Origin of the sequence: Bifidobacterium sp. ESL0769, assembly GCF_029395495.1 — a bacterium.
Taxonomy (GTDB): Bacteria; Actinomycetota; Actinomycetes; order Actinomycetales; family Bifidobacteriaceae; genus Bifidobacterium.
In genome coordinates this window covers 1211100-1441785 of sequence record NZ_CP113918.1, presented here as the reverse complement: position 1 = coordinate 1441785, position 230686 = coordinate 1211100, and the positions used below count along the sequence as shown (strand labels likewise).

General features: G+C 55.9%; 177 protein-coding genes, 4 tRNA genes, 5 pseudogenes and 2 riboswitches (2 of these 188 only partly in view). Of the genes and pseudogenes, 140 read left to right on the top strand and 46 right to left on the bottom strand.

The features are described 5' to 3' along the window. Positions 1-363 carry the final stretch of an AAA family ATPase gene (locus OZX72_RS05870; RefSeq protein ID WP_277157751.1) on the top strand. 1665 nt of this gene lie to the left of the window's left edge, so only the last 363 of its 2028 coding nucleotides appear in the window; the start codon falls outside the window, past its left edge; its stop codon occupies positions 361-363. Beyond that, on the top strand, positions 351-1421 hold the full coding sequence (locus OZX72_RS05865; protein ID WP_277157750.1) for a hypothetical protein: 1071 nt from the start codon (positions 351-353) through the stop codon (positions 1419-1421). The genes OZX72_RS05870 and OZX72_RS05865 overlap by 13 nt, the downstream gene beginning before the upstream one ends. Positions 1422-1424: 3 nt before the next feature. Here the strand turns inward: OZX72_RS05865 and purD are convergent, their stop codons facing one another. From purD to purT, 6 genes and pseudogenes are all read right to left on the bottom strand, one after another. Beyond that, positions 1425-2765: a phosphoribosylamine--glycine ligase gene (gene purD / locus OZX72_RS05860; protein WP_277157749.1), complete on the bottom strand. Its 1341-nt coding sequence runs from the start codon at positions 2763-2765 to the stop codon at positions 1425-1427. Between the two features lie 120 nt (positions 2766-2885). Then, positions 2886-3923, bottom strand: coding sequence for a phosphoribosylformylglycinamidine cyclo-ligase (gene purM / locus OZX72_RS05855; protein ID WP_277157748.1), 1038 nt, complete (start codon positions 3921-3923; stop codon positions 2886-2888). A 1-nt stretch (position 3924) separates the two neighbouring features. After that, on the bottom strand, positions 3925-5472 hold the full coding sequence (gene purF / locus OZX72_RS05850) for an amidophosphoribosyltransferase (protein ID WP_277157747.1): 1548 nt from the start codon (positions 5470-5472) through the stop codon (positions 3925-3927). A 166-nt stretch (positions 5473-5638) separates the two neighbouring features. After that, positions 5639-9511, bottom strand: a pseudogene (locus tag OZX72_RS05845) (phosphoribosylformylglycinamidine synthase); the annotation flags it as partial. 136 nt (positions 9512-9647) lie between these two features. Then, complete coding sequence (purC, locus tag OZX72_RS05840; RefSeq protein ID WP_277157745.1) at positions 9648-10397, bottom strand: phosphoribosylaminoimidazolesuccinocarboxamide synthase; 750 nt, start codon at positions 10395-10397, stop codon at positions 9648-9650. A 357-nt stretch (positions 10398-10754) separates the two neighbouring features. Beyond that, positions 10755-12029 carry a formate-dependent phosphoribosylglycinamide formyltransferase gene (gene purT / locus OZX72_RS05835; protein WP_277157744.1) on the bottom strand — a complete coding sequence of 425 codons (1275 nt, stop codon included), beginning with the start codon at positions 12027-12029 and terminating at the stop codon, positions 10755-10757. 235 nt (positions 12030-12264) lie between these two features. On the opposite strand from purT, the gene OZX72_RS05830 reads away from it, so the two are divergent. Further along, on the top strand, positions 12265-13593 hold the full coding sequence (locus OZX72_RS05830; protein ID WP_277157742.1) for a glycosyltransferase: 1329 nt from the start codon (positions 12265-12267) through the stop codon (positions 13591-13593). A 183-nt stretch (positions 13594-13776) separates the two neighbouring features. Here OZX72_RS05830 and OZX72_RS05825 read toward each other — a convergent pair whose 3' ends face one another. Both OZX72_RS05825 and OZX72_RS05820 read right to left on the bottom strand, forming a co-directional pair. Continuing rightward, positions 13777-14802, bottom strand: a complete 1026-nt coding sequence (locus tag OZX72_RS05825) for an aminotransferase class I/II-fold pyridoxal phosphate-dependent enzyme (protein WP_277157741.1) — start codon at positions 14800-14802, stop codon at positions 13777-13779. Positions 14803-15011: 209 nt separating this feature from the next. Continuing rightward, positions 15012-15902 carry a formate/nitrite transporter family protein gene (locus OZX72_RS05820; protein ID WP_277157740.1) on the bottom strand — a complete coding sequence of 297 codons (891 nt, stop codon included), beginning with the start codon at positions 15900-15902 and terminating at the stop codon, positions 15012-15014. Between the two features lie 266 nt (positions 15903-16168). Here OZX72_RS05820 and OZX72_RS05815 point away from each other — a divergent pair, with 266 nt between their 5' ends. The 4 genes from OZX72_RS05815 to OZX72_RS05800 all read left to right on the top strand — a co-directional run bounded on the left by OZX72_RS05815 (position 16169) and on the right by OZX72_RS05800 (position 21353). Continuing rightward, a complete protein-coding gene (locus tag OZX72_RS05815; RefSeq protein WP_277157739.1) occupies positions 16169-19192 on the top strand; it encodes a multicopper oxidase domain-containing protein in 3024 nt (1007 codons plus the stop codon). Between the two features lie 138 nt (positions 19193-19330). Next, positions 19331-19406: transfer RNA gene (locus OZX72_RS05810), tRNA-His, on the top strand. 161 nt (positions 19407-19567) lie between these two features. Further along, positions 19568-20491: a hypothetical protein gene (locus tag OZX72_RS05805; RefSeq protein ID WP_277157738.1), complete on the top strand. Its 924-nt coding sequence runs from the start codon at positions 19568-19570 to the stop codon at positions 20489-20491. A 127-nt stretch (positions 20492-20618) separates the two neighbouring features. Continuing rightward, positions 20619-21353 (top strand): potassium channel family protein, encoded by a 735-nt coding sequence (locus OZX72_RS05800; protein ID WP_277157737.1) that lies wholly within the window; start codon positions 20619-20621, stop codon positions 21351-21353. 61 nt (positions 21354-21414) lie between these two features. On the opposite strand, the gene OZX72_RS05795 is transcribed toward OZX72_RS05800, so the two are convergent. Beyond that, positions 21415-22776 (bottom strand): aldehyde dehydrogenase family protein, encoded by a 1362-nt coding sequence (locus tag OZX72_RS05795; protein WP_277157736.1) that lies wholly within the window; start codon positions 22774-22776, stop codon positions 21415-21417. 445 nt (positions 22777-23221) lie between these two features. On the opposite strand from OZX72_RS05795, the gene rpsL reads away from it, so the two are divergent. From rpsL to carB, 8 genes and pseudogenes are all read left to right on the top strand, one after another. After that, the gene (gene rpsL / locus OZX72_RS05790) at positions 23222-23593 is read left to right on the top strand and encodes a 30S ribosomal protein S12 (RefSeq protein WP_277141808.1); all 372 of its coding nucleotides are present in this window, start codon (positions 23222-23224) and stop codon (positions 23591-23593) included. Positions 23594-23598: 5 nt separating this feature from the next. Further along, entirely contained in the window at positions 23599-24069 is a 471-nt protein-coding gene (gene rpsG / locus OZX72_RS05785; RefSeq protein ID WP_277141807.1) for a 30S ribosomal protein S7, read from the top strand. A 33-nt stretch (positions 24070-24102) separates the two neighbouring features. After that, complete coding sequence (gene fusA / locus OZX72_RS05780) at positions 24103-26232, top strand: elongation factor G (RefSeq protein ID WP_277157735.1); 2130 nt, start codon at positions 24103-24105, stop codon at positions 26230-26232. 168 nt (positions 26233-26400) lie between these two features. Then, positions 26401-27603, top strand: a complete 1203-nt coding sequence (tuf, locus tag OZX72_RS05775) for an elongation factor Tu (protein ID WP_277150714.1) — start codon at positions 26401-26403, stop codon at positions 27601-27603. A 193-nt stretch (positions 27604-27796) separates the two neighbouring features. Then, a complete protein-coding gene (efp, locus tag OZX72_RS05770) occupies positions 27797-28363 on the top strand; it encodes an elongation factor P (protein WP_277141802.1) in 567 nt (188 codons plus the stop codon). A gap of 100 nt (positions 28364-28463) precedes the next feature. Continuing rightward, a pseudogene (gene nusB, locus OZX72_RS05765) lies at positions 28464-28931 on the top strand (transcription antitermination factor NusB); the annotation flags it as partial. A gap of 545 nt (positions 28932-29476) precedes the next feature. Beyond that, positions 29477-30778, top strand: coding sequence for a glutamine-hydrolyzing carbamoyl-phosphate synthase small subunit (gene carA, locus OZX72_RS05760; RefSeq protein ID WP_277157734.1), 1302 nt, complete (start codon positions 29477-29479; stop codon positions 30776-30778). Continuing rightward, positions 30778-34149, top strand: a complete 3372-nt coding sequence (gene carB / locus OZX72_RS05755) for a carbamoyl-phosphate synthase large subunit (protein ID WP_277157733.1) — start codon at positions 30778-30780, stop codon at positions 34147-34149. The genes carA and carB overlap by 1 nt, the downstream gene beginning before the upstream one ends. Before the next feature lie 101 nt (positions 34150-34250). Here the strand turns inward: carB and OZX72_RS05750 are convergent, their stop codons facing one another. After that, complete coding sequence (locus OZX72_RS05750) at positions 34251-34529, bottom strand: helix-turn-helix transcriptional regulator (RefSeq protein ID WP_277157732.1); 279 nt, start codon at positions 34527-34529, stop codon at positions 34251-34253. Between the two features lie 237 nt (positions 34530-34766). Between OZX72_RS05750 and OZX72_RS05745 the strand changes: the two genes are divergently transcribed. From OZX72_RS05745 to OZX72_RS05725, 5 genes are all read left to right on the top strand, one after another. Next, positions 34767-35168: a hypothetical protein gene (locus OZX72_RS05745; RefSeq protein WP_277157731.1), complete on the top strand. Its 402-nt coding sequence runs from the start codon at positions 34767-34769 to the stop codon at positions 35166-35168. Positions 35169-35228: 60 nt separating this feature from the next. Beyond that, on the top strand, positions 35229-35630 hold the full coding sequence (locus tag OZX72_RS05740) for a hypothetical protein (protein WP_277157730.1): 402 nt from the start codon (positions 35229-35231) through the stop codon (positions 35628-35630). Positions 35631-35700: 70 nt separating this feature from the next. After that, positions 35701-36171, top strand: coding sequence for a hypothetical protein (locus OZX72_RS05735; protein WP_277157729.1), 471 nt, complete (start codon positions 35701-35703; stop codon positions 36169-36171). A 48-nt stretch (positions 36172-36219) separates the two neighbouring features. Then, entirely contained in the window at positions 36220-37254 is a 1035-nt protein-coding gene (locus OZX72_RS05730; protein ID WP_277157728.1) for a hypothetical protein, read from the top strand. Between the two features lie 49 nt (positions 37255-37303). Next, on the top strand, positions 37304-38068 hold the full coding sequence (locus OZX72_RS05725; protein ID WP_277157727.1) for a hypothetical protein: 765 nt from the start codon (positions 37304-37306) through the stop codon (positions 38066-38068). Between the two features lie 462 nt (positions 38069-38530). Here OZX72_RS05725 and OZX72_RS05720 read toward each other — a convergent pair whose 3' ends face one another. Beyond that, a complete protein-coding gene (locus OZX72_RS05720; protein WP_277157726.1) occupies positions 38531-38827 on the bottom strand; it encodes a hypothetical protein in 297 nt (98 codons plus the stop codon). Between the two features lie 165 nt (positions 38828-38992). Between OZX72_RS05720 and gmk the strand changes: the two genes are divergently transcribed. Continuing rightward, positions 38993-39637: a guanylate kinase gene (gene gmk, locus OZX72_RS05715; protein WP_277157725.1), complete on the top strand. Its 645-nt coding sequence runs from the start codon at positions 38993-38995 to the stop codon at positions 39635-39637. Between the two features lie 120 nt (positions 39638-39757). Here the strand turns inward: gmk and ilvD are convergent, their stop codons facing one another. Then, the gene (gene ilvD, locus OZX72_RS05710) at positions 39758-41620 is read right to left on the bottom strand and encodes a dihydroxy-acid dehydratase (protein ID WP_277159380.1); all 1863 of its coding nucleotides are present in this window, start codon (positions 41618-41620) and stop codon (positions 39758-39760) included. A 109-nt stretch (positions 41621-41729) separates the two neighbouring features. Here ilvD and OZX72_RS05705 point away from each other — a divergent pair, with 109 nt between their 5' ends. The 10 genes from OZX72_RS05705 to dop all read left to right on the top strand — a co-directional run bounded on the left by OZX72_RS05705 (position 41730) and on the right by dop (position 54973). Beyond that, entirely contained in the window at positions 41730-42353 is a 624-nt protein-coding gene (locus OZX72_RS05705) for a hypothetical protein (protein ID WP_277157724.1), read from the top strand. 174 nt (positions 42354-42527) lie between these two features. Then, the gene (gene rpoZ / locus OZX72_RS05700) at positions 42528-42821 is read left to right on the top strand and encodes a DNA-directed RNA polymerase subunit omega (RefSeq protein WP_277141794.1); all 294 of its coding nucleotides are present in this window, start codon (positions 42528-42530) and stop codon (positions 42819-42821) included. A 185-nt stretch (positions 42822-43006) separates the two neighbouring features. Beyond that, on the top strand, positions 43007-44230 hold the full coding sequence (gene metK / locus OZX72_RS05695; protein WP_277159379.1) for a methionine adenosyltransferase: 1224 nt from the start codon (positions 43007-43009) through the stop codon (positions 44228-44230). 205 nt (positions 44231-44435) lie between these two features. Continuing rightward, the gene (locus OZX72_RS05690) at positions 44436-45746 is read left to right on the top strand and encodes a class I SAM-dependent methyltransferase (RefSeq protein WP_277157723.1); all 1311 of its coding nucleotides are present in this window, start codon (positions 44436-44438) and stop codon (positions 45744-45746) included. 226 nt (positions 45747-45972) lie between these two features. After that, the gene (locus OZX72_RS05685; RefSeq protein WP_277157722.1) at positions 45973-48612 is read left to right on the top strand and encodes a primosomal protein N'; all 2640 of its coding nucleotides are present in this window, start codon (positions 45973-45975) and stop codon (positions 48610-48612) included. Between the two features lie 103 nt (positions 48613-48715). Then, positions 48716-49423, top strand: a complete 708-nt coding sequence (locus tag OZX72_RS05680; protein WP_277157721.1) for an HAD family phosphatase — start codon at positions 48716-48718, stop codon at positions 49421-49423. 156 nt (positions 49424-49579) lie between these two features. Beyond that, entirely contained in the window at positions 49580-50602 is a 1023-nt protein-coding gene (gene fmt / locus OZX72_RS05675; protein WP_277157720.1) for a methionyl-tRNA formyltransferase, read from the top strand. Between the two features lie 100 nt (positions 50603-50702). Then, entirely contained in the window at positions 50703-51557 is an 855-nt protein-coding gene (locus OZX72_RS05670; RefSeq protein WP_277157719.1) for an aldo/keto reductase, read from the top strand. Between the two features lie 128 nt (positions 51558-51685). Beyond that, complete coding sequence (arc, locus tag OZX72_RS05665; protein ID WP_277159378.1) at positions 51686-53248, top strand: proteasome ATPase; 1563 nt, start codon at positions 51686-51688, stop codon at positions 53246-53248. A gap of 33 nt (positions 53249-53281) precedes the next feature. Continuing rightward, positions 53282-54973, top strand: coding sequence for a depupylase/deamidase Dop (gene dop, locus OZX72_RS05660; RefSeq protein ID WP_277157718.1), 1692 nt, complete (start codon positions 53282-53284; stop codon positions 54971-54973). A gap of 367 nt (positions 54974-55340) precedes the next feature. Here dop and OZX72_RS05655 read toward each other — a convergent pair whose 3' ends face one another. The 13 genes from OZX72_RS05655 to OZX72_RS05595 all read right to left on the bottom strand — a co-directional run bounded on the left by OZX72_RS05655 (position 55341) and on the right by OZX72_RS05595 (position 69029). Next, positions 55341-56864 (bottom strand): proteasome accessory factor PafA2 family protein, encoded by a 1524-nt coding sequence (locus tag OZX72_RS05655; RefSeq protein WP_277157717.1) that lies wholly within the window; start codon positions 56862-56864, stop codon positions 55341-55343. Beyond that, on the bottom strand, positions 56864-57058 hold the full coding sequence (locus OZX72_RS05650) for a ubiquitin-like protein Pup (protein WP_277157716.1): 195 nt from the start codon (positions 57056-57058) through the stop codon (positions 56864-56866). Before OZX72_RS05650 ends, OZX72_RS05655 begins: the two co-directional genes overlap by 1 nt. 85 nt (positions 57059-57143) lie before the next feature. Then, positions 57144-58001, bottom strand: coding sequence for an inositol monophosphatase family protein (locus OZX72_RS05645; RefSeq protein ID WP_277157715.1), 858 nt, complete (start codon positions 57999-58001; stop codon positions 57144-57146). Between the two features lie 174 nt (positions 58002-58175). Next, positions 58176-58460, bottom strand: a complete 285-nt coding sequence (locus tag OZX72_RS05640; protein WP_033521170.1) for an HU family DNA-binding protein — start codon at positions 58458-58460, stop codon at positions 58176-58178. A gap of 280 nt (positions 58461-58740) precedes the next feature. Then, a complete protein-coding gene (locus OZX72_RS05635) occupies positions 58741-61299 on the bottom strand; it encodes a lysylphosphatidylglycerol synthase transmembrane domain-containing protein (protein WP_277157714.1) in 2559 nt (852 codons plus the stop codon). Next, positions 61296-62741 carry an adenylosuccinate lyase gene (purB, locus tag OZX72_RS05630; protein ID WP_277157713.1) on the bottom strand — a complete coding sequence of 482 codons (1446 nt, stop codon included), beginning with the start codon at positions 62739-62741 and terminating at the stop codon, positions 61296-61298. The genes OZX72_RS05635 and purB overlap by 4 nt, the downstream gene beginning before the upstream one ends. Before the next feature lie 43 nt (positions 62742-62784). Continuing rightward, a complete protein-coding gene (locus tag OZX72_RS05625; RefSeq protein WP_277157711.1) occupies positions 62785-63489 on the bottom strand; it encodes a DUF6466 family protein in 705 nt (234 codons plus the stop codon). Beyond that, entirely contained in the window at positions 63486-64544 is a 1059-nt protein-coding gene (locus OZX72_RS05620) for a vWA domain-containing protein (RefSeq protein WP_277159377.1), read from the bottom strand. Before OZX72_RS05620 ends, OZX72_RS05625 begins: the two co-directional genes overlap by 4 nt. After that, on the bottom strand, positions 64541-65599 hold the full coding sequence (locus OZX72_RS05615) for a VWA domain-containing protein (RefSeq protein WP_277157710.1): 1059 nt from the start codon (positions 65597-65599) through the stop codon (positions 64541-64543). Before OZX72_RS05615 ends, OZX72_RS05620 begins: the two co-directional genes overlap by 4 nt. Next, positions 65596-66117, bottom strand: a complete 522-nt coding sequence (locus OZX72_RS05610) for a hypothetical protein (RefSeq protein WP_277157709.1) — start codon at positions 66115-66117, stop codon at positions 65596-65598. Before OZX72_RS05610 ends, OZX72_RS05615 begins: the two co-directional genes overlap by 4 nt. A gap of 92 nt (positions 66118-66209) precedes the next feature. Continuing rightward, positions 66210-67172, bottom strand: coding sequence for a DUF58 domain-containing protein (locus tag OZX72_RS05605; RefSeq protein ID WP_277157708.1), 963 nt, complete (start codon positions 67170-67172; stop codon positions 66210-66212). Further along, positions 67169-68245, bottom strand: a complete 1077-nt coding sequence (locus tag OZX72_RS05600; RefSeq protein ID WP_277157707.1) for a MoxR family ATPase — start codon at positions 68243-68245, stop codon at positions 67169-67171. The genes OZX72_RS05605 and OZX72_RS05600 overlap by 4 nt, the downstream gene beginning before the upstream one ends. Positions 68246-68279: 34 nt before the next feature. Then, the gene (locus OZX72_RS05595) at positions 68280-69029 is read right to left on the bottom strand and encodes a uracil-DNA glycosylase (RefSeq protein ID WP_277157706.1); all 750 of its coding nucleotides are present in this window, start codon (positions 69027-69029) and stop codon (positions 68280-68282) included. Between the two features lie 140 nt (positions 69030-69169). Between OZX72_RS05595 and OZX72_RS05590 the strand changes: the two genes are divergently transcribed. The 12 genes from OZX72_RS05590 (at position 69170) to OZX72_RS05535 (ending at position 83295) form a co-directional block, all read left to right on the top strand. After that, positions 69170-69787 carry a LytR C-terminal domain-containing protein gene (locus OZX72_RS05590; protein WP_277157705.1) on the top strand — a complete coding sequence of 206 codons (618 nt, stop codon included), beginning with the start codon at positions 69170-69172 and terminating at the stop codon, positions 69785-69787. A 215-nt stretch (positions 69788-70002) separates the two neighbouring features. Next, positions 70003-70206 (top strand): cold-shock protein, encoded by a 204-nt coding sequence (locus tag OZX72_RS05585; RefSeq protein ID WP_277157704.1) that lies wholly within the window; start codon positions 70003-70005, stop codon positions 70204-70206. A 238-nt stretch (positions 70207-70444) separates the two neighbouring features. Then, positions 70445-72073: a chaperonin GroEL gene (gene groL, locus OZX72_RS05580; protein WP_277157703.1), complete on the top strand. Its 1629-nt coding sequence runs from the start codon at positions 70445-70447 to the stop codon at positions 72071-72073. Positions 72074-72317: 244 nt separating this feature from the next. Beyond that, complete coding sequence (locus OZX72_RS05575; RefSeq protein WP_277157702.1) at positions 72318-73187, top strand: TPM domain-containing protein; 870 nt, start codon at positions 72318-72320, stop codon at positions 73185-73187. 152 nt (positions 73188-73339) lie between these two features. Continuing rightward, positions 73340-74071: a response regulator transcription factor gene (locus OZX72_RS05570; protein WP_277157701.1), complete on the top strand. Its 732-nt coding sequence runs from the start codon at positions 73340-73342 to the stop codon at positions 74069-74071. A gap of 197 nt (positions 74072-74268) precedes the next feature. After that, on the top strand, positions 74269-76152 hold the full coding sequence (locus tag OZX72_RS05565) for a HAMP domain-containing sensor histidine kinase (protein ID WP_277159376.1): 1884 nt from the start codon (positions 74269-74271) through the stop codon (positions 76150-76152). Positions 76153-76347: 195 nt separating this feature from the next. Beyond that, the gene (locus tag OZX72_RS05560) at positions 76348-76737 is read left to right on the top strand and encodes a cold-shock protein (protein ID WP_277157700.1); all 390 of its coding nucleotides are present in this window, start codon (positions 76348-76350) and stop codon (positions 76735-76737) included. A 34-nt stretch (positions 76738-76771) separates the two neighbouring features. Continuing rightward, positions 76772-78490, top strand: a complete 1719-nt coding sequence (locus OZX72_RS05555) for a DUF3027 domain-containing protein (protein WP_277157699.1) — start codon at positions 76772-76774, stop codon at positions 78488-78490. 184 nt (positions 78491-78674) lie between these two features. Further along, positions 78675-81407, top strand: a complete 2733-nt coding sequence (locus OZX72_RS05550; protein ID WP_277157698.1) for an ATP-dependent Clp protease ATP-binding subunit — start codon at positions 78675-78677, stop codon at positions 81405-81407. Between the two features lie 329 nt (positions 81408-81736). Further along, a complete protein-coding gene (locus OZX72_RS05545; protein ID WP_277157697.1) occupies positions 81737-82159 on the top strand; it encodes a hypothetical protein in 423 nt (140 codons plus the stop codon). 39 nt (positions 82160-82198) lie between these two features. After that, positions 82199-82681 (top strand): hypothetical protein, encoded by a 483-nt coding sequence (locus OZX72_RS05540; RefSeq protein WP_277157696.1) that lies wholly within the window; start codon positions 82199-82201, stop codon positions 82679-82681. A 374-nt stretch (positions 82682-83055) separates the two neighbouring features. Further along, complete coding sequence (locus tag OZX72_RS05535) at positions 83056-83295, top strand: hypothetical protein (RefSeq protein ID WP_277157695.1); 240 nt, start codon at positions 83056-83058, stop codon at positions 83293-83295. A 120-nt stretch (positions 83296-83415) separates the two neighbouring features. Here the strand turns inward: OZX72_RS05535 and OZX72_RS05530 are convergent, their stop codons facing one another. Continuing rightward, positions 83416-83814, bottom strand: coding sequence for a hypothetical protein (locus tag OZX72_RS05530; RefSeq protein ID WP_277157694.1), 399 nt, complete (start codon positions 83812-83814; stop codon positions 83416-83418). Positions 83815-84713: 899 nt separating this feature from the next. Here OZX72_RS05530 and OZX72_RS05525 point away from each other — a divergent pair. From OZX72_RS05525 to OZX72_RS05505, 5 genes are all read left to right on the top strand, one after another. Continuing rightward, positions 84714-84866 (top strand): hypothetical protein, encoded by a 153-nt coding sequence (locus OZX72_RS05525; protein WP_277157693.1) that lies wholly within the window; start codon positions 84714-84716, stop codon positions 84864-84866. A 255-nt stretch (positions 84867-85121) separates the two neighbouring features. Then, positions 85122-85856, top strand: coding sequence for a hypothetical protein (locus tag OZX72_RS05520; protein WP_277157692.1), 735 nt, complete (start codon positions 85122-85124; stop codon positions 85854-85856). Between the two features lie 198 nt (positions 85857-86054). Beyond that, positions 86055-86207 carry a hypothetical protein gene (locus tag OZX72_RS05515; protein WP_277157691.1) on the top strand — a complete coding sequence of 51 codons (153 nt, stop codon included), beginning with the start codon at positions 86055-86057 and terminating at the stop codon, positions 86205-86207. A 91-nt stretch (positions 86208-86298) separates the two neighbouring features. After that, positions 86299-86718, top strand: a complete 420-nt coding sequence (locus OZX72_RS05510; RefSeq protein ID WP_277157690.1) for a hypothetical protein — start codon at positions 86299-86301, stop codon at positions 86716-86718. Beyond that, the gene (locus tag OZX72_RS05505) at positions 86708-87046 is read left to right on the top strand and encodes a hypothetical protein (RefSeq protein ID WP_277157689.1); all 339 of its coding nucleotides are present in this window, start codon (positions 86708-86710) and stop codon (positions 87044-87046) included. Before OZX72_RS05510 ends, OZX72_RS05505 begins: the two co-directional genes overlap by 11 nt. Before the next feature lie 91 nt (positions 87047-87137). Here the strand turns inward: OZX72_RS05505 and OZX72_RS05500 are convergent, their stop codons facing one another. After that, positions 87138-88712: a DUF349 domain-containing protein gene (locus tag OZX72_RS05500; RefSeq protein WP_348519662.1), complete on the bottom strand. Its 1575-nt coding sequence runs from the start codon at positions 88710-88712 to the stop codon at positions 87138-87140. Positions 88713-88803: 91 nt separating this feature from the next. Between OZX72_RS05500 and hisS the strand changes: the two genes are divergently transcribed. From hisS to OZX72_RS05460, 8 genes are all read left to right on the top strand, one after another. Further along, positions 88804-90204, top strand: coding sequence for a histidine--tRNA ligase (gene hisS / locus OZX72_RS05495; protein ID WP_277157687.1), 1401 nt, complete (start codon positions 88804-88806; stop codon positions 90202-90204). A 56-nt stretch (positions 90205-90260) separates the two neighbouring features. After that, entirely contained in the window at positions 90261-92060 is a 1800-nt protein-coding gene (aspS, locus tag OZX72_RS05490; protein ID WP_277157686.1) for an aspartate--tRNA ligase, read from the top strand. Positions 92061-92435: 375 nt separating this feature from the next. Next, the gene (locus tag OZX72_RS05485) at positions 92436-93218 is read left to right on the top strand and encodes an amino acid ABC transporter ATP-binding protein (protein WP_277159375.1); all 783 of its coding nucleotides are present in this window, start codon (positions 92436-92438) and stop codon (positions 93216-93218) included. Between the two features lie 148 nt (positions 93219-93366). Continuing rightward, positions 93367-94221 carry a glutamate ABC transporter substrate-binding protein gene (locus OZX72_RS05480; protein ID WP_277157685.1) on the top strand — a complete coding sequence of 285 codons (855 nt, stop codon included), beginning with the start codon at positions 93367-93369 and terminating at the stop codon, positions 94219-94221. Next, positions 94218-94895 carry an ABC transporter permease subunit gene (locus OZX72_RS05475; protein WP_277157684.1) on the top strand — a complete coding sequence of 226 codons (678 nt, stop codon included), beginning with the start codon at positions 94218-94220 and terminating at the stop codon, positions 94893-94895. The genes OZX72_RS05480 and OZX72_RS05475 overlap by 4 nt, the downstream gene beginning before the upstream one ends. A gap of 4 nt (positions 94896-94899) precedes the next feature. Then, on the top strand, positions 94900-96042 hold the full coding sequence (locus OZX72_RS05470; protein ID WP_277157683.1) for an amino acid ABC transporter permease: 1143 nt from the start codon (positions 94900-94902) through the stop codon (positions 96040-96042). 269 nt (positions 96043-96311) lie between these two features. Continuing rightward, a complete protein-coding gene (locus tag OZX72_RS05465; protein WP_277157682.1) occupies positions 96312-98882 on the top strand; it encodes a DEAD/DEAH box helicase in 2571 nt (856 codons plus the stop codon). Between the two features lie 611 nt (positions 98883-99493). Beyond that, positions 99494-101188 carry an ABC transporter substrate-binding protein gene (locus OZX72_RS05460; RefSeq protein ID WP_277157680.1) on the top strand — a complete coding sequence of 565 codons (1695 nt, stop codon included), beginning with the start codon at positions 99494-99496 and terminating at the stop codon, positions 101186-101188. A gap of 153 nt (positions 101189-101341) precedes the next feature. On the opposite strand, the gene OZX72_RS05455 is transcribed toward OZX72_RS05460, so the two are convergent. After that, positions 101342-102697, bottom strand: coding sequence for an amidohydrolase family protein (locus OZX72_RS05455; RefSeq protein ID WP_277157679.1), 1356 nt, complete (start codon positions 102695-102697; stop codon positions 101342-101344). A gap of 336 nt (positions 102698-103033) precedes the next feature. Here OZX72_RS05455 and OZX72_RS05450 point away from each other — a divergent pair, with 336 nt between their 5' ends. Next, on the top strand, positions 103034-104461 hold the full coding sequence (locus tag OZX72_RS05450) for a replication-associated recombination protein A (protein WP_277157678.1): 1428 nt from the start codon (positions 103034-103036) through the stop codon (positions 104459-104461). A gap of 41 nt (positions 104462-104502) precedes the next feature. Continuing rightward, positions 104503-105495 (top strand): D-2-hydroxyacid dehydrogenase, encoded by a 993-nt coding sequence (locus tag OZX72_RS05445; protein ID WP_277157676.1) that lies wholly within the window; start codon positions 104503-104505, stop codon positions 105493-105495. A gap of 238 nt (positions 105496-105733) precedes the next feature. Here OZX72_RS05445 and OZX72_RS05440 read toward each other — a convergent pair whose 3' ends face one another. The 3 genes from OZX72_RS05440 to OZX72_RS05430 form a co-directional block, all read right to left on the bottom strand. After that, positions 105734-107080 (bottom strand): amidohydrolase family protein, encoded by a 1347-nt coding sequence (locus OZX72_RS05440; protein WP_277157675.1) that lies wholly within the window; start codon positions 107078-107080, stop codon positions 105734-105736. A gap of 135 nt (positions 107081-107215) precedes the next feature. Continuing rightward, a complete protein-coding gene (locus tag OZX72_RS05435; RefSeq protein ID WP_277157674.1) occupies positions 107216-109996 on the bottom strand; it encodes an energy-coupling factor transporter ATPase in 2781 nt (926 codons plus the stop codon). A 14-nt stretch (positions 109997-110010) separates the two neighbouring features. Beyond that, complete coding sequence (locus OZX72_RS05430) at positions 110011-110718, bottom strand: ECF transporter S component (protein ID WP_277157673.1); 708 nt, start codon at positions 110716-110718, stop codon at positions 110011-110013. Next, a riboswitch (FMN riboswitch) is annotated at positions 110703-110855 on the bottom strand. Its footprint overlaps the gene before it by 16 nt. A 173-nt stretch (positions 110856-111028) precedes the next feature. Between OZX72_RS05430 and OZX72_RS05425 the strand changes: the two genes are divergently transcribed. The 4 genes from OZX72_RS05425 (at position 111029) to OZX72_RS05410 (ending at position 114911) form a co-directional block, all read left to right on the top strand. Further along, entirely contained in the window at positions 111029-112081 is a 1053-nt protein-coding gene (locus OZX72_RS05425) for a glycosyltransferase family 2 protein (protein WP_277159374.1), read from the top strand. A gap of 109 nt (positions 112082-112190) precedes the next feature. Next, entirely contained in the window at positions 112191-112958 is a 768-nt protein-coding gene (ppgK, locus tag OZX72_RS05420) for a polyphosphate--glucose phosphotransferase (protein WP_277157672.1), read from the top strand. Between the two features lie 196 nt (positions 112959-113154). Further along, a complete protein-coding gene (locus tag OZX72_RS05415) occupies positions 113155-114363 on the top strand; it encodes a pyridoxal phosphate-dependent aminotransferase (protein ID WP_277157671.1) in 1209 nt (402 codons plus the stop codon). Further along, positions 114363-114911, top strand: coding sequence for a hypothetical protein (locus OZX72_RS05410; RefSeq protein ID WP_277157669.1), 549 nt, complete (start codon positions 114363-114365; stop codon positions 114909-114911). The genes OZX72_RS05415 and OZX72_RS05410 overlap by 1 nt, the downstream gene beginning before the upstream one ends. A 145-nt stretch (positions 114912-115056) precedes the next feature. On the opposite strand, the gene OZX72_RS05405 is transcribed toward OZX72_RS05410, so the two are convergent. Then, a complete protein-coding gene (locus OZX72_RS05405; protein ID WP_277157668.1) occupies positions 115057-117564 on the bottom strand; it encodes a hypothetical protein in 2508 nt (835 codons plus the stop codon). 50 nt (positions 117565-117614) lie between these two features. Between OZX72_RS05405 and OZX72_RS05400 the strand changes: the two genes are divergently transcribed. The 4 genes from OZX72_RS05400 to OZX72_RS05385 all read left to right on the top strand — a co-directional run bounded on the left by OZX72_RS05400 (position 117615) and on the right by OZX72_RS05385 (position 126444). Then, a complete protein-coding gene (locus OZX72_RS05400; protein ID WP_277157666.1) occupies positions 117615-121376 on the top strand; it encodes a tetratricopeptide repeat protein in 3762 nt (1253 codons plus the stop codon). 191 nt (positions 121377-121567) lie between these two features. After that, positions 121568-124414, top strand: a complete 2847-nt coding sequence (gene ligA, locus OZX72_RS05395) for an NAD-dependent DNA ligase LigA (RefSeq protein WP_277157665.1) — start codon at positions 121568-121570, stop codon at positions 124412-124414. Positions 124415-124525: 111 nt separating this feature from the next. Next, positions 124526-125650 carry an Mrp/NBP35 family ATP-binding protein gene (locus tag OZX72_RS05390; protein ID WP_277157664.1) on the top strand — a complete coding sequence of 375 codons (1125 nt, stop codon included), beginning with the start codon at positions 124526-124528 and terminating at the stop codon, positions 125648-125650. 128 nt (positions 125651-125778) lie between these two features. After that, positions 125779-126444, top strand: a complete 666-nt coding sequence (locus OZX72_RS05385) for a GrpB family protein (protein WP_277159373.1) — start codon at positions 125779-125781, stop codon at positions 126442-126444. Between the two features lie 71 nt (positions 126445-126515). On the opposite strand, the gene OZX72_RS05380 is transcribed toward OZX72_RS05385, so the two are convergent. The 5 genes from OZX72_RS05380 to OZX72_RS05360 form a co-directional block, all read right to left on the bottom strand. Next, complete coding sequence (locus OZX72_RS05380; RefSeq protein ID WP_277157662.1) at positions 126516-127226, bottom strand: hypothetical protein; 711 nt, start codon at positions 127224-127226, stop codon at positions 126516-126518. Between the two features lie 608 nt (positions 127227-127834). Further along, complete coding sequence (glnA, locus tag OZX72_RS05375; protein ID WP_277157661.1) at positions 127835-129271, bottom strand: type I glutamate--ammonia ligase; 1437 nt, start codon at positions 129269-129271, stop codon at positions 127835-127837. Between the two features lie 175 nt (positions 129272-129446). Beyond that, positions 129447-130241 (bottom strand): DUF4191 family protein, encoded by a 795-nt coding sequence (locus tag OZX72_RS05370; protein WP_277157660.1) that lies wholly within the window; start codon positions 130239-130241, stop codon positions 129447-129449. Positions 130242-130362: 121 nt separating this feature from the next. After that, positions 130363-131814 carry a dihydrolipoyl dehydrogenase gene (gene lpdA, locus OZX72_RS05365; protein WP_277157659.1) on the bottom strand — a complete coding sequence of 484 codons (1452 nt, stop codon included), beginning with the start codon at positions 131812-131814 and terminating at the stop codon, positions 130363-130365. A 148-nt stretch (positions 131815-131962) separates the two neighbouring features. Next, positions 131963-132583 (bottom strand): DUF3043 domain-containing protein, encoded by a 621-nt coding sequence (locus tag OZX72_RS05360; protein WP_277157658.1) that lies wholly within the window; start codon positions 132581-132583, stop codon positions 131963-131965. 141 nt (positions 132584-132724) lie between these two features. On the opposite strand from OZX72_RS05360, the gene OZX72_RS05355 reads away from it, so the two are divergent. The 17 genes and pseudogenes from OZX72_RS05355 (at position 132725) to OZX72_RS05280 (ending at position 153726) form a co-directional block, all read left to right on the top strand. Further along, positions 132725-134092: a dipeptidase gene (locus tag OZX72_RS05355; RefSeq protein WP_277157656.1), complete on the top strand. Its 1368-nt coding sequence runs from the start codon at positions 132725-132727 to the stop codon at positions 134090-134092. A 470-nt stretch (positions 134093-134562) separates the two neighbouring features. Continuing rightward, a riboswitch (TPP riboswitch) is annotated at positions 134563-134675 on the top strand. 50 nt (positions 134676-134725) lie between these two features. Beyond that, a complete protein-coding gene (locus tag OZX72_RS05350; RefSeq protein ID WP_277157654.1) occupies positions 134726-135355 on the top strand; it encodes an ECF transporter S component in 630 nt (209 codons plus the stop codon). 41 nt (positions 135356-135396) lie between these two features. After that, the gene (locus tag OZX72_RS05345) at positions 135397-138102 is read left to right on the top strand and encodes an ATP-binding cassette domain-containing protein (protein ID WP_277157653.1); all 2706 of its coding nucleotides are present in this window, start codon (positions 135397-135399) and stop codon (positions 138100-138102) included. A 151-nt stretch (positions 138103-138253) separates the two neighbouring features. After that, on the top strand, positions 138254-138715 hold the full coding sequence (locus tag OZX72_RS05340; RefSeq protein ID WP_277157652.1) for a hypothetical protein: 462 nt from the start codon (positions 138254-138256) through the stop codon (positions 138713-138715). A 25-nt stretch (positions 138716-138740) separates the two neighbouring features. Next, positions 138741-139169 carry a hypothetical protein gene (locus tag OZX72_RS05335; protein ID WP_277157651.1) on the top strand — a complete coding sequence of 143 codons (429 nt, stop codon included), beginning with the start codon at positions 138741-138743 and terminating at the stop codon, positions 139167-139169. A 104-nt stretch (positions 139170-139273) separates the two neighbouring features. Then, complete coding sequence (locus OZX72_RS05330; RefSeq protein ID WP_277157649.1) at positions 139274-140347, top strand: RNA methyltransferase; 1074 nt, start codon at positions 139274-139276, stop codon at positions 140345-140347. Positions 140348-140507: 160 nt separating this feature from the next. Further along, a complete protein-coding gene (pheS, locus tag OZX72_RS05325; protein WP_277157648.1) occupies positions 140508-141575 on the top strand; it encodes a phenylalanine--tRNA ligase subunit alpha in 1068 nt (355 codons plus the stop codon). 7 nt (positions 141576-141582) lie between these two features. After that, positions 141583-144186, top strand: coding sequence for a phenylalanine--tRNA ligase subunit beta (gene pheT / locus OZX72_RS05320; protein WP_277157647.1), 2604 nt, complete (start codon positions 141583-141585; stop codon positions 144184-144186). 103 nt (positions 144187-144289) lie between these two features. Next, positions 144290-145159, top strand: coding sequence for a hypothetical protein (locus OZX72_RS05315; protein WP_277157646.1), 870 nt, complete (start codon positions 144290-144292; stop codon positions 145157-145159). A gap of 276 nt (positions 145160-145435) precedes the next feature. After that, a pseudogene (locus OZX72_RS09495) lies at positions 145436-146131 on the top strand (N-acetyl-gamma-glutamyl-phosphate reductase); the annotation flags it as partial. Between the two features lie 162 nt (positions 146132-146293). Next, positions 146294-146662 (top strand): annotated as a pseudogene (locus tag OZX72_RS09490) (Asd/ArgC dimerization domain-containing protein); the annotation flags it as partial. Continuing rightward, the gene (locus OZX72_RS05305; RefSeq protein WP_277157644.1) at positions 146659-147945 is read left to right on the top strand and encodes a bifunctional ornithine acetyltransferase/N-acetylglutamate synthase; all 1287 of its coding nucleotides are present in this window, start codon (positions 146659-146661) and stop codon (positions 147943-147945) included. The pseudogene OZX72_RS09490 and the gene OZX72_RS05305, both read left to right, overlap by 4 nt. Positions 147946-148094: 149 nt before the next feature. Then, a complete protein-coding gene (argB, locus tag OZX72_RS05300; RefSeq protein WP_277157643.1) occupies positions 148095-149063 on the top strand; it encodes an acetylglutamate kinase in 969 nt (322 codons plus the stop codon). Between the two features lie 135 nt (positions 149064-149198). Continuing rightward, positions 149199-150527 (top strand): acetylornithine transaminase, encoded by a 1329-nt coding sequence (locus tag OZX72_RS05295; RefSeq protein ID WP_277157641.1) that lies wholly within the window; start codon positions 149199-149201, stop codon positions 150525-150527. 249 nt (positions 150528-150776) lie between these two features. After that, complete coding sequence (argF, locus tag OZX72_RS05290) at positions 150777-151742, top strand: ornithine carbamoyltransferase (RefSeq protein ID WP_277157639.1); 966 nt, start codon at positions 150777-150779, stop codon at positions 151740-151742. Continuing rightward, positions 151739-152347 carry an arginine repressor gene (gene argR / locus OZX72_RS05285; RefSeq protein WP_277157638.1) on the top strand — a complete coding sequence of 203 codons (609 nt, stop codon included), beginning with the start codon at positions 151739-151741 and terminating at the stop codon, positions 152345-152347. The genes argF and argR overlap by 4 nt, the downstream gene beginning before the upstream one ends. Positions 152348-152487: 140 nt before the next feature. Next, positions 152488-153726, top strand: coding sequence for an argininosuccinate synthase (locus tag OZX72_RS05280; RefSeq protein ID WP_277157636.1), 1239 nt, complete (start codon positions 152488-152490; stop codon positions 153724-153726). Between the two features lie 227 nt (positions 153727-153953). On the opposite strand, the gene OZX72_RS05275 is transcribed toward OZX72_RS05280, so the two are convergent. Both OZX72_RS05275 and OZX72_RS05270 read right to left on the bottom strand, forming a co-directional pair. Next, a complete protein-coding gene (locus OZX72_RS05275; RefSeq protein WP_277157635.1) occupies positions 153954-155399 on the bottom strand; it encodes a hypothetical protein in 1446 nt (481 codons plus the stop codon). Then, entirely contained in the window at positions 155396-157585 is a 2190-nt protein-coding gene (locus tag OZX72_RS05270) for a BspA family leucine-rich repeat surface protein (protein ID WP_277157634.1), read from the bottom strand. The genes OZX72_RS05275 and OZX72_RS05270 overlap by 4 nt, the downstream gene beginning before the upstream one ends. Before the next feature lie 525 nt (positions 157586-158110). Between OZX72_RS05270 and argH the strand changes: the two genes are divergently transcribed. The 7 genes and pseudogenes from argH to OZX72_RS05235 all read left to right on the top strand — a co-directional run bounded on the left by argH (position 158111) and on the right by OZX72_RS05235 (position 166395). After that, the gene (argH, locus tag OZX72_RS05265; protein WP_277157633.1) at positions 158111-159595 is read left to right on the top strand and encodes an argininosuccinate lyase; all 1485 of its coding nucleotides are present in this window, start codon (positions 158111-158113) and stop codon (positions 159593-159595) included. 67 nt (positions 159596-159662) lie between these two features. Then, positions 159663-160412, top strand: coding sequence for a GDSL-type esterase/lipase family protein (locus tag OZX72_RS05260; protein WP_277157631.1), 750 nt, complete (start codon positions 159663-159665; stop codon positions 160410-160412). A gap of 207 nt (positions 160413-160619) precedes the next feature. After that, positions 160620-161942, top strand: coding sequence for a tyrosine--tRNA ligase (gene tyrS / locus OZX72_RS05255; protein ID WP_277157630.1), 1323 nt, complete (start codon positions 160620-160622; stop codon positions 161940-161942). A gap of 120 nt (positions 161943-162062) precedes the next feature. Continuing rightward, positions 162063-163985, top strand: a pseudogene (locus OZX72_RS05250) (helicase); the annotation flags it as partial. Positions 163986-164398: 413 nt separating this feature from the next. After that, positions 164399-165427: an HAD-IIA family hydrolase gene (locus OZX72_RS05245; protein ID WP_277157628.1), complete on the top strand. Its 1029-nt coding sequence runs from the start codon at positions 164399-164401 to the stop codon at positions 165425-165427. A gap of 9 nt (positions 165428-165436) precedes the next feature. Next, positions 165437-165640 carry a hypothetical protein gene (locus OZX72_RS05240; protein ID WP_277157626.1) on the top strand — a complete coding sequence of 68 codons (204 nt, stop codon included), beginning with the start codon at positions 165437-165439 and terminating at the stop codon, positions 165638-165640. A 20-nt stretch (positions 165641-165660) separates the two neighbouring features. Continuing rightward, complete coding sequence (locus tag OZX72_RS05235) at positions 165661-166395, top strand: TlyA family RNA methyltransferase (protein ID WP_277157625.1); 735 nt, start codon at positions 165661-165663, stop codon at positions 166393-166395. On the opposite strand, the gene OZX72_RS05230 is transcribed toward OZX72_RS05235, so the two are convergent. Next, positions 166377-167072: a hypothetical protein gene (locus tag OZX72_RS05230; protein WP_277157624.1), complete on the bottom strand. Its 696-nt coding sequence runs from the start codon at positions 167070-167072 to the stop codon at positions 166377-166379. The genes OZX72_RS05235 and OZX72_RS05230 overlap by 19 nt on opposite strands. Before the next feature lie 331 nt (positions 167073-167403). Here OZX72_RS05230 and OZX72_RS05225 point away from each other — a divergent pair, with 331 nt between their 5' ends. The 6 genes from OZX72_RS05225 to OZX72_RS05200 all read left to right on the top strand — a co-directional run bounded on the left by OZX72_RS05225 (position 167404) and on the right by OZX72_RS05200 (position 173734). Further along, entirely contained in the window at positions 167404-168444 is a 1041-nt protein-coding gene (locus tag OZX72_RS05225) for an NAD kinase (protein WP_277157623.1), read from the top strand. 6 nt (positions 168445-168450) lie between these two features. Further along, positions 168451-170277 (top strand): DNA repair protein RecN, encoded by a 1827-nt coding sequence (recN, locus tag OZX72_RS05220; RefSeq protein ID WP_277157622.1) that lies wholly within the window; start codon positions 168451-168453, stop codon positions 170275-170277. Positions 170278-170684: 407 nt separating this feature from the next. Further along, complete coding sequence (locus OZX72_RS05215; protein ID WP_277157621.1) at positions 170685-171344, top strand: HAD family phosphatase; 660 nt, start codon at positions 170685-170687, stop codon at positions 171342-171344. Between the two features lie 210 nt (positions 171345-171554). Next, positions 171555-171932 carry a GntR family transcriptional regulator gene (locus OZX72_RS05210; protein WP_277157620.1) on the top strand — a complete coding sequence of 126 codons (378 nt, stop codon included), beginning with the start codon at positions 171555-171557 and terminating at the stop codon, positions 171930-171932. Positions 171933-172139: 207 nt separating this feature from the next. Next, positions 172140-173024, top strand: a complete 885-nt coding sequence (locus OZX72_RS05205) for an ABC transporter ATP-binding protein (RefSeq protein ID WP_277159372.1) — start codon at positions 172140-172142, stop codon at positions 173022-173024. Next, positions 173021-173734: an ABC-2 transporter permease gene (locus OZX72_RS05200; RefSeq protein WP_277157619.1), complete on the top strand. Its 714-nt coding sequence runs from the start codon at positions 173021-173023 to the stop codon at positions 173732-173734. Before OZX72_RS05205 ends, OZX72_RS05200 begins: the two co-directional genes overlap by 4 nt. A 65-nt stretch (positions 173735-173799) precedes the next feature. On the opposite strand, the gene thrC is transcribed toward OZX72_RS05200, so the two are convergent. Further along, positions 173800-175290 (bottom strand): threonine synthase, encoded by a 1491-nt coding sequence (gene thrC / locus OZX72_RS05195; RefSeq protein WP_277157618.1) that lies wholly within the window; start codon positions 175288-175290, stop codon positions 173800-173802. 224 nt (positions 175291-175514) lie between these two features. On the opposite strand from thrC, the gene OZX72_RS05190 reads away from it, so the two are divergent. From OZX72_RS05190 to OZX72_RS05145, 10 genes are all read left to right on the top strand, one after another. After that, positions 175515-176831, top strand: coding sequence for a glutamate-5-semialdehyde dehydrogenase (locus tag OZX72_RS05190; protein WP_277157617.1), 1317 nt, complete (start codon positions 175515-175517; stop codon positions 176829-176831). Positions 176832-177051: 220 nt separating this feature from the next. Next, a complete protein-coding gene (locus OZX72_RS05185; RefSeq protein WP_277159371.1) occupies positions 177052-177651 on the top strand; it encodes a phosphoribosylglycinamide synthetase in 600 nt (199 codons plus the stop codon). A gap of 143 nt (positions 177652-177794) precedes the next feature. Continuing rightward, complete coding sequence (nadD, locus tag OZX72_RS05180; RefSeq protein ID WP_277159370.1) at positions 177795-178475, top strand: nicotinate-nucleotide adenylyltransferase; 681 nt, start codon at positions 177795-177797, stop codon at positions 178473-178475. Positions 178476-178557: 82 nt separating this feature from the next. Next, on the top strand, positions 178558-179580 hold the full coding sequence (locus OZX72_RS05175) for a ribose-phosphate diphosphokinase (RefSeq protein WP_277157614.1): 1023 nt from the start codon (positions 178558-178560) through the stop codon (positions 179578-179580). Positions 179581-179708: 128 nt separating this feature from the next. Next, positions 179709-179779 (top strand) — tRNA-Gln (locus tag OZX72_RS05170). 97 nt (positions 179780-179876) lie between these two features. Continuing rightward, positions 179877-181259, top strand: a complete 1383-nt coding sequence (gene glmU / locus OZX72_RS05165) for a bifunctional UDP-N-acetylglucosamine diphosphorylase/glucosamine-1-phosphate N-acetyltransferase GlmU (RefSeq protein ID WP_277157612.1) — start codon at positions 179877-179879, stop codon at positions 181257-181259. Positions 181260-181262: 3 nt separating this feature from the next. Beyond that, the gene (rsfS, locus tag OZX72_RS05160; RefSeq protein WP_277157609.1) at positions 181263-181676 is read left to right on the top strand and encodes a ribosome silencing factor; all 414 of its coding nucleotides are present in this window, start codon (positions 181263-181265) and stop codon (positions 181674-181676) included. A 110-nt stretch (positions 181677-181786) separates the two neighbouring features. Next, entirely contained in the window at positions 181787-182512 is a 726-nt protein-coding gene (locus OZX72_RS05155) for a histidine phosphatase family protein (RefSeq protein ID WP_277157606.1), read from the top strand. Positions 182513-182725: 213 nt separating this feature from the next. Next, complete coding sequence (locus OZX72_RS05150) at positions 182726-182980, top strand: hypothetical protein (RefSeq protein WP_277157605.1); 255 nt, start codon at positions 182726-182728, stop codon at positions 182978-182980. A gap of 324 nt (positions 182981-183304) precedes the next feature. Further along, on the top strand, positions 183305-184600 hold the full coding sequence (locus OZX72_RS05145) for an alpha-amylase family protein (protein WP_277157602.1): 1296 nt from the start codon (positions 183305-183307) through the stop codon (positions 184598-184600). A gap of 136 nt (positions 184601-184736) precedes the next feature. On the opposite strand, the gene OZX72_RS05140 is transcribed toward OZX72_RS05145, so the two are convergent. Both OZX72_RS05140 and OZX72_RS05135 read right to left on the bottom strand, forming a co-directional pair. Then, positions 184737-185429, bottom strand: a complete 693-nt coding sequence (locus OZX72_RS05140; protein WP_277157600.1) for an SOS response-associated peptidase — start codon at positions 185427-185429, stop codon at positions 184737-184739. 384 nt (positions 185430-185813) lie between these two features. Further along, positions 185814-186218: a pyridoxamine 5'-phosphate oxidase family protein gene (locus OZX72_RS05135; protein WP_277157597.1), complete on the bottom strand. Its 405-nt coding sequence runs from the start codon at positions 186216-186218 to the stop codon at positions 185814-185816. 592 nt (positions 186219-186810) lie between these two features. Here OZX72_RS05135 and OZX72_RS05130 point away from each other — a divergent pair. The 22 genes from OZX72_RS05130 to OZX72_RS05025 all read left to right on the top strand — a co-directional run bounded on the left by OZX72_RS05130 (position 186811) and on the right by OZX72_RS05025 (position 214140). Then, a complete protein-coding gene (locus OZX72_RS05130) occupies positions 186811-187710 on the top strand; it encodes a DMT family transporter (RefSeq protein ID WP_348519674.1) in 900 nt (299 codons plus the stop codon). A 240-nt stretch (positions 187711-187950) separates the two neighbouring features. Next, complete coding sequence (locus tag OZX72_RS05125; RefSeq protein WP_277157592.1) at positions 187951-189201, top strand: hypothetical protein; 1251 nt, start codon at positions 187951-187953, stop codon at positions 189199-189201. 311 nt (positions 189202-189512) lie between these two features. Further along, positions 189513-189585: transfer RNA gene (locus OZX72_RS05120), tRNA-Ala, on the top strand. 164 nt (positions 189586-189749) lie between these two features. After that, the gene (locus OZX72_RS05115) at positions 189750-191321 is read left to right on the top strand and encodes a carboxypeptidase (RefSeq protein ID WP_277157590.1); all 1572 of its coding nucleotides are present in this window, start codon (positions 189750-189752) and stop codon (positions 191319-191321) included. A 176-nt stretch (positions 191322-191497) separates the two neighbouring features. Next, the gene (locus OZX72_RS05110; RefSeq protein ID WP_277157587.1) at positions 191498-192649 is read left to right on the top strand and encodes a YdcF family protein; all 1152 of its coding nucleotides are present in this window, start codon (positions 191498-191500) and stop codon (positions 192647-192649) included. Between the two features lie 185 nt (positions 192650-192834). Then, on the top strand, positions 192835-193674 hold the full coding sequence (locus tag OZX72_RS05105; protein WP_277157586.1) for a histidine phosphatase family protein: 840 nt from the start codon (positions 192835-192837) through the stop codon (positions 193672-193674). Between the two features lie 243 nt (positions 193675-193917). After that, entirely contained in the window at positions 193918-194886 is a 969-nt protein-coding gene (locus tag OZX72_RS05100; protein WP_277159369.1) for a magnesium transporter CorA family protein, read from the top strand. 7 nt (positions 194887-194893) lie between these two features. Then, positions 194894-195826 carry a transporter substrate-binding domain-containing protein gene (locus tag OZX72_RS05095; protein ID WP_277159312.1) on the top strand — a complete coding sequence of 311 codons (933 nt, stop codon included), beginning with the start codon at positions 194894-194896 and terminating at the stop codon, positions 195824-195826. Positions 195827-196000: 174 nt separating this feature from the next. Continuing rightward, positions 196001-198979 (top strand): leucine--tRNA ligase, encoded by a 2979-nt coding sequence (gene leuS / locus OZX72_RS05090; RefSeq protein ID WP_277159311.1) that lies wholly within the window; start codon positions 196001-196003, stop codon positions 198977-198979. An 11-nt stretch (positions 198980-198990) separates the two neighbouring features. After that, positions 198991-199725 carry a response regulator transcription factor gene (locus OZX72_RS05085; RefSeq protein WP_277159310.1) on the top strand — a complete coding sequence of 245 codons (735 nt, stop codon included), beginning with the start codon at positions 198991-198993 and terminating at the stop codon, positions 199723-199725. Continuing rightward, a complete protein-coding gene (locus OZX72_RS05080) occupies positions 199718-200992 on the top strand; it encodes a sensor histidine kinase (protein ID WP_277159309.1) in 1275 nt (424 codons plus the stop codon). The genes OZX72_RS05085 and OZX72_RS05080 overlap by 8 nt, the downstream gene beginning before the upstream one ends. 232 nt (positions 200993-201224) lie before the next feature. Continuing rightward, complete coding sequence (locus tag OZX72_RS05075; RefSeq protein ID WP_277159308.1) at positions 201225-203144, top strand: hypothetical protein; 1920 nt, start codon at positions 201225-201227, stop codon at positions 203142-203144. Then, complete coding sequence (locus tag OZX72_RS05070; RefSeq protein WP_277159307.1) at positions 203128-204027, top strand: ABC transporter ATP-binding protein; 900 nt, start codon at positions 203128-203130, stop codon at positions 204025-204027. The genes OZX72_RS05075 and OZX72_RS05070 overlap by 17 nt, the downstream gene beginning before the upstream one ends. Positions 204028-204196: 169 nt before the next feature. Beyond that, on the top strand, positions 204197-205090 hold the full coding sequence (locus tag OZX72_RS05065) for a helix-hairpin-helix domain-containing protein (RefSeq protein WP_277159306.1): 894 nt from the start codon (positions 204197-204199) through the stop codon (positions 205088-205090). A gap of 455 nt (positions 205091-205545) precedes the next feature. Then, positions 205546-207009, top strand: a complete 1464-nt coding sequence (locus tag OZX72_RS05060; RefSeq protein ID WP_277159305.1) for a ComEC/Rec2 family competence protein — start codon at positions 205546-205548, stop codon at positions 207007-207009. A 115-nt stretch (positions 207010-207124) separates the two neighbouring features. After that, entirely contained in the window at positions 207125-208114 is a 990-nt protein-coding gene (holA, locus tag OZX72_RS05055) for a DNA polymerase III subunit delta (RefSeq protein ID WP_277159304.1), read from the top strand. Beyond that, complete coding sequence (gene tsaE / locus OZX72_RS05050; RefSeq protein ID WP_277159303.1) at positions 208111-208704, top strand: tRNA (adenosine(37)-N6)-threonylcarbamoyltransferase complex ATPase subunit type 1 TsaE; 594 nt, start codon at positions 208111-208113, stop codon at positions 208702-208704. The genes holA and tsaE overlap by 4 nt, the downstream gene beginning before the upstream one ends. Before the next feature lie 184 nt (positions 208705-208888). Then, positions 208889-209821, top strand: coding sequence for a tRNA (adenosine(37)-N6)-threonylcarbamoyltransferase complex dimerization subunit type 1 TsaB (gene tsaB / locus OZX72_RS05045; protein ID WP_277159302.1), 933 nt, complete (start codon positions 208889-208891; stop codon positions 209819-209821). A 7-nt stretch (positions 209822-209828) separates the two neighbouring features. Next, positions 209829-210458, top strand: a complete 630-nt coding sequence (gene rimI / locus OZX72_RS05040; protein ID WP_277159301.1) for a ribosomal protein S18-alanine N-acetyltransferase — start codon at positions 209829-209831, stop codon at positions 210456-210458. Further along, a complete protein-coding gene (gene tsaD, locus OZX72_RS05035; RefSeq protein ID WP_277159300.1) occupies positions 210455-211498 on the top strand; it encodes a tRNA (adenosine(37)-N6)-threonylcarbamoyltransferase complex transferase subunit TsaD in 1044 nt (347 codons plus the stop codon). The genes rimI and tsaD overlap by 4 nt, the downstream gene beginning before the upstream one ends. A 121-nt stretch (positions 211499-211619) precedes the next feature. After that, a tRNA-Asn gene (locus tag OZX72_RS05030) sits at positions 211620-211692 on the top strand. 273 nt (positions 211693-211965) lie between these two features. After that, positions 211966-214140 carry an acyltransferase family protein gene (locus OZX72_RS05025; RefSeq protein ID WP_277159299.1) on the top strand — a complete coding sequence of 725 codons (2175 nt, stop codon included), beginning with the start codon at positions 211966-211968 and terminating at the stop codon, positions 214138-214140. Positions 214141-214295: 155 nt separating this feature from the next. Here the strand turns inward: OZX72_RS05025 and OZX72_RS05020 are convergent, their stop codons facing one another. Next, entirely contained in the window at positions 214296-214937 is a 642-nt protein-coding gene (locus OZX72_RS05020) for a DNA-3-methyladenine glycosylase I (protein ID WP_277159298.1), read from the bottom strand. Positions 214938-215183: 246 nt separating this feature from the next. Here OZX72_RS05020 and OZX72_RS05015 point away from each other — a divergent pair, with 246 nt between their 5' ends. Beyond that, positions 215184-215924, top strand: a complete 741-nt coding sequence (locus OZX72_RS05015) for a M23 family metallopeptidase (RefSeq protein WP_277159297.1) — start codon at positions 215184-215186, stop codon at positions 215922-215924. Positions 215925-215952: 28 nt separating this feature from the next. On the opposite strand, the gene OZX72_RS05010 is transcribed toward OZX72_RS05015, so the two are convergent. Both OZX72_RS05010 and OZX72_RS05005 read right to left on the bottom strand, forming a co-directional pair. Next, positions 215953-217602, bottom strand: a complete 1650-nt coding sequence (locus tag OZX72_RS05010) for a hypothetical protein (RefSeq protein ID WP_277159296.1) — start codon at positions 217600-217602, stop codon at positions 215953-215955. Positions 217603-217754: 152 nt separating this feature from the next. Further along, a complete protein-coding gene (locus OZX72_RS05005) occupies positions 217755-218978 on the bottom strand; it encodes an NADP-dependent isocitrate dehydrogenase (protein WP_277159295.1) in 1224 nt (407 codons plus the stop codon). A gap of 151 nt (positions 218979-219129) precedes the next feature. On the opposite strand from OZX72_RS05005, the gene OZX72_RS05000 reads away from it, so the two are divergent. From OZX72_RS05000 to hisF, 11 genes are all read left to right on the top strand, one after another. Then, positions 219130-220254, top strand: coding sequence for a GuaB3 family IMP dehydrogenase-related protein (locus tag OZX72_RS05000; RefSeq protein WP_277159294.1), 1125 nt, complete (start codon positions 219130-219132; stop codon positions 220252-220254). Positions 220255-220487: 233 nt separating this feature from the next. Next, positions 220488-221033, top strand: coding sequence for an Rv3235 family protein (locus OZX72_RS04995; RefSeq protein WP_277159293.1), 546 nt, complete (start codon positions 220488-220490; stop codon positions 221031-221033). Between the two features lie 92 nt (positions 221034-221125). Next, positions 221126-223159: an AMP-dependent synthetase/ligase gene (locus tag OZX72_RS04990; protein WP_277159292.1), complete on the top strand. Its 2034-nt coding sequence runs from the start codon at positions 221126-221128 to the stop codon at positions 223157-223159. A gap of 33 nt (positions 223160-223192) precedes the next feature. Beyond that, positions 223193-223675: a peptide deformylase gene (def, locus tag OZX72_RS04985; protein WP_277159291.1), complete on the top strand. Its 483-nt coding sequence runs from the start codon at positions 223193-223195 to the stop codon at positions 223673-223675. A gap of 383 nt (positions 223676-224058) precedes the next feature. Then, positions 224059-224916: a 30S ribosomal protein S2 gene (gene rpsB / locus OZX72_RS04980; RefSeq protein ID WP_277159290.1), complete on the top strand. Its 858-nt coding sequence runs from the start codon at positions 224059-224061 to the stop codon at positions 224914-224916. A 95-nt stretch (positions 224917-225011) separates the two neighbouring features. Continuing rightward, on the top strand, positions 225012-225863 hold the full coding sequence (tsf, locus tag OZX72_RS04975; protein WP_277159289.1) for a translation elongation factor Ts: 852 nt from the start codon (positions 225012-225014) through the stop codon (positions 225861-225863). 282 nt (positions 225864-226145) lie between these two features. After that, positions 226146-226895, top strand: a complete 750-nt coding sequence (gene pyrH, locus OZX72_RS04970) for a UMP kinase (RefSeq protein ID WP_277159288.1) — start codon at positions 226146-226148, stop codon at positions 226893-226895. A 105-nt stretch (positions 226896-227000) separates the two neighbouring features. Next, positions 227001-227555: a ribosome recycling factor gene (gene frr, locus OZX72_RS04965; protein ID WP_277159287.1), complete on the top strand. Its 555-nt coding sequence runs from the start codon at positions 227001-227003 to the stop codon at positions 227553-227555. A gap of 96 nt (positions 227556-227651) precedes the next feature. Beyond that, complete coding sequence (locus tag OZX72_RS04960) at positions 227652-228638, top strand: phosphatidate cytidylyltransferase (RefSeq protein WP_277159286.1); 987 nt, start codon at positions 227652-227654, stop codon at positions 228636-228638. 100 nt (positions 228639-228738) lie between these two features. Further along, on the top strand, positions 228739-229962 hold the full coding sequence (gene rlmN, locus OZX72_RS04955; protein WP_277159285.1) for a 23S rRNA (adenine(2503)-C(2))-methyltransferase RlmN: 1224 nt from the start codon (positions 228739-228741) through the stop codon (positions 229960-229962). Positions 229963-230048: 86 nt separating this feature from the next. Further along, positions 230049-230686, top strand: partial view of an imidazole glycerol phosphate synthase subunit HisF gene (hisF, locus tag OZX72_RS04950; RefSeq protein ID WP_277159284.1) — the 5' portion only. It continues 151 nt past the right edge of the window; the window shows 638 of its 789 coding nt (coding positions 1-638); it begins with the start codon at positions 230049-230051; its stop codon lies beyond the right edge, outside the window.

Genomic DNA, 230686 nt, shown 5'->3' with positions numbered 1-230686 from the left:
GCCGATCGTGGTCTGGCGCTCATCGACTACGCGTTACGCAGGAGGTTTGCGTTCTTCACCATGAAGCCTGCTCTTGACAATAAGAAGTTCCAAGAACAGCTGGCGAAGCGTGACGATTCGCGATTGACGGCTCTGGTAGAAGCGGTGAGAAGCCTGAACCGTGACATCGCCGAAGACGATGCTTTGGGCGAGGGGTTCTGCATAGGGCACAGCTATTTCTGTGAGAACAACGATGGTGACGATGACAATTTCGCTCGTTCGATCGCACGATACGAACTCATCCCACTGATTCAGGAATATTGGTTCGACAATAAAGATAAGGTCGATACGGAATCCAACAAACTCCTTGAATGCGTGAAATAACCATGCGAGCGGAAGACCAAGTCGTCATCAAGAACATCTACTACATGATGGCTTATGCGTTCAAGGCCTTGCAATTCAAACAATATGCCAGGCTGGAAACCGAGGATTTCGAGACTATCGATGACCTGATGGCCGCGATTCTCGCCATTGGAATATCCACGCAGCGCAAACGCGGTTTCGAACGGATGTACCGACCGGAACACGAGCGAATGCATGGCATCCGTGGGCGAATCGATATGGCCGACACCGCGCGGCTGAGAATGGCCGGGAGTAATAAGGTCTCCTGCGTCTACGATGAGCTGTTAGCTGACACTTACAAGAATCGGATACTCAAGACCACGGCAAGGCTGATGATTGACAGGCCCGGGGTACGCAAGCCGAGAAGGCGCGATCTGAAGCGATGCCTCATCAGCATGCAGGACATGCAATTCGTGGATGTGCGTCGTGTCGATTGGGCGAGGCTGCGGTTCGAGCGCAATAACGCCAGCTACCAATTGCTTATGAACGTGTGCCGCTTGGTGCTTGATCGCCAGCTGCTCACCGAAACTGGCGGGAACCGAAAACTGGTTGAATACACTTCGCAACGTGCGCTGAGTGAGTTGTATGAGAAGTTCGTGCTCGAATATTATCGGCAGTATAGCGCTCATAAGCACCGGATGACGGTGAAAGCCAAGAAAATCGACCGCAAGATCGAATCAGGAGATGATGCGTTTCTTCCTGAGCTGCTCACCGATGTCACGCTCCACCTTGGCGACAGAACGCTTATCATAGATACGAAATGTTACGGGCAGATTCTCCAGACCAATTACAGCAAGAAGATCTATCGGCCCAAGCACATCAACCAGATTCAAAGTTATGTGTTGCATGAGGCCTACGGCAGTGATGACAAGGTCAGCGGCATGCTGCTTTATGCGCTGACGGATAATGACGTCGAACATAACGAGACGTGGGAAGAACTAGGGCATCGTTTTTCCGTCCGTACTCTCAATCTCAATCAGGACTTTAAGGATATCGCTGATGAACTTGATGATATCGTCAATCAGTGGCTGCTGTCCTAAAGTTTACAGGTTGTTCGGTTCAGAGCTATCCGGAACAACGGCTTCCAAGGCTTTGGCGCCGATGTCATGGCGGTAGAAGAAACCGGTGGTGTCTAGGGCGTCTAGAGTGTCGTAAATCTTGGATTGGGCGGCCTTAAGGGTGGGTGCGACCGTTTCGTAGACCAAGACGCGACCGGAGGAAGAGACCAAACCGGTTGAAGATGCCAAGTCAGCAGGATTCAGATTTTCGGGATGCTTCGGCCTTTTCACGCCGGCGTAATAGATGCGAGAATCGGAATCGGTGGGGATCGCGGGTACCAAGGTTCCCTTCTTCGGCTTGCCGGGGTAGCCGTCGGCGGCGAGCACCACACCGAGGGCGGTGGCATCCGTACGCCACGTGAACGTCGGCTGTTCGTCGTTGAGGATGGCGTTGATTCCTTCGCCGAGGTCGCTCGTGAGTAGCGGCAGCACGGCCTCGGTTTCCGGGTCGCCGAAGCGGGCGTTGAACTCGATGACTTTCGGGCCGTCGTCGGTAGCGATAAGGCCGGCGTAGAGGATACCGGTGAACGGTGTGCCTTCTTCGGCCAACGCTTCGACGGTCGGACGCACGATGGTGTCGATGGCCTGTTCGACCGTGTCATTGCTGATTTGCGGAACTGGGCTGTATGCGCCCATGCCGCCGGTGTTTGGGCCTTTATCGCCGTCGTAGGCACGTTTGTGGTCCTGTGAAATGGGCATTGGCCAGAATTCGGTGCCGTTGACGAAGCTCATCAGCGAAAATTCCTGTCCTTCGAGGAAGTCTTCGATTACGACCTTGAGGTCGTCGTTGCCGAAACGGCGTTCGACGAAGATGTCTTCTAGGGCACCAAGTGCCGTCTGTTCATCAAGGGCGACAGTTACGCCCTTGCCGGCGGCCAACCCGTCAGCTTTGATGACGATTGGCGTGCCGTGTTCGGCGACATAAGCCGCAGCCGCTTCATAGTCGGTGAACGTACGGTAGGCAGCGGTCGGGATGGCGTGGCGGGCCATGAGCTGCTTGGCGAAGTCCTTGGAGCCTTCGATCTGTGCAGCTGCGCGGGTGGGGCCGAACGCCTTGAGGCCAACCTCACGAAAATCGTCGACGATGCCGTGCATCAGTGGCACTTCGGGGCCGACGAGAGCCCAGTCGTAGCCGCTGGACTGCATGAATTCGATAAGTGCCGCGTGATTGGATGGGTCGATGTGGGTGGTGCGGATGCCGTCGAGCTCCATGCCGGGGTTGCCGGGAGCAACGGTGACTTCGTCGACACTCGCGCCGTTGAGCAATGTGGCGGCGATCGCGTGTTCGCGCGCGCCTGATCCGATGACCAGAACCTTTATACCCATTTCGTGTCCTTTCCTCGAGCTTCCGCCTGTGGAAGTTTGTTGATGAATTCCGCTTTGATTGATCGATGAGAAGTTTTCTGATACCAATGTCAAGTATAGATGAAATGACCTCGGTATGAATTAAGCGAACAAAACTCGTCTGAGCCCATTATCCGGCACGATCGAGCCGATGACATGGCCGGTTTCGCCGACGGTTTCAAGGGTTTTGAGAGTTTGCTTCACGTTCGCCGAGTCGACGGCCAAGACCATGCCGATGCCCATGTTGAAGACGTTGAACATCTCCTCGTGATCGATGCTGCCCGCGCGTTCGATGATGTCGAAAATCGGCGGGATGCTCCATGTTCCAATCTTGATTGACGCTGCGAGACCTTCGGGAATCATACGGGGAATGTTCTCAATGAACCCGCCGCCGGTGATGTGCGCGACGCCTTTGATAAGGCCCGCGGCAAAAAGCGGCTTGAGCGCCTTGACGTAGATTTTCGTCGGGGTGAGCAGGACGTCGCCCAACGTGGCGTCGCCGAGTTCGTCAAGTTTCGTATCGACGCTATAGCCGGCTTCGTTGAACAAAGCCTCACGTACCAGCGAGAATCCATTGGAATGGACACCAGAAGATTCCAAGCCAACTAGTACATCGCCTTCGCGGATGCCCGATCCGTCCACGATTGCTGATTTTTCGGCGACCCCAACAGCGAATCCAGCCAGATCGTATTCATCTTCGTCATACATACCCGGCATTTCCGCCGTCTCGCCGCCGATGAGCGCCGAATCCGCCTGAACGCAGCCATCCGCCACACCGGAAACGACCTGCTCCAGAAGTGCGGGATCGTTCTTGCCGCAGGCGATGTAATCGAGGAAGAACAGCGGTTGCGCACCTTGGGCGGCGATGTCGTTGACGCACATCGCCACGCAGTCGATACCGATGGTGTCGTGTTTATTGGCCATTTTGGCGACCATCAGCTTCGTACCCACGCCGTCGGTGCCGGAAACCAGCATCGGCTCCTTATAGCCGAGGCTTGCCAGGTCGAAAAGCCCGCCGAATCCGCCGATACCGCCGACTACTCCGGGTCGGTTGGTCCGTGCGACGTGCGATTTGATGCGGCGGACGACCTCGTAGCCGGCCTCGACGCTGACTCCTGCTTGTTCGTATGCTTGAGGCATGCTATGCCCTCCTTGTGGTGGTGCTTGCGATTTGTTTGCTTTGTTTCGATGACTCTGTGCTGCTATATTCGTTGTCCACGTATTCGCTCTGGTATTTGGCGAAACGTGGCAGGCGCTCGCGTTCCTCGGGTTTGAGCGAAGCGAGGAATTCGTCTTCATAATCGTCCAGAGCGGTGGGGTAGTCGCCATTGAAATAGGCTACACACAGCCCTCCGTAAGGCGCGTCGGCGTTGAGGCCGATGGATTCGATGAGCCCGTCGAGGCTGAGGAATTGCAGGGAATCCGCGCCGATGTATTTTCGGATTTCCTCGACGCTCATCCGTGCGGCGATCAGTTCGCGGGTGGTGGAGATGTCAATGCCGTAGAAGCAGGGGTATTTGAGCGGTGGCGAGCTGATACGCATGTGTACTTCGGCCGCGCCTGCTTCGCGCAGGAGCCGGACGATGCGCTTGGAGGTGGTGCCGCGCACGATGGAATCGTCGATGACGATGATTCGTTTGCCTTTGACCACGCCACGTACCGCCGAAAGTTTCATCCGTACGCCTTGCTCGCGCAATTCCTGCGTGGGCTGGATAAACGTACGGGCGATATATTGGTTCTTGATCAGTCCCATCTCATTGGGCAAACCGCTGGCCTCGGCGTAACCGGAGGCGGCGGAGAGCGAGGAATTCGGCACCCCGATGACCATATCCGCGTCGACTGGCGCTTCCTTGGCAAGCCGTGCGCCCATGCGTTTGCGGGCGGAATGGACGTTGACGCCATAGATATTGGAATCGGGGCGAGCAAAATAGATGAATTCCATCGAGCAGATTGCCAGCTGGGTTTTGTCGGTGTAGGTCAGAATCCGATAACCTTCATCGTTTACGACTACAATCTCACCGGGACGAATATCTCGAACCAGCTCGGCACCCACAGTGTCCAAAGCGCAGGTCTCGCTGGCGAGCACGTAGGCCCCGTTGCTCATCCGACCAAGCGAAAGCGGGCGGAAACCGTTGGGGTCAAGCGCCCCGATCATCGCGTTTTCTGTCATCAGCAGATAAGCGAAACCGCCATGAACAGTGTTGAGGGCTTCCTTGAGTTTTTCGACGAACGTCGCTTTGTTCGAGCGACGAATCAGATGCATCAGCACTTCGGTGTCGGAGTTCGAGTGGAAGATGGCGCCTTCGTTCTCCAGTTTGGCGCGCAAAGCGATGCAGTTGGTGAGGTTGCCGTTATGAGCCAGGGCAAAGTCGCCGTCGTGGAAGCGGAAGATGAACGGCTGGATGTTGTCGATGCCGCTGGAGCCGCTGGTGGCGTAGCGGACGTGCCCGATGGCGCGATCGCCGGTGAGCCGTTCGATTTCGCGTTCGTCGTGGAACACTTCGGTCAAGAGCCCCAGGCCGCGGTGGCCGATGAGCTTGCCGTGGTCATTGGAAACCATGCCGGCACCTTCCTGCCCGCGGTGTTGGAGGGCGTGCAGCCCGAAGTAGGTCAGGCGTGCGGCATCGGGATGGCCCCAAACGCCGAACAGGCCGCATTCCTCGTGGATATCATCGAGTTCGAATGACATATCAGGCCTTCCTTTCATCGGTCGGGTTGGTGGGATTGGCCAGGTCGACTAAGTCGGTTGGATTGGTGGTATTAATGTGATTGGTGATATCAGTCAGTTTGGCTCCATCGGTCGAGTCGATGGATTTATCCGGTTTCGCTGTTTCGCTTTGTTTTGACGCGACTCCTGTGAAATAGCGAACTCCGGCCTCGAAAATCGGCTGGAACTCGCGGCCTGGAACGTTCAAATACAGTCCATCGCCACGGCGTTCGGAATGACCCATCTTGCCCAGTACCCGGCCATCAGGGCTGGTCAGCGCTTCGACGGCGGCCATGGAACCGTTGGGGTTGTCGGCCAGATTCATGCTCGCGTTGCCGTTTTCATCGACATATTGTGCGGCGATCTGACCGCTACTGGCGAGCTGACTGATTTGTTCGGGCGTGGCGACGAACCGGCCTTCGCCGTGCGAAATCGGGATGGTGTAGATATCGCCGACTTCGCTGCCCGCCATCCAAGGCGAGAGATCGCTGGAAACCCTCGTACGCACCAGACGGCTTTGATGCCGTCCGATGGTGTTGAAGGTCAGTGTCGGCTGGTTCTCGCTGGGCTCGACGATGTCTCCATAGGGCACGAGGCCGAGCTTGATGAGCGCCTGGAAGCCGTTGCAGATGCCGAGCATCAGGCCATCGCGGTTGCCCAGCAGGTCACGCACGGCGTCCGCCACAGCAGGAGCACGGAAGAATGCGGTGATGAATTTCGCCGATCCGTCTGGTTCGTCGCTGCCTGAGAAACCGCCCGGAATCATGACGATCTGGCTGGCCTTGATTTCCTTGGCCAGTTGTCGCGACGATTCGGCTACGGCCTCGGGGGATAGGTTATTGACAATCAGCGTGTGCGGGTCCGCACCTGCCGCCGCGAAAGCCGCCGCAGCGTCGTATTCACAGTTATTACCGGGAAATACCGGAATGAGCACGCGCGGCTTGGCCTTGAGCGGGTTGCCGACGTAGAAAGCCTGCTGGCCTTTACGGTAACTGATGGTCTGCGTATCTGTTACGTTTTGGGCGGGAAGTTGTGCGGAGGGTTCATTTGAAGCCGTTTGGATGTTCTCCGTTGTGCTGGCTTTGCCATTGATGCCATGGCTGCGATAGGGGAAGATTTCTTCCATCGTGGATTCCCAAACATCCTGTAATTCGCCAAGGTCGACGGTTTCGCCGGCCGCCGCGAATTCATAAGTAGCCGTGGTTGTGCCAATCACTTCAACGCTAACTTGCTCGTCACTTTCCGGCACTTCGGCACCTTCCGCAAGTTCCACAATAAAGGAACCGTATGCAGGTTCGAACAGGACGTCAAGGTTGATGTCGTTGTTCAGCCTGACGCCGATCTGATTGCCCAGCGTCATCTTAAACAAGGCTTCGGCGGAGGCACCGTATCCCAGTGTGGAAATTGCGAGAGTCTGGTTGGTGGCGGTCAGTTGTTCGACCAGTGCCAAAGTTTCAAGCAGATCGTCGGGGCTGGGGATAAGCCGGTAAGCGCTTTCGGCATCGTTTGCATTGACGGAAGTCGCATCATATCCATACCGTTGCGGTGCTATACGCACGATACGATGCCCGGAACCCTTGAATTCCGGCGATACCGCACCGTTCATATTTCCGGTGGATACGGCGAAGGAGATTAGCGTGGGCGGTACATCCAGCTCTTGGCCGTCCTGCTCGAAACTGCCACTCATTGAGTCCTTGCCACCGATGGCACCGACCTTGAGGTCGAGCTGAGCGCTCAGAGCGCCGAGCAATGCCGCAGTGGGCTTGCCCCAACGTTCGGGGTCCTGATGAAGCTTGCCAAAATATTCCTGGAAGCTCAGGTAGGCGTTTTCTCTCGTGAAACCGGTTGTGACGAGCTTGGAGACCGATTCGACCACGGCCAGATAGGCACCGGCGAACTGGTTGCGTTCGGTAATGAACGGGTTGAAGCCCCAAGCCATGGCGCTTGCCGTGTGGGTCAGCCCGTTAGGCACGGGAAGTTTGGCGACCATGGCCTGACTTGGCGTGAGCTGTTCGCGTCCGCCGAACGGCATCAGCACGGTGCCGGCGCCAATGGTGGAATCGAAACGTTCGGCAAGACCCTTGTTGCCGGCGATGTTGATGTCGCCGACCAAGGAGGTCAGGCGTTCGTGAAGATCACCGGATTTCCAAGCTTGCGGAACCGAATAATCTTCGGCGGGCAACACATGGATGTGCTGATGTTTAGTCGCACCGTTTGAAGCGAGGAATTCTCGGGACAGGTTGACGATGCGTTTGCCGCGCCAATCCATGACCATGCGTGGCTCGGCGGTGACGGCGGCAATGACCGTCGCTTCAAGGTTTTCCTCGTGCGCATAACACAGAAACTCGTCCACGTCCCCAGCCGCCACATCAACGGCCATGCGTTCCTGAGACTCGGAAATAGCCAGTTCTGTGCCGTCTAAACCCTCGTATTTTTTCGGAACCTTGTCGAGGTCGATTTTCAGCCCGTCAGCGATTTCGCCGGTCGCTACAGAAACTCCGCCTGCGCCGAAATCGTTGCAGCGTTTGATGAGCACGCTGGCATCATGGCGTCGGAAGAGCCGTTGCAGCTTACGCTCGACGGTTGCGTTGCCCTTCTGAACCTCGGCTCCCGATTCGACCAGGCTGTCGGTATCCTGTGCCTTGGAAGCGCCGGTTGCCCCGCCGATGCCGTCACGCCCGGTACGTCCGCCTAAAAGAATGATCTTGTCTCCAGGGGTTGGTGTCTCCCGGCGTACGTTGACGGCTGGTGCCGCGCCGACCACGGCCCCGACCTCCATGCGTTTGGCAACGTATCCAGGATGATAAATTTCATCAACTTGTCCGGTAGCCAGCCCGATCTGATTGCCGTAGGAGGAATAACCCTGAGCGGCGGTAGTGACCAACTTTCGTTGTGGCAGCTTGCCTTCCAGCGTTTCTGATACCGGCACGCGTGGATCTCCGGCTCCGGTGACGCGCATGGCCTGATAGACGTAGGCACGTCCGGAAAGTGGATCGCGGATGCAGCCACCGATGCAGGTGGCCGCCCCGCCGAAGGGTTCGATTTCCGTGGGGTGGTTGTGCGTTTCGTTCTTGAACAGGAACAGCCAGTCCTCAGGCTTGCCGTCGACGTCCACTTTGATTTTGACGGTGCAGGCGTTGATTTCCTCGGACTTGTCGAGTCCGGTCAGCTCGCCTTCGGCCTCGAGTTCTTTGGCCCCGATGGTTCCCATATCCATCAAAGTCACGGGCTTGTTGGTACGCCCCAGATTTTCTCGAACCTTGAGATAGCGCTTGAATGCGGCCTCAACCACGGTGTCGTCGATATCGATCTGCGTTAGCTCAGTGCCAAAGGTGGTGTGGCGGCAGTGGTCGGACCAATAGGTGTCAATGACTTTGATTTCGGTGATGGTCGGTTCGCGGTGTTCACCGCGGAAGTAAGTCTGGCAGCATTTTGCGTCGCCCAGATCCATCGCCAGTCCTCGTTTGGCAATGAAACGCTGCAATCCGGAGTCGTCTAGTTCATTGAAACCGTCGATTACCTCGACATCGGCTGGAACTTTGACTTCGGTTTCCAACGTTTTGCGCGTTTCAAGCCCGGTTTCGTGCGCGTCTACAGGATTGATGACGTAGCGTTTGATGGCAGCAGCATCCTCAGAAGAAAGATTGCCGTATAGTGCATAGATTTTCGCCGTGCGCACGTCCGGTCGTGTCCCTTGGCTCAAGAGCTGGATGCACTGGCTAGCCGATTCCGCACGCTGGTCGAACTGACCCGGCAGATATTCCACAGCGAAAACCTGTGCACCGCCCAAATCGGGCAATTCGCGCGTCGCCCTATCAACTGGAGGCTCGCTGAAAACTGTGGGAATGGCTGCTTCGAAAAGCGCGGCATCCAAACCTTGCGCATCGTAGCGGTTGATGATGCGAACGTGCTTGAGTCCAGTGAGCCCGAGGACATCCCGAAGCTCGTTGGCAAGATTACTGGCCTCGACGTCAAAGCCGGGTTTCTTTTCTACATACACGCGAAAAACTGTTGAAAGCACTGATGTTCCTTAGCGTAGCTGAGTCAAGTGGTTGGAGTGATGGAATCGGGAAGCGAAGAAATAGCTTGAGAACGGAATATTGCGCAATAACCAAAAATCGCTCGCATACCAACGATTCAGGTATGCGAGCGATATGTCATTCGACCTTGACGCCTCGGCAGTTGGCCAGGTCAAGCAATCGTTTGTAGATTTCCTCGTAGGCGGGGATGATGTCGCCGAGGTCTCTGCGGAAGAGGTCTTTGTCGAGATGTTCGACTTTGCCGGAACCGTCCTTCAAATCCCAAAGTCTGCAGGTATCCGGAGTGATCTCGTCGGCCAAGACGATTTCGCCGTCCTTGTTTTTGCCTTCCTCAATCTTGAAATCGACGAGTTTTACATCGATGTCGCGAAAGATTTTGGTGAGTTTTTCGTTGATGTCACGGGCCTGACGTGAAACCTCGGCCATTTCCTCGTCGGTCGCCAGTCCAAGGGCTACGATGCCGTCGATGTTGATGAACGGATCATGCAGTTCGTCGGATTTGAAGCAGAATTCGAGGATTGGACGCTTGAGCTCGGTGCCCTCCTTGATGCCGTAACGTTGAGCGAAGGAGCCGGCAGCGGTGTTGCGCATGATGATCTCAAGCGGAAACATCGTGATTTTTTCGTTGAGCTGCTCGGTGTCGGAGACGCGGCGAATGAAATCCGTTTTGACGCCCTCGGCTTCCAAAAGCCGGAAAAGAACCGTGGTGATGCGGTTATTGAGACTTCCTTTTCCTTGAATCTGGGCCTTTTTCGCGCCGTCGCCGGCGGTGGCCTGATTCATGTATTCGACCCAGAGTATATTCGGGTCATCCGTTGAATAGAGTTTCTTGGCTTTGCCCTTGTAGAGCATATCCAGTTTCTCCATGATTCGCCCTTCCCGTAGAGTAACGAGATTGATTGAATGAGGTGAACTTACGTCAAAAATATACCAACGGAAGCCAACAAGTTCGCAGCTCACAGCGCACAAAAAATGCGACAATAGATCGTTTATTCAAGCAAAAGCGTTTTACCAGTAACGCCGTTTTCCAACAATTTCGAACATTGTAAATTTTCTGTTACATCCGTTGGAAAGATAAGATAATGGCCGTCCCTGAGCAGTTTAGGCGGCATCAGGATAGTCTTGCACTGATGGAATCATCACATCTACAAATGTCATGAATTCTTAATTCTCAAGTTACATTCAAAATCGATGAGAACGCTGCAAAATAGGCTTGCGGCTTATTCATTTTGAAATTGCGATATGAAGATCATTCGAAATCTTCGCGGCTTTTTCCCTTGCATTCGTTTCGTTGGTGCCGGTAGCTAAAGCGACGGCCATACGACGGTGGCCGTTTACCGTCGGCTTGCCGAAAATACGCAGGTCAGTGTTGGGCTGTGATAACGCTTCCGGGACGTTGGTGAAGGTGACTTGGCCGGTTCCGGTGACCACCACGGCATGGCTGGCTGCGACTTCACCGTTTTTGAGGCTCAATGCAACGCTTTCTTTGGTAACAGGAATGCCCAGAACGGCTCTGGCGTGAAGCGCGAACTCGCTCAAGTGTTGGGAAATCATCGTCACCATGCCGGTGTCGTGCGGGCGGGGGGAGACTTCGTTGAAGAGGATGTCACCGTTCTTCAAAACGAACAGTTCGACGCCGAAAACGCCCCAACCGTGTTCGCCGTTCTTATGGGCGATGTCGATCAATCCGCTGACGGCCTTGCGAGCGATATCCTGCGCTTTTTCGAGAATCCTCGGATTCACTTGTGCCGGTTGCCATGATTCGCGGTAATCGCCGTCTTCCTGTCGCTGACCGATAGGGGAGCAGACCACGATGCCTGCGCTGGAGGAGACGGTGAGCATGGTCAGCTCGTAATCAAGCGGTGCGAACGCTTCGACGATAACCCTTGAAATTCCGCCATCCTTGGCATCCCTTCGTCCGGTTTGCGCTTCCTGCCAAGCCGAATCAAGGTCGCCGTCGCCGCGAAGTACGGACTGTCCGTGTCCCGAGGAACTCATCACCGGTTTGACCACGCACGGATAACCGACGGCTTGCGCTCCGGCTTTGAATGCTGCAAACGAACCGGCGAAACGATACGGCGTGGTTGGCAGACCAAGCTTTTCATGCATCAGCGTTCGCAGCGCTTCCCGGTCCATGCAGATTGCGGCGATACGCGAGCTGGGCACGACCTGGATGCCCTCCGACGCCGCATTGGCTAATTCCGGGGTCGCGATGGCCTCGATTTCCGGAATGATAATCGAAGGCTTGGTTTCGGCAATCAAGTCGCTGAGTGCCACGGAATCGGTCATATCCAATACGTGGCTTTCCTGCGCAATCTGCATGGCAGGCGCGTGTTCGTAGCTGTCGGCGGCGATGACGAATGCCCCGAGCCGTGTCAGTTCGATGGCGATTTCTCGCCCGAGTTCGCCTGAGCCCAGCAAGAGCATGCGAGTTTGGTGGGATTCGGCCGGATTGCCTAGCGGGTAGTTGACGGATGATGATGCGGTTTGAGCGGTCATGATTTCATTGTTGCATACGATGGCCCCGAGTGAGGTTCGCTTTTAATAATTGTTGATGAATTGTGATATTGGTGGTCTCAGGATGCCGGTTGGTCCAAAAATTCATCGATGATCGGTTGACTCTCAACTTCTCGGACAATACATTGAAAATTCAGAATGTCGTAACGGGCACAATAAAGTTCGTCCTACATATTTCGATAGCCGCGAACTGAAATGACGGCGTTAGGATTGAATTATGCCAGATTCCCGAAACGTCGCAGGCGATGCCGACAAGCCGTTGACCATCGCGTTGGTGGTCGATTCGGTTGGCAACCGGGGCAACGGCACTTCGAATTCGGCGTTGCAGTATGCTCGGGAACTCGAGAATCAGGGGCATCACGTTCGATTGGTTGGCGTCGGTGCGCCAGATTTCCCGGTTGAGGTCCACCATTTACCATTCGTTTCATGGCTTGCGGCCAAGCAACAGATGCAATTTGCTAAGCCTGATGACACTGTTTTTCGCCAGGCTTTCGAGGGCGCTGATGTAGTGCACATCTATATGCCGTTCAAATTTGGTCGGCACGCGCTCGCTGTTGCGAAATCCATGGGCATACCGGTGACCGCAGGTTTCCATCTCCAACCCGAAAACGTCACATATTCTGCGGGGCCGTTGCGCTATATTCCGGGCATTCCGTCGCTTATTTACTACCTGTTTGATTTCTGGCTCTACCGTCATATCGGCCATATCCATGCCCCGAGCGAAATGATTGCCCGTCAGTTGCGTGCGCATGGTTATCGTGCCCGATTGCATGTCATCTCGAACGGATATTCCAGCCGGTTTCATCCCGCGAAGTATAGGCTCATTTATGAAGAAGACAATGAATGTAATCAACATGAGAGAATCGGCAATAGCACCGAGGCTTTGAACGGAGAAGTCAATGACAGCCGTGGCGACAAGGCGATTGAAATCAGCAAGGCCGACAGTGCAGGAACCTCGGCTCGGGACCCGCATCGCTCGCAGCGTGTGTTCCGCATCATCGCTTCCGGGCGGCTTACTCACGAAAAAGACCACGAAACGCTGATTCGTGCGATCGCGTTAAGTCAGCATGCTTCACAGATCGATTTGACCATCTGCGGTACCGGACCATTGCAACGCCGTCTTCGTCGGTTGGCCAAGCGATTGCTGCCGAGGCCTGCGCATATCGGTTTCCATGCCAACGAGGATATGCCGAACCTGTTGCGTCAGGCCGATTTGCTTGTGCATCCTTCCATCGTCGACATCGAATCATTGAGCGTGTTGGAGGGCATCGCGTCCGGTTTGGTGCCGGTGATTGCCGATTCGCCGCTTTCGGCCGCCAGCCAGTTCGCGCTGACTGATTCCTCGGTTTTCCCGGCCCGCAATGCCAAGGCGCTCGCCCGCCGCATCGACTGGTGGATCGAGCATCCGCGGGAACGCGCCGAATGGGGCCCGAAATATGCGCAGGAAGCACGCGACAAATACGCGTTGCCGCAGTGCGTCCACAAATTCGTCGCAATGGAGCGCGAAGCCATTGCGGAGGCGTCGTTCCCTCGTAAAGACCGTTGATGCCAGTGGTCATTTCAGGTGCTTTTCATCTCTAGTCGCGGCAGAACCTGTGCGAAAAGCACTAAAATCGCCCCGAAAAGGTGCTTTTCTCCTCTAGTTGTGGCAAAACCAGTGCGAAAAGCACTAAAATCGCCTCAAAATGGTGCTTTTCTCACTGGTTTAAGACGAAGCTACGGTGCGCAGTTATAGCAGCGCGATGAGCTGGTCGGTATGCTCCTGGGTGGTGGCCCAGCTGGTGCAGATGCGCATCACCGTATGTGTGTCGTCGTATTTTTCGAGGAAGCCCATGGCGACCTGCGGGGAAAGCCGGTCGATGGTGGGCTGGTCCATGGCCACGAAAATCTGATTGGTCGTGTTCTCGTAGACGAGCTGGTACCCTTTGGTCTTCAAAGCGGTACGAATTTGGTCGGCCATCACGTTGGCATTCTTGGCGATTTTCGTGTAAAGCCCGTCGGTAAAGAGTGTGTCGAATTGCAGGCCGAGCAGCCAGCCTTTGGCCAGCAGCGCACCATGTTGCTTGATTTGCGTAAGGAAATGCTTTGGCGTGTTGTTCTTCGTGAAGACGACGGCTTCGCCGAACAGTGCTCCGACCTTGGTGCCGCCGATATAGAAGACGTCGGTGATGCGGGCGATGTCTTCGAGTGTCAGATCGGTGCCCTCGGCGGTCAGCCCGTAGCCGAGGCGTGCGCCGTCGAGGAATAGCTGCATGTCGTATTGGTGAGCGACATCCGCGATGGCCGTAAGTTCCGCTTTGGTGTACATCGTGCCGTATTCGGTCGGGTGCGAGACATAGACGCAACCGGGGAAGACCATGTGGGTGTAGTTGCCGTCGGCGTAGAAGTCCTTGCAATATTGCTCGAGGTCGGCCGCGTCGATTTTGCCTTCGTGGCTTGGCAACGTGAGCACTTTATGCCCGGTAGATTCCACGGCACCGGCCTCGTGGACGTTGACATGCCCGTTGGTTGCGGCGACGACTCCCGCGTAGGGCGGGGTGATGGTGTCGATGACGGTCTGGTTGGTCTGCGTGCCGCCAACAAGGAACCAGACGTCGGCGTCCGGGCAAGCGCAAGCCTCGCGGATCTTTGCTTTTGCAGAATCGCAGTATTTGTCGGAGCCATAACCTGGAAGCTGTTCCATATTGGTTTCGGCCATCCGCTTCAGGATTTGCGGGTGCGCACCTTCCGTGTAATCACTGGTAAAGTCCAGCATATCGCTCCTTCATTTGCTCGTGTTGAGTATGTCTCTACCATAATCCCACGGGTGTCTATGGCAAGATAAAAGGCGGCATTCGCTTTCCGGTTTGTCGATAAAAATTAAGAAAAGGGCGTTCCTGCTTTCGCAAAAATGCCCTTTTCGGATGTTTCGTGAGACTCGCTTTCGCTCCCGGATTTGGGAAGTTTTCGTGGCCCGATATGGTCTTATTGTTTGTTGGTATCGGTGGTGATGCCGCGTTCGTCGTTCATCGTCGCGAAGTTGAGACCAATGAGGATTCCGCCGCCCACGAGATTGCCGAGAATGGCGACGACGATGACGAGAATCGCCTTCCATGCGTTGATGGCGCCGTGCATACCGAGAATGAGGAACATCGCGGAATCGGCCACCGAGTGTTCGAAGCCGCAGAAGGTGAAGACGAGCACCGCGACCACCATGATGATGCACTTGGTGAAATCGTTGGAAAGCTTGCCGTTGTAGACCATCAGCATGGCGATATTGATGCAGAAGTTGCAGAAGATCGCGCGCACGAAGAGGTCGCCGACGCCTCCCACGGAGTTGAGATAAGAGAGTTTGGTATTGGCTGCGGTGAGCATGACGTCGTAACTGGCGCCCGAAATGATGGTGGAGAAACGCAGAATAATGGCCACGATAAGTGCACCTAGCAAATTGCCGAGCAGACATAGTCCGAGTAGCTTCAATGATTGCAGCCATCCGATGCGCTTGTGGTAGGCTCCGACGCTCACGACCATCATGTTCGAGGTCAACAGTTCCGAATTGGTGTAGTAGATGAGCACCAGCGCCCAACCGAAGGTCGTTCCCGCCAGCACTTTGCCGGCCAACAGAAGTCCCGGTCCGCCTTTCGAACTTGCTCCCATGATGACCCAGAAGGCGGTGAAGAAGACGCCGACCAGAATGCCCGCCATCGTGGCGCGCTGGATGTAGCGGCCGGTCATTTTGCCGGTCATGGTCTCTTTGTTGTCAAGCGCGTCGAGCACAGTCGAGATGAACGCGCGTCCGGGGAAGAGCGGCTTGGTTTCGTCCTCGGTTCCTTCGACTTCGGAGATGGTTGTTTTCAGTTCAGATAATCTGCCCATAGTTCTTTCTTGTATTTCCTGCTTATTGTTGATTGAAAGGTAAAAAGTCTCTTACTTTCATTATGGCTGGTAACGTTTGCCCTTTGTATGAAATACAGTATTTTGTTACCTAGAACACATGGATAATGTGACAAAACATACAAACGGATCATGGCGGGAGTATTTAAAAATTGTTTTTTGAGACATAAAACTATTGACTAGTCTCAAAACTGTGCATATCATCAATCTGTTTTACGACATTCAGCAGGTAAGTGAATAGTTTGGTGATGAAAATGCAGGATGTGTCGAAAAGGAAAACCGGAAATAGTCGGCAACGGATAATCGACGAGGACAATGAAGCGGATTCTGACAGTGCCTCTCAAAACTCATCGCAATCGGTAAGGGGCCATGGACCGAATGAGGCCGATGGCGTCAGTTCTACCAAAGCCCGGCATGCATCCTGCGGGCGGCATGATGACCAATCGATGCGCTCGGCCAGGAGGTTTGCGCCATTGCCCAAAGGCCGGATTGCCTTGCTTCTGCTTACCGGCCTGGCGGCGCTGCTCGGTCTTGCCGGTGCCCTGGTTCGTGCCAACGTCACCACTTCGCTTCCGACGGTCGTGATGCCCGACAACCACGGCGTGCTGATGGTCTTCGGATTCCTTGGCACCGCGATAAGTCTCGAACGTGCGGTCGCTTATCGTGGCGGCGGCAACGGTCACGCCCATTGGTGCTTTGCTGCGCCTCTGTGTGGCGGCTTGGGCACATTGATGCTGTTGGTTTCGGGCGTGGTCGCTTCGGCGATTCATTCCACGTACTTGACCAGCGTTGGTCATGCCGTAACGGGCGCGCTGTGGATTGTTTCGATGGCTGTGCTGTTCGGCATTTACGCCGCTTTGTATCATCGCCAGCCGTCCGGTGAAGTGCTGATGCAGCTGATTGCAGCATGCGTCGGACTCGTCGGCGTGACGCTCTGGCTGGGTGATGTCGACGCGACGATACTGGCCCCGATGTGGCTGATGTTCCTGGTGCTGACCATCGTCGGCGAGCGGGTCGAGCTGGCCCGCGCCGTGTTCTCCAAGCCGCACGTCGAAAGCGTGGTGCTGGGTCTCTGTCTTTCCGCAGTGCCGGCGTTGGTCGTCCAATGTGTGGTGCCTTCCGTCGGTTACCCGTTGCTCGGGCTGTTGCTCGCCGCCTTGGTAATCTATATGGTCCAGCATGATGTCGCTCTCGGAACCTGGCGTAATTCCGGGCTCACGGGGTTCATGGGCACCTGCATGCTGAGCGCGTATGCTTGGGGTCTGCTCGCCGCGCTTGTCTGGTTGTTCGCCCCGATTGAAGCTGGTGGTTATTGGACGGATATGGGTTTGCACGCCCTCGCCCTCGGCTTCATCATGACCATGGTCATCGCTCACGCTGATGTCATCATCCCGTCGGTGACGCGCCGGCCGATGCCATTCCATCCTGTGTTGTGGGTCTCTTGGGCTATCGTCCAAGTCGGTTTGGTGTTGCGGCTGGCCGGAACCGTCAGGGGAGCGCAAACCCTTTGGAAAGTGGGGGATGTGGTCAGTGTCATCGGAGTGCTGGCGATGATGGTGCTGGATATGGGCCTCGTCGTCTTCGGCCGGCGGATACTGGAGATGAAGCGCAGGTGTCGTTCGTCGCAGGCCTCGTCACCCCATAAAAGCCGTCGTCTTGCGGATTCGCACACGATGAAGAACGGTCAGATTCCGCCTGTCGAAGGCGGATTCGCAAGTGGAGCGAGACGGCTTCCTAATTCTGCGCGCTCATTGAGGCCGGTGGCGTTCATGAGCGTGGCGGTCATGGTGTTCCTGGCACTTTTCGCGGTGTATGCGCTGGTGAAACCGTCCGGTTTGAATTCTGGTACGGTTGCCGGTGGGAACAGCGGACTTTCCGCCGCTTCTCAGTTTTCCTCCCGGTCCGCCGACCTGGCTTCCGCTGGCTCAGCCTCTTCCGGCGGTGATTTGTCCGCTGGCGTTTCCGCCACGGGCCGCACCACAACCGTCAAAATAGGCGTCAGGGGTATGTCGTTCGTTCCCTCCTCCATATCGCTGCCGGCCGGCAACAAGCTCGTGGTTGCGTTCACCAACACCGGCGACCAGCGGCACAACCTCACGTTCGTGAACGGCAAGCAGACCGGCAATGTAGCGGTGGGGGCGAAAGCCACACTGGATGTCGGAGTCATCGGCAAAGACAACGTCGCATGGTGCGCGCTCGCCGGCCATCGGCAGATGGGCATGGAGCTCAAGATCCATGCAATAGGCGGCAAGTCGGATTTGCAGGCTTCCGGTAACACCTTGAATTCCACGAAAGCAAATGACGCTGCATCAGGCGATGTGGCCGTTCCCTCCGCCGCGAAACTGCAGGATTATGCACGTTCCGCAGCGCCGTTCGATGCTGCTGTTCCCCGCGATGAATTTGCCGGGGTTCCGGGCGCCCACGAGCGCCGCTATACGTTTGATATCAAAGAGCGTAAGGAAAAACTGGCGGACGGCGTCACTCGCACGGTGTGGGGTTATGACGACGAGTCCCATTCCCGAGACAAGACCAGCGAGCCGTTGAGCCCTGGTCCAGTGTTGCGTGGGCGTGTCGGCGATACCTTCCACATCCATCTGGTCAACCACGGCAGCATGAGCCATTCCATTGATTTCCACGCTGGATCCGCCGTGCCGCAGGAGATGATGCGCAACATCGAACCGGGCAAGAGCCTTGACTACACCTTCACGGCCGACCACGCCGGAATATGGCTCTACCATTGCTCCAGCGACCCGATGTCGAACCATATCGCCAACGGCATGTACGGCGCGGTGCTCATCGAACCGGATGATCTGCCGGCTGTGGACGCCGAATACGTGCTGGTTGGCTCTGAAATCTATCTCGGGGCCAACGGATCGGTGGCCGATCCTGCCAAAGTCGCCGCCATAAAGCCGGATATCATGACCTTCAATGGTCGGGCGTTCCAGTATGATTCGCACGCACTGCCGTTGCGCGTGGGCGGACGGGTGCGTATCTGGGTGCTTGACGCCGGGCCGAATATGCAGCTTTCGTTCCATATCGTCGGCACGCAGTTCGACACCGTTTGGAGCGAGGGTCGCTACCTCGTCGCGCCGGGGAACGTAAGCAATGTGAGTGGCCAGTCGCCAAACGCGGGTGCCCAAGTACTTCCGCTCGAGCCCGCACAGGGCGGATTCGTCGAGACTCGCATCGACAAGCCCGGCAAATATCCGTTCGTCAACCACACGATGAGCCTGGCCGAAGAGGGCGAGCATGGATTCATAGAAGTGAGATAACGGAACGGAGTTGATTTTCTTCGTTTGGGATATTTGCGACGCGCCGGTTGCCCAAGGTCAAGAGAATCATGTATAGTTCTTATCTGTTGTGCGGATGTTGATTCGGCTTATCGAGTCGGTCGGTTTCACACTTCGATGGTGGCCATAGCTCAGCAGGTAGAGCATCTGATTGTGGTTCAGAAGGTCGCGCGTTCGAACCGCGTTGGCCACCCCATCACTCCCCGGAATATCAATGTTCCGGGGATTTTCAGTTTCTGAACCTTCGGGTTTCAGTAACGATTAGTAACGATGGTATACGCGACCGTGAAATCGTTCTCTTGCCCGTTCTATCGTTTTATATAGTCCTCGTTCGTGCTTGCCGTTACAATCGTCTGTATGGAACAGGCGCAGCAGAATACCAACGATGATGTCCAGGCGGTAGAGAAATTTTATGTTAAATATGACGGAACCGCATTGGACAATCACGAGATTGATGTCAAGCAGCTCGCGCCTGCCCTTCTTGCGTTCTCTGCGATGTTCGATGCCGTTCAAGAACAGGTGGCTCCTGAGGCACGTGTGAAGCTCAATGCAAAGGCGACGGAAGAAGGCTCGTTCGTAGTCGACCTCATTGTCCACATTATGCAGGAAGGTCCGGCTGTTCTCACCGGCACTACAGTGACTGCAATTCTCGCCGTCGATGGGCTCTCTGACATTGCCATGAAAGCCGTACGCCTTTTCAAAAGCATTATCAAGCATGGTAAGCCTAAGAAAGTAGAGGAAAAACCTGGGGCCGACGCGTTCAGCGAAATCGATGTAGAACTTACAGACGGAACCAAGATCAAGGCCACTAAGACATCCCTTGCGCTTGTCTCCGACGAACGCTTCACGCAAGCTGTCAAGGATGCTACTGCTCCGGCGCTTACGGATGGTATCGATTCCGTCGAGTTGCGCAACGAACACGGTTCAGAGAATGTGGACTCCGAAGAAGCCGATGGTTTTGCTCACTACAGCACAAAAGAGGAGGACACCACTGAATCCTCTGCGGAAATGGTTGTGCAGGCGCTTGACCCCTCTTTCCGTCCCAATGGCAAATGGCGTGTTACCGACGGTATCAAAACGCAATTCGTTGCGCTTGAGGACGAGGCTTTCAAGAAGAAAGTGCTTGATGGCAAAGAGGTGCTGCGTGCCAACGATATATACAGGGTTGTCATGCGGGTCGAAAAGGCGTTCGACGAACATAACAGGCTCACCGCGCGTTACGTTGCCATCGAAAAGGTCCTTAACCACGAATCGGTCGCCGAACAGCCCATGCTCTTCTGAAATGATGCTGACTGGATATTGTCAATGACGTATAAGGTTCGTTGTTCTATGTCATGCGAAGTGGAGATAAAGCAATTCACTATAACCTATATGTAATACGTCTTGTAGTGTGAAGAGAATTACCGTTATGAGATTGCAAAAATGGGAATCGGTCACGGAGTGGCCATTGACGATTCTTTCGGTTGTCTTTCTTGTGATTTACGCATGGCAGATTCTTGCAGAACCGACAGGAATCTGGAACTCTGCTTCGGAATGGACCATGGATGTACTCTGGTTGCTTTTTGCCATTGACTATGTAATTTCACTTATATTAGCGGACGGTAAATGGGACTTCTTCAAGTCGCATCTGTTTGACTTGGCTGTTGTCGTTTTGCCGATTATCAGGCCATTGCGGGCGCTGCGTGTTCTTAGTGCGCTCAATGCTTTGCACAAGACCAGTGGCATGGCGCTTCGGGGCAAAATCATCATGTATGTGGTTGCGTGTGCGGTTCTTCTGATAATCGTCGGGTCTCTAGCTGTCCTCGATGCGGAACGTCACGCCCCGGGAGCCACCATTACAACGTGGCCAGATGCTTTGTGGTGGACTTTCGTGACCATCACCACCGTAGGATATGGCGACTACGCTCCCGTCACTACGACCGGAAGATTGATAGCGTTCTTTCTCATGGTCGCCGGTATCGGCATCATTGGCGTCGTCACAGGAACATTTGGTTCGTGGATTGTCGATGAGGTGAGTGTAGATGAGGAAAAGAATACGGAGATAACCCGTAAGCAGATTGATGAGCTATCTAGCCGTCTCGAGCATATTGAACGGATGCTGGAGGAAGATACCCAGTCTTCTATTACAAAGGACATCTCATAATAAGAAGAAGCGTCTTACGATTGCTGCTGATTACGATTCAGCGGTGGTGTCTGTTCTTGAATTAGTGGCTGTTTCCCAATCTATATGGGGGATAAGCCAACCTCAAGGTGTCTGGGAACATGGGCTTGCTTGTCACGGTTTTGACGTGGCTGAACTCGAGGAAGCCGGACTTGCCGTGATAGGAGCCCATGCCGGAGGCACCGATGCCGCCGAAGGGAAGGCGGCTGGAAAGCAGGTGGCCGAGTGGTAGGTTGAAGCCCAGCGCGCCGGAACTGGTATGGCGTTCGAAAAGCAGACGAGTTGATTTGGAACGCGTGAAGACATACAACGCCAAGGGTTTCGGGCGTTTGTTGATAAATGTTACGGCTTCGTGGGCATTGTGAACGGCGAGAATCGGCAGAATCGGGCCAAAGATTTCCTCTTGCATCACCGGATCGTCGGGCCGGACGTCGGTGAGAATTGTCGGAGCGATATAAAGGAGCTCACGGTTCGTTTCTCCACCGCTGAAAGCTTTTCCGTCGGCTGGCAGCAATCTGGCAAGTCTATCGAATTGCTTGGTATTGACGATTCGTCCGTAACTGGCTGATTTTGCAGGATTGTCGCCGAAGAATTTCTGTGCGAACGCTGCAATTTTCTCTGCCAACGGTTCGACAAGTTCCGGAGTGGTCAGTACATAATCGGGCGCGACGCAGGTCTGACCGGCGTTGGTAAAGCGTCCCCAAGCGATACGTCCGGCGGCGACATCGAGATTGGCGCTCGCGTCCACGAACACGGGGGATTTGCCGCCAAGTTCGAGCGTGACCGGCGTGAGCTGTTTCGCCGCAGCTTCCATTACAATCGAGCCGACCTTGCCGTTACCGGTATAGAAAATATGGTCGAATGGTTGTTTCAGCAGTTCAGTGGTTTCGGGCACTGCTCCCTGCACAACGGCAAATGCCCGTGGGTCGAGATATTTGTAGATTAACCGTTCCATTAGTTCGCTGGTATTGGGGGAGAGCTCGGAAGGCTTGAGGCAGACGCAATTGCCGGCCGCGATGGCATCGGCCATCGGTTCAAGGCTCAGCATCAGCGGGTAGTTCCAGGGTGAAATTACCAGAACCACACCTTTGGGTTCGGCTATCGTCCAGCTGCTCGCCGGTTGCATCAAGAGCGGCATAGCCGTGTGGTGTCGTCTGCTCCAACGTTCGATACGTGGTTCGACGAACTTGATTTCATCTAAAACCAGCTTGATTTCCATCAGCGCGGTTTCGGCGGCAGGTTTGCCCAGATCAAGATAAACAGCGTGTTCGATGTCCTTGCGATGCGCTGTAACCATTCGTTTCATCCGCCCGAGTTGTTCGCGTCGCCAAGCAAGAGGTCTCGAGACTCCGGCTTCGAACGAACGGTGTAATCGTGTTACTGTCTCTTCGCAGGTATCTGTCATTTTGCTTGACCTATCATGCAGGAAAATTCTTGTTATGTTGCATCCTACTTCGTATTCTTTATCCTAGATTGCCGTCTGCTGTCCGATAATGAGTTTCGTATGCATCTCGGCAATGTTTTCCATAGATGAATCATCAAGCTTGTTAGAGCGGGTAGAGGCACGGATACGAATAAGGTAACGGATTCCGTTTTTATCAAAGTAAATAAAAATGTCCGAAGTGCTATGTTATAGTTTCTAATTGTGTGTGCCAGTGGCATGCCTTATGTAACAGGCGTGGGCACTGGGATATCCCGGAACTTGCTAGATTGCGCGCAGCAATGCGGCGGCAGGAGAGCGATGGGCCATCGGGCCGGTGGACTGTGGCTGTCTCATTTCGATTCGTCGACTGGGGCTGCAGCGAGGCGGCTCCGCAAGAAATAATGATTAACGAATCGGAGAACTGAAGTTGCCTACTATAGAACAACTTGTCCGCAAAGGACGTAAGGCAAAGTCAAAGAAATCCAAGACTTTGGCCTTGAAGGGCAGCCCGCTGCGTCGCGGCGTGTGCACCCGTGTGTATACCACTACACCGAAGAAGCCGAATTCCGCGTTGCGTAAGGTCGCCCGTGTGCGCCTGAGCTCCGGCATCGAAGTTACCGCCTACATTCCGGGCGAGGGCCACAACCTGCAGGAGCACTCCATCGTGCTCGTCCGCGGTGGCCGTGTGAAGGATCTTCCTGGTGTGCGTTACCACATCGTGCGCGGTGCGCTCGATACCCAGGGTGTCAAGGACCGCAAGCAGGGACGCTCCCTGTACGGCGCAAAGAAGGCGAAGTAAGAGATATGTCACGTAAAGGACCATCCAAGAAGCATCAGCTGCTCCCTGATCCGATCTACGGCTCGACCGTGGTCGCTCAGCTCATCAACAAGATCCTGCTCGACGGCAAGAAGTCGATCGCCGAGGACATCGTCTACTCCGCACTTGATATGGTCAAGGAGAAGACCGATCAGGAACCCGTCGCCGTCCTCAAGCGCGCGCTCGACAACATCCGTCCGTCCCTCGAGGTCCGTTCCCGCCGTGTCGGCGGCGCGACCTACCAGGTCCCGGTCGAGGTCAAGCCCAACCGTGCCAACGCCCTGAGCCTTCGCTGGCTCACCGATTTCTCCCGCAAGCGTCGTGAGAAGACCATGGCCGAGCGTCTCGCCAACGAGATTCTCGATGCCTCCAACGGCCTCGGTGCTTCCGTGAAGCGCCGCGAGGACACGCACAAGATGGCAGAGGCCAACAAGGCCTTCGCCCACTATCGCTGGTAATCTTCGCAGACGAGTTAGGGTAAGGATAGATTTATGGCACTTGATGTGCTCAGTGACCTCAACGAGGTCCGCAACATCGGCATCATGGCTCACATTGATGCCGGTAAGACAACGTGTACAGAACGTATTCTGTACTACACCGGTAAGAACTACAAGATCGGCGAGACGCATGAAGGCGCCTCGACCATGGACTTCATGGCCCAGGAAAAGGAACGTGGCATCACCATTCAGTCTGCTGCGACCACCTGCTTCTGGAACCGTCAGACCCATGACCCCGACAAGAAGTTCCAGATCAACATCATCGACACCCCCGGCCACGTGGACTTCACGGCCGAGGTGGAGCGTTCGCTCCGCGTGCTCGATGGCGCCGTTGCCGTCTTCGATGGCAAGGAAGGCGTAGAGCCCCAGAGCGAGACCGTGTGGCGTCAGGCCGATAAGTACGGCGTGCCGCGCATCTGCTTCATCAATAAGATGGACAAGCTCGGCGCTGACTTCTACTATTCCGTCGACACCATCAAGAAGAAGCTCGGAGCCACCCCGCTGGTCGTTCAGCTGCCGATCGGCGCTGAGAACGACTTCATCGGCATGGTCGATTTGATTCGTATGAAGGCTTACGTCTGGAACGACGTCACCACCGATCTCGGTGCCCACTACGACACCGTCGACATCCCTGATGACCTCAAGGACAAGGCCGAGCAGTATCGTTCGGAGCTTCTCGACCAGGTGGCCGAGTCCGACGATGATCTGATGGAGAAGTACCTCGAGTCCGGCGAGATGAGCGACGAAGAGATTCGCGCAGGCATCCGCAAGCTCACCATCGAGCGCAAGGCCTACCCGGTTCTCTGCGGTTCCGCTTTCAAGGACAAGGGCATTCAGCCGCTGCTCGACGCAGTGGTCGATTACCTGCCGAGCCCTGAAGACGTTCCCGCCATCGTCGGCTTCAAGCCCGGCGACGAGTCCCAGGAGATCGACCGTAAGCCCACGATGGACGATCCGTTCGCCGCGCTGGTCTTCAAGATTTCGACCCACCCCTTCTATGGCAAGCTCGTGTTCGTGCGCGTCTATTCCGGCTCCATCAAGCCGGGCGACACCGTGCTCGATTCCACGAAGGACAAGAAGGAACGCGTCGGCAAGATCTTCCAGATGCATGCCGATAAGGAGAATCCTGTTGACGCTGCCGAAGCCGGCAACATCTACACGCTCGTTGGTCTGAAGAACGTTTCCACCGGTGACACCCTGTGCGCTGACAATGCCCCGATTTCCCTCGAGTCCATGACCTTCCCGGACCCGGTGATTGAGGTCGCCGTGGAGCCGAAGACCAAGGCCGATCAGGAGAAGATGAGCCTGGCTCTGGCCAAGCTAGCCGACGAGGATCCGACCTTCCAGGTCAAGACCGATGAGGAAAGCGGCCAGACGCTGATTTCCGGCATGGGCGAGCTGCAGCTCGACATCATCGTCGACCGTATGCGCCGTGAGTTCAAGGTGGAGTGCAACGTGGGCAACCCGCAGGTCGCCTACCGCGAGACCATCCGCAAGGCCGTCATGAATCAGGAATACACCCACAAGAAGCAGACGGGTGGTTCCGGCCAGTTCGCAAAGGTCTTGATGAACTTCGAGCCGATTGACCCTGCCGAGGGCAAGGACTACGAGTTCGTCAACGAGGTCACCGGCGGCCACATCACCAAGGAATTCATTCCTTCGATCGATGCTGGTGTGCAGGAAGCCATGGAAGCCGGCGTACTCGCCGGATTCCCGGTGGTCGGTGTCAAGGCGACCGTCACCGATGGTCAGATCCACGATGTCGATTCTTCCGAGCTCGCATTCAAGATCGCCGGTTCCATGGCGTTCAAGACCGCGGCCCCGAAGGCCAAGCCCGTCATTCTCGAGCCGATTATGGCCGTCGAGGTGCGTACCCCTGAGGAGTACATGGGCGACGTCATGGGCGACATCAACTCCCGTCGTGGCAACATCAATGAGATGAAGGACGCCACTGGCGTCAAGGTCATCGAGGCAAAGGTCCCCTTGAGCGAGATGTTCGGCTACATCGGTGACTTGCGTTCCAAGACGCAGGGCCGCGCGATGTTCACCATGCAAATGGATTCGTATGCAGAGGTGCCGAAGGCGGTCTCCGAGGAGATCATCAAGGCCCAGCGCGGCGAATAAAATACTTCGCCCAAAGCGTGTCTGTCTCCAGTCGGCGCTAAAATTTTTTAGCGCTGACTGGGTTCGGGCACTTTGTGGCAGGTAACCCAGAAACCCAGTAAACTGTAGCGAGTATCTCGAGGCCGAAAAGCTCGAGAATAACTACGAAACGTCCAGGAGGACAAAGTAATGGCAGAAAAGGAAAAGTACGAGCGGACCAAGCCGCACGTTAACATTGGCACCATTGGCCACGTTGATCACGGTAAGACGACCCTGACCGCGGCCATCTCGAAGGTGCTGCACGAAGAGTACCCCGACCTCAACCCGGAGTATGACTTCGATCAGATTGACGCTGCTCCTGAAGAGAAGCAGCGTGGTATCACCATCAATATCGCCCACATCGAGTATCAGACGGCCAAGCGCCACTATGCTCACGTGGATTGCCCCGGCCACGCCGATTTCGTGAAGAACATGATCACCGGCGCTGCTCAGATGGATGGCGCGATTCTCGTCGTCGCCGCCACTGATGGCCCGATGGCTCAGACTCGCGAGCACGTTCTGCTCGCCCGCCAGGTAGGCGTGCCGAAGATTCTCGTTGCGCTCAACAAGTGCGATATGGTCGATGACGAAGAGCTCATCGAGCTCGTTGAGGAAGAGGTCCGCGACCTCCTCGAAGAAAACGGCTTCGATCGTGACTGCCCGGTCATCCGCACCTCCGCCTATGGCGCCCTGCACGATGACGCTCCGGATCACGACAAGTGGGTCCAGACCATCAAGGAACTCATGGACGCCGTCGACGATTACATCCCGACCCCTGTCCACGACCTTGATAAGCCGTTCCTGATGCCTATCGAGGATGTCTTCACCATCTCCGGCCGTGGCACCGTGGTAACCGGTCGTGTCGAGCGTGGCCGCATCCCGGTCAACGCTCCGGCAGAGATTGTCGGCCTTCGTCCGACCCAGACCACCACCGTCACCTCCATCGAGACCTTCCACAAGCAGATGGACGAGGCCGAGGCTGGCGACAACACTGGTCTGCTGCTCCGCGGCATCAACCGTGACGACGTCGAGCGCGGCCAGGTTGTGGCCAAGCCCGGTACCGTGACCCCGCACCACAAGTTCGAGGGCGAAGTCTATGTCTTGACGAAGGATGAGGGCGGCCGTCATTCGCCGTTCTTCTCCAACTATCGTCCGCAGTTCTACTTCCGCACCACCGACGTCACCGGCGTCATCACGCTGCCGGAAGGCGTCGAGATGGTCCAGCCCGGCGATCACGCCACCTTCTCCGTCGAGCTGATCCAGCCCGTCGCCATGGAGGAGGGCCTGACCTTCGCAGTTCGTGAAGGCGGCCACACCGTCGGCTCAGGCCGTGTCACCAAGGTGATCGAGTAGTTCTAGAGCGTAAGTTGTAGATTACTTACCAAGTTGTGCCCCGCATCGCAAAGGTGCGGGGCACAACTGTATTTGTAAGTAATCAGCTGTGGAAACATACTGCTTGTAAGCTGTACAGACGCCGTGGCATAATTGCTGAGGCATTTTATGGAATGCAAATCGTTTGAAAAGTAAATGACTAAGGTGACGAGACGTGGCACAAACTAGCAATGACATCAAAAACGGGTCGGTATTGAACCTCGACGGACAGCTTTGGACCGTCACGAAATTCCAGCACGTCAAGCCCGGCAAGGGACCGGCTTTCGTGCGCACCACCATCAAGAACGTGCTTTCGGGCAAGATCGTCGACAGGACGTTCAATGCTGGCATGAAAATGGAGTTCGAAACCGTCGACAACCGTACGCTGCAGTATTCCTATGAGGAAGGCGACACCTTCGTCTTCATGGACATGACCACCTACGATCAGGTCAGCATTCCTAAGGAACTCGTCGGCGATCAGGCCAAGTTCCTGCTCGAAGGCACAGATTGCATCGTCAGCTTCCATGATGGCACCCCGCTGAGCGTGGAGCTGCCGGCTTCCGTCGTGCTTAAGGTCACTGAAACTGAGCCGGGCGTGCAGGGCAATCGCTCCAACGCCGGTACCAAGCCCGCCACCGTCGAAACCGGTGCCGAGATTCAGGTCCCGCTTTTCGTGGGCGAAGGCGAAATGGTCAAGGTCGATACCCGCGACGGTTCCTACCTCGGACGCGAAAACAACTGATTTTCCTTTTCCGGCTTGGCGCGACGACGTCACCCAAGTCGGAATACCATATTTGCTTGCGGTAATTCGCGAAAACTATCACTGGGAGGCTACTGGCTAAATGGCACGTTCGACAGCTCGCAAACGGGCGCTGAATACGCTCTACGAAGCGGATGAGAAGGGGCAGGATATTCCATCATTGCTCGCCGAACGCATTGCCGAGCCGGGAGCCCAAACCCCATTGCCGGATTACGCCATTCAAATCGTCCGTGGTGTGGCTGATGAGCAGGCCGGCATTGACCGGGCGCTCGAGGATCACTCCACCAAATGGCCTCTGCGGCGCATGGCCGTGGTCGACAGGAATGTTCTGCGAATTGCCGCTTGGGAAATCTTGTTCAACGACGAGGTGCCCGATCGGGTAGCCATCGATGAAGCGTTAGGATTGGCGAAAACCCTTTCTGACGATGATTCGCCGGCATTTATCCATGGCCTGCTGAGTGCGCTCTGCGATGACAAGGACACTGTTCTTGCCGATATCAAGGCAGCGCACGAGGCCGAAGCCAAGGAAAAGGCCGAACGTGAGGCTGCGGAACGTCGGTTCAATTCACCCACCGCTCCTGGGTTCCTCGAATCCCGTGGTATTTCCGGGCAAGGTGATGGTGTCCCGTTTGAAACTACATCCGAAGCGGAACCGGACACGGACAATGCCGCATCTGGCGATAAAGAGAATGCGGATTCGAAGGTGTCGGAGCAAACGGATAGTCTCGGTGATTCTGTCAACTCGGCTGAACAGGATGGAAGTTCAGGTGAAGCGTCGAACGCCGACGATAGCGACGTTGATACTGATATCGAGAGCGATATTGATTCGTCCGGAAAGATTGATGACGTCGCGACTGATGATTCCACGGTTCCCAAAGTTTTGGGTGATGATGCAACAGATTCGTCATCACCCAGCAAGGTGCCGATCCAGCCAGTTTCGATTGGTGAGGGACAACCGTTGCCACCCGATGGCGACAATAATTCAATAATTGTGTAATTAGTTCTGACCGCGGTACGGTGGCCGGGCCGCGAATTTGTTTTCCGGTCCAGTTATTTCCGAGTCCGCGCACGGGCCCGGAGCAAGGGGGACTCGTGGTGAGTCAGCAATCAGCTTCAACAACACGGTATTCGGTAAGCGATGCCGTGTTGTTATTGGAAGATGGCCAGCTTTACGTGGGTGAACCCTACGGAGCGTTTGGATCGACATTCGGCGAAATCGTGTTCGCCACAGCGATGACCGGCTATCAGGAGACCATAACCGACCCCAGCTACGACCAGCAGATTGTCGTGCAGACCTTCCCTCATATCGGTGACACGGGTGTCAATGACGAAGATACCGAATCCAAACGTGTTTGGGTGGCTGGTTACGTCGTCCGCCAACCCAGTCCAAATGTCAGCAATTGGCGTGCGAACGACAGTCTTGACGACGATCTTGCCAAAGACGGCATTGTCGGCATCAGCAATATCGACACCCGAAAGCTGGTTCGTCACCTTCGCAGCGCGGGCGTGATGAGGGCCGGCATATTCTCGGGCGTCGATTTGATGGATAAGACCACCGGGGCGTTGCGATCTGTGGATTCGCTGCTTGCAGAGGTTCGTTCTTCCCCGAAGATGCAGGGCGCGAGACTTTACGACCACGTGAGCACCAAAGAAACCTATACCGTCGAACCTTGCGGAGATTTCGAAGGCATGGAGCCGTTGTTTACGGTTGCTGCTGTCGATCTCGGCATCAAGGGCATGACACCTCATCGTTTGGCTGAACGTGGCTGCCGTGTGCACGTCTTACCATCCACTGTTACATTCGATGAAATCAAAGCCTTGAATCCCGACGGAGTCTTCTTCTCCAACGGCCCGGGCGACCCGGAAGAGGCCGCTCCTGAAGTCGATCTGCTGCGCCAAGTCCTCGATGCTGGATACCCCTTCTTCGGCATCTGCTTCGGCAACCAGCTGTTCGGACGTGCGCTCGGTTTCGATACGTATAAGCTCAAGTTCGGCCATCACGGCGTCAACCAGCCGGTCAAGGACATGACCACCGGCAAGGTCGAGATTACCGCCCATAACCACGGGTTCGCGGTCGATGCCCCAATCGGCAAGATTGTGGAATCGCCATATAGTAACGGCAAATTCGGCAAGGTGTTCGTCTCTCATATCGACCTGAACGACGATGTGGTCGAAGGCTTGCAATGCGTTGATATTCCGGCCTTTTCGGTGCAATATCACCCCGAAGCCGCAGCTGGTCCGCACGATGCCGCCTATCTTTTCGACCGCTTCGTCTCGCTGATGCGCGCACACAAGGCGGGGGAGCCGGTCTCCTCCGTACTAGCGACGCCGACAACATTATCACAATCGAATAATACCGAAATCGGCCAAACCGCCGCTGACAAGGAGAACAAGTAATGCCGAAACGTCAGGACATCAAATCCGTCATGGTCATTGGCTCCGGCCCCATCGTCATCGGCCAGGCCGCGGAATTCGACTATTCCGGTACCCAGGCCTGCCGCGTGCTGCGTGAGGAAGGCATTCGCGTCATACTCGTCAATTCCAACCCGGCCACCATCATGACCGATCCTGAAATGGCCGATGCCACTTACATCGAGCCGATTGATGTGCCGATTCTTGAACGCATCATCGCTAAAGAGCGTCCGGACGCTCTACTGCCGACGCTCGGTGGTCAGACTGCGCTGAATGCCGCCGAAGCGTTGGGCAAGGCCGGCGTCCTTGATAAATACCACGTCGAACTCATTGGTGCCTCGCTCGAAGCCATCGACCGCGGCGAAGACCGCGAACAGTTCAAGCAGGTCGTGGAATCTGTTGGTGGCGAGTCCGCACGAAGCGACGTGGCCCATACCCTTGAGGAAGTCGATGCCATCGTCGCCAAGCTTGGCTTCCCGGTCGTCGTCCGCCCCAGCTTCACTATGGGCGGCCTCGGCTCCGGCATCGCGCATAACGAGGAGGAGCTGCACCGTATCGCCGGCGCAGGCATCCACTATTCACCGACCAACGAGGTCCTGATCGAAGAGGGCATCGAAGGCTGGAAGGAATACGAGCTCGAGCTCATGCGCGACCGCAACGACAACGTCGTGGTCGTCTGCCCGATCGAGAACGTCGACCCGGTAGGCGTGCACACCGGCGATTCCATCACCGTGGCCCCGACCTTCACCCTGACCGACCGCGAGTACCAGCGCATGCGCGACATCGGCATCGCCATCATCCGTGGCGTCGGCGTCGACACCGGCGGCTGCAATATCCAGTTCGCCGTCAACCCGAAGAACGGCCGCATCATCGTCATCGAAATGAACCCGCGCGTCTCCCGTTCCTCGGCCCTGGCCTCGAAGGCCACCGGTTTCCCGATTGCCAAGATTGCCACGAAACTTGCGCTCGGCTACAGCCTGGACGAGATTCGCAACGACATCACCCAGTCCACACCGGCATGCTTCGAACCGACCATCGACTACGTGGTCACCAAGGTGCCGCGTTTCACCTTCGAGAAGTTCCCGGGCGCCGACCCGACGTTGACCACTTCGATGAAGTCGGTCGGGGAAGCGATGGCTCTCGGCGGCAACTTCCAGGAGTCGCTGGGCAAGGCCATGCGTTCCATCGACAAGCGGCATATGGGCTTCAGCTGGGACGGCACCAAGCCCGACCGAGCTGAGGTTGACCAGCTGCTCGAAGACATGCGTACACCAACCGAAAACCGCTATCTACAGGTGCAGCGTGCGCTTTGGGGTGGAGCAACGCTCGAACAGCTTTACGATGCCACCAAGATCGACCCGTGGTTCCTGAAGCAGTTCGCGCTCATCAACCAGACCGCGATGGAAGTGCGCTTTACGGAAATCCTTTCTCCGAAGCTCCTGAAGAAGGCCAAGCTGGCCGGACTTTCCGACCTGCAGATCGCCCACTTGCGTCACTTGGGCGACGAAGGAGAGAACACCATCCGCGAGTTGCGCCACAACTACGGTCTGCGCCCTGTCTATAAGACCGTCGACACCTGTGCAGCGGAATTCGATGCGGTCACGCCATATTACTATTCCTGCTACGCCGACGAATCCGAGCTCAAGCCACGTAAGCGCGAGGCTGTCATCATCCTGGGCTCCGGTCCCAATCGTATCGGTCAGGGTATCGAATTCGACTACACCTGCGTACACGCGGTTCAGGAGCTTGGCAAGGACTATGACACGATCATGGTCAATTGCAACCCCGAAACTGTCTCTACGGATTACGACATGTCCGACAGGCTCTACTTCGAGCCGCTCACGTTCGAAGACGTCATGGAGATTTACGAGGCCGAAAAGAAGCTTGGCCCCATCAAGGGCGTCATCGTTCAGCTCGGCGGTCAGACCCCGCTTTCACTGGCTGCACGTTTGAAGGCCGCCGGCGTTCCGATTCTTGGCACTTCGCCTGAGTCCATCGATTTGGCCGAAAACCGTGAGCTCTTCGGTGAAGTGTTGCGCCGTGAAAAGCTCAATGCCCCGCGTTATGGCACTGCGCTTAATATCGATGAGGCCTTGGAAGCCGCCCATTCCATCGGTTATCCGGTGCTGGTGCGCCCGAGCTACGTGCTTGGCGGTCGTGGCATGGAAATCGTCTATGACGATGCCCAGCTCGAGAAATACGTCGATCGCGCCCTTGACCAGGCCAAGGCTGACACGGTGGTTTCCGGCCGTCTGCCTTCGCCGCTGCTGATCGACAAGTTCCTTCAGGATGCCATCGAAATAGACGTCGATGCGCTTTACGACGGCAAGGAACTTTACATCGGTGGCATTATGGAGCACGTCGAAGAGGCTGGTGTCCATTCCGGCGACGCGGCCTGCACCCTGCCACCCTCCACGCTTTCTGATGACCAGATCCAGCGCCTGCGCAAAGCGACGCTTGCGATAGCTGAGGGCTGCGGCGTGCGTGGCGTGATGAATGTCCAATTCGCCTACATGTCCAACACGCTCTACGTCATCGAGGCCAATCCGCGCGCCTCTCGCACCATTCCCTTCGCCTCCAAGGCGACCGGCGTGGCGCTGGCCAAGGCCGCGGCCCGCATCATGGTCGGGGAGACCATCGCCGACCAGCGCAAGCGTGGCTTGCTGCTGCCCAAGGGCGACGGCGGTACCATTCGCCCGGGCCAGCAGGTCGCTGTCAAGGAATCCGTTCTGCCGTTCAAGCGCTTCCGCACCGAGGCCGGCAAGTCCGTTGACACGCTGCTCGGCCCGGAAATGCACTCGACCGGCGAGGTCATGGGCTTCGACCGCGACTTCCCGCACGCGTTCGCCAAGTCCCAGCTCGCCGCCTACGAAGGTGGTCTGCCGACGCACGGCAACGTATTCCTTTCGGTTTCCGACACTGACAAACGACAGCTGCCGTTGATCGCCACGCGTCTGCATGAACTCGGCTTCACCTTGTGCGCCACCGATGGCACGGCTTCTGTGCTGCGCCGCTACGGCATCGATTCCAAGGTGGTCAGCAAGCTCAACGCCACCGAGGATGAGAAGCGCCAGCTTCGCGAGCGCTACGGCGACGACGTCATCGGCAAGAATCCGGTCGAGATGATCGAGGATGGTGAGATCAACATGGTCTTGAACACCCCGAGCACGCGCGGCTCCCGTTCCGACGGCTACGCCATCCGTGCCTCGGCTGTGATTGCCGACGTTCCGCAGTTCACGACCATCACCGAGTTTTCTGCGGTCCTGCTCGCCATCGAGGCGGTCAAAGCCAACGACTATCAGGTGATGAGCATCCAGGAACATGCCAAGCAGCTTTTCGCTTCCGAAATGGAATAGGGCCGCCGTAATGAAGCCTCGCGATAAAGTCTGTTAATAGTCAGACATATATACGCATTGATCGTTCCACGAAAGTCATCTCAGCCTTTGTGGAACGATTTTTATTTGGCCCGAAGATCCGGCCAAGGTGAGGGCAATAGTTCCTCTAGGGAGACCCCGAGAACCTGAGCGATGGCCATGATGTTGTGGAGGCTGGGATTGGCGGGCGTTCCGGGCATGGATTCGCCCTTTTCGAATTTCTGATATGTGTAGCGGGAGAGCCCTGCATCATACGCGACTCGTTCTTGTGTGAGGTTTCGTTCCAGTCGTAAGCGTTGTAAATTGAGTCCAAGTTCCTTGACGTAGTTGTTCCATGATCCTAAAGGAGTATTTTTCGACATAAAACACAAACTATGAAGCTTTTTACTATATATGGCCTCCTTTATATGGCATTTGTGATACTATGCTAAAAGCAAATCCGGATGGATTCTCATGCAAAAGACCATAGAGAAGGTTTCGGAAGAGCCAGAACGTGCAGTGTGGTACCTCCAAGTCGGATTTTAGGCGTGGAACGATGATGCTTTGCGTGAGTTTTACAAAGCGGTAAAGAATTTATTGGTGTTTGAAGAAAGGTTAAGATGTCTGGAACTATCAGTGGAAATACCGATTGTAACGCAAAGATTGGTACGCATAACAGTAAGATTCTGGCGCTGTTGACGGTGCTTGTATGTGTGGTCACGCTTTTGGGCGGCTGTGGAAAGCCGTTCAGCATTGTGGGTTCATGGGAGAACGAGGGGCCGGGCACCTATGGTCAGGCGTATGAACAGGGAAAGCTTATCCAATTCGGGTCGAACGGGAAATGCAATCTCTGGAGTCCGAGTGACAAGTATGCGTTGAAAAAAGAATCCGACGGTTCCTACAAATTGATTGTTAACGGTCTGCTTGGTGGCGGCGGCGAGTTCGATGTGCAGGTCAAGGACAACGACCATATCACACTGACCAAGGGCAATATCACTTTGAATTTCGAACGAGTCGGATGAGGATGCAATGAAGTGATTTTGTCATTTTGTTATTGAAAAACATAGAAAAGAGGAGTGAAGTTGTCCAATTACAACGTGTCAACCGTGGCATCGACTGACAGAGTTCGACAGAATAATCATCTCGGTGCGCCCAAGTTTATGGTGGCACTGGCGGTCATTGCTTGTGTTTTGACAATGCTCAGTGGCTGCGGGGCTTTCAGCATCATCGGAACGTGGAAGAACAACGGTCCAGACAACTGGAGTTCGACGCATTCCACGACCGTCACGTTCACCGAAGACAATTGCAATGTTTACAGTCCCAAAGATGCCTATACGCTCACTAAAAATGCGGATGGCACCTACGATTTGGAAGTCGATGGTCGTTCCGGCGGCGGTACTTTTCTCAAAGTAACCGTCAAGGACAACGATCACATAGTGCTCTCCAACCGTGCTACCAGCATGAATCTGGAACGCATCAAATGATTCATAGTGGTGGATTTATTCGATATGAATTTTAACAACCATTGATGGATACAGTTAAAGGAAAATAACCATGGTCAATATCACGAATCCACCTTTGCCAGGTAGCAGTGAAAGCAATGACGTGGCAGTGCCGTTACCTCCAAAAACAGAACCTGAATTGCCTGTCGAGTCGGTTGCCGTGGAACAAAAGGCTGTGAACGACAAAGACTTGAATGGCATCGATAAGGTTTCCAAGAACATCTCTGAAGCTAAGCCATACCAGGCTCGTCAGCAGGAGCAAGGTGAAAAGGTAACAGAAGCAAAGAAAAGTAAGGTGTCGGAGACTAGGGCGACAAAGAAAAAGCACCATTCGGTCGGAGCCATCATTCTTTATGTCATTTACGGTGTGATTGCCTCGGCATTAGGTATCGCCTTACTTGTTTACAGCGATGGAGATACCACGGGAATCCTTGTCGGTTTGGCGCTTCTCGCTTATGGGCTGTGGGTTTTCAGCGGTGCGTTCACCGGCGGCTGGCGGCCGATTTTCTATATCGTCGGATAACGCACTCAGACTCCAGAAATCCGAGTCATAAAGAGAAAAGAGAAAACAATGCAAACAATAGCGATTCTGTTGATGGTGATTGCGCTGGCTGGGTTATGCGTGTTCGGCTATGTCGTCTATCACACCAAGGAGGTGCGCCCGAGTTGGGGCGGCGAATGGACCGCGATCCTTCGGCCGATGCTCTATCTCAAGTATGGATGGACGCTTGCGATACCATTGGTGATTTCGGTGATCGGCATATTGGTGTCTGGTTTCAGCAATGCCGGTTCGTATGACGGCTATACGGCAGGTTCAGTGTTCGATCCCGACAATTACGAAGATAATCCTATTTCGCTTATACACGGTTCCGATATCGGTATCAGTGCACAGGCACTTAACAGACATCTGGATGATCTGCGTGCCAAGAACCTGTTGTTGGTATCTCTGTTTTTGTTGCTTTTTGTCGCGGTTGCTTTGCTTCTTGTCACATTGAGTTGGACGATGGCAGCCACTGTCGGATACATGTATGACCAAATGAAGAGTACTGAAAAACTCAAGAATTTCATGCTCTCTCAATATCGACGAAAATTTGGAAAGTATGATCAGACGGGTCTGGAAAGGAGCTTTCCTTTTAAACTATGCCAGTTTGCGGTTGAATATGTGCTTTCGCAGGGATGGATGAAAGCCATGGTCAAATCAGATGAGTCTGGGAAGTCCAAGCAGATGTGGAAGGACTTGGCAGTGGCAGTAACGGTGCCGTGGGGCAAGCCATATCTTTGGTTCCAAGGCTTGAAACAGGATCAATATGGATGTCTGATATCCTCATCCGCGACGGAGCCCACTGCCGGACCTGAGAATAACGGACAAACCGGTGCTAAGTCTGCGCGCCAGGAACATACTGTTAAGTCTGCACCCGAGAAACAGACCACTACGAAGCGTTCAGCATCTCAGCAGTCGAAACAAGCCGTTTTTAAACCTGCTCAACCCACTCATGTGTCTAATACATCCCAAGCTTCTGGGCCTGAGTCCGTTCACATGCAGAATGATATATCGATATCGTCTGTGTCTCTTCCAAAAAGACCGCAGCAGAACGAACAAGGTTAATAGAACCAGTTGTTAAACGGCTCAATACGATTTCCAAAAGGAGAAGAAGATGAAAAGTTCAAAACTGATGAGAGCAGCAGCCGCAGTGTTGTGTGCGGCATTGGCGCTCGCAGGTCTGTCGGCTTGTGACGCGACATCCAGTACTGACAGTTCTTCGACGAGTTCCAGTGGAGAAAGAACCGAACCCCAGTCGAGCACTAATGAGAATAAAGAGACAGACAAACCTGCCGAGCCTCAACCAGTGATGTTTTCTAAAATTTTTGCTGGGAAACAATCTATCTGGTTTTTGGGCGATAGCTTAGTGCGTATCGGCACTATAAATGATGTGCTGATTTTCGATCAAGGGAAGGTCACGACTTATTCAATGGGTGGTGGCATGGTAGGTAGCAGCTTCCGCGGTTATACATATGGTGATTTCAAAGGGGTTTCAGAAGATCAGCTCGTTGCGAAGATAAAGGAGTTGAATGCAGATGTACAAAAACAAAATGGTCGTTCCTATCAAGAACCAACGCCAGCTGACTATACGCTGAGCGTTCATCCCAGTATGACGGGCAACACTGTTGACTCTGAGACACTAAAGACGAAGTACTATGATCCAGTAAGTGCTTCTACGGAAGATTTATCGATAAAGTTACAAGGTGATTCCACGAGTTCTCTTACTACAGCTTCTGCTGAGATTTATGATAAAACATTTACGGGAGTTGGCGCTGGAGGCACTTTGAACTTTACCAGAATGATTTCTACTGGTGACCCAATACCTCCAATTCCTCAATACGATGATATGAACACTCCTGGAGTTACGGTAGAAAACTAGCTTTGCTCCACGAAATCGATACTTGAAGTGTGGATATGAGTGAGGAAAGAGAATTGTCGGTCGAAATTCAGATTGACAATTCAATGGTGCTATATCCCAAGAAAAAACCGATTAGGGCTTCGGACTTTTTAGCTCTTTTGAGGATGATACTGGGGATTATATAGCCAGGGAATAGGATACCGGTGCTACGGTCAGAAACAAGCTGATCTGACAAAACAAGTGACAAGGTTCTGTGGCACCGGTTATCGTATTATTAGCGATTCGTTTTATAAAGGGTACTTTGGAATAGTGGTATTCTCATCAATGATGTCTATAAGTTTTGTAAGTATTCTTGTTTTGTCATACTTTTTATATTTGAAGTTCGGGAAACTGCGACATTTTGAGTAATGTCGGAATTAGAGTCGCTACGTTCCTGTCTTTCAGAAGCTACTGATCAAGAAAACATTGGTATCAATCAGAGGTTTAGACATTTCGGCTTTCCGGCTCTTTGTGTATGTCGTCGTAACTCATTGACGCAAGTTTGGTTCCTTTGGGAACTGTCGATACAATATTTTGGGCTTTTTCGAATGCTTTTCTGCGGTTGTCGTGTTGATGGGCATCTCTGACTTTACCGAATTTCGGCACTACACCGGTGCTGGCGATACTTGACCATAACTGATTAATTAATTTATCAGCAGTGAGACCGGCTTTACGGATATATGAATCAGCCAGTTCCTCGGTTTGCTTGTCTATTTTGGCGGAAACTGTTGCGGTAGTCATGTCAGTATCCTCTCATGATTTGGTTCAAAGACTGGTCATAACAGTATACCAGCTATCAGTGGAATGTTGGTTGTATTACGGATAGTGATTATGGACGAAATGGTTCGTGGTGGTGTCGATTCGCTGTTCTCGTTACACTGGTAGTCATAACGAGAGGGATTGATGATGTCTGAATCAGCAGAAGCGAAAAATGCCGGATTAACAACATCCAAAAAGGGAGTACAACAGCATAAAGGACGCTTGATTGTATTGACAGGACCTACGGCCGTCGGTAAGGGGACCGTTGAAGCGAATCTTCTAGCTAAGCACCCGGAGGTCTGGGTTTCCGTTTCTGCTACTACTCGTGATCCGAGGCCGGGGGAAGTTAACGGGAAGAACTACTGGTTCATGAGCGAGGACGAGTTCGTCGCACGCGAGAAGCAAAACTGGTTCCTGGAGACCGCCGTCGTGCATGGCATGGCCCATTATGGCACGCCGCTGCAGCCGGTGCTCGACCATCTGGCCAAGAACATTCCCACCATTCTTGAAATCGACTTGCAAGGTGCCCGTCGTGTGAAGCAACGTGCCGCTGAACTCAACCTTGAAATTGTTTCGGTGTTCATCGCACCGCCGAGCTATGACGAGCTGGTCAAGCGCCTGATTGGCCGCGGTACGGAGAACGAGGAGCAGCGCAAAAAGCGCCTTGAAACAGCAAAAGTCGAGCTCGCCGCCGAGCCGGAATTCGATGTCAAAATCGTCAACGACACCGTCGACCGTGCCGCCGACGAGCTCTGGGACGTCATCGCCAAGGAATATGGCATCAAAGAGTGACTGAATAACCGGCATGCAAACTTATTGACGACACTTTGATTTCAGTTCGTCGAACAATAAAAAGGCTGATTCAACTTAATGAATCAGCCTTTTTCTATAGATTGCTAAACAGTTAGCACATCACGCCAAGCCGCTGAGCTTGTTGATAAGTTCCGGATCCCTCGTCGCACCCTTATCGGCGGAGCGAGCAAAGGCGGCGTAGGCCTTGAGGGCCAGCGAAACCTTGCGGTCGCGGTGGGCGACGTAGCCGTCACCGGCCTCGAGCTCTTTGCGGCGCTCCTCGAACTGCTCGGGGGTGAGCTCCACATCGATCTTGCGGTTGGGGATGTCGATGTCGATCATGTCGCCATCCTTGATGAGCGCGATCGGGCCCTTGTTAGCCGCCTCAGGGGCGACATGGCCGATGGCGAGGCCTGACGAACCGCCGGAATAGCGGCCGTCGGTAATCAGCGCGACATCCTTGCCGATGCCCTTGCCCTTGACGAACGAAGTGGGGTAGAGCATTTCCTGCATGCCCGGTCCGCCTTTCGGCCCCTCGTAGCGAATGACCAGAGCCTCGCCCTTCTTGAGCTTGTCGCCCAAGATGACTTCAACGGCCTGCTCCTGAGACTCGACGATGTGGGCCGGTCCGCGGAACTTCCAGATGTTTTCAGGCACGCCTGCGGTCTTCACGACGCAGCCGTCGGGGGCGAGGTTGCCACGCAGAATCGCGAGGCCGCCTTCCTTCACGGCCGGATGGTCGATGTCGTGGATGGCGCCGTTGACACGATCGGTGTCCAGCGTATCGGACAGCGTCTCCTGGACGAACGGTTCGGGGGACTTGATGTGGCCTGGAGCCGCACGATAGAGTTCCTTCGCCTTGTCGAGGCAGGTCGGACGCATGATGTCCCAATCGTCAAGCTTGGATTCAAGGTCGGGATAATCCACCGAATGTACGTCCTTGTGGAGCTTGCCTGCGCGGTCGAGCTCGCCCAAAATGCCGCAGATGCCACCGGCGCGGTGCACGTCGGAGATTTCCCAGTCGCCCGAGGGACTGGCCTTGCAGATGCAGGGCACGGTGTGGCTGATGCGTTCGATGTCGTCAAGCGTGAAGTCGACGTCGGCGCTCTGGGCGGCGGCGAGAATGTGCAGCACGGTGTTGGTGGAACCGCCCATGGCCACGTCCATGGTCATGGCGTTTTCGAAGGCTTTCTTGGTGGCGATGGCGCGCGGCAGCACGCTCTCGTCATCATCGTCGTAATAGCGGTGTGCAAGGTCGACGATCTTGTGACCGGCGTCGATGAAGAGCTGCTTGCGATAGCCGTGCGAGGCCAGCGTGGTGCCATTGCCAGGCAGGGCCAGGCCGAGCGCTTCGGTCAGGCAGTTCATCGAGTTGGCGGTGAACATGCCGGCGCAGGAGCCGCAGGTGGGGCAGACGGTCTTCTCGTAGGCCAGCAGGTCTTCGTCGGAAACGTTGTCATCTGCGGAGGCGTACATTACATCGATCAGGTCAGTGGTGTCGGTCTTGCCGTTGGACAACGTGGTCTCGCCGGCCTCCATCGGGCCGCCGGAGACGAAGATAGTGGGGATGTTGAGGCGCAGGGCGGCCATCAGCATGCCGGGGGTGATCTTGTCGCAGTTGGAGATGCAGATCAGGGCGTCGGCGCAGTGCGCGTTGACGGAGTATTCCACGGCGTCGGCGATCAGGTCGCGGCTCGGAAGCGAGTAGAGCATGCCGGTGTGGCCCATGGCGATGCCGTCATCGACAGCGATGGTGTTGAACTCTCGGGGGATGCCACCGGCTTCTTCGACGGCTTTCGAGACGAGGCGTCCGACCTTGTTGAGGTGGACATGACCAGGCACGAACTCGGAGAACGAGTTGGCGATGGCGACGATGGGTTTCTTGCCCAAGTCGTCTCCGGCCACGCCTGCGGCGCGATAGAGTGCTCGGGCACCGGCGAACATGCGGCCGGTCATGATATTATGTGAGCGCATTTGCATGATTCCATATAAGTTCATCTGTCTCATATTTGCCGAATAGCGACCAAATGATGAAACGAATGAATGATTTTTACACGATTTCACTGTGTTGTGCGATTGATAGGCGGTTGGCATGAAAAGCCCGTATAAAAAGTTTGTGCGTGTGGTATGGATTGTCCTGGCTGCTATATTGGCGCTGTGTCTGGTAGTGGTTGCCGCCGTCACTGTGAAAGACATGTGGAGGCAGCATGAAATCAAGGAAGATGAACGCACGATATCCGTTGAACCCGATGTAAGAAAATCGTTGGATTCCTATGTAGCCCTGCTTGAAGCGACATTGGAAAACAATCAGACAGTATTGTCGAATTATTCGCAAAAGGAGCGGGACGTCGCGGCGGATTGCGAAGACATCTATCTTCATTCTGAGGGCATGCCGAACATGGACCATGTGAAAATCAACGTGAAAATTCACTATATACAGCATGAGAATGGCCGTGTCACGCTGGGCGTTGACACCAGCACCATGGTTTTGGCAAATAAAGCCAGTTGTCTGACCGGTTCGGGATGGGAAAATACTGATTGCGAAGTCAGTGGTTGGAGTGATCCCCATGTGTTGACCTTCATCACCCCGTCGATGGCGGGTCCGGAAGGGAAAACCAAGGTGCCGTATGTCATCCATGACGACGAGACGTTGTTTTGGCCGGATATGCCTGGATACAAGCCGTTGAAGGATTTGCGCAAGTGGGATAAACGATAAAGTTTGCACATGTGCGTTGCCTTCGGGAGTCCATATTTATGATTTTGATAGAAAGATTCATTTGGCAACTGATGTATTTGCATTTCTCTTTTCAATAGAAACAGCAAAATATCAAAGGTATTGAGTATAATAAATCTTTTGAGTAGCTTTATTCTTCTTTAGGGAGCAAACAATATGGCATTTGGCACCGAGCCTACACCGAGCGGTCTTGCCGATCCGACGATCGACCAGTTGATGGAGCATTCCGAGCACAACAAGTATTCGCTGTCGATTTTCGCCGCGAAGCGCGCCCGTCAGATCAATTCCTATTTCACTCAGCTCAATGAAGGCCTTCTGCAGAACGTCGGCCCGCTGGTGGAATACCAGAACAACGAGAAGCCGCTTTCCATCGCCTTCCGCGAGATCAACGAAGGCCTGTTGGAAGAGACCCTCGGCGAGGACGACCTGAGCGAAGGCAGCCTCGACTAGTCCGTTTCAAGCGTTTTCTTTAGCCCGATTCCGTTTATGGAGTCGGGCTTTTTGTTTTCTATGCTCCGGGTGTCAAACTGCGCGTTGAAATAGGGACGTAAGGGTAGTGTTGCGTTCCGTATGTATACACGTCGGCCGTTCTGCGGCTCTGGCATGGAAGAAAGAAGTTCACTGTGTCTACAGAAGTGACAAAAGAGCGTCGCCTGATTTCAGCGGAATCGGTTACCGAAGGGCATCCCGATAAGGTCTGCGATCAGATTTCGGACGCGATTCTTGACGATATGCTTCGTCAGGACCCCCATTCCCACGTGGCCGTGGAAACGTCGGCCGCCATTGGGCAATTCCTTATTTTCGGTGAGGTGACCAGCTCCGGTTATTCCGACATCCAGCGCATCGTGCGCAATGTCGTGAAGAATATCGGCTACACCTCCTCCGAAGTCGGCCTTGACGCCGATTCCTGCGGTGTGTTGGTCTCGCTGACCGAACAGAGCGCGGAAATCAACCAGGGCGTCGACCGTCTCAACCCCGAGCAGGAATCCGCGGTTTCGCGCGAGGAACGCTACGAGGCCCAGGGCGCCGGCGACCAGGGCATCATGTTCGGCTACGCCTGCGACGAGACGGACGTGCTGATGCCGCTTCCGATTTATCTCTCGCACCGCTTGGCCTATCGTCTGGCTCAGGTGCGTAAGGATGGCATCGTCCCGCATCTTCGCCCGGATGGCAAGACGCAGGTCACCATCGAATACGATGACGACGACCGCCCGATTCGCGTCGATACCGTCCTGATTTCCACCCAGCATGACCCCGAGGTCAACCATGATTGGCTCATGGAACAGCTGCAGGAGCACGTCATCAAACCGGTGCTCGAAGAGGTATGCGGTACCAAGATTCGGCACGACGATTACCGCGTGCTGGTCAACCCGACCGGTTCATTCATCCTCGGCGGACCTGCTGCGGATGCCGGACTTACCGGCCGCAAGATCATCGTCGACACCTACGGTGGCGCAGCTCACCATGGCGGCGGCGCCTTCTCCGGCAAGGACCCGAGCAAGGTCGACCGTTCCGCGGCCTACGCCACGCGTTGGGTGGCCAAGAACATCGTCGCCGCGGGGCTTGCGCACAAGGTCGAGGTGCAGGTGGCCTACGCCATCGGCGTCGCCGACCCGGTGAGCGTCAACGTCAATACCTTCGGCACCGAAATCGGCGGCGTGACTCGCGAGCAGATCCAGGCCGCGGTGCGTAAGGTCTTCGACCTGCGTCCGGCCGCGATCATCGACGAGCTCGACCTGCTTCGCCCGATTTATCTGAAGACGGCGGCATACGGCCACTTCGGCCGCACCGACCCCGACTTCACCTGGGAAGCCACCGACAAGGTCGACGAGCTCAAGGCGGCCATCGCCGAAAGCTGAGGCTTTGTAACCTGACTGTTTTAGAAAAGCCGTATCCAAGGGATTTTCCGAGGATACGGCTTTTGTATATCTGTTGAGATAGTGGTAAATTTTTTAGGAATTTCACAACCAGCAAAACCCTTACGGTGTCGTAACTGCGCAATAGGCTGAATATGATTTGCATTAAGAAAAATGCACTGAAATGCACTTATTTTGGAGGTTGCGCATGGCCACTATGACCGTAGCCGATATGGTCTCAATGTTCCTGAAGGACAATGGGAAAATCAACATCACCGCGTTTGACGGTTCTTCGTTCGGGCCGCAGGACGCACCGCTGCATATCACGGTGAACAATTCGCGCGCCGTGTATTATATGGTCGATCACCCCAACGATCTCGGCCTTGCGCGCGCCTATCTGCAGGGCGACATCGCCTCGCCGGAGCTCATTCCTGGAAACCCGTATGAGGTTTTCAAGGAGCTCATGGCGCTGAAGCCGGATATGAAGAAGCCGAGCCCGGCCGATTTGGCGCGCATCGTCGCTTCCGTCTATTCGCACGGCATCCGCCACCCCGAAGCCCCCTCTATTGAGGGCCCGAGTCGCTGGAAGCGCCGCACCGAAGGTCTGCTGCCTCATTCTAAGGCCGGCGACGAAGCTACCGTGAGCTATCACTATGACCAGTCCAACGAGTTCTACCGTCTCTTCCTCGGTTCCTCGATGACCTACACCTGCGGCGTGTTCACCTCGCCCGAGGATTCGCTCGAGGACGCCGAATGGCGCAAGCTCGATCTCGTGCTCGACAAGCTCAACCTCAAGCCCGGCGACCGTCTGCTCGACATCGGCTGCGGCTGGGGCTCCATGGAAATCCGCGCCGCACAGCGTGGCATCAAGGTTTTGGGCGTTACCCTGGCCGGCGAACAGGTCAAGTGGGCACAGGAGTGGATCAAGCGTGAAGGTCTCGAAGATCTCGCTGAAGTGCGTCAGATGGATTACCGCGACGTGCCCGAAGGCGATTTCGACGGCATCTGCTCGATCGGCATGATGGAGCACGTCGGCTTCAAGCATTATCCCTCCTACTTCAAGGAGATCTTCGACAAGCTCAAGCCCAACGGCCGCCTGCTGAACCACCAGATTACCCGTGTCAACTCCATGACGGGCAAGGCCGCCGGCGAGTTTATCGACCGCTACATCTTCCCCGACGGTCAGCTGGCTTCCCCGGGCGAGATCGAGACGGTGATTCAAGACACCGGCTTCGAGGTCGTCAACCAGGAGAACCTACGTCAGCACTATGCACTGACCCTGCACAACTGGAACAAGAACCTGGTCGCTGGCTGGGACCGCGCTGTCGAACTGATGGGTGAGCCTAAGGCGCGTCTGTGGGGTCTCTACATGGCCGGTTGCGCCCTCAACTTCGAGCTCAACAACATCCAGATTCACCAGTTCCTGTGCGTGCGTCCGGACGACGTTAAGATGACCGACACCTACCCGCTGCGTCCGTGGTGGGTCGAGGATTCGACGGTCAAGCCGACCGAGATCTGAATTTAAAAGAAGGAAAAGCCACGGTTTCGGCCGTGGCTTTTTTTTATTCTTCGCTGAAGCTCACATTTTTTCAACCCTTATAAAAAATGGGAGCCACAAACGAACATTGTGCTCTGAGCATAGGTGCTTAGGGTTGGAATTCAGCCATTCCTCTCAGAGCTGATGTTCATTTGGCTCACAAAATTTAAACGTGTCGAAAATTTGTGAGCCACGTTATCATTGAACCATGAGTGAACCGCAAGCTGAACAGCTGGCGCTCGCCGGGCTGGCCCCGCGCAAGCGCCGCAAGACGGTCACCCATACCCCGGCCCAAGAAAATCCGATTGCACAGGTCGTGTTGGACGTGCAGGCCACCCATCTGGGACAGGCGTTCGACTATCTCATCGATGAGAAATTCTCCGAGGCTGCGCAACCTGGCGTCATGGTGCGGGTCCGTTTTGGCGGTAGACGAGTCAACGGCATCGTCTGGAATCGCGTTTCGGAAAGTCATACCACGTCTTCAGCATTGCGGTACATCGAACGGGTCATGACTCCGGATGTGTTGGTGTCGGCCTCGATGCGCCGCGATATCACCGCCATCGCCGAATCGTACGGTGGCACTCCCGCCAATATCCTGCGTCTGGCCGTGCCGCCCCGCGTGGCCAAAGTGGATAAGGAACAGCATCTGGCGATGGCAGGGACATGGGCCGGAAGCCGTGGCCGGGTGAAACTTGACGAAGATGAGCTCGAGAAGGGCTCGCAGCGGCTGCGGGCGAGCTATGATCAGGCTGTAGCATTGCAGGATGCGCTTAGCGGCGGAGGATTCGCCTCGTTCGTCGTCGATGCGTTGCCTGGACCCGATCGATGGGCCTGCGATTTGGCCTATATGGCGAGTCAATCGCTCAAGTCCAGGCGAACGGCCGTGCTGGTGTTACCGACGATGCGTGAGGTTAACGATATCGCCGCGGCCTTGCGTCGATTCGGACTGAAACCATTCCAACAGACCGATGCCACGCACGGTGGTTTTAATGGTGATTTCGCATTGCTGGCGGCTGCCATGGCCCCTTCCGAACGTTATCGTTCCTACCTTGCAGCCGCGAGCGGGCAGGTGCGTTGCGTCATCGGCACTAGAGCCGCGATGTATGCGCCAGTTGAAGGGCCCGGGCTTTTCGCCATTCTCGAGGATGCGGCCTATCAGAACGCCGACGGCATGATGCCGTACGCCGCGGCGCGAGGAGTGCTGCGTCTGCGTGCCAAGCTTCACGGCGGTACATTCGTGGCTATGGCCAATGCCCGCAGTGCCACCAGCGAGTGGGAAGTGAGCGGGAACCTGAACCATACCGCTCCGGTTGATAACGCTGAAGTTGATGCCATCGAAAACGAATGTATCGATACTGCGGACAGTGACAGAAGCGAAAATGCCGATTCCTTAAATTCAGCGCAAATCGCGGCCGTCGGCATTGACCATAGTTGTGCGCCTGCTAACGAAACTGCTGCTGAAGGTGAGATAAAACGTGATGATGTCCACGCTGATGCGGTTGCCGGGGCTAAACGGGAGAACATGGAGGCTGTAGATCAGTCCAAGTCCAATAATGATAAAAATCCTTCAGAACCAATACTTGAGACCGGTGAGACTTATCCATTAGACCGTGCCGACAATCTCCGAGATGTCGCGAATGCACCGTCATCTGCCCTGGCACAAGCGGACGATGCGATATTCTCCACCGAACCGACCTGCCACGTCGAGGTCTGCGAAACGCCGGTTAGCGGCTTCAGCACGGCAGTGCACCCGCTGCCGGCCGTTCTCGAGGACGTCTCGCCATGGGTCCGCTGGCTCAACCGCGACGAACTGTCGCGTCTGGCCGATCCGTCCATCGGCGCTCGCGTGCCGCACACCGCGGTTCGAGTTCTTTCCCAAGCCTTGGAAAACGGCCCGATTCTCTTTTCCATTCCGCACGATGGCATCGCCGAGGTGTTGAGCTGCGCGCGCTGTCACAGACAGGCCCGCTGCCCGCGTTGCACCGGTCCGTTGCAGCGCGTGCGTGGGGGAGCGCCGCGATGCCGGTGGTGCGGAGCGCCGGCCAGCGATTGGACGTGCCCCCATTGCCACGGCAAACGGATGAGCGTGGTGCGTGTCGGGGCCGCCGGAACCGCCGCACAGCTGCAGCATCTCTTCCGTGATATCCCTATGGTGCTTTCCAGTCCTAGCCAGCGGGGCGGCATCGTCGAATGGGTGCCGGACCGCCCGCTGATCGTCATCGCAACGCCGGAAGCCGAGCCTCGCGTGCGTACGGAAGACGGCAGTATCGGCCATTATCAGGCCGTGGCGATTCTCGACGCATGGACAAGCCTCTACGCCCCGGGAGTGGACGCGCGGATCGATGCGCTCACCGCTTGGATGCGCGCCACTTCGATGTGCGCCTGCCGTAAGGATGGTGGAGAGGTGCTCCTGATTGGGGAAACCGACCCCGCGATTGCCGAATCGCTGGTGCAATGGGATTCACGTATCCTTGCCGCTAGGGAGCTTGATGAACGTGCCGAAACCGGGCTTTCCCCGGTCTTCGCCGTGGCTTGCGTTTGGGGGCGCAGGGAAGCGGTGATGGAAACGCTCAACAATATCGGGGCGGTGACGGGGGATTGGGCCCAAGTCAGCACCGAGGTCGGCGAGCTTCCGTCTGTCCTCGGCCCTGTTCCCATCGCCCAGCCCAGAACGGTGGATGCGCGCGAGCTGGAGGCCACCCAGGACCGTGTCAAAGCCGTCGTGCGAGTGCCGCAACGTTTGCGTGCCGAGCTGGCCAAACGTCTGCACACCGAGGTGGCACGTCATGTCGCCACGCGTACACCCGGCGAGCTGCGTTTCCAGCTTGACCCCAAGGACCTGATCTAGCTGATGGAGATTTAGCTCGCAGAGCGACATTCCTAGGTTTCGTCGCCATTCCATGGAACGATGGAAACAGTCTCGATATCGAGTGTTTTTGCAAGGAGGAGCCATGAAAGGCTGGCCGGGCGAACCGGAAATGGATTACAACGTAGTCAAGGCGGAAGACGCCGCTCAGGGGGCTGCAGACAAGCCGATCGAAAATGTGATTTTTGATTTTGGAAACGTTCTGGTCAATTGGGATCCGCAGGCCGTCATGCTGCCGCGTTACTCGCAGGAGCTGACCGACAAATTCCTTGATAACGACGTTTCAGGATTTTATGATGCCAGCGATGCCATGGATATCGGGGGTACTTCAGCTGAGGTGGTGGCTTGGGTACGTGGCAAGTATGGCGAGCCATGGGCGACAATGATGGATTATTATTATCGCAATTTCGAGGATTCGCTGGTCGGTCCGGTTGAAGGTATGCGCGTTCTGGTCAATGATCTTAAAGCAGCAGGCATCGGCGTATGGGGCCTGTCGAACTGGGCGACGGAACTGTTTCCGCCTGCCAAGAAATTCTATCCGATTTTAAGTGAACTGGACGATGCCGTGGTTTCCGGTTACGTTAAACTGCGCAAGCCGCATCGCGACATCTTCGAATACTCGCTTAGGCGCTTCGGCATTCCAGCAGATACCGCTGTGTTCATCGACGATAAGGCGATGAACATCGTAGGCGCGAACTCTGCGGGCATACGTGGTGTGAGATTCAATGATTCTTACAAATTGAGGGTATTGCTGAGGCAGCAAGGTATCGATATTCCAGATATTCAGAGCTGAGCAGCGCGGGTTGAGCGGATTGTATAGCAGCATATATAGTCGTCGACTGACTTCGTTTTGAAGTGCCGTTCGTTCGTTATATTGATGCCATTTTATAGAGTGCTATTAGTGATATCGGCCTGGTTGGATTGCCGATTTGAGATAAAAGGAGCTTCCATGTTGAAAGTGTTGTTTGCAGGGACGCCGGATGTGGCGGTTCCCGCGTTGCGCCGGTTGGCCGAAGACAAGGAGCATTTCGAGGTTGTCGCCGTGCTCACCAGGCCGGATGCGCCCCAAGGTCGCGGACGCAAGTTGACGCCGAGTCCGGTCAAAGAGGCCGCGCTGGATCTCGACATTCCTGTTTTGGAATGCGACCCCAAGGAGCCGACCTTCATCGCCGAACTCAAGGCCACCGGTGCTCAAGCCGGGGCTGTGGTCGCCTACGGCAAAATCCTCAAGGAAGACGTTTTGGGCGCGTTGCCGATGGGCTGGTACAACCTGCATTTCTCGCTGCTGCCGCAATGGCGTGGTGCGGCCCCGGTGCAGCGTTCCGTTTGGAGTGGCGACACCATCACTGGTGCTACTGTTTTCAGACTGACCAAGGGCATGGATACCGGCCCGATTCTGGCGCAGTCGACCTGCGAAATCGGCGCGCACGATACTTCCGGCGATATACTCGCTCGCCTTGCCGAAGATGGTTCGCATCTTTTGGCCTCGGCGCTGACGGCCATGGCCGAAGGCCGGATTGTGCTTCAGGAGCAACCGCAGGGCGCCTACGAAGTGGCCAAGAAAATCAGACACGAGGATGCGCGCATCCGTTTCGATGTTCCTGTTTTCGCCGCAGATCGGCAGATTCGCGCCTGCACTCCTGAGCCGGGGGCGTGGTGCATGCTTCATCCGCAAGGTGCTGATGCATCTGCACAATCAGATAAAGCCGAGATTCCTTCGAACACTGAACGCGATATGAGTGACGCCGAGCCGTTCCACGTGTTGAAGGCACGTCCCGCCGATACCAACGATCCGCAGGTGCCCGCCGACCTCAAACCAGGCATGCTGGCCAGCACCAAAAAGCATGTCTGGATAGGCACTGCCACCGCCCCTCTCGAGCTTGAAGAAGTCAAGGCACAAGGTAAGAAAGCCATGCGCGCTGCCGACTGGGCCCGTGGCGCCCGTCTGTCCGCGGATGCCTACGTCGATTGAGATTTGAAGGCTTATGCCGTTTACTTAAAGCCGCTAGACTGGCAAGGTGAAGGCAAAAGGTAACGCACGTGAAGTGTGGAATGCACAAAGGAGGCATACTATGAGGGAACTGAACATTGCAGGGCAAACCGTGCCGGCGGTTGGTATCGGTACATGGCACATGGGCAACGAGCCGGAAAAGCATGATGAAGAGGTAGCGGCGATTAGAGCTGGCATCGAAGCCGGGGCACGAGCGGTCGATACCGCCGAGGTCTACGGTGACGGCAGATCCGAGACGCTGGTGGGCGAGGCGCTCAAACCGTTCAATCGCGACGATATCTTCCTCATCTCGAAAGTAAAACCGGACAACGCTTCCAAGGCGGCGATGGAACAGCATCTTGACGCCAGCCTCAAACGGCTTCAGACCGACCATCTTGACCTGTATCTCTATCACTGGCGCGGTGGCTCGATTCCGCTCGAGGAAACCGTCGCCGAGCTCGACAGGCTGCGCGGAACCGGAAAAATTGGTGCGTGGGGTGTCTCGAACTTTGATATCCCCGATATGCAGGAACTGGTCGGGTATCCTGCCGGCGGTAACGTTGCAGCCAACGAAGATCTCTATAACATCGAGTCGCGTGGCATCGAATATGACCTGCTGCCTTGGCAGCGTGAACGCCATATTCCGCTGATTGCTTACAGTCCTGTTGGTGGTCTCGCCAACAATCTCAAGACCAGCATGCTCACCGATCCCGTAGTGCGTGAAGTAGCGGCGCGACATGGCGTTTCAACGTATGAGCTGCTAGTCACATGGACCGTGCGAGACGGCAACACCCTGTCCATTCCGCAGACCTCGAACTCCGAGCACATGCGTGCCAACATCGCCGCGGCGGGCATCGAGCTGACCGACGAGGATATGGCGCAGCTCGACAAGCGTTATCCGGCGCCGACCCATCGCGTTCCGCTCGAAGTAGACTGAGCTTAAGCGGGTTTGATAAGAGAAGTGGATCTGTGATGAGTGACGGCGAGCAAGGCGACAACGGCCAGGTATCCGATCAAAGCGAGACGGATGGTGCGACTGACATGGGCAAAGCAGCGAGTATCGGTATGAATGGTAGCCTCGATTCGGATACTGGGCATCGCGAAACGTTCGACGACCTTGCACGCGAGAACGACAACCTGCGAGCCAAAAACCATGCGCTCGCCGTCGCTCTGACCCGTGCGGGCAAGGAGCTGCAGAAGGCGAAGTCCCAACTCGGACTGATGGCCTCGCCGCCTCTGAACTTCGCCACCATGGTGCGCGTGGATTCGTGTAGCACCGACGAGCAGGGCGTGCAGCATGCCAAAGCTGAAGTGCTTTCGGGCAACCGTCGCTTGATCGTGCCTGTGGCTTCGAATGTGGCCGCCTCGCGCTTGGTTGATGGCAGGACTGTGCTTCTTAACGAGAATATGGTGCTGGTCGAACAGCGGGGTTTGGAGATTTCCGGTTCTGTCCGCATTGTCAAGCAGGTCTTGGATGACGGACGGCTGATGGTCGCCGACGAGTCCGGCAATGTCACCCTGATCGAACGGGCGAGTGCGCTCGCAGATGTCTCCATCGAGCCCTCGGCCCGTGTGCTGGTGGACAGCATGGCACGGATGGCGCTAGAAGTGTTGCCCGTCGAAAATGCCACCGATCTGGTGCTGGAACAGACACCGGACGCCACCTTCGCCGACATTGGCGGGCTTGATTCGCAGATCGAACGCATCAAGGACGCCGTCGAACTGCCCTTCCTGCATCGCAAGCTTTTCGAACGTTACGATTTGCGTCCGCCCAAGGGCGTGCTTCTCTACGGGCCTCCCGGCAACGGCAAGACGCTGATCGCCAAGGCTGTAGCAAACGCACTCTCCGGTGGGGACGCCAGCAATGGTGTGTTCCTTTCGGTCAAGGGTCCTGAACTCCTGAACAAGTATGTGGGGGAGTCGGAACGTCTGATTCGTCTGATTTTCAAAAGGGCGCGAACTCGTGCCGCCGAAGGCAAGCCGGTCATCGTCTTCATCGACGAAATGGATTCGCTGTTGCGAACCCGCGGTTCCGGGGTTTCCAGCGACGTGGAAACCACCATCGTCCCGCAGTTCCTGGCCGAACTCGACGGTGTGGAAAGCCTCGACAATGTCATGGTCATCGGTGCCTCGAACCGTGTCGACATGATTGATCCCGCGGTGTTGCGTCCCGGTCGCCTCGATGTCAAGATTCGCATCGACCGACCCGGCAAGGAAGCTGCGGCACAGATTGTATCGCATTATCTCACCGATAATCTGCCGTATGAGCCCGGACAAAACGCGGAGACGTTGACCAAAGTCTTGGTTGACAGCGCCTATGAGGAAGGTTCGCAGCGGCATATCTGCGATGTGTGCGACGATCAGGGCCGTTGGTCGCGGGTCACCTTGTCTGACGTGATGTGTGGCGCGATGCTCAAGAATATCGTTGACCGCGTCAAGACGCACGCCGTCAAGGATTCGATTACACTCGGCCGTCCGATGGAAATCGGTGCGGATGCGGTGCTTCGGGCCGTGAACAACGAGTTCGAAGAGACCAGTGATTCGGTGATGGATTCCGATCCGGTGCAGTGGTCCAAAATCAACGGCATCGCCGGCGGCCACGCGGTGCGTATTCGTCCAGCCGAATAATAGTTCGTTATCGAAAGCAAGGGGAGCGAGCCGATGAGCGTTCGTAGGATGATGGGGACCGAGACGGAGTATGCCGTTTCGGATATGGGAGCCAACCACTACAACCCGGTTCAGCTTTCGTTTGACGTCGTCAGCGGCGCCGCGAACCCGGAGACGCAGCATATTCGCTGGGATTACCGGCAGGAAGATCCGCTGAACGATGCTCGAGGCACCCGTCTGCCCCGTGCCGCAGCCCGACCCGATATGCTCACCGATGAGCCGCAACGACAGATCGTCAATGTCATTGCGCCCAATGGTGGCCGCGTTTACGTCGACCACGCGCATCCCGAATATTCTGCGCCCGAGACCATGGATCCTTTTGAAGCCGTCTGTTATGACCATGCCGGCGACCGGATCATGTTCGATGCGTCGCAGAAAGTCAATGCTCGCAACCATTCTCATATCGTTCTGCATCGCAACAACGTGGATGGCAAGGGCGCCAGCTGGGGCACGCACGAAAACTACATGATGCTGCGCAGCGTTCCGTTCGACAAGGTCGCGGCACTGATGACGTTGCATTTCGTTTCACGGCAGATTTACACGGGCTCCGGCCGCGTCGGCATCGGTGAGAAGAGCGAGGAAGCAGGCTATCAGCTGAGCCAACGTGCCGATTACGTTCATTCCATCGTCGGCCTGCAGACTACGTTCGACCGCCCGATTGTCAATGCCCGCGACGAATCCCATGTCACCGGTGACTATCGCCGTCTGCATGTCATCGTCGGCGACGCCAACCGCATGGACGTGCCGCAGGCTTTGAAACTGGGCACGACAAGCATGCTGTTGTGGCTGCTTGAACACGCAGATGCCGATGATTCGGCCTGTGACCTTGACGGTTTGCTTGCGGATTTGCAGTTGGTCGACCCCGTCGAGGCGATGCACATAGTCTCACATGATCTGAACCTTGCTGCCCAGCTACCTCTTGAGCAAGGCGGTTTCACGACGGCCTGGCAGATTCAGGTGCGTCTGTTTTCGGCTGTTTCCACGCAGGGAGCGGCTACCTACGGAAGTGACAGTAGAGGAGAACCGCTGTGGCCTGATGAGCCAACAAAACGCATCATGACGATGTGGCAGCAGGCATTGATGGATGTGGCCGCCGTGCGCCATGCCAGCGATGACAAACGTCTGAAAATGGCTGATGAGGGCTCGCGCCTCGAATGGCTGCTCAAATGGCAGTTGTTGGAGCGTTTGCGCCGCAAAACCAATACCACTTGGTCTGACCCGAAACTGGCTGCTCTAGACCTGAGTTGGGCAGCCCTCGACCCATCACATTCAGTGTTTTCACGTTTGCAGTCGCAGACCGAGCGTGTGCCTCTAAGCTCAAATGAAAGCCAAGGTCAGGCCGGTATCGAGGTCCAGCGTGCCGCTTCAAAGCCACCGGAAGACACCCGCGCCTGGCTCCGTGCCGAAATCATCAACCGCTTCCCGAACGATGTAGTCGCCGTCTCGTGGTCCCACATCACCGTCTCGCAAGGCGATAAGACCGGTTCTGCTTTAGAATCCGAATACACCACGGACGCCGAGGGCAATCGCATGTCCCAAACGTCCTCTCATCTTTTTTCGTTGGACATCTCCAATCCCATACGTTGGACCAAGGCCAATTGCCAAGAATCCCTTGCATATTCCGATTCCAATCACGAATCCGCTGCACAAGCTTTGAAGCGTTTAGCAGACTTATTTAAAAAATAAAAAGTGAGATTTCAACTCAAGTGAGTGGAGGGGAGGGAGATGCGATGCTGAGACATAAAGCTTGGCCTATGCAAAATCTTCAGATTTTGCCTTCGCGCTCGATGCATCGCGCTCACTTCGCCTACAGACAGTCCACTGGACTGTCTGCTTCACGGCTCAGCCGGTAAGGGTGCCTCAACCTAACAAATGTCCGAAAATAAACGTAATAAATTATTACCAAAGTGAGTGGGAGGGTGGGATATGCGATGTTTTGGCATAAAGCTTGGCCTACCGGCCTGGAGGGTGCCTAAACATTGTATATCCCACCCTCCCACGGCAACGCTGAAAAGTAAGATAGCAGCGTTAAATGACCGGCAGAGATAACTCTTTATAAACTCTGCATCAATTGTGCGTAATCCGCATCAGGTGTAGCTGCGAACGGATCGATGAGCTCAGCTTCGTGACGAGTTGGGGCAGTCGTCTTGAGATGCGTCCAATCGCAGGTGAATGTTGCGCCTGAAGCTAGAGCCTGATGGACGAATCCTCCACGAAGTGCGGCACGAGTGTCTTGAGGCGGGTTTTCGACGGCATGTTCGACGGCTTCATAGGTTACAAGCGTTTCCACCAGCCCATGTTTAACCAACGACGGATAAATACTTCCGTTGGCAATATCGTGGTAATTCATATCGATTTGGAGGGCTTGCGTCGTCGAAAGCGAGGGGTTGCGTTCCTTCATTTTGCTGAGCAGCTGGTATTTCGCCACCCAGTCGACGCGGTTGGAGAGTGCCGTAAAATCCTTGGACGACAAAGCATCAAGTGCTGTTTTCCATTCGTGCAGGATATCCATGCAGTCGGTATCCGGCAAGGATTGCTTGATTTCGTCATGATGAGATTCGACAAAACGTGAAACAACGGCAAAATACAAATACTGGATTTCCAAAGCAGTAACAGTATGATTCTGGCTTCTATCACCAGAACCTGAAGTTTGTAGCCCAAGCTCTTGCTGTTTGGCTCGGAATGAGGCCGAATCTTCGAGCTCAATCACCTGCTTGCAGCAGCTCAGGTCGGCGCTCATCGCCTTGTTCGAAGCACTGGGGTCGTTCAAAGCGCAGCATTCAAACTCAGAGGCAACGCCTCGTTTCGCCGCGTCTTCGATGGCGCAGAGCACCAGATGGGTGGTCGCCAGTTTCATCTTCGTTGCCCATTGCGAGCGGTTGGAATCGCCGATGATGACGTGCAGTCTGCGGAATTCGTCCGGGTCGGCATGCGGTTCGTCGCGTGTGTTGACCATCGGCCGGAAGCGTGTGGTGGAGGATGAGACGCCTTCGTCGAGAAATGCAGCCCGTTGCGTGATTTCGAAGCCGTTTTCGCTCACCCTTCCGGCTCCGGTGAAGAGCTGTCTGGTTACCAAAAACGGCAGCAGCTGCGCCTTGATGATGGGCAGGGAAACATAGCGCCGCACCAAGTAGTTCTCATGGCAGCCAAAAGCGTGGCCCGCCGAGTCGACATTGTCTTTGAACAGGTGAATGGTCGCGTGCTCGCCGTGTGTCTTGCGCAACCGTTCCTGTGCGCCGATGGCGAGGCGTTGCATAATCTGTTCGCCGGCCAGGTCCTGCGTCAGCGCAGCCGAAGGATCCCGTGCTTCGGCGGTGGCGTATTCGGGGTGGGAACCGACATCAAGATATAGCCGTGAGCCGTTCTCCAAGTAGGCGTTGGTGGAACGAGAGCGCGAAAGTATTGGCGCGAACATCATCATCGCGACTTGCCCCGGGTCGCAAGGCTTGTTCGCCCCAGTCACGGAGACCCCGTATTCAGTTTCGATACCAAAAATGCGATGAAAAGAATCGTATTCAGGGGAGCGCGATGACTGATTGCCGGGCCCTTGATTGCTGCTGTCACGCAGCTGCGGCATCACTCGCCACCTTTCTGCACGAAGCTCGAAACGTAGGTTTCCGCATCGGTTTCCAGCGTCGAGGAGATGTCGTCGAGCACGGCGTCGAGCGCGTCTTCCTGATCCTGGACCGTGTCGGTTTTCTGACTTTCCTGCTGCCCTTGTGATTGAGGTTCTTCGCTTCTGCGCTGTCGTTGTGCGAACTGCTGTGCCATGTTACTCCTTCAAGTGTTGACAACCTTGATTATCGAATCGTAGATTTACCGGAACGGATTTATCGTAATGAATTAAGTCTGTAATCTATTGGAACGGATAGGCCAGATCGACGAGATAAGGCTTGAGCTCTTCGGTGATTACCCCGTTGGTGGCGACGATGTCGTTCTCGCTGCGCCAGTGGATGGGATTGCCGTTCCAACGGCTCACCTTGCCCTGTGCCTGCCGCACCACGACAGTGCCTGCTGAGACCGCGGGAATGTCCCAACGGTGCAGGTGTGGCTCGAAGTAGGCGTCGTAGGTGCCGTCCGCCACTTTGCAAAGGTCGAGCGAGACAGGCCCGATGCGCTTGACGTCGGCTGGTTTGCCGGCGATCTCGCTCAAAACGTGGAACGCTCGTTCGGATTCCGCGGGCACATGTGACATGCCGAAACTCACGACGGAACCGGTCAAAGAACTGATGGTCGAAGGAAGTACTTTCCCGCGTTTCTCGCCGATCGGCGTGCGGCGGATACGGATGGCGCCCTGCCCGTTGGCGGCCAAATAGGTAAGGCCGAGCGCCGGAGCGTGAACGACGCCCAGAATCGGCTGTGCGGAGTTCTCCTCGTTGAATTCGAACAGCGAAACGGTGATGGTCCACTCGCTCATGTTGCGTCGGAAATTGATGGCCCCGTCAATCGGCCCCACGCACCAGAAACGGTCGCCGGGCTTGGCGTTTTCGGGCCGGTCTCGCCACATGCCGTCGAATGGTTCGAGGTAGTTGAGGCGGTTTTCGACGAAAGCGATGAGCTTCTTGTCGATGGTGCTCCCTACGCGCGTGGACGTCGACGGGATTTCAAGTTCGGCGAAATCCTGCGGATTGATTTGGTCCTGAAGCGCGTGTTTTCCCGCGTCCTGCGTCACCTGGGCCACTTTGAGCGCCAACGCCCTTGGATTAGTCGTCATATCTACCTGCCTGTTTTCGTTTTCGCCGTTTACATACTATCCCGTAGGCTTTATAACCTTCAACATGCCCGAGACTGCATGAAAAACATATGGAAATCTCACAAAAGCGCATGAAAAAACCTCCGGTCAAAAGTCAATCGGAGGTTTGGAAGATCAGATGATCCTATGATTGTCTCACTTGGAGGCAACGGCCTTCTTAAGGAGGCTGCCAGCGGAGATGCGGACACCGTAGGATGCCGGAATCTTGATCGTTTCGCCGGTGCGCGGGTTGCGGCCGGTGCGAGCGGCACGACGGACGCGTTCTGCGGAGAAGAGACCGGTGAGCTTCAGGCCTTCGCCGGACTGCATTGCCTCGACGAACACATCCTGGAAGGCGTTGACGGCCGCTTCGGCCTGGGCCTTGGTCAGGTTGGACTTCTGTGCAATCTTCGAAACGAGATCAGACTTGTTGTATGCCATGAAGAATCCTTCTTGATTAGGGGCTTTCTGTTTGGTGAAAGCCACGTTTCAGTTGTACATTCTAGCCCAAAGTCTCGCCAAATACTGCGGATTACGGCACTTTTTTCGCCGATTTGTAAAGATTTAGGTCTTACAAGGGCATTTTTTAGTGTATTTCGATAAAAAATCATTCCGAACGTGCCTGCGCCCCTGTTTTCCAGTGATATTGCGCCTATAGGCTTCCGTTTCCAAAATGATAGCGAAAATTATTCCGTAGGTTTCAAAGTAATCCAAAGCGGTCTTAGAGCAGATTGCGATGGTCGAGCCGTTTCATTGCGAGGAAGCCAATCGGGATACGCAGCCAGTAGAAACCGACACGATACAGCAGCGTGGCGCTCAATGCCACCGCTGGTGGCACGCCGATCGAGGTGAAGGCGAAAGTAAGCGCGGCCTCGACGGCACCCAAGCCGCCCGGGGTGGGCGCTGCGCTGCCCAGGGTATTGGCCAAAAGGAAAACGAAAATGGTCTCCAACGGATTCGAGGAGGTGCCGAAAGCCATTAACGCCGCCCAGAACCCGAGGCCGGTGGCGATGTTGAGAATCAGCGCCCCGAAAATGCCACTGGCAAGTTTTTGCGGTTGGGAGAGGACTTCGACCAATTGATGGGCGTAGGAGAGAAGCATCGGCAGATATTTGTCGACAATCAGGCGTCGGATCGGGGTGATGGCCATGCACAGGCACAGCACAAGCACGATGGCGCCGATTACGACAACCAGCGTGTTGGTCGGCACCATGCCGGAAAGCATGTTGCGCCCGGTGAACAGGCCCATGATCAGCAGTAGCACGATGGTCGTCAGACCTTGTACCGCCCATGTTACGGACATGATGGCAGTGGCTGCGGTGTTCTTGTAACCGCTTTTGCGCAGGTACTGGAGGTTGACGAACGCCGGTCCAACGCCTGCAGGCATCGAGACGGCGGTGAAGCCGGAAGCAGCCTGCGAGCAGAAGAGGTCAAAGGGGTGACGCCTGTCACTGTCCATGAACGAGCCAAGGGTGATGGACGAGCCGACCCAAGCAAGCATCGAAAGCAGCAGACAGACCAGCGCCCAGCCGAGGTTGGCGTGACGCACGGCGGCGATGACCTCATTGGGCCTCAGTTGAGTGAAGATGACGGCGACGGCGATGATGAGCAGGGTGATGGAGAGGAACGATTTGACATTGAAACGGGCCAGCGTCACCGGTTCCGAGGCCTCGACCTCGTCGCGCGGATCAAGCGCATTGAGACCTTCACGCACTTCGCCGAGCAGTTGCTTGGTCCAGCTGGGAAGATTCCTGGTGGCCGAGGGGATGGCGACTTTTTGGATGAACGGCGCCAAGGAAATCAACGTCTGACGGTCCCATACTTTCAGTGCCGATTCAATGGCCAGTTGTGGGTCGGTCAATGTTGCAAGCAAGACCAGCAGCTGCACCTTGTCCATCGCGATATTGGTGCTGCCGCTGGCGTAATCACCGTTCTGCCAACCGACGATGACGTGCTCGCCGTGGATTTGGGCCAGTGTGTCTGGTGTAATACGTCGGTGGGTGTAGCCTCTGCTGTTCGCTTTGGCGAGATAGTCCATATAATCGACCATTTCGTCTTCGGTGAGGTTGCTGAGGTCGACGGGACTTGGGTTGTCGGTGACGTCGAGCACCAGTAGCGAGGATTCCTCGCTGTCCATCACCCCGTATGGGATGGGTGTCGTCAGACCGCAGGATTTGAGCCCCAACAGCATCGAGAAATGATGATGGATGGCATCGCTTGCCGAACGGTCGCGGCGGATGGCCACTCCGGTGAACCGCAGGCCTTGCCATAGCTGGTTCAAGTAACCGGCGGCATGAGGCAGGGAATCCAGTACGGAGATGATATAGCGTTTGCCTCGTTCGTCTTTGGCGTCGTAGATACGTGAGTTTTCGATGAGATCGTCGTCAAGTCTGGATTTGAGGGCTCCGGTTTCGTCGTCATCTTCGCGCCGATGCAGTTCGGTCAATTTGAGCCCTATGTTGCCCACCGCTTGAACGATTCCCGACCCCCAGAGCCCTTGAGTTCTGGTTCCCATCGCAAAGCGCAAAGTTAGCCCGATGACCCGTCCCACAGCAAAGGAGACGATGGTGCCGGCCACCGAATGCCATGAGACGATGACGAAAACCGCGGCCGCGATGAATAGCGTGTTCCAACCCCATTTCACCGAGGAACGGGAACGTTTCGGTCCGGCTACGGTCAGGAACGCCCCGATGCCCGCGTAGAAGTCGGGGAGCATCGCCGGCCCCGCGCCTTCGCTGGATTGCAGGGCATCCATCAGCGCGGGAACGCCCAGATGGGCCAGGACGAAGGAAAGGACCAGGATAACGGCATATCCGCAGAAGAGCGCCACCACCGAAACCGCGGACTGGAACCATTCCCTGTTGATGAGCAGATGGATCAGCACACTGATGATGATGGCAAAGCTCAGAAACTGCTGAAGAATGGAAACCGGCAGATCCATCAGCCAGGTGAAGGCCTGGCCGGCGGTTTTGGCGTCGTGTTCGACGCCGGTGGTGATGCCATGCAGATAGGTGGCGAAAACGATGACGACGACCGCCAATATCAAGGCACCTACGGCATGGAGCAGATCGTTGGCGTTGTGGGCGCGTTGGGGGGCGACGTCGTCGATATCGACCGCCGAACGCTGTTTTGGTGCCTCTGACGTAGCCTGATTATCCGGCTTGAGTGAATCCGGCGTCAAATCAGGCATCAGGTCTGATGATTCCGGCAACGAATCCGAAGCTGAAGCTTGCGAGGAAGGTCCCTCTGAAAGTGACGAAGAGGGCGTTTTGCTGCTCATTGCCCGTCAAAGCCTACCAGTTGTGCCGCTAGACCGGTGTAGGTCTGCGGTGTAAGCGACTTCAGGCGGGCTGCGGTCTCCTCGTCGAAGTCCAATGAATCGATGAACGTTTCGATATCGCCCTTGGAAATGCTCTTGCCGCGCATGAGCTCCTTGACTTTTTCGTACGGCCGTTCCATGCCTTCTCGTCCGGCGAATTCCTGGGCGCGCATGGCCGTTTGGATGGGTTCGCCCAGCACTTCCCAGTTTTCGTCGAGTTCACGGGCGATGACCTCAAAGTTCGGATGGATGGATTTGAGGCCGCCGAGCAGGTTGTCGAGCGCCAGCAGCGAATAGCCGAGCGCCGCGCCGACGTTGCGTTGGGTGGTGGAATCGGTCAGATCGCGCTGCCAGCGGCTTTCGACCAAGGTATTGGAAAGCGTGTCGAGGAATGAACAAGAAAGCTCAAGGTTCGCTTCGGCGTTCTCGAAACGAATCGGGTTGACCTTGTGGGGCATGGTCGACGAGCCGGTCGCGCCCTTGACGGGCACCTGGGCGAAGACGCCGCGGGAGATATACATCCAGATATCCACCGCGAGGTTGTGCAGGATGCGGTTGATGTGGCTGATGGTGCCGTAAAGTTCGGCCTGCCAGTCGTGGCTTTCGATCTGCGTGGTTAGCGGGTTCCAAGTCAGGCCCATACGGTTGATGACGAATTCACGCGAAATCGCGATCCAATCGGCATTAGGGCAGGCGACAGTGTGCGCACCGAACGTGCCGGTCGCCCCGTTGATCTTGCCGAGGTATTCCTGTTCGTCGATATGTTTCAGTTGACGGCGAAGCCGATGAACGAATACTGCCAGTTCCTTGCCCAAGGTCGTGGGTGTGGCGGGCTGGCCGTGGGTCAGCGCGAGCATCGGGAGGTCCTTGAATTCCTCGGCTTTCGAGGCGAGGAAATCCGTCAGTTCCTGGGCTTTGGGAAGCCAGACTTGCGTGACGGCCTTTTTGATGCAACGGGCATTGGCCAGGTTGTTGATGTCTTCGGAAGTGCAGGCGAAATGCACCAAGGTCTTGAGATTGGGCAGTTGCGTGTCGGCCCCGAGTACGCTTGGCGCGCGGTCGAGTTCGTCGTCGATGTAGTATTCGACGGCCTTGACGTCGTGATGGGTCTTGGCTTCATAGGCCGCGTGGCGGGCGATGCCCTCGGCGCCGAAATCTTCGGGAATATCACGCAGATATTTGATTTCAGCGTTCGTGAGCGGTTTGACGCCTTTGAGCACTGGCCTATTGCCGTTCCTCGCAAAGCCGTTGGCCAGAAGAATCATCCATTCGATTTCGACGGTGATGCGTTCGCGGTTCAATGCCGGTTCGCTCAGATATTCCACGAGTGGGGCGGTCTGTTTGTGATACCGTCCGTCCAATGAAGTCAACGCGATTGCCGGTGAAATCTGGGTAAGCTGCATAAGCCTTTACCTTAGCGCAACCCGTTGTCTGACCGGCGCGTTTTCACCAAGGCTTGACGCTGGAGCTGTCATCGCTTTTGGTCGGGGTTTTATTGTCGCCGTTGACCGGGCCATTCGGTTGATTGGCCTTGAGGGTTTCTTCGACCTGTTTGCGCTGCTCGTCGGTCAGCCCTTGGCTGCCGGCGTTGCCGGAATTCGGGGATTTCGAGCCCTTGCCATTGGCCCCTTTACCGCTTGTTCCGTTCCCATTGCCGTTGGCCGCGGCTATCTTGTGATCGGTCGAAGTGGTGAGCTTACCGGAAATGTCGCTGTTGACGTTGATGAGTTCCTTCGTGCTGGGCGTAAGCAGAACACCCATGCGTCGGGCCTGATCGAACTGGGCGTTGGCCTGGTCGAGCTGTGCCTTGACCCGTTGCGGATCGGCATCGGGTTTCTTGGAGTATTCGATGCTGGCGTTGAGCGATGCCGTGGCCTGGTTATAGGTATCGATGGCGGTTATGTTCGCCAGCAGCGCCCCGGCGACGGCGAGAAAGACGACCGCTATGACTCCCATGACGATTCGTACAGGCAAAGACGCTATCGCCTGATGCTTCTTGCCTTGCGCTTGCGGCCTTGCCTTGGTGGCGCCTGCCTTGCGACGTTTTGTGCTTTTTTGAAGCGTTTTGGACGCTAGGGCTGGCGTTGGCGCGGCTGGAGGCGTGGAAGCAGAGTGGGTTTCGTTCTTGTTCTTGTTTTTGTTCTTCTTCACAGCAGTCTCCTTGAATTCGCCAACCAGCTGCCCATCTCCATCGTCAACAGTGCTGCCAGGGCTATGTAAAGGGGCCAGACCACGGGCATCACGCGTTCACGGCGTTTCGGCGTTTCCACGGTCCTGAAATGCTTGGAAAGCGAGGTCACGGAAGATTTGTCGAGCTTGTGCGTGGCATCGAGCAGGATGCATTTTCCGCTCATCTCGTCGGCGATTGCGATCAGGTTCTTCTTGTCCATCCTTGAGATTCCGGGCTGGCCCGTGGCGGGGTCCTTCACCCACCCTTGGCTGCTCGTGCTCGGCTGGTCGCCATCGGAGTCGCTGGGGCCTGCTGTGACTTCGGGAATCTGGCCGCCTTTCTCGCTGCCGACGCCGATGGTGAAGGCGTCGTCGAGGTATTGACGAAGTGAAGAGAAGGTGCGTCGTGGTTTCGCGGAAGTCTGCTCACCATCCGATATGTAATACAGTACGATTTTATCCTGCGGATGTGCAGTGCGCATTTGCTTGAGCGTCACCAGCAGCGGGTCGATCGGTGCGTCCAGGTTCGAACCCGCGGAGACCGAGGTCGGTTCTGTGTTAAGCCCGGTGGCCCAGTTGCGGATGGCACCGATATCGGGGGTCAACGGCACGTCCAACGTCGCGCTCGCACCGAAATGCACCGCAGCAAAGCTGGAATTGTCATAGATTGACGTGAGGTCGTCAATGGCTTTCTTGGCGGCATCCAGGCGTGTCATCGTCTTGCTCGTTCCGTATTGGGCGTCATCAACGGCCATGGAGCCGGTCACGTCAGTGGCGATGACCACATCGATGGTGTTCACCGCGCGGCTTGTGGTGCTGGCAATGGTGGAGGGGGTCAATGCCAAAAGCGCAATGATGACGCAAATGACACAACGGCGCACGCATGCCCACACGGTTTCGTCGCTTTCGCCTTTCCTGCGGCGGTGAACCACGACCACGGCGAACGCGAAACCAAGCATGATAATCGCGATGGCGATGCCGGCGGGCCAACCGAGCGCAGGGTTGAAACGCAGTGTCTTAAGGTTGTCGAGGTTCATCGTTTGAGCCTCCAAGCAAGGCCTATCCAAAGCGCCACCAAGAGCGCCAATGCCAAAGTCCACCAGCCGGGGGCATCCACCAAAGCCGCCTTGCGGACCTTCTCTTCGTCTCGGTTTTTCCGCTTTTCGATCGTTTGGACGAGGTTTTCTATCGGTTTGCCGGAATGAACGGAGAAATACGAGCCTCCGTGAGAGGTGATATCACGTTGCATTTCGATGGTCGTGTCATCGTTTTCGCTACTGGCAGGGCCGGCGTACAAACCGTCCACCACGATGCCTGCCTTGTGTGTAAGGTCTAGGGCTGATCCCAGCGTGTAGGTCGATTTTCCGGAGAAGTTATCGGTCGCCAGCACGATCGAGGCTTTGTCGGACTCGTCTTGGGTTCGACCCGTCTTGCCGTATGTGAAACCGGGGAGCATCGCCGCGCAGCTCACGAGGCCGTCGCCAATCAGACTGGTCTTGTCCTTGCGGTTCTGGGTGCCTTCGATCAGATCGGAGAATTCCTGCAGGGTGCGGTCATTGGTTTTGTTGATCTTGTCCTGTGAGGAGATTTTTCCCAAGATATCGCTGGCGTATTTGAGCTGTCCTGAGGCCAACTGGTAATCGTCGGTCAGCGGGAAAAGCGTGCGGGAGGTCGAGTTGAACAAGCTCAGGCCGATCCGCTCGCCCTTGAAATTGGAAATAAGCCGCTGGTAGGAGGCAAGGACCTCATGGTCGTAGGAAAGCATCGAAGGGGAGACGTCCAAGCACAGGACGATGTCGCGGTTCGCAGCCCTTTCGTCGGCTTCGTCAACCGTGGAAGGTCTTGAAACCGTCACTAGCGAAGCCAAAAGCGAAACCGCCAGAATGATTACTGCCAGACGCCCCAGCACTCGCCATTGCCGGAAAAGTTCTCCCACGTGTTCGGTATTGAGATCCTCATCCAAATCGAACACGGGAATCTGCGGCGACTTGTTCGGACGGCGCGCGCTGACCAGCTGCCAGGCAATGATACAGACGATTGCGGCAACGAGCGCTATTGCGGCGGCCCAAGGCCAATGCCACTCGAGGTTCATTTCCGCCACCTTTCAATCAGGTTCGAAACCCATTCGGCGGCTTGCTCCACACTGGTGGACCGCGCCTGCTCGTGGCGTTCGGCGTCAGCGAATTCCGGGGGATAGAGGGCGGTGATTGTTTGCCGCAGCAGTTTCATTCCTGGATCGGCCGAAGTGGAGACAGGAAGATGATTGATGTCGGCAAGGGTGTAGGAGCTCATATCCTTGTTGGTCTTTACCCCGGCAAAGTCACGCGCCACTTGTGCCAGGTCGCGTAGCGCCGCGTCCCGCGTCAACTCGCCATTTGCATGGCGTTCCACTATATCGTTGATGCGCCTGCGCCACGCCATTTTGTCGTTCTGTGCGCTGTGGGCACCGTGGACTTTCGCGCCGGCTTGCTTTTTCGGCCTTGAAAGTACGATTATCGCAATCACCAGAATGACTGCGGCCGCGAGGAAGACGATGAAGGCGCCGATAAGCACCGTCGGAACCGTAATCAGCCCTTCGGGCTTGTAATCGGACAAATCGAGAGTGTTCACTTGAACATGCTGAAAGCTTAGAGAACGGGGCGTTCTTTGACTGGTTGCCGCCTTCACGTATGTATATAACGGTAATTGCCGCATCGCTGGAATCATGCCATTCCTCCCAACGATACGGAGGAGGCGTCAAAGCGGGCGAACGAGGTCTGCTTCAAGGTCACACTCACCAGATGAATGAACTGGGAGAACATGTCCTCGCTCGATTTTGCGCGTATCAGCGTCGTGCCGCTGGCTTTGAGATGCTCCTGCAGTTGGGCGGTCAAATATTTGCGATGGGTGTCGACGGAATTTGCCGATTGCTCGCCGATCATGAAGGCGGGAATGCGGCGGCCGTCGAACCCGTCCGTGATTTGGCCGAACGGGATTTTCCTGAACGGGTTCAGGGTCGCCACATCGATGAGCATCAACGGGTGCATCGCGGCGATAAGCCGCAGCGAGTGCAGATGGTCGCCGCTCAGGGCGTGTTCGTCGGTGGCGATGACCACCAGCGAGTCCCTGTCGTTCAAGGTTCGGGCGTAGGCGAGCAGGGCTTCGAAATTGCGAGGATGTCGCTTTTCGCCGCCCATCCCGTTGTCGATGGCCTCTTCGAATTGGGCCAGCCCGCCTTTGAACGGTTTGCGGATGATGTTCACGCTGTCGGCGAACACCAGCGAAATCCTGTCGTGTCGACGAGCGCTCAGGGCCGCGAACATGCACATGGCATTGCCGGCGACCTCCCTGGCTGTTTCTCCCGAGGTCGTTCGACCTTCCATTTCCAGCCCGTTGTCGAGTAGCAGATGGACGCGTGAAGTCACCAAGCGTTCGCGGTCGATGACCATGGGGTGCCCCTGCTTGGCGCTGGCTTTCCAATCGATAAGCCGTGCCTCGTCTTCGAAGGTGTAGTCCCTGGTGGACATCGGATCGTTGTTGCCGCCGAGCCGTGATGATGAGTGCTCTCCTTCGAGCACCCCCAAGGCGCGGCGTACCGTGGGTAGAGTCAGTGTCGAGGAAAGTGTTTCGATTTTCCTGCGTACTTCTCTTGCCTCCGGTGAGGCTTGACGTGGGACGGAACTCATGGAACGGGCACCGTTTCGACGATGGAATCGATGATTTGGTCTGTGGTGGTGCCTTCGGCCTGAGCTTCAAATGTCAGAAGGATTCGGTGACGCATGATTTCGTGGACGAACTTCTTGACATCCTCGGGAATCACATAGTCGCGTCCGTTGAGGAGGGCCTGAGCCTGACCAATGCGCACCAGCGAGATGGAGGCACGTGGGCTTGCGCCCAGACGTACCTTGGTCGCAAGGTTCTTGATGGGATGGGTGCCTGCGCCTCGCGAGGTGGCCACCAGATCGACTGCATAATTCATGATGGCTTCGGAGACGTGAACGCGTCGTGCGGCCGTGCGCAGAAAATCGACGTCGGCAATGCTCAGGGCGTTCTGCACCGGGGTGGAGGGGTCCACCACGTCAGTGCCACGAAGCGTGAGCATCGAAAGCATGCGCGTTTCGTCGGCGGCGCTGGGGTAGGTCATGACGGCCTTCATCATGAAACGGTCCATCTGTGCCTCAGGGAGAGTGAAGGTGCCTTCCTCTTCGATCGGGTTTTCCGTGGCGATGACCATAAACGGCTTCGGCAGCGCTATACGTTTGCCGCCGATGGTCGTGGCGCCTTCGGCCATCGCTTCGAGCATGGCCGACTGGGTCTTCGCATTGGAACGATTGATTTCGTCGAGCAGCACGAAATTGGCGTGAATCGGACCGATCTGGGTGGAGAACTGCTGCTTGGAAAAGTCGAAGATTTGCGTGCCCACGAGGTCGGAAGGCATCAGGTCGGGCGTGCACTGCACACGGCGGAACGTGCCGGAAACCGAAGTCGCCAGCGTCTGGGCCGCGGTGGTCTTGGCAAGGCCCGGTACCGATTCGATCAGGATATGGCCGCCGGCGATCATCGTCGTGATTAACGCTTCACGAAGGTTCTCCTGACCGATGAGCGTTTGGGCGAAACGCATGCGAATACGGTCGGCGAGCTGCTTGGCACGGGCTCCTTCACCGGCGCCGGTGCTTGTGGCGGTAGGGGTTGGAATGGATGTGTTGGGCTGTTGCCCGGCAGGCTGCGACGAACGTGGATTTGGTGGGAAAATGGCCATAACGCTTCTATTCTAGATTGCTAAATGCGGATGTTTATTGCTCTGTCTGAGGCATTGTAGCCGAAGGTGGAGTCGAGGTTGACGTCAAATCCCAGTTAATCGGTGCTACTCCCATCTGCTGCAGTGCCGCATTGGCCCGGGAAAACGGGCGGGAACCGAAGAATCCTCTTGAAGCGGAAAGTGGGCTGGGGTGTGGAGATTTGATGATGAAGGCGTTGGTCAGCAGCGGCTCGAGGCTTTGCGCGTTGCGTCCCCAGAGGATGGCGACCAAAGGCTTTGGCTTGCCCTGTGCGTCTTTGCGTGCGTTCAAGGCCGTGATGGCAGCGTCGGTGACTTTCTCCCAACCTTTTCCCTGATGGCTGTTGGGTCGGCCGATGCCAACGGTGAGGCAACGGTTCAGGAGCATGACCCCTTGGCTGCACCAAGGTGTGAGATCGCCGTTTTGTGGGATCGGCAGGCCGAGGTCGTCGTGCATCTCCTTATAAATGTTCTGCAGGCTTTTGGGCACGGGGCGTACGTCGGGTGCCACGCAGAAGCTCAGTCCCACCGGGTGGCCAGGCGTGGGGTATGGATCCTGGCCCACGATCAACACCTTGATGGAATCGAACGGGATGGTGAAGGCCCGCAGGATGTTATGGCTTGCAGGCAGAGAAGGGCGCCCGGCCTTGTGTTCGGCGCGCAGGAAGTCCCCCATACGGTGGATGTCCGGTTCCACGTCGGCCAGGGCCTGCGCCCAACCGGCCTCGACGAGTTCGGAAAGTGGTTTGACATGGGTTTCGCTCATGCCACTTAACAATAGGATCGGGTAAGTATGTTTATTTTTCACGTTTATTTTTCGAGAATTTTTAACGCATCTGAGGTTTTGACGGTGGAGGACGCTATAGTTAATATCAATTGTTTGTAGTGAACATACGGAGGAGAATTATGGCGCGCGAAGACCGAGGTAACTATGAGTCTTATCAGAAAGACGCATTCGACAACCCCCCGAAGGGACCTATAGGCGTTCACCGCGGCAATACGTCACTACTTTCTCGCTCGATTCCCTATGTCATAGTCATCATCGTGGCTATCATCGCTGGTCTTCTGGTTTGGGGCTTCTACTCAGGTGAATTGCAAAAAACCTTTACCGGACACAACCAGACTCAGTCCCAGACCACGACTGCTCCGAAGGCTCTCAAGAAAAAGAAGGTCGTCAAGCAGGATACGGACACCAAGTCCGATACCAGCAATTCAACCAATCAGCAGCAGCAAGCGGCGCCTCAGCCGGCTCAGCAGGTCAACAAGCAGACCGCGGTTCAAGTCATCAACGCCACCCAGACGAGTGGCTATGCCGCCAAGAAGAAGGCCGTGCTCGATCAGGCCGGCTATACACAGGTGACCGCCGGCAATGCGTCGGGAACGCTTCCTTCCTCCACCGTTGTCTGGTATCAGAACGATGCCGACAAGGCCACGGCGCAGGATGTTGCGAATACCTTGGGCATTCAGGCCGTGCAGCAGCAGAACGGCATCCAGCAGGCGATTGTCGTGGTGCTGCTTAACTGATTCGATAATATCGATACTTGACGGGCCCCATTCAAGGACCGCATTCGACCGGTTAATTGACTTTTTGTGTCTTAATTGTTCATTTTCTCGGCGTGTTGCGTGTTTTTGACTGGGGTTCTGTCTATAGTTGAAGCATGTTACGTGATGTGGTATTCGGAATCAGCCGGGTGCCTCATATTGTTTTCGCGTGACACTCGGATGAGAGAATGGTTATTATGGCACAAGGTACCGTGAAGTTCTTCAATGCTGGCAAGGGTTACGGATTCATCAGCCCCGATGATGGGAGCGAGGATGTCTTCGTTCACTATTCTGCTATTCAAAGTGATGGCTTTAAGAAGCTTGACGACGGCGATAAGGTGGAATATGAGTTTGAGCAGGGCCCGAAGGGCCTGCAGGCGACAACCGTCACCAAGCTCTGAAAAGCTAGCTCAAAGCTATATTTAACGTCGGGTTCCGGTTCATACGAATCGGAACCCGACGTTTTTTCATGCCAACAGCGCAATTTCATCAATTTTGGCACTCGACGGGTGGGAGTGCTAATCTTGCAATTAGCACTCGAAGCCTGAGAGTGATAATCGGCAGCTGACGGTTGGTTATCGTGCTTCAAGGATTTCGAGTGAGTCAATATTAGCTGTGTAGCCAATTGTGGAGGAAACAATGGCAAAGATGATTGCATATGACGAGGAAGCTCGCCAAGGAATGCTTGCGGGCCTCGATGAGCTCGCCAACACCGTCAAGGTCACGCTGGGCCCCAAGGGCCGCAACGTCGTGCTCGACAAGAGCTACGGTGCCCCGACCATCACCAACGATGGCGTTTCGATTGCCAAGGAAATCGACCTTGAAGATCCTTACGCACGTATCGGCGCGGAACTGGTCAAGGAAGTCGCCAAGAAGACCGATGACGTCGCAGGCGACGGCACCACCACCGCTACCGTGCTCGCGCAGTCGCTCGTGCACGAAGGCCTGAAGAACGTGGTTGCCGGATCGAACCCGGTGGCTCTGCGCCGTGGCATCGAAAAGGCTTCGGATGCTGTCGTGAAGGAACTCGTCTCCGTCGCCAAGGACGTGGAGACCAAAGAGCAGATTGCTGCTACCGCTACGATTTCCGCCGGCGATCCCGAGATTGGCGAAAAGATTGCTGAAGCGCTCGACAAGGTCGGCCAGGATGGCGTCGTGACCGTCGAAGACAACAACCGTTTCGGTCTCGATCTCGACTTCACCGAGGGCATGCGTTTTGACAAGGGCTATATCTCCCCGTACTTTGTCACCAACAACGACGAGCAGACCGCTGTTCTCGACAACCCGTACATCCTGCTCACCAGTGGCAAGCTCTCCAGCCAGGAGGATGTTGTCCACATTGCCGAGCTCGTTATGAAGAGCGGCAAGCCGCTCCTGATCATCGCCGAGGATGTCGACGGCGAAGCACTGCCGACCCTGATTTTGAACAAGATTCGTGGCACCTTCAACTCCTGCGCCGTCAAGGCTCCTGGTTTCGGCGATCGCCGCAAGGCCATGCTGCAGGATATCGCTATCCTGACCGGTGCTCAGGTCGTTTCCGACGATCTGGGTCTGAAGCTCAACTCCGTTGATATGTCCGTGCTGGGCCAGGCCAAGAAGGTCATCGTCTCCAAGGATGAGACCACCATCGTCTCCGGTGCCGGCTCCAAGGAAGACGTCGAGGCTCGTGTCTCGCAGATTCGCGCCGAGATTGACAACTCCGATTCCGACTATGACCGCGAGAAGCTGCAGGAGCGTCTTGCCAAGCTCGCCGGTGGCGTGGCCGTCATCAAGGTCGGCGCTGCTACCGAGGTTGAGGCCAAGGAACGCAAGCACCGCATCGAGGATGCCGTTCGTAACGCCAAGGCCGCCATCGAAGAGGGCCTGCTGCCCGGCGGTGGTGTTGCGCTCGTCCAGGCTGCCAAGAAGGCCGAGGAATCTGCTGATGTCAAGGCTCTGACCGACGAAGAGGCCACTGGTGCCGCCATCGTCTTCCGTGCTATCGAAGCCCCGATCAAGCAGATCGCCGAGAACTCCGGTGTCTCCGGTGATGTCGTGCTGAACAAGGTGCGTGAGCTTCCTGAAGGCCAAGGCTTCAACGCTGCGACCAATAAGTACGAGGACCTGCTCGAGGCCGGCGTGGCCGACCCACTGAAGGTGACCCGTTCCGCTCTTCAGAACGCTGCTTCCATCGCCGGCCTGTTCCTGACCACTGAAGCCGTTGTGGCCAACAAGCCGGAACCGAAGCCGGCTCCTGCTGCGGGCCAGGGCGCTGACATGGGTTACTGATCCGAGCGTGATTCCTCAAGCCGAAAAGCTATAGGGAATCGTTAGGATGTCGAAAGCGCCGGTATCTTTGAAAGATACCGGCGCTTTCTTGTTACCTGATTCGATGAATCACAGATTGATAAATAGCTCATCATGCATTGAAAGACATGCCGACTGACAAATACCGTCAAACGTTGTTCATCTTCTTTGTGTCGGTAGCGGACTTAAGGGGTCATTGGTGAACCTGCCCGCTAGAGTGGTGGATATGTCAGCCAGTATTTTGCCTCTTACGGATACCGCAGAAAGCCCGAATCGTTTCTTGCACGAGAAAGCCAGGCCTGAATGGCCGTTGCGACATGGTACCCAACGTGTCTTGGAATTGCTCATCGTTGTCATCGTCTCCATGCTTGCAGGCTCGCTTTTTCTCGGCTTCGCAAGCCCGGCCCAGGCGGCAAGCCAGTCAACGGGAGAACTCAGTGCCGATGTCACCGACCCGCAGAATCTTCTTGGCGGCAGCGTCTCAAAGGTCAACGATGAGATCGTTTCGACCAAGCAGGAAACCGGCGTGACAGTGCGACTTCTGTATCTGGCCAATTTTGCGGGCACCAAAGATCCGGACAAATGGGCGGGGGAGAGCCTGCAATCGACCAAACCGCCGGCCAACACCGTTCTACTCGCCGTCGCCTCTAATGACGGCAGGCTCGTGGTCGCCGTCTCGCACAATTCCGATAGCTGGCTCAAAGACAACGACCATGTTTCTCAGCTTTCCCAAGCCGCGCTCGGGCCCATCCAAAAAGGCGATAATCCCGATTGGTCCGGTTCGGCGTGCGCGATGATGGACGAAATCAAGGTGCTGCACAAGCAGGAGGCTTCGAAAAAGCCGAAGATCATCATCGGCGTCTCCATTGCAGTATTGGTGATACTCATCGCTGTTGGTGTGGTTGTCATGCTACGCAAACGCAAGGCTGGCGGTCACAAACATGCCAAATCCGCCAAAGACAAGGGCAAGGGCGAGGGCGAGGACAAGCGTGAAGCAGCAGTCGAAAACTCTGTAACCGAGCACACGGATGCTTCAGGTGCCGCGGAACATGCAAAATCTGGGAGCAAAGGTCCTCGCCATCGCAAGAAAAAATAAAGCATCATAGCGTTGCGTAGGCTCGTTGTCTCTTCGATTTCTATGAATTTATATGCGGATGCGTTTCCGGCTATTTAGCTGAGTGATGAATCGACCAATTTGTGCAGGAAGCATTCAGGAAACATACAGCCAGACGAGTAATCCTTAGCGTTATGAGCAAACCAATAGAAGCATCAATCGTTGTAGTGGATGACGAACCGTCGATTCGGGACCTGCTGGTCGCATCTCTGCATTTTTCAGGCTTCGAGGTGGCTACGGCCGCTTCTGGAACCGAGGCCATCGAAGTCATCGAGAAGACCCAGCCCGATTTGATCGTCCTCGATGTGATGTTGCCTGATATCGACGGCTTTACCGTGACCCGTCGTATCCGTCAGGAAGGTATCGACGCGCCGGTGCTGTTTCTCACCGCCCGCGACGACACTCAAGACAAGATTATGGGTCTGACCGTCGGCGGCGACGATTACGTAACCAAACCGTTCAGCCTTGAAGAAGTCGTCGCCCGTATCCGTGCCATCCTGCGCCGCACCCATGAGCAGGTGGAGGACGACCCGGTCATCCGCGTGGGCGATCTCGAAATCAACGAGGATTCGCACGACGTAACACGTGCCGGACAGGCCATCGACTTAAGCCCCACGGAATACAAGCTGTTGCGCTACCTGATGGACAACGAGGGGCGTGTACTTTCCAAGGCCCAGATCTTGGACCACGTATGGCAATACGACTGGGGCGGGGATGCGGCCATCGTCGAATCCTATATTTCCTACCTGCGCAAGAAGGTCGACGGCGTCGTGGTCACTGATCCGGACGGCACCAAGCACAAGGTCGCCCCGCTGATCGAGACCAAGCGCGGTATCGGCTATATGATTCGTGAACCGAAGGATTAGTAAGGCCGATGATGAGCGTACAGACATCGGTAGGGGCGCAGGAGGGCACAAACGTCGGTGCGGATGACTCGGAAGAACATGCACCTTTCACCGAGTCAGCCGATGCTAAGAGCGAACCTGGTCAGTTCGGCAACCCCACAAAAGCTAACAAACCGCCGAAAGGCAGCAGGCCAAGCAAGTTTCCGGCGTTAGCCAGAATGCGTAAACGCTGGCTTGCGCGTCTTGATGGGGTGCCCCTTTCCACAAAGCTGGTTGCCTGCACGCTCGTTTTGCTGATGGTCGGTACATTCGGCATCTCGCTGACGATACGCCAGCTGGTCAGCAGCTATCTGGTACAGAAAACCGATGCTCAGCTGCGCGATCAGGCCCAGCTGGTCTACAGCAACGTCGATCTGCTGAGCCGCAAAGACGAAAACGAAAACGTCGGCCCAAACGAATACTTCATGCAATGGCGCGACAGCAAAACCAACGTCATCATCAGAACGCCGCTGGTCCCTGTATTGCGCAATAGCGTCGTGTCCGAACCTGTGTTGCCCGCCAACGGCTCCATGGGTGATGTTCAATATGACAAGCCGTTCACTGCATCTGCCAAAGTACGGGAGTTGAACCCGTCCGCGAAAGCGGACAAACGCACGATGCAGGTGGCCCAGGCCCCGTGGCGCATGCTCGCTCTGGAAGGCCGGGAACGTGGGCCGGACGGCAGCAGCACGGTGAAGATGACGGTGTATATCGGCGTGTCGATGGCCGACCAGATCGACATCATCTCGACGCTGACGCAATATTCCATTTTCGTCAGTATCATCATCGTCCTGCTCGGCGCGGTGGTGGCCACGCTGATCATCCAGCGTACGCTGTTGCCGCTGAAACGCATCGAAAAGACCGCCGCCAAGATTGCCGCCGGTGACCTGAGTCAGCGTGTTCCCACGGCTCCCGAAAACACCGAGGTCGGTTCCCTTGCCGCGTCGCTGAACGCCATGCTGGCGCGCATCGAATCAAGCTTCCGCGAACAGCAGGAGACCACGGAGAAGATGAAGCAGTTCGTCTCCGACGCCAGTCATGAGTTGCGTACGCCGTTGGCCACGATTCACGGCTATTCCGAGCTTTACCATATGCAGCGCGACCTGCCTGGAGCTTTGGAACGCGCCGACGAGTCCATCGACCATATAGAAGCCTCGAGCCAACGCATGACCGTGCTCGTCGAGGACCTGCTTTCGTTGGCTCGCCTTGACGAAGGTCGCGGCATCGACATGACCCAGCAGGTCAACCTCGCCCAGCAATTGAAGGACGCCGTCGACGACCTGCATGCGCTCGACAACAATCGCGTCATCAGGCGGGGACGGCTCGAGCTCAATGCCAAGGACGGCAACAAGCCCGCTCATCTGGTGTTCAGGGAAGGCGAATTCTCGGACATTACGTTGACCGGCGACGGCTCGAGGCTGCGCCAGGTCATCACCAACATCGTTGGCAACATCCACCGCTATACGCCTTCGGATTCGCCGGTCGAAGTCGGTCTGGCCATCCTTCCTGCTTCAATTAGCCCCGAATCGTTGCAACGTATGCCCTCAAACCCACAATCGCTGCGCTACTTCCTCGAGGCCGTCGAGGTCGGGCAATCCATGCACATGGGTATGAACTACGCTGTGTTCAGTTTCATGGACCACGGTCCCGGCGTTCCTGCGGACCGTCAGTCCCAGATTTTCGAACGATTCTATACGGCCGATCCCTCCCGCGCACGCCAAAAAGGCGGTACCGGGCTTGGCATGTCCATCGCGCAGTCGGTGGTGCGGGCCCACCATGGCTTCATCGATGCGACCACGACCACCAACGGGGGAGGTCTCACCCTGACGGTGATTCTTCCTCTCGGACCGGTCGAGCCGGATGTGCCTGCGGTTTCCGCAAATTCTGACGCCAAGAACGGCGGCAAATCTGGCAAGCAGGCGAGACAAGGCAAATCGGGTAAATCCGGCAGGCAGGGCAAAGCGAAAGCCTCGAATCGTCAAGGAAAATGGTCACGCCGTGATAGAAGCAAGGCAAACCAGAATAAAGTGAACCCAGATAGTGATAACCGTTCCGAAACGTAACAATAACGATGGATTGACTTACTATATTCAGATTAAATATATTCGAGTATCTGTATGCAGAGATTCATGCTATTGACGCTTCGCCTATGGTTTCGCGCTTTGCGCAGCGGTTACGCTAGACTGGTAGAAGACCAAGAAAAGACGGAACGGGAACGGTATTCCGTCAAGCAGTTTAAAGAATGAACGAGGTGTGTCATGCCCAGCGGGAAAGTGCGTTGGTTCGATTCAAAGAGGGGTTACGGCTTTATCACCGACGAGGAGGGCAACGATGTGTTTCTGCCTGCGGCGGCATTGCCGACAGGTACGTCGACTTTGCGTAAGGGAGCCAAAGTCGAATTTTCGCTGGTCGATGGTCGCAAAGGTCCGCAGGCCATGGATCTGCATGTTTTGGGGCCGGCGCCTTCCGTGGTGCGTGCCACCAGGCCAAAGCCTGACGACATGGCCGCCATTGTCGAGGATCTGATCAAATTGCTCGACAAGGCCGGCAATTCCCTGAGACGTCATCGCTATCCGAACCCTGCGGAAAGCCGGAAACTGGCGACGTTGCTGCGAGCAGTTGCCGATGATTTCGATGTCGAGGACTGAAAAGAAAACGGAAAGCGAAATGACGGAAGACAGCATGGCGGAAGCAACGGCGGGCACAACGGTGAATGCGGTGGATCAGGTCGACACAGCTGTGGATGCAATGAGCGAGGCAACGGTAGAGACGGCCGAGCGTCCTGACAAAGAAACGAAGCTTGACCCGCGCGCTTTGGCGAAATCGGTGGTGCTCGCTGTGGCCGACGAGCCCGACGAGGTGGGGGACTTCGCGCAGAGCATCGATTTGGGTGACAACGTCACCGATTTTCGTTTCGTGTGCCTGCGGAAAGGCTACGAGGGCTGGCAATGGGCGGTGACGCTCTATCATGACGTCGAGGTTGATTCGTGGAGCGTCAACGAATCCACGCTGGTTCCCACGAAGGATTCGTTGCTGGCACCGGCTTGGATTCCTTGGAAGGACAGGCTTGAAGCCGCCGACCTTTCGGTGACGGACTCTTTGGGCACCGACCCGGACGATCCGCGTATGGAAGACGGGTTCCGCAAGACCGAGGTCACTCAAAACGACTCGGTTGAAGTTTCGCAGGAAAGCCGAACTGATTCTGCGGTTTCCGGGCAGAAAGTCGTCGATACCAGGGTTGAGCTGAATGGTTCCGAGGAATCAGACACTTTATCTGCAAACGAGGAAAGTACCGCTGAGGCAATCGACAACGCCGAAACGGAAGGATTAGCTGTAACCCAGATTGACACAGAAACGAGTATTGACGGTGAAGCAGGTGCCGACAGTCAAGCGAAGGCTGACGCTGATATCGATCCAGAGACAGGGTTGAGCCGCGAACTTGAAGACACGGTCGAGCAATTCGGCCTTTCGCGTCGACATGTGATGAGTTCACTCGGACGCTCGCAGACCGCCAAACGCTGGTATGACGGGCAACATGGCCCGAAGTCACTTTCTACCAAGACGGCCGAGGGCAACCTCTGTTCGACCTGCGCCTTCTTCATCGGGCTCAAGGGCGACCTAGACACCATGTTCGGCGTGTGTGCAAACCGCTGGAGCCCGGACGATGGACGCGTTGTTTCACTTGATCACGGTTGTGGCGAACATTCCGAAATCGAGCAGCCGGAGCCCTCGCATCTGTGGGTGCAGTCCAAGCCGGCGTTCGATGATCTGCATATCGATATCATCGCCCAGGCACCGCGTGAGGAACGTGGACAGGTCGAGCTCATTGAATCGATCGATGAGGACGATAATGTTGCTGACACGGAATCGGATGAATCCGATGAGACGGATGACGATACCGCGACCGAAACCGATATTGCCGAGCACGCCGTTCCCGGTTCGTTGGACGACGACGAGAGCGACGAAGACGATGAGGATGAGACGGTTGGCAAAGGCACGGTAGGCAGTGCTGTTACCGCCGATCCGGATGTGGAATCGACCATTGATCTGAGTGATGACGATGATGATTCTGATGACGATTCAGACGATGATAACGATGAAGTCGATGATGATTCGGATGACGTTACTGACGATTCCGATGACTCCGATGACAGCGTAGCAGGCGATGACTCCGAAGACGAGGACGATGCTGAGGATGCTGAGGACACGGATGATTCTGACTCGGAAGATGAAGCCGATCAACATGCAGACGATGAATCGGCAAGCGACGATTCAGACGACGCGGGAAATGTCGAAGTCGAAGCTGAAGTTGGAGCGTCTGATGAAATCGTGATTACAGAAGAAAACAAATCCTCAGAGAGTAATGACGCCGATAGCGCGACACAAGCTGATGAGGATTAAAACCAGGAAACCGGATAGCGATGCTTGATTGCTTTGTGTCAGTGTCGAAATCGGCATAAACGGACCGGTTCTAGCCGTTTACAGTGCGTTTGTTGCGTTCTCAGCGCAATAGGCGCGCGTCATGAAATAAACGTCACCATAAATCGGTAGAGTTAAATGGATTATCAACAGTGGAAGGACAAGTATGTTCGAACGGTTTACTGACCGTGCCAGGCGCGTGATCGTGTTGGCGCAGGAAGAAGCCAAAGCCCTCCAGCACAACTATATCGGCACCGAACATCTGCTGCTCGGCCTGATTCGTGAAGGCGAAGGCATCGCGGCCAAGGCGCTGGCCGCCAAGGGCGTTACTTTGGAAGATACCCGCAAGCAAGTGGAGGAAATGATCGGCAAGGGCAACGCCGCGCCGAATGGTCATATTCCGTTCACCCCTCATGCCAAGCAGGTCTTGGAACTGAGCCTGCGTGAAGCGCTGCAATTGGGGCACAGCTATATCGGCACCGAGCACATTCTGCTCGGCCTCATCCGCGAGGGTGAAGGAGTCGGTACTCAGGTGCTCATCAAGATGGATGTCGACTTGGGCGAGCTTCGCAGCTCCACCATCGACCTGATCCGCGGCAACTCCGGCGGTGCTGATGGCGAAGGCAAGGGCGACCTGGCCAACGCAGGCGGCGTGGAGAACAAGGGCCGTCAGACCGGTTCTGCCATTCTCGACCAGTTCGGCCGCAACCTCACCGCGGAAGCCGCGGAAGGCAAGCTGGATCCGGTCATCGGCCGTGCCAAGGAAATCGAGCGCGTCATGGTCGTGCTTTCGCGTCGTACCAAGAACAACCCGGTTTTGATCGGCGAGCCTGGCGTCGGCAAGACCGCCGTCGTCGAAGGTTTGGCGCAGAAGATTCATGCCGGCGACGTTCCCGAGACCTTGAAGGGCAAGCAGGTCTATTCGCTTGATCTCGCCTCCATGGTGGCCGGTTCACGTTACCGCGGCGATTTCGAGGAACGCTTGAAAAAGGTTCTGAAGGAAATCAAGACCCGCGGCGACATCGTGCTCTTCATCGATGAGATCCACACCATCGTCGGCGCAGGTTCTGCGGATGGCGCGTTGGGTGCCTCCGACATCCTGAAGCCGATGCTGGCTCGTGGCGAGCTCCAGACCATCGGTGCCACCACCACCGACGAATACCGCAAGTACATCGAGAAGGATGCGGCGCTTGAACGTCGTTTCCAGCCCATTCAGGTCGATGAGCCGTCCATCGCGGACACCATCGAGATTCTGAAGGGTCTGCGCAGCAGGTACGAGAACCACCACAAGGTGACCATCACCGACGGTGCCCTTCAGGCCGCGGCCGAGCTTTCGTCACGTTACATCCAGGACCGTAACCTGCCCGACAAGGCCATCGATCTTATCGATGAGGCCGGCGCACGTCTGCGCATCAAGCGTCTCACCGCGCCGCCGGAGCTCAAGGAACTCGACGGTAAGATCGCCAAGGTCTCCGATGAGAAGGACAAGGCCATCAAGGACCAGGACTTCGAGAAGGCGGCCGAGCTGCGAGACAGTGAGGAGAAGCTGAAGACCGAGCGCAAGGAGAAGGAAAAGACCTGGCGCGAGGGCGGCAGCGATGTCAAGATGGTCGTCGATGAAGAAGTGATCGCCGAGGTCGTTTCCTCGACCACCGGCATCCCCGTCTTCAAGCTTACCCAGGCCGAATCCAAGAAGCTCCTCAACATGGAGTCCGAGCTGCACAAGCGCATCATCGGTCAGGACGAAGCGGTTTCCGCGCTTGCCCGTTCGATTCGTCGTACTCGTGTCGGCTTGAAGGATCCGAAGCGTCCTGCAGGTTCGTTCATCTTCGCGGGCCCCACCGGCGTCGGCAAGACCGAGCTGGCCAAGGCGTTGGCGCAGTTCCTCTTCGATGACGAGGACGCGCTGATTCGCGTCGACATGTCCGAGTTCTCCGAAAAGTACGCCGCGTCGCGTCTCTTTGGTGCGCCTCCGGGGTACGTCGGCTACGAAGAGGGCGGCGAGCTCACCGAGAAGGTGCGTCGCAAGCCGTTCTCCGTCGTACTCTTTGATGAGATCGAGAAGGCCCACCCCGACATCTTCAACACGCTGTTGCAGGTGCTGGATGACGGCCATCTGACCGATGGTCAGGGACGCAAGGTGGACTTCAAGAACACCATCATCATCCTGACGACCAATCTTGGCACCAAGGACATCGCCAAGGCCGCCAACACCGGCTTCAGCTCCGGCAACGACCAGGAGTCGAGCTATGAGCGGATGAAGAGCCAGGTGACGAGCGAACTCAAGCAGCAGTTCCGTCCTGAGTTCCTCAACCGTCTGGATGACATCATCGTCTTCCGTCAGTTGACCGAACCTCAGGTGCGTCAGATTGTCGATCTCGACCTCAATCAGCTCAACGACCGTCTCTTCGAGCGTCACATGACCATTGAACTGACGGATGCCGCCAAGGATCTGCTCGCGCAGAAGGGCTTCGACCCGCTGCTCGGCGCCCGTCCGCTGCGTCGCGTCATCACGCGCGACATCGAGGACGCCGTCTCCGAGAAGATTCTGATGGGCGACCTGAAGAATGGCGAAAAGGTCGAAGTCGACGCCGAAGGCGAAGGCATCCTGGGCGAGTTCACCTTCAAGGGTGTGCCCTTCGAGGATTCGGATGCCAATCCGGTAAAGACAGACGCTGATGGTAAGCAACCCGAACTGGTAGGTGTCGGTGCGTCAGCTGATACAAGCGCTGCTGCGTCCGCTCCGTCTACTGATTCAGGCGATTCACCGGCTGCCTCGTCTTCAACGCCAGCATCAGCCCCATCCACGGATGCGCCGTCAAGCGCTTCGAGTGATTTCCCGGCTGGCTCTGGTTCGGATACGCATGGTACGGATACCCCATCAACTCCAAGTGAGTGATGTTGACCTAGATGAGCGCTGATGTAACGCGCTCACTGTACAAAGGCCCGACTTCTCGTCCAAGAAGCCGGGCCTTCGCGTATTCAGACGCCCAAAGGTGCCTTTCTCCTCAGTAAAACCGCTCATCAGTGAGAAAAGCACGTTTTCGCCCCTATTTTGGTGCTTTTCTCACTGATTCGGTTCGCAACTGCGGCGAAAAGCACGAAATAAGGATCGAAAACGTGCTTTTGGCTGCAGTTCAGGAAAATGCGAGTAGGGGGAGGCTGATAATCTGATAATCAAGAGAAAACAACAACACGAAGTTGTGTATCCAAAGAAGGGTGTAAGTAATGGGAAAACGCGTACGGGGAATTGTTGGCATAGTGGCTGCACTGCTTTGCGTCGGCAGTCTGGCAGGGTGTGGAGCCAAGAGTTCCGAACCGAGTGTGAGCGATGTAGCCGACAGGTTTTCTGCGATGGAGAAGTATGATGTCAAACCCAACGGAGATGAAACAACCGTTACCGTTTCCAAGAGCGGCACGCTTTATGTTCTGGCCTATCGCGATAATCTTAAAAAGGCGAAACCCGAAAGCTGTACCATCGACGGCAATCCTATGAAAGCAAGTAGTGAAGATCTCAACTACCCGGATTCCAAGGGCAAGAACCTCTTCGCATTTGCACAGGCAAAGGTTAGGCAATCCGGTGACCACAAGCTCAGCTGCAACCAGTCCGGAACAGCCAATTTAAAAGCGCTGTTTGAAGCAACAAAATAGACGATTGTCGGATCTTCAATACAACTGAGGAGAAGAAAGATGAACAGTCAAAAACGTATTTTTCGCGTATGCGCATGCATAGTTCTCTGTCTTGCTTTGCCGTTATCTCTGGGTGCATGTGGGAATGATGGCTCGTTACCGCATGGTAATGAAAGTGTTTCTTCCTCGGAATCATCGAAGGTCAAGGATACGGGCAAAAACTTTTTCAAAGAAATGTATCAGGGCGATTCAAAATCAATTATGAGTTATGCCAGTAAACGTTGCTCGAATGATACATCTCTAGTCAAGAAATACGATTTAAACGGCTCGTTGAGACTTGATAAAAATTGGCATAAGAATCTCCAACACATTACTCAAGGTATCGATAAAGGCAAAGTGGTAAAGGGTGATTCCGATTCTTCGGCTATCCTCACAAGCGATGCAGTGGTCGATTTAGGTTTTGCCAAGGAAGATGGGCAGTGGAAAATCGACTATCAGACTTGTAAATCGGTCAGCGAAGGAGGATTCATTAAAGAAAGTTAAACTTGATGCCTTTACAATGAAATTATTCATGGACAACATTGGAACAAGTTCGCCGTTTGGTGGTGTTACAAAAGCGGAACTCTATAAGAGATACGGTCTGGCTTTATGCTGCTTTGCAGTTACCGGTTTCCCGATTGATGAAAATCCTTAAGGAGGATATCGGCTTAAAAGTATTTCTTTAAAAATCGCTAATAAAATTAGCAACCAAAATAATGGGTAGAGGCGGACGTGTTCTTGCTGCTGTATGTTAATAAAAAATGTCCTTGGGTGTGTAAAAGCTTTTACGTCTAATTGAAGACGTAAAAGTATAAAGGCAATAGACAAATCGAAGACCATTCTGAACCAATGAGCAGCATCAGTTGAAATACCATGTGATGACGCCGTTCGGCTGGATGAATGATTCGAATGGCTTTTCGTGTTTCAATGGTTATTATCATCTTTTTTACCAGTACAATCTATACGATGACGAGTGGAAACCAATGCACTGGGGCCATTACCGCAGCCGCAGCCTGATTCATTGGAAGCAGTTGCCAGTAGCTTTGGTGCCTGGAGATTACGAAGATGCCAACGGTTGCTATTCCAATTGCTTGATTGCCAGAAACGACTTTGCCTGATGTACGTGGGCCCACACTTACTGAGACCGGACCATCTGGACCATTATCGCGAGGTACAGAATATCGACTATAGCGACGGATGTTGTGCACTTCATGAAATATGAAGGCAATCGGTCATTGCTACACCTCCAGAAGAAAAATACGCAGGATTTCCGCGACTTCAAGATTGGGTGGAATGGCGATTATTTTCACATGATTCAGGGTTCGCGCGGCAAGGGCGAACTCGAACGTGTGCTGGTCTGTCCCTGGATGATTCGCTGCATTGGCAGTTTCAGAAGCCCATCGCGAAGTTGAAAGGAGAGAATGCGCTGGGCAATGTGGAAATATCCTGACTTCTTCGAGCTTGATGGCAAGGACGTTATACTGTTTTCCATGTAAGGTATCGAGCCGACTGAGGAACAATACCGAAATCTTTATTAAATCGGATATTTCATCTGCGACATAGATTATGAAGTAAGCCAATTCGCGCATGGTGATTTCAGCGAAGTCGACCACGGGTACGATTTCTACGATACCCAAACGGCATAGACGCCTGACGATCGTAAGATCCTCATCGGTTTGATGGACATGTGGGAATCGGTTATGCCTGACATGTTGGGCATTGACGATACCACGCGAGCTGACGTTGTGCGACGGTCATATCGCTATATACAGCCTACAAAGGAACTCGAGAAATTGGGGCGTACAATCGTTTTGGATGAGAGTTTGGAAGTTGAGTGTGAATGGTTGGACCTACCTGACCTTCAGTATGTTGAACTGATACTTGAAGGGGACTTGCGGAATGGCAGGAGCGTTGCTTTGAGGTGACGCTAGGAACTGAGGCAGGATTGTTGGTCTTGCTTTCGTATGATCGAGATACACAGGGGGTTAATCGTGAATCGTGTCGACAACAGGCGATGACGCCAAACGTTTCGACAACATAAAGCCAGAGGATACGTTGAAGTTTGCAGACACCAGTTCCGTCGAGTTCTTCGTCAATGATAGTGAACGGTACTCACGGAGTGTTATTTTATCGAACAGAAGCAGATAATCGAACTGAAGGCCGATTCAGAGCGTTCCATGCAAATTACCGCATATTTTTTCTTTCTAAGTGGTTATGGAGCAGGTTGAGATTAAAAGCTAAGTTATAAACTGATACAAGTTTAGGGATGTAGCTTTCTATGAAGTCAAGGGCTATCTTTGTCTGAATGATATATTTTTTGATAATATTCTAAATAATGCGATAAAAATATGATATTTGTCTCGCCGTTCCTCTATATTTTTGTATGGCAAAGGAATGTTAGCGTCAGCGGTGAGATTGACAGACCATTGGCATCGTTGCTTTAAATATTTCTTTGTCCCTCTGATATTTTTAGTGTGCAGTGTGGCACTGGATTAGAGGAATCATCATGTAGTAAGCCTCTTCAAGGAGAATTATCATGGATCGAGTAATCAAGGCGAAAACCGTTAGCTACGGGTTGATTGAGCTTCACGAGCACAACGCGTCATACTACATCACGGTGAATGGTTCGATTAAGGAGCAGTCTTCGGATCTCAATGCGATGGAATCGTACTTCGACGATTACAACTGATATTGCATAAATTGATATTGTATGTTGTACTGTATTTAGTCTTTAGCCATATTTTCAAGAGCTATAGGCTGCTCATGAAAATTCTAAAGTCAGATGAAGAATACGGTTAAAACAATCTGCACTATATTCAGTTAGTTTTTTGAGTATGCAGTGCAGATTGTCAGTTTCAAGATAAATAAACCATGTTCGTTTAAGATTTTTCAAATATCAATGAATTGCAGATGAAATTATAGAAAATATTAAAGGAGCTTAGAAATGGCTGAGGAATCGCAACTTGTAGTAAATCTTGATCCAGCTTGGCCCCAAATAGGGGCTGATACCTTTTGTCAGACTGCCGAGTCTCCAGAGGATCTTTTGATTCAATTTGACGAGAACGGAATGTTCTTTGAAGTGTTTAAGCGATTTATTGAATATTTGTCACCTGGCTATGGAGGGCAATCCAGTCTTTTAGGAGCGTTACTTGATAAGCATCCCCCGATAGATGATTGGGTGAGAAAATATTTCAACTTCTATCAGAGAGCTATATCTTGGCTTCAAACTGAAGAAAAGCCTTTGATGAAAATAATTCCTGAAGTACAAACCCTCGCTCGATATCTTCTAGACTATTTACAAGATTCTGAGAATCCTGATGAATATATGGGTGACGGAAACTATGCAGTATTGTTGTCAGCCTATTTGGCTGTTGGATTTGGTGCTGACGATACTGATGCCCTTACAAGTATCTCATGCTGGGCCAATGTTGGCCCGCGGCAGCAATTCGGAACCGTAGCCAGACAATTGTCCCTTATCCCACTTTGGCTTACAGATTTTGGTGGTTATAAGTCTCTGTGGCGGGAGCAATATCCAGAGTCAAGAATGCGAGTCCTCCAGAAATTAGAAGACCGAAGAGAATCGTGGAAAAGTGCTGGCCTATGTGCCTATTGTGGAGGTTCTTTCACAGGAATGTTTAAAAAGCACTGTACAAAATGCGGCAGGGATAAGGATTATTAGAAACGGTGTTCCTATTGCGGCTTCATTGATAATGCTGCAGTGGAATCGTAAGGTTATTTTCCGTTTTAATTTTTATGTGCTGGAACTCTGGGAGTTTGTGATTGTATTAATGAATCCCAAACTCGTGGTTTCGATGAGCAGTGCGGCAGTGAACCAGAGAGATTACAAGAAGTAAAAACTCTATCAAGGAGGATTGTCATGGATCGTGTCATCAAGGCGAAAACCGTAAGTTATGGGTTGATTGAGCTTCACGAGCACGATGCGTCATATTACATTACCGTCAATGGTTCGATTAAGGAACAGTCTTCGGATCTCAATGCGATGGAATCGTACTTCGACCATTACGACTAAGACCATATATCTTAAAGATTGGAATGGGTTGTGATTTGGTCTGCTGTTCTGTTTCAAAAATGTAGTTTTAAGATTATTTCAAAGGAGAGCCGTGGAAGACAAGAATGAGAAGTTTGAGTTGTTTTATTCGAAAGCCAAGGCATACTATGAACAAGGAAACTTAAAAGAGGCTTTGCGCTTTGCAAAGAAGGCGAACAAGCTCCATCGTATAGACAAAAGCAAGCTTTGGTGCGAGGATAGTTCTTTTCTAAGACTTGTCGCTGCCATATATGCTCAGATGGGAGACGTGAAAAATTACTGTTGGGTGGAGTTCAGGATTTCAGAGCTGAACCCAAACGATTTTGAACAATACGCGACCTCAGCATCTGCATTCGAAGAATGGGGGAGTCTGAACATGGCTTTGCAACAGTATAAAAAAGCTATAGAAGTGGCAAATAAACAAGGATGCGGAGAAGACGCAATTGTTGATGTTTGCTATGAACATATCCTAAGGATAGAAAATGGACAATAATTCAACTATGAATGAGGAAGCAAAACAACTTGCGAAGCAAAAGGCGGTTAAGCGGAAGCCGATTATCTACAACGCCATTTGTCTGGTAATTATTATCTGTGCGACGGTTTTCGGAGGTGGCGGAATTGCGGGTCTTATCGTTTTGCTGATTTGCGGTGCCGTGATGAATCTGATTAACAGCGGGAAGGCCAATATGGCTCTTGTCCCACATAATAACGTCTGCCTTATGGCTAAAGCCGGAACAATGCGTTGCCTTATCTGTGAGGGCGTAATGCTTGCACTGGGAATTGTGGTAATCGTCATTGCATTCTCAGTTTCAGGGCAGTGAAAAAGGTTAAGAATAACATAAAAGAGTCTGTGCCTGCTGGTTGATGTTTCAATAGGCACAGACTCTTTTATGTTGTCAAATAGACAGTAACTTACTTCACGGCGTTGAGCCACTGTTCCTTGGTGGCTTTTTCGGCCTCAAGCTTGGACTTCTTGGCCGGGTCGGACTCGGCGGCGATTTGCTTGTCGAGCTCATCGAGCTGCGCCTTGAGCTGGGTCTCGAAGCTGGAGACACGGGCGTCGGCCTCGGGGTCACTCTTCTGCCAGGCAGCCTGTTCGACGGCCTTGATCTTGTTGTCGACGGCGTCGAGGCGGCTTTCGATGCGGTGCATGTCTTCACGAGGAACGTAGCCGATCTGATCCCACTCGTCTTGGATGTCAGCCAGCGCCTGACGTGCCTTCTTGGCGGCCTTTTCGTCGGCGACCGGCACCAAGGCCTCGGCCTTCTTCAGCAGCTCCTCCTTCTTGGCGAGGTTGTCCTTCTCGTTGGAGCTCATCTGGTCACGGTCGGCCTGACGGGCGTTGAAGAAGACATCGCAGGCCTCGCGGAACTTGGCCCACAGCTCGTCGTCTTCCTTGCGTCCGGCGCGACCGGCGGCCTTCCAGCGGTCCATGAGCTCGTTGAACTGGTGCGAGGTGGCACCCCAGTCGGTGGAGTCCTTGATCTCGTTGGCTTCCTTGATGATCTCTTCCTTGACGCGCTTGGTCTCCTCGCGGGAAGCGTCGCGGGCCTGGGCCCACTTGCGACGGTGCTGGTTGAAGGTGGTGCGAGCGGCGGAGAAGCGTTTCCACAACGCGTCGGCGGTCGGCTTATCGATACGGATGCTGGTGCGCTGATGTTCCTGCCATTGCTCGAAGAGCGAACGGAACTTGTCTGCGGTGGAACGCCAATTCGTGTTCTCTCCCAGCGAATTTGCCAGTGCCTCGGCCTTCTCGACGATGGCGGTTCGCTCCTTGATGGCCTTTTCGAGCGCGGCCTTGCGTGCCGCGGCGAGTTCGGCCTTCTTGGCTTCACCGGCCTTCTTCAGCTCTTCGTACTGTGCCTTGAGCGCGGCGATGTCGCCGACGATGGCGGGGCTTGCGGTTTCTTCGCCGAGCGTCTTGATGGATTCGTCGATCTCATGAGGCTTGATGTTCGCGGCCTTGAGACGCGTGGCGAACAGATCGAGCTTAGCTTTGAGGTCAAGGTAACGGCGTGCATAAAGCGTGAGTGCTTCTTCGTTGGTGGCGCCGGGGAATTCACCGACTTCGCGCTCGGTTTCGCCTTCACGCACGTACACCGTGCCCTTGTCATCGACACGGCCGAACGTCTCAGCGGCCTTCACGTCGGCTTCGGAGTATGTGTGGGCAGGTGCTGCCACCGGGTGCTTCGCCGGTTTCTTGGCAAAGGCCAAAGGGGAGGGGACATGCGGTTTTGGCGCAGGCTTGGCCGGAGCAGGAGTTGCTGTAGCAGAAGCGTCCGGCGTGTCGCCGGCTTTCGGCGCTTGTGAAGCGGTAGGCGCGGTGGCTTCTTCAGTCTTGGGCGTTTCAGTCGCAACGGGTGCCTGTGCGGCTTCCGTCTCGACTGGTGTGGACGTGGCGCTGGCCTGTGCGTCCGCGGCAGGCTGCGCTGCCTGTGCGTTGGATTCATTGGTGTTTTCGGGTTGCTTGACTTGTTCGTCGGCCATGGCCAGCTCCTTGAGAGTCTTCGTGTAACAGGTGTTGCGGGTTCGAGACGAACGCCTCATTTTTCCACAACATCTCTTATTATAGGGAGTTATGGCAAAAGGCGCATCAATATCAGGATTTCCGGAATGGCTACCCGAAGAAAGGGTGGTCGAACAGCGTGTCATCGACACGGTCCGCAGGGTTTTCGAACTCAACGGATTCATTGGCATCGAGACCAGAGCAGTAGAGGAAGGCTCGAGTCTTCTGAAAAAAGGCGAGACAAGCAAAGAGATTTATCTTCTGTCCCGTCTGCAGGAGGTCGGCCACGAATCCGACACGCCCATCGAGCATCGCCTTGGCCTGCATTTCGATTTGACGGTTCCGCTGAGCCGTTACGTGGTCGAACACTCCGGCCAGCTTGCCTTCCCGTTCAAGCGCTGGCAGATTCAGAAGGTCTGGCGTGGCGAGCGTCCGCAGGAAGGCCGCTTCCGTGAGTTCGTCCAGGCCGATATCGATGTGATTGGCAACGGCGAACTTGAAGACCATTACGAAGTCGAGCTGCCGCTGGTTATGGTGCAGGCTCTTGAACAGCTGCGCCAGTTTGGTCTACCGAAGGCCACCGTGCATGCCAATAACCGCAAGCTTTCCGAAGGTTTCTACCGTGGACTCGGCCTGACCGACGTTGAAGGCGTCTTGCGCGAAATTGACAAGCTCGACAAGATAGGTGCCGACGAGGTGGTCAAGCTTCTGGTCAGCGAATGTGGCGCCACCGATGTCCAGGCGCGTGCCTGCCTCGAGCTTGCGGAGTTGACCGCCGCCGACGGCAAGGAGCTCTTGCAAAAGTTCGATGAGCTCTGCGCCAAGCACGATATCGCACAGGACAGCGATGCCTACAAGCTTGCTCGCGAGGGCCTCGATACCTTGGCGATGATCGTTGACGAAGCAGCCATCACCCGCCCTGGTTCCGTTATCGCGGATCTGAAGATTGCGCGTGGTCTTGATTATTACACCGGTTCTGTCTACGAGACGTTCTTGGATGGCGCGGATCAGCTTGGTTCGATTTGTTCCGGTGGCCGTTATGACAACCTCGCTTCGCAGGGTAATCGCAAGTATCCCGGTGTCGGCCTGTCCATTGGCCTTTCGCGCTTGGTCTCTTATATGCTGCACACCGCTGGTGCCCACGCCTCCCGCGTTTCGCCCGCAGCCGTCATGGTCGCGGTCTGGAACGAGGATGATCGCCTGGATTGCAATCATATCGCTGTTGCCTTGCGCAAGCGCGGCATTGCCGCCGACGTGGCTCCAAAGGCCGTGAAGCTCGGCAAGCAGATTAAATACGCTGACAAACTGGGCATTCCCTATGTTTGGTTCCCGGCCGACGCATCGAGCGACGGCGAAGGCAGTGACCATGACGAGGTGAAGAACATCATCACTGGCGAGCAGGTACCTGCCGATGTCAAGTCATGGCAACCCGATACTGTGTATGCTCAGCAAACCGTCTCTTTGGACAAGTAAAAGAGCGCGGATTTTCGCGGTTTCCGAGCGGTTAGTAGATAAGGAATAGAGGAAGCATGAGCCAGACGGCTTATAGAACACACCATGCCACTGAAGTGACCGAGGAATTGATCGGTCAGAAGGTAACCCTTGCGGGCTGGGTCGATCGCAGGCGCGACCACGGCGGCGTCGCTTTCATTGATTTGCGCGACAGCACCGGCCTGGTGCAGATCGTCATCTACGACGAGGAGATTGCCCGCCCGCTGCGCAGCGAGTTCGTGGTGCAGGTCGTCGGCGAGGTGCGTGAGCGCCCGGACGGCAACGAAAACGAACACCTTTCTACTGGCAAGGTCGAGGTCGTGGTCGAAAGCCTCAAGGTGCTGGCCAAGTCCGACGCGCTGCCGTTCCAGGTTTCCACAGCCCTCGAAAATGAGGCCGAGAACAAGCTTCCCGGTGAGGACGTTCGTCTGAAGTATCGTTATCTCGATCTTCGTCGTCCTTCCATGCAGAAGAACCTCAAGCTTCGTAGCGACATGACTCGTGCGGCACGCCATGCGCTGGAAGATATGGACTTCACCGAGGTGGAGACCCCGACCTTCATCAAGTCCACGCCTGAAGGTGCACGCGACTTCGTGGTGCCGGCACGCTTGGTACCCGGTTCCTGGTATGCGTTGCCTCAGTCCCCGCAGCTGTTGAAGCAGCTGCTGATGGTCGGTGGTGTCGAGCGCTATTTCCAGCTTGCGCGCTGCTACCGTGACGAGGACTTCCGCGCCGACCGTCAGCCCGAGTTCACCCAGCTTGACATGGAAATGAGCTACGTGGATCAGGAAGACGTGATGGCCATGGCCGAGAAGGTCATCGCCGCCATTTGGAAGACCCAGGGCTACGACGTCAAGCTGCCGATCGACCGGATCACCTGGCAGGATGCCATGGACAAGTACGGTTCCGACAAGCCTGACCTGCGCTTCGGCAACCCGATCGTCGAGCTCACCGATTACTTCAAGAACACGCCGTTCCGCGTCTTCCAGGCGCCTTACGTCGGCGCTGTGGTATTCGAGGGTGGAGCCGACACCCCGCGTCGCCAGTTTGACGCGTGGCAGGAATGGGCACGCCAACGTGGGGCCAAGGGTCTTGCCTATGTCCAGTTCACCGGCGACGGCACCCTCAAGGGACCTGTAGCCAAGAACCTTTCCGACGAGGAACGCAACGGGCTCAAAGAGGCCGTGGGCGCCAAGGATGGGGATGCGGTGTTCTTCGCCGCCGGTACTCGCGAATCCTCTCAGCTGCTGCTCGGCGCCGCCCGCGTCGAGATTGCGCGTCGTGCAGGCCTGCTCGACCCGAAGAAGTTCGCCTTCACCTGGGTGGTCGACTTCCCACTCTTCAAGTGCACCGACGACCCGGACGACGACGATGTGGCCGTGGGCCATTCCAAGTGGACTTCCATGCACCATCCGTTCACCATGCCGAGCGCCGACTGGATCGATAAGTTCGATCGTGATCCGGAACACGCCATGAGCGATTCTTACGACATCGTCTGCAATGGCGAGGAAATGGGCGGCGGTTCGGTGCGTATCCACCGCAACGACATCCAGGAGCGTGTGCTGGACGTACTCGGTATCGGCGAAGAGGAAGCCCAAGAGAAGTTCGGCTTCCTGCTGGAAGCGTTCAAGTACGGCGCACCGCCTCACGCGGGCATCGCGCTCGGCTGGGATCGTACGGTCTCGCTGCTTGCCGGAGTTGACACCATCCGCGACGTCATCGCCTTCCCGAAGGCCGGCGGCGGCCGCGACCCGCTCACCGGTGCCCCGGCTCCGATTTCGGACGCCCAGCGTGCCGAGACCGGCGTCGATTATGATCCGGATGAGGATAAGGACTGATAAAGGCTAATCGGCTTTCGCAGGTTTTCCTGCAAAGTAAATAGTCGTTTGAATGTGTCCAGTCCATTTTGGACTGGACACATTTGCATTTCGGATAAACGGTATCTTGCAATGATCCAGAATATTATGAGGTAGAGGATGCCGCTTTCGAGGTTACCGGAAAACTTGTGCTGGAAAGTAACGCAATATAATTAAAAACTTGTGACAAAAAATAATTTGGTATACCAGCAATTTCAAGTAATCTGACAACCAAGTAATCCGAAGTAATACGCATATAGCATTGATTGCTGATATTTCCCAATAATTTCGCTGGTAACTATGTGGTAACAGTGTGCAGTTATACTGCTTTTCATGTCTGAAACAAAAGAAACCACTATGAAGACGCGTGAAAACGGCGCGTCGGACCTCGCGATGGATGAGAACCATCCGCTGGTCGAGCTCTCGCACGTCGAAAAGCATTTCGGCAAGCTCCATGTCCTCAAAGACATCAACCTCAAGGTTAACAAGGGCGAGGTGCTTGTCGTTGTCGGGCCTTCCGGTTCCGGCAAATCCACGATGTGCCGCACCATCAACCGGCTTGAGACCATCGATTCCGGCACCATCCGCATCGATGGCCAGCCGTTGCCGCAGGAAGGCAAGGATCTGGCGAACCTGCGCGCCGAGGTCGGCATGGTCTTCCAGCAGTTCAACCTTTTCGCCAACAAGACCATCCTTCAGAACGTTACGCTCGCACCGGTCAAGGTACGTCACATGGATAAAAAGGATGCCGACGACCTCGGCATGGATCTTCTGGCCCGCGTTGGTGTGGAGAGCCAGGCCAACAAGATGCCCTCGCAGCTTTCCGGCGGCCAACAGCAGCGCGTCGCCATCGCCCGTGCACTGGCCATGCAGCCCAAGATCATGCTCTTCGACGAGCCCACCAGCGCCCTCGACCCGGAAATGGTCAACGAGGTGCTCGACGTGATGATCAAACTTGCGAGCGAAGGCATGACGATGATTTGTGTGACTCACGAGATGGGCTTCGCGCGCAAGGCGGCCGATCGCATCGTCTTCATGGCCGACGGCAAGATTCTCGAGAAGGGAACGCCGGATGAGTTCTTCGACCATCCGAAGACCGAACGTGCCAAGGACTTCCTCTCCAAGATCCTCACGCACTGACTTCTTGCACGAGTGCGCTCGTTGATATCGGATTCCTATATGCAAAGTTACCGAATAATAATCGCGTCGCACGTTTCAACAACAACAAGAGAAAACATCGTTAATCCGCTAAAAAGCGAATGGGGAAGTATCAGGAAAGCAAAAGCCTATGAAACCATCATTCAATCATCTTTCGCGCGTTTGGCGCAGGGTCCTCGCGGCCTTCTGCGCGTTGGCATGCGTGTTCACCGTAGCCGCGTGCGGCTCAAGCAATGAGGCGGGCAAGATCCGTATCGGCATCAAATTTGACCAGCCTGGCGTCGGCTTCAAGAAATCCGGCACCTACGTCGGCTTCGACGTGGACGTGGCGCGCTACATCGCCCGCAAGCTGGGTTATTCGGACGACGAGATTGTCTGGAAGGAAGCGCCAAGCAAGCAGCGTGAAGCCATGCTGCAGAACGGTGACGTCGACATGATCGTCGCCAGCTATTCCATCACCGACGAGCGCAAGAAGGCCGTCAGCTTCGCCGGGCCGTATTTCGTGGCTGGGCAGGACCTTATGGTCCGCAAAGACGACCACGAGATTACCGGCCCCGACAGTCTCAATGGCAAACGTCTCTGTTCGGTGACCGGCTCAACGTCAGCCGAAGTAGTCAAGCAGAAGTTCGCCTCCAAAGTGCAGCTGATGGAACAGCCGGGTTACGCTGAATGCGCGACGGCCCTATTCAGCGGCATCGTCGACGCGGTGACGACTGATGACATCATCCTCGCCGGCCTCGCCTCCAACGCGCGTGGCAGGTTGCGCCTGATCGGCAAGCCCTTCACGCAGGAATATTACGGTGTCGGGGTCAAGAAGGGCAATATCAAATTCGCCAAGAAAATCGACAAGGCCATCGCCCAGATGGAAAAGGATGGTTCCTGGCAGCGCTACATCAACGACAACACGCGTGGTGTGAAATATAAGCCGAATATGAAATACAATCCGCCCAAGCCGGACCTGGGAGAGACGGGAGCCGCGAAATGAATGAACTCATGCAATTGTTCAGCCAATACAATGTGCCGGGCGCCTTCCTCGTCAACATCGAGCTGACACTCTGGTCCGCGCTGTTCTCTCTGATTCTTGGCGTCATCCTACTGATGATGCGCATCTCGCCGATATCCTCGCTGCGCACTGTGGCAAGCGCCTACGTCGAGTTCTTCAAGAACATGCCATTGACCATCATCATGGTCTTCATGGTGCTTGGTGCTTTTGCACAGCTCAAACTTACGTTCTCCAACACCTTCGCCACGAACTTCTTCTGGCTTGCAGTCACCGGCCTTTCGCTCTACACGGCGGCGTTCGTCTGCGAATCATTGCGTTCCGGTATCAACACCGTTCCGCTGGGCCAGGCCGAAGCGGCACGTGCGCTGGGACTCAACTTCATGCAGTCGGCCACGCAAATCATCCTGCCTCAGGCCTTCCGCGGTTCCGTGGCGCCCCTGGGCAACACGCTGATCGCATTGCTCAAGAATTCGACGGTTGCGGCCGCGGCGTCGGTGGCCACCGAAACGTCCAGCCTGATGAGCGAGATGATCGAATTCCACGCGAATTCCATCGTTGCCATCTTCCTGATTTTCGCGTTCGGCTACGTCATCCTGATCATTCCCATCGGGGCGCTGACCACGTTCCTTTCCAACAAACTTGCGGTACAGAGGTGAACGCATGAGCAAGAACAACAATGAATCGTCCGTGCTCTTCGATGAGCCGGGGCCGAAAGGCAAACGCAACATTCGCATCGCCAACTGGATTGGCGGCATCATCGTGGCCATTCTCGTGGTGCTGATCCTCATGCGCCTGCACAACCCGCCGGACGGCGAGAACCAGCTTGACTGGGCGCTGTGGAAGCCGGCGCTCGACGGCGAGGCCTGGACGGACTTCTACTTGCCGGGCCTGTGGATGACCCTCAAGGCGGCTGTGCTCGCCGTTATCGGGTCTGTCGTGTTCGGTCTCATTTTCGGTATTGGCAGGCTTCTGCCGAGCAGGATCGTGCGAACAGTCTCCGGCGTCATCGTCGAATTCTGCCGCGCGGTGCCGGTGCTTATGTTCATGATCTTCTTCTGGCGGCTGTTCTCCTTCATGGGCATCCAGAGCGCCTCCTACTGGGCCGTGGTGCTTGGCTTGATTCTCTACAACGGCTCTGTGGTCGCGGAACTTGTGCGAAGCGGTGTCGGCAATCTGCCAGGCGGACAGCGCGAGGCCTCGCTGGCCTTGGGCCTGACCACCACGCAGTCGCTGATGCAGATCGAAGTGCCGCAGGCCATCTACGCGATGCTGCCTGCCGCCGTCACCCAGCTGGTCGTGGTGTTGAAGGATACGGCGTTGGGCTCCATCATCATGTATACGGATCTGCTGCAGGAATCCCGCCGTCTGGGCTCGATGTACTTCAACATCCTGCAAACGTTGGTGGTTGCCGGCGTGGTCTACTTCATCGTCTGCGCACTGCTTTCCAAGCTCGCAGAATGGCTCCCGAGCCGTATGCAGGCCCGTACCGCCGCTCCGGCCGAGCCGGAGCCTGTCGCGCCAATCGCCATCATGGATGCTTCGAACGTCAACCAGATCGCGGTGGCCAAGGAGCTGGGCGAGGATCGCTACGGCGGTGCGCCAGGCCAATACCACATCCATCATCGCGGCACCAACGCTTCCGTGCATCACTGGAGGCAGACCCGTTACATGCAGGGTTATGACGCCACGCATCCGGGTAGTGAAAAGGAAGCCGATCACATCGAGCTTCCCGACATCCCGCATCCGCACCGCAAGTCACATCCGCATGGAGACAAACCCGGCGAGTATAAGGATAATAAGTAGTTTGTAAGTTGTGTTTTTGGAATGGTGACTATCGCTTTTGTGATGGTCACCATTTTCATAAGCGCACTTTATTCTGTCGACCGTGGAGTGGGGAGATATACAATGTTTAGGCACCCTCCAGGCCGGTAGGCCAAGCTTTATGCCAAAACATCGCATATCTCCCCACTCCACTCGTTTCGTAAATTACTTTGGTACATGAATTGCCTGGAAGTTGCTTTTCATGGCGCAATAAACAGAAAGAGTAGCGAGCGGACGATAGAGTTGGGGTTATGACACAGAGTTTAGGGGAATTGGCACCTAGCTGGGATGGCAGCGGGGATGAGAAACACAATATCGATGCCGATGAAATTTATGACAGATTTTTCGAATGGGTGAAGGATGTCAAGGGGATTGACCCTTGGCCGCATCAGGAAGAAGCGGTCATGGATTTGCTGGCTGGCGACCATGTCATCCTGAGCACGCCGACTGGGTCTGGGAAGTCGCTGGTGGCTCTGGGCATGCATTTCGCGGCGTTGTGCACAGGGCGGCGTTCCTATTACACGGCTCCCATCAAGGCGTTGGTGAGCGAGAAGTTTTTTGATCTGGTAGAGGCGTTCGGGCGCGACAATGTTGGCATGATCACGGGGGATACCAGCATCAATTCGGATGCCCCGATTATCTGCTGTACCGCCGAGATTCTGGCCAATCAGGCGTTACGTGAGGGAGTGAATGCCGACATTGGCTGCGTGGCGATGGATGAATTCCACTATTATGGCGATGCCGACCGCGGGTGGGCCTGGCAGGTGCCGCTGCTGACGCTGCCCAAGACGCAGTTCCTGCTGATGAGCGCGACGCTTGGCAATGTCACCGCCATCGCCGACAAGCTCGAAGACATGACACGGAGAGATGTGGACGTCATCGACGACGCGCCGAGGCCAGTGCCGCTGAGCTATGAATACACCGACAAGCAACTAGCCGGCACCGTCGAACTGCTTTTCAACCGCGGTGATACCCCTATTTATGTTGTGCACTTCTCGCAGGACGCGGCGCTCGAAACCGCGCAGGCGCTCGCCAGCACCGGCGTCTCCAGCAAGGAGCAGCGCAAGGCCATCAGCGAAGCCATCAAAGGGACACGCTTCACCACGGCATTCGGTAAGATTTTGCAACGGCTGCTGCGCACCGGCGTCGGTATCCACCACGCAGGCATGTTGCCGCGTTATCGCAGACTTGTTGAACAGCTTGCACAACAGGGACTTTTGCCGGTCATCTGCGGAACCGATACGTTGGGCGTCGGTATCAACGTGCCGATTCATTCCGTCGTGCTTACCCAGCTCACCAAATTCGACGGATTCAAGATGCGCAAGCTGCGCGCCCGTGAATTCCACCAGATCGCCGGACGTGCCGGGCGTATGGGCTTCGATACCGAAGGACTAGTGGTGGCTGAGGCTCCCGAATTTGAAATCGAGAACGCGCGTGCCATCGCCAAGGCCAACGGCGACCCGAAGAAGCTTAAGAAAATCAAGCGCAAGAAGCCGCAGGAAGGCTTCGTTACGTGGAATGAAGGCACGTTCGACAAGCTCATCGAAGCTGCGCCCGAAACGCTCGTGCCACATATGAAAATCAGCCATTCCATGGTGCTGAACGAAGTGGCGCAGGGCGGTGACGCTCGTGCCCGCATCGACAAACTCATTGATGATTCCACGCAGACACCGGAGCAGAAGGAACACCTGCACGAACGCGCTGACGAAATCTTCCAGACCATGTTCGACTCGTCATTCATTGAGGCCGAAGATAACGGTCGCGGTGGCAAGGATTATTTCCTGGCTGTCGATGTGCCGGACAACTTCGCGCTCGACCAGCCGCTTTCGCCGTTCCTCTTGGCAGCGCTGGAACTGCTCGATCCAGAATCCGACACCTACGCACTTGACGTCATCTCTATGGTCGAAGCAACGCTCGAAGACCCCAAGCAGGTCTTGAAAGCCCAGCAACGGCAGGCGCGTGACAAGGCGATGGCCGAGATGAAGGCCGATGGGCTCGACTATGACGAGCGCATTGACAAGCTGCAGGAAGTCACTTGGCCCAAGCCGCTCGAGGAAATGCTTGATGCCGCCTTCGACGAGTACCGCCACGATGTGCCGTGGGCCAACGATTATGAGTTGAGTCCTAAATCTGTGGTACGCGACATGGTAGAGACGGCCAGCGATTTCACCGGCTATATCGCCCGCTACAACATCGCGCGGAGCGAAGGCACGCTGTTGCGTTACCTTTCCGATGCCTACCGCTCACTGGCCCGCACGGTTCCCGTCGAGAAACGCAACGACGAGCTTGAAGACATCATCTCGTGGTTGCGCGTGGTTGTGCGTTCCGTCGATTCCAGCCTGGTCGACGAATGGGAGAATGCCGGGAACGAAGCCGCTGCCGATGCCGAAAATACCGCGCTATCGACCGCCGCTCCTGGTGGCAAAGCTGCAGTGGTGGAGGACAGACGAGGACTCATCGTGCTCATCCGCAACGCCATGTTCCGCCGTATCCAGCTGATGGATCAGGACAGGCCGGAAGAGCTCGGCTCACTCGACAAGGGCTGGGGCTACGGCGTGCACGAGTGGGAGGACGCGCTCGACGATTACTACGACGAGCACGAATACGTCGGCATCGACCAGAAGGCCCGCAGCGGAAAGCTGTTCATCTTGGACGACAGCAACGAGGTCAAGGAGCACACGTGGAAGGTGCGGCAGATCATCGACGATTCCGATGGCGACCACGACTGGGCTATCACCGGCACTGTCGACCTCGACGCCACGCAGGAAAGCGGAGAGGTGGTCTTTGTGGATTACCGCGTCACTAACGACGGGTTGAGCTGAACGAGAACGGCAAGTATCGTTCGTTTGTGGTTCTCTGCCTCCTGTTAGAATGAGCGGAGCTACGGATATCCGTATGTCCGGATTGTGGACATATGGATTGACGCGGCGATTGCCTGAGTATGGTGAAAAATATCAGAACTTTCGGCATACAGGGAATTTGGCTTGTTACCGGCAAAGAAGAATATAGACAGTCAGGGTGGTTGATGATGGAACGGATGCGTTTCAATGGGGGACGTCGTGGTGCGGCGCTCTCTCTTCAGCGCGCTATCGTACAGGTCTTGGCAAACTCTGATTGCAACAATACCAATAACGACAACTGGCAGTGGTGGCACAGATAAACAATCTGCCCCGCTTGTCGGTCACAGGTTGTGTTCAAAACCTGTGGTTCCGGTGTCGATTAATGGGATGAATCACAGTCGTGGTTCATCCCATTTTTATTGGTTTGGCGGGTGCGGTAATAGGAAGTGTTCGGAGTGGAAAGGAGGTGTGAGTTGGTCGATATATGAATGCATCGGTATTTCGGAGTGTCAACGGAGGTTGGCGGCGGTGATGCCGGAAACGGGAAACGATCCAGAGAAAAGCAGGAAACGACAAGAGAAACGGATATAGTGATGGATTTACGAAACAGCAAGATGCGGCAGACATTGGCGCTCGCGGGTAAACGTGGCGGCAAGGCGATCGCGGCCGGTCTGGCTTTGGCGCTTTGCGCAAGTCTGCTATCGGCATGTGGCAACGGGAGCAACGACTCCAAAAAGAACGAAGGCGCGAAGGGCACGGCCACCATCACCGCCTATGACACTGAGCCACAGAGTCCACTGGTGCCGGGGGATACCAACGAAACCGGCGGTGGCAAGCCGATTGGCCTGCTCTTCTCCCAACTGGTGCGATTCGAGCCCAACGGTAAGGCCGTTAATGAGGTCGCGGAGTCGATCAAGCCCGACGCAACGCTACAAAAGTACACCATCAGACTCAAAGACGGATGGAAATTCAGTGACGGCACGCCGGTGACCGCGAAATCGTTCACGCGCGCCTGGAGCTATACCGCCAACGCGAAGGATGCGCAGAAGGGAACCTCGTACCTGACGACCATCAAAGGATACAAGGACTTGCAGGACCCCACGAAGCTCAAAGGCGACGAACAGCTTTCCGGGCTTTCCGTCGTTGACGACAGGACCTTCACCGTCGATCTGGAGCATCCCGACGCCACATTCCCGATCAAGATCGGCTGCTCGGCGTTTTCGCCGCTTCCCGATGCGTTCTTCAAGGATCCGAAGGGATTCGGCCAGCATCCCGTCGGCAATGGTCCCTATAAGTTCGTCAGCTGGGACCATGATGCGTCCATCAAACTGGTGAAGAACCCGTATTATCATGGCGGGCGCATGGTCAAGAACGCCGGCGTCACCTTCAAGGTCTATACCTCGGACCAAGCCGCATACTCCGACGTGCAGGGCGGTCAGCTTGACGTGATGGAGATCGTGCCTGCCGCGGATTCCAAATCCTTCAAAACCGACCCTCAGGTCACCGCCTACAACAAACCCGGTTCGCGTCTTTCCATGCTTGGGCTGACCTCCCGCCTGCCGCATTTCGTGGCCAGAACCGAAGAGGGGACGCTGCGCCGCCAAGCGGTTTCCATGGCGATCGACCGCAAGAACATCATCAACAAGATTCTTTACGGTACGGCCACCCCGGCCCGTGAATTCACCTCGCCGCTGGTTCCTGGCTATTCGCCCAACCTGCCCGGCAACGACGTGCTCAATTACAACCCGAAGAAAGCCAGGGAGCTTTGGGCGAAGGCCGAAGCCATTTCCAAAGACACCGATCCGCTGGTCATCACCTATAATTCCGACAGCGGGCTCAAGCCCGTCTACGACGCCATCGCCAACTCGATCAAGAACACGATAGGTCTCGAGGTCAAAACCAACCCGATGCCGACCTTCAAGGAATACCGCAGCGCGGTGGAGGCCAGAAAAGTCGTGGGCGCGACCCGATACGATTGGACGCCGGAATATCCCTCGCCCGAGGCGTATCTCTTCCAGCATTTCGACACGCGCACGGCCCACGGCGCCGGCGCCAACGATACGGACTACATCAACCCCGATTTCGATGTCTACATGGACAAGGCCTACGCGGCCAAATCGACCGCCGAGGCCAACAAGATCTATCAGGAATCCCAAGCCATCATCCTGAAGGATCTGCCAGTGGTCCCACTGTATTACAATAATGCGCATGGCGTCGCCGACAAGGCCATCAAGGGCTTCGGTATGGATTGGAGCAACAACATCATCTACGAGAACCTGACGAAGTGATGTTCTCTTAGCAGATCAAACGCGCAAATGCGGGACAGACGTAATATCGTCTGCCCCGCATTTTGTCGCGGTATTTCGGTTTGATAACTGTTTGATTTTTTAGTCTTACGACGTTACATCGTAGCGACGTACAACATTACGGCGTATATAACGTTATAGGGGTTTTGAGTAGATCATGTCGAGCGTCGACTCGATTTCCGGATAACGTTTCACCGACGGTCTGAAGATCGGGTGGCCAGCAGCCACGACCATCAGCGGATGCTCCAGCGTGCGCAGGTTGTCGACGGGATTTTCGGCCAATACCAGCAGATCGGCGGATTTGCCGACCTCGAGCGAGCCGGTGATATCGCTGACCCCGATGATCTCGGCGGTCACCTGCGTGCCGGCGTGGAAGGCCTCTGCCGTGGTAAAGCCGCTATAGCGGTGGAGCAGATCCATTTCGCGCCAGGTGCCATACGCCATCGAATACGGCACACCGGTGTCGGTGCCGACGCCGACCTTGATGCCGGCCTTATGTGCGTTACGCGCGCCTACGACCACGCCTTTGGCGATAGGAATCGAGTTGTCCAGCTGTATTTCGGTCATGTGCAGGGTCTCTTTGGTAAGGAATGCGGTGGGAAGGCCCGCGGAAAGCGTCGGTTCAAGAGCGCTGTAGCCGCGAAGTGTGAGCGGGTTGTCGAGGAACATCCCGATCAGCTCATCGTCCAGCGGGCAACCATGTTCGATGGTGTCCACGCCGGCCTTGAGGGCGTTGTAGACGCCCTGACGACTCTGCGCATGTGCGGCGACGATGATGCCGACCTCGTGCGCGGTCTCGCAAATGGCGCGCATCTGCTCGATCGACATCTGCGGCGTACCTGCCTCGCCGGGCACCTGCGAGTCCGTCACGCCTCCGGTGGCGGCGATTTTGATGGCCCTGACCCCGTGGGCGATGTTGACCGCCGTGGTATGCCGGGATTCTTCAGGGGTGGCGCTTTCCAGCGCGGAAAGCGGGGCGCCGTGCCCGTCGGGGATGGACATCATCGGTCCTGCCGGGATGATGCGCGGGCCGACGAGGATGCCGTCCCTGATTTCGTCGCGCAGCCAGGTCAGCTCATAGCCGATGTCGCCCACCGAACGCACCGTGGTGACCCCGGAGTTGAGCATCGTCTCGATATTGGATTTGCTGTTGAAATACATGAAGATCTGGCCGGGCAGCGAGCGCAGGAGTCGGACCAGCCGGCGCTGGCCAGCTGGGGTCTGGTTCTTCGGGTTGCCGGGCAACCCTTTGGAGTTGGTGTGGATGTGGCCGTTGATCATGCCCGGTGAGACGACCTTGCCCGTGGCATCGAGCCGGTGATAGCCGCTGGGCACGCTGACCGACGCACTCGGCCCGATGGCTTCGATTCTGCCTACTTCATCGACCACGACAGTGGAATCGGGTATGGAGCGCCCGTCTTCGTCGCCGGTGGCAAGCGTGGCGTGCTCGATGGCGAACGGTTCAATCGTCGGATGATGTGGCAGACTCATGATTTCTCCTTTGATGATTCACAAATACACGTATCGTTCAAGCTTAGCAGTTTCAAAGAGCCTTCCGGCGGCCCGGGGTCGTTTGACGGACAACCTGTCACGGTTTGCGTCAACGACTAGCAGTCTAGTCAGGGAGGTATTTCGGTTTTCGCGATGTGGTTTCATGACTTGGTTTCCGTGATACCGTTTGATAATTTGAACAGGCTCTGAACGCTGCTGTGTCGCGGTTAGATATGTCAGTAAGTTCGACGGAAGTCGTCAACGCTATGATGGAAGCTGCTTCTTTTGGTATGCAATGTACGAACAAATGTTCGAATGATGGGGTAAGGTGAAGGCATGACCGAAGACTTGTTCAGCGCCGCCGATGCGCCTGAAGACGTGACCCGTCCGCTTGCCGTGCGGATGCGGCCGACAACGCTTGACGACGTGGTGGGCCAGCAGCAGGTGTTGGGTGAGGGCTCGCCTTTACGCCGGCTTGCAAGCCCCGCTTCCAAAGGATCGCTGACCGCTCCGAGTTCGATTATCCTCTTCGGCCCTCCGGGGGTTGGCAAGACCACATTGGCCTATATCGTCGCGCAGCAATCAGGCCGTGAATTCGAGGAGCTTTCCGCCGTTACCTCCGGGGTCAAGGATGTGCGTGCGGTGTTGGAACGCGCACACGAACGCTTGGTGACGCAGGGACGCGAGACGGTCCTGTTTATCGACGAGGTGCACCGCTTTTCCAAGTCCCAGCAGGATGCGCTACTTCCCAGCGTCGAAAACCGAGATGTCACCTTCATCGGCGCGACCACAGAAAACCCGAGTTTCTCCATCAACAAGCCGTTGCTGAGCCGGTCGGTGGTCGTCAAGCTGGAATCCTTGGAACCCGATGACTTGAAAACATTGATTACCCGTGCGCTGGAAAGTGAGCACGGGCTCAAAGGCGAGGTCAAGGCCAGCGATGAGGCGATCAACGAGATCATTCGCATGGCCGGAGGAGATGGGCGCAAGACGCTGACCATACTCGAGGCCGCGGCAGGCGCGGTCACCGGTGACAAGGAACGTAAGAAGGGCGCTCGCAAGCCGACCATCACTCCTGACATCGTTTCCAAGGTGATGGATTCGGCCACTGTGCGTTACGACAAGGACGGCGACGACCATTACGATGTCGCCTCCGCATTCATCAAATCGATGCGGGGGTCGGATCCGGATGCAGCGCTGCACTATCTGGCACGGATGCTGCGTGCGGGGGAGGACCCGCGTTTCATCGCCCGGCGCATCATGATCGCCTCGGCCGAAGAGGTCGGTATGGCCGCTCCGCAGATTCTTGAGCTCACTGTTGCCGCGGCGCAGGCCGTCGCGATGGTTGGCATGCCCGAGGCGCGAATCATTCTTTCGGAGGCGGTGATTGCCGTGGCCACGGCCCCCAAGTCCAACGCCAGCTACAACGCCATCAACCAAGCACTCGCCGACGTTGACGCAGGCATGATCGGCCAGGTGCCGCTGTGGTTGCGCAACGCTCCGACCAAGCTTATGAAGGATTGGGGCAACAAGGACGGCTATGTCTACGCTCACGACGCGCCCGGAGCGGTTGCGGCGCAACAGTATATGCCCGACGAGCTGGTGGGCCACGAATATTATCATCCCAACGACCGTGGCTATGAGCGTGAGGTCGGTCCGAGGCTGGAAAAAATTCGTCGGATTCTGCATAGCGGTACAGGCGGCAGTAAGGAAGAACGTAATGATTCTTCTGGCAAGCAAGCGGATAATCGCAATAAGGGTTAATATTAAGTGATAAAACATATTATTGTCTATGAGGAGTGAGTATGGCTGAGCGCACAGCAACAAGTGATAAATTGATTGTCAACTGCATACCCGTTGACGAAAAGGACAGGCAACGCTTCATCGATGCAGCGGGCGACGTGCCCATCGAATTCTGCGGGGATCCGAAGAATTACGGCGACATGAAGGTAAAGGCGCAGATTCCCGAAGAGCTGCGCGGGCGTGCCACGGCTGTGTTGGGTAATTTCGACCCTGCCATTGCCGACCAATTCACCAATCTCGAATGGCTGCAGACATGGAGCGCCGGCGTTGACGCCTATATCAAGCCGGGTGTGCTGCCAGAAGGCGTAACGGTTACCAGCGCAACCGGTGCCTACGGCCAGTCGGTTTCCGAGCACATGATCGCGATGATGTGGGCGCTCATGAAGAATTTCACGCTCTATATTCATGATCAGGCGGAGCATCAGTGGAAAGATGAAGGCACGGTGCTTACGCCTAACGGCGCGACTGCATTGGTCATCGGCACCGGCGATATCGGCTCGCATTTCGCACGTCTTGCCAAGGGGGCGGGGATGCATACCGTCGGTGTGCGTCGCAGTGCCGACAAGCCTGTCGACGGCGTCGATGAGATGCACGGATTCGATGAGCTTGACACCTTGTTGCCGCAGGCCGATGTGGTCGCGCTTTCGCTGCCGAGAGCAGCCGACACGCATCATCTGATTGACGCGCGCAGGCTTGCACTGCTCAAGAAAGACGCCATCGTCATCAATGGTGGCCGTGGGGATGCGGTCGACGACGATGCTTTGGCTGAGGCCTTGAACCGTAAGGCGATTCGTGGCGCCGGCGTCGATGTATTCGAGACCGAGCCGTTGCCTGTTTCCCATCCGCTTTGGGATGCACCTCGTTGCATCATGACCCCGCACGTGGCCGGTGGCAGCCATCTGGCCAGCAACGACGCCCATATCGTCGACATTGCCGTGGCCAATGTGCGCCGGTATGTCAGCGGAGAACCCTTGCAAGACAACGCACATCGCTGAAGTCTAGGTATTGCAGGATAGAACGCATTGGTAAGTTGAAACCCGTTTTTCGTGTCTTGCCCCGTGTCTGAAGGTGGGGTTCGATTGCGATTGCGTTTGCGAATCAGAATACTGTAATACATAGAACGTGGTAATTCAAGTAAAGGCGTTATCAAACAAGTTATAAGAAATCCGCCGCTGACCAATGTACCAGCGGCGGATTTCTTTGTTTCTATTCCTAACTAAGCCAAGTCAGGGTTTACTTGTAGGCCTCATCAAGTTGGGCTTCCATGTCGTCGAAACGCTCGACCTGCGGATGGAAGATCGGGTGGCCGGCGGCAACCACGAGCAGCGGCTTCTCCAGCGTGCGCAGGTTGTCGACCGGATTTTCGTCCAAAACCAGCAGATCGGCAGACTTGCCGACTTCCAGCGAACCGGTGACATCGCTCAGGCCGAGAATCTCGGCGGTGACCTGCGTGCCGGCGTGGAAAGCTTCTGCAGGGGTGAAACCGGCGAAACGGACAAGCAGTGCCATCTCACGCCAAGTGCCGTATTGCGGTACGAATGGCATAGCGGTATCGGTGCCGACGCCAACTTTGATACCGGCTTCGTGAGCTTGTTTGGCGCCCTTGACCATGCCTTCGACCACCGGCACGGAGTTTTCCATCTGGATGTCGGTCATGTTGAGAGTTTCCTGTGAAAGATACTTCATCGGCAAACCTGCGGAAAGCGTGGGTTCAAGCGCACTGAAGCCGCGCAGCGTGTTCGGATTGTTCAGGAAGAGTTCGGTCAGCTCGTCGTCGAGCGCACAGCCGTGCTCGATGGTGTCGACGCCGGCTTTCAGAGCGCGACGGACGCCCTCCTCGCTTTGCGCGTGGGCCGCGACGATAATGTCGTTGGCATGCGCGGCCTCGCAGATCGCGCGCATCTGCTCTTCGGTCATCTGCGGGGCACCGGCCTCGCCGAGTACCTGAGAGTCGGTGACACCACCGGTGGCTGCGATCTTCAAGGCGTTGACGCCGTGGTCGATACTGTATTCGGCCTCACTACGTGCCTCTTCAGGAGTATCGCTTTCCATCGCGACCAATGGTGCGCCGTGGCCATCGGGAATCGCGAGCATCGGTCCGGAAGCCATGATGCGAGGGCCGACCATCTTGCCGGAGTTGATGCGGTCACGGATGGCGACGACCTCGTAGCCGACGTCGCCCACGGTGCGGATCGTGGTGACCCCGGAGTTCAGCAGCGTCATGATGTTGGATTTGCTGGTTTCGTACATGAAGAGCTTGCCGGGCGCCGAATGCATGATTTTTGCGGTCTTGCGCTGGCCTTCGGGCGTGCTGCCCTTCGGATCGAGCGGTTTGCCCTGTGAGAAGGTGTGGGTGTGGCCGTTGATCATGCCGGGGGAGACGAACTTGCCCGTGCCGTCGAGCTTGTGGTAGCCCGGAGGTACCACGACGACGCTGGAAGGCCCGATTTCCCGGATCTTGCCCAGCCCGTCGACCACGATGGTGGTGTCGCTCAAGACACGGCCGTCCTCGTCTCCGGTGGCTACGCTGGCATGTTCGATGGCGAATGGTTCTATCGCGGTATTACGTGGTGTGTGCATATCGTCTCCTTGATAAGCGAAAAGTGTAAAACAGGCTTAAACTCACTCTATCAGGATTTAGCAAATAACGTTGCGAAAGAGATGAAACGCCGTTACGTTTCACGGAGTTATAAAGAGGTTTTTATCTGAGTTTGTTTATAATCGCACTACGGAAAGAATCCCGGTTTTCAGACTCAGCAAAGCCGCAAGATACAGCGCGCACAGAATGATGAAGACGATATCCTTGCTTGCTATACGCAAGGCATGCCAATGGGTGCGGTGGATGCCTTCTTCGTAGCTACGTGCGTCGAGCGCGAGCGAAAGGTTGTCCGAATGGCGTAAGGCACCCGCGAAAATCGGAACGATGATGGCCACGATCGCCTTGATGCGTTTGGTGGGGGAGCCGGTTTCGATGCTGCCTCCACGGGCGGCCTGCGCGTCCATGATGTTGCGTGCCTCCGCGGCCAATGTCGGCAGGAAACGCAGCGCTAGGCTCATGACCAGCGCCAGTTCCTGAGTGTGGAATCCAAGGCGACGCAACGGGGAAAGCAGGGATCCGAACCCGTCGGTCAGTGCCGTGGGTGTCGTGGTCTGCAGCAGGATGATGCCCAGCAAAATCACCAGACCGAAACGGCAGGTATAGAGCACGGCCGCCATCACGCCTTCGTCGGTGATCGGAAAATTCCACAACGAGACCAGCGGCTTGCCAGTGCGCACGAAGAGCATGTTGATGACGCCCATCACCAGCAGCAATACCAGGAATCCGCGCATGGAACGGAACAGGCGTTTCGGGCCGAGTTTCGCCGCGGCTGCGAGAGCGATGACCATCAGTGCGGTCAGACCAAGCTGCGGCAGGGAGCTGACCATGAACGAGGTGAACATCAGCACGAGGAACACGACCAGTTTCACGCGTGGGTCAAGGCGTTCGATGATGCTTGACTGATGGATGGATTGGTGAGGTTCATCGCCTTCGACTGGTCTGGTGCTACTTTCGTTGGATTGGTTGCCTTGATTGCTGGCAGAAGTGGCCTCGCCTGATTTGCACTGTTGGCTGGTCGAGGCACGTTGGCTGGTGCCTTTGCTTCCCGCGTTTTTATCACGTTTGTCGGTTTGTTCGGTTTGCCATGAGGATTCGTTTTGATCGGTGTCTTTGTTTGTAGCGTTATGGCCTTTTAGGGGCTCGCCAAGTGTGATGACGCGATCGGCGAGTTGACGCGCCTGACGTGGGGAGTGGGTGATCAGAACTATCGTCACCCTGTGCGCGTTGAGCGTGCGTACCAGAGCGTAGATGCGTTCGCTGGCCGTGGCGTCGAGCCCGGCGGTCGGTTCGTCCAAGATGAGGATGCGCGGGTCGCAGGCGATGATGCCAGCGATGGCGGCAAGCCGTTGTTGCCCGCCGGAAAGCGAGAAGGGGGAGCGTTCGGCGAGTTTGCTGATGCCCAGCAACGCCAATGCCCGGTCTACACGCTGGTCGACCACCTGCTGCGGCAGGCCTTGATTGCTTGGCCCGTAAGCCACATCCTGCCGCACGGTTTCGGCGAAGAGCTGATGTTCGGGTTGCTGCATCACCAGTCCGACGCCAGAGCGCAGCGCCTTTTTGTCGCGTCGCGTCATCGAGCCTAGATCGATGCCGGCCACCTTGACGGTGCCGCTATCAGGTTTCGATAATGCGGTCATCAGCCTGGTCAGTGTGGATTTGCCGGTGCCGTTGCGTCCCATGATGGCCACGACTTCGCCCTGTTCGATACGCATTGAGAAATCGTGCAGTGTATCGTCGTCCGCCTTCGGGTAGCGGAACGAGACGTGCTCGAAGCTGATGGCTGGTTCGTCTGTGGAAAGTCGTGAGTCTCGGGGCTGTGTCCTTTGGCTTGCACCGTTTGGGCTCCAGGTTTTATGGGATTGGGGATTATCGGCTTGCGCTGATGATTTCGCGTTTCTTATCGTCGCACTATTGCCGGTATTCGTCGGTTTCGTGTTCGCATTGTTATTCGTGTTTCCCGGATTGGCATCGATGATAACGCCGTCGGGTTTCAATATCCCGGTGTCGTCGGCGTTGGTCACCGAAAGTCTCAACGCGGCCTGTGTTTGCGAAAGCTCGACCAACTTGCCGTTTTCGAGGCTCAGGATACGATCGGCGGCCTTCAGTTCTTCTGGCCGATGTGTGACATGCACGATGGTGGTGCCTGAGCGCTGAAGATTATCAAGTACACGTAATACGTCATGCTGGGCTTCAAGGTCGAGCATCGCCGTCGGCTCGTCGAGCACGATCATCTTGGGGTGCATGGCCAGTATCCCGGCAATGGCGATGCGCTGCTGCTGTCCGCCGCTCATGCGTGAGGGATCGGCCGTCAGGGAGCCGCGCATATCCACTGCATCAAGCGATTCGTCAACACGTGTGGTAATCGTTTCCGAATCCAACGCAAGGTTTTCGGGCCCGAACGCCACGTCATCGCCTACAACGGTGGTGATGATCTGGTCGGCTGGATTTTGAAAGACCGCGCCGATATCTCTGCGTGCCTTCCGATAGAGGTCGCTGTGTGGAGCCCCGGAAGAAAATACGTCGTAGCCGAGTAACGTCACCGAACCGTCATCAGGTGCGGCAAGACCGGCGATAAGCCGTGCAAGCGTGGATTTTCCGGAACCGTTCGGGCCGACCAGACAGATGCGTTCGCCGGAGCGAATATCGAGGTCAAGGCCATTTAATGCCCACGATTTTCCGCCATCATAACTGAAACGGACACCGCTGAGCCTAGCGGCAAAAATATTGACGTCGTTTGTTCTGGCAACGTTCGATGTGACGGTATCCTTGGCGGAATTTGCGGCCTGCGAGTGGTTGCGAGATTGCCGAGAACCTTGGCCGGAAAGGTAGGCCGAAGCCGAACCCTCGCTGCAATTGGGCGTGGAAGGCTCGGCTTCGGTGAATTTACGGTCGGTCATTGTTTGGCTGGTTCCTAACGGTTCAGCAGATTCGAAATCGGCTTGTAGATGACGAAGGTGACCACGCCATGAATCGCGAACTTGATCAGATTGAACGGCAGAAGAACCGGAATCACCATCTTCAAGACCTGGGCGGTGGTCATGTGCGCGTAGATCGGGGTTATCAAGAGGTTGCCGCCGATGGCCGCGATGAGGCCGAAAACGATGCCGACCAGAATGCCAACCAATGCGCCGACACGGGTGCGCATGCGCTTGTAGACCATGGCCGCCGGAACGCTCAGGAACACGGAGACCGCAATGGACATGATGGCACCCCACGGGTTCATGAAGAGGTGGGGAATCCAGCTCAGAACGCTGACGATGAACGCCGCCATGGGGCCGAACGCGAAGCCCGCGACCAGGCAGATGATGCCGGAAAGGTCGTATTTGAGCCACGGAACGCCCGGCATGATTGGGAATTCGATGAACGAGGCGGCCATCGCCAGCGCGACGAAGAGCGCGTAGATGGCGATGCGTTGCGTCGACCAGTTGCCCTTGTCGGCCACGCCTGTGGAGTGCGACGACTGTGTTTTGTCATGTGCGCTGTTGGTGGCCAGGCCTTCGTCGTTGGTGCCGCTCGATTCCGCGACTTTTGTGGAATCCGTAGCATCTTCGTAATCGTTCGTTGACGACTGGTTTTGGGTATCGGAAATATCGCTCATAATGAGCCCCGTTTCTTTCATCCGGACTATAACCGTTGGCCTCGGATTTTCACCGGATCGACCGCTTTCGCGGCTCGCGGGCTTCGGCAATGCTGTCGTTTTGAGACCGACAGTGTCGTTACCGCCAATAAGGAATTTCACCTTCCCTGAAACTTACGTCCCTATCTATACCCGTATGCCTAGCCAAAAGTCAAACGATTTTGCACAATTCGATAAATGCTGACATTGGGCAAACGAATCAGAGGTGTATATGGGATTGGTTGTACCGGCTTTCTTGCCGCCATCGTGTGGGGGTGCAAGAATAGGGATTATGAGCGAAAACGAGAAAACTATGGAGACCGTTGGCGGCGAGGATTTGGATGTCGCCCGTTCGGCGCAATCACCGATTGAAAAGCTGGCCATTGTCGTGGTGACTTACAAACGGCAGAAGCTGTTGGCAAAGCTGTTCGATTCCATCAAGGCCCTGAGCATCGCACCTTGGCGCGTGGTCGTGGTCGACAACGAGCACAGCGACAAAACCGCAGCGATGGTGCGGCAATTTTCCGATGCCATTAATGCCCAATGGGGCGTGACCGAGCCTGATGAAAGCGGCAATACCTATCGCGTCGTCTATGAGCCGCAAGCCGGCAACATCGGCGGTTCCGGGGGCTTCTCCAACGGTGTCAAGAAAGCCTACGAGCTCGGGGCCGTTTGGTTCTGGGTGATGGATGACGACGTGGCTGTGCTCCCCAATGCCATTGGGCAGCTCGCCAAGTGGACGCCGCGTCACGACGTCATCCAGGGTTCGCGCCTCGATTATGACGGTGGCGACTTCTATTGGCAGTACGATTTCATCGTTCCGCTCGGCATCCCCAACCCCATCGCGCCCGCCGCGTTCGGCCCCTCCGGCTACCGTACGATGGACACGATGTGCTTCGAAGGCGGCCTGTTCCGTCGCAACATCGTCGAGCAGATCGGCCTGCCGGACCCGCGTTTCTTCATTTACTGGGACGATACAATCTATGGCTATCTCGCCAGCAAGGTGACCGACCCGATCGTCGTCAACGACAAGATTATCCAGCGCACGCGCGATATCGGCAACTGGGACATCGCCGGCCTGCGCCAGCTCAACTCGACCTCTGACATGAACCGCTATCACATCATGCGCAACCGCGGTTACATGGCACGTTATTTTATGGCCCACGGCGATTATCGCCCGGCGCTGTTCGGCCTGGGCACATTGCTCACTGCTGTCAAAGAGGTCATCCGTCTCGTGGCCGTCGATCGAGAGCATGTCAAAACCGGTCTCAAGGCCATCGCTAAGGGCTGGGTCGACTCGCGCAAACTTCTGCACGACCCGAACTGGCAGCCGATGCCGCCACTGAAACAGGGCGCTGAAAAATAAGATTATGCGCTCGCAGGCTCAATTTAGCCGTTGATGTAGGCGAGTTGGCTATCGAGCGCGGTACAATGTCAACGATTATTTTTTGTTCCGTTACCAAGAGGGGTTAGCGATGATTGAGACAGCACAGGCCTTTGGCGTTGATATCGGCGGTTCGGGTATCAAGGCGGCCCCCGTGGATTTGGAAAAGGGCGAGTTTGCCCTGCCACGCCTGAAGATTCTTACCCCTGAGGTTTCCACGCCGGATGCCGTTGCGGCAATCGTGCGTCAGGAACTTGAGCATTTCGAAGTTCCGGCGGGTGCTCCGGTGGGTATCGCCTTCCCGGCACCAATCAAGCCTGGTAAGCCGCTTGATTTCATGGCCAACCTAGACAAGTCATGGATCGGGCTCGACGTCACCGAGGTCTTCTCCAAGGCGTGCGACCGTCCGGTGACGGTTGTCAACGATGCAGATGCCGCCGGTCTGGCTGAGCAGCAGTATGGTGCCGCCAAGGGCGAAGACGGATTGGTCATCGCCACCACGTTGGGAACGGGCATTGGCACGGCGCTCATTTATCATGGCGTGCTTCTGCCGAATACTGAGCTCGGCCATATCCAGCTTGAAAAGGGCAAAGGTGACGCCGAAAAGTACGCGGCATCCTCGGTGCGCGACAAGAAGAGCCTCGGCTATAAGAAGTGGGCCAAGCGTCTGACCAAGTATTATGGCCTGCTTGAAAAGTATTTCAGCCCCGATCTCTTCGTGGTCGGCGGTGGCGTGAGCCGTATGGCCGACAAGTTCCTGCCGTATATTGATATCAAGACACCGATCGTGCAGGCCAAGCTGCGCAACGAAGCGGGTATCGTGGGCGCTGCGTACTACGCGACCACCAAGCTCGTCTGAGATTTGATTTCATAGGTTCCGTTCGGCTGCAAAGTCGGGCGGAACTTTTGTATTGTTCGGCTGCTTTTGAAGTAAAATCGGTTTCAGTGTCGCATATCTATCGACGTCACTCATCGACAGTGAGTGATTGGGTTGGCGTTGATTCGTGCGTCGCGCTGTATACAACTGTGAAATCATTATCCGAGAATGGGAGATCATGCGTTTTTCGTCAAGGGTCGGTTCGACCAAGCTCAACCCCATCGCCCAGGCCGAAGCTGCGGCCAGAAGCCGGGGGATTGCGCTGAATACCGTCAACGATTCTAACCCCACGAAGCACGGTCTTGCGCCCAAAGCTGTGCCAGGCGTCTATACCGCCGAGCCTCGTGGACCGTTGGCGGCGCGAAAGGAACTCGCTCAATTCCTGACCAAGAGAAATCTCGAGGAAACTTCAGAGGAGCAAGATTCATCCGAATCTATCAGCCCCGATAATCTCTATTTGTTGAGCTCCACTTCCGAGGCCTACACATGGCTCTTCAAACTGATGTGTGACCCGGGCGACATCGTTTTCGGGCCTAAGCCGGGTTATCCGCTGATCGAGTCCATCGGCGGGCTGGAGAACGTGGACACGCTTGAATACCAGCTGCAATTCGATGGGTCGTGGTTCATCGACGTGGCTTGGCTGCGCGAGCTTCTGGAAAGTCCGAAAGGCGAAAAAGTACAGGCCATTGTCCTGATTAATCCGAACAATCCTACGGGTTCGTACGTCAAGCCCGACGAGCGAGAGGCGTTGGTGGCGTTGTGCCGTGAGCACGATGTCGCCATCATCGCAGACGAGGTGTTCTTTGATTATTCATTGGAACCGTTCGCCGGCAATCGACGGCTGGCTGGGGAGCAAGGCGCGTTGACGTTCGCTCTCGACGGTTTCTCAAAACTGCTTGCCGCTCCGCACGCCAAGGTCGGCTGGATTCAGGTCAGCGGGCCAAATGATCTGATGGCAGAAGCGCAACGCCGGCTCGACATCATCGCCGACGATTATTTGCCGTTCAGCGACATCATTGCAGAGCGAATGCCGGAATTGCTTGCCGCGGTTCCCGGCCAGCTTGAGCGTGTGAGGCAACGCACTCGAGCCAATCTCAAGCGCTTGTACACCATGCTGGACGAGGATGAATCCGGCCTGGTTTCCGTCCTGCGCGCGGAAGGCGGCTGGAACGTGCTCCTGCGATTCCCCTCGGTTATCGACGAGAATGCGTTGGTCCTGCGCCTGATCCATGACTTCAACCTGACCGGCCAGCCCGGCTATTACTTCGATATGACCGAAAACGGTTATCTCGCGGTCTCTCTGCTGCCCGAACCGGACGTTTTTGAGTGGAACATCAAGGCCGTGCTGACAGCGGTGTCGCGCGAGCTCAACGTGTTGGGAGCCTGATGATGGCTTTTGGCAATCAAAACGGTGAGTTTGACGATGTTCCGAAGCAAATACCGTATAGCGCCACGGTGGAAAATGTCGAGAACGATGTTGCCGTTGAGCCGCCGCAAACCGATCTGGAGGAAGCGCCGAGCGCCGATATTCCTGCCAATAAGACCAATGAAAACAAACGGTTTTTGGGGATATTCAAGCGTCGCACGCAAAAACAGAAAACGGAATCCGATTCCCGGTGGAGTATCGCTTATCTCGCCCTCATCATAATTTTTCAATTGGTTATGGCCTCAATTGCCTTGTCGGTTATCGGCGGCTTGATTCGCCGGAATTTGCAGGACCCGGCAGTAGTGTGGTGGGGGTATTACACAAGCGTCGTGGAACTGGCGGCTCTCGCGGAATATGTGGCTTCGCCGATAGGCCTACTAGTGTTCCTGTGGGTGAACGAATCGGTGCAGGCAGAGGTTGAAAGCGGTGATATGGCTGTGGACGCTAGTTCTGGTGGTGCTTGGCATCGTCGGCATGGTGGGCTCGCCGTATATCATCAAGCAGCATGATTCCATGTTTTTCGTGGTCGTTTTGTTCAGTTTGGTTGTCCCGATATGGGATTTTTTCGGCCGTAGTAATACATCCATAGAAAAAGTAATACTTAAAGGCTGAGTTCGCCTGAATTTCTCCCGGTTGCTTCCGCGATTGCGGTTTTCAGATTAGAAACCATGAAGCGACCGCCTGGAACAATGCCGGATTGGTCCGGGTCAGGGCATCCTCGCGGCCGGGGACGAAGATGGTCAGGAATGCTATGGCGATGCTCAACAAGAGCAGTACCAACATCAAAAGACGCACGGCGACACAACCCCAATCGATGCGAGGCTGCAAAGTCGGGGATGTAGCCCGATGGTGGAGCCTCAGTCTTCCGAACTGATTACGTGGGTTCGGCTGTGATGATGATTTTTTGTGGTCTGTTACGACGGAGGACTCATTCAAGCTCGTTTTATTCCGACATGGCCGGGCATCGCCCAGAATCGTGCCGGCCACCACTACAGCCACCAGCGCCACCAGCCAGCCGAAATCGACCATATAGCGCCAGCCGATACCACCTTTGACGATATCGACGAGCAGCAGCAACAAGGCCAATGGCAGAGCGGTAAAAACAATTCGCAACAAACCGGAGTGACGGATGCGCTTTCTTACTCTTCCAATCAGCAACAAAACGATGAGTAACAACGCGGGACACAACGCGAAAAGTCCGCCCGCCAATGGTTCCGCATAGCTCCACGATGCCAAAGGGGTGGGATTGATGGCAAGGAAGGGGAAGTCACGCGTGAGACGCAGTGGCAGGAACAGGTAATAGCCGAGCGTTGGCAGTAGGTTTGCGGGGGAGTTGCAGTAATGGGTCATGTCGGCGACGGTGATCTGGTAGCGTTCGCCGAAATCGATGAGGGAACCGAACCGAACCGCGTTATAGAGACACAACGGCACCACGACAACCAATGCGGGTAGTAATATCGCGCATAATACGGCAGCAACGGATTTGCGTTTTGACGCTTGTGCGGTTGAAGGGCCCAAGCGATTGGCTTGAACAAGTTGGACGTCATCGGCTTTTCGCATCGTTCGCGACTCGTTTACCGAATGATGTTTTCTGTCGCTCGTCTCAGTTTTGTTCGGCTTTTTTATCGAGTCAGCTGATTTGGCGAATATCGCACGGATTTGCGGCCAGAATATCGGGAACGCTAGCAGCGCGACCAATACGAACGTCGGCCGGCATCCGAGATTTGCTGCCAAGCACAGCGAACCGGCGGCCAGATGAGGCCACGAAAGCGGAGAGGTATCACCGATCGTGATGAGATGACGGTGCGCTGGCCTGTCTGTCTGATATCCAATCGCACCCAACCAGTACCACAAACCCATCGCGCTCAAGGCGAGGGAGGCGGCAAACGGAACCGAATAGAAATTCATACGGAATGCCAGATAGCCGGCCTGGGAACCCAACAGAAAAAGCGTGATGGTCATGGAAACTGCGGCCAGTGAAATCTTCGGGTTCGCCAATTTCAGCAGGCGGATGACCAAGAGCGAGCCGAACAAGGCGAAGAAGAACAGAAGGAACGCGACCGCAGCACCTGCTGGCAGCATCAACCCGCCGGGAATGAACAATGAGGTCAGCAGACGGTATGGCGCGAAAATCAGCAGCGCCGGCAACACGCCGAAATACGAATACCAATGGCCTTGGAAGAAGGAATAGTCCCAATAAATCGGCGTGACGCCTTGACTGAGCAACGTTTCGCGGGTTTGCGGATCGTAAGGGTTGGAAGCGGTTTTGAGCGCCCTTGGCACTGGCAGATCCATTGATGCACGGCCATGAAGCAGAGAATCGGCCATATGGCCGTACTGGTTGAAATCGTAAGTGTAATTGCCCGGCTCGTGGAATGCGGACGAGTTGGCCGACCCAATCGATTGCACAATCGACAGCACTGCAAACGCGCCGATGACAAGCATGAACCCGGCGAAAACAAGCCGTTGCCGGATACTCGCCGTGTCCAAACGCATCCGCCACAGCTTCGATGACGGCATCCACAAAGCAATCAGTGCAACGATGGCTGCCATAGTCACCACGCGTCCCCAACTGGCGTGGAACGGCACACGCACGTTCGCATGGACGGCGGCGATGTCGACGTGGGTTCCGGCGGGTTCGTCGACCCAGACCTTAATATCGGTGGGCTGCGGTGCGTTATTGAGGTTGGGGATGCGAAGATAGCAGGAATTGGATATGGCCGTAGAAACCGAACGGATGGGCGAGGCGTGCCCGGTGGCATCCACCCGGATATGGAAGGTGGTCAATGGGGATTTTGATGTGCCCTTCGGGGTTTGTCCGATACTCTGTCCGGTATCCGCAAATCCTAGGACCTGCGAGGGTGAGGTGAAGCGGAACGTCGATTCTGCCGGATCGATACGTATATAGGGGGAGCTTCCATCGGTTTGTGTAGTGAGGTACGCCGAAGTCGGATCGGTGACCACAAGCGTGCCGTCTTTCTGCCGCGAAAGACCCGGGCCGAGCATGTTGAGTGCTGAGACCGAATCTCGGCTGGCTCCCAAGGTTCTCCAGAACTGCGCGTTGAATGCGAAGCACTCGAGCAGGAGTATGATCGCGGCCGCCAGCAGCGCGAATATGGCGGTCTTGTGGCGCACGGGGAAGCTAGCTGAGGAAGTGTTCACATGTTTATTCTATAAGCTTTATGTCTGGCTGAATTGAAAGAATTATCCATATGTCCAATTTCACACAGCATTTGCATGATTTCGCCTCTTCTTCGCGGTTTGGCAGGTTTGTCGAGTCGGCCAGGGGCATCGCGCATCGTGTGAATACGATGGTGGGCAGTGGTGTTTCACGCAACGATATCGATGAAGCGACTCCAGCTTTGTTGCCTTCATCATCCTCGTCTTCTTCCCCGAGAACACAGGGCAAAACCCGAACCAGTGCCATGATGCAGGAGTTTTTCGAGCGCTCGGTCCAGTTGGGGCCGATGGTCAAACGGCATATTTTTGAAGACTTTCCGGACGTTCCTGACGGTCTTTCGCTCGGGTGGGCGCAGCTGCCGCAGCTCGACGGGCGTTTTTTCGCTCTCGGAATGTTTCTGGCACCCAATGAATTCTGCCAGGTCGCTTTGGTCGACGGCAAGGGCCGGGTGTTTCTTGGCGGCGACCCGCAAATGGACACCCACGACGTGGAGCCGGCGCTCGTTTTCGGCAAGGAGGGCGATTTTTCGCTTTCCAATGACAGCAGGATGCGTGGCGGCAAGGCCGGCAAATCCGGTTCATCGCAACAAACTTTTCAAAACGCTGGCTTTGACGCGAAATCCACGAATGAATCCGATCCGGTTGGCGAGGGTGAAAGCCGTGGCATCGACGTGGTGCAAGGCGGCATCGTCGGTCGCGATATGTTTGGCCAGATGACCTGGCTGGCCTCGTGGCTCAAGCGCGGCAACCGCTATACGTTGGAGCAGATGCGCTACCGTCTGCCTGAGAACCTGCGCCTTAATCTCGAATACCGGGATGCGATGGCCATCGCCTTCTTCGCCACCTACATGCTTCCGCAGATGAGCGGGCAGCTTATTGGTTTCGGTGCCGGCAACATCTTCCGCAGGCTTAACAGGGAGGCGCCGCTTGGTGCCATTCGTCGCAGTGTGCGCGACAGCATGGAGGCGCGGACGCACGGACTGCGCGTCTCCGGTCTTGAGGATTATTTCGCCGATCTGATGCGCGAATCAGGGGCATTGAAGCCGTCGGCCGGACTCGAGGCCGTTCACGGCGCGGAACCGTTGCATCTGTATACCTCGAGCTATTCCGGAGCGTATTTCTTCACCTGGGATGATTCTCTGAATCTGGCTCCGGCCCTTGAAGCCTTGAACATTGAAGGCAATCTCAACCGTTTCGCGTCTGTCAGCGTCTGGCTTGAACACAATGCACACACCGGCGCGCTGCCCATCGAAGACACGGTCACGCGTGCGCAGGCCGCTCAGATCGACCATGCGCTGCTGGAAAATCCGGCCTTGATGGCGTTGAAACCGTTGCCGAAGCAGGGTGCCGACTTGCGTGAGCCGAGCTCCGTGTCGTTGTCTCGGATGATCGGGATAGCCGGGAAGACCGCAGATCGTATTGCCGCAGATGCAGCCGGTAATGATCATGCCTCTTCGGTTCAAACCGCTGCTTCCACTTCGGTCGGTCGAGGCGAATGGGTCTATCGCCAGGCGCTTTCCACATTGCTGCGTCAGATACGGGTGCCTTATCGCTTCGACACCGAATTCCGTTCCAATCTGGAGCTCGGTAATGTTGCCGTCGCCTTTACCACCGCCGGGCGCACCATGATGCCGACCAGCCGATACGATTCGCAGCGTCACACGTGGGTGGCTTTGAGCGAGAACGAGCGTACCGCGATGAGCGAACGCTACAATCTGCGTGTCGGCCTGATGATCGCCGCGCTTTGCTTCGGTGCCGATGACAGTATCCAAAACGTCTCCATCCGCATCGATTCGATGGGGCTGGAAGAGGCCGTCGAACAGCAGGATTCCGCCATTTCCAAGCTCATGGCTCAGGCGTTGGGCGCGTTCGAACGCATGCCGAGCGGTGATATGCGAAGGGGCGGGTCGAAAGCCGATCCCAAGGACGGCGATATTCATGGTGACCCCTCACAGGCAGGTCCCGTGGCAGCCGCCCACGATTCCATGCCGTTTGCCTCTTCTGCAATGCAAACTCCCGAAGACGACGAGAGCAACGATTCCGCAGAATCTCAAAACGATGACGGTGGGCAAGGGCATGCAGGCTCGAATGCCGATGCCGATAAAACGAATCCGACCAGCGCGGCACAGGCTTCGGCGCCAACACAGGCACAGAGCAGTCCGGCAGACGGCGTATCGGACGGTAAAGGCGATAACAGCGCAAACAATGGCAACCGGCAGGGTGGTTCCGCTTCTGAAAACCCGCGTTTCGCAAATACCGAAGATTCGAACGATAACGAGACCAACGATGATTCCCGCGACGATTTTCATGGTGATGAAGCACAGATCGATGCTCAATTCGCCGATCTGATGAAGGGTGTCGACCTCGACAGCATCGCCATGTCGGTGCCGCAAGGCGATCAGGAAACCGAAATCGCTGACGACGCTCAAGGCGAGGACGACAGCGACGGCAACGATCCGCTTGCGGTGCTGCGCAGCGGTCCTACCGCACACAATATGGCGACCGTGACCTTCACGCGCGAGGAATTCATGCGCCGCATCGCCTCTGACGGACTGAAGCACCCGATTGAGACATATCGCGAGTTCGGCGCGTCGCTCAATATCGAAGCCGCCATGCCGCGCAACGCCAACCCACAGTTCACTCTGCGCGACAAGCGTTTCTCGCCTCTGGGAAGCCAGGAGGAGCCGGAACTTGCCGATGTGTCGATCAGCGGTGATGCTAGGCGTGTTCTCGGAACGGACAACATCACCGGGCTCTCCATTCAACGGGCCGACCTGCTTCAGCGTGCGGTAAGCGATTTCCATCGAATTGCCGAAGACGATACGCTACCCAGCGTCGCCAAGGCCCAACAGGCCATCGCCATCGTCGAATCCAACGGCGATCCGGAATTGAAGAAGCTCTCGCCGAGCGTAAGCAGCTCATTGATCGACGGGGTCGACACCCCGGATCTCGATTTCACACTCGCCAAAGATCTGGACGCCGAACGGGTGAAGGCGCGGGATCTGCTCTTTTCCGGGCAGGTCGACCAAGCCATTGCAAGCCTCGAAGAGGCCGTCGAGAAAGTGGACGCGCTCTATGCCCCGACCGGAGCTCCGCGATATTTCAACTCTTATGCAGAGCGCGTGGTCTACAACCGTCTCTTCGCCACCAGCGACGAGAACACCGTGCTCATTCCCGACAACCTCTTTTACGCCCACATGGAACTGGCCGATGTGCTGGCACAGTTGCAGGGTGCGAAAGCCGCGCTGCCGCACCTGAACCAGATGGTCTCCTACGCTCCGGCCTACCCGCTTTCGCATATACGACTCGCCGTGCAGCTGGCTCGCGAAGAGGATTGGAATTCTGCCCGTGCCGCCTGCCTCAATGCTTTGCGTGTCTCTCTGGACCGGGACGACGCGGCCTATGCCTACTACCGCTTGGCCTATGCCGAATGGATGCTCGGTGATTTCGACGTAGCGGCCGCAAGCTATATCATGAGCGAGCACATTTCCCCGGGCAAGATCGCCTCGCTTGATGGCGAACTTCAGGAACTGCTGGCCCGGGCCCAATCCCAGTGCATTCTTGTCCCGGTTTCCTTCGAGTCCGCTCAGCAGGTGCTGGCTTCCCATGATCTTCCGGTGTGGCCGCATACTGAAGTCGGCGACATCGTTCGCGACGCGGCTCGTGTGTGCGTTGACAAAGCGCTTTTTGTACCGGCCCGAACCCTTTCGGTGGCGGCCGCAAGGATGGATGACAGTGCCGATGACGGGATGGACATGGCCCAGGCGCAGTTCCTGCGTTCCCTGAACGCTTGAATTATGCCTTGAGCTTGGTTGTCTACTGACTTCTGGGTGCTGTATGCCATCATCAAGTGCGGTCATTCGTTAGTGGGGTGTGAGCGATTCCCGCTCTGTCCGCTTTCTTGACATGACCGTACAATCAGAGGGAATGGTGCGAGGCTGATATTGTAATACTGTTGGTCTTGTGTATGGATTGGATGGGGAAAATGGTCAAATCGGCGAAACCGAAAAACGAGCAAAACGATACTCAAGCTTCGTCTCAAGGCGACCAGTTGGCCTGGGATTTTGAAGGCGATAAACCCGAAGTCGGCGACAACGTCGGTGCTGCCCGATATGAGCCCGGCTCTCTGGAATGGATCGCCGCATTGCAGCATACCGATGCCGATGCCACAAGGCTTGAAAAGCTCGACGTTTCCAAGCTTTCAAGCGAGGCCGCGGCACGGCTCTGGGCCCGTGTGGCCGCATGGGTCGAAAGCGATCAGATAGCCTATTACATCGATTCCGATCCGGTTTCCTCCGATGCCGCCTACGACATCTTCATGCGTTGCCTGCAGGCGCTCGAGGCTGATTTCCCGGCTTTGGACAACCCGCAATCGCCGACCCATCGTGTCGGCGGCACATTTTCGAATGAATTCCCCGATGTTACGCTGCCTTCGAGGATGCTGAGCCTAGACGATGTGTTTTCCGTCTCCGAGCTGAAAGACTGGTACGACGGTGTACTGAAAGCCTTGGAATGGCCGGAAGGCAAACCATTGCCAATGACCTGCGAAGTCAAGATTGACGGGCTCGCACTTGATCTGTTGTATCGTGACGGTGTTCTGGAACAGGGGCTGACGCGTGGTGACGGCACGACCGGCGAGGACATCACCACCAATGTGCGTACCATCGCCTCGATTCCGCAGAACCTTCAAGGAGCGAGTGAAGACATCCCGCGATTTGTCGAGATTCGTGGCGAAGTATTCATGCGCTGGGACGATTTCCACGAGCTCAACAAGGTCAACGAAAACGAAGGAAAGGCGCCGTTCGCCAACCCGCGCAACGCTGCAGCAGGCTCGCTGCGTCAGAAGGACCCGAGGATTGCCGCATCCCGGCATTTGAGTTTCTACGCGCACGGCTTGGGGCTGCTGCAATGGGCACCCGGCAGTGCCAACGAAGGCCATGATGCCGTCAACGACCAGTCCGAAGCCTACGATCTCTACAAAAAGTGGGGGATTCCGGTCTCTCCTCACAACCGTGAAATCACCAGCTTCGACCAAATTCTTGACATGATCGACTATTACGGCGAGCACCGCGGCGACATCGAACACGCGCTCGACGGTATCGTGGTGAAGGTTGACGACCTGGCACTGCAGCGCAGGCTCGGCGCCACCTCGCGTGCCCCGCGTTGGGCCATCGCATATAAATATCCGCCGGAAGAAGTCAACACCAAGCTGCTTAATATCGTCGTTCAGGTTGGCCGTACCGGCCGTGTCACGCCGGTTGCTGTGCTCCAGCCGGTTTATGTCGCCGGCTCGACCGTCGCCGCCGCAACCTTGCACAATCCTTCCGAGGTCAAGCATAAGAACGTGATGATCGGTGACACCGTTGTCGTTCGCAAGGCCGGCGACGTCATTCCTGAGATCGTCGGGCCGGTATTGGAACGGCGCAAAGGCCACGAAAACGAGCTGCGCGAATTCGTCATGCCCGAATATTGCCCGTCCTGCGGAGCCAAACTGGCCCCCGCCAAGGAAGGCGACAAGGATATCCGCTGCCCGAACGTCGAAAGCTGCCCCGCGCAGTTCACTCAGCGGGTCATGAACCTGGCCAGCCGCAAGGCGCTGGATATCGAGCACCTGGGGGAGCAGAGCGCCATCGCTCTTACCAATCCGGAGGAGAACCGGCCCGACACCGTGGCGACCTATGCTCCCGACCTGCGCGATATCGAAGTCGGTCCCGGTGAGGAACCTGAGCCTTACGAACCGCCGGTTGGGCTTCAACTGCCTGAAAAGCAGAAGCCGGTGCTCACCAGTGAAGCCGGGGTGTTCAATCTCAACGCTGACGACCTGAAGAATGTCGAGGTCTGGCGCGAATCCGACATCATCGAGGTCAGCGAGCATGTCAACGAAAAGGGACGCAAGCAGAAGCGCCGCAAGAACCGCGGAGGTTCAGGCCTGTGGCACCGTGTCCCTGCGTTTTGGACGATTCCGATGGAGGCGAAGAAAAAGAAACCCTCAAAAAAGGCAGCGGAGAACGGGAATCAAGCGTCTGTTGAAGATGGCGGAGAGATTTCTGCTGAGCTTCGCAGCCAAGCGCGAGTCAATGGCAGCGAAGGTGCTCCCACGCATGACGAAGGTAGGGTGTCGGCGGCAATGCAGGCTCAAGTTCAATCGCTTTCGCGCAAGTATCCGGAGTATGATGTTCCTGCCGATGCCATGGTTGTGGGGTCGAAGCGGCGCAAGACGCGCGACGGAGTTACCGAGGTGCCCGTCTACGTCCGTCCCGGTGAGAATACCAAGAAGATGCTCGAGGAGATTGACAAGGCCAAACAGGCCGACCTTTGGCGGGTGCTGGTGGCGCTTTCCATTCGTCGTCTCGGTCCTCCTACGGCACGTTTGATCGCCAACCGGTTTGGATCTCTGAACGCCATCGCCCATGCGAGCGTGGACGATTTGGTTGCCATCGACGGCATCGGTCAGGAAATCGCCGAATCCGTGGTTTCGTGGTTTGCGGACGCCCGTAAGCCGGGGGATTGGCGGGGCAAAATCCTCGAGGCTTGGGAAGCCGCCGGCGTTGGTCAAAGCGTCGAAGAGAACACGCTACCCCAGACGCTTGCTGGCAAGACGGTCGTCGTCACGGGTTCGCTGGAAGGCTACAGCCGTGAATCCGCCAAGGAAGCCATCGTCGAACGCGGCGGCAAGGCTGCCGGTTCGGTGAGCAAGAAAACGGATTACGTGGTCGTTGGCGCGAATGCGGGCTCCAAGGAAGCCAAGGCTGAGGAACTCGGCGTGCCGATGCTCGACGAGGCCCAGTTCAAGACACTGCTCGAAACCGGTGAACCAGAGGACAAGAACTGAACGTCTCGAAATGCTGAGCGGTGCGAAACGCTGAATGACGTAATGCATAAAAGTACTGGCGAGCCGTCGGTGGAAACGATACAGTGGAAGGCGAGTGAAAAGGAAGGTACGATGACGCAGAACGACACGATGGAACGGCAGATCGAACAGCAGATCTACGAGCGTTTGAGCCATGTCATCGATCCCGAATTAGGTCGTTCCGTCACCGATTTGGGCATGATTCCCGACGTTAAGGCCGTCAAATCTAATACGGGCGATAATACTTATGACGTCACTGTCCACGTCGAGCTCACTGTACCAGGCTGCCCGCTTTCCAAGATCATCAGCAAACGTATCACGCAGTCCGTGCTCACCTACCCTGACGCCAAGCTGACACCGAAAATCGAAATCGGGGCGATGAGCCGCGAAAAGCTCGAGAAACTCGTGGGCGAGCTCAAGGCGGAACGTCGCCAGAACCTCTTCAACAAGCCCGGCACGAAAACCCGCATCTTCGCCATTGCCTCAGGCAAAGGCGGCGTGGGCAAGTCATCGGTCACCGCCAATCTTGCGGCCACATTCGCGGCGCTTGGTTATGATACGGCCGCCATCGATGCCGATATCTACGGTTTTTCCCTGCCGTCGTTATTCGGTGTTCATTCCCGACCGACTGATTTGAACGGCATGCTGATGCCCGTGGTCGCCTGGGGCGTCAAGATGATTTCCATCGGTATGTTCGCCGGAGCCGACCGCGCGATTCTCTGGCGTGGGCCGCGCCTGCAACGTTCCCTTGAACAATTTCTCGCTGACGTATGGTGGGGCAGTCCTGACGTGCTGTTACTCGATTTGGCGCCGGGAACTGGCGACATGGCGATTTCAGTGGCCCAGGCGTTGCCCAACGCCGAGCTGGTGGTGGTCACCACTCCGCAACCCAGCGCCTCCGATGTTGCTGTGCGTTCGGGGCTGGTCGCCTTGCAGGTGCCAATGAAGGTGCGTGGCGTAGTTGAGAACATGAGCTATTTTGACCATAAGGGCGAACGGCTGCGCATCTTCGGCGAAGGCGGTGGCCAGCGTGTTTCCGATCAACTCACCGAGGCCCTGGGCTATGATGTCCCGCTTCTGACCAAGCTTCCCCTTCAGCCAGAAATCCGTGAAATCGATGATTCCGGCCGCCCAGCGGTCCTCAATCCCGATGGTTCCCTTGCCTCAACCCCGGTTGCCGATGCGTTTACCGACCTCGCAAACAAGCTGATGCGATGAAAAGCTCACGCTCTTTCGTTTGTTCAAAAATGAGAGTCAAATAAACATTGTGGAACATGCTTCCTGATTATGCCTAATATATTATGGGGTCTGTGAATTAAACCGAACACAAGGGAAAAGACTTGTTCATGAATAATAATCTGGGCGGCGATGTGGTTGCGGACCGAGGTGAATATTCGGAATCGGCGGCGTTTCGCAAGGCCATTGTGACTTTTGACGATACTCCTGCACCGCGGGGAGAATCGCCGTTTGTAAGTGGAGAGCCACGACGAGATATCGCCGTCGTTCCTTATGATTCGTCATGGCCGACGCTTTTCGAAAAGTTACGTATGGCTATCGTCAACGCACTCGGTTTTCGTGCATTGGGTATTGAGCATATCGGTTCCACTTCGGTGCCGGGACTTGCCGCGAAGCCGGTGATTGACATCGATCTTACCGTTGCCAATTCGGCTGAGGAACGTTTGTATACACCTGCACTTGAGAAAGCCGGATTCCGGTTGGTTATCCGGGAGCCGTGGTGGTACGAGCATCGCATGTTCCGCGGTGACGATCCGGCCTGCAATCTGCATGTCTGGTCGGTCGGTTCCCCCGAAGCTGTGCGCCATCTCATATTTCGTAATTGGCTGCGGCAGAATGCTGAGGACCGGCACCTTTATATTTCGGTAAAACGTGAAGCTGCAAATCATACTCATACCAGCACGGTGTCAGAATATAACCAGCGCAAGCAAGATACCATTCGTTCGATTTACCATCGGGCTTTCATCGAAGCAGGGCTTATCAGCTCTGAATCATAGTGGTTTCGTGATAGACAAGCGTGTTCTGACCTCGCAAGTTGTCAGAACACGCTTGTCTATCAGTCGGGTTTTCATCGGTCGGACGGGATTGTGAACTCCAATTGGATTTTGTCTGAGTCGTTGGCATTGTCTTCACTGCCAAGAAGGCCTCCCATCAGTTTCGACCCATCCTCGACCACATAGGTATCGGTGGCGCCGCCGGAATCTGTCTTTTTCCAAGTGGCATCGATATAATTACGGTCTTCCGGGGTATCCCAATTGAATGTGATGTCGTGGTTGCTGCTCACATTTATACCGAATTTCCCGCTCTCATCCTTATCATTCATATCCACAATCCACTTGCCCACTACCCCTGTGCGCGGCATAGTAATACGCTTGAAGTCGAAATCTTTATAGTCGTCGTCATTGACCAGAACTTTCATGTTCTTCACGTCGTAAGTGACGCTTTCCTTGTCGTAATCGGCGAGAGTGAGATCTCCTCGTAAGTACTTCTTGTCTAGAGAAGAGAGCGTTGCCACACCATCTTTGTCCACATCGATGCTGATGAGTTTGATTTTTAATCCTGACGAACTGATGCTGAACGACCACGTTCCTTCAGGAACTCCGGGTTTGATGATGCCGGAATGGCCGGAGGATGATCCGGGCCGGGTAAGTATCACCGCGCCTATCACCAGGAGGACGGCCAACACGGATGCGAGAACGGCGATAATGATGTTGCGGTTTTTGGTGGATTGCGCGGCAACCTGTTGGGGCATCGGGTTGCCGTATTGAACGGCAGGCATGGGAGGCAGGCCGGGAGCTTGGCTGAATTGCGGCGCGCCCGCGGCGTGTAGAACGCCGGGATTTGAGAATTGTTGCGGTTGGAGTGTAGGTTGACTCTGCGCTCGGAATTGCTGCGGCTGCACCTGCGGTTGAGGTTGTACTTGCGGCTGGAATTGCCCTGGTTGCGTCTGGAATTGTTGCGGCTGAGGCTGCTGTTGGAATAGCGCTTGCGGTTGGCCATGGGGTTGCTGGGACGGAACAATCGGGGTCCCACAATTAGGACAGAACTGAACGCCGTCGGGTAATGCTGCTCCGCAGTGATTACAGAATCTCAATGTTTCCTTCTTCTTTGCGCCAATGCACTGGATGATTTAAGACTATCGGTACGTGTGGAATTCAATAAAATTGTGATAGGTTTATGACGACTATATTGACCACATAAATTTATAAATTTTACGCATCGGGGAATTTGCGTATCTGTTTTACCTAGATACGTTTACGCAGATATGTATCACATAAATAAATGTTAAGGAAAATAGTATAAAAAATTGCCACACCAACATCAGTCAGTGTGGCAATTAATCAGCCAATCAATGCAGATTGACAGTAGGTTTGTCAGGTCTCAAGCTCAGCAGTTGAAGTAGAGCTCGTACTCGAGCGGGGTCGGAGCCAGACGCTGCTGGTCGATCTCGTCGCGCTTGAGCGAAACCCAGGTATCGATGAGGTCGGTGGTGAAGACGTCGCCGGCGGTCAGGAAGTCGTTGTCTTCTTCGAGGGCATCCATCGCCTCGCCAAGGGAGGCGGGAACGTGCTTCATGTTGTCCAGCTCTTCCGGCGGCAGCTCGTAGACGTCCTTGTCGACAGGAGCCGGGGGCTCGATGTGGTTCAGAACGCCGTCCATGCCGGCCATCAGCTGGGCCGAGAAGGCAAGGAACGGGTTGCAGGAAGGATCAGGGACGCGGAACTCGATGCGCTTGGCCGCAGGAGCAGTGCCGGCGAACGGGATGCGGATTGCGGCCGAACGGTTGCGGGCCGAGTAGACGAGGTTCGTCGGGGCTTCGTAGCCGGGCACCAGGCGCTTGTAGGAGTTGAGCGACGGGTTGGTAAAGGCAAGCACGGAGGAAGCGTGCTTGATGAGGCCGCCGATGTACCAACGCGCAATGTCGGAAAGGCCGCCGTAGCCGTTCTCGTCGTAGAAGAGCGGCTTGCCGTCCTTCCAGAGTGACTGATGGCAGTGCATGCCAGTGCCGTTGTCGCCGGCGATCGGCTTGGGCATGAAGGTCACGGCCTTGCCCGCCTCGAACGCGGTCTCATGCACGACGTACTTGTACTTCTGCAGGTCGTCGCCGGCGTGCTGCAGGGTGTTGAATCGGTAGTTAATTTCCTGCTGACCAGCGCCGCCGACTTCGTGGTGGCTGCGCTCAAGAATCAGGCCGACCTTTTGCAGGTTGGCGACCATGTCGTCACGCAGATCCTGGTTGTGGTCCTGCGGAGCCGGCGGGAAGTAGCCGCCCTTGACACGGTTCTTGAAGCCGACGTTGGCCGAACCATCGGCCTCGACTTCGGCACCGGTGTTCCATGGAGCTTCGATGGAATCGACTTCGTAGAAGGAACGCTGCATCGTGTTCTCATAGCGTACGCTGTCGAAGAGGAAGAATTCGGCCTCGGGGGCGAAACAGGCGGTGTCGGCCACGCCGGTCGACTTGATGTAGGCTTCGGCCTTGGCAGCGACCTGACGCGGATCGCGCGAATAAGGCTCCATGGTGATCGGATCGACCACGGAGTGCGAGACGACGAGCGTTTTGTGCTTGCGGAACGGGTCCACGAAAGCGGTGGAGACATCCGGAACGAGCTTCATATCGGAATTCTCGATGGCCTGGAAGCCGCGAATCGAGGATCCATCGAATGGCTCGCCGTCAGTGAATGCGTCTTTGAGGAATTCACTGGCAGGCACCGTGAAGTGCTGCTGGCCGCCCAGCAGGTCGGTGAAGCGTACGGAGATATATTCCACACCTTCCGTGTTGATGAGGGCTTCGAGGTCTTCCTTGGTTTCGAGTGCAGTCAATGGACCGCTCCTTTCGTTGTGCTAACAATGTTCAAGTGTAAGGTACCGGGTTTCCATAGGTCGCGTCTTGGGTTACGAATATGTTTCGGACGGCGATTTTTCATTGGAATTTGTTGAATTATAAGGGAAAAGGAAATAAAAAATCCTCTCGCGATTTGGTCACGAGAGGATGAGATCACCGACCGCGCATGGCTCGGCGGCTGATATGCTGCGGGCGCGTGGGGTCCATACCTTTGGGAATACCGAGACCGCGCTTCTCTTGCAGCGTGCGCAGGCGGCCATTCAACGTATCGAGCTCTTCCTTGGTGAGCACGAAGCGGCGATGCGGATGAATCTTGTTCATGAACGCGAACTTGTGTTCGATCGGCTCATAGCTCTTGCATTTGAGCACGGTCTTACGCAAATCCTTGAGTCTGGTCTGTCCTTCATCGGTGCCCACGGAAATGCAGAAGACAGGGATGTCGCTTCCGGCGGTCACGCCTTTGATGGCCTGCTTTTGACGCTCCAGCGGCCGCTTGGTGCGGCTTGCGCTACCTTCGGCCAACAGATAGATGCCGTTGTATCCGGTTCCGCGCCAAATCGCCTCTTTGGTCTTCGGATCGATCCAGACCGGGGTCTGGGGGAAGGAATATCCGGCCTTGTTGATATTGCCGAGCACGCTGATGGCGGCACCCGGCTGGCCTTCCAGCTTCTCGTAGCCTACCTTGTCTGCGCGATTGGTCAAAGTCATCGTAAAGAGCAGCACGCCAAGCATCACCAAGAGGATGATCATGAAAATCCAGGTCAGCCAGCCCCAGTGCAGCAGCAGGCCGGCGACGACGCCGACCACGACCGGTAGCAGGAAGGCACCTGCCAAAAGCCATGGCAGTGACTTGTCTTCCGCATAGGTGTACTTATAGATCTGGCGAATCTGATTGATGACTTTCGGGCCTTTTTTCTTGTCTTTCTTCGCCTTTTTCTCTTTGGCCATCGACTTCCTCACTTGTATTTTCTGGCACGAACAAACTAAATCACGATTTTAGGGAGTGGTTGCGACGCAAAACATGCGGTTGCGCCGGCAGTACCGTCAATTTGCAGTCAATTTGTCGTGTTTATCTTGTGTGCAACGGCCGACCGTCGGCCTTGAGCAGTGTCTCGCCGAACGCCTCGCTGAAGGTGGGGTGCGGATGGATGAGACGTGCGGCATCCGAGAGCGGGACGCGGTTGCCGACGAGCTCTTCAGCTTCGGCAATCAGGTCACCTGCGTCGGGGGCGAGCATATGGACGCCCAAGATTACCGGCGTATCAGGTTTGTCCGTATAGCTTCCGGTGACCACCGACATGGACCCGGCTTCGCCGCTCATGAGGATTCGCGCGTTGCCCATCATCGGATAAGCAGTCTCTTTGGGTTCGCTGATGTCGGGGTCCGCTTTGGCTTGTTCCATCGTCAATCCCACGCTGGCGAATTCCGGAGTGGAGAAGACGACTTCGGGAACCGTGTCGTTGTCGACCGGTTCGGGATTGCGCCCGGCGATGGTTTCGGCGATGACGATGCCCTGTTCGAAGGCGCGATAGGCCAGTGCCGGGCCTGGTGTGATGTCGCCTAACGCCCAGATTCCCGGTTGGCTGGTTCGTCCAAAAGCATCGGTTTTCACCATATTGTGTTCATCGAGTTCGATGCCGGCGCTGCGCAACCAATCGGCATCGGTATTGGGGTCGCGCCCGATAGCCGCCAATACGACGTCAGCTTGGACTTCACGTATGGTCTCATTCTTGTCGGTGGTGTAGCTGACGGTTGCCCCATTTGCGTCCGTTGAGTTTACTTCGTTTTCGATATCGGTGACATGACTGTGAGCGACGACATGTACTCCGTCTTTGGCCAGCGCCCGGGTCAGTGCCATCGAAGTGCGACGATGCGCGTGTGAAAGCACGCGTTCGCGACGAATCAACATGGTCACGTCGACGCCTGCCGCGTTCCACATCGAGGCGAATTCCACAGCAACGGCTCCGGCCCCGATGATGACCGCGGTTTTGGGGAATCGTGGCAGGCTGAGCGCTTGCGTCGAATCGATTACGACGCCTTCGAAAGGATGACCCGGCAGGGGACGAGGACGTGAACCTGTAGCTATCACGATGTTGTCGGCTGTGATTTCGGAGGGAGCATCGTCTCCGTTTGTTTCGTCAACCACTACTTTTACGCGATGGTCCGCAATAATCGAAGCCTCGCCCTTGATTACCGTCACTTTTCTCGCTGCTAGCAGTGAAGCCAAGCCGTCGGTCATGGCGTTGACAGCATTGCTTTTGAACTCCGTCAGTTTGTTGAAGTCGATGCTCTCGATACTTGCATTGACCCCCATGCGTTTTGTGTCGCTGACGTTATGAATCGCACGTGTCACGGTAATGAGGGCTTTGGACGGGATACATCCGCGGTTGAGACAGGTGCCGCCGAGTTTCTCTTCGCGATTGATCAGGACGACCGAAAGCCCGAGTTCGCTGGCACGCAACGCGGTGGCATATCCGCCGGGTCCGCCGCCGATAATGGCGATATCAACATGTGTGGTCATGAATGCTCCAAGGTTTGATTAATCCAATAATAACGGTAAAAGAAGGGATATCGAGCGCGGCAATGATGTCGTCGGCAAACAAAAATGCCTTCGTACGCATCACCAAGAATGCGGCAAAGGCATTGGAAAGAAATCGACGTTTCCGGCTTTATTTCGGCCAGTTTCCGCGTTTCTTCGACGTCGGCTTCGGTACGCGCCAACGACGAAGCTGCAGGGCGCGTCCCCAAGCATAGGAGCCCATGCGCGAACCTTTGCCCACAGATTTCTCACCGAACTTCTCGATGAGCTTCTTTTTGAGCTTGAACCACATCACGGCGATATCGATGATCGCGGCAATCATATAAACGTATGACAGCATAAGAATCGGGGTATAAAGCGCCGGCCACTTGATGGCGATGATGATGCCGAAAATCATCACGCCGAAAATCACCGGAATGAAGTACTCGGCGAGATTAAAGCGGGCGTCAACGTAATCACGGGCATAAATATGCGCCGGGTCGCGTTCCACACGCGGCATATGAGCCACGTCTCCGGTACGCATCGCTTCGTACTGCTCGTCCTCTTTCTTCCGGATACGGTCTTTGGCGGCCTTGCGGTCTGCCTTACGGTTCTTGGGAACGATTGGGTGCAGGTTGCGCTCCTCGGCAACCTTGCGCTTGGGCGTGGGACGGCCTTTGCCTTCCTGCTCCTCGGGTTCATTCAGTTCGGAATCGACGGATTTCTGCGCCGCTTCCTTGTCTTTGTCCTTGCTGAAGGGATTCCATGTCATTCTTTTGAGATTACGGGCAAGCCTCGACGCGCAAACCGACGGAAATATAGGGGATTGAAGCGTTTTCCGGCGATTTCCTCGCGTTTTTCTCGGGGCTGTGTGATTATCGAGGTGAATGAACACGTTGATAAGGAGCATGACATGGCTGCATTGAGCAAAGAAGAACTGCGTTCGCGGGTTGATGCCGATTTTGACCGCGTTGTCGATCTGTTGAGCAGGAAGGTCGCGCTGAAATCCGTTTCGGCCGAGGGCATCACCGGCGAACACATGCGTCGCTCGGCGCAATTCGTGGCCGATGAGCTCAAAGAACGAGGTGTGGATGCCAAAGTGGTGCAGTCCAAGAATCCCGACGGCACCCCGGGGGCTTTCGAAGTGGTGGGTTCCAAGATCGTCGATTCCGACGCGCCCACCGTGCTGCTTTATGCACATCACGACGTACAGCCCGTGCCTGACGCCTCCGCTTGGGACACCGATCCGTTTGTGGCCACCGAAATCGATGGTCGGCTTTATGGACGCGGTGCGACCGATGACAGCGGTGGCATCGCCATCCATTCCGGCGCGTTGCACGCGTTGGGCGACGATCTGAAGGTCAATATCAAGGTCTTCATCGAAGGCGAGGAGGAGATGGGCTCGCCGAGCTTCATTCCCTTCATCGAGGCGCATCAGGACGAATTCGATTCCGATGTCATCATCGTGGCCGATTCCGGCAACTGGAGCGCCGAGATCCCCAGCCTCACCACCAGTCTGCGTGGCAACACCGATCTGGATGTGACGGTGAAGGCGCTGGAGCATCCGGTGCATTCCGGCCAGTTCGGTGGGCCGATTCTCGACACGAATACCTTGTCTTCCATGCTGATCGCCTCAATGTATGACGAAAATGGTTCGCTGAATATTCCGGGACTCGAAGGGGGAGACCCTGTCGGCGGACTTCAACGGGATCTTGACGAGGCCAGCGTTCGTGCTGATTCCTCCGTGGTCGATTCTTACCGTTTCGCAGGCACCGGCTCGCTGGCCTCGCGTCTGTGGACCAAGCCCAGCATTTCTGTCATCGGCTTCGACGCGCATCCGGTGGAAGGCTCGTTCAACGTCATCGCCAACGAGACCCGCTTCCGCATCTCCATCCGCACTGCGCCGAACCAGCGCCCTGAAGCCGCAGCCAAAGCCGTCGCCGATTTCCTGACCTCGCACGCACCGTTTGGTGCCGAGGTTTCCGCTTCCATGGTTGACGCCGGTATGGGTTGGAGCATGGATCCCAACGCGGAAGCCACACAGGATGCGTTGGAATCGATGCGTGAGGCCTTCGGTGTCGACCCGATCAACAAGGGCGAAGGCGGCTCGATCCCGTTCATCCCCGAACTGCAGCGCATCTTCCCCGACGCCCAGGTCTTGGTCACCGGCCCCGAAGACCCGAAGGGCAACGCCCACAGCCCCAACGAATCAGTCGACCTGACGAGCCTAAAAAACAACGTCCTCACCGAGGCCCTGATTCTTACCAAACTCGCGCGATAAGCTATTAACTCGCTCGTCCCAACGATTAGTCGTGGCGGCGGCAGATATACAATGTTTAGGCACCCTCCAGGCCGGTAGGCCAAGCTTTATGCCAAAACATCGCATATCTGCCGCCGCCACTAATCTCATAGGGGGAATTTACTGGTCGTAATCTCCAAATGATAAAGAATCAGGGTCGGTGGTACTAAAAGCGAATAGCTGCCGCATGCTTAAGATTATTGGATTTGTGTGGGCGCAATCAGAGGTCGTTGTCATAAGGCTCCTTATGCATGCGGTAGCTATTCGCTTGTGAGCCGCCTCCCGCAACCCCTGGTCAGTCAGATTCCTCCGTGCACAAGTGTGGGGGTTGGGGCATGCGATGCTCGACCGTAAAGACTTGGCCAGAGCGGCCCGGAGCGTGTCGAGCATTGTATGCCCCAACCCCCACACGACTACCCGTAGGCTGATTGACAGGGGATTGCTCTAGGATGGCGAATTGACACGGGGGCTGGCCTTTTGGGGCCGGCTGAGATGAGGAATATCCTCGACCGAATGAACGTGAGTCCGGACAATGCCGGCGCACGGACGTCTCTCTTTTCCCGTGCCTTGATATGCGCGCCGATAGGCGGTGCGCACAGCGGAAAGGCACAAATCATGTCATCATCGAATCAAGCAACTATCACTTCGAAACCGAACCTCAAGTGGCGTGTCGTCGACATCGCCGTCGCCTCGGTCATCGGCGTGGTCAGCACATTCGTCTACTGGGCCGCGGCGTTGCTATACGGCCCGATCGGTTCACCTCTTGACGCGCTGATTCCCGGTCTCGGCGGTCTGATGAACGGCCTTTGGCTGTTTGCCGGACCTCTTGCCGCGGTTATCGTGCGTAAGCCCGGCGCGGCCACCTACGCCGAGGTCGTCGCCGGCGTGCTCGAATCGTTGCTGGGCAATTCCTGGGGCGGCATGGAGACGTTCCTCATCGCCTTGGTTCAGGGGCTTTGCGCTGAAGTCGTGTTCCTGTGCGTGGCCTACAAGGTCTGGAACATCGTCACGGTCACGCTTTCCGGCGTGGTTTCGGCCGTCGGCTGCTGGGCCTACACGTTCTTCACCCATCTACAGGGTTTCAACATCACCGGCGCTTACGGCATCTGGTATCTGGTCGCCACGGTGATTTCCGGGGCGCTGGTCGCAGGCGTATTGATGTGGTACCTCTATATCGCCATCGCGAAAACCGGTGCCATCGACAAATTCGCTTCCGGCCGCCAGGTTCGCGCCGCGGGCAAGTGAGCGGTATCAGGTAGAATTCTGAGGCAGTGATGGGGGAACGCATGCAAGCCAAGCAATCAAAGGTGGCCGGAAGCCGAAAAGGTGACGGTTCACCACAGCGTGCTTCGGCTGTCTCTGCCGCCAAAACCGGAGTGGTTCTGCAAGATACGAAATCGTCTGATGTCAGCACTTCCCCCAAAGTTGAGCCCGCTTCGATCAGTTTCAACAATTGGGGCTATCGTCACGCCTCACGTAAGCATTTCGCGGTGCGTGGACTGAACCTTGATATCCACGCCGGTGAGCACGTGCTTCTGCTTGGTGCTTCCGGCATTGGGAAGTCGACGATTCTGGAAGGTGCCTCGGGGCTGCTCGGCGGGGACGCGGTGGAGAGCGCGAACGAAGACGGGCAGGGCGCGAGGGAACAAGACAGCGCTGGCCAAGTCATCGCTGTCGAGGATTCTGAAGGCGGAGTCACCGAGGGCGGGGTTTTCATTGATGGCATCCCGGCTGCCGCCGCGCACGGACGTGTCGGACTCGTGTTGCAAGACCCTGATGCGCAGACGATTTTCGAGAGGCTTGGCGACAACGTCGCGTTCGGTCCGGAAAACATGGGTGTGCCGCGTCCGCAGACTTGGCAACGTGTCAGGCAAGGCCTTGCTGCTGTAGGGCTTGAAGGCCTGCAGCTTCATCGTTCCACCATGCACTTGAGCGGCGGTCAGATGCAGCGGCTTGCCTTGGCCGGGGCATTGGCCATGCAGCCCGGCGCGTTGCTTCTTGACGAGCCGACGGCGAACCTTGATCCGGAAGGCGTCGAGCAGGTTATTGACGCCGTTTCCGATGTATTGCATGATACCGAGGCGACGATGCTTCTGGTCGAGCATCGGGCTGGCCCGTGGATTGAGCTTATCGATAGGGTCATCGTTCTCGGCCTTGAGTCCGACGATCAGGTCAAGGCGCGAGTCACTCAGGTCGGCGACGATGCTGAAATCGACCACAGCGGGTTCCGACGTACGATTGTGGTCGCCGATGGCACACCTGACGAGGTGTTTGAAAATCGTGATCTTGATTTCGCCGCGCTCGGTATCTGGATGCCCGATAAATACCGCCGACCAGAAGACGAAATTCACCGTATTTATACCGATGACGAACCGGCCAGCGACCCCGCGATAGGTGACGGCAAGGCGCTGCTTGCCACCAACGACCTCGCTATCGGGCGTAATGGTAAGGCCATAGCCGAGCATATCAACATATCGTTTGCCGCTGAACAAATCACGGCATTGGTTGGCCGCAACGGTGTCGGCAAATCCACGCTTTCATTGACTTTGGCCGGACTTTTGCAACCCGTGGCAGGTAGTGTCGAAGCCTCGCCTGAACTGGCAAAAGGTGCAAGCGGCAATTCGCCGATGGAATGGAAATCGACGGAACTGGCGGCAAGGATTTCCTATGTGTTCCAGAATCCTGAGCATCAGTTTGCGCGGGGCAGTGTGCTCGAAGAAGTCATGCTGGGGCTCTTGCGAACAGGAACGCCGGAAGAGGAGGCTAAGAAAAAGGCGATGGCATTGCTGCGTCGCTTCAGACTTTCGCAATATGCTTCGGTCAACCCGTATACGCTTTCCGGCGGCGAAAAGCGTCGTTTGACTGTTGCCGCCTCGCTTGCCGCAGCCCCTCGCGTCATCATTCTCGACGAGCCGACTTTCGGGCAGGACCGGCGCACATGGATGCAGATCGTCTCGCTGATTCATTCCCTACGTGGTGACGGTGTCAGCGTCATCGTGGTTACTCACGACCGCGATCTGGTTACGGCTCTTGGTGCACGGGTAATCGAATTGCAAGCACGGGGTGACGACACAGGTGTCCGTTCGATGCACGTGTCTAAGAAATCGCAGATTATCGAAAAAGCCAGCGAAGACGATACCGTGTCATCTAACGGTGCCAATCTCAAGGCCATTGACACCACCATCACTGTCAGCCCGGTCAACGAGCGCGACGAGAAGGTAAGGCAATCCAGCCGTTCGCCGTTCCTCGCCTCGCTCAACCCCACGTTTAGAATGCTGGGCGGTTTCATCGCCGCATTGCCGTTGATTTTCAGCCTTGACTGGGTTTCGGCAAGCATCGCGTTGTTGCTTGAGTTCATTTTGCTCGCTTGCATCGGTCTCAAGCCCTGGCGCGTGGTCAAATCGACCTGGCCGGTGTTCATCGGCGCTCCCGGTTCGGCGCTCGCCGTGCTGCTCTACGGCAAGGAGGGAGGCCGAGTTTGGTGGCATTGGACGATGATTACCGTCACCGACCGGTCGGCGGTGCTGGCGCTCGCCACTGGCATCCGTATTCTTGCTGTCGGTATCCCCGCTATTATCGCGGTTCTTGGCGTCGAGACCACAGACCTGGCCGATTCTTTCAGTCAGATTCTCCACTTGCCCGATCGTTTCGTCTATGGTGGCCTCGCTGGCATGCGTCTCTTCTCGGTGATTCGCGACGATTGGGCCGCCCTGACTGCCTCACGTCGTTCCCGCGGCTTGGGCGACGAAAACAAGGTCAAAGCGTTCTTCCCGCAAACCTTTGCCTTGCTGGTCCTGTCCATCCGACGTTCCACGACACTCGCCACGGCAATGGAAGCTCGCGGTTTCGGCGGCGATATCCCCAGAACCCACGCCCGCGTCAGCCGTGTCCATCCGAGAGATTGGGTCTTCGTCGTCGTCTGCGCCGTAGTCCCGACGATTGCTCTCATCGCCTCCGCCGCCGCCGGCACCTTCACCTTCTTCGGTGGGTGAGTGTTTTAAAAAGACCACAAGAAATTCGTCTCGAGTCCGTCATTGATTGTAATATTTGTAGTATATTGCTATACGGTAAAGCGGCTGGTTTGGCTAGTCGATTTTAATGTTTAAATTACGGTACGCGTTGTGGCGAAGGCAGGTGGAATCAATGTCGGAAAGAAAAAGAGACGATGGTAGGAACCCCTCTTTTGCAAAGAAAACATCCGATGTCTCTGCTGCATTTGCTAAGAGGCAATTAGGTCAGCAAAGCTATGAACTTCCGCTGGATGCTGAGCCTTGTTTCGACGATGTGAAAATTCCTTTGGAAGATTCGATCGTATTGCATGAATGCCCGAAGAAGTGTTACAAAAACATGGTTGTCGACTTTTCGGTTATTCTGGACGCTTTGGCTCCCGATGCTCGTTCCCGTCATAATTTTCATGAGATTGATTCCAAACATGGCACGATTCATCATCATCGTTTTCGTAGATGTCGAAAACTGCCTGCTAGCAAGATTGTCAAAATTCCGAATAGCGATTGGAACTTCGTCAATGAGGCATTTTACCAATCCGTGGATTGGTGTTTCAGCCATTATGAGGACGAGTATGCTAGATGGTGCAAGACTTTTTAGATTCGAAACAAGTGAGGAGGCAGATATGACGTCGCTTAACATGGCAACTACGAAAAAGGTGGCGCTTTTACTGGCTTCTGCTCGTGGAATCGATTTTCTTCATCGAGCACACTATGTTTCCGGGATGCCAGTGATCTGTGCGGACTGCGATGAGCCGATGGCCACTGTGCTTTCAAGGGTTTCGCAGCATGGCGAGGACAATACTCTCTTGGTGGTCGACTTCGTCCGAAGAGGATGTCTTTACGCTGCGGTTATCAGTCGTGTTCGTGCGAAAGCTTCATGCGAGGAACTAAGGATGAGCGATGGTGCCGCCTCATCCATCGGGATGCTGTTTGACTATTTGAAGCTGCGTAAGGATGGCCTTGACGTGGTTATCGAGCATTCAAATTCGATACCTAAAGAGCTTGAGTCTCTAGACGTTTCAGAAATGAGCAATGCTCCCGTTGCTGTCTGAGACACGTCTATGCCGGTTTGTCTGATTTGGTTGCCGTAGCTTTCGCGTAAAGTGGAGCCATGCCTTTTAACCAGCACATTATTGACAATCTGAAATCTGAGCGCGTGAAGCGTGTTGCGGAGCTTGAAAAGACCAAAGGCCGTAAGAAGTCTGGAAAGTTTCTTATTGAGGGTCCGCAATCGGTTCGCGAAATCGTGCGATGGATGCCTGCGGTGGTTGAGGATTGCTATGTGCAAATGGATGAGCGGCAGTCCGGGTTGCTTTCGCCGGTGGTCGAGGATATTGCGCGTGAAGCCGACGAACAGGGACTGTATATTCACCAGGTGGCTGGCGATGTTATGCATCGTATGAGTACGGATGCGCAGGGTATTGTTGCGGTCGGCAATCTTGAAACTGTGCAGAATCGCATGATTGACGACTTCGAGCATAGCGAATCCGGTTATGTAAAAATTGCAAAAGTATTCCATAATGTTGCAACTCGGGGGACCGACGTAATGTCCGGCGCCGAAACAGACGATAACGCGACAAATGCAGATTCGCAATCCTCTGAGAACAAAGCAGATTCCGTTCGGTTTGGTGATACGGTGGCCGCGTTCTGGCAGATTCGCGACCCCGGCAACGCGGGAACGGTGATTCGTTCGGCAGATGCTGCCGGATGCCGCGCGGTGATTTTCGTGGACGATTGCGTCGACCGGTTCAATCCGAAGGTCATCCGTTCCACGACAGGTTCGCTTTTCCACTTGCCGGTGGTTACGATGAGCACCGACGAATTCTTCGCATGGGCAGAAGAACAGCATCGTGAAGTAATGGCCGCCGATGTTTATGGCACTCAAAAAATCAAGCCGGAATCGTTGATTGACGTGGTGGCAGGGTTCGGAGATTCGCAAAGTGGCCATACCGATGATCATAATGGCCGAAGTTCTGAATTATTATCCGATAATAACAAAGCAGGGAATGTTCGAAACGAAGGAAATACTTCAAGTCAAAACGCTCAATGTTCCTGCGCGATCCTATTTGGTAACGAGGCGCGCGGATTGCCGAACGATGTGCTGGAACGTGTGCAACGCATCGTCTCGATACCGCTGTACGGCAAGGCCGAATCGCTCAATCTTGCCACCAGCACTTCGGTGATGCTTTTTACACTTGCTATGGCTCGCGACGCTGCACAACGTCGCTAAAACAGGTTTTTTATTAAGTGATGACTGACGCAAACGGACACAGCGCTATGTCGAGTCATATTGAAACAATGAAAAGGCTGTAAACGCTTGTGATTCATGACTTTTGCCCATGTAATCCCAAACGTTTCAAGGTTTGAAAAAATTGAAGGAAAGGGTACTCGTGGCACAGAGTGCATCATTCGATGCCGGAGCGGTGACCGATGCGGTCGCCGAGGGCATCTCGAAAATCAAGAGTGCCTCCACCATGGAGGAGCTCAAAGCCATCAAGACGGAGTACGCCGGGGCTGAGTCAGCGATGGCCCAGGCCAGCCGCGCCATCGGAGGTTTGCCGAAAGACGAGAAGAAGGGCGCTGGCCAGCTGATGGGCAAGCTACGTGCCGATTTCGGGCGTGCCTTTGGCATGAAGGAAGCGCAGGTCAAGGCCGAAGAGGAGACCCGTCAACTCGCCTCCGAAACGGTCGATATGACCCTTCCCGTCAACCGCAAGCCGCTCGGTGCCCGTCACCCGCTGCCTAAGCTGATGGAGGACGTCGAAGACCTCTTCATCTCCATGGGCTGGCAGATCTCCGCGGGCCCCGAGGTGGAAACCGAATGGTACGACTTTGACGCGCTGAACTTTGGACCCGACCATCCTGCCCGCCAAATGCAGGATACCTTCTATGTCAAAGGCAACCAGGCCAAGGATGCCGCCGGATTCGTGGGCTCCAACATGGTGCTGCGTACGCAGACCTCGTCCGATCAGGTGCGTGCGCTGCTGACTCGCGGCGTGCCGCTGTATATCGCGTCCCCCGGCCGCGTGTTCCGTACCGATGAACTCGACGCGACGCATACGCCGGTCTTCCACCAGTGCGAGGCGCTGGCCGTCGACAAGGGCCTGACGATGGGCGACCTCAAGGGCGTGCTTGACAAGCTGGCCGTCTCGATGTTCGGCCCGGAGGCCAAGAGCCGCCTGCGCCCGAGCTACTTCCCGTTCACCGAGCCCAGCGCCGAGCTGGATCTCTGGTTCCCCGATAAGAAGGGCGGCCCCGGCTGGATTGAATGGGGTGGCTGTGGCATGGTCAACCCGAACGTGCTGCGCTCGGCTGGCCTCGATCCGGACGTCTACACCGGCTTCGCGTTCGGCGTGGGCATGGAGCGCACGCTGCTGCTGCGCCACGATATCAACGACATGCACGACCTCGTCGAAGGCGACGTGCGTTTCAGCAAACAGTTTGTGATGGGGGAGTGAACCAACAATGCCAATGGTAGATATTGACTGGCTCAAGGAGCACGTCGAGGTTCCGGCCGGTCTGACATACGAACAGCTTGCCAAGGACTTGGTTCACGTAGGCCTTGAGGAAGAGGAGATTCATTCCTCGCAGGTCACCGGGCCCATCGTCGTCGGCTACGTGGTCGATTGCACGCCCGAACCGCAGAAGAACGGCAAAGTCATCAACTGGTGCCATGTCGACGTCGGTGACAAGTACAACGACACCGACGAGAACGGCAACAAGGTACCGCGCGGCATCATCTGCGGCGCACCGAACATGGCTGCCGGAGAGAAAGTCGTTGTCACCCTTCCGGGAGCGGTATTGCCCGGCGATTTCAAGATCGAACCGCGCAAGACCTACGGCCACATTTCCAACGGTATGTGCGCTTCGGAACGTGAGCTGGGGCTGGGCAGCGACCACAGTGGCATCATCCTGCTGAATCATTATGGTTTCAGCAAGGAAGAGGCCGACGCGTTGAAGCCCGGCGACGACGCGATGCACCTGCTGCATCTCGATCAGCCTGTGCTGGAGATCAACATCACCCCCGACCGCGGCTATACGCTTTCCTATCGTGGTGTGGCGCGTGAATACCACCATTCCACCGGTGCGGCCTACACCGATCCGGTCGACGCGCTCAACGCTGAGACCCCGCAGGTCGCCGAAAACGGCAAGGGTGATATCGAGGTCGAAATCGAAGACAACAACCCGATTCACGGTGTGCCCGGATGTGACCGCTATTATGCCCGTATCGTGCGCAACTTCGACCCGTCGGCTGAAACGCCGAGCTGGATGCGCCGCCGCCTGATTCGTGCCGGCATGCGTTCGATCTCGTTGGCCGTGGATGTCACCAACTACGTGATGATGGACCTGGGCCAGCCGATGCACGCCTACGACCTCGACAAAATCTGCGGGCCGATCGTCGTCCGCCGCGCCAACAAGGGCGAGACCCTGACGACGCTCGACGGCAAAAAGCACGACCTGAGCATCGAAGATCTGCTCATTACCGATTCGCCCGACAGCAAGCGCAGCTCGCGCATTCTTGGTCTCGCCGGCGTTATGGGTGGTCTGTACGGCGAAGTCACCGCCGATACCAAGAACATTCTTCTTGAATCCGCGCACTTCGACCAGGTGACCATCGCTCGTTCCGCACGTCGTCACAAGACCCCGTCCGAGGCCTCGAAGCGTTACGAGCGCGGCGTGGACTACGCGCTGCAGCCTGCAGCCGCCCAGATGGCCGCCGATTTGATGGCCAAGTATGGCCACGGAGAGCCTTCCGATACGCCTATCGATGTCGACCACACGCAGCCGCGTGAGGCCATCGATTTCAAGTTCACCGAAACCAAGCGTCTCACTGGACTTGACACCTCCGATAAGCGCATCCGCGAGATTCTCGAGGACATCGGCTGTAAGGTCAGCGACGGCAAAGAGGAAGGCCACATTTTCGTGGTGCCTCCTACCTGGCGCCCCGACCTCACCATGCCTTGCGACTTGGTCGAGGAAATCGCGCGTCTCGTTGGCTATGACGAGATTCCGGTTACCGTGCCTCCTGCACCCGTTGAGGGTGAAGTCGGGCTGACCCCTGACCAGCAGCGTCAGCGCGATGTGGCCAACGAACTGGCCGAATACGGCCTGGTGGAGACGCTGAGCTACCCGTTCGTCGGCGATGCCGACTTCAAGGCGTTCGGCTACGACCCCGACGAGATCAAGCCAGTGAGCGTCGAAGTCGCCAATCCTCTGGCCGGCGACCGTCCGTACCTGCGTCGTGACGTTCTGCCGACGCTCGCGCAGACCGTCCAGCGCAACCTGCGCCGCGGCCTTGAGAACATCTCGCTCTATGAGATCGGCCATGTCTATCTCTGGGACCCGAACGCTCCGGCCATTCCGGCACTGCCCGGCGGACAGCGTCCGACCGATGAGCAGCTGAAGGCGCTCGATGCCGGTCTGCCCGAACAACCGCTGCACGTCGCCGCGATTCTGACCGGCAAGGCCGTCGAAACCGGTTGGCTCGGCGAAAGCCGGGACGTCGATTACAGTGACGCTGTCGAGGTGATGAACCGCGTCGCTAATCGTCTTGGTGCCAAGGTCCAAATCGTGCAGCCTGAGCCGCAGGATGTGCCGATGCAATGGCATCCGGGCCGCGCTGCCAAGGTCATGGCCGGAGACGTATTTGTCGGCATGGTCGGCGAGCTTCACCCGCATGTCAATGCGGCACTCGGCTTCCCGGAACATTCCGCAGCGTTCGAATTGAACCTGACCGCCCTCTTCGCCACACTGAGCGGTAAGCCGGTGCAGGCCAAGCCGATTTCGACGTTCCCGCCGGTCAAGCAGGACCTCGCTTTCACCGTTCCCGACACGGTCACCGCTGCGCAATTGCAGCAGGTCATCGAGAATGCCGCAGGCGACAATCTCGAGTCCATCGAACTCTTCGACGTGTTCTCCGGCGACCAGATCGGCGAGCATCAGAAGTCCCTTGCCTACTCCGTCACTTTCCGCTCTCCGGATAAGACGCTTACCAGCGACGACACGGAGGCCATCCGCAAGGCTATTGTCGATAAGACAGAAGCGATTGGTGCGCAATTGCGTGCCTAGTAGTCGGCCCAAGAAAACCGATACAAATTGGACAATGCGGAGTCTGTGTACTGAAAAGGTTCGCAGACTCCGCAAATTATCTACTTGATTTTGGAGTGGCAAGATGAACGAACCTGAAAATCCTCTCGATCAGAATGGCACAGCTCACGAAAATCCGTCGTCTAATGCCGCTCCTTCTACGGGCCAAATTCCGCAGGGAACGCATCGCACGGACGTTCCGAACTTGGCAACGAAATCCAACAATGACACAGCCAATCCGGTTCAGCCGGAATACGGCCAAATGAAGGTCCCGGAATATGGGGCGATGGCCAGCCAATTTCCTCCGCAATACAATCCCTACGTTTACGGCAAGCCTGAAGAGAAGCCCAAAAACCAGAACCAGCAGAATCCTCAAATGAATGCGCAGGGTGGCCAACCCAACCAGCAAATGGGCAGCGGATATGGCAATGCTGCGGGCACTTACCAAGGTAATCAGGGTTTTCGCAGTAATACGCCTTACGGTGGTCCGAACCGCTCGTCCAACAATTACGGTAACAATCCGAATAATTCCAATAATCCGTTTGACCAGCCGTACAACAATGGTCCGGCCATGCCTGGTGCGCCCGGCACTCCTGGCTATCAGCCGGATATCCGCAACGGCATCGATATGAATGACCCGGCTCAGAACCCATTGAAAGGTCATTGGGATCCGTGGGCAATCATTTCGATTGTGCTGCTGTTTTTGCCGATCATGCCGTTCCTGCCTGCCATCACTGGCGCGGTTTCGATGTGGCGCACCAAGAAATATCACATGAAGGGTTTCTGGGCGGCCACCGTGTGCATGGTGCTTGGCGTCATTACGACGGTTTTTTCGTTCTGGCTGTTTTCCAAGGGCATCAACGTCAACGAGCTTTCGCAGCAGTTGATGAATCAATATGGTTCGGGTTCCGGCGGTTCCAGCGGTGTCGGCAGTGACGGCTCGGTACATGCGTAGGTTTGGGGCTTTGGTGTCTGGCATTGGGGTTTGAGAAAATTGGCTATTCCAGAACGTTCCTCTTCATGAGAATGGTCAGGGACGTTTTGGCTTGATTTTTCATTACGTCGGTTTCGGTTCAGGCTTTACAAACTTTGAGAACGTAATGGTTTTTGTTTTATTTTGATTCGTTAAAAACGATAATTCTTCTTCAAAAGTGTCCACTATTTGGATGTATAACTATTCATACCACTGAATATATGTAGTCTAGCATCATCTTCAAGAAAGGTGATGCCCATGAGCAAATATACGGTGGCGGTGGCTGGAGCCAGCGGATACGCCGGGGGAGAGATGCTGCGGATACTCGTCGCACATCCGGCGTTTGAAGTGACCACAGTGACCGGGGATTCATCGACCGACGACAAGCTTGGCAAGCATATGCCGCATATCCCGTCTCTTAAGGACATGGTCATCGAATCCACGACGCCGGAAGCGCTTAATGGCCATGATGTCATCGTTCTCGCTTTGCCACACGGAGTGTCGGGCGCGTTGGCCGAAAAGCTCCATGCCAATTGCGCGATGGTCGATTTGGGAGCCGACCACAGGCTTGAATCCGGCGATGCCTGGGCACAATATTACGGCGGCGACTTTCACGAGCCTTGGGTTTACGGTATGCCGGAACTGATTGTGGGCAAAGATGCCAGCGGCGGATATCAGCATCAACGTGAAAAATTACGCGGTGCCTCATTGATTGCCGGACCAGGATGCAACGTCACCGCGGTCACCTTGGCTTTCCAGCCAGCTTTGGCGCAAGGGCTTGTGGAGACCGATGACATTGTCGCCGATCTTGCCGTCGGATACTCAGGAGCCGGTAAGAACCTCAAACGCCCGAATCTGTTGGCGGCGGAGGCGTTTGGTTCCGCGACGCCGTATTCGGTTGGCGGTGTTCATCGCCACATCCCGGAAATCGTGCAGAATCTTGCGCATGCCGCTTGTGCCGATACAGATAGTGAGGGACATACCAGCTCGTCAGGTATCCGGCCATATCCAAGCAAAGTAGTTGAAACGGCTGAAACCGCTGTCGAAAACGGTGCCGAGATCGTAGCCGGTCAAGAAGGGAATACTTTTTTGTCCAATGGAATAGCCAAGCCTATCAGCGTCGGTTTCACGCCGATACTGGTGCCGATGGCGCGGGGCATTCTTGCGGTAGTCTCAGCCAAGCTCAGCGACAAAGGCGAGGCGATGAGTGATGAAAGTATCCGCGGGGTTTTCGCCGAAGCGTATCAAGGCCAGCGGTTCATCGAATTGCTGGATGCCGGCGACATGCCTGCTACGGCGAATGTGCTGGGTTCCAATGAGGCGCAAGTCCAGGTTGCCATTGACCGCAACGCCAAGCGGCTCTATGGTTTTGCGGCCATCGACAATCTGAACCGTGGAACGGCCGGGCAGGCGGTGCAATCGCTGAACATCGCGCTCGGACTATCAGAAGATCAAGGACTGACAACGATTGGGGTGGCGCCATGAGCGTGACATTTGCAAAAGGCTTTTCGGCCGCCGGCGTCAACGCCGGTATCTCAGCCAACAAAGCGAAAAGCGATTTGGCCTTGGTGTTCAATAGCGGTCCACTTGATGCCGCTGCAGGGGTATTCACCTCGAACCGTTTCTGTGCGGCTCCGGTGCAATGGTCGCGTAAAGCAGTCGCCGACGGACATATCAAAGCGGTCGTGCTCAACTCCGGCGGCGCCAACGCCTGCACCGGTGAGGCAGGGCTGAAGCAGAGCAAAGCGACGGCAGTCAAGGCAGCTCAGGTATTGAATAGCATCACGGCGGATTCTGATAGTGGCGCTCCAGAAAGCTTGGCAGCACAAGGGTTTGAGAACGGTGTTCCGACTCGAAATTCGAACGAAACCATTGTCGCAAATGCTGAGCCTTCTTTCGCGGCCAATGACATTGCGGTGTGTTCAACGGGGCTGATAGGCGAGCTGTTACCTTTGGATAATGTGCTGGATGGTATCGAGCAAGCGGCTTCGGCGTTGAGCGACGACGTTGCTGCTGGCGTCGACGCGGCCACAGCCATCATGACCACCGACACGAAACCGAAAACGGTAAAGTTCGAGGGTTCCGGTTACCGCGTGGGCGGTATGGTCAAGGGTTCGGGTATGATCGCACCGCAGCTGGCCACGATGCTCTGCGTCATCACCACTGATGCCGTGGTCGACGCTTCGCAGTTGCACGATGTTTTGGCTAGTGCCACTGACAAATCATTCAACCGCATCGACGTGGACGGATGCATGTCCACCAACGACACGGTGTTGCTGCTCGCTTCCGGTGCCTCGGGTGTCACGCCGGATCGCGATGAGTTCGCCGGATTGATTCATGACGCCTGCGCCAGTCTCGCCCGTCAGATTATCGGCGACGGCGAAGGCTCCAGTCACGATATCAAGGTCAGGGTAAGCGGAGCTGAAACTGAGGGCGCCGCGTTGGCCTGTGCGCGGGCTGTGGCGGGTTCAAATCTACTCAAATGCGCCATCTACGGCAACGATCCGAACTGGGGACGTATCGTGAGCTCTCTTGGCACTGTTCCGGTGAATGTTGCTGCTTACGACGCAAAGGAAGTGACGGTGGATATCAACGGTGTCCGCGTTTGCGAACACGGCGGCGCCGGGGTCGATCGCTCGGAAGTCAAGATGGACGCGCGAGAAGTGGATATCGACATCAACCTCAACTATGGCACGGAAACCGCAACGGTCTGGACCGACGACCTTACCCACGAATACGTGCATATCAATGCCGACTACGAATCCTGATGGTCAAGCCGTGCACTTTTTAAGGACTCAATAAAAAGTGCACAAATTTCTCTGAATTCCATACGGATTTTTGATTCTAACCTGTGCACTTTATTTTCTTCCGAGGAAAAGTGCACGACTTGTACTTGATAGAAAAGATTGGGGAGAGAATGGCAAGCAATCAGATCGCTGCGAAAACGGGAACGGATGCCACCAGTGCGGATTTTGATGTGCATCATGACTTGAAGGACGAACAGAAGGCCGAGGTACTGATCGAAGCGTTGCCGTGGCTCGAGGAATTCGCAGGCCAACGCATTGTCGTCAAATACGGCGGCAACGCGATGGTCGACGAACACCTGAAACGCTGCTTTGCGCAGGATATGGTCTTTCTGCGTCAGGTCGGCATGCATCCGATTGTCGTCCACGGTGGCGGCCCGCAAATCTCCAGCATGCTCAAAGACCTCGGCATCCATTCGGAATTCAAGGCAGGTCTGCGCGTCACCACGCCGGAAATCATGAAGGTTGTGCGGATGATCCTGACCGGTTCCGTCTCGCGCGAACTCATTGGGCTCATCAACGCCCACGGCCCGCATGCCGTCGGACTTTCCGGCGAGGACGGGTCGCTATTCGGTGCGAAACGCTATCGCCCAGTTATCGATGGTGTGGAAACCGACATTGGATTGGTCGGAGAGGTCACGGAAGTCAATCCTTCGGCGGTGGAAAGCCTTATCGAGCAGAACCGGATTCCCGTGGTCTCCTCGATTGCCCCAAATGCTGACGATCCCACGCAGGTTTTCAATGTCAATGCGGATTCTGCCGCTGCCGCACTTGCCGTGGCTTTGCACGCCCGAAAGCTTGTTATCCTCACCGATGTGGATGGCCTTTACGCCGATTGGCCCGACAAGAATTCGCTGATCAGTTCCATCGGAGTCGACCGTTTGCGCAAGGTTTTGCCGAAATTGCAAAGTGGCATGGTACCGAAGATGCGCGCCTGTGTGCGTGCGCTGGACGGCGGGGTGCCGCGGGCGCATATCATCGACGGCCGCCAGCCCCATTCGATCCTTAACGAGGTATTCACCAGCGCCGGCATTGGCACCATGGTTGTGCCCGGCGACGGCATGAAGCTGCGACGAGAATAGAAAATACCTTGCGCCATCGCAATTTCGTGATGAAAGATATTGGTGGATTTAATGAAAGTCAATGACATTTCCATATCGTAGTAATACAAAATCAAACTTCGAAAGTGCAACATAATGAACAACGACAATCACCATATGCTGAATTCTCAAGATGCAAACAAAGTTGCCAGCGGCGGCGCAACGACGTCAATCGGCCCGCAAAGTGAGCAGTGGATCAACCAATACGAAAACGTACACACCCACGCCTTTGGCACTCCGCTGAGGGTGATGGACCACGGCAAGGGCATGCATGTATGGGACGTGGACGGTAATGAATATCTCGATTTTCTTGCGGGCATCGCCGTCAATTCGCTTGGGTATGCGCATCCAAAATGGGTCAAGGCGGTAAGCGAGCAGGCCGGGAAAGTCGCGCATATCAGCAATTATTTCGCTTCCGTTCCACAGATCAAGCTGGCCGAAAAGCTGTTGGAGATTTCCGGCGCGCCTGAAGGGTCTCGCGTCTATTTCGGAAATTCCGGAGCAGAAGGCAACGAGTCTGCGATGAAAATGGCCAAGCTTTACGGCAAGACGCTACCCGGTTCAGACCCCGAGCAAGGCGGCGCACCTGCCCGAATCCTCGCTCTGACCAAGGGGTTCCACGGGCGCACGATGGGTGCTTTGAGCGCGACGTGGAAACTTTCCATCCGCGAGCCTTACAACCCGCTGCTTCCGGCGGTTCAATTCGTGGAAGCCGGCGACCTTGACGCCATGCAGGCTGCGTTTGATCAGACCGGCAAAGACGGCGTTGGCCCGGTGGCAGGCGTGATGCTTGAACTTATCCAGGGCGAGGCCGGCGTGCGACCGCTCGACCCGGAGTATGTCAAAGGTGTTCGCAAACTGTGCGACCAGCATCATGCGCTGATGATTATCGACGAAGTGCAAACAGGAATCGGCCGTACCGGCAAATGGTTCGCCTTCCAGCGCGACGACCTTTCCGGCGGCATCACCCCCGACATCATTACCTTCGCCAAAGGTGTGGCCGGCGGTTTCCCGATGGGTGGGATGATCGCGTTCGGCAAACCGCTGGCATCACTGTTCTCGCCCGGACTCCACGGTTCGACCTTCGCCGGCGGCCCGCTGGCGACTACAGCCGGATTGACGACTCTGCAGGTCATCGAGGAAGACGGGCTGGTGGCCAACGCCGAAGCCCGGGGCCAGCAGTTGCGCGAAGCCATCATGGCTTGCGGCAACCCGCTGTTCGTTTCGGTTCGCGGGCGCGGCCTGCTCAACGCCATCCAGCTCGCGCATCCGTGTGCGCACGCGGCCATGAACTGGGCGCTCGACCATGGGCTGATCGTCAATGCGGTGGCTCCGGACGCTTTGCGCCTTGCCCCTCCACTCATTGTCAACAGTGCTGACGTTGACGAGGCTGTATCGATTCTCGCTCAAATCCCCGCAGACCTTCCGGATGACTCTCTTAGCTGATTCTACTGGGTCTTTTACGACGCAGAATTGTGTTTGTGCGTCGCATTTGTTCTGGTTGCGGTGACTACTGGGTCTTTTGTGACGTAAAATCCCGTTTTTGCGTCGCATTCGTTCTGTTAGTGGCGTTTACTTCGCTTTTTGCGACGCCGAATCAGTCTGTAGCATATATACCAATATGTGGATAGAAAATGTAATATTTCAGTTTTATGCGGTATATTTTAATAGTCAAATCAGTAAAAGGAGATGGTTATGGCAGGTCAACTTCGGCATATGCTCCGTGATGATGATGTCAACCACGACGAGCAGAAGGAAATTCTGGAACTGGGTATGAAGTTCTGGAAAGACCGCTATTACCGTCGCCCGTTTGAGGGGCCTCAGGGTGTCGCGGTGATTTTCGACAAGCCCAGCACCCGCACGCGTTCCAGCTTCTCGGTGGGCGTCGCCGAACTTGGCGGCTATCCGTTGGTCATCGACAAGTCGGGCTCTCAGCTCGGCCGCGGTGAACCTGTGGCGGATACGGCACGCGTACTCACACGGATGACCAGTGCCATCGTCTGGCGTACCTTCGGCCAGGATCGCGTGGAGACGATGGCGAAATATGCCACCGTTCCCGTCGTCAACGCCCTGACCGACCAGTTCCATCCTTGCCAGATCCTCGCCGATTTCCTCACCATCGCTCAGCATCGCGGGGGAGTCGACGCGCTTGCCGGCCAGACCATCGCCTACTTGGGCGACGCGGCCAACAACATGTCGAACTCCTATCTGCTCGGAGGCGCGACCGCAGGCATGAACGTGCGTGTGGCGGGCCCGCAAGGTTTCCTTCCCGACCCGCAGATCGTTGAGGATGCCAAACGAATAGCAGCGCAGACCGGCGGTTCGATTTTGGTGACCACCGATCCGCGTGAGGCCGTGGCCGACGCCGATTGCATCTTCACCGACACCTGGGTTTCGATGGGCGAGGAAAGCGAGTACGCCGTGCGCTCCAAGCCGTTCTGGGATTATCAGGTCAACGACGAGCTGATGAAACTCGCCAAGCCCGATGCGCTGTTCCAGCATTGTCTGCCGGCCTACCGCGGCAAGGAAGTCACTTCAAGCGTCATCGATGGCCCGCAATCGGTGGTCTGGGAAGAGGCCGAAAACCGACTTCATGCGCAGAAGGCTTTGCTGACTTGGCTGATTGGAACATTGCGAGACGACAAGGAAATGCTCAAATGAACGATACTGAAGGTAGTCATATTACGGCCGATATCAAGCGTGATTCGGCCGCTTCCGCAGTCAATTTGCAAGATAAGGAACAAGTCGGGGAGACCAAGCTCCAGCATCCGACTAACCGAACGGCCAGGCTCAGCGTAATCCAGGAGATTCTTTCCAACGCCGTGGTCTCCTCGCAGGGTCAGCTCCTTGGTCTGCTTGCCAAACGCGGCATCGAGGTAACCCAGGCTACGCTCAGCCGTGATCTGGACGAGATGAAAGCGGTCAAAACGCGGCTGAAAACCGGCGAAATGGCTTATACGCTGGGTGTCGAGCCCGAATTCGACGACGTTACGGCCGAGAAAATCGATCAGCAGCTTTCACGCGGTCTTTCGGGATTGATTACTTCCGCGGCGGCCGCACGCAATCTGGTCATCGTCCACACGCCTTCCGGCGCGGCTCAATACATGGCCAGCGTCATCGATAAGCAGCCGATTGACGGGATTTTGGGAACGGTCGCCGGTGACGATACGGTGCTTCTGGTCTGCGATGACGACGAAGCCGCCGCCGGACGCGTGCAATGGCTGCTTGACATTGTTTCGCGGGGTCAAGGTACCGCAAGAAATTAGAGAATAACGATTCGATAGAAAAAGTATTGATATTTTCTCTCGAGTGCTGTCTCATAGTTTGGACACAGTAGCATTCTGATTGAATATTTATACGAAACCGTGTATATATAATTGTATAAAGCTTTGAAGAAAGGGCTGTCATGAGCGATAAGAACCGCATTGTACTCGCATATTCCGGAGGTCTCGATACCTCCGTGGCCATTCCGTACTTGAAGGAGCGCACCGGCAAGGACGTCGTCGCCGTTTCATTGGACGTCGGTCAGGGCGGCGAAAGCCTTGAAACCATCCGTCAGCGTGCGTTGGCTTGCGGTGCCGTCGAGGCGTATGTCGTCGATGCTCGCGAGGAATTCGCCAAGGAATACTGCATGCTGGCGCTCAAGGCCAACGCCAAGTACGAAGGCGTCTATCCGCTGGTTTCCGCCATTTCCCGTCCTTTGATCTCAAAGCACCTCGTGCGTGCCGCCCACCAGTTCGGTGCCGATACCATTTCGCACGGTTGCACCGGCAAGGGCAACGACCAGGTGCGCTTCGAGGTCTCCATCGCCTCGATCGACCCGAACCTGAAGGCCATCAGCCCGATTCGCGACCTTTCGCTGACCCGCGATGTCGAGATTCAGTTTGCCAAGGATCACAAGCTGCCGATCACCCAGACCGAAAAGAGCCCGTATTCCATCGACCAGAACGTCTGGGGCCGTGCCATTGAAACCGGCTTCCTCGAGGATCCGTGGAACGGCCCGACCAAGGACTGCTATACCTACACCGACGATCCGGCGTTCCCGCCGGTCGAGGACGAGGTCGTCATCGAATTCAAGCAGGGTGTGCCCGTCAAGATTGACGGCAAGGATGTCACTCCGCTGCAGGCCATTGAAGAGATGAACCGCCGCGCCGGGGCTCAGGGCATCGGCCGCATCGACATTATTGAAGATCGTCTGGTCGGTATCAAGTCCCGTGAGCTCTACGAAGCTCCCGGCGCCGTGGCGCTCATCGCAGCGCACGAAGAGCTTGAAAACTGCTGCCTCGAACGTGAACAGCATCGTATCAAGCGCGACATCGACAAGCGCTGGGCCGAACTGGTCTACGACGCACAGTGGTTCTCGCCCGCGGTTCGTTCGCTCAATGCCTTCATCGAAGACACGCAGCGCTACGTCTCCGGCGAGATTCGCATGGTCATGCACGGAGGACGCGCCGTGGTCACCGGTCGTCGCAGCGACTCTTCGCTCTACGACTACAAGCTCGCCACCTACGATTCCGGCGACACCTATGACCAGAACGCCTCCAACGGATTCATCTCGATTTACGGCCTGCCCGACAAGGTCGCCGCCGCCCGCGATGTCAAATTCGGCAACGGCATCGAGGTGCCGGACAACTCAGTTGAGTGATTCCACCGAATAATACAATCGACTAAAAAACACAATCTCGCTATGGGAAGCAATAGCTCCTCATAGCGAGATTGTGTTTATGAATCACGCAAAGTAATCAACCGCAAAGTATGTGGGTGCCAGCGCGTGGGTTTGTTGTTGGTTGTGTTGGTTAGCGCGCTGACACCCGGTTGGGGTTCCCGTCTTGACCTAGCTAATGATATCCGAGTCAGAACGGGAAGTGTTGTTTAGTGGCGCCGCCAGTCTCGGCTGCTTATGGCAGTCCGCTGCTTTTGGTCGTGAAGCCACTTGGTCGCGATGAGCATGATGCCAATGGCGAGCAAGAGTAGGAACATTCGCCATCTTGGCCCGCCGGTGAAGGGAAGTGCATGCGCATACAGGCCTTGGATAAGAACGCTCGTCTCGGTGGTTGCGCTGGTGACGACGCTACCCGCTGTCCGCCACGGGTCGCTGGTGGTCAGCGTGGCGCTGAGATCGTAGTGTCCTTTCCGCGGTATATCGGCTTGTGGGATGATGTGAGTGGACTGGTGAGTGGTGTTCCCATCCCAGGTGCCTGCGCCTACGGTATCGTCCCAGCAGCTCTGCGTGCCGCCGGCCGTGAGTTGGATGCAATAGTGGATTTTGTCGCCCATCGCCATTGGTTTGCTTGTGGCTGTCAGCGAGACGGTGTTGTCTCCGTTTCTGGAGGCGCTGATGGATGGCGCCGCAACCGTGTGCCATATAGCATAGAGGGTGGTGGATTTTCCAGCGATGGTGGTGCCGGCCAGCGTTTTGCCTGGGTTATACGTCGCGTCGGGATTGGAAGCGGCGGCATTTTCCGCCCATCCGGTGAACACGTCGTGTGGCCCCTTGGTAGGGATGGAGCTGGTGGAGATGGCCGTCACCGTGTGACCGCTCGTGCTGTCGGCGAACGCGGTGAAGCCTGTAGGAGCGCCGGTGCCGCCATTCGCGTTGAACTCCACTTTGGCGTATGGCAGATAGCCTGTTTGTGTTACGCTTCCGCCGGAGACGGTGTTGTGGGTGTTTGGATCAGTCACGTTCGTTGAAGAGGCCGTCAACGAGTATTGTGCTCCTGGATTAGGTTGCAAACCAACAACTGATTCCCCGGTTACTGTGCATGTGCCGTTGCTACAGTCCCATTCGTGGTTGAGACCGCTGGTGAGCTTGGACGCGTCGGTGGCTGTCACATCGAAGGTGGTGTCGCCATTGGAAGCCACATGAGTCTTGGGCGTGCTGATGCGGGGGGTGATGGCCCGCCACTGGGCGTGCACAACCATGACGCGCCGGGGCGAATACTCACCCTGCCTCAAAGTGATGGCTTGCCTCTGCGCGACGGTGTTGCCCTGGTCGTCGGTCCACTTGTCGAACAGGCTATGGGGCTTGTTGGTGCGCAGCACTTCGGCTTGGGGCACGGTGAGCGTCTTCGGCCCGGTGCTGGTGTCGACGATGATGGGCATGGTCTCGGTGGTGCCCCCGTTCGGATCGACTTCGAGGATGAGGCCGGGCAGGGTCCTGTCGACATAGATGCCCTCCGGATTCGAGGAAGTGGAGACGCGTGCAGCCAAAGCCGCAGTGTTGGGGAACTCCTCGGCCACCGTTGCATCTGTACCCGGCCCGCTGAGCCTGTCCCATGTGATCGACGGCGATACCACGGCGAATGCGTCGGTTGTCAACTTGGTTTTTTGCCGAGCTCTAGCATCCGCAACCCATTCGGCAGCATCTGGTTGTAGCCGGCGCCGGTGGTGATGGACTGGAAGCCCCAGCCGGACAGGTCGAGGGTGGTGAGGCCGGTGTCGCCGTAGAACATGTAGCCCATGGTGGTGACCCGGCTGGTGTCCCAGCCGGACAGGTCCAGGGTGGTCAGGGCGGTGTCGTTGTAGAACATGTTGGCCATCTCGGTGGTGTGGCTGGTGTCGAAGCCGGTGAGGTTGATGGCCGTGAGCTTCGGGTCGTTGTAGAACATGCTGGTCATGCTGACGCCGGTGTCGGGCCCGTTGCGGGCCCAGGTGTTCAGCCCGGTGATGGTCTCGAGCTTCGCGTTGCCTTGGAACATGCCGTACATGTCGGCGACGCGGCCGGTGTCCCACCCGGACACGTCCACGCTGGTCAGGTTCGGGAAGCTGGAGAGCCAGTTGCGCATGCTGGTCACGGTGCCGGTGTTCCAGGTGGACAGGTCCAGGCTCTTCAGGTTCGCAATCGTCCTGAGGGCGGCCAGGCCGGTGGAGAACCCGCCGGTCCACCCCGCCGTCCTCACCGCCGTCAGGAGGGGAGTGCTCTGGAACATGTAGTCTGTGTTGGTGACGGCCTGGAAGCCCCAGCCGGAGAGGTTGAGGGTGGTCAGGACGGTGTCGCCCTGGAACATGTAGCTCATGTTGCGGACTTTGCTGGTGTCCCAGCCGGAGAGGTTGAGGGTGGTCAGGCCGGTGTCGTTGTAGAACATCTGGTTCATGTCGGTGGCGTGGCCGGTGTCCCAGCCGGAGAGGTTGAGGGTGGTCAGGCCGGTGTCGTTCTGGAACATGAGGCTCATGTCGGTGGCGTGGCCGGTGTCGAAGCCGGTGAGGTTGACGGCCGTGAGCTTCGGGTTGTTGGCGAGCATGCCGAACATGTTGACGCCGGAGGCGGGCCCGTTGCTGGTCCAGGTGTTCAGCCCGGTGATGGTCTCGAGCTTCGGGTTGTTGTTGAACAGGGTGTACATGTCGGCGGTTTTGCTGGTGTCCCACCCGGACACGTCCACGCTGGTCAGGTTCGGGAAGCTGGAGAGCCAGTTGCGCATGCTGGTCACGGTGCCGGTGTTCCAGGTGGACAGGTCCAGGCTCTTCAGGTTCGCAATCGTCCTGAGGGCGGCCAGGCCGGTGGAGAACCCGCCGGTCCACCCCGCCGTCCTCACCGCCGTCAGGAGGGGAGTGCTCTGGAACATGTAGTCTGTGTTGGTGACGGCCTGGAAGCCCCAGCCGGAGAGGTTGAGGGTGGTCAGGACGGTGTCGCCCTGGAACATGTAGCTCATGTTGCGGACTTTGCTGGTGTCCCAGCCGGAGAGGTTGAGGGTGGTCAGGCCGGTGTCGTTGTAGAACATCTGGTTCATGTCGGTGGCGTGGCCGGTGTCCCAGCCGGAGAGGTTGAGGGTGGTCAGGCCGGTGTCGTTCTGGAACATGAGGCTCATGTCGGTGGCGTGGCCGGTGTCGAAGCCGGTGAGGTTGACGGCCGTGAGCTTCGGGTTGTTGGCGAGCATGCCGAACATGTTGACGCCGGAGGCGGGCCCGTTGCTGGTCCAGGTGTTCAGCCCGGTGATGGTCTCGAGCTTCGGGTTGTTGTTGAACAGGGTGTACATGTCGGCGGTTTTGCTGGTGTCCCACCCGGACACGTCCACGCTCTGCAGCAGAGGGTTGCTGGCGAACATGTTGGTCATGCTGCCGACGAGGGTCGCCTTGCCGTTTGTTGCTGTGGTGATGCTGGCGAGATTGGGCCAGGACTGGAATGCGCCGGGGGTTCTGATGGTGACGGTGCCGTTGACGGCGACTGTGGTGGCGTTGTTGATGACGGTGCTGCCGAAGGCGTTCTGGCTGGTGGTCGAGTTGGTGTCGCCAGCTCCTATGGTTAGCTTGCAGTCACTGTCTAATGTCCAAGGAGCAGTGCCCCATGAGCCGCTGTTTGGTGTGCATGAAGACTGTGGACCTACTACAGGTTGTTCTCGTGTGAGTGGGGAAGATGTCTGGTTGTTCTGACGGTTGCCTGCTGCTTGAGGGGTTGGTACTGCGTTTGATTGATCGGCTGAATTGATGTAACGACTGATGTCCGGTTTGCCAGTACCTAAGGTTTGCTTGACCGGATGTATGGATTGCGTTCGTGGGGTGTTGCTCACGTGGTGATGGTCACGAAGCGAATGATTATGATTGGAAGCGACTGTGCTGGAAGTGTTTTGTTGATTAGATACTAACGAATGGATAAGTCTCGCGGGGGGGGGGTAGAAGTTATGGTCATTGCAATACATATCATATATGTTGCAATACTTTCGAAAACACCCATACCAAATCCTCTCCTTCGAATGCGGCAATACAAATTACTAGCGATATGTCGCAATACATGACTCTTGTTGTCCGTAACTTTAGTCATACACGTTGGACAAAGCGTTATGCAGAGCGTAGATACGATGTATGTAAAATGAGGTAAATCCTTGTTTTAAATCCAATTTGAAACTAGCTAACACAGCAGAATTAGTAAAAATATCGTATTTAACAGCGCTTCTTGTAACAGCCTATGTTTATACCCTTTTGATTGAGTGATTTGCTCAGGGAACGGGCAGGCTACAATCTAAAGCGGGAATGTGCAGCGTGTCTTGGGCGTGTCTCACAGGAAAACGAACCAGCGGATTGAAGGGAAACGAATCATGAAGCAACAAGGGAAGAATGACGAACATCTGGCGCTGTGGGGCGGGCGGTTTAAGTCCGGGCCTTCGCGGGAGCTGGCTCGGCTCTCCAAGTCGACACAGTTTGATTGGCGGCTGGCCGATGACGATATCGCCGGGTCTCGGGCGCATGCTCGGGCGCTTGGGAAGGCTGGGTTGCTGAGCGACGATGAGCTGAAGCGGATGGAAGACGCGCTCAACAAGTTGCAGAAGCTCGTGGATTCGGGGGAGTTTGCTCCTGTCGAGGACGATGAGGACGAAGCCACCGCGTTGGAGCGTGGGTTGCTCGAGATCGCAGGAGACGAGCTCGGTGGCAAGCTTCGTGCTGGACGTTCGCGCAACGACCAGATTGCCTGCCTTATCCGCATGTGGCTGCGTCGTCATGCGCGTACGGTCGCCGGTTTGGTGCTTGGTGTTGTTGACGCGTTGATCGGTCAGGCCGAGAAGGCCGGGGAAGCGGTGATGCCCGGGCGCACACACATGCAGCATGCTCAGCCAGTTTTGCTCGCCCACCAGCTGATGGCTCACGTCTGGCCGTTGCTGCGTGACGTTGACAGGCTTGCCGATTGGGACAAGCGTATGGACGAGAGCCCTTACGGTTCAGGCGCGTTGGCCGGTAATACACTTGGTCTCGATCCTGAAGCCGTGGCTCATGAACTCGGCTTCTCGCGAGTGACCGCCAACTCAATCGATGGTACCGCAAGCCGGGATTTGGTCGCGGAGTTCTCGTTTATTGCCGCGATGATTGGCGTCGACCTGAGCCGCTTGAGCGAAGAAATCATCATCTGGAACACGCAGGAATTCGCTTTCGTCCGTCTCGATGACGCCTATTCCACCGGCTCCTCAATCATGCCGCAGAAGAAGAACCCGGACATTGCCGAGCTCACCCGCGGCAAATCCGGCAGGCTTATCGGCGACTTGACCGGTTTGATGGCCACGCTCAAAGGCTTGCCTACGGCCTACGCCCGCGACCTCCAGGAAGACAAGGAAGCCGTATTCGACCAGGTCGACACGCTCGAAACCCTGCTGCCTGCGTTCGCCGGCATGGTGCGTACGATGGTCTTTGATCTCGACAGGCTCAAGGCCCAGGCGCCTACCGGTTTCGCGCTGGCCACCGACATCGCCGAATGGCTGGTCAAGCAGGGTGTTCCGTTCCGCCACGCCCATGAGCTTTCCGGTGCCTGCGTTCAACTTGCCGAGGGTCACGGCGTTGAGCTCTGGGATCTGAGCGATGATGATTTTGTCACCGTTTTCAAGGATTTCCTACCCGCAGACGTCGCGCCGCAAGTCCGTAAAGTGCTCTCTGTTGAGGGATCGGTCGACCAGCGCGACGGCAAAGGCGGGACTGCTCCCGTCCGCGTACGTGAACAAATCGCCGAAGCCAAGCAAGTGGCCGCAAAAGCCCAAGAATTCGCCGATTCGGTCAGTGATGGCCCAGCCTACGTGAAACCAGACGCATTGCGGTGATTTTTCGGCATTGCCTTGAGTACGATGACATGTTGAAAGCACGACAACACGAAAGGTGTGAGTAGGCATGACGTTGGGTATCGGGACTCCATTGGCGGCAATCGAGGCGATTCGGGCGAAGCATACGATTCATCTCGCCGAGGCGCCTGGTGGGGACTCGTTCGGTGTGAAGAAATTTGAGCGGAATACCGATGAAAACGTTGCGCCTCTGACCATGTGCGCGATAGGTGACTCCATGGTGGCCGCCTGCGGTACACAAGACCAGCAGGAGGGCCTCATCCCAGACCTGGCGCAAGGATTTGCGCAAGCATTCAGGCGTGACGTTCGCTGGGAAGCTCACGGCAAACTCGGTGCCACCATGCGTCGCGTCCGCTACCGCCTGCTTCCCGAAGTGCGCAAAAGCGGAAAGAAGTTCGATATCCTGGTGATTTGTGCAGGTTCCAACGACATCATGGCCAATCGGACGCTTGACGAATGGCGAGCCGACCTTTCCGCCGTCCTTGACGAAGCCAAATCGTTAAGCGATCATATCGTCGTCCTGAGCCCCGGCCAGATGCAGCACGAGCCGTCATTGGGCAAGGCGCTGCGCCGTGCACTCGAACACGAGATGGACGAGCAGGCTGAGGTCAGTAAGGTTGTCTGCGCCGAGCATCATGCCAGGTACGTCGATATGATTCATGAAAACGTGCACGCCGACGCTCCCGATTTCTTCTCACCCGACCATTTCCATCCCAGTGCAAAAGGCTACAGCTATATGGTCGATGGTGTGATTGCCAAGCTCGGAACCACGTTCGTGCAGGACCTTGCGGCCGCATAACGTTAGGCTCGTCTTTCGTGTATTTAATACCGACATAAGTTATCGTAAAATGCTATTGATTTTGTGATAACCAATACAATAACGAGACAAGTCCAAATTCCGCACCAAGTTTGATATTGCTGTGTCGCCGTCATCTGCGAAAATAGACTGGTTCAGGAGTCGTTCGGCTCCGGTTGTTTTGATACAAAAGAATAGGGGAATACGGTTATGGCTCACGTCACCAATTTCAAGGAAGCGGGATTCGACTCCGTCTTCGATGAATTGAACTGGCGCGGGTTGATTTCCCAGTCCACGGACCGGGATCAGCTCGCCAAAGCGTTGAACGGCGGGCCAATCACCTATTATTGCGGTTTCGACCCCACCGCGGCATCGCTGCATATCGGCAATCTCGTGCAGCTGATCAACATGCGTCATCTGCAGGAAGCGGGCCACCATCCCATCGCGGTGGTCGGCGGCGCCACCGGTTTGATCGGCGACCCGCGTCAAAGCGGCGAACGTACGCTCAATCCCAAGGACGTCGTCGAAGGCTGGGCCAAAAGGCTCAAGAAGCAGATCGGCACGATTCTCGTGACCGATGGCGACAATCCGGTGCGTTTCGTCTCCAATTACGATTGGACCGCGAACATGTCGGTCATCGACTTCCTGCGCGACGTCGGCAAGAACTTCCGCATGGGTACCATGCTCGCCAAAGACACTGTGGCGCGCAGGCTCAAGAGCGAGGAAGGCATCTCCTTCACCGAGTTCAGCTATCAGGTCCTGCAGGGCAACGATTTCCTGCACCTCTACGACGAGTACAACTGCACGTTGCAGCTCGGCGGTTCCGACCAGTGGGGCAACCTCACCAGCGGCCTCGATCTGATTCGCAAGGTGCGCGGCGAGAGCGTTAACGTGTTCACCAGCCCCATCATCACCGACAGCCAGGGCAAGAAATTCGGCAAGTCCGAGGGCAACGCCATGTGGCTTGATCCGACGATGCTGAGCCCCTACAAGTTCTATCAGTTCTGGTACAACCAGCCTGACGGCGAGATGCTGAAGCTGTTGAAGGCGTTCACTTTCCTGCCCAAGGCCGAGATCGAACGGCTCGCGCACGAGGCTGAGGTCAACCCCGGCGCACGCGAGGCGCAGAAGGCGTTGGCTTGGGAAGTCACGAGCTTCGTGCACGGTGAGAAGACCACGCAGGAAGCGATTGACGCGGCTTCCGCGCTCTTCGGACGCGGCGGCGATTTGAAGTCCATCAGCTCCGACATGCTGGAATCCTCCATCGATGGTCTCAAAATCGAGAACGAAGAAGGCGAGAAGGTCTTCGCCAAAGCCGTCATCGGCGAACGCGTGGCCCAGGCCGCCGTTTCCGCGGGGCTGTTCAAGTCGATTTCCGAGGCGCGCAAGACCATCAAGTCCGGCGGCGTCTACGTCAACAACGTCCGCGTCGAGGATCAGGATCAGGAACTGGCCGGTGACGATTTCCTCGCCGATCGCTTCGCTCTGATTCGTCGCGGCAAGAAGGCGGTCGGAGCCGTCGAACTTGGCTGACAGCAAGCTTTCATCCAGCTTTAATCAAGCCGATTAGAATTTATTACAAGAAAATATTTAGGATCATTTCGTTTCATCAACATAACGGGATGACCAAACCCAAACAAAAGGTATAAGCATATGGCAGAAGAACAGCGCGGCAACCGCGACGGCAACTCATACGGTCACGGTTCGTCCCGTTCAGGCGGCGGTTATCGCGGCCACGGCGGATTCCGTGGCAACAATCATGGCGGCGGTTACCACAAGGGTGGTCACGGCGGCTACCGTGGGTATGACGATGACAGGCGCGGAGGATACCGCGGCAACGGCGGGCATCGCGACTTCCACCGGGACGATCATCGTGGCGGCGAACGCAGCGGTGGCTATCGCGGACACGGCGACGGTGATCGTCGTGACTTCCACCGCGACGGCGAACGCGGAGGTTATCGCGGCGACGGCGACCGCAGAGACTTCCATCGCAACGATGACCGTCGTGGAGGCTATCGTTCCGGCGGGTACCGCGGACATGACGACGACAGGCGTGGTGGCGGCTATCGCGGCAACGGCGGCGGCCACCGTGACTTCCATCGCGACGGCGAACGCGGAGGATACCGCGGAAGCAGCGATCGCAGGGACAACTACCGTGACGGTGAGCGCAGGGACTTCCATCGTGACGACAGGCGCGATTTCCGTAAGGGCGGAGACCGTCGCGACTTCCACAAGGGTGGCTACCGTCACGACGATGACAGGCGCGGGGGATACCGAGGAGGCGACGACCGTCGTGACTTCCATCGTGATGATGATCGTCGTGGAGGTTACCGTTCCGGCGGTTACCGTGGGCATGATGACGACCGTCGTGGAGGCTACCGTGGCAATGATCGTCGTGACGGCGACAGGCGTGATTTCCGTCGCAACGATGACCGCAGGGGCGGCTACAACTCCCGTGGCAACGATCGTCGTGACTTCCACCGCGATGACAGGCGTGACGGCGAGCGCGGTGGATACAAGAGCTACAACAACCATCGCGATGATCGCCGTGACGATCGCCGTGGCAATTTCCATAACGACGGCCGCGACGAATACATGCACAACGGCCCGCGCCGCAATTCCGACGGCACCGTTTCCTTCCCCTCGCAGAACCCGTATACCGATCGCCGTCCGGGCGAGCCGCGTATGCCCAAAGGTATGGAATGGTCGATGCTCTCCAAGGATGAGAAGGAACGTCTGAGGGGGCTTTCCAAGGAGCACGCCGAGAACATTGGTCTGCACATTCTCGCTGCGTATTCGCTTGAAGAAAGTGATCCGAAGGCTGCGCGCGACCACGCCGAATGGGTGGCCCATCAGGCTTCCCGCATCGATTTCTCGCGCGAGACGTTGGCGTTCATCGCCTACCGTCAGGGCGATTACAAGACCGCGCTGAAGGAATTCCGCACGGCCCACCGCATGAATGGTTTCAACGATTATCTGCCGTTCATCGCCGACTGCGAACGCGGACTCGGCAACCCGAAGCGCGCCATCGAAATGGCGATGTCCGACGACGCCAAGGCTCTTTCCGGCGAATCGAAGGCTGAGATGTTCCTGGTCTACGCCGGAGCGCTCGGCGACCTCGGGCTTTGGGATAAGGCCGTCGACGTGGTCAGCAAGCTGGCCGGCACCAAGGGGCTTCCCGGTGCCTACCGCATGCGTGCGCTGCAGGCCGAGCAATACTTCCTCGAAGAAGGCGGCCGTGGAGACGAAGCCGCTGATCTCGACACCACCATCGAAGCGCTTGAAAACAAGTATGCCGACGAGGATGAGGATGATGAAGACGCCGACGAGGTGGTCATCGATTACGACCTCGAGCGTCTGCCCGACGATATGATGGAAGAGCTCGGCATCACCGAAGATGATGCGCAGTATGCGCCTGATCCGTATGAGGATGACGACGATTACGACGAGCGTGATTCGGATTCTGACGATTCCGATGAGGCTCAGTCCGATGCATCTGACGACGACGATTCTGATGATTCTGATGATTCCGACGATTCCGAGTCTGATACGACCGATGAAGACGACTCTGATGAAGATGAATCCGATGAAGATATCGACGATGAGGAAAGCGAATCCGCCGAAGAGGTAGGCGAAAAACTGGATACGGACGCGGATACCGACGACCAGTCCCAGTCCGCTCTTGATCCGCAGACCCCGGAAGCCGAGGAAAGCGCTGAGGCCACGGCCAAGGAGAACGCCGATAGTATGGAAGTCGTCGACGAATCCGGTGAACCTGACGAGACTGCAGATTCCGAAGCCGATGAAGAAGCCCAAGGTGAGGCCGGCGAAGACGACGAGGCGGAAACCGAAGGCGATGCCGACGCCGATGAAAACGAGTTGCCTGCCGAGGAAACCACCGAAGGAGCCGAAGATTCCGCTGATCCGGCCCAGGAGCAGGAAGTAGCCGACGAAAAAGACGAATCCGGCGAAGAGGAGTAAAACCAACAGTGCTCAAGGCAACCGAAGAACCGATTGAACAGGCCTACAAACTTGCATTGCTCGATCTTGATGGCGTGGTCTACCGCGGCAAAAACCCGGTGGATTACGCAAGCGAGTCAATCGCGCAGGCTCAACAGGCTGGCATGACAGTGGAATACACCACCAACAACTCCTCGCGTTATCAGGAAACCGTGGCGCAGCAGCTTCGTGGCTTCGGCCTTGAAGTCGAGGCTTGGCAGATCATCACCTCATCGGTGGTCGCCGCCCGAATGGTGGCGCGTGCCGTGCCGGAAGGTGCCAAGGTGCTGATGGTCGGCGCCGGGCATCTGCGTGAGGAACTGGAAAAGCAGGGTCTCACGGTTGTCGACCGCGTCGAGGACAATCCGGTTGCCGTAGTGCAGGGCTGGTATCCCGAGGTTGTCTGGACCGAGCTTGCCAATGCCGCTTACGCCGTGGAGCGTGGGGCACAGTATTTCGTCACGAATCGCGATTTGACGATTCCGCGGGAATTGGGCATCGCTCCAGGCTCTGGTTCGATGGTTCAGGCCGTCATCACCGCCACGGGCGTCGAACCCGTCGCTTCAGCAGGCAAACCCGAAGCCGCTATGTATGACGAAGCGCGACTTCTGGCCTCGCACGATGGTGCTACGTTGGTCCCCAAAGACCAATGCCTAGCCATCGGTGACAGACTCGATACGGATATCGAAGCTGGCAATCGTGGTGGTTACGACTCTCTGGTCGTGCTCACCGGAGTTGCCGACCCCAAGCAGCTGATGCTTGCCGCGCCGCACCTGCGCCCGACCTATATTTCCCGCGACCTGCGCGAGTTGCATGAGGCCATGCCTGCTCCAGTTCAGGTTTCGAAATCCGAGTGGAAGTGTGAGGCTGCGTCGGCGCAATTGGTCGGAGACGAAGTGAAAGTCAGCGATCCCAGCGATATCAACGCGTTGCGTGCCGTTTGCAGCCTCTTGTGGAACCTGGCCGACAACGAGAATGTCGATACCGCAACATTGCAGCTTCCTGACTTCAGTCTTTAGAGGATGACCATGGTTGCTCAATACGCGGAAAATCCCCATGCCGGCAATGCCGATGATGCCGAGCGTCAGAGCGAAACCTCGTTTGAGAATCTTCGTGAACGTTACCCAGAGCTCGACGGCCTGACCGATATGGACGACGAACAGAAAATCGAAGTGTTCCGTGACGTTTTGGGAACGCTGAACGAGGATCTGAACAGTCAGCAGCGGGCATGACCATTCAAGGACGTCAAAGCATGCGTTTGGACGCGTATATGGCCGCTGCATCTCTGGCTCACAGCCGTACCCAGGCGCAGCGTCTCATCCGTTCCGGCAAAGTGACCATCGACGGCGAGCTCGCAAGCAAGCCTTCGATGCCGGTGGATGACACGATGAGGGTTTCGGTAGATACCGGCGACGACTATGTTTCAAGAGGGGCCTATAAGCTGCTCGGTGCATTCGAACGTTTCAACGATTTCGGGCTACCGTCGCCAAAAGACCAGAATTGCCTGGATATCGGCGCTTCCACAGGCGGGTTCTGCGACGTACTGCTCCGTCATGGAGCGGCACAAATCATCGCCCTCGACGTGGGGCATGGCCAACTTGACCCGCGCATTGCTTCCGATCCACGCATCATCGAGATGAGCGGCGTTAACATTCGCGGGGTCGAACCGGACGACTTGCCATACCTTCCCTCGTTCATCGTTTCCGACGTCTCGTTCATTTCACTGACCTATGTGGTTCCGGTTATCGCCAAAGTGGCCGCAAGTTCTGCCGATATCGTGCTCTTGGTCAAGCCGCAGTTCGAAGTGGGCAAAGGCCATCTCGGCAAAAACGGTGTGGTGGAAGATGCTGGACTTCGCCAGGCGGCGCTGAAAACGGTATGTGATTGTGCCGAATCCAACGGTCTCAATGTGGTTGCCACGTGCCCTTCACCAATACAAGGGACCCACGGCAACGAAGAATATCTGCTTTACGCCACCTTGCGCTGAAGCTCGCCATCCTCATCCTCATCCATGTCCCAACGATGCTCGATAAGCCTCACTCTGGAAGACCTGTCGAGCTTCAAATCGCCTTCATAGATGACTCGTTCCACACGCGTGTGGCCTGACAATGCCACGTAACCTGCGTCGATTTTCTGGCAGTTGGTATTGCACAGCACCACATTGGTGGCGTTGATGCGCTGGATGTTGCTAGGTTCCAGATACTCGTTCATTCCGAATCGTTCGAACATTGCCGTGCGTATTGGCTTGATTTCCAGTTTGTTGCTTTCCGCTGATCCCTTGATATTCGCGTGGCCGGTTATCCTGATCGTCGAAGCGTTCACGGATTCGGCATCGACCGAACCCTTGACATGTATGGCCTCTTCGACGGTGATCTGGGAAGCGGTTTCCATGTCACCGATGAACGCGATTCTACGTGAGCAAATGCGTTCCTGGGCGCAGATGCGGCCGTGGCCGGAAAGGCAGTCGGCAGCGATTTCGCCCGACGAGTTCAATATTCCTCCGTCCATGACGATCCGCCGGCCCCGACAAACCGACGTCTGCAAAATCCCTTTGACCACCAGCGTATCGAATGTCACGTCCTCTTGCATCACAGCGTTGCCATGGGTGATGAGGACTTCGTAATCCCCGCCTTTGATGTTCCCGCCGAATGTATTGAGGTTCATTTCTCGCCTTCTTCCCGCCATTCTGAGGGCTTCTCTTCGTGCTACTTCTTTCCGTATTACCGGAAAGAAGGGTGAAAATGAAACTGAATGAGAAAAATCTCGATAAATTCAAGATTTCTTGATATTACAAAATACTGGATATCGTTGTCTGTTGCCAGTCGTTTGTTTGAAAGTCCATCGCAAGATTAGTCTTTTTCAAAGCTTTGATGGTATCGTCGCCATGCCGCTGGTTCGGCTTGGGGTAAGCTCGTTTGTAGACACTGTCCGGTTAGGATATGAAGAAGAACGGATTTTGTTGTCGTAGCGTTCAATGCGGGAAAGAGGCAAGACGATGGTCGGTAAACGACATGCGGTCGTGGTCACACATGCCAGGCTTCGCGAGACCAGTCTTGTCGTACGTGAGGCGGTCGAACAGTTGGAACACGCCGGATTCTCCGTCCGTGTCGTAGACAGCCTTGATCCGCCGAAATTCGGCGAGCCCTCATCCATTGTCAGTAGTGACACCGAAATCGTCGTGGTGCTTGGCGGCGACGGCACGATTTTGGGCGCGGCCGAGCTGGTACACAATACTGATGTTCCCATCCTTGGCGTCAATCTAGGACATGTCGGTTTCCTTGCGGAATTCGAAAGTTTCCAGTTGAGCGAGGCCATCGCGCGTGTGGCGGATCGGGACTATTCAATCGACGAACGAAATCTGGCCAAAGTTTCCGTGACTTCCCGCGATGGGAAAAGAACGGTGAGCGATTGGGCTTTGAACGATATCACCGTCCAACAGGCCGACCGGGACCACATGATCGAGCTTTCCGTAGGCGTTGACGGCGTCGAAGCCAGCTCGTTCAGCTGTGATGGCGTGATTATTTCGACACCCACTGGTTCCACCGCCTATGCTTTTTCGGCAGGGGGGCCGATTATCTGGCCTGATGTCAAAGCATTGCAGTTGATACCGCTTGCTGCGCATGCCCTCTTTACGCGTCCAATGGTGATTGGGGAACATTCACGGTTTACTGTCGACGTGATCCACGATTCGCTGACCGAAGGCTGGATTTGCTGTGATGGCAGAAGGAAAATGAAACTCGAACACGGCACGCGTACCACAGTTCATCTTTCCCCGCTCACCGTGCGCCTTGCGAGCCTTTCCGGCGTGCCGTTCACCAATCGTCTGGTCACCAAATTCAATCTTCCCAGCGTAAGTCTCCGCCAGCGTTCGCGACTGGAGGAACGCAGACGTGAGAAAATCATCGCCAATGAAAACAGAGACCGGGCTTCACGTCCTGAAGCAGGTGACGATACGGGCGAGGGCAATCAAGACAATATCGGTACAGGCTTCAATGGACGAGGTTCGGCCGCCGAGCAAGGTTCGTCTGAAAGGTGAAATCCGATGCTTGAAGAACTGGAAGTGCGCAATCTCGGGCCCATTCGTTCTGCGGTGTTGACGCCTGGCAAGGGCATGACGGCGATTACCGGCGAAACCGGTGCAGGCAAGTCCATGTTGTTGAGCGCCATTCGGCTTATTTCCGGGGCCACCGCCAGTGTCGGGCGAGTCTCAGCCGGCGCGGATTCGGCTTGGGCACAGGGAATTTTCGACGTCGACGAGAACGGCAAGGCGGCCGGGCTCGCACAGGATGCCGGCGTGCTCGATGCCGAAAGCCAGGAAACGGACCCGGACCCCGACGAAATCGGGCGGCGTGAACTCTTCCTGTCACGTACGGTTCCGGCTTCGGGACGTTCGCGGGCGGTCTTGTGTGGGCATAGCGTGCCCAGAAATGTGCTTGGCAATGTCGCCGCAGAACTGGTGACCATCCACGGGCAGGCCGATCAATTGCGTCTCGCCTCGCCAGCACGGCAACGTGAATTTCTTGACATGGCCGCGGATGACGGGGCTGAGCGAGAAGCATATCGTCAGGCCTGGGAGAGGCTTCAGACGATTGACCAACGGCTCAGCAACGTCACCAATCAGGAGGCATCGACCCGCCAACGAGCCGATTATCTGCGGGAATCCATCGAACAGATTAACAAAGTCGACCCGATACCCGGCGAGGATGAAGAACTCAAAGAAAAGCGTTCGCGTGTTGAGAATGCAGCCGAGATTGCTCAGGGAGTAGGCTCAGCGCTTTCGGCACTCGATGCCTCGTCGGTGGATTCGGACAACGATGCGCAGGGTGCTTCCGACGCCATCAATCACGCCATTCAGGCGTTGCGTGCCATCCATGTCGGCGGTGCTTTCGCTGAGGCCGCAGACCGCTTGGAGTCGCTGAACGCCGATCTTTCCGACATCGTCTTCTCGCTTTCCAACGAAATGGACACGGATGAGGACGCAGAGGGGTTGGATGCCATCAACTCCCGCATTCATGAGCTCGATGAGTTGACGCGACGTTGGGGGCCGACACTGGCGGATGTCACTGCATGGCGTGACAAGGCCGCGTTCGAGGTTGAGGATTTGGACGCCTCGCCCGAAAAGATCGAAGAAATCAAGGCACAACGCAAGCAGGCTTTCGACGAAGCGATGAAAGCGGCTGAGGCGTTAAACAAGAAAAGGAAGCTCGCAGCAACAGCTTTGGCTAGTACGGTCACCAAGGAACTTTCGGCTTTGGCCATGGCAGGGGCCGGACTTGAGATTCGTGTGGTACGGCGAAATGCGGGACTGAAAGGCAAGGCATCTGCAAAGGGGAGTGAAGCGCAGGCGGGTTCGGCAACCTGGCCTTTGGACGTCAACGGTATCGACGACATCGAATTTCTGTTCACCCCATTCCCGGGCTCACCGCAACTGCCGATGGGCAAAAGTGCGTCCGGCGGCGAACTGAGCCGACTCATGCTGGCGTTGGAATTGTCCGTGGCCGAAAAGCGGACCTCAGGATCGAGCGATATGACGTTCATCTTTGATGAGGTCGATGCCGGAGTGGGCGGCAAGGCCGCGGTTGAACTGGGCAAGCGCCTTGCCAAGCTCTCTCAGACATCCCAAGTCATCGTGGTTACCCATTTGGCGCAGGTCGCCTCGTGGGCCGATTCCCAATTTGTGGTGAGCAAGGATGATGCACAGTCTTCTGGTAAAGCCCAGAGCGCCAGCTCGAAGGCGACAGTGGAGACGACCGTCAACCAGGTCGCCGGCGAAGCTCGTATCCACGAAATCGCCAGAATGCTCTCCGGCAGCGAATCCGCCACATCCCTAAGCCACGCCCAAGAGCTCTTAAACTCTAGTAAGTTGTAGTTCAATCTTTAACTTACGATACAGCGTAGGCCGTTGGGGGTTCCGATAAACTTTCACGGGACACTTTGGCTGAGCCGTAAAGTTGAAGCCCAGTGGGCTTCAACTAGGCGAAGTGAGCGCGATTTATTGAGCGCGAAGGCAAAATCTTTGATTTTGTGGCCAAGCCTACGCCCGAGAAAGTTCATCGGAACCCCCAACTCCTAAGTTTGATGGTTGTGTTCCGTAGTATATAAATATTCGCTTCAGGCTGTTTCTTTGCGCAAGTGAGTAGAGTTAGTTTCCTGTAGCATGAGCTGTTGTGGCGGGATATGCGATGCTCAGGCGTAAAGCTTGGCCTACCGGCCTGGAGGGTGCCTGAACATTGTATATCCCGCCACAACAGCGTCGGTAGTTTTTGGAGAGGAAATATGAATACGAACGAAGGCAAAGCAGCCATCTTTGACCTTGACGGCACTTTGCTTGATTCGATGGATGTGTGGCACCAGGTCGATGTCGATTTCTTTCGGAGTCGTAACATTCCTTTGACCGATGATTACATGGGCATCGTCAATGCGATGAGACCTGAGGAAGTGGCACGCTATACGATTAAGCGCTATGGGCTGCATGATACTCCTGAGGAGTTGGCCAAGTTGTGGGACTTGATGGTGCTTGAGGCCTATGGCAACACTGTTGAAGCGAAACCGCATGCAGTCGAATATCTGGATTATCTGAAGTCGAGCGGTGCGCGCTTGGCAGTGGCGACATCGCTTTCGCCGCAGGTACGCGAGGTCGGCATGAAGCATGTAGGCATCCGCCAATACTTTGACGAGGTGGTGAGTGTGGAGGACACCAACGCGAAAAGTAAGCACAGTCCTGAGGTTTATCTGACCGCTGCTTCGCGTCTGGGTGTTGCAGCCAAGAATTGCATGGTGTTTGAGGATCTGCTGGTGGCAGTGAAGGCTGCGAAGTCTGCAGGCATGCATGTTTGGGCGATGGAAGATGACTATTCGCTGGGGGACAGGCCCGCTATCAAAGCAATGGCGGATGGCGTAATCAGCGACTTTGCGGATGCTCCCAAAGTCTTGTGATAGCGGTAGCAGAATTTTGAAGTTTGTAAGTACAAATACAAGTCTTATCGGGATCAATACGCAATTTGTTTGAATTTCAGGCAGAACACACTGTTATGCTCAAGACTTGCACAGTGGAAATAACTGTTCTATAGTTATGTGTAACAGTAGAACTGTTGGTGTAAATCAGGAGTTTTGCTGGACACTGATCAGAAAGAGAAAGGGGCATAGATGAAACTGATCATCTCATCCGTGTCCGGAGAACCGATTTACGAGCAAATCAAACGTCAAATCCGCGAGGCTGTGTTGAGTGGTGAACTCAAAGGCGGGGAAGCGTTGCCGAGCCTGCGAAAGCTGGCCCGAGAGCTGCGTATCTCCGTGCTCACCGTCACCCGTGCCTACAACGAGCTGGCGGATGAGGGCATCATCGTCAATGTGCAGGGCAAAGGTTCGTTTGTCGCCGAAAAGGGCGATGAGCGGATGAAGAAAAAGCTTGTCGGCCAGGTGCGCAACGCCTTGCGTCAGGTGGGGGTCGCTGCGAAAGCGGCTGACATCCCGCTTATTGACCTGATGGATATGCTCGAAACTGAGTACAAGAAAGCCAAGTGAGATTCACTGGCAGAATGAAAATGTGTGGGTATCAGCGTCTCCAAAGAACGCTTGCCAACCATCTCCATTCAATTGCCAATGAAGGCTTTACCAAAACTTTGTCGGTTCATCGGTGAACAGGAAAGGAACACGATGATGACACAGTCATCACCTACAACAGTCAGGCAGGATACCCCGGTCGTTTCCCGCAGTACAGACGCAGAGCCAATGGCGCTGAGCGTCACCGACGTAGCGAAGAGCTACAGCTCCGGTTTCAATCTCGGCCCGGTGACGTTCGATCTGCCGATGGGTTATATCATGGGCCTGATCGGTCCAAATGGCGCCGGCAAGTCGACACTCATCAAGCTCATCCTCAACATGATCCATCGCGATGCTGGCTCGATCAGCGTGCTTGGCCTCGACAACATCACTGATGAGGTCAAGGTCAAGGAACAGCTTGGTGTCGTCTTCGATTCCAGCTATTTTTCAACCTACTGGAGCGTGAAAATGGCCGAGGAATCCATGATTGCGGCGTATCCGACCTGGAATCGTGAGCTGTTCGCCAAATACCTCGAGCAATTCAGCATCGACACCAAAAAGAAGGTCAAGGACCTTTCCCGTGGCATGCAGATGAAGCTTATGCTCGCCGCCGCCCTAAGCCATGACGCGAAACTGCTCATCTTAGATGAGCCGACTAGCGGCTTGGACGTGCTGGCGCGTGACGATTTGATGGACATCCTGCAACACTACATCGAAGATGGGCGGCACAGTGTGCTGTTTAGCACCCATATCACCAGTGATCTCGAGCATGCCGCCGACCTGATCACCTACATCACACAAGGCAAGCTGTATTTCACCGGTTCCAAGGACGAGTTCGACGATGCGTTCAGGCTAGTCAAGGGAGGTCCAGGCGAACTTGACGCCGTCAATTCGGTTGCCGTGGGTGTCCGCAGCTATTTTACGGGCTTCGATGCTTTGGTTCGCACACAAGACGTTTCGCAACTGATGTCGGTCAATCCAGAATTGCAAATCGAGCCGGTGATGATCGACGACATCATCAGGTTGACTAATGGCCGTGCCGCCTATGCAAACACCAAGAGAGAGGACAGATGATGAACAGGATGGATATCACGCAAATCAAACGCTCCATGCATATCGATTTTCTGCGTCTTTCAGCGTCGGGTAAAAGCGTGGTGTGGATATTTGTACTTTTGCCGTTCGTCTTCGCCGTCGTGGGATTGGTCAGCGGCGATCGTGTCATGGCAATCAGTATGTCTGGTGCCGTCACAGGAATCTGTGCGATTTACGCCGTCATGATGGGCATGATGATTTTCAGCAATGAAGACATGACGGGGAACACCTCCATGGATGGAATCCTGCCTGTTTCCCGGTTTAATCAGGTTTTTGCACGATACGCCCTTATCGTCGTTGCCGATGTCGTCGCGGCTTTAGAAGCTGTGGCGTGCTTGCTGCTGTTGCTGCATGAGGATGAGCCACCGCTGTCGGTAATTGTGGGAATCGCGCTGGCCGTCGTGTTTGTGGCGTTGTTCCTTGGTGGTTTGGTGCTTCCGTTCTTCTATCGCTGTCCGCTCACCCAAGCCATGGGATGGGCTTTCGGGGTACTCGGGCTGCTGTTCGTTCTCGTGTTCGTGGACTTCAAACTGATGTCGGAGAATATGTTTCATAATGTGCTGCAATGGGCGGTTGGCGCCAAACTCGGCGTTGTACCAACAATCGCGATCATTGGCATCATCGTCGCCATCGTGGTCAGTATATGCTCGTTCGTGATCTCCGTTCGTATCTACGAACATAAGGAATTATAACCTAGTAAAGAAAGGGCTTACGGAGACTGAAAAAGTCAACCGCAAGCCCTTTATTTTATCTTTCTTTAGAGTCGATCAGAAGCAGCTTTGACGTAATCGCTCATCTCGTCGATGGAGATGACATCGGTGAAGCGCTCGGCGGCGTGTTCCAGACCGCGCAGATTCTTGGGAGCGGTGGTGCCGGTGACCTCAGAGAGCCTGTCCATGCAATCGAAATCGGTGCCGGCGGTGTCGAGTCCAAGCGCCTTGCCGACCACGCGTGGGAACTTGTAGGGGCTGGCGGTGCTCAGCAGCACGCGGGGCATCGCGGTTTCCTGAAACATCTGCGAGAGCACATGGTAGCCGCAGGCGGTGTGCGGATCGATGACGTAATGGTTGACGTTCCAGCAATCGGTGATGGCCCGGCTCACCTGATTCTCGTCGGCCCAGCCGCAGGAGAATAGGCCGCGGATACGCTTGAGCAGGGAATCGGGAATCGTAAATGAATCTTTGCTCTGCAGATCGTCCATCAGACTGGCAATGAGCTCGGTGTCGCCGTCGGACATGTAATAAAGCATGCGTTCAAGATTCGAGGAGACGAGGATGTCCATGGACGGCGAAGTAGTCTCGTAGAACGGGCGCTCGCGGTTGTACGTGCCGGTGGTCAGGAAGTCGAAGAGCACGTTGTTGCGGTCGCTGGCCACGGTGAGCCTGCCGACCGGAAGCCCGAGCTTCTTGGCGTAATAGCCAGCGAGGATGTCGCCGAAATTGCCGGTGGGCACCACGAACTCGACCTCATCGCCGACCTTGATGGCACCGCGTTCGACCAGTTGTACGTAAGCCGAGAAGTAATAGACGACCTGAGGCACGAGCCGGCCGACGTTGATGGAGTTGGCGGAGGAAAGCGAGACGTAGTTATCTTCCTCGAGTTTTGAAGCCAGATCGTTGTCGCCGAAAATCCGCTTGACAGCCGTTTGAGCGTCGTCGAAGTTGCCTTTTACCGCGCAGACGTTGACGTTCGATCCGGTCTGAGTGGTCATCTGCAAGCGTTGGATTTCGCTGACCTTGCCTTCAGGGTAGAAGACGGTGATACCAGTGCTGGGGGTATCCGCAAATCCTGCGAGCGCCGCCTTGCCGGTATCGCCCGAAGTGGCCGTGAGCACCATCACCCTTTCGTTCGCTTCCGAGGTGTCAGATGTCGTGCGTGCCATGAATTGGGGGAGGATCTGCAACGCTACGTCTTTGAAGGCGCTCGTCGGCCCGTTGAACAGTTCAAGGATATAGTCGTCACCCAGCGGCTTCAACGGGGTGATGGCGCTCTCGAGCCACTGAGAGCCATAAGCTGCGCGTACGCATTCATCAAGTTCCGAAGAGGAGAAATCAGGCAACAATACGCCCAGCACGGTGCGAGCCATATCCTGATAGGACTTGCCAATCAGTTCGGCGACATCGACCTGCTGCTTGCCGAGATCATCGGTGACGAAGAGTCCTCCGTCGCCAGCAAGCCCCTGACGGATGGCCTGGCGGCTGCTCAACTCCTCGGAAAAGCCTCTGGTGCTATGAAAGGTGGTGTTCATCACAAATACCTCGTTTGCTCTGACGGTCTCGTAATTTTGCTGATACAACAGTCTAATGGAATGCAAGGCCGAATACCGATGGTGTCCAAATCAATGGGTTTGAATTCGTTTTGGACGAGGCAAGGCCTACAATCGTTGGCAACAGAACGGTGAATATCTGCTTCGAAAGTGATTGGAAATATCGGTTTTGAAAAGCGGATTGATGGATTTTAGGGGAGAGCTTCATGGTCGCAAACGGTCATCAGGATTCTGCGGTGCTTGACCCGGAAGTGTTCCGGCAGGTCTGCGCCATGGGTGATGCCGCGGCGCAGGCGCAACGGGTACTTGCCGAAGCCAATAGCGAGCAGAAGAACACGTTGCTCAATGCGATCGCGGATGAACTTGAGGCCGGGAGCAAAACCATCGCCGAAGCCAATGGTCTCGATATGAGCGGGGCCAAGCAGGCCGGTATGAGCGCGGGCAAGCTCGACCGTCTGCTCTTCGACGAAGCACGCGTGAAGGCTGCGGCCGATGGTGTGCGTCATGTCGCCACGCTTCCCGATCCCGTCGGTCAGGTTGTTCGTGGCTCCACGCTGCCGAACGGTCTGAGACTTAACGAAGTGCGTGTACCAATCGGTGTGTTTGGCATGATTTACGAAGCCCGGCCAAACGTCACGGTCGACGTTGCCTCGCTGTGCATTAAATCAGGGAACGCCGTCTTGCTGCGTGGTGGTCACGAAGCGCAGCATACCAACGAGGCGACGCTTGCCATCATTCGCAAAACGTTGCAGGAACAAGGTTTCGACCCTGCGCTGGTCGCCTCCGTCGACAAGTTTGGCCGTATGGGTGCCACGGCGATGATGGAGGCACGCGGTCATATCGATGTGTTGGTGCCGCGCGGGGGAGCGGGACTCATCCAGGCCGTCGTGCGCAATTCCAAGGTGCCGGTCATCGAAACCGGGGCGGGCAACGTCCATATCTACGTCGACAAGGCCGCGGATTTCGCCAAGGCCGTTCCGATCATCCTGAACGCCAAGACGCAGCGGGTCGGCGTATGCAACGCCGCTGAAAAGCTGATCGTCCATCGCGACGTGGCCAAGGATTTCCTGCCGTTGGTGGCCAAGGCGCTTGCTGACGCCGGAGTGGAACTTCACGCTGACGACGAGGCTTACGGAATTATCGGCGAAAGCAATATCGACAACGTAAAGCTGCTCCATGCCACACCTGAGGATTGGGACACCGAATATTTGGCGCTGAAAATGGGGGTCAAGGTCGTGAGCTCCCTCGACAAGGCGATCGAGCACATCAACGCCCATTCGACTGGCCACACGGAATGCATCATTTCCGAGGATTACAGCGCCATCGAGCGCTTCACCAAACGTATCGATTCGGCGGTGGTCATGGCCAATGCGTCCTCAAGGTTCACGGATGGCGGTATGTTCGGTTTTGGAGCCGAATTGGGCATCTCGACGCAGAAGCTGCATGCCCGCGGCCCGATGGGTTTGACGAAAATGACCACGACCAAATGGATCGGCTATGGCACCGGCCAGGTGCGGGCTTGACGAAAGCGGAGGACACGATATGAACGACGCTGAACAAAGCAAAGACGAAACCGGCATGGACGGCGAAGACAAGAAACTGGAAGGCGGCATTTCCGCCGGCCAGAATCCCGACAACCAGCCGGCGAACGCTACCGCCACTACGGATGGCCAAAAGCAGCCGAAAGACGATACGGCGATTCGGCAGGCCGAGGAACAGCTCGGAGTCAAGGCCGACTATCAGCTGGCAGTCGACCGTGGCATCGACATCAACAACCCGCGCATCGCATTGAAAATCGCCTCGGAGCGCCTTGCCATCGTACGTTACGTCTTCCTGGTGCAGGTCGAGGACGGCATCGCCACCGCCGACCAGCGGGCTTCTCTTGAATACGCGGATGCCGCGCTTGTCGGATGGCCGGAAATGGACGCGGACGACGTTGTTGACCTCGATGAGGACGGCAGAAAGACCGTGGCCGAACGCCTTGCCGCCATGGAACGTTACATCGCCGAATTCAGCAAGCAGGAGGCCGAAGGCGGCATCGACGCCATGAACGACCTGCTGGTGCGCGCCACGGAATGCGTCGCCTCGGTGCGTCGCCTCTACCAGCCGGATTTTCCGATTCCGACCTTCGCCGAGATTCGTCGTGTCGTTCAGGACGAATATGACGATGACATGGGCAAGATCGATCCGAGCGAACATGCAACCGTCGAGGACATCGAGGAACAGACCGAACAGGCCGATGAGAAGCGCGAAGAGAGCGAAACCGAAGCCGGCAAGTCACATGACGATAAAAATGGCAAGAACGTCAAGAACGGCAAGAACAAAGGTGATGGCAAGGCATGAGCAACGCTCCGACCTCCGCTGGTTCGTCCGAAACGGGCAACGATAGCGATAGTGCGCTTTCGACGCATACAGGAACGGCGGATGCCGCTTTTGCCGCAAAGCCCGATGCTAATGTTCTTCAGCATCCGGAGCCAGCTCGAAAGATGTCAGGGCTTTCTCCGCAGCCCGATCCCAACTCCATTGATGCTTTCAAAACAAAACCGAACAACCTACATGACAAAAATGGCCGTCGTCGCATCGGCATCATGGGCGGCACCTTCGACCCGATCCATAACGGCCATTTGGTCGCAGCCAGTGAGGTGGCCTGGGTCTATGACCTTGACGAGGTGATCTTCGTGCCGACGGGCCGGCCGGCCTTCAAGCTCGACAAGGACGTGACGAACGCCGAAGACCGTTACCTGATGACGGTCATCGCCACGGCCTCAAACCCCAAGTTCACCGTTTCCCGCGTCGATATCGATCGACCAGGCGTTACCTACACCATCGATACGCTGCGCGATATCCGGGCGTTGAATCCCGACGCCGAGCTTTTCTTCATCACCGGTGCCGACGCCGTGGCCGAAATACTCAAATGGAAAGAGGCCAGGAACATGTTCGGGCTGGCTCGTTTCGTCGCTGTAACACGCCCTGGCTATTCCAGCCCCGAGCATATGCGCACGCAGGTCGAGGTCGACACCTTGGAAATTCCGGCGTTGGCCATTTCCTCGACCGATGTCCGTCACCGTGTCTCACTGGGCGAACCGGTGTGGTATCTCGTCCCCGACGGCGTAGTGCAATACATCGCAAAACATGGGCTGTACACGCAGACCGAAGCTGTCGAATAAACTCGATAATCATCCGTGTCGCTTCCGTCGCGTTGAGAAGCTATTATGGCTTTGGTTCATACAGACGATAACGTTTGGAGACATGGTGAGCGCAATCCTAGAAGGAAAGCCCAGTAAAAATCTCATACTCGTCACCGGCAGGGCCCATCCCCAGCTGGCGGCCGACGTCGCCACACAGCTTGGCATCGACGTTTTGAAGACCACGGCGTACGATTTCGCGAACGGCGAGATGTATGTGCGCTACACCGAATCGGTGCGTGGCGCGGATGTCTTTGTATTGCAAAGCCACGCTGGTGATGTCAACAAGGCCATTATGGAACAGCTCATCATGATCGATGCGCTGAAGCGTGCTTCCGCCCGTTCCATCACCGCCGTCTGCCCGCTTCTGGGCTATTCCCGCCAAGACAAAAAGCACCTTGGACGTGAGCCCATTTCCTGCCGTCTCGTATTCGATCTGCTGCGCACTGCCGGCGCCGACCGCGTCATGAGTGTCGATCTGCACGCCGCGCAGTCCCAGGGCTTCTTCGACGGTCCGGTCGATCACCTGATCGCCATGCCGGTTCTCGTCGATTACATCCGTGACCGGTTTGAAGGCAACCTCGACAATGTCGCCGTGGTCTCCCCAGACGCCGGTCGTATCCGTGTCGCCGAACAATGGGCTCAGCGTCTGGGCGGCGGCCCGCTCGCCTTCGTCCACAAGACCCGCGACATCAACCGTCCGAACCACGCCACTTCAAACCGCGTAGTCGGCGACGTGGTCGGCAAGGATTGCGTTCTGGTCGACGACCTGATTGATACCGGCGGCACCATCGTCGGCGCCTGCGATGTGCTGAAGCAGGCCGGCGCCAAATCCGTCACCGTCGTCGCGACGCACGGCGTGCTTTCCGATCCTGCGGTTGATCGTCTCAAGAACTGTGGTGCACGTGAGGTCGTCTTGACCGACACCGTGCCGATTGACGACTCCAAGCGCTGGGACGGACTTACCGTGCTTTCCATCGCGCCGTTGCTCGCCAGTGCCATCAAGGCCGTTTTCGAGGATGGTTCCGTCGCCAAGCTCTTTGACACTTATCCCGAGCATCACGGGCAGGGCTTCCTCTTCGCCTGATTGGGCGGAGTAAAGCCTTGTGCCAGATGTGGCTGGCTGCGTGGGCGCACGATTCGCGCTCACGCGTGTCGGGTTGTCAACAGCAGCCAGCATAATAGAAAATCGGTTCGGTCTTACGACCGCGCTATTCCTCCATGGTGTAAAGGCAGCACACGGGTCTTTGGAACCCTTAGTCTTGGTTCGAATCCAGGTGGAGGAACTTCATGAAGTCGGCTGACCTTCCGTGCATCGGATGCCAGCCGATTTGCGTATGTGCAGGTGTGTTTCGCTTGTGAAGCACCGGAATTGGAGTAGATATGGCATTGAGTGCTGCAATCATTCTCGCGGCCGGTGAGGGCACGCGTATGCGTTCGTCGAAGCCGAAAGTCCTTCATGAACTGGCAGGCAAGACTTTCCTTGAGCGTGTGATGACGTCCGTTTCCGCGTTGAATCCTGAGACGTTGGCTGTAGTCGTCCATTACCAGGCCGAACGCGTGGCCAAAGCCGCGCAAAGCTACAACGAGCACGTCGAAATCGTCGAGCAGGACGACATTCCCGGCACCGGTCGCGCCGTGCAGTGCGCCATGAAGCAGCTTGACGGGGACGGCAAGCTCACCGGACCCGTGCTCATCGCCGCAAGCGACATGCCGTTGCTCGACACTGCCACGCTTGATGCCCTGCTTGATTTCCACAAGTCCAGTGGTAACGATGCCACCGTGCTCACGGCGAACCTCGACGACGCCACCGGCTACGGCCGTATCATCCGCGACAGCGACGGCAGCGTGCTGCGCATCGTCGAACAGAAAGACGCCAACAGCAGCGAACTCGCCGTGCATGAAATCAATACTTCCGTTTATGTTTTCGATGCGGCCGTGCTTGCACGCGCGGTGCAGGGCCTGGATTCTCAAAACGCACAAGGCGAGTTCTATCTGACCGATGCGTTGGAAAGTGCTAGAAAATCCGGCAAAGTCGGTGCGTTCGCAGCGCCCGACGCCCTGAGCGTGGAAGGCGTCAACGACCGCCTGCAGCTGGCCCATCTTGCGCGTAAGCACAACCTGCGTATCTGTGAGCATTGGATGCGCGAAGGCGTCACGATTCTCGACCCCGAAACCACATGGATCGAAGACGACGTCGAACTGGCTCAGGATGTCACCGTCCTGCCGGGTTCCTTCCTTCAAGGCCACAGCACCGTCGCCGAAAACGCCGTCATCGGACCGTATACCACCCTGATCGATGCGCATATCGAAGCTGGCGCCACCGTCGAACGCAGTCGCGTACAGGAAACGCAAATCGGCCCGGACGCCAATATCGGCCCATGGACCTACCTGCGGCCAGGCAACGTGCTCGAAAAGGGCACGAAGGCCGGCGCGTTCGTCGAGATGAAGAAGGCGCATATCGGCGCTGGCACCAAGGTGCCGCACTTGAGCTACATGGGAGATGCCGAGCTGGGGGAGGACACCAACATCGGCGGCGGCACGATTTCCGCCAATTACGACGGCGTGCACAAGAACCGCACCCACATCGGCTCGAACGTCCATGTCGGTGCCGGTAACCTGTTCGTCGCACCCGTCGAGGTCGGCGACAACGTCACCACCGGAGCCGGTTCCGTCATCCGCCACGCGGTGCCGGACGATTCGATGGTATATTCGGAAAACACACAACACGTAGTAGAGGGCTGGAAGCCCGAATGGGAGCGTTGATTTATGGCAGCATTGCAATCCACGATTGAAGCCCTGCGTCTGGCAGCGGTGGCGGCCGACCGGGTGAAGGCCACCGATATCGTCGCCTTCGACGTCACCGGCCCGATCGCCATCACCGATGCCATGCTTATCGCCACCGCCTCCAGCGAACGGCAGGTTCTGGCCGTGGCCGAAGAAGTCGAAAAGGAGCTGTATACCAAGGGCGGAAAACTTGAGCCGATCAGTCGTGAAGGCCTCGATGAAGCCCGCTGGGTGCTCCTTGATTACGGTGATTTCGTCATCCATATCATGCATGAGGAAGAGCGCAGCTATTACGACCTCGAACGACTTTGGCAGGACTGCCCGGCCATCGACCTTCAGCTTCCCAAAACCGCTGAAGTAGACGAAGCAGCGCAAAACGAATCTGCCCGCGAGTAGACAGTCGTCGGGCACGCTTGAAAAAATGTGGCGTGTCAGCCGATAGACGAACGGTTGCGGTCTAACATCTTTCATTAAGACCATTCCATCAGTATTTTAGGAGTTAAACGATGGATTTCAATACTGTATTCGATCCTAACGTCCACGTTCGCTCGCTTACTTTGGTACGGCATGGACGTACCGCCTACAATGCTTCCGGCCGTATCCAGGGCGTCACCGACATTCCACTCGATGAGGTTGGCAATTGGCAGGTCCATCAGACAGGCCACGCGCTCAAAGAGCTTTACGTCGATAACCAGAAAGACCAACAGCGTCACCGCCTGATCGTCGCTTCCGATTTGGGCCGTGCCATGGCCACAGCCCACGCCTTCGCTGATCTGATTGGTGAGGAGGTTCATCCCGACCCGCGTGTGCGCGAACGCCACTACGGTGATTGGGAGGGCCAGGCAACCCGTGAAATCATGGAAAAATATCCTGAGGATTTCACCTCCTGGCTTCATGGTGAGGGCGGTGAGCTCAAGCACAACGTCGAACCGGACAAGCATGTGGGCCAGCGTGCTACACAGGCCATCGCCGAGTGGGTGGGTAAAGCCGAGCCGGATACCGATCTGTACGTTTTCTCACATGGCGCCTGCATCGCCGACACAGTACGCACCTTGCTTAATGCGGACGAGGATGCCGACGCCAACTCGGCGGTCTTCTCGATGCGCAACGCGCATTGGGCCCGGCTTATTCCCATCGCCATCGCCGGCAAGCCGCTGCGTTGGGCGCTTTCCGATTACAACCACGGGCCGGCAATCGCCGATACACCCGAATGGGAAAACCCCAAGCTCTGATTTGTATTTCACTCGCAATTGCCTTGTTTTCTAGGATTCACAGCCAATTAGCTTAATCATACAATTCATAGGTGTTTAGTCTTACATATGAATTTATAGGCTAAAATAATAAATGTATGGCAACGATATGTTTTCGTACCTCGGTCGCTAAATAACCAACATTCAGTGGTGGCCGGGCGGATTGAATCTGAAAAACAACAAGGGGAAATCATTATGGGTATTTTCGATGATGCCAAGGAAGCAGCCAAGCAGGCCGGCGAAAAGCTTGGCAAAGCCGCGAACGACGTCAAGGACAAGGCCGCCGACGTGGTCGACGACACCAAGAAAAAGGCTGACGACGTCAAAGACAAGTTCTCCGACAAGGCCGACGAGGCCAAGGCGAAGGGCGAAAGCGCAGCAGCCCAGGGCAAGGAGCAGGCCACCGAGGCCAAGAACGCCGTCAAGCAACAAGTTCGAGACAACAAGTGATGCGATATTTTCGCTGATCGGGATTGCCGCGGCACCGATGTAAATTCAGGCGAGGCAATCACAGTGAATGAAAGCCGCCGGCACGTGATGAGAAGCGTTTCGGCGGCTTTCATTATGTTTTTATATATACTTATTACATTTTCAAGAAAAATACTTTCTGTCAACTGGTCCGAAAAACGGATGTTATTGGTTCTCGGGTCTGTGGAAGCAATGCGATACTGACACGGCCGACTCTCCAAAGCCGCGGTCTACTTGGCTTCCTGCTGGTAGAGTTGGGACGGAACGGCCGTGGACAAGGCGATTCAACACGAAACGAGGCGTGAGATGAACGAAATGAGCCGGAGAATCTGGTGGCAGGTTTATCCTCTAGGCTTCTGCGGGGCACCGGTGCGCCCGAAATCCGATGCCGACCGTCAGTGTGTGCCGAGGCTCGACCGCCTCGTCAATTGGCTGGATTACATGGAAGGCATGGGCTGCGACGGTTTGCTGCTCGGCCCTATTTTCACCTCCGAAACCCACGGTTACGACACCGTTGATTTCTACACAATCGACCCGCGGCTTGGTGACGATCAGACGTTTGACCGTTTGGTCACAGCGTGCCATGAACGTGGTATCGCGCTGATGCTGGACGGCGTCTTCAACCATGTCGGGCGCGATTTTCCGGAGTTCCAGCGCGAACTCAAACGGGCGAAGGATGAAATGGAAGCAGGCAAGCCCATCGGACATGATAGCGACGACATGTTCAGCTTCTCTTTGGCCGAAGACGGGACGCTTGATTATGAAAAATTCGAAGGACACGCGATTCTTCCGGCCTTCAACCACGAAGCGCCTCGTGTCGCCGAGCTGGTAGGTGACGTGATGACCCATTGGATGAACCGGGGCGTGGACGCCTGGAGGCTCGACGCGGCGACGACGGTGCCGACGACATTCTGGGCCAAAGTTCTGCCGCGCGTACGCCGCGAGGTGCCCAACGCCTGGTTCATGGGCGAGGCGATTCACGGCGACTTCCCACAGTTCGTTCGTGACTCGACCATCGACACCGTCACCCAGTACGAACTGTGGAAGGCGATCTGGAGCAGCCTCAAAGACGGCAATTTCTTCGAGCTTGACTGGTGTCTCAAGCGTCACGACACGTTCCTGAAAACCTTTACACCCCAGACATTCATCGGCAACCACGACGTCACCAGGATCGCCAGCCAGATTCAGGACGAGGAAAAGCTCGCACTGGCCGCTGTCATCCTCTTCACCGTCGGTGGCACCCCTTCGGTCTATTACGGCGACGAGCGTGCCATGAAGGGCGAGAAAACCGACGGTGTCGGCGGCGATGACATCGTTCGTCCCGAATATCCGGACACGCCGGAAGACTTGCCGGATGAAGGCGAATGGATGTACCGGCTTACCCGCCAATTAGCGAGTATGCGAAGCGCACGCCCGTGGATGATTGACGCCACCACAGAGCCCACCTTGCTCGAAAACCGGCATTATGCCTACGATGTCAGGGCGCGGGACGGCAGCGCCAAATTACACGTTGATATGGATCTCGACAAGACACCGCATGCCGAGATTTACGAAGGCGACAGCGCCGAACCCCTGCTTCACGTCGAGCACCGATCCAATTAGCTTTGAGAATTCAAACGTCGTCGTGTAAACGGTTCGTAGCTTTATCTGCATAGTCTTATCAGGGCATCCTCAATCCGGGCCAATAGCACAACCAATAAGTTGTTCATACCCTTACTCTGCCTCAACTTCGCGGTTTTCAGAACAGACTTGCCTGCGATTCGCGGTTGATCGGCTGGATGATATGCGGCCCATCGCCGGAAAAGTGCGCTACTTCATGGAATTGAAGCCGTTGTGAAAGCCGTTGCGCAGACTCGTGGACCCTCTCGAGAATTTCCGAGCCCTTCTGACGCGGGTCGAGCCACAAGTCCCTGAGGCCGGCCGATACCAGCATCGGCATGCGGCCGTGAATTTTCTCCGTCCCGCCGCTGGCCGCGCAGGTCATGATGGTCGCGGTCAGTTTCCATGGCGACGATGGTGTTTGCCGCCACCAGGAATACAAGCCCGCCAAGGCAAGAACGTGATCGTCGGGAGCGTGAAAATAGTATGGGCGGCGATTGTGAGGTTCGAAATAGCCCGAAGCGGGGATGATGGCGCGCATATGGTCGAGCGACTCGCAATAGGTCGGGCTTTTTGTGGCCGATTCGATACGGGCGTTGTGCGTCTTGTAATATAAATTGTCGGTCAGGCTGTTGCGCGGAATCAACGACCAGTTGGCTCCCCGAAGATGCCTGGTGCCATCCATGGTTTCCACAATCAGCCCGATGTTCTGTTTGGGTTTGACCACGAAAGTTTTGCTGGGAAGGGTGGCCGTGGAAATATCGCTTTCTTCGACTTTAAAGTCCGCGCCGATGGCATCCCAATCGAGGTCAAGCGAGAATCTGCTACACATCAAGGTTCCTCCATGCAAAACTTCCTGCGTGAGGTTTGGTTTGCAGGTGTCAAACCCTTGGGAACCCAATGACGCACAACGACTACAAATACGACAAACTACACTACTCTACTTAATTATATTTATGTCTCAGGCTTGACAAATTTCGCCGTTGAGCTGTTGGGTGCTTATATTCTTTATGTTCTTTGTTCAAACACATTGTCCATTGATTCGGTGTTGTTCAAGGAAGCACCTGAGTCCTTGCCGCGCTTGTTGTCAGGAAAAACAAAAGATTGCGAATGGACAAAAGTGCGGATGGCATAAAAAATTGAGGGCCCCAATGTCTGGAACCCTCAATTTCAATGTTATTTTCAGTAGAGAGATGTGTCTCTAAAGCCTTGCCGTTCAGTCCTTGCTGATGGTCTTGCCGGCGTTGGCGCCAGCGGAGAGGTCCTGAATCTCGGTGATCTCAAGCACCGGAATGGTGGCGGGCTTCTTGGTACCGTTCTTCTCGGCGACCTTGACCTGCTCGTCGTAAATCGCGTCGTCGGAGTGCAGAGTCACGTTGCCGCGGAAGCGGTAGCCCTTCTTGCTCTCCAGGTTGGCGAAGCAGATGACCAGTGGGCTGCCGTCCTCGAGGTTCTTGTAGTGCTGGCCGGCGGTGCGCTCGTGATAGGCGAGGTGGTTGTCGTCGAGCACGAACATCGACATCTTCGGGCCGAGGTCGAGCTGACCTTCCTTGCTGACGGTCGCTATCCACGCGAGATTGTTGTTGATGAATTCCTTCATTTCCGGGGTAAGAGTAGCCATGATGCTGTCCTTTCAATCGAACTGCTGTCTATACGTTTCCATCTTACGTCTTCGGGCCTGCGTTCACTGGCAAAATTGTGTGACGTTGCTCACCGCGCTTTTCCCGGCAGACCGGCTTCGTAGGATTTGTCCGCTCACACAACAGTGTATTACATGATTGTTATTCGCTTATTCGTTTACGCTGGAAACCCAAATAAAATGAAACGTACATGTGACCAACGCGTGAAATTTCAAATAACCGGAATTTCCTTATGTTTCTAAGCGTGTCGTGGCGAGAAAATGACCTAATTTAGATAACAACATATTGGCTTGAATGTCTGTTGACGCAAGGTGACTGATGTTTGATCCAATATCGGTACGAGGAGAGACATAGCCGGCACAGGTCTGTGAAACCCTGAGCGGGCGGAGATTGAAAGCGAGGTCCGACATGGCTGGCGGTACGCGCGCGAACATGCCGGGGGAACACAAAAGGGCGAGGTTCATGTCCCATTCGTTTGCCGCCTACCTTTCCTCAAAAGGCACCGGACGCCGTGGCTTCCAAGGCCTGCGCAGCCGTCTTTCACGCAATTTCCCGCCCAACCTGGCCCGTCTTATGCTGCTGTGTTGCGCAGCGCTCTGGGGCGGTAGCTATCTGGTCTCCAAGATCGCAATGGCGGCGATAACCCCGCAATGGTTGATGGCCATGCGTACCGGCGGTGCGTGCCTCATCATGTTGCTGCTGTTCCATAAAAGCCTTATCCCCGCGCTCAAAAAATCGATGCTTGTTCCGGCCCTTATCGTAGGAGCCACCTATTGGGGCACGATGGTTCTGCAGACCAAAGGCCTCTTGACGATCGACCCAGGCCGCAGCGCGTTTCTCACCGCTTCGTATTGTGTGCTCACACCGTTCGCGGCATGGTTCGCCACGAAGAACAGGCCGCATAACATCAATATCATCGCTGGAGTGATCTGCCTGATCGGTGTCGGTTTAGTCGCGCTTAAGCCGGGCAGTCTCACGCTTTCGCTCTCCTTGGGCGATATCCTCACCCTCAGTTGCGCCGTGGTGTTCTCCTTCAACCTCACTTATCTCGGTATCTATTCGAAGAAATTCAACGCCCTCGCTGTCACTTTCGTCCAATTCGCCGTCGCGTTCGTGCTCTTCCTCATTGGTGCGTTGTTGACCGAACCCATGCCGAACGCCTCGTGGCTGGAACCGAAAATCGTCATCAGCTTCCTCTATCTCTTTATCGGCGCCACGACACTTGCGCAAATCATGCAGAACATAGGCCTCGCTCACGTTTCCGCACCCTCGGCCTCGGTGGTGATGTGCACGGAAAGCCTGTTCTCCGAAATGTTTTCCATCCTCTTCTGGGGAACCACGCTGCGATTCACCACCCTGATTGGTTTTGCACTGATCTTCTTGGCCGTGCTGATGTCGATCGTGCGTCGTTCGACAATCGTCAATCTCTTCCGCCGCGTGGAGGACTGGGTGCACGACCACCGTAAGAAGTAACGGCCTCCTAAATCTCAAAAAAGCAGAATGGCTATGAGTCCGCGGTGGATTATTTCTTGGTGTTGGTAAAAAAGAAACGTTCGCCATGACCGCTATAAGTGATAATTATTAACATAATTAGACATATCAATTCGTAGTTACTGGAGATTTGTAATATACGTCTGCTTACCTGTAAGTGTTCGGCAATGTTTTGGTCGGTTATCAGCGTTTTCCAATTTCATTTCGTTATTCTTGAAAATCATGAAGAATTTTTTCAAGGGGATTTCGGTCTCGCAGATTATAGCCGGTGCGCTTGCTGCGGTCACTTCGTTCCTGTTGTCGGCGAAAATCGGCATCGCCGGTTCCGTAATCGGTGTTGCGGTCGGTTCCATCGTTTCCGCAGTGGCCTCGCAGATCTATCAGAATGTGCTCAACGAATCCGGCAAGAAGCTGCAGGAAAACGTGCCGCAGGGCAACGATACAGCGCAGCAAGATATCACAGGTGCCGGTTCGAATGACGAAACGCGTGTCATTGGTTCGAATGCTGAGCATCATGGGCGATTGGCGAATACCGTTTCCGCAAACAATGTGCACGCACCTTCCACCTTGCGTCTCGACGGCACGTCCACGAGTCTTGCGGCTCTGGCCCGTAACGGCCAAGAAGGATCACAGGATGGCGCGAAAAACACGACCAAGACGATGCCCGCAGTTGGCGCCGACGGCAAGAACAAATCGAACCAAAATGGCATCAAAGCAGGTAACGCCACTCAGGTTCTGCAACCTTCTGTTTCCGGTGGCGAAACCACCGTGATGCAACCGGTCAAGAACGGAGTGCAGAGCAAGAGTGTTGCCGGTTCCAGCAAACGAGTCAAGGGCCCGGGCCAGGCCGACGGCCATATCCGCGTCTTCGATTCATCGAAGCAGAAGCGCTACAAGCGGCTGGCAATCGTCGTCGCCGTGGTGAGCGCCTTGGTCGCGGTCGGCATTACGGCAGGCATCATCTCACTGGCTACCAAGGGTCAGGGGACCGATGACGTGGTGCGCAATATTGTCACCAACTCGGCCACCAAGAATCGCAAGCAGCAGAACGATTCCGGTAATACCACGAACGATGGCAACCAGAAAACCGACGACAGCACCCAAAAGAACAACAGCACGACCAACCAGAACAATTCCGGTTCCACCTCCGATTCCGGCACATCGAACGGGTCGACTTCCAATGGTACCGGCACCAACAGCGGTTCAAGCAATTCGAATAGCAGCAACTCCGGCAACAGCAATTCCGGAACGACCAGCGGCGGCACCAGTTCAGACTCGCATGGCTCCGGCAGCTCTTCTACGGATTCGTCAACCGGCACCAGCGGCGGCAGTAGTTCCACTGATTCTGGCTCCACTAGTGGTTCGACTTCCGGCAGTACTGGCACGAGCGGCAATGAATCCGGTTCGACTTCCGGCTCGCAGACTGGAAGCAGCTCATCTGGCGCAGCTTCCGGTGTTGCGAAGCAACGATGAAGGATTGAAGTGAATATTGCCGGATGAAGTACATATGACCGGATGAAATAAGTTTGGCCGGATCGAAAGACCTACACAGGTCATTTCGATCCGGCCTTTTCGAATTCGTTCCCTATCCCTATCTCGTATTTTCGTCATTTTCTATGACCGGTTTCCTGGTCTTTCTTCGGATACATCATCGTTCGAAAACTGTTGTGTCACCTACCTTTAGTGGCGATAAGTAGTCTTCAGCGACACGCCGGTTTGGTCATTTGGGGAGTTTGTTGTAAAGTATCTAAGGCTTCGCAAGGAGCAATAACTTAAACAAGACCGGGGCTATGGCGCAGCTGGTAGCGCATCTCCATGGCATGGAGGGGGTCGGGAGTTCGAATCTCCCTAGCTCCACCGGTAAGGCTTTCAAGGAAATCCTTGAAAGCCTTTTTCATTTGTTTTCGGCATTAGCGTCGTTACGGTGCTGTTTTCAAAGTTTCTTCGTTTTCTTGGTGGTTCATTGAGACGGCTCTGCGTTAGGCTGGAAGAAGACCAGCAGTCATTCTAAGGAGTTGCATATGAGCGAGGAAGCGTTGTCGGCGCAAACCGATGCCAAGCAGAATACGTCAGCCGAGAAGCCGGCGGAGCCGAAACTTCGGCCGACCGGTGAACACACGACAAGCCACACGATGGAGCTCAACGGCGAAACGATTCATTATCAGGCAACCGTCGGCACCATCACTATCGACACCAAAGAAGTGAAGCCCGCGGCCAGCGATTTCTATGCGGCCTTCGAACTGACTGATGAAACCGGCAAAACAGACACCACGCGTCCGGTCACGTTCATCTTCAACGGCGGCCCGGGCTCGTCCTCGACGTTCCTGATGATGGGTTCGCTCGGCCCGAAGCGTATCGACATCCCCGATGCGGCGCCGGTTCCCGCTGCGCCTTATGGCCTCAAAGACAATCCATACACGATGCTGCCGTATTCCGACATCGTCTTCATCGACGCCCCGGGAGCCGGGTTCTCGCAAATTGCCGAAAAAGCCAAGAAGGAGCTCTACTCCGTCGATGGCGATGTCAAAGGCTTCAGCGCGTTCATCCGCGCCTATCTGACCCGCTTCCACCGCTGGAACTCGCCGAAATATGTGCTGGGTGAATCCTACGGCACCACGCGCGGGGCGGCGTTGTCGTACCGGCTTCAGCAAGACGGGGTCGCTCTCAATGGTTTGGTTTTGATTTCCAACATCTTGGATTATGCCTATACATTCGACACCTCCGACCAGTTCTACATCGGCTATTTCCCGACGTTCGCCACGGTCGCCCATTACCATGGCAAGGCCGGTCAGGACGTCGACATCGCCACGCATCTGAATACCGCGCGCGAATTCGCCAACGGGCCGCTGCGCGCCGCCTTGGCTCAAGGCGATGCCATCGATGAGACCACCAAGCGCAGCGTCGCCAAGCGTTACGCCGAATTGACCGGGCTCGATGAGCAGTACGTCTACGAATCCGACCTGCGTGTGGTCGACATGCGCTTCCGCAAGGAACTGCTGCGCCACAACAGCGGTGAGAACACCGGCATGATTGTCGGCCGCTATGACGGGCGTTCGAAAGGCTACGACCTCGACCGTACCGCACAGGAAGAGACCTTCGTGGTCGATGACAGCTTCCTCGACCCCGCTTATTCCTGCGTCGCCAACGCCTATCTGCGTGACGAACTCGGCTGGGACGGCACGGAGGAGCGCCGTGGCTTCGCCGATTTCGACTGGGATTCCATGGAGCCGGGCAAAGGCTGGACCTGGTGGCACACGCTACCGGAAGGCGCCAAGACGTCGTGGGGCCCGCACATCCCGTTCCCGACGGTCACGCCGGACCTCGCCGCCGCCATCGCCCATGAACCGACGCTTAAAGTCATGATCGGCAACGGCATCTACGATCTGTGCACGCCGTTCAACCAGACCGAATACGACATCGACCACATGTCCCTGCCCAAGCCGTTGCGCGGCAACGTGGCCTTCACCTACTATCCGGCCGGCCACATGCTCTATACAGCCCCGGAAAGCATCAAGAAGTTCGCCGGGGATTTGTCGCGCTTCTACGCCAGCGATGTCGCCGGACTGGCCGACATCAACGAACGCAAGATCTGAAACGGCAAGGGAAGAATTTTGCCGTTCTTGCGGCTGAGAAAAGGTCGCGGGAACGGCAAAGTTGATACGCATGAGACATTGAAAACACAAGAACGTAAAGAACGTCGAAAAGTACCGAACACATAAAACACACATACTGGATGTTGAAAATACGGGAATGATAGGAGAGACGAACAGTGACTGATTGGTGGCAGACAGCGCTCTTATACGGTCCTGCCGTATTCTTCGGTTTGTTGCTCGTCGTCTCCGTCATCCGTGAACCACGACGTTTCCGCAACGCTTTGTGGCTTGCCTTGTTCGCGCTGTGCCTTTCGAGTGCACTTATGCTGGATTTCTGGCGGGATTGGGCGTTTATCCCGATCGTACTGGTGGCCGTGTTGACGCCGGTGATTGTCGTCGGATTCCTGCTGATCAACACGGTCATCGTCGTCCATCATGAAGGGTGCTCGCTTTCTACCGTTCTTCCCGCTTTGTTCGCGCTCGTCATGATGGTTTGCGTTGCGGTCTATCCTCTGACCTTGTATTTCAACGCTCCTCGATTGGGTAAGGGCATCGGCCTCCTGATTGCGCTGGAAGGCTTATGGTTCTTCTTCACATTCGCGGCGCTGCTGCTTTATTCCACCATCTACCGAATTTTCCCAAGACGTCGGAAATACGATTACATCATCATTCTCGGTGCTGGATTGCAGGGCACCAAGCCGACTCCGTTGCTGCGCGGACGAATCGACAAGGCAGTGGATCTGTGGAACCGGCAGAAAAGGCATGGCCTGTTCATCGTTTCAGGCGGACAGGGAGCCGATGAGGAAATCAGCGAGTCCGAGGCAATGAAACGCTACCTGGTAGAGGAACGGGGAGTGCCCGCCGACAGCGTCATTAAAGAAGACCGGTCCACCACCACGCTCGAGAATCTGCGCAATTCCAAAGTGATTATGGACGAACGTTGCGGTTTGGGCCATTGTGTGTCGCCTCGTAACGTTTCCGCAATAAATGATCAAGAAACATCTTCATCGCATTCTATATCGTTGTCATCTTCTGCATCATCCTCATCGTCTTCGCAGGTTCGCAGGCCAGGGCGAGTCAAGCGAATGCAAAGCCGCATGTCGTGCCCCTATCGCGTCGCCGTGGTGACCAGCGATTACCACGTGTTCCGCGCCAGCGAATACGCCCGCGAAATGGGGCTCAAATCCGACGGCATCGGCAGCCATACCAAAAGCTATTACTGGCCGACGGCCTTCATCCGTGAGTTCATCGCCATCAGTAAGGCCCATTTCTGGCCGTATCCGGCCATAGCCGTGCTGTGGATCGTGTGGATGATCTTTGTCAGATAGAGCCGCATAAGAAGGTCGAAATCCATCCAGGTGGGCGTTTCCTCCATTTCTTTACGACCGTTGAGATGGCGAAATATACGTCGGCGTTCCTTTCATCGGTGGGGTGCGGCACAATGAAAACAGTGAGACATCGCATGTGATGATGCCGAGACAAAGGGATTCACCGGCAAAAGGAGTGAATGAATATGATTGACGAAGTCGTTTTGTTGCGTCACGGAAGGACGTCCTATAACGTCGTCCACCGCTTGCAGGGCCAGATTGATGTCCCGCTTGACATCATTGGCCAATGGCAAGTCGACCAGACCGGTCTTGAGTTGGCCAGGCGCTACTACTGGGCCAAAGTTAACAACGTTGCCGGCAATCCAGACCTGTTGCCGCAACCCGGCCCGGGAGCTGCGAAACAGAGCGATATCAGCGAATACCAGAAGGTACCTGCAGGCAAACGCAGGATGAAGGTGATTTCCAGTGACCTCTTTCGTGCCTCTCAAACGGCCCACGCTTTCGCTGATCTTCTCGGGCTGCCGGTCACACTCGACAAGCGGCTTCGTGAACGTAGCTTTGGTCAGTGGGAAGGCAAGACACGCCCGGAAATCAGGGCGATAGATGCCGAAGCCTATCGTTCCTGGCGCGCGCACGAGGGTGGCGAGGCCAAGTACGGCGTCGAAACGCGGACCCAAGTCGGTGCCAGGGGAGCAAAAGCCGTGCTGGAATTGCTTGATGAGAATTCGCAGGACGACACCCCGACTACGTTGATGCTGGTGAGCCACGGCTCCTTCATCGCTGCGACGGTCGAGACGTTGCTCAATATGGACCCGGAAATCGACGAGCTCGGCAACATTCCCAACGCCTATTGGTCCACACTCAACCCGAGGCGCCAGGCAGACGGAAGCTACGATTGGACGCTTGCCGAATACAACTGCGGCCCAGCCATCTCGACAATCGCCGACTGGTCGAACGGTCCTCAGGAGCTTCGTTATGAAGGTATGACATTGATGACTCCGCTGCCCGTCACCGATACCGTCTGAGGAAACCGAAATCGGCAGAAGAGCGGCGCAGCTGCGCGTTGTGCGAAGCTAAGCGCAAAGTGCAGTCAAAAAGTTCCGGCGGGGGGTTATCCTTGAATTTTGGGTTAACAGTAGGAATCCGGGATTTTCGTTTGCGCCTCTTTCTTTGAAGGCAGACGTTCCGGTGGCCAGGACGCGCGGTGCGCAAGCCGGTGTCTCCTGCGGGAACCGTACAGCGAATGACGCGAAAGGCGGGTGGCAGACATGTTGAGGATGTTCAATACGATCAACGGGCAGGTCGAGCAGATAAACAAGCTGGAAAACGGCTCATGGATCTGTTTATCCAACCCCACTGACGTCGAACTCGCCACTGTTTCCTCTCAAACCGGCGTCGATTTGGCCGACCTGCGTGCACCTTTGGATGACGAGGAACGTTCACGCGTCGATTCCGAAGACGATTACACCATGATTATCGTCGACATTCCCACCGTCGAACAACGCGACGGACGCGACCATTACGAGACCATCCCTCTGGCCATCATTGTCGCCGCACATACGATTATCACGGTTTGTATGCAGGATACTCCAGTGCTCCATCCCTTCATGGAAGGCACTATCCGCGGATTCAACACCTATATGAAAACCCGATTTGTATTGCAAATCCTTTATCGTAACGCCACGATGTACCTGCGTTATCTGCGCATCATCGACCGCAGTTCCGACAACCTCGAACTGAAGCTTCAGCACTCGATGCAGAACCGCGAAATCCTGCAGCTTCTAGAACTTTCGAAGACCTTGGTCTATTTCACCACCAGCCTCAAGTCCAACGAAATCGTGATGGAAAAGCTGCGCGTGACCGAAAAACTCAACTCGCTGACACATATCAAGCAGTATCCGGAGGACGAGGACCTCTTGGACGACGTCATCACCGAAAACAAGCAGGCCATCGAGATGGCGAACATCTACAGCGGCGTTCTTGCCAATATGACCGATGCCTCCGCCTCAATCGTCTCCAACAACCTCAACAACGTAATGAGGATCTTCACCATCATCTCCATCGTTCTGTCGATTCCGACGCTGATCTTCTCCATGTACGGCATGAACTTCCAGGACGGCATGTTCGGCATGCCGTTCACCAATTCGCGCTGGGGCTTCTTCATCGTCATCGCCATTTCCATGGTCATCACCGGTCTTGTGGCATGGTGGCTGACACGATCCAAGCTTTTTAAGTAGGTTTTGGATGCGATTGTCAAGATTGAAATCGGCTTTTCCTCTTGGTAAAAGAAGTACGAACCGGCATTTCAAGTCGGTGCTCGCTTTGGCGTGTGGTTTTGGCCTGTTGTTCTCGGCCTCGGCGTGCGGCCCGACCCAAACCCCGCCTTCCGCCAACGTTCCCGAAGGCCCAACCATTGCGATTGCCGTGGCGAACGACGAGCCCGGGCTTGCCCTTGACCATGAGGGCAAATATTCCGGTTTCGATATCGAAGTGGCCCATTACGTGGCCCAAAAACTCGGCTATGCGCACAAGCAAATAATTTTCAAGCCGGTCAATGTTTCTTCGGCCATGACCGCTTTGGAGGAATCGAAAGCCGATATGTTCGTCTCGGCCCTGCCTGCTGTCATCACGTCCAATACCGGTCGACAATTCGGAACATCCAAGCCCTATCTCACCGACCCGTTGGGGCTTTTGGTGCCGACACGTCTGCAACATGATTTCACTGATATCTCGTCATTGAAGGATCAGAATATCTGCACGGTCAAGGGGACGGCCGACGGAAGCGCATTGGCCTCTGCGATTCCTGCCGTGAAGATCCAGGAACGTGACACCTACCCGCAATGCCTCACCGCGCTGCTGGTCGGCGAAACGAACGCCGTCGCCGCCGATGCCGCCATTCTGCACGGGCTTGCTTCCAGCGTCGTCGAGCACGATGTCACCGTTCTGGGCGATGGGGATTCGTCTTCATCCGCCCCGCTTGTCAACGCGCTCGCGCAGGTTTCTCCGGTTCCGCACGCCGTCATGATCCGCCCGTCCGACGGCGAACTCACCAACAAAATCAACACCATCCTTACCGATATGGTCAAGGACGGCACATGGCAGAAGGCCGCCAAGGCCATGTATAAGGACATCGGCTATACTCCCGACCCGACGCTGAACCGTCCGTCTCAAAAGTGACGCGTGCTAGGGTACGCTCCAATCAGTGAGAAAAGCACTTTTTCGGGCTCGTTTTAGTGCTTTTCTCACGGGTTCGGCTTTTTGCTGAGGTGAAAAGCATCTTTTTGATGTTGATATGACCAACTTACGGAAAACGGCTTGCCTGTGTCCAGTTGAGCCACGATAATCCTATTTATGAGCGAGAATGAACAAGGCGCGGATTCGAGCGCCAATATTTCAAGTGTTCCGGCATACCGTTACAACGCCAAGATGGCGCAGGGTATCGAGGAAAAATGGCAGAAAACGTGGGATGAGAAGGGCACCTTCTGGGCCGCGAATGTCAAGGGTGATCTGACCGACGGCAAGGGCAAGCACGCCGACGGACGCACCCCGTACTTCGCGATGGACATGTTCCCGTATCCTTCAGGCAAGGGCCTGCACGTGGGCCATCCGCTGGGTTATCTGGCCACCGATGTGGTCAGCCGTTATCACCGCATGAAGGGTGAGAACGTGCTGCACGCCATGGGTTACGACGCCTTCGGCCTTCCCGCCGAGCAATACGCCGTGCAGACCGGCCAGCACCCGCGCGTCACCACCGAGGCCAACATCACCAACATGCGCCGTCAGCTGCATCGCATGGGCCTGAGCTTCGACAACCGCCGCACCTTCGCCACCATCGACCCCGGCTATATGCGATGGACGCAGTGGATTTTCTCGCGTATCTATGACGCTTGGTACGACCCTGATTTTGTGCGCCCAGACGGCGGCAAGGGTTCCGCACGCCACATCGACACGCTGATCGACCAGTTCAAGAGCGGTAAGCGCGCCATTCCCGGTTTCGAGGATTCGGGGAAATCATGGAACGAACTGACTGAAGCCGAACAGGCCGATGTGCTGAACGATTTCCGTCTGGCCTATATCTCCAAGTCGCCGGTCAACTGGTGCCCAGGCCTCGGCACGGTGCTCGCCAACGAGGAAGTCACCGCCGAAGGCAAGTCCGAACGCGGCAACTTCCCGGTCTTCCAACGCGAGCTGCGCCAGTGGTCCATGCGCATCACCGCCTATGGCCACCGTCTGATTGAGGATCTCGACATCATCGACTGGCCGCAGAAGGTCAAGCTGATGCAGCGCAACTGGATTGGCGAATCCCACGGCGCTTCGGTACATTTCAAGGTCGAAACCCCCAACGGCGAACGGGACATGGAAGTCTACACAACCCGTCCCGATACGCTCTTCGGCACCACCTTCGCTGTGGTCTCGCCGGAGCATGACTTGCTGGCTGATGCTCCCGCCGCATGGCCGGAAAACACCCCGGAAAGCTGGAAAGGCGGCTATGACACGCCGGCCGAAGGCATCAAGGCCTATCGACTCACGGCCGAATCCAAGACCGCGCAGGATCGTGTCGACGAGGGCGGTGAGAAGACCGGTCTCTTCACCGGCCTCTATGCCATCAACCCCATCACCGGTGACAAGCTGCCACTCTTCACCGCAGATTATGTTCTGATGGATTACGGTACCGGCGCCATCATGGCGGTGCCAGGCGGCGATCAGCGCGATTACGATTTCGCCATGAAGTTCGGCCTGCCGGTTATCTACACCGTCAAGCCGTTGCCGGACTCCGGCGATGACCTCTCGAACTACGAGGGCAAGGCACCGTTCGTCTCGCACGACGGCATCGTCATCAATTCCTCCACTGAGCATACGCAGGCCAAAGGCGACGCGCTTGATTTGAACGGTTTGCGCGTCAACGACGCCATCGAAAAGGTCACGAAGTGGCTTGAATCCGCTGGTGCCGGCGAAGGTACGGTCAGCTACCGTCTGCGTGACTGGCTCTTCTCTCGCCAGCGCTATTGGGGCGAGCCCTTCCCAATTGTTTACGGCGAGGACGGCGTGCCGCACCTGCTGCCGGATTCCATGCTGCCGATCAATCTGCCCGACGTTCCGGACTACAGCCCCAAGACCTTCGACCCTGAGGACGCCGAGAGCAACCCCGAGGCGCCGCTGAGCCGCAACCCGGACTGGGTCAAGGTCACGCTCGATTTGGGCGACGGCCCCAAGACCTACTACCGTGACACCAACACCATGCCCAACTGGGCCGGTTCCTGCTGGTATTACATGCGCTACATCGACCCGAGCGACACCAAGCACATGGTCGATCCAGAGGAATACGAATACTGGATGGGCCCGAACCACAACAAGGAATCGGGCAAGACCGGCGGTGTCGACCTTTACGTCGGTGGCGTCGAGCACGCGGTGCTGCACCTGCTCTACTCGCGCTTCTGGCACAAGATCCTCTTCGACCTGGGCTACGTCGACACTCCGGAACCGTTCTACAAGCTCTTCAACCAGGGCATGATTCAGGCCTACGCCTACACCGACGACCGCGGCCAGTACGTGCCTGCCGCCGAAGTGGAGGAGGGGCCGGCCGACAAGTCCGGCGAACCCACGTTCACCTGGCACGGCCAGCACGCCAACCGCGAATTCGGCAAGATGGGCAAGAGCCTCAAGAACATCATCACCCCCGACGACATGTACGCGCGCTACGGCGCCGACACGTTCCGTCTCTACGAGATGAGCATGGGCCCGCTCGACGAGTCCCGCCCTTGGAACGACCGTAACGTCGTGGGTGGCATGCGATTCCTGCAGCGTCTCTGGCGTAACGTCATCGATGAAAACACCGGCGAGGTCACCGTTTCCGACGTCGAGCCCGACGCCAAGACCCTGAAGCTCTTGAACAACACTATCGCTGCGGTGACCGAGGAAATGGAGCACATGCGCCCCAATACCTCCATCGCCAAGCTCATCGTCTTGAACAACCATCTGACCGGCTTGAAGGCCGTGCCACGTGCCGCAGTGGAACCGTTGATTCTCATGCTTTCGCCGATTGCCCCGCACATCTGCGAGGAACTCTGGGCCAAGCTCGGCCATGAAGATTCCTTGGCGCACGAACCGTGGCCGAAAGCTGACGAACGTTACGTCGGCGAAGACACTGTCACCGCCGTGGTGCAGATCAAGGGCAAGGTTCGTGCCAAGCTCGAGGTCAGCCCCTCGATCGACCCCGACGAGCTCAAGGACATGGCTTTGAAGGCCGTTGCCGACCGTCTGGGCGGCAAGGAACCGCGCAAGGTCATCGTCAAGGCACCGAAGATTGTCTCCATCGTTCCGGCCGAATAGGAGAAAAGAATATGTCCCGTGAATCGACGGTCATCAATCTGATGATCGTCGACGACCAGGAGATTGTCCGTGCCGGCATCGAATCGATTCTTGAAGATGAGGATGATTTCAGGATTCTTTTCAGCACGGAAAGTCCGAACAAGGCGCTTGAAAGTCAGGTGCTTCCGCAGATCGACGTGGCATTGGTCGATTCGCGCATGCCGGAAATGTCAGGTTCCGAGCTTATTGCAGGATTACGGGAATCGGCCCCGCACATTCACAGCATCATGCTGACCGCCTTTGATGAGGATGATAATCTGGTCTCCAGCATCAGGGCCGGAGCCACCGGGCATTTGCTCAAGGACGCCTCAGCCGATGAAATCATCGACGCGATCCGTCGCGTGGCAGCCGGCGGACAGGCATTCGGCGAGGCCGAAACAGGACGTCTGGTCGGTTTGGTTGCGGCACAAAAGAACGATAGCACTGAAAAGGCTGGAAGTCCTAGAGGCGAAAAACGGTCTGAGAATGAAAAATCCGACTGCCAAACCGACATGAGTTTGCCTTCGCTTGGCGAGTCCGATGAATTTGACGAACTCAGCGAAGAGAATCAGCAAATCGCCGCCATGGCCGCTTCAGGCAAGACCAATCGTGAGATTGCCACCGCCGTCTGTATGTCGACCGGAACGGTCCGTAACCATCTGAGCACGATTTTCTCGCTTTTGGGAGTCCGCAACCGCACGGAACTGGCGGTATTGCTCCATGGCTGAAAACGGAGATTCGCAGCGTGATGGTCGCAGAGGCATAGAACCACAAGAAGGCGTGAACAAGGCGGATTGTTCTCAAGATCTGCCTAGGAGGATTCATCAGAACTCCCGTCAATTCATTCCCTATTCCGTGGTTCTTTTTGTTGTCGCGTTCGTGACGACACTGGTGTATTCGGCGTATGGCTCGCCGTTGCTGTTTTTCGGCTTCATTGTGCTCACCTTGGGCTTGTGGTGCGCCTACCGAATGGTGCCGACACGCACTTTAGGGTTGGTCATCGGATGGTTGCTCATTGCCATTTGCGCAGCGCAGATTGTGTTCAATCAGGACGGGCAGATCTACCTGCTGCTGGTGGTCACGGTCGATGTGCTTTTCACCTGTGCGCATCGCTATAGCTGGATTGCGGTCAGCCTCGAATTGCTCGGATTCCTCATCTATCGCGCCGTGTCACATTTCAAGGTGCCACAGCCGGTATCTTCCATCGTTGTCAGCAGCCTTCTCGACATGGCCATCCCGATTCTGCTGGCCGTCGCGCTGCTGCTCTACGGCCGAGCGATCCGTCAATTGACTGAGCAAAACGTGAAGCTGGAACGTCAGTCCATCGTCATCGAAGATCTTGCGTTGTCTCGGGAACGTGCGCGCATGGCCAGCGAGATGCACGATTCCATCGGACAGTACCTTTCCGCCATCCACTTGCAGGAGCAAGGTGCGAAACGTTGTGCCGACCTGAAAAACACCAAACTCGTCAAGCATTTGGACGCCATCGAGACGACCAGCCGCGAGGCGCTGCAGCAGGTGCGGCAGGAGGCCCGCGCACTTGACCCGTCGGCGTTCGGCGAACAGCTGACCAACGCTTCGGTGCAGGCGCTTGCAGATTCGTTCACATCCACCTCCCTCAACGTTGAAGCGAACATTAAAGGCGACATTTCCCAATTGCCGACTGTAGAGAAAACCATACTCTACCGCGCGTTGCAGGAGACGCTGACGAACGTGGTGCGTCATGCCAAAGCCACCAGAGCATGTATCGAAGTGACGGTAAGCGCCAACATGGTTTCTCTGGTGGTTGCCGATGACGGAATGGGTATGGAGCCGGTTGACGACACAAATCGCGATAAGAACGCACAAGGTTCTGGCTACGGCCTGAGCTCGCTGTCAAAACGATTGAGTGCAATCGGCGGTACCCTCACAATCGGTAGAGACCACAATTTAGGTGGCTCAAAAGTGAGTGTGGTGATTCCAATAGACGATCGTCGTGAGACGTTCGACGACTGAAAGTTCTGTCATACCGCTGATTCTTCGGTTTCCACGCTTTCGGAATTTTTACCGATGACATTTGTCATCGCTTTCAATCAGTGACATTTGCCGTTCGTGTCGGCCCGACGTTTTTCCTAGCGTTGTTGCTATGAGTTCAACAAATACCGCCTTATACGTTCCGCTTGACGGAATTTCGTATGTCGTCACGGCGATATTTTTAAAGACAAAGCGAGACGGAGGAACGAACGGCATGGGATACGTACGAATGGTTAACTCGCTGTGGCGGCGGAAACGCTCGTTGCAGGTTCTCAATGTCGCGGCGAACGCGGCGGCGATGACGCTGGTGTTTGTGCTGCTGGAGGCGATGGCCTACCAGAGCCTGCAAAGCGACCCGTCAGCGCCGGTGGGAGTTGTGGTCATTTGCGTGGCGTGCGCGGCGGCGGTGACAAAGATCGTTTCCGACCACACCTTCACCTCACAGTGGGAACAGCTTATGTGCCTGAGGGTGACGGGTGCCTCGCCAATCCGTCTGTTCGGTGCTGTTGTCGCCTGTCAAAGTGTTCTGGCTGTCTGCGCCGGGCTGGTCGGGGTGCTACTCGGCATCGTGCTCAATAAGCCGCTACGGTATGTTTTCAACGGTTTTGTGGTGATACCGCAAGCCAGCATACCTGCGATAATGATGGCAGCACTTGCCACGATGGTGCTTTCGGTTATCTGCTGTGCGATCGGTGCCGGATTGTCAGCGCTCACGTTGATTCGGGCGATTCCCGATCCTTCCGCACGTCCGGTAAAGACCGGAAAGAAGCGAAAGACGGCACTGACGGTCGTATTGGTGCTTCTTCTGGTCGTCAGTTGTGTTTCATCCCTTTTCCTGCCCTACACGGTTAGTCTCAATCTGACTTTCGTGTTAAGTGTGTTGTTGGCATGGGTACTTATCCGTGTCGCGAAACCGATTCTGACCGTGATCGCCGGACGAATGGTGGCAAATTACCACAGGAGGCACGGTGCCGGCGACGCAGGCCTTATCTTGGCATTCAGGGAAATGCAGGCTACGCGCTCGACATCGCTGGTGTCCCTGCTTGCGGTCGCGTCCGTGCTGCTGGCCTTCCTATACAGCTTATACGGCTATACACAAGCCGACGCCCAGTCCTCATTAAACTCGACCATGGCATCGACATCGGTGGTGCAAGTCTCGCATGCCGGTATTCCTACGCGGCAGGAATCGCGAGACCTGATGGATTACGCCAAAATGAAGGACAGCAATGCGTTGGCGCTCGCGCCTTCCACCGTGGTGCAAGAGGAATCGATGAAGAGCAATTGCTCAGGAAGAATCGAATCCTACGACCGTGGCAATGCCAAGGCCGTGATCAATGGCTCGCTGAATGTTATCAGTCCGAACCATTCGATTGTCTCTGGGGATGTCAATCGTCAAGGTGTGGTGATTTCGGCGATTGTTGCGGACAATAACGGTCTTGATGTCGGCTCGCGGATGTGTGTGGTGCAGGGAGGGAAAACGTTCGCCTCGCAGGTAGTCGCCATTACGAAAACAGCAAGTCCATTCAAGGACTATATGGTGGTCGGTTACGATATGCCTGGTCTCTTGGACAAGGCTGACACCGCGATCATTGCTGACAACGGCAAACGTACCTCGGAAGACGGCGAATCATCCGCGTCTTCAAAGACACATACTGTAGGTGCGTCCATAACCGTGACCCCAGCCGCACAATGGATCAGGAACATACCCAGCGGCAAGGCGATGACGACTTCCGGCGGCGACGGTGTCAAGGAGGCGGCTCCCATCGTCTTCCCCGTTCTGGCCGTTTGTTTTCTTGGTGCTGTGTCGGTGATGTTCGACATGGTTCAGGAACGGAAGAAGATCACTCAGGCGGCCTGGCTGATTGGCTTCGGGCCGGTACGATATGCGCTCGCGAGTGCCGGAAGAATAGCCTTCGAGGGGTTCGCGGCGACGCTGTGTGGCGGGTTCGGCACGGTGCTCATCGTCAACATGGCCCTGCATAGCGAAAGTCGGATGCTGGTTCACGGCATCAGCGGTTACGTACCAATAAGGGCGATGGCCGTACTGCTGTGCGCCGTATTGCTTATTTCATTGATTGGTTTTATAGCGCATTTCACCATGTATCAAAGGCTTGACGATGTCAGAAACCAATAGCAACCATAAGGATAAAGAACATGAAAAGGAGCGTATTGCAATGCGGACTACAACGAAAAATCTCGAAAACAATGCCATGCTAGGACCCAATCAACTCACGGCTACAATCAAGGGAAACGCCATTGATGCGAGAGGTCCGAGGCAGAGTTCAGCGGTGCTCAAAGCCTCTGATGTCACGTTCTCGTATAGTCAAGGGAAACGCTCGAAACGTGACCAAGTTGCAATCGGACCACTCGATATCACGTTACGGCAGGGCGAAATCACTGCGCTAATCGGGGCATCGGGTTGCGGCAAATCCACGACATTGAAACTGCTGGCCGGAATCCTCACGCCTGTTAGCGGACATGTCTGGTATGCAGATACAGATATCACTCATAGTATGGAGACGAAGCGAGCCAAACTGCGACGTACAAAATTCGCGTTTGTTTTCCAGGACTACATGTTGATCGACAGCCTCACCGTTGCCGAAAACGTGGCTTTGCCGATGAGCTTAAACAAGGAACCATATGATATCAATGCGATGAAACGGGCGCTCGCCTATGTAGGACTTGATTCAAACCTTGCTGATGCGCACGTCTCGGAGCTTTCTGGTGGTCAGCGTCAGCGTGTTGCCATAGCCCGCGCGTTGATGATGCGAGCGGATGTGCTGTTCGCCGACGAGCCAACCGGCAACCTTGATCCCAAGGCGCGAGATGAGACTCTTACCGCGATTGATGCAGCGATGAAGGGCGGACTCAAGACGTGTTTGCTGGTCACTCACGACCCGCAGGTCGCGTCCTGCGCCAATCGCGTGCTCTATATGTGTGACGGACGTATCGCTAAAGAATTTTCAGCCATGTCTGCTGCAGACGTCGAAGCTCTGTTACTTGGAGAAGAACAATAAGCCAGGAAGTGTTTCCTCACCAATGTTTAACGCTATTGTCTGTATGCAACAATTGTGGATGAATGTGTACGATTCGGCGGGTGAGGGCGCGACACGCCTCAAATGTGGATAACCCTTATCATTCGACCACAGTGGTCGTTTTGGCTCGACTTTTGAGTTCGGTTCAGTCATGCTTGAAGGTATGGGTATTCATTTCAACGACAGTCATTTTGACGATAGGGCGTATGACGGTAGCCGGGCTTTGACAACGCGGCTATATTCCACTGCCGAGCCCCAAAATGAATCGTATGAAAACGGGCAAAATCTTGACGAGGCTCTACTGCGGGTTGGTCTTCCACCATTGCCGCCTGTGGGTAGCTGGCTTATCGAGCCCGAAAACAGGTCCGAAAGCAAACCGAAGAAGCAACCTGAAAGCATCGATCAACCTTTAGCAATAGATGATTTCGATTCTGTCATAGATGGTTCCGCCAATGAAGATTTGCAATCGGACCCGAGCGTCAAATCTGCTGCCAAGCAACGAATCATTCCAAGATTAGTGTTCAAACCCACTCAGGCGGTGGTGGTGATTCTGGTGCTGGTGGTGGCATTGTGCGCAAGTCTGACAATGCTGGTGACGCAGGCAATCAACTACAACAAACAACAAGCTGAAGCCTCATCCGTCAGTTCAACCGTGGTAAACGGTTCCAAAGCCAAGGGTTCAGGTATAGCACAAGGAAATGCTTCGAAATCCGGTGAAACTGCCGGTTCTTCTTCAACATCCGCTGGAATTGGAGGGCAAAACAACGGAAGCGATGCCACTGCGACACAGGCAAATTCACCCGCACAAGCTGACTCTTCTGCCGGGCAGGCTGGAACTTCGAGCAATGGCAGCAATCTCATCAACCTCAACACCGCTGACAGCACACAGCTGCAACAGATCAAAGGTGTAGGGCCGGTGATGGCGCAGAAAATCATCGACTATCGCACGTCCATCGGCCATTTCACCAGCGTCGACCAGCTACTCAAGGTTTCGGGCATCGGGCAGAAAACATTGGAAAAGATACGTGGGCAGGTGACGGTCTGATGAAAAGTGTTGATAGTTCTCGAAGCAGCAATCCCGCCAACAAGTTCGACCACGGAAACGGCCATGAACAAGGCAGTCGTGACTGGCGGATGCTGCCGGTGGCCTTGTGCGTGTGGGCTGCGGCCCTTGGCTCGCACATTTTGTTCCCTCTGCTCACCGGGCAGCAAGACAACAAGGCTTCAGCCGCCCGAAGTAAAAGCAATTCCGTTAGCTCTTCGAATTCTGAATCTTTATTTGGCGAAATGATGAATCGGCCAGCTAGCGGTCTCAACATTGAAACCTTTGCACACACGGCTGTGATTGTTCTTCTACTTGTCGGATTGGTCGTTCTGCTGGTCTTGTCCCGACACTGGTTCGGGGAAAACGGAAAAAACAGAAAACCAAACCGGGTCCAAGCTGGCGGCAAACTGTCTGGGGTATGGCATGAGTTTCACGGTAGCCGGAAAACTTGGATAATGGTAATCGCCTCTTCCGCGTTGGCCGCGTTTGTCGCTTCGGTGAGTGCCGATGCCATGGCTTATCGCGATCCAGCCATGGCGCTCGCGCGGAAAGGTGAAAACACGGTCGAGGCGAGTGTCCATCTTGACTCACCGGTCACCGCAGCGAGCTCGTGGCAGGCCGATTGCCAGGCGAACGCGCATCTGGTCGGAATCAGCCATGACGGTATTCGTCAGACGAGCAGGTCACATATCGTCTTATATGCCAACAAACCGATATGCAGGCAGCTTTCGGACAGTCAGACAATAGAGACTTCCGGTACGCTACAGACTGCCCGCTATGGGATGAGGCCAATCTGGCTAACCATAGATGACAACGCAAAAACTAGACTCGCGGAACGTGCGCCACCGGCAAAACGGCTGATTGACTCCATGCAACGTTCGTTCTTTTCGGTGACGGAAGGCCTTTCCGACCAAGGGCGTGTGCTGGTTCCCGGACTGACCATCGGGCTTTTGGGACAGGATTTCATGGGTGCGACGGCAGCAAAGCACGAACCTGTGAATGCCACGTTCGCCACGCTGCTGGAGATGCATTTCAAGGATTCCGGCATCATGCACCTGATGGCTGTCTCCGGCGGACATTTTGCACTGATCGGCAGCCTGATACGTTCGGGTTGCGCTCGATTTTTGCTGCCACGTCAAGTGGTGGCCGTGCTGACGGTGCTGGCCTATGTGGCGCTCGCGAGCGCCATGTACCCTTCCGACTCGGTGATGCGGGCTCTGATCATGGGCATCTTTGCCTCATCTGCGATGTTTGCGGGCAGAAGGTCGCAGGCAATCAGTGCGTTGAGCTGGACGGTCATCCTCGTGCTGCTTACCAACCCTGCGATGTCCAGAAGCTACGGATTCGCGCTTTCCTGCGCCTCCGTGCTGGGCATCGTGCTCTGTGCCGGTCCTACAGCGGAGCGGCTTTCAGTGTTATTGCCTCAATTCCTTGCCGATGGCATGTCGGTGACCATCGCCGCCCAGCTTTTCACCCTGCCAATCCAAGTGCTCATGACCCCGACGTTGCCGTTACTGTCTGTACCTGCAAACCTCGTGGTGGCGCCGTTCGTCGATTTCTCGACGCTGACCGGGCTGGCAGGCTTGGTGTTGTCGTCATGGGCCCCGCATCTGGCGTTTGCGTTCGTGTGGTTATCCAGTTGCGGTACGTCGGTGATGCAATGGTGTGCGGATACCATCGGCGGTTCGCAAACCGCGACCATGCCATGGGCAGGTGGAATTGGCGGTGCGCTGATGATTGTTATGTGCGAAATCGGTATGGTACTGCTATTCAGGACGTTGCCTGCGATGGTTAAAAGACACGATAAAGAAGATTCCGTAGTTGGTAATGACGGCTATCTCATGCAACTTCGAAGCAAAGGAACAATATGGCTCAAGGAAACCGAACAAATGTTCGAACGACTTCAAAAGCCTGATTAATGAGGGAGACACGAAGTATGTCCACCTGTGACACCACATTGAATATCATAGAAAGTCGTGAGAGTTGCGCCGTCATGACGGCTATACCAGGCAATCGAAAGAATCGAGGAATGTGATGGCTGGAAAACGAACCAAACAGCGGACCCGATTCGTGCTCGTCATCGGTGGGGACGAATTCCTCAACGAGCAGCAGGTACGTGACTGCCGGGATGAGGCCGCAAGGAACGATCCGGAAGCGGAGATCATCGAACTCGACGCGGGGGAGGCGAGCCAATATGACTTCGACGAGGCTGTGAGTCCATCCCTGTTGAGCGCCAGCTCCATCGTGATTATCCGGCACATCCAGAATGCCGATGACGCTCTGGTCGACACCATGGTGAGCTATTGCGCCTCCATGAGCAAGGACCCGACCGCCGCAACGGGAACGGTCATCGCCCAGCACGATGGCGGGCAAAAAGGCAAGAGAATCATCGACCGTCTGGCGAAAGCCGGGGCCGAGAAAAAGGCGATTCCCGATCTCAAGCGGGCCGACGCCAAGCTGAACTTCGTCATCCAGTGCTTCGAACGTCGCAAGCGTCGTGTCGATCCGGCCGCCGCCCAGCAATTGGTGGCGGTTCTAGGGGAGAAGACCGGGGAGCTCGCGGCCATGTGCGAACAGCTCTGCTTCGATTTCGACGATGATCCGATCAGCCTCAATCTGGTCAACCAGTACCTGACAGGCAACGCAGAAGTCACCGGATTCGCAGTGGCTGATGCGGCGCTCGCCGGCAACGACGCCAAAGCCATCATTGACATGCGTGCGGCTGTGGCTCAGGGCACGGACCCGATTGCATTGGTTGGTGCGTTGGCGATGAAACTGCGAACGCTGGCCAAGGCTTCTGCAGTGCGTTCCGGCAGCATATCGCAGGCCGAAGCGAAAACCAACCCTTGGGTACTGCGCAATGCGACAAGACAGCTAAGCGGTTGGACGTCCGAGGGACTTTCCAGATGCATCCAGACGCTTGCCTGGGCCGACGAACAGAACAAGACCAATGGGGGAGACCCGATGTATGCGCTGGAGCGCTCCATCGAATTGATAAGCCATAAAGGACGTATGTCAGTATGAAAGAAGAATCGTATTCGGTTGAAGTTCCGACCGGCACGGATATGCAACAGCTTGGCGCAAAAGTGGCCGCTTGTGTTCATGGCGGTGACGTCTTGTTGCTTTCAGGCCCATTGGGGGCAGGCAAAACCACGTTCGCGCAAGGTTTCGGAGCTGGGCTTCATATCGATGAACCCATCGTTTCCCCGACTTTCACCATCGCACGGGAGCTTGACGGCAGATTCACGGACGGGACGCCGGCGCATCTGGTCCATGTCGACGCTTACCGGCTTGGCGGCAATGATTTTGCGCCCGGGCAGGACACGGTCGATAGATTGCTTGACGAGTTGGAATCACTCGGCCTTGACGAGGAACTCGAAGACCCGGGCGAGCAGACCGTAATTCTGATGGAGTGGGGCGAGCAGATGGCCTCCGCGTTCGCGCAAGTTCGTCTCGAAGTCCATATCGACCGTCCGATCGACAAGGCAATGCTTACAGCCGAAGCGGAAAATCCAAATGTTGAACTGACGGGTGACGGCATGCGCACAGTGACGTTCGTTCCGATCGGCGAGCGTTGGGCGGGTTTCGAACGGCAACTGGATTCGGTGGAATAAGCAAACCGTCGGATTCGTTTCGTAAGTCTTATAAAGCAAGTACCGACGCTCTGCCCGTTTCCTAAGGTTGTGTCGAGTTTCGTCGGTTATGTCGGCGTTGTACAGTAACAACGGCATGAATCTTTGATGTCCGGCATTCGATCAACCGTTGGCTGGGCAGCGTGGAGTGGTAGGAGCAGCAGATATGACGAACACGTTGGTCATCGACACCTCGTTCGGTTCGACGGTAGGGGTCTTGGGCCACAAACCCATCATAGAGACCGATTCACGTACGCATGTCGAAAAGCTTCAGGTCAACATCGGCAAGGCCGTAGGTCAGGCAGGGCTTACGCCGCAGGACCTTGATCGCGTCATCGTCGGCGTCGGGCCGGCCCCGTTCACCGGCCTTCGTGCCGGTGTGGTGGCCGCTAAGGCCATCTCGTATGCCACAGGCGCGCAACTGCTCGGCCAGGATATCCTCGAGCCGCAGGCTTGGATGATGAAGCTGAAGCGTCAGGGTAATTCAAGACTTTCGGATTGTGGTTTCCTCAAGGAAATCGAAAAGACGTCAAACGCAGAATCCGTTCATCATCTGACCCTGGCCGTCAATGACGCCCGCCGTCGCCAGCTTTACTTTGCGTTGTATAGCGATGAAAAGCAAACTATCGGCGGCAATGGTGCAAGCCAGGAATCTGCCACCGGAAATGCTGAGTTGTTTGTTTCCGCCGTAGTCGATATGGATATCGATTATCCCCAGCATATCGTCGAACGAATCAATCAGACCGTTCAAAAGCTCGTTGCGCAAGATAGCGTACAAAGCGAATATCGCATCGATATCGCCGGTCATGGCGCTTCGAAATACGCGGATGCGTGGCAGGGATTCGGTGACAGACTCGGTTGTGTCATCGATCATTCGGTACTGGACGCAGGGTCAGCCGGTTTGGAAATTTTCGCTCAGTGCGCGATGGCTGGCAACGGCATCGACCCGAGCGACTCAAATGATGCCAGCGGCAAACAAGGCAGCAATGGCAAGAAGCCGACAAGGCCGGTGGAGCCGCTGTATCTGCGGCGTCCCGACGTTTCCGTACCCAATCCGTTGAAACATGTGCTGAACCATGCCGGTGCCACGAAGGCCTGAACGCCAGATGATTGTAGAATTCGGTGAACTTGACCAGCGATGGGCATTAGAAGCTGCAGCAAGGCTTGAAACGGAGCTTTTCGGCGCGCAGGCTTGGGATACGCAGACACTGAGTGACGAGGTAACCGATGCTTCCAGAATTTATCTCGCCGATATCATCGACCTGACTGACGCCGGTGCTGATACTGAAAACAGCGATACCGCAGATGTCGCCGATTTAGCAGGTTCTGCCGAAGGTAATGAACGTCTTTCCGACGAACAAACGGAACCGCTCCAACGAATTGGGACCGTCAAGATTATGCGTGGTTACGCTGGTATGTGGCACGCTGACGGCCAAGCCGAAATCACGACCATCGGCGTTGCCAAACGGTTCCAATGCAATGGCATCGCCAAAAACCTTCTCGATCGGCTGATCAAATATGCGCATTATGACAGTGTCCGTCGCATCAAATTGGAAGTCCGCGTCGACAACGAACCGGCACAGCATCTCTATCGCAGCCGTGGATTTAAGGAAATCGGTCTTTTGCGGCATTATTATCAACCCGAAGACGTCGACGCCATCGAAATGGCGTTGGATCTTGAACCGAATATCATGGGATTTAACAGCGAGAAACAGAATATGGAGCAACAGCAATGAGCGAACCGACAGTACTGGGCATCGAATCGACCTGCGACGAGACCGCAGCGGCCATCGTACGAGGCCGCACGCTGGTTTCCAACGTCGTAGCCTCCTCGATGGATGAGCACGCACGCTATGGCGGGGTCATCCCGGAAATCGCTTCACGTGCCCATGCCGAAGCATTCGTGCCGGTGGTGAGCAAAGCCCTGGCTGACGCAAATATGGAACTTTCCGATATCGACGCCATCGCGGTTTCAGCTGGACCTGGTTTGGCCGGATGTCTGGCCGTCGGTGTTTCCGGTGCGAAGGCTCTGGCGTGGGCTGTAAACAAACCGATTTACGGCATCAATCATGTCATCGGCCACATTGCCGTCACCCAGCTGCAGTTCGGTCCGTTCCCGAAGGATACGCTGGCGCTCATCGTCTCTGGTGGCCACACGTCGCTGTTGCACGTCGAGGATGTCGCCCGTCACGTGGATGTCGTCGGCACGACGCTTGACGACGCTGCAGGGGAGTGCTTCGACAAGGTTGCGCGCTTGCTGGGCTTCCCCTATCCGGGCGGTCCCCACATCGACAAGCACGGCCAGCTCGGCGATCCGCATGCCATAAAGGTGCCCCAAGGGCTCACCAAGGGTAAGGCTGGCAAAGACCATCCCTACGATTTCAGCTTTTCTGGAGTCAAAACCGCTGTAGCACGTTGGGTGGAAGCCCAGCAGGGCGCGGGCAAGGAGATTCCGGTCGATGATGTCTGCGCCTCGCTCGCCGATTCCGTCGCCACGGTGCTGGCGAATAAAGCCATGCACGGCTGCGAGGAATATGATTCCAAGACGCTCATCGTCGGCGGCGGTTTCTCCGCCAACTCCCAGCTACGTGCCAAGTTGCTCGAGGTAGGCAAGGAACGCGGCGTCGAAGTCCGCATCCCGCAAATCAAGCTCTGCACCGACAACGGCGCCATGGTCGCTATGCTCGGCGTCAATTTGGTAGAAGCCGGAGTAAAGCCGTCGTCCCCAGATTTCCCCATCGACTCGGCGATGCCCATGAACGTCATCAGCGTATGAGCCAAAAGCCGGAATCGAGACACTCCGCGAAATCCAAGCGACACGCCATTGGGGTTGCGCGATATCGATTCTTGTATAAGATATATTTCTTGTGCGGTGCTTCAAGCTCCACACGGGACATTCCCGCATAGCTCAGTTGGCAGAGCGTCTGACTGTTAATCAGAATGTCGCTGGTTCAAGCCCAGCTGCGGGAGCGGATGGAAATTCTCGGAATCTTAAAGGTTCCGGGAATTTTTCGTAACTGAGCGGTTTGTCGACTTGCTGCATGACAGTTACACTTTGAGCCGTAACTTGAGCTTCCGTTCCGCTTTCAATCAAATTAAGAATATTCGATAAACCCGAGTAGTCTGAATAACGTAAATAGCGGCGTGTCAAGCATGTCAAAGCATCTATGCCTTTTGTTACTGTACTGCCTTGTGACACGAGATGGAAATGGTCACGAAATCATAAGAGGCGAAAAAGAGGTTATGTTGCCACGAACCGGGAATAGCCCAAAAGCGGCTAAAAAGAAAACTTCCGGTTCTTCCCGTACTTCAAACTCTTCCCGTGTCTCACCGTCATCTCATACTTCCGCTGCTAAGTCTTCCGGTTCAACGAATTCCTCTCAACCTGCAGGTAACTCGGTTGCTTCGGATACCGCACGTAGCGCAGAGATCTCCCTTGCGTCCGGCTCTTCCCAACCGTCTCGTTCGTCCCACAATGCCGCCATCGACGGCTTGCGAGCTCTGGCGATCATCGGGGTAGTGGCTTATCATGTCCGTCCGTCACTGCTGAGCGGCGGATTCCTCGGCGTCACCATCTTCTTCGTCATTTCCGGTTTTCTGATCACCGGCAGCGTCGAGAGGCGGATGGCCAGCAAACAGGGCTTCCATTACGTGAGCTATCTGTGGCGCAAAATCAAACGTCTGACATTCCCGCTGCTTTCGCTGATCGCTTTGGTCCTGCCAGCCGCCTATCTCTTCTCTCCGGGCATGCTGCCGAAGCTGCACCTCGATGCCTTGCCCAGCGCGCTATACGCCAGCAACTGGGTCTATATCTTCCGCAAGGTCTCGTATTTCGCCGCAGCTGGCTTGCCTTCACCGCTCACGCATCTGTGGTTCCTGGCGGTTACGATGCAGTTCTATCTGGTCTGGGTTTCCGCGTTGTGGCTGATGCATCGCTTCAACTTGAGGTTGCGTACCAGATTCCTCATAACTTTGCTGCTCGCCGTCGCCTCAACGGTTCTGATGATGTTGCTATACGTGCCCGGAGCCGATGTGTCGCGCGTCTATTACGGACTCGACACGCGTTTTTCCGAACTGATGATTGGTGCGCTGCTTGCGTTTATGGTTGAGCAGGCAAGAACGAAACGCAGCGGAGCTGACGAACGCGACGAACGATCTGGACAGCTCGAAGACAATACACAACGTAACGCCGCAACAGGACCGGCAACGAATACCGTGAGCTGGTCGAATCCCGTGAATCTTCTTTTGGCAGGCGCCGGCTTCTGCTTGCTTGCAGCACTGATTATTCTGTATTTCGTCTCCAAGGGCACTGATGCGATGCTCTACCGCGGTGGTTTCCAAGCCGTCGCGCTTATCGTTGCGCTGCTGATAGTCGTTGTCCTGCTTCCGGGCAACCTCTTCCGTTCGCTGTTGGGCTCACGGGTATTCCGTTACATCGGATCACGCTCGTTCTCGATCTATCTGGTCCATTACCCGCTGCTCGAATTCATGAATCCGGCCATCCGCACCCAGCCCTTGCGCTGGTGGGAATGGATCGTTCAATTCCTGATTCTCTGGGCGGTCTGTGAGGCTTTCTACCAGGTGGCCGAGGCCGCACGCAAGGCCGTGCCCGTTGGCAATGTGCCGTTCGGCGAAATGCGTCTGGTCACCAAAATTCTCGCGTCTCTCGGCGTGGTCGCCGTCGTGTTGTGCACGGTGCTTCCGGTCGATTTCAACCAGATTGCCGCCAAGCGTTCGGACGCTCTTCGTGCGGAATACCTTTCCATCGGCCGCAGCCTTGGCATTGCCACACCGATTCGGCGTGATCTTCTGACATTGCGCCGCTCGGCCGTTCCCAAGCCGTCCCTTAACTTGCCCCCACGTCTGGTGCCGAAAGCCGCCAAAGTTCCGAAGAACCTCAATACCAAAGGCTGGACGTATGACGCTGCGACGGGTTCATGCAGCGCGAATCCTTTGATTATCAGCGATTCGGTCGAAATGGGTGCGCACGATTTCGTCGCGCAGCACATTCCGGCCAGCGTGCAGGACAATATGGTCGGACGTCATTTCGCCACTGGAGCCGATCTTTATCACCGGCATCAGGCACAAGGCCAAGCCGGAAGTGTGGTCGTCATGGCCCTCGGGACCAACGACAGCATCGCCAATGCACAGCAGGTCGAGGATCTGATAGCGGCCGTGGGCAACGAACCCTTGTACTTGACCACTGTCCGTTCACCTACAGGCTGGCAGGATTCCAACAACCAGATTCTGCGCTCAGTAGTCGCCAAGCACAAGAACGTCGGCCTGCTCGACTGGTATTCCATCAGCAACGGGCATCCCGAGTATTTCTACGACGATGGCACCCACCTGACTCCGGGTGAAGGTGGCGGCCGCGAGGCTTACGGCATCATGATCCGGCAGAGTTTGTGCGGGCAGTGATTTCCGTGTTGTAGCGGCGTTGACGGTTGCTGCGACTCCGCCAGTTTGATGAGGAATAGCAATTATCGACTTGTAATATCTGATATATCTCGAAAACCTTGTTTAGCTTGAGATGGTCTTCGGCTAGGGCAAGATATCGACTCGAAAAGCCTATTTCAGTCAGTTTTCGCTTCCGGACATCTGAAGCAGCCTTGCAGATGGTCGTTGACGATGCCCATCGACTGCATGTAGGCGTACATGGTCGTTGGCCCGACGAACTTGAATCCGGCCTTCTTCATGGCCTTGCTCATATCGATTGATTCTTGGGTGACCGCCGGCACTTCCTCGTGGCTTTTCGGCCTGTTCACGCGCGGGCCGTCGGGTGCGAAACTCCAGATATAATCCGCAAACGGCATGCCCAGATTCAGCGCGACCTGTGCGTTATGGATGGTGGCCTCGATTTTCCGCTTGTTGCGGATGATGGCTTGGTTCTGCATCAAATCCGGTATTTCATCAGACATCCGCGCGACGCGTTCGATATCGAAATCATGGAAAGCCGCGTCGATGGCCTTGCGCTTGTTGATGATGGTGTTCCACGAAAGCCCAGCCTGCATCGCCTCCAGCGCAAGCCGTTCGAACAAGGCCTGCGAATCATAGCAGGGCGTGCCCCACTCGGTGTCGTGGTAGACGAGCATGTCGTGGCTCAACCCGAGATATGACTGCGGCCAGCAACGTTGCAGACCGTCACTCCGCTGTTCCACTGCCCCCTCCGTTGCATTGTCTGAGGCGGTCTTTGCAGGCTTTCGTTTGGCACTCATACGTTGAGCGTTCCTTTCTTTCATCGTCATGTCTTTTATACTCTTGAGCCTCGGCAGCTGTGGATATGTGATGTGATGCGTCGAATATTCGGTGCATAACTTTTGCGACACGCCCGGACGATGTGGATAACCGGGGTCATTCGACCACATCACCTGTTTTTCCGTCGCTGTTTTGAAGTGCAGTGGCATAGTTGGAAAGCAGGAACCTGTAATGCAGATGTTCGAATGAAAGGAGGCACGTCAGTGATGATGGACAATAGGGAGAAGCAACGACTCAAACGAGAACGGTTGCGGCGTCAAAGGGAGGAACGCAGGCAAAAACTGATCAGCCTGGTTTGGGGATTGGTCACGATTCTTGCCGTTTGCGCGGTTTTGTTCGTAGGTTTTGGCATTTCAGATCATGAAGCGTTGGCCGCGACAAACGGCACATCGGGGAATGCATTCGACGTAACGACCGTTCCGTCTTTAAACACCGGTGAGGCACACAAGTCCGCTTCGTCGTTACGCCAATCTCAGCTGGGCTTCATCGAACCGATAGAGTCAGTGAATCCTCCTATGCATAGTGATAAGGGCTGCAAGGCCGATATGCGATGGCCGGTGCTTCCGCATGTGGTCATCAGGAAGTTCAAAGCGCCCAAGCAAGTCTGGGGCCCGGGCCATCGCGGTGTCGATGTCGCTGCGGTGGAGGATACACCCTTGCTGGCTCCGGCAAGCGGCTATATCAGTTTCGTGGGTATCGTTGCGGGTAAATCAGTGGTCAGTATCCGTCATAAAAGCCTTACTCTGACCTTGGAGCCTGCGCAGACACTTCTGCCGATAGGAATGCCGGTGGTCAAAGGAATGCCGATTGGCACGATGAAGGGTGTCTCGGACCATTGCACCGGAATCTGCGTGCATTGGGGAGTGAGGAAGAGCAGAAAGGAATACCGCGATCCGCAGCAATTGGCGTCAAGAAGGAAGATAGTGCTGAAACCGGTTTCGTCATGATATGTTGACCCGGCGGCAGTAGTTCTCTTTACAACCCCGCGTCAGCCAGTGAAATGTATCCGGGTTCGATCAGCAGATGCTTCAAGTTGCTGGCGCTGATCGCCATCGGCTTTTCGTGGATGGTGTTCATCTTCGAGCTGTTGATCGTCGCTGCTTTGACGTAGGAAAGATCGGTTACGTTTTTTCCCGCCTCTATGGTGGCGGTCGCTCCGGCGATGTCATGTGAAAGCTTTTGGATATCCTCCATGCCGGTCATCCATTGTTTGCCATTGACCACGTCGGGCATCATATCGGTGTAAGCACCGTAACCGGTGAGGATTGGCCAAGACAAGTCGCCCTCGCCGTCGGTTTGCGTCTGCTCTTCGCCTTCGGTAGTGTCCTGTTTGTTATCCTTCGGCTTCGGAGGAGCCTGCTTGTTGAGATTGTGTTTGCCGGTCAGCGTTCCCACGATGCCGGAAACCTCGATTTCAGGATTGATGTCGGCGGCAGTACCGGTGTACTTGAGACTGGTGAGTTCATCGACGACCGCTGATGAAACGAAGTCGTTCATACCAAGGATACCATCGACGTGAAGCGGCTTGCTGTCTTTGGACGAACCGTTGAGTCTGGCGTCGAGTTCGCTTTTCACCTCAGCGGTTTTGGAGGCCTTGAACGCAACGGATTCCCAATCGTTGTCGGTCGTGGTCGCAGTAAGTCTCTTCGACGGGCTGATGGCCCTGCCGTCCTTGAAATACGGCTGCAACACATCCCATATCCCTGCAAAGGCTTCCTTGGCGAACGCCTCGCTGGTGTCGGTCGTCGAGTCGTCATCCTCACCGACAGGAATCATAACCTCGACGGCCTTGGGATGCATTTTGGTCGTTTTTTCCAAGGCGAGTTTCGAAACGAGCTGTTGGGCTTGCAGCGCGCCGATCTGACGCGGGGTCGACATGCTCACGAAGATATCCGGCGTGAATCCTGCCAGCGGATTGGCAAGGATGATGGTATGTGCTCCTGCCTTCTTCGCCAGTTTCAGGGTTTTCGCCAGACGCTTGGCGGCTGTGGCCTCGTCGTTGGCGTTCGCCTTGTCTTTGTCGTTTCCGTCTTGTGTTTGAGTCGATTTATCTGAAGAAGAAGAGGAGGACGATGATGATGGGGAATCAGCATTGCCGTTGGCATCGGTTGAGTTGCCTGTACTCGCCGGTTTTTCGGTATCATAGGTCGCCGCGTCGGCCGGATTGGTGACGTAATCGCCGTATTGCTCATTGCCTTTGTTGCCGGAAGTCGCTGGTGCAACTATCAGCGTGGTGTGGCGGTTGGTATCGTCGGACGCGGTGGAAAGCTGGTTGACCACGTAGTCCTGCACATCGTCGCTCTGTTTGGTCAGGGTGCCATCGGCCTTGACCTTAATGTTCTTGGATTGGAAACCGGCGTTCGTCAGCGATTTGGTGATGGCCGGGGCGAATTTGGCCCACTTGTTGAGCGGTGTGTGCGATGAGATGGAAATGCCGTCGGAGGGCGTGAAGATGATGACGTTGCTTTTGGCCGCCGCCGAGCTCACCGACACCTTGTCGGTGTCGATCGAGGTGGTTCCCGCATCCTGCTGCCCGTTGCCACAAGCCGCCGAGGCCATCGAAAGAACCAGAGCCGTGGCGAAAGCCAGGAAACGTGCCAAGGAATGCTTGCCGCGCGTCGTCATGAGTCATCCTTCTTTATACGCTTCGAATCAACCGGTATTGATATTAGTCTGGGGCCAATAGAAAGCGCCGCTGCATTCAATCCCTGAGGATTATCGTGCGGCGGCGTTGAGCCAAACTTTTTAACCGATGATTGATAATTAATCATCAATCATCAACGCGACTGGCTCAGTTCCTCCTTCAAGCCTTCGTCCAATGCGTCCATGAAGCCCTCGGTGTCAAGCCAAGGCTGGTCGGGGCCGACGAGCATGGCCAGATCCTTGGTCATCTTTCCGCTTTCCACGGTTTTGATGATGACCTGCTCCAAAGTCTCGGCGAAGTGCCCGACTTCCGGTGTCTCGTCAAGCTTGGCGCGCTGCTTCAGTCCGCCGGTCCATGCGTAGATCGAGGCGATCGGGTTGGTCGAGGTCTTTTCGCCCTTGAGCCAGCGGCGATAGTGGCGGGTCACGGTGCCGTGCGCGGCCTCGGCCTCCACGGTCTTGCCGTCAGGGGTCATCAGCACCGAGGTCATCAGCCCGAGCGAGCCAAATCCCTGCGCCACCGAGTCGGACTGGACGTCGCCGTCGTAGTTCTTGCAGGCCCAGATATAGCCGCCGTGCCACTTCATCGTACTGGCCACCATGTCGTCGATCAGCCGGTGCTCATAGGTGAGTCCTTCGGCTTCGAAACGGTCCTTGTATTCGGTCTCAAAGACTTGCGCGAAAATATCCTTGAACTCGCCGTCATAGGCCTTCAAAATCGTGTTCTTGGTGGAAAGATAGACCGGATAGTGCCGCATGAGTCCATAGCTGAAACAGGCGCGTGCGAAGCCGCGGATGGAATCTTCAAGATTGTATTGCACTTGCGCGACGCCTGCGCCGGGGTAGTCATAGACGACGTGCTCGATGGGCTCGCTGCCGTCAGCGGGGGTGAAAGTGACGGTCAGACGTCCCGGCTTGCCGACCTTGAAATCGGTCGCCTTGTACTGGTCGCCGAAAGCGTGCCTGGCCACGACGATGGGCTTCTTCCATCCGGGCACCAGCCGCGGAATATTGGAGATGACGATGGGCTCGCGGAAGATCGTGCCGCCAAGAATGTTGCGGATAGTCCCGTTAGGCGACTTCCACATTTTTTTGAGGTTGAATTCCTTGACACGAGCTTCGTCCGGGGTGATGGTCGCGCATTTGACGCCGACATGGTGCTTCTTGATGGCGTTGGCCGCATCGATGGTCACCTGGTCGTCGGTGGCGTCGCGGTTTTCGATGCCAAGGTCGTAATAGTCAAGATCGACGTCGAGGTAGGGAAGGATAAGGCGGTTTTTGATATCCTTCCATATCACCCTCGTCATTTCGTCGCCGTCGAGCTCGGCTATTGTCCCTTTGACCTTGATTTTTTCCATGTTTGCCCTTTCTTCTTAATGCACAGGTTATGAAAGCCATTATCACGCCTAAATATGTCATCGGTGTTGCTTTGACTGACTGGCGAGACGCACTTTCCCGGGGTTCCCGATTACGTGTCGCTCGTCACATAGGGGAAGTAATCTGGAAGCCATGACTCAGGAAATTGAAATCGGTTTGGGCAAAAAGGGCCGCTTGGCCTATTCATTGGACGATATCGCCATCGTCCCATCCCGCAGGACCCGCGATCCGAAGGATGTTTCGACGGCTTGGCAGATCGATGCCTACCAGTTCGACGTTCCGGTGCTTTCAGCCCCAATGGATTCGGTGACCAGTCCCGCCACGGCTATTGCCATGGGCAAGCTTGGTGCTCTCGGCGTGCTTGATCTCGAAGGATTGTGGACACGTTACGATGACCCTCAGCCGTTGCTCGACGAGATCAGCCAGCTCGACGAAAGCAATGCCACAGCTCGCCTCCAGGAGATCTACGCAGAGCCGATCAAGCCTGAACTGATCACCAAGCGTCTTCATGAGATTCGCGACGCCGGCGTCACCGTCGCTGGAGCCCTCTCGCCCCAGCTCACGCAGGAATTCTATTCGACGGTCGTCGACGCGGGTGTCGATCTCTTCGTCATTCGCGGGACAGCGGTTTCGGCGGAACACGTTTCGGAAAGCCATGAGCCATTGAACCTGAAGAAATTCATCTACGACCTTGACGTTCCGGTCATCGTCGGGGGAGCGGCCAGCTACACCGCGGCCCTCCACCTCATGCGCACTGGAGCGGCTGGCGTACTCGTCGGTTTCGGCGGCGGAGCGGTTTCGGCCACACGTGCCACCATCGGCGTCCACGCTCCCATGGCCACGGCGATTGCCGATGTGGCCGAGGCACGCCGCGACTATATGGACGAATCCGGCGGCCGTTACGTACAGATCATCGCCGACGGCGGCATGGGCACATCCGGCTCGTTCGTCAAGGCTTTGGCCATGGGTGCCGATGCGGTCATGCTCGGGGCTCCTCTGGCCCGCGCCACCGAGGCTCCCGGTAAGGGCACGCATTGGGGTGCCGAGGCTCGTCATCCTTCACTTCCTCGTGGAAAGCGCACGAAGGTTGGGACGGTGGCTCCGTTGCAGCAGATTCTCTTCGGACCCAGCCACAACGCCGACGGCACGGTCAACTTCATCGGTGCCCTGCGTCGTGCGATGGCCTCGACCGGTTATGTCGACCTCAAGAACTTCCAGCATTGCGACGTTGCGGTCACGCTGTCGCATCTGGGCTGAGTAACTGATAATTATCAAACATCGCAAGCGGGTTGCCTGCATAATCAGGCAGCCTGCTTTTGTGTTATAGTCATCAATTTATACGTATTACCATCATATAAAATTCAAGGTTTCTCCAAAACCACCGAAAAACCTTGAATTTTGCCGAAATAGCCTCTTGTCTCTTGACATTCCCGCCGTTTTCTGTTGCTCTGGAAAGTGAACGCCAACCGAAAAGCAAAGGAGGTTCAAAGATGAACGAAGAGAGACAAGGGCAATCGCAGACGCTGACGCAAAAGCCGCCGAGCACGAAGACTCGCCCACAACAGATGGTGATTACACAACGATCAGGATTGCCCACCTACGATGGATCCATTCGCATCGAATTGTCGAATCGGCCTGTCCCGTACCATATTTCACGCTGCTACCCAGGAACGCTCAGCGAAGCGGAATGTCGCAAGTTCAGCCTCAGTTCTTGCAGGCTGGCATGTATGAGCCTGGACGTGGTGCGCGGACGCACGCCTCCGCAAAGCCTGCAACACTCCCTAAGTGGCCCGTGCGTGCAACGCCTCGAAACGATGTCATATCTACTGGAGAACCATATGCGCACCCATCAGGAGCTCAAGGCCAAGCTCTGTTATCTTCCCGCAGTGCCGATGCTGGTATACACGACATTGGTCAGTCCCGAAACCACAGAGACGGTCGTCAGCCTGTGCGTAGGCAAATCGACCTACTGGGTCACATTGGTGTTTCACCGCAGCGGTTCGCGATGGATTTGCACCACCGCAGACTTGGGTTGATTCCAGAATTAGTCTTTTACCTGCAATTATTAATATATAGTAAAAGTTACGCTAACGTAGCATTGGGGTTACGGTTGCGTATAGTTAGGTTTATGTTGCGAGAATTCTATTTGGATCCTGTCACCAAAACCACCGATAAGGACACGATTTATTCCCTGTTGTCCAAGCGAGCCGGCAAGGACCCGGACGGAGCCATAGCCGAATGGCTCGATGAAGATACCCAGCAATGGCACACCGTCACAGCCGGTGAAATGCTTGACCGCGTGCGCAAGGTTGCGAAAGGACTCATCGGGCTGGGAGCCAAGGCCGGAAGTATGGTCGTTATCTACGCCGCCACCAGTTACGAGTGGGGAGTGGTGGACTTCGCCTGTGCAGCCATCGGTGCGGTAAGCGTGCCGATTTATGAAACCGACTCGCCCAAGCAGGCCAAGGGCATCGTCGAAGACGTCGACCCGATCGTCGCTTTTGGCGGGGATGCCGAACACACCCAGACGCTCGAGGAATTCCGCCGCGAACGCGACGGTCTCAAGTATGTGTTCAATCTGCAGGAGGACGGACTTGAAGCCGTCTCCGATTTCGGCACTTCGGTAAGTGACGAAGAACTTGACGAGGCGATTTCGCGCGTACGCGCCGACGATATGCTCACCATCGTTTACACTTCCGGGTCCACAGGTGCGCCGAAGGGCGTCATGCTCTCCCACAGGAATTTCGTCTCCACGACATTCATCGGCTGGGCCGTGCTCGACGACATGCTCTATCAGCCCAGCCGGCTGCTGCTCTTCCTGCCGTTGGCGCATTGCTTCGCCCGCTACATCCAGTACGTTGCCATCGGTGCCCAGGGTGTTGTCGGCTATACGCCGAGCGCCAAGCATCTCTTGACTGATCTGCGCACGTTCAAGCCGACCTATCTGCTCGGTGTTCCGCGCGTCTTCGAGAAGGTCTACAATGCCGCTTCACAGAAGGCCGGAGCGGGCTTGCAGGGACGTGTGTTCAACATGGCGTTCAAGCATTTCGTCAAGTGGTCTAAGGACGGTCAGGAAGGGCGCGGACACACCCTCGCCGAACGCCTGGAACACAAGTTCTATATGAAGACCGTCGGGGCCTCGGTGCGCAGTGCCTTGGGCCCGAACCTCAAGTATGTCGCCTGCGGCGGCGCGCCGATGAACGCCGATCTGGCTCACTTCTTCAACGGTATGGACGGCATCACCTTCATCCAGGGTTATGGCATGACCGAAACCGCCGCTCCCTGCATCGTCGCGTTCCAGGACTTCAACAAGGTCGGAGCCGTCGGACGCCCGGGCACCGGTATCGCCGTCAAACTGGCCGATGACGACGAGCTGTTAATCAACGGCGAGGACGTTTTCCTGGGCTACTACAAGCAGCCCGAACTCACCGCCGAAGCCAAGGAACCGGGCGGCTGGGTCCATTCCGGCGACATCGCGCAAATCGATGACGACGGTTTCGTCTACATCACCGGCCGTAAGAAAGACATCATCATCACTGCCGGCGGTAAGAACGTGAGCCCCGCCCCGATGGAAGACACCATCGGCACCTGCCCGATCGTCTCCCATGCCGTGGTCATCGGCGACGGCCGCCCCTTCATCGCTGCCCTTATCGAGCTCGACCCTGAAATGGTGCGTTCGTGGCTGGCCAACAACGGCATGGACGAAAACATGCCGATGGCCGAAATCTGCAAGAACGACGCGGTCCGCGCCTACGTCCAGCAATATATCGATCAGGCCAACAGTTCCGTTTCCCGCGCCGAATCCGTGCGCAAGTTCGTCATCGTCGAAGACCAGTTCACTCAGGAGAACGGCATGCTCACCCCGAGCATGAAGGTCGTGCGCGGCGAGGTCCTCAAGCACTATGCCGATCTCATCAACACACAGGTCTATACTCCTAAGACGCGAGTCAAGCCGGCGCCGTCGGCTGCAGCAGGCTTCATCGACAAGACCGCCGAGAAGGCCCGGCAGGCTACCCCGAAGGTTCGTGAGGCCTACGAGCAGGCCAAGCAGAATGTCGGAGTCCGTATCGCCGAGCACGAGGCTGAACGCGAGGGCGAAGACCCTTGGAAGGAAGCCCCGAAAGCTGAGACTGAAGAAAAAGACTCGTCGTCCGAAAAGTAAACAGCCGTTGAAGGCATCAAGAGGAGCAGTGCATTGGCGTTACGAGAAATAAGGGTCGTTCCCGATCCGGTGTTGAGAACCCCATGTGAACCGATTCGCGAGATCACCCCGGCGGTTCGAAATATGGTGCAGGATTTGCTGGACACGGTCGACGATCCAGGTCGTGCCGGACTTTCGGCCAACCAGATCGGTATCAGTCTGCGAGCCTTTTCTTACAACATCGACGGCAAACTCGGTTACGTTCTGAACCCGGTCATCGAAGAGACCCGAGGAGAGCAGTATGGCGACGAAGGCTGCCTTTCGGTGCCCAAGCTCTGGTACAAGACGCGTCGCGCCGATTACGCGCGAGTCCGCGGCATCAACCTCGACGGCAAAACTATCGTCGTGGAAGGCACCGGCATCATGGGCCGCATGCTCCAGCATGAGACGGACCATCTTGACGGGCACATTTACCTCGATCGCCTTGAGAAGGAAGAACGTCGCGAGGCCATGCGCCGCATGCGCGAAGGGCAGTGAGTAGAACCGCCAAGCGGCGATGAACGTCATGAGTTGTTCGGATATTGATGAGTTTCGGTATCCGAACAATTTTTTCTCGGTGAATCATTCCTCGAGAAATCTCGCTATTACTTGGTTTGAAAGCCCAAATTTTCGCCATCGTTACGCGCATACCGAAGAAGCGCCTTTTATACCACGTTTGTGCTATTTTAAAGAACAGTGTGTTAAACGGATTCCAAAGCGGTCACGTTGCCAAGGAATCCAACAATTATTGTCAATCAAACGCACGAATTCGCGCTATGCACGTGACGGACTGTGTCGGTCGATGGTCTCGCTTTTCAAGCGGAACCGTTGCACGCAGGCCCGCATGGCCAGGCAATAACCGACTGAAAGGTAGCATTATCATGGCTCAGATTACTATGAGCGAAATGCTGAAGGCAGGACTGCACTTCGGCCATCAGACCCGTCGCTGGAACCCCAAGATGAAGCAGTACATCCTGATGGAACGCAACGGCATCCACATCATCAATCTCTTCAAGTCGCTTGACCTGATCGACAAGGCCTACGATTTCATCAAGCAGACCGTGGCCCACAACGGCACCGTCCTCTTCGTCGGCACGAAGAAGCAGGCTCAGGAAGCCATCGCCACCCAGGCGACCCGTGTCAACATGCCCTACGTTTCCGAGCGTTGGCTCGGCGGCATGCTCACCAACTTCCAGACCGTCTCCAAGCGCGTCGCACGCCTGAAGGAACTGGAAGAGATGGACTTCACCGACGTCCACGGCTCCGGCCTGACGAAGAAGGAGCTCCTGCTCCTGCAGCGCGAGAAGAACAAGCTCGAGAAGCAGCTTGGCGGCATCCGCAACATGACCCGCACGCCTTCGGCCATGTTCGTCGTCGACATCAACAAGGAAGCGCTGGCCGTCGAGGAAGCCCACAAGCTGAGCATCCCGGTCGTCGCCATCGTCGACACCAACACCGATCCCGACCTCGTGGATTATCCGATTCCAGCCAACGATGACGCCATCCGCGGCATCGAGCTGCTGACCAGCCTCATGGCTGACGCCGTCGCCGACGGCCTGCTTGAGCGCAGCGGCAAGGCCGAGAAGACCGAAGACAAGTCCGAGCAGCCGATGGCCGCTTGGGAGAAGGACTTGCTCAAGGACAACGAGAAGCCCGCGGATAACGCAACAGCTACCGCCGAGACCAGCCCCGCAGAGGCCAAGGTTGAGGAAACCAAGGTCGAAGAGGCCAAGGCCTGAGAGCATTACGTGCAAAAGGCGGTGTCGGAAACTTCTGGCTTCCGCGCCGCCTTTGGTGCATTGATTAGCAATTAATATTTTTCAAGGAGATATACATGGCAGCAATTACAGCAGCTTTGATCAAGCAGGTTCGTGAAGACACCGGCGCAGGCATGATGGACGTCAAGAAGGCGCTCACCGAGGCCGAAGGCGACGTGGCTCGCGCCAAGGAAATCATCCGCGCCAAGGGCATTCAGGCCGCAGGCAAGCGTGAGGGCCGCACCGCCCAGGAAGGCACTATCGCCTCCCGTGTGGTCGACACCGAGGGCGGCCAGGCCGGATACGCCGTCGAGCTCAACTCCGAGACCGACTTCGTGGCCAAGACCCCGAAGTTCGTCGCTTTTGCCGACGGTGTGCTCGATGACGCCATCAAGGCCGGCGCATCCACCGCCGACGAGGTGCTCGCAGCCGCATCCGCCGATGGCACCGTCAAGACCACCGTTGAGGAAGCCGCAGCCTTGTTCGGTGAGCATGTGAAGGTCGGCCAGGTAGCCAAGGTCGAAGGCCCGAAGGTCGAGATTTACGCGCACAAGAAGTCCGCCGAGATGCCGCCGAGCATCGTCGCCATCGTCGCCACTGACGAAAAAGGCGCGTCCGTTGCTCACGAGGCTGCTCTGCAGATTTCCGCGATGGGTGCCAAGTGGCTCAAGCGCGAGGACGTTCCAGCCGATGTCGTGGAGTCCGAGCGTCGCGTGGCCACCGAGAAGTCCCAAGCGGAAGGCAAGCCCGAGAAGATCATCCCCAAGATTGTTGAAGGCCGCATGAACGCCTTCTACAAGGAAAACGTCCTTCTCGAGCAGGAATATGTCAAGGACACTTCCAAGTCCGTCGGCGATCTCTTCAAGCAGGCCGGTGGCGAGCTTCTCGCCTTCGCCCGCATCGAGGTCGGCAAGGGCGAAGAGAAGTGATTCTTCGCTTTTCATAGCGTTCTGATTCGATAAAAAGTTGGTCGGTATCGTTTGGATATCGGCCAACTTTTTATGTGTCTGGCTTTTGACTTAGATGTGAGCGTATGACTGTTTACCAATTCTATTTATCTTGATCCGATAACGTATCGTTGTTTTGTCAATGAAGACTAAGTGTTACATGCAATTACCTGAAACCAAATGCACACGCGGCCTTGCTGTCGTTGTGAACAGATAACCTAATAGTCAGTAATATGCCGCCATGTAAGGATAGAGAGGCCGCTGATGACTAAAGATGGCAAGGACGATACAGCCCGAAGAGTGTTGCTGAAGCTTTCAGGAGAGGCTTTCGGAGGCGGCCATATCGGCATCGACACCGCAGTGATTCGTCGCATCGCTCAGGAAATCCACCAAGCCGTGGAGCAGGGCGTCGAAGTAGCCATCGTTGTCGGCGGCGGTAATTTCTTCCGTGGCGCCGAGCTCCAGCAGGCCGGCATCGAACGTAGCCGAGGCGATTACATGGGCATGCTCGGCACCGTTATGAACTGCCTTGCGTTGCAGGACTTCCTTGAGCAGGAAGGTCAGGCCACCCGCGTACAGACCGCCATCACCATGGGCCAGGTCGCTGAACCGTATATTCCATTGAAGGCCATTCGCCACCTTGAAAAGGGACGGGTGGTCATTTTCGGTGCAGGGGCCGGTATGCCATACTTCTCCACCGACACCGTCTCCATCCAGCGTTCATTGGAGATTCACTGCGATGCGGTGCTTATGGGCAAGAACGGCGTCGATGGCATCTATACTGCCGACCCCCGCAAGGATTCGAATGCCAAGCGTTTCAAGACTTTGAGCTATCAGCGTGCGTTGGTCGACAACCTTGCCGTCATGGATGCTGCGGCGCTTTCCATGGCCCGTGAAAACGACCAGCATATCCGTGTTTTCGGCTTGGAAGAGGCCGGAAACGTCACCAAGGCCTTGGTCGGCGAACCCATCGGCACGCTTGTCTCGAACCTTGAATCCGAGCTCGCTCAATAATTAACTGAACATTATATTTTCTGATGCTTTCAATCAATCAATAATTAATACAACCGCAAACGCAAAAACCGAGACTCGCACCAAGAGTCACCAAAGGAGAACACAATGGCAAACCCTGTAGAACAAGCCAAGGAACAGATGAAGAAGTCCGTGGAGGCCACCAAGGAGAACTTCTCCGGCATCCGCACCGGTCGCGCCAACCCGGCACTTTTGAACGGCCTGGTCGTCGACTATTACGGCGCCCCGACGCCGATCAAAGCCGTCGCCTCCATCGGCGTGCCCGAACCGCGCACCCTTTCCATCACCCCGTTCGATGGTTCGCAGGCCAACGCCGTTGAGAAGGCCATCCGTGATTCCGACCTCGGCGGCAGCACACGCCGTGATGGCAACGTCATCCACCTGACCATGCCGGAACTGACCGAAGACCGCCGCAAAGAATACGTCAAGCTCGCCAAGGGCAAGGCCGAAGATGGCAAGGTCGCAGTGCGCAACATCCGCCGTAAGGCCAAGGAAGCCATCGACAAGTCCGTCAAGGATGGCGACATGGGCGAAGATCAGGGCGACCGTTTGCAAAAGGATCTCGACAAGGCCACCAAAGACACTACCGAGACCATCGATCAGCTCCTTGAAGCCAAGGAAAAGGAGATCATGGAGGTCTGATTCGGTATGTTGCGCGGCTTCTAAGTTTTACGTTATTAGGTTTTAAACTTTGGAAACGTGCGAAAACCTGTTAGGCAGACATGAAAGAGAAGGGTAATGAGCGACAAACAACGGCATGAGGCGGGCGACGAAATGAGCACCGCGCTCAACGACATCAACAAGAAAACAGGGCGCAACATGCCTCAGGCCGTTGCCACTGCCGTATTTCTCATTGCCCTCATCGTCGCTTGCCTGCTCATCAAGATCGATCTCTACATTCTGCTGATTGCCGTTTTTCTGGTGCTTGCACTGCGTGAGCTTCATGTTTCCTTTGCCACGGTCCATCTTTATATTCCGCTGATTGTACTGTGGGTCTGCTGTGCCGGAACGCTGCTGTCTGTGTATTATGTCCCGAACCATGTATTGGCTGCTGGCGTGGGTATTGCAGTTTCTGTAGTTGGCGTGGCAATCGCAGCCAATGTCCGTCATAACGTGGGCAAACGGCTTGCTGGTGCCATCGAAGGCAAGTTGGCCGCCGCGCAGGACGTCGAAAAAAGCTCGGACTCCTCGGCAGCGAACAGCAAAACCGGCGAGAGCAGCATCGACAACGTTGCCGTTTCTGTGTTCCTTGTTTTATACATTCTCGTGCTGGCATCCTGCATTATCCTGCCGGAAACCTTCAATGGTCATCCGGTGGCCCATGCCATCATGCTGATTTTCCTACCAGCTTTGTCGGATACCGGTGGGCTGTTCTTTGGAGCCTTCTTTGGGAAACATAAGCTTTCACCTCGTATCTCACCCAAGAAATCCGTCGAAGGGCTTTGCGGCTCCATTCTTTTCGCCATGATCGGCGCCTTCGTGATTTTCGCCATCACCTATCCCAGCTTGTGGGCATCACATTGGTGGGTCCCGATTCTTACCGGCGTGTTGGTCGGTGTCATCGGTACATTCGGCGACCTTTGCGCCTCGATGCTCAAACGTGACATGGGCCTGAAGGATATGGGCCACCTGCTCAAGGGCCATGGCGGGGTCATCGATCGCGTCGATTCGATTCTGCTGTGTGCGCCGTTCTTCACTGTGCTGCTTTGGGCGACCGGCATGTAGGCTTCGGCCAGCTTTAAATTTCTTGCGAATTGCTTTTATAGGCAACTGTTCCATTTCGTAGATATTGATAAATATATCTAACTATTGAATGACGATAATTATGAATGATGTTAAGAGTAACGATTCTGGGCTTTCCAAATCGGCAGATACTTCTGCTAGCGCTGCCGAAACTGTCGAATCTGGAGTGACCGCTGGGGGAGAGTCTGGGGCATTTCGCGATGTGCTGGCCAAAAACCACGCTCGTCGCGGTAAGCCGCCGCTGCACTTCGCCGATATGACCGAAGAGCAGCGCATCGAGACAGCCAAAGAGCTTGGCATGCCGAAATTCAGGGTCAAGCAGCTGGGCAATCATTATTTCGAGCATTTCAACAACGATGTGTCCACGTTCACCGATTTCCCAGCCGCCAAACGGGAGCAGGCGCAGCAGGCGTTCTTCCCGACGCTGATCACCGAAGTGACGCATCAGGTCGCCGACAACGGCACCACCATCAAGACGCTGTGGGAGCTTTTCGACGGTTCGCATATCGAATCGGTGCTCATGCGCTATCCAAACCGCGCCACGCTCTGCATCTCCAGCCAGGTTGGCTGCGGCATGGGCTGCCCGTTCTGCGCCACCGGCCAACTCGGGCTCACCCGTAATCTTTCCACTGCTGAAATCCTCGAGCAGGTTCGTGTTGCAGCAAAGGCGATGGCCGATGGACAAATCGCAGGTGGCCCCGGCCGGTTGAGCAATGTGGTGTTCATGGGAGAAGGCGAACCCATGGGTAACTACAAGTCTGTACTTTCCGCCGTCCGGCAGATCAGCGCCATGCCGCCCGAAGGGTTCGGCATTTCTGCGCGCAACATCACCGTTTCCACCGTCGGCGTGGTTCCCGGTATCAGGAAACTGACCCAAGAAGGCATCCCTGTTCGCCTTGCCGTTTCCTTGCACGCACCAAACGACACACTTCGCGACGAACTGGTGCCGATGAACCGGCGTTTCAATTCCGAGCAGGTGCTTGACGCTGCCCATGACTATTACCTGGCCAGCCATCGCCGTGTCAGCATCGAGTATGCTCTCATGCGCGGCATCAACGATCAGGCCGAACATGCCCGCCAACTGGCCCATCGCCTCAACCATTACGGAGACAACTGGGTACACGTCAACCCGATTCCCCTGAATCCCATCGAAGGCTCGAAATGGACCGCCTCGAAACCCGAGGACGAGCAACGATTCCTTGATATTCTCCACAGCGCCGGCATCACCGCGACCTTGCGTGACACCCGAGGCTCCGATATCGACGGTGCCTGCGGCCAGCTTGCCGCGAAGAACATCCGCGCATAATGGTCGTTTTGAGACAGCGGATTCTCAATTCCGAATGATGAATTAGTCTTGAATCAGGTATTTGACGGTTGATGAGGAGTGGCGTTATGTCTTTGGCGATACGAGTAATCCCATGTCTGGATGTGGACGACGGACGCGTAGTCAAAGGCGTCCATTTCGAAAATCTGCGTGACGCCGGCGACCCGGTGGAACTTGCCGCGCGTTATTATGACGAAGGTGCCGACGAGCTCACTTTCCTTGATGTCACCGCTTCCAGCAGCCATCGGCAGACCATGATGGATGTAGTCACCCGAACGGCCGGGCAGATTTTCATTCCCTTGACCGTCGGCGGGGGAGTACGTACCGTCGGCGACGTGGATGCTCTCCTGCGCAGCGGCGCCGACAAGGTCAGCGTCAACACGGCAGCCATCAACAATCCCGAGCTCATCAGCCAGGTGGCCCAACGTTTCGGAAACCAAGTGTTGGTGCTTTCCGTGGACGCAAGGCGCGAAAAAGGGGAACAGCACACCAAGTCGGGCTTCGAGGTCACCACGATGGGCGGCCGACATTCCACCGGCATCGACGCCCTGTGGTGGGCGCAACGTGCTCAAGAACTTGGTGTCGGCGAAATCCTGCTCAATTCGATGGACGCCGACGGCACCGGAGATGGCTTCGACATCGAAATGCTCAAGGCCATGCGCAATGTGGTCAACATTCCGCTGATCGCCAGCGGCGGCGCTGGCAA

Excerpts from the sequence above, each read along its gene's own strand:
- OZX72_RS05865 (WP_277157750.1), top strand. The coding sequence starts at position 351 with ATGCGTGAAATAACCATGCGAGCGGAAGACCAAGTCGTCATCAAGAAC.
- purD (WP_277157749.1), bottom strand. The coding sequence starts at position 2,765 with ATGGGTATAAAGGTTCTGGTCATCGGATCAGGCGCGCGCGAACACGCG.
- purM (WP_277157748.1), bottom strand. The coding sequence starts at position 3,923 with ATGCCTCAAGCATACGAACAAGCAGGAGTCAGCGTCGAGGCCGGCTAC.
- purF (WP_277157747.1), bottom strand. The coding sequence starts at position 5,472 with ATGTCATTCGAACTCGATGATATCCACGAGGAATGCGGCCTGTTCGGC.
- purC (WP_277157745.1), bottom strand. The coding sequence starts at position 10,397 with ATGGAGAAACTGGATATGCTCTACAAGGGCAAAGCCAAGAAACTCTAT.
- purT (WP_277157744.1), bottom strand. The coding sequence starts at position 12,029 with ATGACCGCTCAAACCGCATCATCATCCGTCAACTACCCGCTAGGCAAT.
- OZX72_RS05830 (WP_277157742.1), top strand. The coding sequence starts at position 12,265 with ATGCCAGATTCCCGAAACGTCGCAGGCGATGCCGACAAGCCGTTGACC.
- OZX72_RS05825 (WP_277157741.1), bottom strand. The coding sequence starts at position 14,802 with ATGCTGGACTTTACCAGTGATTACACGGAAGGTGCGCACCCGCAAATC.
- OZX72_RS05820 (WP_277157740.1), bottom strand. The coding sequence starts at position 15,902 with ATGGGCAGATTATCTGAACTGAAAACAACCATCTCCGAAGTCGAAGGA.
- OZX72_RS05815 (WP_277157739.1), top strand. The coding sequence starts at position 16,169 with ATGAAAATGCAGGATGTGTCGAAAAGGAAAACCGGAAATAGTCGGCAA.
- OZX72_RS05805 (WP_277157738.1), top strand. The coding sequence starts at position 19,568 with ATGGAACAGGCGCAGCAGAATACCAACGATGATGTCCAGGCGGTAGAG.
- OZX72_RS05800 (WP_277157737.1), top strand. The coding sequence starts at position 20,619 with ATGAGATTGCAAAAATGGGAATCGGTCACGGAGTGGCCATTGACGATT.
- OZX72_RS05795 (WP_277157736.1), bottom strand. The coding sequence starts at position 22,776 with ATGACAGATACCTGCGAAGAGACAGTAACACGATTACACCGTTCGTTC.
- rpsG (WP_277141807.1), top strand. The coding sequence starts at position 23,599 with ATGTCACGTAAAGGACCATCCAAGAAGCATCAGCTGCTCCCTGATCCG.
- fusA (WP_277157735.1), top strand. The coding sequence starts at position 24,103 with ATGGCACTTGATGTGCTCAGTGACCTCAACGAGGTCCGCAACATCGGC.
- tuf (WP_277150714.1), top strand. The coding sequence starts at position 26,401 with ATGGCAGAAAAGGAAAAGTACGAGCGGACCAAGCCGCACGTTAACATT.
- carB (WP_277157733.1), top strand. The coding sequence starts at position 30,778 with ATGCCGAAACGTCAGGACATCAAATCCGTCATGGTCATTGGCTCCGGC.
- OZX72_RS05750 (WP_277157732.1), bottom strand. The coding sequence starts at position 34,529 with ATGTCGAAAAATACTCCTTTAGGATCATGGAACAACTACGTCAAGGAA.
- OZX72_RS05745 (WP_277157731.1), top strand. The coding sequence starts at position 34,767 with ATGTCTGGAACTATCAGTGGAAATACCGATTGTAACGCAAAGATTGGT.
- OZX72_RS05735 (WP_277157729.1), top strand. The coding sequence starts at position 35,701 with ATGGTCAATATCACGAATCCACCTTTGCCAGGTAGCAGTGAAAGCAAT.
- OZX72_RS05730 (WP_277157728.1), top strand. The coding sequence starts at position 36,220 with ATGCAAACAATAGCGATTCTGTTGATGGTGATTGCGCTGGCTGGGTTA.
- OZX72_RS05725 (WP_277157727.1), top strand. The coding sequence starts at position 37,304 with ATGAAAAGTTCAAAACTGATGAGAGCAGCAGCCGCAGTGTTGTGTGCG.
- OZX72_RS05720 (WP_277157726.1), bottom strand. The coding sequence starts at position 38,827 with ATGACTACCGCAACAGTTTCCGCCAAAATAGACAAGCAAACCGAGGAA.
- gmk (WP_277157725.1), top strand. The coding sequence starts at position 38,993 with ATGTCTGAATCAGCAGAAGCGAAAAATGCCGGATTAACAACATCCAAA.
- OZX72_RS05705 (WP_277157724.1), top strand. The coding sequence starts at position 41,730 with ATGAAAAGCCCGTATAAAAAGTTTGTGCGTGTGGTATGGATTGTCCTG.
- rpoZ (WP_277141794.1), top strand. The coding sequence starts at position 42,528 with ATGGCATTTGGCACCGAGCCTACACCGAGCGGTCTTGCCGATCCGACG.
- OZX72_RS05690 (WP_277157723.1), top strand. The coding sequence starts at position 44,436 with ATGGCCACTATGACCGTAGCCGATATGGTCTCAATGTTCCTGAAGGAC.
- OZX72_RS05685 (WP_277157722.1), top strand. The coding sequence starts at position 45,973 with ATGAGTGAACCGCAAGCTGAACAGCTGGCGCTCGCCGGGCTGGCCCCG.
- OZX72_RS05680 (WP_277157721.1), top strand. The coding sequence starts at position 48,716 with ATGAAAGGCTGGCCGGGCGAACCGGAAATGGATTACAACGTAGTCAAG.
- fmt (WP_277157720.1), top strand. The coding sequence starts at position 49,580 with ATGTTGAAAGTGTTGTTTGCAGGGACGCCGGATGTGGCGGTTCCCGCG.
- OZX72_RS05670 (WP_277157719.1), top strand. The coding sequence starts at position 50,703 with ATGAGGGAACTGAACATTGCAGGGCAAACCGTGCCGGCGGTTGGTATC.
- arc (WP_277159378.1), top strand. The coding sequence starts at position 51,686 with ATGAATGGTAGCCTCGATTCGGATACTGGGCATCGCGAAACGTTCGAC.
- dop (WP_277157718.1), top strand. The coding sequence starts at position 53,282 with ATGAGCGTTCGTAGGATGATGGGGACCGAGACGGAGTATGCCGTTTCG.
- OZX72_RS05655 (WP_277157717.1), bottom strand. The coding sequence starts at position 56,864 with ATGCCGCAGCTGCGTGACAGCAGCAATCAAGGGCCCGGCAATCAGTCA.
- OZX72_RS05650 (WP_277157716.1), bottom strand. The coding sequence starts at position 57,058 with ATGGCACAGCAGTTCGCACAACGACAGCGCAGAAGCGAAGAACCTCAA.
- OZX72_RS05645 (WP_277157715.1), bottom strand. The coding sequence starts at position 58,001 with ATGACGACTAATCCAAGGGCGTTGGCGCTCAAAGTGGCCCAGGTGACG.
- OZX72_RS05640 (WP_033521170.1), bottom strand. The coding sequence starts at position 58,460 with ATGGCATACAACAAGTCTGATCTCGTTTCGAAGATTGCACAGAAGTCC.
- OZX72_RS05635 (WP_277157714.1), bottom strand. The coding sequence starts at position 61,299 with ATGAGCAGCAAAACGCCCTCTTCGTCACTTTCAGAGGGACCTTCCTCG.
- purB (WP_277157713.1), bottom strand. The coding sequence starts at position 62,741 with ATGCAGCTTACCCAGATTTCACCGGCAATCGCGTTGACTTCATTGGAC.
- OZX72_RS05620 (WP_277159377.1), bottom strand. The coding sequence starts at position 64,544 with ATGAACCTCGACAACCTTAAGACACTGCGTTTCAACCCTGCGCTCGGT.
- OZX72_RS05615 (WP_277157710.1), bottom strand. The coding sequence starts at position 65,599 with ATGAACCTCGAGTGGCATTGGCCTTGGGCCGCCGCAATAGCGCTCGTT.
- OZX72_RS05605 (WP_277157708.1), bottom strand. The coding sequence starts at position 67,172 with ATGAGTTCCGTCCCACGTCAAGCCTCACCGGAGGCAAGAGAAGTACGC.
- OZX72_RS05600 (WP_277157707.1), bottom strand. The coding sequence starts at position 68,245 with ATGGCCATTTTCCCACCAAATCCACGTTCGTCGCAGCCTGCCGGGCAA.
- OZX72_RS05595 (WP_277157706.1), bottom strand. The coding sequence starts at position 69,029 with ATGAGCGAAACCCATGTCAAACCACTTTCCGAACTCGTCGAGGCCGGT.
- OZX72_RS05590 (WP_277157705.1), top strand. The coding sequence starts at position 69,170 with ATGGCGCGCGAAGACCGAGGTAACTATGAGTCTTATCAGAAAGACGCA.
- OZX72_RS05585 (WP_277157704.1), top strand. The coding sequence starts at position 70,003 with ATGGCACAAGGTACCGTGAAGTTCTTCAATGCTGGCAAGGGTTACGGA.
- groL (WP_277157703.1), top strand. The coding sequence starts at position 70,445 with ATGGCAAAGATGATTGCATATGACGAGGAAGCTCGCCAAGGAATGCTT.
- OZX72_RS05575 (WP_277157702.1), top strand. The coding sequence starts at position 72,318 with ATGTCAGCCAGTATTTTGCCTCTTACGGATACCGCAGAAAGCCCGAAT.
- OZX72_RS05570 (WP_277157701.1), top strand. The coding sequence starts at position 73,340 with ATGAGCAAACCAATAGAAGCATCAATCGTTGTAGTGGATGACGAACCG.
- OZX72_RS05565 (WP_277159376.1), top strand. The coding sequence starts at position 74,269 with ATGCGTAAACGCTGGCTTGCGCGTCTTGATGGGGTGCCCCTTTCCACA.
- OZX72_RS05560 (WP_277157700.1), top strand. The coding sequence starts at position 76,348 with ATGCCCAGCGGGAAAGTGCGTTGGTTCGATTCAAAGAGGGGTTACGGC.
- OZX72_RS05555 (WP_277157699.1), top strand. The coding sequence starts at position 76,772 with ATGGCGGAAGCAACGGCGGGCACAACGGTGAATGCGGTGGATCAGGTC.
- OZX72_RS05550 (WP_277157698.1), top strand. The coding sequence starts at position 78,675 with ATGTTCGAACGGTTTACTGACCGTGCCAGGCGCGTGATCGTGTTGGCG.
- OZX72_RS05545 (WP_277157697.1), top strand. The coding sequence starts at position 81,737 with ATGGGAAAACGCGTACGGGGAATTGTTGGCATAGTGGCTGCACTGCTT.
- OZX72_RS05540 (WP_277157696.1), top strand. The coding sequence starts at position 82,199 with ATGAACAGTCAAAAACGTATTTTTCGCGTATGCGCATGCATAGTTCTC.
- OZX72_RS05535 (WP_277157695.1), top strand. The coding sequence starts at position 83,056 with ATGACGCCGTTCGGCTGGATGAATGATTCGAATGGCTTTTCGTGTTTC.
- OZX72_RS05525 (WP_277157693.1), top strand. The coding sequence starts at position 84,714 with ATGGATCGAGTAATCAAGGCGAAAACCGTTAGCTACGGGTTGATTGAG.
- OZX72_RS05520 (WP_277157692.1), top strand. The coding sequence starts at position 85,122 with ATGGCTGAGGAATCGCAACTTGTAGTAAATCTTGATCCAGCTTGGCCC.
- OZX72_RS05515 (WP_277157691.1), top strand. The coding sequence starts at position 86,055 with ATGGATCGTGTCATCAAGGCGAAAACCGTAAGTTATGGGTTGATTGAG.
- OZX72_RS05505 (WP_277157689.1), top strand. The coding sequence starts at position 86,708 with ATGGACAATAATTCAACTATGAATGAGGAAGCAAAACAACTTGCGAAG.
- OZX72_RS05500 (WP_348519662.1), bottom strand. The coding sequence starts at position 88,712 with ATGGCCGACGAACAAGTCAAGCAACCCGAAAACACCAATGAATCCAAC.
- hisS (WP_277157687.1), top strand. The coding sequence starts at position 88,804 with ATGGCAAAAGGCGCATCAATATCAGGATTTCCGGAATGGCTACCCGAA.
- aspS (WP_277157686.1), top strand. The coding sequence starts at position 90,261 with ATGAGCCAGACGGCTTATAGAACACACCATGCCACTGAAGTGACCGAG.
- OZX72_RS05485 (WP_277159375.1), top strand. The coding sequence starts at position 92,436 with ATGAAGACGCGTGAAAACGGCGCGTCGGACCTCGCGATGGATGAGAAC.
- OZX72_RS05480 (WP_277157685.1), top strand. The coding sequence starts at position 93,367 with ATGAAACCATCATTCAATCATCTTTCGCGCGTTTGGCGCAGGGTCCTC.
- OZX72_RS05475 (WP_277157684.1), top strand. The coding sequence starts at position 94,218 with ATGAATGAACTCATGCAATTGTTCAGCCAATACAATGTGCCGGGCGCC.
- OZX72_RS05470 (WP_277157683.1), top strand. The coding sequence starts at position 94,900 with ATGAGCAAGAACAACAATGAATCGTCCGTGCTCTTCGATGAGCCGGGG.
- OZX72_RS05465 (WP_277157682.1), top strand. The coding sequence starts at position 96,312 with ATGACACAGAGTTTAGGGGAATTGGCACCTAGCTGGGATGGCAGCGGG.
- OZX72_RS05460 (WP_277157680.1), top strand. The coding sequence starts at position 99,494 with ATGGATTTACGAAACAGCAAGATGCGGCAGACATTGGCGCTCGCGGGT.
- OZX72_RS05455 (WP_277157679.1), bottom strand. The coding sequence starts at position 102,697 with ATGAGTCTGCCACATCATCCGACGATTGAACCGTTCGCCATCGAGCAC.
- OZX72_RS05450 (WP_277157678.1), top strand. The coding sequence starts at position 103,034 with ATGACCGAAGACTTGTTCAGCGCCGCCGATGCGCCTGAAGACGTGACC.
- OZX72_RS05445 (WP_277157676.1), top strand. The coding sequence starts at position 104,503 with ATGGCTGAGCGCACAGCAACAAGTGATAAATTGATTGTCAACTGCATA.
- OZX72_RS05440 (WP_277157675.1), bottom strand. The coding sequence starts at position 107,080 with ATGCACACACCACGTAATACCGCGATAGAACCATTCGCCATCGAACAT.
- OZX72_RS05435 (WP_277157674.1), bottom strand. The coding sequence starts at position 109,996 with ATGACCGACCGTAAATTCACCGAAGCCGAGCCTTCCACGCCCAATTGC.
- OZX72_RS05430 (WP_277157673.1), bottom strand. The coding sequence starts at position 110,718 with ATGAAAGAAACGGGGCTCATTATGAGCGATATTTCCGATACCCAAAAC.
- OZX72_RS05425 (WP_277159374.1), top strand. The coding sequence starts at position 111,029 with ATGGAGACCGTTGGCGGCGAGGATTTGGATGTCGCCCGTTCGGCGCAA.
- ppgK (WP_277157672.1), top strand. The coding sequence starts at position 112,191 with ATGATTGAGACAGCACAGGCCTTTGGCGTTGATATCGGCGGTTCGGGT.
- OZX72_RS05415 (WP_277157671.1), top strand. The coding sequence starts at position 113,155 with ATGCGTTTTTCGTCAAGGGTCGGTTCGACCAAGCTCAACCCCATCGCC.
- OZX72_RS05410 (WP_277157669.1), top strand. The coding sequence starts at position 114,363 with ATGATGGCTTTTGGCAATCAAAACGGTGAGTTTGACGATGTTCCGAAG.
- OZX72_RS05400 (WP_277157666.1), top strand. The coding sequence starts at position 117,615 with ATGTCCAATTTCACACAGCATTTGCATGATTTCGCCTCTTCTTCGCGG.
- ligA (WP_277157665.1), top strand. The coding sequence starts at position 121,568 with ATGGTCAAATCGGCGAAACCGAAAAACGAGCAAAACGATACTCAAGCT.
- OZX72_RS05390 (WP_277157664.1), top strand. The coding sequence starts at position 124,526 with ATGACGCAGAACGACACGATGGAACGGCAGATCGAACAGCAGATCTAC.
- OZX72_RS05385 (WP_277159373.1), top strand. The coding sequence starts at position 125,779 with ATGAATAATAATCTGGGCGGCGATGTGGTTGCGGACCGAGGTGAATAT.
- OZX72_RS05380 (WP_277157662.1), bottom strand. The coding sequence starts at position 127,226 with ATGCCTGCCGTTCAATACGGCAACCCGATGCCCCAACAGGTTGCCGCG.
- OZX72_RS05370 (WP_277157660.1), bottom strand. The coding sequence starts at position 130,241 with ATGGCCAAAGAGAAAAAGGCGAAGAAAGACAAGAAAAAAGGCCCGAAA.
- lpdA (WP_277157659.1), bottom strand. The coding sequence starts at position 131,814 with ATGACCACACATGTTGATATCGCCATTATCGGCGGCGGACCCGGCGGA.
- OZX72_RS05360 (WP_277157658.1), bottom strand. The coding sequence starts at position 132,583 with ATGACATGGAATCCCTTCAGCAAGGACAAAGACAAGGAAGCGGCGCAG.
- OZX72_RS05355 (WP_277157656.1), top strand. The coding sequence starts at position 132,725 with ATGGCTGCATTGAGCAAAGAAGAACTGCGTTCGCGGGTTGATGCCGAT.
- OZX72_RS05350 (WP_277157654.1), top strand. The coding sequence starts at position 134,726 with ATGTCATCATCGAATCAAGCAACTATCACTTCGAAACCGAACCTCAAG.
- OZX72_RS05345 (WP_277157653.1), top strand. The coding sequence starts at position 135,397 with ATGCAAGCCAAGCAATCAAAGGTGGCCGGAAGCCGAAAAGGTGACGGT.
- OZX72_RS05340 (WP_277157652.1), top strand. The coding sequence starts at position 138,254 with ATGTCGGAAAGAAAAAGAGACGATGGTAGGAACCCCTCTTTTGCAAAG.
- OZX72_RS05335 (WP_277157651.1), top strand. The coding sequence starts at position 138,741 with ATGACGTCGCTTAACATGGCAACTACGAAAAAGGTGGCGCTTTTACTG.
- pheT (WP_277157647.1), top strand. The coding sequence starts at position 141,583 with ATGCCAATGGTAGATATTGACTGGCTCAAGGAGCACGTCGAGGTTCCG.
- OZX72_RS05315 (WP_277157646.1), top strand. The coding sequence starts at position 144,290 with ATGAACGAACCTGAAAATCCTCTCGATCAGAATGGCACAGCTCACGAA.
- OZX72_RS05305 (WP_277157644.1), top strand. The coding sequence starts at position 146,659 with ATGAGCGTGACATTTGCAAAAGGCTTTTCGGCCGCCGGCGTCAACGCC.
- argB (WP_277157643.1), top strand. The coding sequence starts at position 148,095 with ATGGCAAGCAATCAGATCGCTGCGAAAACGGGAACGGATGCCACCAGT.
- OZX72_RS05295 (WP_277157641.1), top strand. The coding sequence starts at position 149,199 with ATGCTGAATTCTCAAGATGCAAACAAAGTTGCCAGCGGCGGCGCAACG.
- argF (WP_277157639.1), top strand. The coding sequence starts at position 150,777 with ATGGCAGGTCAACTTCGGCATATGCTCCGTGATGATGATGTCAACCAC.
- argR (WP_277157638.1), top strand. The coding sequence starts at position 151,739 with ATGAACGATACTGAAGGTAGTCATATTACGGCCGATATCAAGCGTGAT.
- OZX72_RS05280 (WP_277157636.1), top strand. The coding sequence starts at position 152,488 with ATGAGCGATAAGAACCGCATTGTACTCGCATATTCCGGAGGTCTCGAT.
- argH (WP_277157633.1), top strand. The coding sequence starts at position 158,111 with ATGAAGCAACAAGGGAAGAATGACGAACATCTGGCGCTGTGGGGCGGG.
- OZX72_RS05260 (WP_277157631.1), top strand. The coding sequence starts at position 159,663 with ATGACGTTGGGTATCGGGACTCCATTGGCGGCAATCGAGGCGATTCGG.
- tyrS (WP_277157630.1), top strand. The coding sequence starts at position 160,620 with ATGGCTCACGTCACCAATTTCAAGGAAGCGGGATTCGACTCCGTCTTC.
- OZX72_RS05240 (WP_277157626.1), top strand. The coding sequence starts at position 165,437 with ATGGTTGCTCAATACGCGGAAAATCCCCATGCCGGCAATGCCGATGAT.
- OZX72_RS05235 (WP_277157625.1), top strand. The coding sequence starts at position 165,661 with ATGCGTTTGGACGCGTATATGGCCGCTGCATCTCTGGCTCACAGCCGT.
- OZX72_RS05230 (WP_277157624.1), bottom strand. The coding sequence starts at position 167,072 with ATGAACCTCAATACATTCGGCGGGAACATCAAAGGCGGGGATTACGAA.
- OZX72_RS05225 (WP_277157623.1), top strand. The coding sequence starts at position 167,404 with ATGGTCGGTAAACGACATGCGGTCGTGGTCACACATGCCAGGCTTCGC.
- recN (WP_277157622.1), top strand. The coding sequence starts at position 168,451 with ATGCTTGAAGAACTGGAAGTGCGCAATCTCGGGCCCATTCGTTCTGCG.
- OZX72_RS05215 (WP_277157621.1), top strand. The coding sequence starts at position 170,685 with ATGAATACGAACGAAGGCAAAGCAGCCATCTTTGACCTTGACGGCACT.
- OZX72_RS05210 (WP_277157620.1), top strand. The coding sequence starts at position 171,555 with ATGAAACTGATCATCTCATCCGTGTCCGGAGAACCGATTTACGAGCAA.
- OZX72_RS05205 (WP_277159372.1), top strand. The coding sequence starts at position 172,140 with ATGGCGCTGAGCGTCACCGACGTAGCGAAGAGCTACAGCTCCGGTTTC.
- OZX72_RS05200 (WP_277157619.1), top strand. The coding sequence starts at position 173,021 with ATGATGAACAGGATGGATATCACGCAAATCAAACGCTCCATGCATATC.
- thrC (WP_277157618.1), bottom strand. The coding sequence starts at position 175,290 with ATGAACACCACCTTTCATAGCACCAGAGGCTTTTCCGAGGAGTTGAGC.
- OZX72_RS05190 (WP_277157617.1), top strand. The coding sequence starts at position 175,515 with ATGGTCGCAAACGGTCATCAGGATTCTGCGGTGCTTGACCCGGAAGTG.
- nadD (WP_277159370.1), top strand. The coding sequence starts at position 177,795 with ATGTCAGGGCTTTCTCCGCAGCCCGATCCCAACTCCATTGATGCTTTC.
- OZX72_RS05175 (WP_277157614.1), top strand. The coding sequence starts at position 178,558 with ATGGTGAGCGCAATCCTAGAAGGAAAGCCCAGTAAAAATCTCATACTC.
- glmU (WP_277157612.1), top strand. The coding sequence starts at position 179,877 with ATGGCATTGAGTGCTGCAATCATTCTCGCGGCCGGTGAGGGCACGCGT.
- rsfS (WP_277157609.1), top strand. The coding sequence starts at position 181,263 with ATGGCAGCATTGCAATCCACGATTGAAGCCCTGCGTCTGGCAGCGGTG.
- OZX72_RS05155 (WP_277157606.1), top strand. The coding sequence starts at position 181,787 with ATGGATTTCAATACTGTATTCGATCCTAACGTCCACGTTCGCTCGCTT.
- OZX72_RS05150 (WP_277157605.1), top strand. The coding sequence starts at position 182,726 with ATGGGTATTTTCGATGATGCCAAGGAAGCAGCCAAGCAGGCCGGCGAA.
- OZX72_RS05145 (WP_277157602.1), top strand. The coding sequence starts at position 183,305 with ATGAACGAAATGAGCCGGAGAATCTGGTGGCAGGTTTATCCTCTAGGC.
- OZX72_RS05140 (WP_277157600.1), bottom strand. The coding sequence starts at position 185,429 with ATGTGTAGCAGATTCTCGCTTGACCTCGATTGGGATGCCATCGGCGCG.
- OZX72_RS05135 (WP_277157597.1), bottom strand. The coding sequence starts at position 186,218 with ATGGCTACTCTTACCCCGGAAATGAAGGAATTCATCAACAACAATCTC.
- OZX72_RS05130 (WP_348519674.1), top strand. The coding sequence starts at position 186,811 with ATGCTGCTGTGTTGCGCAGCGCTCTGGGGCGGTAGCTATCTGGTCTCC.
- OZX72_RS05125 (WP_277157592.1), top strand. The coding sequence starts at position 187,951 with ATGAAGAATTTTTTCAAGGGGATTTCGGTCTCGCAGATTATAGCCGGT.
- OZX72_RS05115 (WP_277157590.1), top strand. The coding sequence starts at position 189,750 with ATGAGCGAGGAAGCGTTGTCGGCGCAAACCGATGCCAAGCAGAATACG.
- OZX72_RS05105 (WP_277157586.1), top strand. The coding sequence starts at position 192,835 with ATGATTGACGAAGTCGTTTTGTTGCGTCACGGAAGGACGTCCTATAAC.
- OZX72_RS05100 (WP_277159369.1), top strand. The coding sequence starts at position 193,918 with ATGTTGAGGATGTTCAATACGATCAACGGGCAGGTCGAGCAGATAAAC.
- OZX72_RS05095 (WP_277159312.1), top strand. The coding sequence starts at position 194,894 with ATGCGATTGTCAAGATTGAAATCGGCTTTTCCTCTTGGTAAAAGAAGT.
- leuS (WP_277159311.1), top strand. The coding sequence starts at position 196,001 with ATGAGCGAGAATGAACAAGGCGCGGATTCGAGCGCCAATATTTCAAGT.
- OZX72_RS05085 (WP_277159310.1), top strand. The coding sequence starts at position 198,991 with ATGTCCCGTGAATCGACGGTCATCAATCTGATGATCGTCGACGACCAG.
- OZX72_RS05080 (WP_277159309.1), top strand. The coding sequence starts at position 199,718 with ATGGCTGAAAACGGAGATTCGCAGCGTGATGGTCGCAGAGGCATAGAA.
- OZX72_RS05075 (WP_277159308.1), top strand. The coding sequence starts at position 201,225 with ATGGGATACGTACGAATGGTTAACTCGCTGTGGCGGCGGAAACGCTCG.
- OZX72_RS05070 (WP_277159307.1), top strand. The coding sequence starts at position 203,128 with ATGTCAGAAACCAATAGCAACCATAAGGATAAAGAACATGAAAAGGAG.
- OZX72_RS05065 (WP_277159306.1), top strand. The coding sequence starts at position 204,197 with ATGCTTGAAGGTATGGGTATTCATTTCAACGACAGTCATTTTGACGAT.
- OZX72_RS05060 (WP_277159305.1), top strand. The coding sequence starts at position 205,546 with ATGGTAATCGCCTCTTCCGCGTTGGCCGCGTTTGTCGCTTCGGTGAGT.
- holA (WP_277159304.1), top strand. The coding sequence starts at position 207,125 with ATGGCTGGAAAACGAACCAAACAGCGGACCCGATTCGTGCTCGTCATC.
- tsaE (WP_277159303.1), top strand. The coding sequence starts at position 208,111 with ATGAAAGAAGAATCGTATTCGGTTGAAGTTCCGACCGGCACGGATATG.
- tsaB (WP_277159302.1), top strand. The coding sequence starts at position 208,889 with ATGACGAACACGTTGGTCATCGACACCTCGTTCGGTTCGACGGTAGGG.
- rimI (WP_277159301.1), top strand. The coding sequence starts at position 209,829 with ATGATTGTAGAATTCGGTGAACTTGACCAGCGATGGGCATTAGAAGCT.
- tsaD (WP_277159300.1), top strand. The coding sequence starts at position 210,455 with ATGAGCGAACCGACAGTACTGGGCATCGAATCGACCTGCGACGAGACC.
- OZX72_RS05025 (WP_277159299.1), top strand. The coding sequence starts at position 211,966 with ATGTTGCCACGAACCGGGAATAGCCCAAAAGCGGCTAAAAAGAAAACT.
- OZX72_RS05020 (WP_277159298.1), bottom strand. The coding sequence starts at position 214,937 with ATGAGTGCCAAACGAAAGCCTGCAAAGACCGCCTCAGACAATGCAACG.
- OZX72_RS05015 (WP_277159297.1), top strand. The coding sequence starts at position 215,184 with ATGATGGACAATAGGGAGAAGCAACGACTCAAACGAGAACGGTTGCGG.
- OZX72_RS05010 (WP_277159296.1), bottom strand. The coding sequence starts at position 217,602 with ATGACGACGCGCGGCAAGCATTCCTTGGCACGTTTCCTGGCTTTCGCC.
- OZX72_RS05005 (WP_277159295.1), bottom strand. The coding sequence starts at position 218,978 with ATGGAAAAAATCAAGGTCAAAGGGACAATAGCCGAGCTCGACGGCGAC.
- OZX72_RS05000 (WP_277159294.1), top strand. The coding sequence starts at position 219,130 with ATGACTCAGGAAATTGAAATCGGTTTGGGCAAAAAGGGCCGCTTGGCC.
- OZX72_RS04995 (WP_277159293.1), top strand. The coding sequence starts at position 220,488 with ATGAACGAAGAGAGACAAGGGCAATCGCAGACGCTGACGCAAAAGCCG.
- OZX72_RS04990 (WP_277159292.1), top strand. The coding sequence starts at position 221,126 with ATGTTGCGAGAATTCTATTTGGATCCTGTCACCAAAACCACCGATAAG.
- rpsB (WP_277159290.1), top strand. The coding sequence starts at position 224,059 with ATGGCTCAGATTACTATGAGCGAAATGCTGAAGGCAGGACTGCACTTC.
- tsf (WP_277159289.1), top strand. The coding sequence starts at position 225,012 with ATGGCAGCAATTACAGCAGCTTTGATCAAGCAGGTTCGTGAAGACACC.
- pyrH (WP_277159288.1), top strand. The coding sequence starts at position 226,146 with ATGACTAAAGATGGCAAGGACGATACAGCCCGAAGAGTGTTGCTGAAG.
- frr (WP_277159287.1), top strand. The coding sequence starts at position 227,001 with ATGGCAAACCCTGTAGAACAAGCCAAGGAACAGATGAAGAAGTCCGTG.
- OZX72_RS04960 (WP_277159286.1), top strand. The coding sequence starts at position 227,652 with ATGAGCGACAAACAACGGCATGAGGCGGGCGACGAAATGAGCACCGCG.
- rlmN (WP_277159285.1), top strand. The coding sequence starts at position 228,739 with ATGAATGATGTTAAGAGTAACGATTCTGGGCTTTCCAAATCGGCAGAT.